The organism is Jeotgalicoccus sp. WY2 (assembly GCF_018437745.1).
Classification (GTDB): Bacteria; Bacillota; Bacilli; order Staphylococcales; family Salinicoccaceae; genus Jeotgalicoccus; species Jeotgalicoccus psychrophilus.
In genome coordinates this window covers 1,153,432-1,384,117 of sequence record NZ_CP049818.1, presented here as the reverse complement: position 1 = coordinate 1,384,117, position 230,686 = coordinate 1,153,432, and the positions used below count along the sequence as shown (strand labels likewise).

At 40.9% G+C, this 230,686-nt stretch carries 232 protein-coding genes, 4 tRNA genes, 3 rRNA genes, 1 other RNA gene, 31 pseudogenes and 1 other annotated feature (2 of these 272 running past the window's edge); of the genes and pseudogenes, 205 read left to right on the top strand and 66 right to left on the bottom strand.

Features of this window, described 5'->3' with window-relative positions; translation table 11 throughout:
* The 4 genes and pseudogenes from recF to dnaA all read right to left on the bottom strand — a co-directional run.
* Positions 1 to 330 carry the 5' end (the start) of a DNA replication/repair protein RecF gene (recF, locus tag G4D76_RS08100; protein WP_026859406.1) on the bottom strand. It extends 774 nt beyond the left edge of the window, so only the first 330 of its 1,104 coding nucleotides appear in the window; its start codon is at positions 328 to 330; the stop codon falls past the left edge of the window.
* Positions 327 to 545 carry an RNA-binding S4 domain-containing protein gene (locus tag G4D76_RS08095; protein WP_026859407.1) on the bottom strand — a complete coding sequence of 73 codons (219 nt, stop codon included), beginning with the start codon at positions 543 to 545 and terminating at the stop codon, positions 327 to 329. Before G4D76_RS08095 ends, recF begins: the two co-directional genes overlap by 4 nt.
* Before the next feature lie 190 nt (positions 546 to 735).
* A pseudogene (dnaN, locus tag G4D76_RS08090) lies at positions 736 to 1,868 on the bottom strand (DNA polymerase III subunit beta).
* 175 nt (positions 1,869 to 2,043) lie between these two features.
* Positions 2,044 to 3,375 (bottom strand): annotated as a pseudogene (gene dnaA, locus G4D76_RS08085) (chromosomal replication initiator protein DnaA).
* A 436-nt stretch (positions 3,376 to 3,811) separates the two neighbouring features.
* Between dnaA and rpmH the strand changes: the two are divergent.
* The 18 genes and pseudogenes from rpmH to rpsR all read left to right on the top strand — a co-directional run bounded on the left by rpmH (position 3,812) and on the right by rpsR (position 18,132).
* Complete coding sequence (gene rpmH / locus G4D76_RS08080) at positions 3,812 to 3,949, top strand: 50S ribosomal protein L34 (protein ID WP_026859410.1); 138 nt, start codon at positions 3,812 to 3,814, stop codon at positions 3,947 to 3,949.
* Between the two features lie 115 nt (positions 3,950 to 4,064).
* Positions 4,065 to 4,400 carry a ribonuclease P protein component gene (gene rnpA / locus G4D76_RS08075; RefSeq protein WP_026859411.1) on the top strand — a complete coding sequence of 112 codons (336 nt, stop codon included), beginning with the start codon at positions 4,065 to 4,067 and terminating at the stop codon, positions 4,398 to 4,400.
* Positions 4,401 to 4,415: 15 nt separating this feature from the next.
* A complete protein-coding gene (jag, locus tag G4D76_RS08070; RefSeq protein ID WP_213809619.1) occupies positions 4,416 to 5,240 on the top strand; it encodes an RNA-binding cell elongation regulator Jag/EloR in 825 nt (274 codons plus the stop codon).
* A gap of 13 nt (positions 5,241 to 5,253) precedes the next feature.
* Positions 5,254 to 6,630: pseudogene (gene mnmE, locus G4D76_RS08065) on the top strand (tRNA uridine-5-carboxymethylaminomethyl(34) synthesis GTPase MnmE).
* Between the two features lie 17 nt (positions 6,631 to 6,647).
* Positions 6,648 to 8,530, top strand: a pseudogene (gene mnmG, locus G4D76_RS08060) (tRNA uridine-5-carboxymethylaminomethyl(34) synthesis enzyme MnmG).
* A pseudogene (gene rsmG / locus G4D76_RS08055) lies at positions 8,527 to 9,245 on the top strand (16S rRNA (guanine(527)-N(7))-methyltransferase RsmG). The pseudogenes mnmG and rsmG overlap by 4 nt, the downstream one beginning before the upstream one ends.
* Before the next feature lie 16 nt (positions 9,246 to 9,261).
* A complete protein-coding gene (locus G4D76_RS08050; protein WP_026859416.1) occupies positions 9,262 to 10,074 on the top strand; it encodes a ParB/RepB/Spo0J family partition protein in 813 nt (270 codons plus the stop codon).
* Between the two features lie 96 nt (positions 10,075 to 10,170).
* Positions 10,171 to 10,944, top strand: coding sequence for a ParB/RepB/Spo0J family partition protein (locus G4D76_RS08045; RefSeq protein WP_213809618.1), 774 nt, complete (start codon positions 10,171 to 10,173; stop codon positions 10,942 to 10,944).
* An 18-nt stretch (positions 10,945 to 10,962) separates the two neighbouring features.
* A complete protein-coding gene (locus tag G4D76_RS08040) occupies positions 10,963 to 11,889 on the top strand; it encodes a mechanosensitive ion channel family protein (protein ID WP_213809617.1) in 927 nt (308 codons plus the stop codon).
* A 6-nt stretch (positions 11,890 to 11,895) separates the two neighbouring features.
* Positions 11,896 to 12,081, top strand: a complete 186-nt coding sequence (locus tag G4D76_RS08035) for a DUF951 domain-containing protein (protein ID WP_026859417.1) — start codon at positions 11,896 to 11,898, stop codon at positions 12,079 to 12,081.
* A gap of 13 nt (positions 12,082 to 12,094) precedes the next feature.
* Entirely contained in the window at positions 12,095 to 13,195 is a 1,101-nt protein-coding gene (gene ychF, locus G4D76_RS08030) for a redox-regulated ATPase YchF (RefSeq protein ID WP_026859418.1), read from the top strand.
* Positions 13,196 to 13,651: 456 nt separating this feature from the next.
* Positions 13,652 to 13,954, top strand: a complete 303-nt coding sequence (gene rpsF, locus G4D76_RS08025; protein WP_026859419.1) for a 30S ribosomal protein S6 — start codon at positions 13,652 to 13,654, stop codon at positions 13,952 to 13,954.
* Between the two features lie 26 nt (positions 13,955 to 13,980).
* The gene (gene ssb, locus G4D76_RS08020; protein WP_026859420.1) at positions 13,981 to 14,514 is read left to right on the top strand and encodes a single-stranded DNA-binding protein; all 534 of its coding nucleotides are present in this window, start codon (positions 13,981 to 13,983) and stop codon (positions 14,512 to 14,514) included.
* Positions 14,515 to 14,737: 223 nt separating this feature from the next.
* Positions 14,738 to 15,637, top strand: a complete 900-nt coding sequence (gene modA / locus G4D76_RS08015) for a molybdate ABC transporter substrate-binding protein (protein WP_213809616.1) — start codon at positions 14,738 to 14,740, stop codon at positions 15,635 to 15,637.
* A 108-nt stretch (positions 15,638 to 15,745) separates the two neighbouring features.
* A complete protein-coding gene (modA, locus tag G4D76_RS08010) occupies positions 15,746 to 16,498 on the top strand; it encodes a molybdate ABC transporter substrate-binding protein (protein WP_250129850.1) in 753 nt (250 codons plus the stop codon).
* A 42-nt stretch (positions 16,499 to 16,540) separates the two neighbouring features.
* Positions 16,541 to 17,201 (top strand): annotated as a pseudogene (gene modB / locus G4D76_RS08005) (molybdate ABC transporter permease subunit).
* Between the two features lie 355 nt (positions 17,202 to 17,556).
* Positions 17,557 to 17,742, top strand: a pseudogene (locus G4D76_RS08000) (PadR family transcriptional regulator); the annotation flags it as partial.
* 150 nt (positions 17,743 to 17,892) lie between these two features.
* A pseudogene (gene rpsR / locus G4D76_RS07995) lies at positions 17,893 to 18,132 on the top strand (30S ribosomal protein S18).
* 132 nt (positions 18,133 to 18,264) lie between these two features.
* On the opposite strand, the gene G4D76_RS07990 reads toward rpsR, so the two are convergent.
* A complete protein-coding gene (locus G4D76_RS07990) occupies positions 18,265 to 18,540 on the bottom strand; it encodes an MmcQ/YjbR family DNA-binding protein (RefSeq protein ID WP_250129849.1) in 276 nt (91 codons plus the stop codon).
* A gap of 404 nt (positions 18,541 to 18,944) precedes the next feature.
* Between G4D76_RS07990 and G4D76_RS15955 the strand changes: the two genes are divergently transcribed.
* Genes G4D76_RS15955 through G4D76_RS07975 form a run of 3 tightly spaced genes read left to right on the top strand, consistent with a single transcriptional unit; the run spans position 18,945 to position 21,058 of the window.
* Positions 18,945 to 19,286 carry an FAD-dependent oxidoreductase gene (locus G4D76_RS15955; RefSeq protein ID WP_213809615.1) on the top strand — a complete coding sequence of 114 codons (342 nt, stop codon included), beginning with the start codon at positions 18,945 to 18,947 and terminating at the stop codon, positions 19,284 to 19,286.
* Positions 19,286 to 20,110, top strand: coding sequence for an FAD-dependent oxidoreductase (locus tag G4D76_RS07980; protein ID WP_213809614.1), 825 nt, complete (start codon positions 19,286 to 19,288; stop codon positions 20,108 to 20,110). Before G4D76_RS15955 ends, G4D76_RS07980 begins: the two co-directional genes overlap by 1 nt.
* 51 nt (positions 20,111 to 20,161) lie before the next feature.
* Positions 20,162 to 21,058 (top strand): VOC family protein, encoded by an 897-nt coding sequence (locus G4D76_RS07975; RefSeq protein WP_213809613.1) that lies wholly within the window; start codon positions 20,162 to 20,164, stop codon positions 21,056 to 21,058.
* Positions 21,059 to 21,096: 38 nt separating this feature from the next.
* Here G4D76_RS07975 and G4D76_RS07970 read toward each other — a convergent pair whose 3' ends face one another.
* Together G4D76_RS07970 and G4D76_RS07965 are read right to left on the bottom strand one after the other, a co-directional pair.
* Positions 21,097 to 21,810 carry a class I SAM-dependent methyltransferase gene (locus G4D76_RS07970; RefSeq protein WP_213809612.1) on the bottom strand — a complete coding sequence of 238 codons (714 nt, stop codon included), beginning with the start codon at positions 21,808 to 21,810 and terminating at the stop codon, positions 21,097 to 21,099.
* Positions 21,811 to 21,874: 64 nt separating this feature from the next.
* Positions 21,875 to 22,459, bottom strand: coding sequence for a general stress protein (locus tag G4D76_RS07965; protein ID WP_213809611.1), 585 nt, complete (start codon positions 22,457 to 22,459; stop codon positions 21,875 to 21,877).
* A gap of 126 nt (positions 22,460 to 22,585) precedes the next feature.
* Here G4D76_RS07965 and G4D76_RS07960 point away from each other — a divergent pair, with 126 nt between their 5' ends.
* Positions 22,586 to 23,323: a helix-turn-helix domain-containing protein gene (locus tag G4D76_RS07960; protein ID WP_213809610.1), complete on the top strand. Its 738-nt coding sequence runs from the start codon at positions 22,586 to 22,588 to the stop codon at positions 23,321 to 23,323.
* Positions 23,324 to 23,618: 295 nt separating this feature from the next.
* Positions 23,619 to 24,179: a YfbU family protein gene (locus tag G4D76_RS07955; protein WP_213809609.1), complete on the top strand. Its 561-nt coding sequence runs from the start codon at positions 23,619 to 23,621 to the stop codon at positions 24,177 to 24,179.
* Here G4D76_RS07955 and G4D76_RS07950 read toward each other — a convergent pair whose 3' ends face one another.
* The gene (locus tag G4D76_RS07950; protein WP_026858952.1) at positions 24,180 to 24,560 is read right to left on the bottom strand and encodes a hypothetical protein; all 381 of its coding nucleotides are present in this window, start codon (positions 24,558 to 24,560) and stop codon (positions 24,180 to 24,182) included.
* Between the two features lie 260 nt (positions 24,561 to 24,820).
* On the opposite strand from G4D76_RS07950, the pseudogene guaB reads away from it, so the two are divergent.
* The 3 pseudogenes from guaB (at position 24,821) to G4D76_RS07935 (ending at position 28,964) form a co-directional block, all read left to right on the top strand.
* Positions 24,821 to 26,292: pseudogene (gene guaB / locus G4D76_RS07945) on the top strand (IMP dehydrogenase).
* 14 nt (positions 26,293 to 26,306) lie between these two features.
* A pseudogene (guaA, locus tag G4D76_RS07940) lies at positions 26,307 to 27,839 on the top strand (glutamine-hydrolyzing GMP synthase).
* Positions 27,840 to 27,970: 131 nt separating this feature from the next.
* Positions 27,971 to 28,964 (top strand): annotated as a pseudogene (locus G4D76_RS07935) (D-cysteine desulfhydrase).
* A 35-nt stretch (positions 28,965 to 28,999) separates the two neighbouring features.
* Here G4D76_RS07935 and nhaC (G4D76_RS07930) read toward each other — a convergent pair.
* On the bottom strand, positions 29,000 to 30,469 hold the full coding sequence (nhaC, locus tag G4D76_RS07930; RefSeq protein WP_213809608.1) for a Na+/H+ antiporter NhaC: 1,470 nt from the start codon (positions 30,467 to 30,469) through the stop codon (positions 29,000 to 29,002).
* A 316-nt stretch (positions 30,470 to 30,785) separates the two neighbouring features.
* Here nhaC (G4D76_RS07930) and G4D76_RS07925 point away from each other — a divergent pair, with 316 nt between their 5' ends.
* From G4D76_RS07925 to G4D76_RS07915, 3 genes and pseudogenes are all read left to right on the top strand, one after another.
* Complete coding sequence (locus tag G4D76_RS07925) at positions 30,786 to 32,015, top strand: YjiH family protein (RefSeq protein ID WP_213809607.1); 1,230 nt, start codon at positions 30,786 to 30,788, stop codon at positions 32,013 to 32,015.
* A gap of 141 nt (positions 32,016 to 32,156) precedes the next feature.
* A pseudogene (locus G4D76_RS07920) lies at positions 32,157 to 32,840 on the top strand (phosphoribosylaminoimidazolesuccinocarboxamide synthase).
* 116 nt (positions 32,841 to 32,956) lie between these two features.
* Positions 32,957 to 33,346, top strand: a complete 390-nt coding sequence (locus G4D76_RS07915; RefSeq protein ID WP_213809606.1) for a hypothetical protein — start codon at positions 32,957 to 32,959, stop codon at positions 33,344 to 33,346.
* A gap of 758 nt (positions 33,347 to 34,104) precedes the next feature.
* Here the strand turns inward: G4D76_RS07915 and G4D76_RS07905 are convergent.
* The 6 genes and pseudogenes from G4D76_RS07905 to G4D76_RS07885 all read right to left on the bottom strand — a co-directional run bounded on the left by G4D76_RS07905 (position 34,105) and on the right by G4D76_RS07885 (position 38,179).
* The gene (locus G4D76_RS07905) at positions 34,105 to 34,734 is read right to left on the bottom strand and encodes a hypothetical protein (protein WP_213809604.1); all 630 of its coding nucleotides are present in this window, start codon (positions 34,732 to 34,734) and stop codon (positions 34,105 to 34,107) included.
* Between the two features lie 105 nt (positions 34,735 to 34,839).
* Entirely contained in the window at positions 34,840 to 35,103 is a 264-nt protein-coding gene (locus tag G4D76_RS07900) for a hypothetical protein (protein WP_213809603.1), read from the bottom strand.
* A 254-nt stretch (positions 35,104 to 35,357) separates the two neighbouring features.
* Entirely contained in the window at positions 35,358 to 35,702 is a 345-nt protein-coding gene (locus G4D76_RS14955; protein ID WP_250129848.1) for a hypothetical protein, read from the bottom strand.
* Positions 35,703 to 35,721: 19 nt separating this feature from the next.
* A pseudogene (locus G4D76_RS07895) lies at positions 35,722 to 37,329 on the bottom strand (DNA topoisomerase 3).
* Positions 37,330 to 37,497: 168 nt separating this feature from the next.
* Positions 37,498 to 37,887, bottom strand: a complete 390-nt coding sequence (locus tag G4D76_RS07890; protein ID WP_213809602.1) for a hypothetical protein — start codon at positions 37,885 to 37,887, stop codon at positions 37,498 to 37,500.
* Positions 37,850 to 38,179, bottom strand: coding sequence for a hypothetical protein (locus G4D76_RS07885; protein ID WP_213809601.1), 330 nt, complete (start codon positions 38,177 to 38,179; stop codon positions 37,850 to 37,852). The genes G4D76_RS07890 and G4D76_RS07885 overlap by 38 nt, the downstream gene beginning before the upstream one ends.
* Before the next feature lie 224 nt (positions 38,180 to 38,403).
* On the opposite strand from G4D76_RS07885, the gene G4D76_RS07880 reads away from it, so the two are divergent.
* From G4D76_RS07880 to G4D76_RS07815, 14 genes and pseudogenes are all read left to right on the top strand, one after another.
* Complete coding sequence (locus tag G4D76_RS07880) at positions 38,404 to 38,523, top strand: twin-arginine translocation signal domain-containing protein (protein ID WP_213809600.1); 120 nt, start codon at positions 38,404 to 38,406, stop codon at positions 38,521 to 38,523.
* Between the two features lie 329 nt (positions 38,524 to 38,852).
* Positions 38,853 to 39,170, top strand: coding sequence for a gluconate 2-dehydrogenase subunit 3 family protein (locus tag G4D76_RS07875; RefSeq protein WP_213809599.1), 318 nt, complete (start codon positions 38,853 to 38,855; stop codon positions 39,168 to 39,170).
* Between the two features lie 25 nt (positions 39,171 to 39,195).
* Positions 39,196 to 40,950, top strand: coding sequence for a GMC family oxidoreductase (locus G4D76_RS07870; protein WP_213809598.1), 1,755 nt, complete (start codon positions 39,196 to 39,198; stop codon positions 40,948 to 40,950).
* Between the two features lie 366 nt (positions 40,951 to 41,316).
* Positions 41,317 to 43,161 carry an ABC transporter ATP-binding protein gene (locus G4D76_RS07865; protein WP_250129847.1) on the top strand — a complete coding sequence of 615 codons (1,845 nt, stop codon included), beginning with the start codon at positions 41,317 to 41,319 and terminating at the stop codon, positions 43,159 to 43,161.
* A 271-nt stretch (positions 43,162 to 43,432) separates the two neighbouring features.
* Positions 43,433 to 43,684 (top strand): annotated as a pseudogene (locus G4D76_RS07860) (hypothetical protein); the annotation flags it as partial.
* A gap of 491 nt (positions 43,685 to 44,175) precedes the next feature.
* Positions 44,176 to 44,382 carry a cupin domain-containing protein gene (locus tag G4D76_RS16840; RefSeq protein ID WP_213811013.1) on the top strand — a complete coding sequence of 69 codons (207 nt, stop codon included), beginning with the start codon at positions 44,176 to 44,178 and terminating at the stop codon, positions 44,380 to 44,382.
* Between the two features lie 103 nt (positions 44,383 to 44,485).
* Entirely contained in the window at positions 44,486 to 45,220 is a 735-nt protein-coding gene (locus G4D76_RS07850) for a formate/nitrite transporter family protein (RefSeq protein ID WP_256440440.1), read from the top strand.
* Positions 45,221 to 45,268: 48 nt separating this feature from the next.
* The gene (locus G4D76_RS07845) at positions 45,269 to 46,294 is read left to right on the top strand and encodes a M42 family metallopeptidase (RefSeq protein ID WP_213809595.1); all 1,026 of its coding nucleotides are present in this window, start codon (positions 45,269 to 45,271) and stop codon (positions 46,292 to 46,294) included.
* 29 nt (positions 46,295 to 46,323) lie between these two features.
* Positions 46,324 to 46,713 (top strand): hypothetical protein, encoded by a 390-nt coding sequence (locus tag G4D76_RS07840; protein WP_213809594.1) that lies wholly within the window; start codon positions 46,324 to 46,326, stop codon positions 46,711 to 46,713.
* A gap of 62 nt (positions 46,714 to 46,775) precedes the next feature.
* Positions 46,776 to 47,027, top strand: a complete 252-nt coding sequence (locus G4D76_RS07835; RefSeq protein ID WP_213809593.1) for a hypothetical protein — start codon at positions 46,776 to 46,778, stop codon at positions 47,025 to 47,027.
* Positions 47,028 to 47,255: 228 nt separating this feature from the next.
* On the top strand, positions 47,256 to 47,723 hold the full coding sequence (locus G4D76_RS07830; protein ID WP_213809592.1) for a pentapeptide repeat-containing protein: 468 nt from the start codon (positions 47,256 to 47,258) through the stop codon (positions 47,721 to 47,723).
* A 201-nt stretch (positions 47,724 to 47,924) separates the two neighbouring features.
* On the top strand, positions 47,925 to 48,152 hold the full coding sequence (locus G4D76_RS14950; protein ID WP_250129846.1) for a hypothetical protein: 228 nt from the start codon (positions 47,925 to 47,927) through the stop codon (positions 48,150 to 48,152).
* A gap of 40 nt (positions 48,153 to 48,192) precedes the next feature.
* Positions 48,193 to 48,621: a DUF998 domain-containing protein gene (locus G4D76_RS14945; RefSeq protein ID WP_250129845.1), complete on the top strand. Its 429-nt coding sequence runs from the start codon at positions 48,193 to 48,195 to the stop codon at positions 48,619 to 48,621.
* 144 nt (positions 48,622 to 48,765) lie between these two features.
* A complete protein-coding gene (locus G4D76_RS07815; protein WP_213809590.1) occupies positions 48,766 to 49,674 on the top strand; it encodes a beta propeller repeat protein in 909 nt (302 codons plus the stop codon).
* 53 nt (positions 49,675 to 49,727) lie between these two features.
* Here G4D76_RS07815 and G4D76_RS07810 read toward each other — a convergent pair.
* Positions 49,728 to 49,800 (bottom strand) — tRNA-Ala (locus G4D76_RS07810).
* A 112-nt stretch (positions 49,801 to 49,912) separates the two neighbouring features.
* Here G4D76_RS07810 and G4D76_RS07805 point away from each other — a divergent pair.
* From G4D76_RS07805 to G4D76_RS07750, 16 genes are all read left to right on the top strand, one after another.
* A complete protein-coding gene (locus G4D76_RS07805) occupies positions 49,913 to 50,404 on the top strand; it encodes a GTP-binding protein (protein ID WP_213809589.1) in 492 nt (163 codons plus the stop codon).
* Complete coding sequence (locus G4D76_RS07800) at positions 50,341 to 51,891, top strand: translation factor GTPase family protein (RefSeq protein ID WP_213809588.1); 1,551 nt, start codon at positions 50,341 to 50,343, stop codon at positions 51,889 to 51,891. Before G4D76_RS07805 ends, G4D76_RS07800 begins: the two co-directional genes overlap by 64 nt.
* Positions 51,892 to 52,036: 145 nt before the next feature.
* Positions 52,037 to 52,711, top strand: coding sequence for a M20/M25/M40 family metallo-hydrolase (locus tag G4D76_RS14940; RefSeq protein ID WP_250129844.1), 675 nt, complete (start codon positions 52,037 to 52,039; stop codon positions 52,709 to 52,711).
* A gap of 99 nt (positions 52,712 to 52,810) precedes the next feature.
* Positions 52,811 to 53,005, top strand: a complete 195-nt coding sequence (locus tag G4D76_RS14935; RefSeq protein WP_250129843.1) for a hypothetical protein — start codon at positions 52,811 to 52,813, stop codon at positions 53,003 to 53,005.
* Positions 53,006 to 53,086: 81 nt separating this feature from the next.
* Positions 53,087 to 53,317 (top strand): hypothetical protein, encoded by a 231-nt coding sequence (locus G4D76_RS14930; protein WP_250129842.1) that lies wholly within the window; start codon positions 53,087 to 53,089, stop codon positions 53,315 to 53,317.
* A gap of 97 nt (positions 53,318 to 53,414) precedes the next feature.
* The gene (locus G4D76_RS14925) at positions 53,415 to 53,645 is read left to right on the top strand and encodes a hypothetical protein (protein WP_250129841.1); all 231 of its coding nucleotides are present in this window, start codon (positions 53,415 to 53,417) and stop codon (positions 53,643 to 53,645) included.
* Between the two features lie 81 nt (positions 53,646 to 53,726).
* Positions 53,727 to 54,011: a metal-sensing transcriptional repressor gene (locus G4D76_RS07790; protein ID WP_026858970.1), complete on the top strand. Its 285-nt coding sequence runs from the start codon at positions 53,727 to 53,729 to the stop codon at positions 54,009 to 54,011.
* Between the two features lie 110 nt (positions 54,012 to 54,121).
* On the top strand, positions 54,122 to 54,349 hold the full coding sequence (locus G4D76_RS14920; RefSeq protein WP_250129840.1) for a rhodanese-like domain-containing protein: 228 nt from the start codon (positions 54,122 to 54,124) through the stop codon (positions 54,347 to 54,349).
* Positions 54,346 to 55,200 (top strand): DsrE/DsrF/DrsH-like family protein, encoded by an 855-nt coding sequence (locus G4D76_RS07785; RefSeq protein WP_250129839.1) that lies wholly within the window; start codon positions 54,346 to 54,348, stop codon positions 55,198 to 55,200. The genes G4D76_RS14920 and G4D76_RS07785 overlap by 4 nt, the downstream gene beginning before the upstream one ends.
* Before the next feature lie 32 nt (positions 55,201 to 55,232).
* Positions 55,233 to 56,594 (top strand): MBL fold metallo-hydrolase, encoded by a 1,362-nt coding sequence (locus G4D76_RS07780; protein ID WP_213809587.1) that lies wholly within the window; start codon positions 55,233 to 55,235, stop codon positions 56,592 to 56,594.
* Positions 56,594 to 57,373 (top strand): sulfite exporter TauE/SafE family protein, encoded by a 780-nt coding sequence (locus tag G4D76_RS07775; protein ID WP_213809586.1) that lies wholly within the window; start codon positions 56,594 to 56,596, stop codon positions 57,371 to 57,373. Before G4D76_RS07780 ends, G4D76_RS07775 begins: the two co-directional genes overlap by 1 nt.
* Positions 57,374 to 57,386: 13 nt before the next feature.
* On the top strand, positions 57,387 to 57,812 hold the full coding sequence (locus tag G4D76_RS07770) for an OsmC family protein (RefSeq protein WP_213809585.1): 426 nt from the start codon (positions 57,387 to 57,389) through the stop codon (positions 57,810 to 57,812).
* A 31-nt stretch (positions 57,813 to 57,843) separates the two neighbouring features.
* Positions 57,844 to 58,050 carry a hypothetical protein gene (locus G4D76_RS07765; protein WP_213809584.1) on the top strand — a complete coding sequence of 69 codons (207 nt, stop codon included), beginning with the start codon at positions 57,844 to 57,846 and terminating at the stop codon, positions 58,048 to 58,050.
* Positions 58,047 to 58,493, top strand: a complete 447-nt coding sequence (locus G4D76_RS07760; RefSeq protein WP_213809583.1) for a glycoside hydrolase family protein — start codon at positions 58,047 to 58,049, stop codon at positions 58,491 to 58,493. Before G4D76_RS07765 ends, G4D76_RS07760 begins: the two co-directional genes overlap by 4 nt.
* A complete protein-coding gene (locus G4D76_RS07755) occupies positions 58,490 to 58,957 on the top strand; it encodes a lanthionine synthetase LanC family protein (RefSeq protein WP_213809582.1) in 468 nt (155 codons plus the stop codon). Before G4D76_RS07760 ends, G4D76_RS07755 begins: the two co-directional genes overlap by 4 nt.
* Positions 58,926 to 59,222, top strand: a complete 297-nt coding sequence (locus tag G4D76_RS07750; protein WP_213809581.1) for a glycoside hydrolase family protein — start codon at positions 58,926 to 58,928, stop codon at positions 59,220 to 59,222. Before G4D76_RS07755 ends, G4D76_RS07750 begins: the two co-directional genes overlap by 32 nt.
* A 25-nt stretch (positions 59,223 to 59,247) precedes the next feature.
* On the opposite strand, the gene G4D76_RS14915 is transcribed toward G4D76_RS07750, so the two are convergent.
* From G4D76_RS14915 to G4D76_RS15935, 8 genes are all read right to left on the bottom strand, one after another.
* The gene (locus tag G4D76_RS14915) at positions 59,248 to 59,418 is read right to left on the bottom strand and encodes a hypothetical protein (RefSeq protein ID WP_250129838.1); all 171 of its coding nucleotides are present in this window, start codon (positions 59,416 to 59,418) and stop codon (positions 59,248 to 59,250) included.
* Complete coding sequence (locus G4D76_RS07745) at positions 59,403 to 60,101, bottom strand: acrylyl-CoA reductase family protein (protein ID WP_250129837.1); 699 nt, start codon at positions 60,099 to 60,101, stop codon at positions 59,403 to 59,405. The genes G4D76_RS14915 and G4D76_RS07745 overlap by 16 nt, the downstream gene beginning before the upstream one ends.
* Before the next feature lie 290 nt (positions 60,102 to 60,391).
* Entirely contained in the window at positions 60,392 to 60,568 is a 177-nt protein-coding gene (locus G4D76_RS16835; RefSeq protein ID WP_371814669.1) for a hypothetical protein, read from the bottom strand.
* Between the two features lie 84 nt (positions 60,569 to 60,652).
* Complete coding sequence (locus G4D76_RS07735) at positions 60,653 to 60,976, bottom strand: GntR family transcriptional regulator (protein WP_213809580.1); 324 nt, start codon at positions 60,974 to 60,976, stop codon at positions 60,653 to 60,655.
* A 277-nt stretch (positions 60,977 to 61,253) separates the two neighbouring features.
* Positions 61,254 to 61,889: an SLC13 family permease gene (locus G4D76_RS15950; protein ID WP_371814668.1), complete on the bottom strand. Its 636-nt coding sequence runs from the start codon at positions 61,887 to 61,889 to the stop codon at positions 61,254 to 61,256.
* Between the two features lie 14 nt (positions 61,890 to 61,903).
* Positions 61,904 to 62,212, bottom strand: coding sequence for an SLC13 family permease (locus G4D76_RS15945; protein WP_256440439.1), 309 nt, complete (start codon positions 62,210 to 62,212; stop codon positions 61,904 to 61,906).
* A 20-nt stretch (positions 62,213 to 62,232) separates the two neighbouring features.
* Positions 62,233 to 62,403: an anion permease gene (locus G4D76_RS15940; RefSeq protein WP_256440438.1), complete on the bottom strand. Its 171-nt coding sequence runs from the start codon at positions 62,401 to 62,403 to the stop codon at positions 62,233 to 62,235.
* Complete coding sequence (locus G4D76_RS15935) at positions 62,390 to 62,554, bottom strand: anion permease (protein WP_256440437.1); 165 nt, start codon at positions 62,552 to 62,554, stop codon at positions 62,390 to 62,392. Before G4D76_RS15935 ends, G4D76_RS15940 begins: the two co-directional genes overlap by 14 nt.
* 428 nt (positions 62,555 to 62,982) lie before the next feature.
* On the opposite strand from G4D76_RS15935, the pseudogene G4D76_RS07725 reads away from it, so the two are divergent.
* Positions 62,983 to 64,059, top strand: a pseudogene (locus G4D76_RS07725) (tartrate dehydrogenase).
* Between the two features lie 33 nt (positions 64,060 to 64,092).
* Positions 64,093 to 65,230: pseudogene (locus G4D76_RS16830) on the top strand (glycerate kinase).
* A gap of 281 nt (positions 65,231 to 65,511) precedes the next feature.
* Here G4D76_RS16830 and G4D76_RS15915 read toward each other — a convergent pair.
* The 4 genes from G4D76_RS15915 to G4D76_RS07705 all read right to left on the bottom strand — a co-directional run bounded on the left by G4D76_RS15915 (position 65,512) and on the right by G4D76_RS07705 (position 68,735).
* A complete protein-coding gene (locus tag G4D76_RS15915; RefSeq protein WP_256440434.1) occupies positions 65,512 to 65,661 on the bottom strand; it encodes a DsbA family oxidoreductase in 150 nt (49 codons plus the stop codon).
* Position 65,662: 1 nt separating this feature from the next.
* Positions 65,663 to 66,196, bottom strand: coding sequence for a DsbA family oxidoreductase (locus tag G4D76_RS07715; RefSeq protein ID WP_256440433.1), 534 nt, complete (start codon positions 66,194 to 66,196; stop codon positions 65,663 to 65,665).
* 200 nt (positions 66,197 to 66,396) lie between these two features.
* Positions 66,397 to 66,633, bottom strand: coding sequence for a glutaredoxin family protein (locus tag G4D76_RS07710; RefSeq protein ID WP_213809579.1), 237 nt, complete (start codon positions 66,631 to 66,633; stop codon positions 66,397 to 66,399).
* 107 nt (positions 66,634 to 66,740) lie between these two features.
* A complete protein-coding gene (locus G4D76_RS07705) occupies positions 66,741 to 68,735 on the bottom strand; it encodes a catalase (protein WP_213809578.1) in 1,995 nt (664 codons plus the stop codon).
* Positions 68,736 to 68,886: 151 nt separating this feature from the next.
* Here G4D76_RS07705 and G4D76_RS07700 point away from each other — a divergent pair, with 151 nt between their 5' ends.
* The 7 genes from G4D76_RS07700 to G4D76_RS07670 all read left to right on the top strand — a co-directional run bounded on the left by G4D76_RS07700 (position 68,887) and on the right by G4D76_RS07670 (position 75,542).
* Entirely contained in the window at positions 68,887 to 70,278 is a 1,392-nt protein-coding gene (locus G4D76_RS07700; RefSeq protein ID WP_026858983.1) for a YfcC family protein, read from the top strand.
* A gap of 64 nt (positions 70,279 to 70,342) precedes the next feature.
* Positions 70,343 to 70,783 (top strand): SRPBCC family protein, encoded by a 441-nt coding sequence (locus G4D76_RS07695; protein ID WP_026858984.1) that lies wholly within the window; start codon positions 70,343 to 70,345, stop codon positions 70,781 to 70,783.
* A gap of 160 nt (positions 70,784 to 70,943) precedes the next feature.
* The gene (locus tag G4D76_RS07690) at positions 70,944 to 71,876 is read left to right on the top strand and encodes an RluA family pseudouridine synthase (protein ID WP_026858985.1); all 933 of its coding nucleotides are present in this window, start codon (positions 70,944 to 70,946) and stop codon (positions 71,874 to 71,876) included.
* A 19-nt stretch (positions 71,877 to 71,895) separates the two neighbouring features.
* Entirely contained in the window at positions 71,896 to 72,360 is a 465-nt protein-coding gene (locus G4D76_RS07685) for a pyrimidine dimer DNA glycosylase/endonuclease V (protein ID WP_026858986.1), read from the top strand.
* 484 nt (positions 72,361 to 72,844) lie between these two features.
* Positions 72,845 to 74,491, top strand: coding sequence for a BCCT family transporter (locus G4D76_RS07680; RefSeq protein WP_026858987.1), 1,647 nt, complete (start codon positions 72,845 to 72,847; stop codon positions 74,489 to 74,491).
* A gap of 107 nt (positions 74,492 to 74,598) precedes the next feature.
* Positions 74,599 to 75,111 (top strand): cupin domain-containing protein, encoded by a 513-nt coding sequence (locus G4D76_RS07675; protein ID WP_084135755.1) that lies wholly within the window; start codon positions 74,599 to 74,601, stop codon positions 75,109 to 75,111.
* A gap of 32 nt (positions 75,112 to 75,143) precedes the next feature.
* Entirely contained in the window at positions 75,144 to 75,542 is a 399-nt protein-coding gene (locus G4D76_RS07670; protein WP_213809577.1) for a hypothetical protein, read from the top strand.
* Between the two features lie 117 nt (positions 75,543 to 75,659).
* Here the strand turns inward: G4D76_RS07670 and G4D76_RS16825 are convergent, their stop codons facing one another.
* Positions 75,660 to 76,073 carry an SDR family oxidoreductase gene (locus G4D76_RS16825; RefSeq protein WP_342664939.1) on the bottom strand — a complete coding sequence of 138 codons (414 nt, stop codon included), beginning with the start codon at positions 76,071 to 76,073 and terminating at the stop codon, positions 75,660 to 75,662.
* A 303-nt stretch (positions 76,074 to 76,376) separates the two neighbouring features.
* Positions 76,377 to 77,267, bottom strand: a complete 891-nt coding sequence (locus G4D76_RS07660; RefSeq protein ID WP_213809576.1) for an SAP domain-containing protein — start codon at positions 77,265 to 77,267, stop codon at positions 76,377 to 76,379.
* A 96-nt stretch (positions 77,268 to 77,363) separates the two neighbouring features.
* Here G4D76_RS07660 and G4D76_RS07655 point away from each other — a divergent pair, with 96 nt between their 5' ends.
* The 5 genes from G4D76_RS07655 to G4D76_RS07635 all read left to right on the top strand — a co-directional run bounded on the left by G4D76_RS07655 (position 77,364) and on the right by G4D76_RS07635 (position 81,231).
* Positions 77,364 to 77,711 carry a DUF2200 domain-containing protein gene (locus G4D76_RS07655; protein WP_026858994.1) on the top strand — a complete coding sequence of 116 codons (348 nt, stop codon included), beginning with the start codon at positions 77,364 to 77,366 and terminating at the stop codon, positions 77,709 to 77,711.
* A gap of 81 nt (positions 77,712 to 77,792) precedes the next feature.
* The gene (gene rpsN / locus G4D76_RS07650) at positions 77,793 to 78,062 is read left to right on the top strand and encodes a 30S ribosomal protein S14 (RefSeq protein ID WP_026858995.1); all 270 of its coding nucleotides are present in this window, start codon (positions 77,793 to 77,795) and stop codon (positions 78,060 to 78,062) included.
* Between the two features lie 152 nt (positions 78,063 to 78,214).
* The gene (locus tag G4D76_RS07645; protein ID WP_026858996.1) at positions 78,215 to 79,702 is read left to right on the top strand and encodes an aldehyde dehydrogenase family protein; all 1,488 of its coding nucleotides are present in this window, start codon (positions 78,215 to 78,217) and stop codon (positions 79,700 to 79,702) included.
* 24 nt (positions 79,703 to 79,726) lie between these two features.
* On the top strand, positions 79,727 to 80,257 hold the full coding sequence (locus tag G4D76_RS07640; RefSeq protein ID WP_213809575.1) for a helix-turn-helix domain-containing protein: 531 nt from the start codon (positions 79,727 to 79,729) through the stop codon (positions 80,255 to 80,257).
* Between the two features lie 92 nt (positions 80,258 to 80,349).
* Positions 80,350 to 81,231, top strand: coding sequence for a dihydrodipicolinate synthase family protein (locus tag G4D76_RS07635; RefSeq protein ID WP_026858998.1), 882 nt, complete (start codon positions 80,350 to 80,352; stop codon positions 81,229 to 81,231).
* A 52-nt stretch (positions 81,232 to 81,283) separates the two neighbouring features.
* Here G4D76_RS07635 and G4D76_RS07630 read toward each other — a convergent pair whose 3' ends face one another.
* From G4D76_RS07630 to G4D76_RS07610, 5 genes are all read right to left on the bottom strand, one after another.
* Positions 81,284 to 82,483 carry an RNA polymerase factor sigma-54 gene (locus G4D76_RS07630; RefSeq protein ID WP_213809574.1) on the bottom strand — a complete coding sequence of 400 codons (1,200 nt, stop codon included), beginning with the start codon at positions 82,481 to 82,483 and terminating at the stop codon, positions 81,284 to 81,286.
* A 133-nt stretch (positions 82,484 to 82,616) separates the two neighbouring features.
* Positions 82,617 to 83,783, bottom strand: a complete 1,167-nt coding sequence (locus G4D76_RS07625) for an NAD(P)/FAD-dependent oxidoreductase (RefSeq protein ID WP_213809573.1) — start codon at positions 83,781 to 83,783, stop codon at positions 82,617 to 82,619.
* Positions 83,776 to 84,108 (bottom strand): (2Fe-2S)-binding protein, encoded by a 333-nt coding sequence (locus G4D76_RS07620; RefSeq protein ID WP_213809572.1) that lies wholly within the window; start codon positions 84,106 to 84,108, stop codon positions 83,776 to 83,778. Before G4D76_RS07620 ends, G4D76_RS07625 begins: the two co-directional genes overlap by 8 nt.
* Positions 84,101 to 84,379, bottom strand: a complete 279-nt coding sequence (locus G4D76_RS07615) for a (2Fe-2S)-binding protein (protein WP_026859002.1) — start codon at positions 84,377 to 84,379, stop codon at positions 84,101 to 84,103. Before G4D76_RS07615 ends, G4D76_RS07620 begins: the two co-directional genes overlap by 8 nt.
* Positions 84,380 to 84,436: 57 nt before the next feature.
* On the bottom strand, positions 84,437 to 85,801 hold the full coding sequence (locus G4D76_RS07610) for a sigma-54 interaction domain-containing protein (protein WP_026859003.1): 1,365 nt from the start codon (positions 85,799 to 85,801) through the stop codon (positions 84,437 to 84,439).
* Positions 85,802 to 85,951: 150 nt separating this feature from the next.
* On the opposite strand from G4D76_RS07610, the gene G4D76_RS07605 reads away from it, so the two are divergent.
* The 8 genes from G4D76_RS07605 to G4D76_RS07570 all read left to right on the top strand — a co-directional run bounded on the left by G4D76_RS07605 (position 85,952) and on the right by G4D76_RS07570 (position 92,582).
* Positions 85,952 to 87,130 (top strand): NAD(P)/FAD-dependent oxidoreductase, encoded by a 1,179-nt coding sequence (locus G4D76_RS07605; protein WP_213809571.1) that lies wholly within the window; start codon positions 85,952 to 85,954, stop codon positions 87,128 to 87,130.
* Positions 87,127 to 88,128, top strand: coding sequence for a proline racemase family protein (locus G4D76_RS07600; protein WP_213809570.1), 1,002 nt, complete (start codon positions 87,127 to 87,129; stop codon positions 88,126 to 88,128). Before G4D76_RS07605 ends, G4D76_RS07600 begins: the two co-directional genes overlap by 4 nt.
* 11 nt (positions 88,129 to 88,139) lie before the next feature.
* Positions 88,140 to 88,886 (top strand): hypothetical protein, encoded by a 747-nt coding sequence (locus G4D76_RS07595; RefSeq protein ID WP_213809569.1) that lies wholly within the window; start codon positions 88,140 to 88,142, stop codon positions 88,884 to 88,886.
* An 18-nt stretch (positions 88,887 to 88,904) separates the two neighbouring features.
* Complete coding sequence (gene nhaC / locus G4D76_RS07590; protein WP_213809568.1) at positions 88,905 to 90,341, top strand: Na+/H+ antiporter NhaC; 1,437 nt, start codon at positions 88,905 to 88,907, stop codon at positions 90,339 to 90,341.
* Positions 90,342 to 90,386: 45 nt separating this feature from the next.
* Complete coding sequence (locus G4D76_RS07585) at positions 90,387 to 90,857, top strand: nucleoside 2-deoxyribosyltransferase (RefSeq protein ID WP_035785239.1); 471 nt, start codon at positions 90,387 to 90,389, stop codon at positions 90,855 to 90,857.
* A 111-nt stretch (positions 90,858 to 90,968) separates the two neighbouring features.
* Positions 90,969 to 91,523: a helix-turn-helix domain-containing protein gene (locus tag G4D76_RS07580; RefSeq protein WP_026859008.1), complete on the top strand. Its 555-nt coding sequence runs from the start codon at positions 90,969 to 90,971 to the stop codon at positions 91,521 to 91,523.
* Positions 91,524 to 91,548: 25 nt separating this feature from the next.
* Complete coding sequence (locus tag G4D76_RS07575; protein WP_213809567.1) at positions 91,549 to 92,256, top strand: AzlC family ABC transporter permease; 708 nt, start codon at positions 91,549 to 91,551, stop codon at positions 92,254 to 92,256.
* Positions 92,256 to 92,582, top strand: a complete 327-nt coding sequence (locus tag G4D76_RS07570; protein WP_026859010.1) for a branched-chain amino acid transporter permease — start codon at positions 92,256 to 92,258, stop codon at positions 92,580 to 92,582. Before G4D76_RS07575 ends, G4D76_RS07570 begins: the two co-directional genes overlap by 1 nt.
* A 47-nt stretch (positions 92,583 to 92,629) precedes the next feature.
* On the opposite strand, the gene G4D76_RS07565 is transcribed toward G4D76_RS07570, so the two are convergent.
* From G4D76_RS07565 to istA, 3 genes are all read right to left on the bottom strand, one after another.
* Complete coding sequence (locus G4D76_RS07565) at positions 92,630 to 93,427, bottom strand: carbon-nitrogen family hydrolase (protein ID WP_213809566.1); 798 nt, start codon at positions 93,425 to 93,427, stop codon at positions 92,630 to 92,632.
* An 81-nt stretch (positions 93,428 to 93,508) separates the two neighbouring features.
* The gene (locus G4D76_RS07560; protein ID WP_213809565.1) at positions 93,509 to 94,270 is read right to left on the bottom strand and encodes an ATP-binding protein; all 762 of its coding nucleotides are present in this window, start codon (positions 94,268 to 94,270) and stop codon (positions 93,509 to 93,511) included.
* Positions 94,260 to 95,789 carry an IS21 family transposase gene (istA, locus tag G4D76_RS07555; RefSeq protein ID WP_213809564.1) on the bottom strand — a complete coding sequence of 510 codons (1,530 nt, stop codon included), beginning with the start codon at positions 95,787 to 95,789 and terminating at the stop codon, positions 94,260 to 94,262. The genes G4D76_RS07560 and istA overlap by 11 nt, the downstream gene beginning before the upstream one ends.
* A 370-nt stretch (positions 95,790 to 96,159) precedes the next feature.
* On the opposite strand from istA, the gene G4D76_RS07550 reads away from it, so the two are divergent.
* The 8 genes from G4D76_RS07550 (at position 96,160) to G4D76_RS07515 (ending at position 104,526) form a co-directional block, all read left to right on the top strand.
* Entirely contained in the window at positions 96,160 to 97,437 is a 1,278-nt protein-coding gene (locus G4D76_RS07550; protein ID WP_213809563.1) for an O-acetylhomoserine aminocarboxypropyltransferase/cysteine synthase family protein, read from the top strand.
* A 131-nt stretch (positions 97,438 to 97,568) separates the two neighbouring features.
* Complete coding sequence (locus G4D76_RS07545) at positions 97,569 to 98,408, top strand: NAD(P)H-hydrate dehydratase (RefSeq protein WP_213809562.1); 840 nt, start codon at positions 97,569 to 97,571, stop codon at positions 98,406 to 98,408.
* A 97-nt stretch (positions 98,409 to 98,505) separates the two neighbouring features.
* On the top strand, positions 98,506 to 99,447 hold the full coding sequence (locus G4D76_RS07540; RefSeq protein ID WP_213809561.1) for an agmatinase family protein: 942 nt from the start codon (positions 98,506 to 98,508) through the stop codon (positions 99,445 to 99,447).
* A gap of 22 nt (positions 99,448 to 99,469) precedes the next feature.
* Complete coding sequence (locus G4D76_RS07535; RefSeq protein ID WP_213809560.1) at positions 99,470 to 100,690, top strand: Nramp family divalent metal transporter; 1,221 nt, start codon at positions 99,470 to 99,472, stop codon at positions 100,688 to 100,690.
* A 111-nt stretch (positions 100,691 to 100,801) separates the two neighbouring features.
* Positions 100,802 to 101,572 (top strand): aspartate dehydrogenase domain-containing protein, encoded by a 771-nt coding sequence (locus G4D76_RS07530; protein ID WP_213809559.1) that lies wholly within the window; start codon positions 100,802 to 100,804, stop codon positions 101,570 to 101,572.
* Between the two features lie 101 nt (positions 101,573 to 101,673).
* Positions 101,674 to 102,699, top strand: coding sequence for a Delta(5) desaturase DesA (locus G4D76_RS07525; protein WP_213809558.1), 1,026 nt, complete (start codon positions 101,674 to 101,676; stop codon positions 102,697 to 102,699).
* Positions 102,700 to 102,803: 104 nt separating this feature from the next.
* A complete protein-coding gene (locus tag G4D76_RS07520; RefSeq protein WP_213809557.1) occupies positions 102,804 to 103,925 on the top strand; it encodes a sensor histidine kinase in 1,122 nt (373 codons plus the stop codon).
* A gap of 1 nt (position 103,926) precedes the next feature.
* Positions 103,927 to 104,526 carry a response regulator transcription factor gene (locus G4D76_RS07515; RefSeq protein ID WP_026859018.1) on the top strand — a complete coding sequence of 200 codons (600 nt, stop codon included), beginning with the start codon at positions 103,927 to 103,929 and terminating at the stop codon, positions 104,524 to 104,526.
* 16 nt (positions 104,527 to 104,542) lie between these two features.
* Here the strand turns inward: G4D76_RS07515 and G4D76_RS07510 are convergent, their stop codons facing one another.
* Complete coding sequence (locus G4D76_RS07510) at positions 104,543 to 105,088, bottom strand: VOC family protein (RefSeq protein WP_213809556.1); 546 nt, start codon at positions 105,086 to 105,088, stop codon at positions 104,543 to 104,545.
* Positions 105,089 to 105,286: 198 nt separating this feature from the next.
* On the opposite strand from G4D76_RS07510, the gene G4D76_RS07505 reads away from it, so the two are divergent.
* Together G4D76_RS07505 and G4D76_RS07500 are read left to right on the top strand one after the other, a co-directional pair.
* On the top strand, positions 105,287 to 106,222 hold the full coding sequence (locus G4D76_RS07505; RefSeq protein ID WP_371814667.1) for an LLM class oxidoreductase: 936 nt from the start codon (positions 105,287 to 105,289) through the stop codon (positions 106,220 to 106,222).
* 18 nt (positions 106,223 to 106,240) lie between these two features.
* Entirely contained in the window at positions 106,241 to 106,471 is a 231-nt protein-coding gene (locus G4D76_RS07500; protein WP_213809554.1) for a DUF896 domain-containing protein, read from the top strand.
* A gap of 29 nt (positions 106,472 to 106,500) precedes the next feature.
* Here G4D76_RS07500 and G4D76_RS07495 read toward each other — a convergent pair whose 3' ends face one another.
* From G4D76_RS07495 to G4D76_RS07485, 3 genes are all read right to left on the bottom strand, one after another.
* Positions 106,501 to 107,706, bottom strand: a complete 1,206-nt coding sequence (locus G4D76_RS07495) for a CynX/NimT family MFS transporter (RefSeq protein WP_035785248.1) — start codon at positions 107,704 to 107,706, stop codon at positions 106,501 to 106,503.
* 15 nt (positions 107,707 to 107,721) lie between these two features.
* Positions 107,722 to 108,246 carry a GNAT family N-acetyltransferase gene (locus G4D76_RS07490; protein ID WP_184283701.1) on the bottom strand — a complete coding sequence of 175 codons (525 nt, stop codon included), beginning with the start codon at positions 108,244 to 108,246 and terminating at the stop codon, positions 107,722 to 107,724.
* Positions 108,247 to 108,340: 94 nt separating this feature from the next.
* On the bottom strand, positions 108,341 to 108,862 hold the full coding sequence (locus tag G4D76_RS07485; protein WP_213809553.1) for a pyridoxamine 5'-phosphate oxidase family protein: 522 nt from the start codon (positions 108,860 to 108,862) through the stop codon (positions 108,341 to 108,343).
* A 136-nt stretch (positions 108,863 to 108,998) separates the two neighbouring features.
* Between G4D76_RS07485 and G4D76_RS07480 the strand changes: the two genes are divergently transcribed.
* From G4D76_RS07480 to G4D76_RS07470, 3 genes are all read left to right on the top strand, one after another.
* The gene (locus G4D76_RS07480; protein WP_213809552.1) at positions 108,999 to 110,417 is read left to right on the top strand and encodes an FAD/NAD(P)-binding protein; all 1,419 of its coding nucleotides are present in this window, start codon (positions 108,999 to 109,001) and stop codon (positions 110,415 to 110,417) included.
* A 100-nt stretch (positions 110,418 to 110,517) separates the two neighbouring features.
* Positions 110,518 to 111,714 (top strand): MFS transporter, encoded by a 1,197-nt coding sequence (locus G4D76_RS07475; protein ID WP_250129836.1) that lies wholly within the window; start codon positions 110,518 to 110,520, stop codon positions 111,712 to 111,714.
* Between the two features lie 106 nt (positions 111,715 to 111,820).
* Positions 111,821 to 112,612: a VLRF1 family aeRF1-type release factor gene (locus G4D76_RS07470; RefSeq protein WP_213809551.1), complete on the top strand. Its 792-nt coding sequence runs from the start codon at positions 111,821 to 111,823 to the stop codon at positions 112,610 to 112,612.
* Positions 112,613 to 112,655: 43 nt separating this feature from the next.
* Here the strand turns inward: G4D76_RS07470 and G4D76_RS07465 are convergent, their stop codons facing one another.
* The 3 genes from G4D76_RS07465 to G4D76_RS07455 form a co-directional block, all read right to left on the bottom strand.
* Positions 112,656 to 113,942 (bottom strand): D-serine ammonia-lyase, encoded by a 1,287-nt coding sequence (locus G4D76_RS07465; RefSeq protein WP_213809550.1) that lies wholly within the window; start codon positions 113,940 to 113,942, stop codon positions 112,656 to 112,658.
* Positions 113,943 to 114,014: 72 nt separating this feature from the next.
* Positions 114,015 to 114,431: a general stress protein gene (locus tag G4D76_RS07460; RefSeq protein WP_026859027.1), complete on the bottom strand. Its 417-nt coding sequence runs from the start codon at positions 114,429 to 114,431 to the stop codon at positions 114,015 to 114,017.
* Positions 114,432 to 114,516: 85 nt separating this feature from the next.
* Positions 114,517 to 114,891: a hypothetical protein gene (locus G4D76_RS07455; RefSeq protein ID WP_213809549.1), complete on the bottom strand. Its 375-nt coding sequence runs from the start codon at positions 114,889 to 114,891 to the stop codon at positions 114,517 to 114,519.
* 19 nt (positions 114,892 to 114,910) lie between these two features.
* Between G4D76_RS07455 and G4D76_RS07450 the strand changes: the two are divergent.
* The 5 genes and pseudogenes from G4D76_RS07450 to G4D76_RS07430 form a co-directional block, all read left to right on the top strand.
* Positions 114,911 to 115,105, top strand: a pseudogene (locus G4D76_RS07450) (GMC oxidoreductase); the annotation flags it as partial.
* Between the two features lie 278 nt (positions 115,106 to 115,383).
* The gene (locus G4D76_RS07445) at positions 115,384 to 116,520 is read left to right on the top strand and encodes an ABC transporter ATP-binding protein (protein WP_213809548.1); all 1,137 of its coding nucleotides are present in this window, start codon (positions 115,384 to 115,386) and stop codon (positions 116,518 to 116,520) included.
* Positions 116,492 to 117,427, top strand: a complete 936-nt coding sequence (locus tag G4D76_RS07440; RefSeq protein WP_213809547.1) for a carbohydrate ABC transporter permease — start codon at positions 116,492 to 116,494, stop codon at positions 117,425 to 117,427. The genes G4D76_RS07445 and G4D76_RS07440 overlap by 29 nt, the downstream gene beginning before the upstream one ends.
* The gene (locus G4D76_RS07435; protein WP_026859031.1) at positions 117,424 to 118,239 is read left to right on the top strand and encodes a carbohydrate ABC transporter permease; all 816 of its coding nucleotides are present in this window, start codon (positions 117,424 to 117,426) and stop codon (positions 118,237 to 118,239) included. The genes G4D76_RS07440 and G4D76_RS07435 overlap by 4 nt, the downstream gene beginning before the upstream one ends.
* Positions 118,240 to 118,279: 40 nt before the next feature.
* Complete coding sequence (locus G4D76_RS07430; RefSeq protein ID WP_250129834.1) at positions 118,280 to 119,629, top strand: ABC transporter substrate-binding protein; 1,350 nt, start codon at positions 118,280 to 118,282, stop codon at positions 119,627 to 119,629.
* Between the two features lie 42 nt (positions 119,630 to 119,671).
* Here G4D76_RS07430 and G4D76_RS07425 read toward each other — a convergent pair whose 3' ends face one another.
* On the bottom strand, positions 119,672 to 120,118 hold the full coding sequence (locus G4D76_RS07425) for a DUF1801 domain-containing protein (protein WP_213809546.1): 447 nt from the start codon (positions 120,116 to 120,118) through the stop codon (positions 119,672 to 119,674).
* Between the two features lie 105 nt (positions 120,119 to 120,223).
* The gene (locus tag G4D76_RS07420; protein ID WP_213809545.1) at positions 120,224 to 121,078 is read right to left on the bottom strand and encodes a DUF2382 domain-containing protein; all 855 of its coding nucleotides are present in this window, start codon (positions 121,076 to 121,078) and stop codon (positions 120,224 to 120,226) included.
* A 240-nt stretch (positions 121,079 to 121,318) separates the two neighbouring features.
* On the opposite strand from G4D76_RS07420, the gene G4D76_RS07415 reads away from it, so the two are divergent.
* The 19 genes from G4D76_RS07415 to rsmI all read left to right on the top strand — a co-directional run bounded on the left by G4D76_RS07415 (position 121,319) and on the right by rsmI (position 138,171).
* Positions 121,319 to 121,768 carry a YehR family lipoprotein gene (locus tag G4D76_RS07415; protein ID WP_035785254.1) on the top strand — a complete coding sequence of 150 codons (450 nt, stop codon included), beginning with the start codon at positions 121,319 to 121,321 and terminating at the stop codon, positions 121,766 to 121,768.
* Between the two features lie 121 nt (positions 121,769 to 121,889).
* Positions 121,890 to 122,690, top strand: coding sequence for an ABC transporter ATP-binding protein (locus tag G4D76_RS07410; protein ID WP_213809544.1), 801 nt, complete (start codon positions 121,890 to 121,892; stop codon positions 122,688 to 122,690).
* Positions 122,683 to 123,663 (top strand): carboxypeptidase regulatory-like domain-containing protein, encoded by a 981-nt coding sequence (locus G4D76_RS07405; RefSeq protein ID WP_213809543.1) that lies wholly within the window; start codon positions 122,683 to 122,685, stop codon positions 123,661 to 123,663. Before G4D76_RS07410 ends, G4D76_RS07405 begins: the two co-directional genes overlap by 8 nt.
* A gap of 45 nt (positions 123,664 to 123,708) precedes the next feature.
* An RNA gene (gene ffs, locus G4D76_RS07400) (signal recognition particle sRNA large type) lies at positions 123,709 to 123,975 on the top strand.
* Between the two features lie 116 nt (positions 123,976 to 124,091).
* Positions 124,092 to 125,726, top strand: coding sequence for a DNA polymerase III subunit gamma/tau (gene dnaX / locus G4D76_RS07395; protein WP_213809542.1), 1,635 nt, complete (start codon positions 124,092 to 124,094; stop codon positions 125,724 to 125,726).
* 69 nt (positions 125,727 to 125,795) lie between these two features.
* Positions 125,796 to 126,119 carry a YbaB/EbfC family nucleoid-associated protein gene (locus G4D76_RS07390; protein ID WP_026859038.1) on the top strand — a complete coding sequence of 108 codons (324 nt, stop codon included), beginning with the start codon at positions 125,796 to 125,798 and terminating at the stop codon, positions 126,117 to 126,119.
* Entirely contained in the window at positions 126,120 to 126,716 is a 597-nt protein-coding gene (recR, locus tag G4D76_RS07385) for a recombination mediator RecR (RefSeq protein ID WP_026859039.1), read from the top strand. It begins immediately after the preceding gene.
* A gap of 394 nt (positions 126,717 to 127,110) precedes the next feature.
* Positions 127,111 to 128,662: ribosomal RNA gene (locus G4D76_RS07380) — 16S ribosomal RNA — on the top strand.
* A 234-nt stretch (positions 128,663 to 128,896) separates the two neighbouring features.
* A 23S ribosomal RNA gene (locus G4D76_RS07375) occupies positions 128,897 to 131,785 on the top strand.
* An 83-nt stretch (positions 131,786 to 131,868) separates the two neighbouring features.
* Positions 131,869 to 131,983, top strand: a 5S ribosomal RNA gene (gene rrf, locus G4D76_RS07370).
* Together the 16S, 23S and 5S rRNA genes form the textbook arrangement of a ribosomal RNA operon.
* A 116-nt stretch (positions 131,984 to 132,099) precedes the next feature.
* Positions 132,100 to 133,344, top strand: coding sequence for an Orn/Lys/Arg family decarboxylase (locus G4D76_RS07365; protein ID WP_213809541.1), 1,245 nt, complete (start codon positions 132,100 to 132,102; stop codon positions 133,342 to 133,344).
* Positions 133,341 to 133,970 (top strand): dTMP kinase, encoded by a 630-nt coding sequence (tmk, locus tag G4D76_RS07360; protein WP_026860074.1) that lies wholly within the window; start codon positions 133,341 to 133,343, stop codon positions 133,968 to 133,970. Before G4D76_RS07365 ends, tmk begins: the two co-directional genes overlap by 4 nt.
* Entirely contained in the window at positions 133,970 to 134,299 is a 330-nt protein-coding gene (locus tag G4D76_RS07355; protein WP_026860075.1) for a cyclic-di-AMP receptor, read from the top strand. The genes tmk and G4D76_RS07355 overlap by 1 nt, the downstream gene beginning before the upstream one ends.
* 1 nt (position 134,300) lies before the next feature.
* The gene (locus tag G4D76_RS07350; protein WP_213809540.1) at positions 134,301 to 135,206 is read left to right on the top strand and encodes a hypothetical protein; all 906 of its coding nucleotides are present in this window, start codon (positions 134,301 to 134,303) and stop codon (positions 135,204 to 135,206) included.
* Positions 135,207 to 135,215: 9 nt separating this feature from the next.
* Positions 135,216 to 136,025, top strand: a complete 810-nt coding sequence (locus G4D76_RS07345) for a PSP1 domain-containing protein (RefSeq protein ID WP_026860077.1) — start codon at positions 135,216 to 135,218, stop codon at positions 136,023 to 136,025.
* Positions 136,025 to 136,336: an initiation-control protein YabA gene (locus tag G4D76_RS07340; RefSeq protein WP_026860078.1), complete on the top strand. Its 312-nt coding sequence runs from the start codon at positions 136,025 to 136,027 to the stop codon at positions 136,334 to 136,336. The genes G4D76_RS07345 and G4D76_RS07340 overlap by 1 nt, the downstream gene beginning before the upstream one ends.
* A 38-nt stretch (positions 136,337 to 136,374) precedes the next feature.
* Positions 136,375 to 137,115 carry a tRNA1(Val) (adenine(37)-N6)-methyltransferase gene (locus tag G4D76_RS07335; RefSeq protein WP_026860079.1) on the top strand — a complete coding sequence of 247 codons (741 nt, stop codon included), beginning with the start codon at positions 136,375 to 136,377 and terminating at the stop codon, positions 137,113 to 137,115.
* On the top strand, positions 137,099 to 137,356 hold the full coding sequence (locus G4D76_RS07330; RefSeq protein ID WP_035785981.1) for a GIY-YIG nuclease family protein: 258 nt from the start codon (positions 137,099 to 137,101) through the stop codon (positions 137,354 to 137,356). The genes G4D76_RS07335 and G4D76_RS07330 overlap by 17 nt, the downstream gene beginning before the upstream one ends.
* 2 nt (positions 137,357 to 137,358) lie before the next feature.
* Entirely contained in the window at positions 137,359 to 138,171 is an 813-nt protein-coding gene (gene rsmI / locus G4D76_RS07325) for a 16S rRNA (cytidine(1402)-2'-O)-methyltransferase (protein ID WP_035785983.1), read from the top strand.
* Positions 138,172 to 138,210: 39 nt separating this feature from the next.
* Here rsmI and G4D76_RS07320 read toward each other — a convergent pair whose 3' ends face one another.
* The gene (locus tag G4D76_RS07320) at positions 138,211 to 138,489 is read right to left on the bottom strand and encodes a transition state genes transcriptional regulator AbrB (protein WP_026860082.1); all 279 of its coding nucleotides are present in this window, start codon (positions 138,487 to 138,489) and stop codon (positions 138,211 to 138,213) included.
* Positions 138,490 to 138,714: 225 nt separating this feature from the next.
* Between G4D76_RS07320 and metG the strand changes: the two genes are divergently transcribed.
* From metG to G4D76_RS07285, 7 genes are all read left to right on the top strand, one after another.
* Positions 138,715 to 140,679, top strand: a complete 1,965-nt coding sequence (metG, locus tag G4D76_RS07315) for a methionine--tRNA ligase (RefSeq protein WP_026860083.1) — start codon at positions 138,715 to 138,717, stop codon at positions 140,677 to 140,679.
* 16 nt (positions 140,680 to 140,695) lie between these two features.
* A complete protein-coding gene (locus tag G4D76_RS07310) occupies positions 140,696 to 141,460 on the top strand; it encodes a TatD family hydrolase (RefSeq protein WP_213809539.1) in 765 nt (254 codons plus the stop codon).
* Between the two features lie 117 nt (positions 141,461 to 141,577).
* Positions 141,578 to 142,132 carry a ribonuclease M5 gene (gene rnmV, locus G4D76_RS07305; RefSeq protein ID WP_026860085.1) on the top strand — a complete coding sequence of 185 codons (555 nt, stop codon included), beginning with the start codon at positions 141,578 to 141,580 and terminating at the stop codon, positions 142,130 to 142,132.
* The gene (gene rsmA / locus G4D76_RS07300; RefSeq protein WP_026860086.1) at positions 142,132 to 143,016 is read left to right on the top strand and encodes a 16S rRNA (adenine(1518)-N(6)/adenine(1519)-N(6))-dimethyltransferase RsmA; all 885 of its coding nucleotides are present in this window, start codon (positions 142,132 to 142,134) and stop codon (positions 143,014 to 143,016) included. Before rnmV ends, rsmA begins: the two co-directional genes overlap by 1 nt.
* A gap of 75 nt (positions 143,017 to 143,091) precedes the next feature.
* Positions 143,092 to 143,358 (top strand): Veg family protein, encoded by a 267-nt coding sequence (locus tag G4D76_RS07295; protein WP_026860087.1) that lies wholly within the window; start codon positions 143,092 to 143,094, stop codon positions 143,356 to 143,358.
* 114 nt (positions 143,359 to 143,472) lie between these two features.
* Positions 143,473 to 144,567 (top strand): LLM class flavin-dependent oxidoreductase, encoded by a 1,095-nt coding sequence (locus G4D76_RS07290; RefSeq protein WP_371814449.1) that lies wholly within the window; start codon positions 143,473 to 143,475, stop codon positions 144,565 to 144,567.
* On the top strand, positions 144,564 to 145,127 hold the full coding sequence (locus G4D76_RS07285) for an NADPH-dependent FMN reductase (RefSeq protein WP_026860089.1): 564 nt from the start codon (positions 144,564 to 144,566) through the stop codon (positions 145,125 to 145,127). The genes G4D76_RS07290 and G4D76_RS07285 overlap by 4 nt, the downstream gene beginning before the upstream one ends.
* Positions 145,128 to 145,175: 48 nt before the next feature.
* Here G4D76_RS07285 and G4D76_RS07280 read toward each other — a convergent pair whose 3' ends face one another.
* Positions 145,176 to 145,739 (bottom strand): NADPH-dependent FMN reductase, encoded by a 564-nt coding sequence (locus G4D76_RS07280; RefSeq protein WP_026860090.1) that lies wholly within the window; start codon positions 145,737 to 145,739, stop codon positions 145,176 to 145,178.
* Positions 145,740 to 145,912: 173 nt separating this feature from the next.
* Here G4D76_RS07280 and G4D76_RS07275 point away from each other — a divergent pair, with 173 nt between their 5' ends.
* The 20 genes and pseudogenes from G4D76_RS07275 to ftsH all read left to right on the top strand — a co-directional run bounded on the left by G4D76_RS07275 (position 145,913) and on the right by ftsH (position 165,862).
* Positions 145,913 to 146,818 carry a LytTR family DNA-binding domain-containing protein gene (locus G4D76_RS07275; RefSeq protein WP_213809538.1) on the top strand — a complete coding sequence of 302 codons (906 nt, stop codon included), beginning with the start codon at positions 145,913 to 145,915 and terminating at the stop codon, positions 146,816 to 146,818.
* Between the two features lie 17 nt (positions 146,819 to 146,835).
* Positions 146,836 to 147,537 carry a hypothetical protein gene (locus G4D76_RS07270; RefSeq protein WP_213809537.1) on the top strand — a complete coding sequence of 234 codons (702 nt, stop codon included), beginning with the start codon at positions 146,836 to 146,838 and terminating at the stop codon, positions 147,535 to 147,537.
* A 174-nt stretch (positions 147,538 to 147,711) separates the two neighbouring features.
* The gene (locus G4D76_RS07265) at positions 147,712 to 148,557 is read left to right on the top strand and encodes an ABC transporter ATP-binding protein (protein ID WP_213809536.1); all 846 of its coding nucleotides are present in this window, start codon (positions 147,712 to 147,714) and stop codon (positions 148,555 to 148,557) included.
* A complete protein-coding gene (locus G4D76_RS07260) occupies positions 148,558 to 149,268 on the top strand; it encodes an ABC transporter permease (protein WP_026860094.1) in 711 nt (236 codons plus the stop codon).
* A gap of 224 nt (positions 149,269 to 149,492) precedes the next feature.
* A complete protein-coding gene (gene ispE, locus G4D76_RS07255; RefSeq protein WP_213809535.1) occupies positions 149,493 to 150,338 on the top strand; it encodes a 4-(cytidine 5'-diphospho)-2-C-methyl-D-erythritol kinase in 846 nt (281 codons plus the stop codon).
* Positions 150,339 to 150,400: 62 nt separating this feature from the next.
* A complete protein-coding gene (gene purR, locus G4D76_RS07250) occupies positions 150,401 to 151,231 on the top strand; it encodes a pur operon repressor (RefSeq protein WP_026860096.1) in 831 nt (276 codons plus the stop codon).
* 30 nt (positions 151,232 to 151,261) lie between these two features.
* The gene (locus G4D76_RS07245) at positions 151,262 to 151,636 is read left to right on the top strand and encodes a RidA family protein (RefSeq protein ID WP_026860097.1); all 375 of its coding nucleotides are present in this window, start codon (positions 151,262 to 151,264) and stop codon (positions 151,634 to 151,636) included.
* An 80-nt stretch (positions 151,637 to 151,716) separates the two neighbouring features.
* Positions 151,717 to 151,969: pseudogene (gene spoVG / locus G4D76_RS14910) on the top strand (septation regulator SpoVG); the annotation flags it as partial.
* Between the two features lie 297 nt (positions 151,970 to 152,266).
* A complete protein-coding gene (gene glmU / locus G4D76_RS07235) occupies positions 152,267 to 153,622 on the top strand; it encodes a bifunctional UDP-N-acetylglucosamine diphosphorylase/glucosamine-1-phosphate N-acetyltransferase GlmU (RefSeq protein WP_213809533.1) in 1,356 nt (451 codons plus the stop codon).
* Positions 153,623 to 153,678: 56 nt separating this feature from the next.
* Positions 153,679 to 154,620, top strand: coding sequence for a ribose-phosphate diphosphokinase (locus tag G4D76_RS07230; RefSeq protein WP_026860099.1), 942 nt, complete (start codon positions 153,679 to 153,681; stop codon positions 154,618 to 154,620).
* A gap of 115 nt (positions 154,621 to 154,735) precedes the next feature.
* Complete coding sequence (locus G4D76_RS07225) at positions 154,736 to 155,386, top strand: 50S ribosomal protein L25/general stress protein Ctc (protein WP_213809532.1); 651 nt, start codon at positions 154,736 to 154,738, stop codon at positions 155,384 to 155,386.
* A 66-nt stretch (positions 155,387 to 155,452) separates the two neighbouring features.
* Positions 155,453 to 156,025 carry an aminoacyl-tRNA hydrolase gene (gene pth / locus G4D76_RS07220; protein ID WP_213809531.1) on the top strand — a complete coding sequence of 191 codons (573 nt, stop codon included), beginning with the start codon at positions 155,453 to 155,455 and terminating at the stop codon, positions 156,023 to 156,025.
* The gene (mfd, locus tag G4D76_RS07215) at positions 156,018 to 159,488 is read left to right on the top strand and encodes a transcription-repair coupling factor (RefSeq protein WP_026860102.1); all 3,471 of its coding nucleotides are present in this window, start codon (positions 156,018 to 156,020) and stop codon (positions 159,486 to 159,488) included. The genes pth and mfd overlap by 8 nt, the downstream gene beginning before the upstream one ends.
* Positions 159,485 to 160,663 carry a MazG nucleotide pyrophosphohydrolase domain-containing protein gene (locus G4D76_RS07210; RefSeq protein WP_213809530.1) on the top strand — a complete coding sequence of 393 codons (1,179 nt, stop codon included), beginning with the start codon at positions 159,485 to 159,487 and terminating at the stop codon, positions 160,661 to 160,663. The genes mfd and G4D76_RS07210 overlap by 4 nt, the downstream gene beginning before the upstream one ends.
* Positions 160,650 to 160,922 (top strand): RNA-binding S4 domain-containing protein, encoded by a 273-nt coding sequence (locus tag G4D76_RS07205; protein WP_026860104.1) that lies wholly within the window; start codon positions 160,650 to 160,652, stop codon positions 160,920 to 160,922. Before G4D76_RS07210 ends, G4D76_RS07205 begins: the two co-directional genes overlap by 14 nt.
* A 77-nt stretch (positions 160,923 to 160,999) precedes the next feature.
* Positions 161,000 to 161,389, top strand: coding sequence for an FtsB family cell division protein (locus tag G4D76_RS07200; protein ID WP_250129833.1), 390 nt, complete (start codon positions 161,000 to 161,002; stop codon positions 161,387 to 161,389).
* Between the two features lie 81 nt (positions 161,390 to 161,470).
* Positions 161,471 to 161,851 carry a S1 domain-containing RNA-binding protein gene (locus G4D76_RS07195; RefSeq protein ID WP_026860106.1) on the top strand — a complete coding sequence of 127 codons (381 nt, stop codon included), beginning with the start codon at positions 161,471 to 161,473 and terminating at the stop codon, positions 161,849 to 161,851.
* Positions 161,852 to 161,922: 71 nt separating this feature from the next.
* Positions 161,923 to 163,179: a tRNA lysidine(34) synthetase TilS gene (gene tilS, locus G4D76_RS07190; protein WP_213809529.1), complete on the top strand. Its 1,257-nt coding sequence runs from the start codon at positions 161,923 to 161,925 to the stop codon at positions 163,177 to 163,179.
* Positions 163,163 to 163,705 (top strand): hypoxanthine phosphoribosyltransferase, encoded by a 543-nt coding sequence (gene hpt / locus G4D76_RS07185; protein WP_371814665.1) that lies wholly within the window; start codon positions 163,163 to 163,165, stop codon positions 163,703 to 163,705. The genes tilS and hpt overlap by 17 nt, the downstream gene beginning before the upstream one ends.
* 72 nt (positions 163,706 to 163,777) lie before the next feature.
* On the top strand, positions 163,778 to 165,862 hold the full coding sequence (gene ftsH / locus G4D76_RS07180; protein WP_213809528.1) for an ATP-dependent zinc metalloprotease FtsH: 2,085 nt from the start codon (positions 163,778 to 163,780) through the stop codon (positions 165,860 to 165,862).
* 28 nt (positions 165,863 to 165,890) lie between these two features.
* On the opposite strand, the gene G4D76_RS07175 is transcribed toward ftsH, so the two are convergent.
* From G4D76_RS07175 to G4D76_RS07165, 3 genes are read right to left on the bottom strand one after another with little or no spacing between them, the layout of a single operon-like run.
* Positions 165,891 to 166,562, bottom strand: a complete 672-nt coding sequence (locus G4D76_RS07175; RefSeq protein WP_115883861.1) for a type 1 glutamine amidotransferase — start codon at positions 166,560 to 166,562, stop codon at positions 165,891 to 165,893.
* Positions 166,559 to 167,593, bottom strand: coding sequence for a MurT ligase domain-containing protein (locus tag G4D76_RS07170; RefSeq protein WP_213810945.1), 1,035 nt, complete (start codon positions 167,591 to 167,593; stop codon positions 166,559 to 166,561). Before G4D76_RS07170 ends, G4D76_RS07175 begins: the two co-directional genes overlap by 4 nt.
* Entirely contained in the window at positions 167,535 to 167,957 is a 423-nt protein-coding gene (locus tag G4D76_RS07165; protein WP_213810944.1) for a Mur ligase family protein, read from the bottom strand. Before G4D76_RS07165 ends, G4D76_RS07170 begins: the two co-directional genes overlap by 59 nt.
* A 139-nt stretch (positions 167,958 to 168,096) precedes the next feature.
* On the opposite strand from G4D76_RS07165, the gene hslO reads away from it, so the two are divergent.
* The 10 genes and pseudogenes from hslO (at position 168,097) to G4D76_RS07115 (ending at position 175,105) form a co-directional block, all read left to right on the top strand.
* Positions 168,097 to 168,969, top strand: coding sequence for an Hsp33 family molecular chaperone HslO (gene hslO / locus G4D76_RS07160; protein WP_213810943.1), 873 nt, complete (start codon positions 168,097 to 168,099; stop codon positions 168,967 to 168,969).
* A 70-nt stretch (positions 168,970 to 169,039) separates the two neighbouring features.
* On the top strand, positions 169,040 to 169,975 hold the full coding sequence (gene cysK, locus G4D76_RS07155) for a cysteine synthase A (RefSeq protein ID WP_213810942.1): 936 nt from the start codon (positions 169,040 to 169,042) through the stop codon (positions 169,973 to 169,975).
* Positions 169,976 to 170,122: 147 nt separating this feature from the next.
* Positions 170,123 to 170,920 (top strand): dihydropteroate synthase, encoded by a 798-nt coding sequence (gene folP / locus G4D76_RS07150; protein WP_213810941.1) that lies wholly within the window; start codon positions 170,123 to 170,125, stop codon positions 170,918 to 170,920.
* A complete protein-coding gene (folB, locus tag G4D76_RS07145) occupies positions 170,913 to 171,287 on the top strand; it encodes a dihydroneopterin aldolase (protein ID WP_026860112.1) in 375 nt (124 codons plus the stop codon). The genes folP and folB overlap by 8 nt, the downstream gene beginning before the upstream one ends.
* Positions 171,278 to 171,754, top strand: coding sequence for a 2-amino-4-hydroxy-6-hydroxymethyldihydropteridine diphosphokinase (folK, locus tag G4D76_RS07140; RefSeq protein WP_035785988.1), 477 nt, complete (start codon positions 171,278 to 171,280; stop codon positions 171,752 to 171,754). Before folB ends, folK begins: the two co-directional genes overlap by 10 nt.
* Before the next feature lie 44 nt (positions 171,755 to 171,798).
* A pseudogene (gene lysS, locus G4D76_RS07135) lies at positions 171,799 to 173,293 on the top strand (lysine--tRNA ligase).
* A gap of 277 nt (positions 173,294 to 173,570) precedes the next feature.
* Positions 173,571 to 174,473, top strand: a complete 903-nt coding sequence (locus G4D76_RS07130; protein ID WP_371814664.1) for a nuclease-related domain-containing protein — start codon at positions 173,571 to 173,573, stop codon at positions 174,471 to 174,473.
* Positions 174,474 to 174,833: 360 nt separating this feature from the next.
* Positions 174,834 to 174,909: transfer RNA gene (locus G4D76_RS07125), tRNA-Val, on the top strand.
* Between the two features lie 28 nt (positions 174,910 to 174,937).
* Positions 174,938 to 175,012, top strand: a tRNA-Gly gene (locus G4D76_RS07120).
* Between the two features lie 19 nt (positions 175,013 to 175,031).
* A tRNA-Ile gene (locus tag G4D76_RS07115) sits at positions 175,032 to 175,105 on the top strand.
* A 105-nt stretch (positions 175,106 to 175,210) separates the two neighbouring features.
* Here G4D76_RS07115 and G4D76_RS07110 read toward each other — a convergent pair.
* Entirely contained in the window at positions 175,211 to 176,530 is a 1,320-nt protein-coding gene (locus G4D76_RS07110; protein ID WP_213810939.1) for a MurT ligase domain-containing protein, read from the bottom strand.
* Positions 176,531 to 176,650: 120 nt separating this feature from the next.
* Between G4D76_RS07110 and G4D76_RS07105 the strand changes: the two genes are divergently transcribed.
* Complete coding sequence (locus G4D76_RS07105) at positions 176,651 to 177,460, top strand: ZIP family metal transporter (RefSeq protein WP_026860116.1); 810 nt, start codon at positions 176,651 to 176,653, stop codon at positions 177,458 to 177,460.
* Between the two features lie 137 nt (positions 177,461 to 177,597).
* On the opposite strand, the gene G4D76_RS07100 is transcribed toward G4D76_RS07105, so the two are convergent.
* Complete coding sequence (locus G4D76_RS07100; RefSeq protein ID WP_213810938.1) at positions 177,598 to 178,809, bottom strand: NupC/NupG family nucleoside CNT transporter; 1,212 nt, start codon at positions 178,807 to 178,809, stop codon at positions 177,598 to 177,600.
* 268 nt (positions 178,810 to 179,077) lie between these two features.
* Between G4D76_RS07100 and G4D76_RS07095 the strand changes: the two are divergent.
* The 4 genes and pseudogenes from G4D76_RS07095 to G4D76_RS07080 all read left to right on the top strand — a co-directional run.
* Positions 179,078 to 179,533: pseudogene (locus G4D76_RS07095) on the top strand (CtsR family transcriptional regulator); the annotation flags it as partial.
* A 12-nt stretch (positions 179,534 to 179,545) separates the two neighbouring features.
* Positions 179,546 to 180,058, top strand: a complete 513-nt coding sequence (locus tag G4D76_RS15910) for a UvrB/UvrC motif-containing protein (RefSeq protein WP_026860119.1) — start codon at positions 179,546 to 179,548, stop codon at positions 180,056 to 180,058.
* Positions 180,051 to 181,063: pseudogene (locus G4D76_RS16820) on the top strand (hypothetical protein). The gene G4D76_RS15910 and the pseudogene G4D76_RS16820 overlap by 8 nt, the downstream one beginning before the upstream one ends.
* 3 nt (positions 181,064 to 181,066) lie before the next feature.
* Positions 181,067 to 183,508 (top strand): annotated as a pseudogene (locus G4D76_RS07080) (ATP-dependent Clp protease ATP-binding subunit).
* Between the two features lie 55 nt (positions 183,509 to 183,563).
* Here the strand turns inward: G4D76_RS07080 and G4D76_RS07075 are convergent.
* Positions 183,564 to 184,912 (bottom strand): annotated as a pseudogene (locus tag G4D76_RS07075) (anthranilate synthase component I family protein).
* Complete coding sequence (locus G4D76_RS15905; RefSeq protein ID WP_256440548.1) at positions 184,906 to 185,040, bottom strand: hypothetical protein; 135 nt, start codon at positions 185,038 to 185,040, stop codon at positions 184,906 to 184,908. Before G4D76_RS15905 ends, G4D76_RS07075 begins: the two are co-directional and overlap by 7 nt.
* Before the next feature lie 214 nt (positions 185,041 to 185,254).
* On the opposite strand from G4D76_RS15905, the gene radA reads away from it, so the two are divergent.
* The 25 genes and pseudogenes from radA to tuf all read left to right on the top strand — a co-directional run bounded on the left by radA (position 185,255) and on the right by tuf (position 211,214).
* Positions 185,255 to 186,631 (top strand): DNA repair protein RadA, encoded by a 1,377-nt coding sequence (gene radA / locus G4D76_RS07070; RefSeq protein WP_213810937.1) that lies wholly within the window; start codon positions 185,255 to 185,257, stop codon positions 186,629 to 186,631.
* A 14-nt stretch (positions 186,632 to 186,645) separates the two neighbouring features.
* Entirely contained in the window at positions 186,646 to 187,704 is a 1,059-nt protein-coding gene (locus G4D76_RS07065) for a PIN/TRAM domain-containing protein (protein WP_213810936.1), read from the top strand.
* On the top strand, positions 187,701 to 188,372 hold the full coding sequence (gene ispD / locus G4D76_RS07060; protein WP_026860125.1) for a 2-C-methyl-D-erythritol 4-phosphate cytidylyltransferase: 672 nt from the start codon (positions 187,701 to 187,703) through the stop codon (positions 188,370 to 188,372). Before G4D76_RS07065 ends, ispD begins: the two co-directional genes overlap by 4 nt.
* A gap of 4 nt (positions 188,373 to 188,376) precedes the next feature.
* Positions 188,377 to 188,862, top strand: coding sequence for a 2-C-methyl-D-erythritol 2,4-cyclodiphosphate synthase (ispF, locus tag G4D76_RS07055; RefSeq protein WP_026860126.1), 486 nt, complete (start codon positions 188,377 to 188,379; stop codon positions 188,860 to 188,862).
* Positions 188,859 to 190,313, top strand: coding sequence for a glutamate--tRNA ligase (gene gltX, locus G4D76_RS07050; protein WP_156897241.1), 1,455 nt, complete (start codon positions 188,859 to 188,861; stop codon positions 190,311 to 190,313). The genes ispF and gltX overlap by 4 nt, the downstream gene beginning before the upstream one ends.
* A gap of 245 nt (positions 190,314 to 190,558) precedes the next feature.
* On the top strand, positions 190,559 to 191,215 hold the full coding sequence (gene cysE, locus G4D76_RS07045; RefSeq protein WP_035785993.1) for a serine O-acetyltransferase: 657 nt from the start codon (positions 190,559 to 190,561) through the stop codon (positions 191,213 to 191,215).
* Positions 191,199 to 192,593: a cysteine--tRNA ligase gene (gene cysS / locus G4D76_RS07040; protein ID WP_213810935.1), complete on the top strand. Its 1,395-nt coding sequence runs from the start codon at positions 191,199 to 191,201 to the stop codon at positions 192,591 to 192,593. The genes cysE and cysS overlap by 17 nt, the downstream gene beginning before the upstream one ends.
* Positions 192,586 to 192,981, top strand: a complete 396-nt coding sequence (locus G4D76_RS07035) for a Mini-ribonuclease 3 (RefSeq protein WP_213810934.1) — start codon at positions 192,586 to 192,588, stop codon at positions 192,979 to 192,981. Before cysS ends, G4D76_RS07035 begins: the two co-directional genes overlap by 8 nt.
* Positions 192,981 to 193,732 (top strand): annotated as a pseudogene (gene rlmB / locus G4D76_RS07030) (23S rRNA (guanosine(2251)-2'-O)-methyltransferase RlmB). Before G4D76_RS07035 ends, rlmB begins: the two are co-directional and overlap by 1 nt.
* 2 nt (positions 193,733 to 193,734) lie before the next feature.
* The gene (locus tag G4D76_RS07025; protein ID WP_035785995.1) at positions 193,735 to 194,259 is read left to right on the top strand and encodes an NYN domain-containing protein; all 525 of its coding nucleotides are present in this window, start codon (positions 193,735 to 193,737) and stop codon (positions 194,257 to 194,259) included.
* Between the two features lie 61 nt (positions 194,260 to 194,320).
* Positions 194,321 to 194,971: a sigma-70 family RNA polymerase sigma factor gene (locus G4D76_RS07020; RefSeq protein WP_213810933.1), complete on the top strand. Its 651-nt coding sequence runs from the start codon at positions 194,321 to 194,323 to the stop codon at positions 194,969 to 194,971.
* Between the two features lie 10 nt (positions 194,972 to 194,981).
* Complete coding sequence (rpmG, locus tag G4D76_RS07015; protein ID WP_074431621.1) at positions 194,982 to 195,119, top strand: 50S ribosomal protein L33; 138 nt, start codon at positions 194,982 to 194,984, stop codon at positions 195,117 to 195,119.
* A gap of 58 nt (positions 195,120 to 195,177) precedes the next feature.
* On the top strand, positions 195,178 to 195,309 hold the full coding sequence (gene secE, locus G4D76_RS07010) for a preprotein translocase subunit SecE (protein WP_213810932.1): 132 nt from the start codon (positions 195,178 to 195,180) through the stop codon (positions 195,307 to 195,309).
* Between the two features lie 18 nt (positions 195,310 to 195,327).
* The gene (nusG, locus tag G4D76_RS07005) at positions 195,328 to 195,867 is read left to right on the top strand and encodes a transcription termination/antitermination protein NusG (RefSeq protein ID WP_026860134.1); all 540 of its coding nucleotides are present in this window, start codon (positions 195,328 to 195,330) and stop codon (positions 195,865 to 195,867) included.
* Between the two features lie 149 nt (positions 195,868 to 196,016).
* A pseudogene (rplK, locus tag G4D76_RS07000) lies at positions 196,017 to 196,440 on the top strand (50S ribosomal protein L11).
* 69 nt (positions 196,441 to 196,509) lie between these two features.
* Positions 196,510 to 197,199: pseudogene (gene rplA / locus G4D76_RS06995) on the top strand (50S ribosomal protein L1); the annotation flags it as partial.
* Positions 197,200 to 197,242: 43 nt separating this feature from the next.
* Positions 197,243 to 197,392, top strand: a sequence feature (ribosomal protein L10 leader region).
* Positions 197,393 to 197,413: 21 nt separating this feature from the next.
* Positions 197,414 to 197,923 carry a 50S ribosomal protein L10 gene (gene rplJ, locus G4D76_RS06990; protein WP_213810931.1) on the top strand — a complete coding sequence of 170 codons (510 nt, stop codon included), beginning with the start codon at positions 197,414 to 197,416 and terminating at the stop codon, positions 197,921 to 197,923.
* A gap of 46 nt (positions 197,924 to 197,969) precedes the next feature.
* Positions 197,970 to 198,335, top strand: coding sequence for a 50S ribosomal protein L7/L12 (rplL, locus tag G4D76_RS06985; RefSeq protein WP_213810930.1), 366 nt, complete (start codon positions 197,970 to 197,972; stop codon positions 198,333 to 198,335).
* A gap of 88 nt (positions 198,336 to 198,423) precedes the next feature.
* Positions 198,424 to 199,011, top strand: coding sequence for a class I SAM-dependent methyltransferase (locus G4D76_RS06980; protein ID WP_213810929.1), 588 nt, complete (start codon positions 198,424 to 198,426; stop codon positions 199,009 to 199,011).
* A 235-nt stretch (positions 199,012 to 199,246) separates the two neighbouring features.
* Positions 199,247 to 202,762: pseudogene (gene rpoB, locus G4D76_RS06975) on the top strand (DNA-directed RNA polymerase subunit beta).
* 59 nt (positions 202,763 to 202,821) lie between these two features.
* Complete coding sequence (gene rpoC, locus G4D76_RS06970) at positions 202,822 to 206,442, top strand: DNA-directed RNA polymerase subunit beta' (RefSeq protein WP_026860141.1); 3,621 nt, start codon at positions 202,822 to 202,824, stop codon at positions 206,440 to 206,442.
* A gap of 361 nt (positions 206,443 to 206,803) precedes the next feature.
* Positions 206,804 to 207,223 carry a 30S ribosomal protein S12 gene (gene rpsL / locus G4D76_RS06965; protein WP_026860142.1) on the top strand — a complete coding sequence of 140 codons (420 nt, stop codon included), beginning with the start codon at positions 206,804 to 206,806 and terminating at the stop codon, positions 207,221 to 207,223.
* A gap of 68 nt (positions 207,224 to 207,291) precedes the next feature.
* Positions 207,292 to 207,762: a 30S ribosomal protein S7 gene (gene rpsG / locus G4D76_RS06960; protein ID WP_026860143.1), complete on the top strand. Its 471-nt coding sequence runs from the start codon at positions 207,292 to 207,294 to the stop codon at positions 207,760 to 207,762.
* Between the two features lie 59 nt (positions 207,763 to 207,821).
* Positions 207,822 to 209,903 (top strand): elongation factor G, encoded by a 2,082-nt coding sequence (gene fusA / locus G4D76_RS06955; protein WP_026860144.1) that lies wholly within the window; start codon positions 207,822 to 207,824, stop codon positions 209,901 to 209,903.
* Positions 209,904 to 210,029: 126 nt separating this feature from the next.
* A complete protein-coding gene (gene tuf, locus G4D76_RS06950; RefSeq protein ID WP_026860145.1) occupies positions 210,030 to 211,214 on the top strand; it encodes an elongation factor Tu in 1,185 nt (394 codons plus the stop codon).
* Positions 211,215 to 211,288: 74 nt separating this feature from the next.
* Here the strand turns inward: tuf and G4D76_RS06945 are convergent, their stop codons facing one another.
* From G4D76_RS06945 to G4D76_RS06920, 6 genes and pseudogenes are all read right to left on the bottom strand, one after another.
* Positions 211,289 to 211,627 (bottom strand): M20/M25/M40 family metallo-hydrolase, encoded by a 339-nt coding sequence (locus tag G4D76_RS06945; RefSeq protein WP_371814662.1) that lies wholly within the window; start codon positions 211,625 to 211,627, stop codon positions 211,289 to 211,291.
* Between the two features lie 13 nt (positions 211,628 to 211,640).
* Complete coding sequence (locus G4D76_RS06940; protein WP_213810927.1) at positions 211,641 to 211,919, bottom strand: peptidase dimerization domain-containing protein; 279 nt, start codon at positions 211,917 to 211,919, stop codon at positions 211,641 to 211,643.
* Positions 211,894 to 212,127, bottom strand: a complete 234-nt coding sequence (locus tag G4D76_RS06935; protein WP_213810926.1) for a M20/M25/M40 family metallo-hydrolase — start codon at positions 212,125 to 212,127, stop codon at positions 211,894 to 211,896. Before G4D76_RS06935 ends, G4D76_RS06940 begins: the two co-directional genes overlap by 26 nt.
* A gap of 27 nt (positions 212,128 to 212,154) precedes the next feature.
* The gene (locus G4D76_RS06930; protein ID WP_213810925.1) at positions 212,155 to 212,349 is read right to left on the bottom strand and encodes a hypothetical protein; all 195 of its coding nucleotides are present in this window, start codon (positions 212,347 to 212,349) and stop codon (positions 212,155 to 212,157) included.
* Positions 212,350 to 212,439: 90 nt separating this feature from the next.
* Entirely contained in the window at positions 212,440 to 213,627 is a 1,188-nt protein-coding gene (locus G4D76_RS06925; RefSeq protein WP_026860147.1) for an amidohydrolase, read from the bottom strand.
* 81 nt (positions 213,628 to 213,708) lie between these two features.
* Positions 213,709 to 214,736, bottom strand: a pseudogene (locus G4D76_RS06920) (M20 family metallopeptidase).
* A gap of 188 nt (positions 214,737 to 214,924) precedes the next feature.
* Here G4D76_RS06920 and G4D76_RS06915 point away from each other — a divergent pair.
* The 5 genes and pseudogenes from G4D76_RS06915 (at position 214,925) to G4D76_RS06895 (ending at position 219,617) form a co-directional block, all read left to right on the top strand.
* Positions 214,925 to 216,130: pseudogene (locus G4D76_RS06915) on the top strand (glycine C-acetyltransferase).
* A gap of 32 nt (positions 216,131 to 216,162) precedes the next feature.
* Positions 216,163 to 217,119 carry an NAD-dependent epimerase/dehydratase family protein gene (locus G4D76_RS06910; protein ID WP_026860150.1) on the top strand — a complete coding sequence of 319 codons (957 nt, stop codon included), beginning with the start codon at positions 216,163 to 216,165 and terminating at the stop codon, positions 217,117 to 217,119.
* Between the two features lie 34 nt (positions 217,120 to 217,153).
* Positions 217,154 to 217,852 carry an HAD family hydrolase gene (locus G4D76_RS06905; protein ID WP_213810924.1) on the top strand — a complete coding sequence of 233 codons (699 nt, stop codon included), beginning with the start codon at positions 217,154 to 217,156 and terminating at the stop codon, positions 217,850 to 217,852.
* Positions 217,845 to 218,387 (top strand): tRNA adenosine(34) deaminase TadA, encoded by a 543-nt coding sequence (gene tadA, locus G4D76_RS06900; protein ID WP_213810923.1) that lies wholly within the window; start codon positions 217,845 to 217,847, stop codon positions 218,385 to 218,387. Before G4D76_RS06905 ends, tadA begins: the two co-directional genes overlap by 8 nt.
* 246 nt (positions 218,388 to 218,633) lie before the next feature.
* The gene (locus tag G4D76_RS06895) at positions 218,634 to 219,617 is read left to right on the top strand and encodes a nuclease-related domain-containing protein (RefSeq protein WP_213810922.1); all 984 of its coding nucleotides are present in this window, start codon (positions 218,634 to 218,636) and stop codon (positions 219,615 to 219,617) included.
* A 361-nt stretch (positions 219,618 to 219,978) separates the two neighbouring features.
* On the opposite strand, the pseudogene folE2 reads toward G4D76_RS06895, so the two are convergent.
* The 4 genes and pseudogenes from folE2 to thiD all read right to left on the bottom strand — a co-directional run bounded on the left by folE2 (position 219,979) and on the right by thiD (position 222,817).
* Positions 219,979 to 220,856 (bottom strand): annotated as a pseudogene (folE2, locus tag G4D76_RS06890) (GTP cyclohydrolase FolE2).
* Between the two features lie 12 nt (positions 220,857 to 220,868).
* A complete protein-coding gene (gene bshB2, locus G4D76_RS06885; RefSeq protein ID WP_213810921.1) occupies positions 220,869 to 221,543 on the bottom strand; it encodes a bacillithiol biosynthesis deacetylase BshB2 in 675 nt (224 codons plus the stop codon).
* A gap of 9 nt (positions 221,544 to 221,552) precedes the next feature.
* Positions 221,553 to 221,915, bottom strand: a complete 363-nt coding sequence (locus G4D76_RS06880) for a DUF1806 family protein (protein WP_213811007.1) — start codon at positions 221,913 to 221,915, stop codon at positions 221,553 to 221,555.
* 68 nt (positions 221,916 to 221,983) lie between these two features.
* Positions 221,984 to 222,817 carry a bifunctional hydroxymethylpyrimidine kinase/phosphomethylpyrimidine kinase gene (gene thiD / locus G4D76_RS06875; protein WP_213810920.1) on the bottom strand — a complete coding sequence of 278 codons (834 nt, stop codon included), beginning with the start codon at positions 222,815 to 222,817 and terminating at the stop codon, positions 221,984 to 221,986.
* Positions 222,818 to 222,937: 120 nt separating this feature from the next.
* On the opposite strand from thiD, the gene G4D76_RS06870 reads away from it, so the two are divergent.
* The 15 genes and pseudogenes from G4D76_RS06870 to G4D76_RS06805 all read left to right on the top strand — a co-directional run.
* Positions 222,938 to 223,603, top strand: a complete 666-nt coding sequence (locus G4D76_RS06870; protein WP_213810919.1) for a uracil-DNA glycosylase — start codon at positions 222,938 to 222,940, stop codon at positions 223,601 to 223,603.
* Entirely contained in the window at positions 223,596 to 223,841 is a 246-nt protein-coding gene (locus G4D76_RS06865; protein ID WP_026858939.1) for a hypothetical protein, read from the top strand. Before G4D76_RS06870 ends, G4D76_RS06865 begins: the two co-directional genes overlap by 8 nt.
* Positions 223,842 to 223,859: 18 nt before the next feature.
* Positions 223,860 to 224,126, top strand: coding sequence for a DUF423 domain-containing protein (locus G4D76_RS16815; protein ID WP_026858938.1), 267 nt, complete (start codon positions 223,860 to 223,862; stop codon positions 224,124 to 224,126).
* A gap of 19 nt (positions 224,127 to 224,145) precedes the next feature.
* Entirely contained in the window at positions 224,146 to 224,508 is a 363-nt protein-coding gene (locus G4D76_RS06855; RefSeq protein WP_213810918.1) for a DUF423 domain-containing protein, read from the top strand.
* A gap of 500 nt (positions 224,509 to 225,008) precedes the next feature.
* Positions 225,009 to 225,218, top strand: coding sequence for a GntR family transcriptional regulator (locus tag G4D76_RS16810; RefSeq protein WP_371814637.1), 210 nt, complete (start codon positions 225,009 to 225,011; stop codon positions 225,216 to 225,218).
* Between the two features lie 2 nt (positions 225,219 to 225,220).
* Positions 225,221 to 225,382, top strand: coding sequence for a hypothetical protein (locus G4D76_RS16805; RefSeq protein ID WP_371814636.1), 162 nt, complete (start codon positions 225,221 to 225,223; stop codon positions 225,380 to 225,382).
* Entirely contained in the window at positions 225,379 to 225,843 is a 465-nt protein-coding gene (locus G4D76_RS06845) for an ATP-binding cassette domain-containing protein (protein WP_213810917.1), read from the top strand. The genes G4D76_RS16805 and G4D76_RS06845 overlap by 4 nt, the downstream gene beginning before the upstream one ends.
* Before the next feature lie 242 nt (positions 225,844 to 226,085).
* Complete coding sequence (locus G4D76_RS06840) at positions 226,086 to 226,250, top strand: hypothetical protein (protein ID WP_213810916.1); 165 nt, start codon at positions 226,086 to 226,088, stop codon at positions 226,248 to 226,250.
* Positions 226,251 to 226,337: 87 nt separating this feature from the next.
* A complete protein-coding gene (locus G4D76_RS06835; RefSeq protein ID WP_213810915.1) occupies positions 226,338 to 226,919 on the top strand; it encodes a Sec62 family protein translocation protein in 582 nt (193 codons plus the stop codon).
* Positions 226,920 to 227,039: 120 nt separating this feature from the next.
* A pseudogene (locus G4D76_RS06830) lies at positions 227,040 to 227,791 on the top strand (YitT family protein).
* Positions 227,792 to 227,929: 138 nt separating this feature from the next.
* Positions 227,930 to 228,652 (top strand): acyltransferase family protein, encoded by a 723-nt coding sequence (locus G4D76_RS06825; protein WP_213810914.1) that lies wholly within the window; start codon positions 227,930 to 227,932, stop codon positions 228,650 to 228,652.
* A gap of 16 nt (positions 228,653 to 228,668) precedes the next feature.
* A complete protein-coding gene (locus G4D76_RS06820) occupies positions 228,669 to 228,905 on the top strand; it encodes a hypothetical protein (RefSeq protein ID WP_213810913.1) in 237 nt (78 codons plus the stop codon).
* A gap of 128 nt (positions 228,906 to 229,033) precedes the next feature.
* A complete protein-coding gene (locus G4D76_RS06815; protein ID WP_035785192.1) occupies positions 229,034 to 229,231 on the top strand; it encodes a PLDc N-terminal domain-containing protein in 198 nt (65 codons plus the stop codon).
* Positions 229,232 to 229,382: 151 nt separating this feature from the next.
* Positions 229,383 to 230,477 (top strand): helix-turn-helix domain-containing protein, encoded by a 1,095-nt coding sequence (locus G4D76_RS06810; protein ID WP_026858931.1) that lies wholly within the window; start codon positions 229,383 to 229,385, stop codon positions 230,475 to 230,477.
* 196 nt (positions 230,478 to 230,673) lie between these two features.
* On the top strand, positions 230,674 to 230,686 hold the start of the coding sequence (locus G4D76_RS06805; RefSeq protein ID WP_213810912.1) for an ATP-binding cassette domain-containing protein. Its footprint extends 401 nt past the window's final position; 13 of the gene's 414 nt are visible here — the first part of the coding sequence; the start codon lies at positions 230,674 to 230,676; its stop codon lies off the right edge, out of view.

Below are 230,686 nucleotides of genomic sequence, written 5' to 3'. Positions count from 1 at the left end.
ATGACCGATATACTGGGACAGCTTTCCGACCTCAAGATGATTGACCTTGGCGCGCTTGCCACCTTTGGCAATACCGATCGACAGCGGCAGTGTACTGCTTCTTGTCGTAATTGTCCCGTTAATATACGCTTCTTCAGCTCCAAACTGAATCAGTTCCTTATCTTTTGAAGTCCTGTGACTTTTAGCCAGGGACAAAAAGTAAATTGCCTCAAGCAGATTTGTTTTCCCCTGGGCATTATGACCGATAAAAATATTCAGCTTAGGGTGAAATGCCAGGGATAGGGAATCATAATTCCTGAAGTCTGTGAGTTTAATTTTGTTTAGTATCATTGCACCGGATACTTAAATTTATATTCGCCGACATCTGTAATGACTAATTCGTCACCATCGTGCAGTTTTTTGCCGCGTCGGTTTTCAGGCTCCCCGTTTAAAAATACTTCATGTTCACTTAAGAACCATTTAGCTTCGCCGCCTGTACCGATAATATTTTTATATTTTAAAAATTTACCGAGTGTTATCATGCCATCCAAATGAATCGTTTCCATAGACACAACCTCCTATTACATACTCATTCATTATACTACATTTTTCATATATTTTCATTATTTAAGGCCAAATAAAGCGTTTAGAGCGTTTTATAGGCAAAAAGGCTTTTACCTACCAGTAAAATAAAAAAAGAGACCAGAGGCCCGTTTTTTATCAAAAAAGGCATGGTCTCGAATATTTGCTGCAGGATTAATATGTTCTAATCGGTAAAATTAACTGGACAACTTCAGATGATTCACTCGGTGTAATAGTGAATGGTCTCATCGTGCCGAAGAATTCAATTGTTACTTCTTCATCCTGAATCGCACGGAGTGCTTCCATCATATATTTGAGTTGAATGAAATTTTAATGCCTTCGCCTTCGATAGCTGAAGCATTGATATCTTCATTTACCGTACCGACTTCCGGCGAGTTCGATGTTAATTCTACATTGTTGTTATCCACAGTCATGCGGATAACATTATTACCGCCTTCACGTGCAAGCAATGAAACGCGGTCAATTGCATGGTAGAACTCAGAATTATTAACGTTAACTTTTGTCTCGTAGTTTTCAGGGAACAGGCGGGATGTATCCGGATAGTTACCTTCAAGCAAACGGGAAATAAAGCGCATGTTGCCGTAAGTGAAGAGCACCTGGTTCTGCGACAGATTAATTTCTACATCTTCTTCAGAGTCTGTAAGAATTTTGCTTAGCTCCGATAATGATTTACCTGGAATAATCGCATTTGAAATTTCTGTGTTAAATGTTTTATCAAGCAGTCTTCTTAATGCAAGACGGTGAGAGTCTGTTGCAGTGAATGAAATATGATCTTCGTTAAAGTTCCAGTTAACACCAGTTAACACGGGACGTGTTTCAGATAATGAAACTGCGAAGTTAGTCTGGTTGATAATTGTTTTTAGTACTGCAGATGAAAGTACCAGGCTGTCAGCATCGTTAACTTCAGGCAGGAGAGGATATTGGTTTGAATCGTTCCCGCTTAAGTTGAATTCTGATTTTCCTGCGGTAATTTTAGTTTGGAAGTTATCGTTTGTTTCCAAATCTACAAAATCACCGGAAAGTTTTTTAATAATGTCTACGAAGAAACGTCCTGTTAAAACGACTGAACCAGGTTCTTCGATTTCTAGAATTTCCTCATTATCAATTTCTGTTGGAATTGTAATCTCAATAGATATTTCCGAATCACTGCCGGTAAGTATCATTTGATCATCAGAGACATCGATTTTTATCCCGTTTAAAATTGGCAGTGTTGTTCTTGGTGAAATAGCTTTTAAACAATGATTTAATTGTTCGATAAAATATTGTCTTTTAATACTGATTTTCATAAGCAAGTACTCCTTATTTAATAGATATATAGTATATAAAATAATAGTAATAATAGTAGGCCCTGTGGATATGTGGAAAACTGCACTGAAGCTATACGCACTAAGTTATCCACATGTGTACAAAGTGTTGACTACAGTGTAACATTTATCCACAGTATTCACATTAGTTTTTAATTCAGCTTATTCGTTCCTTCAATTCATCTTTGAATAACTCATCTTCTGAAACAAGCCTCGAAATTTTCTCATGTGCGTGAATTACAGTCGTGTGATCACGGCCGCCGAAGACTTCTCCAATTTTAGGCAGAGAGTTGTCCGTCAGTTCGCGTGACAGGTACATTGCCACGTGTCTTGGGAAGGCGATGGACTTTGTTCTTTTTTTAGAGCCGAGTTCGTCGATATGAATGCCGTAGTACTCACTGACAGCAACCTGGATATCGTGTATTGTCATCCGCTTCGATTTCGTTGTAGTGACAAGATCTTTCAGCGCTTCAGAGACAACTTCAGGAGTCATCGGCTGATTCGAAATTTTAGCATATGCTGCAACGCGTGTCAGTGCACCTTCCAGTTCACGGATATTCGTATGAATGTGGTTTGCAATGTAGATCATTGCTTCATTTGGAATCTCTACATTTTCTTCTTCACATTTTTTACGCAGAATCGCAATTCTTGTTTCAAGGTCAGGGGGTGTCACATCAGTCATTAAGCCCCATTCAAAACGCGAGCGGAGACGGTCTTCAAGTGTTGGAATTTTTTTGGCGTCCGGTCGCTTGAAATAACAATCTGCTTATCATTTTCATGCAGCGAGTTAAACGTGTGGAAAAATTCTTCCTGAGTTGACTCTTTACCTGCTAAAAATTGAATGTCATCAATTAAAAGTACATCGACATTGCGGTATGTTGCGGAACTGTTCAGTTTTATTATCGCGGATCGAGTTGATGAACTCATTTGTAAATTTTTCACTCGATAAATAAACCACTTTCGCATTTGGACGATGCTCAAGCACATAATTGCCGATTGCATGCATTAAATGTGTTTTGCCGAGACCGACGCCGCCGTAAATAAACAGCGGGTTGTATGCTTTCGCAGGCGCTTCCGCTACAGCGAGAGAAGCGGCATGTGAGAAACGGTTGCCGTTGCCGATAACAAACGTATCAAATGTATGCTGTGCATTTAATGCATGTTTAACAGGCAAATTCATTGCCTCATTGCTGTTTTTATCAGCTGATTTACTGCGCGCCGTTGCTGAGTTATTCAGTTTCTCGTCCTGAAAGACGATTTTAACTGAAACTTTTTCACCGATGGCGCTGTAGATGCTCTTCTCAATCAATGTTAAATATTTTTCGGACAGCCAGCCCTGCTGGAATTCATTATCCGCTTTAACGATAGCATCGGTGCTATTTAAATCGATCAGTTTGGTATCTTTGAACCAAGTTTGAAAACTGACGGTAGGGATGTTCTCACTGATGTTTTCAAGAACATTTTCCCAAATACTATTTAAACTGCTCATAAAATTTTCCTTTCTTATTCACATATAACAGCCTGTGGATAACTGATATGCACAGGTGTAGATAAGTTATGCACATGTTATACACATTCTGTGGATAACTATATGAGTGCCGTTACTTATCCACAACGATATGGGTAGAATTATAACGGATTTCACTATACATATCAATAGCTGTAAGACTTATGCACATAATTAACACTTTTCCACAAAACTTTGCCTACAGGCTGTGGATTTGTGGGGAAACTCGTTTTAAAACTGTTGATAACTTTCTGTTGTAAAATAGTTATCCACATTTTATTATTGATTTACAGATCTCTTATAGAAGGAATCTAAAATAAAAAGTTGAAAAGACAGCCTATTTTTGGTATTCTTTAATAGTTGCAATTCTAAGAGAAGATAAAAACAGAGATATATATTTATAACGGAGGTGTCATTAATGGTAAAACGTACCTATCAACCGAATAAACGTAAACGTGCAAAAGTACACGGTTTCCGTGAGAGAATGAGTACTAAAAACGGACGCAAAGTTCTTGCACGCCGTAGAAGAAAAGGAAGAAAAGTTCTTTCTGCATAACCATTAGATCATCTGACGAGGATGATCTTTTTTTTTGCGCCAATACTGGATGTTTTATAAAACTGGTGCTTTTTAGTATAATAATTAATCATAGATATGAAAGAGCGTAATAATGATGAAAAAGCGATATAGAATTAAAAAAGAAAAAGATTTTAAATTGATTTTTAAACGAGGGAAATCGTATGCCAACAGGCAGTTTGTCGTGTATTTAAGAGACAACGATGAAATACCTCATCTCCGGCTTGGCATCAGTGTGTCCAAAAAACTTGGTAACGCCGTGAAAAGAAACCAGATAAAACGACGCGTCCGTGCATTTTATCAGCATCACAAAACAGAGTTAAAACCGCGAGAGTATGTAGTTATCGCACGAAATCCTGTCAAAGATATGAACTATCACGAGATGGAAAAATCATTATTGCATGTCTTAAAAATCGCGAAATGTATTAAATAATACGGGGGTAGTATTATGTACAGAATTTATACTGAGAAGACAGTAGATGAAGCAGTTGCAAAAGGATTACACGAGCTTGGCGTAACTGAAGACGATATTAAGATTGAAGTGATTGACGGCGGAAGCGGCGGATTTTTAGGTTTTGGCAAACGCGATGCAGAAGTGCAGCTGACAGTCATTAATCCGGAACTGAAAACATATGGTTCTATTGAAGCGATGATTGAAGAGAGAACTGAACATGTTCAAAAAGAACCGGTACAGATACAGCCGGAAGAAGTGCAGGAACCTGAAGAAGAGACAATAGAGACTGAAGTTTCTGAAACACCTGTCACTCAAAAACCGGCAGCAGAAGCAGAGTTTGAAGACGAGCATACGGTGTATGAATCTCCTATTAATAGTGCAGCGGAGGATACGGCAGATTATATTTCCCGTGTCGTTCATGAAATGAATATTCCAAACGACACTGAGGTCAGTATAAAAGATACGACGGTGACGATTGAATTTCACGCAGAGCTTGCAGCTAAAATTATCGGCAAGCGCGGACAGACTTTAAATGCACTGCAGGAACTCGCACAAAATTACTTCAATACAATATATAAAAGCTACGGTACAGTATTCCTCGATGTGGAAGATTACCGTGAAAAACGCCGTGAAACGCTGGAGAGCCTCGCGGTGAATATGGCGAAAAAAGCAATGCGTACGGACGGCCCGGTTAAAATGGAGCCGATGCCTTCTTTCGAACGTAAAACAATGCACCACGTCTTAAGCAGAATGAAAAATATTGAGACGTCTTCAGAAGGACGGGAACCGAACCGCTACGTCGTTATTACTAAGAAATAAAGGAGTTTTTAATATGCAATTTGAAACGATCTCAAGCATCTCCACACCAGTCGGTGAAGGGGCGATTGCTATCGTTCGTTTATCAGGTGAAGATGCGATTGAAATTGCAGACCGTCTGTATAAAGGTGCGAAAACTTTAAGTGACACAGATTCCCACACGATTAACTACGGGCATATCATCGATCCGAAAACCGGAGAAACGGTTGAGGAGGTAATGGTGGCATTAATGCGTGCACCGAAGACTTACACGAGAGAAGACATCGTGGAAATTAATTGCCACGGCGGAATTCACACAGTGAACCGCGTACTGCAGCTGACGTTAAACCAACGGCGCCAGAATGGCGGAACCCGGGGAATTTACGAAACGCGCATTTTTAAATGGACGGGTAGACTTATCACAGGCGGAAGCGGTAATGGATTTTATCCGCGCGAAAACGAATCAGGCATCAAAAGTTGCGAACCAGCAAGTGCAGGGACGCTTAAAAACTTATATTGAAGAGCTTCGCCAGAGCATTTTAAACATTCTTGCACAGGTTGAAGTAAACATCGACTACCCGGAATACGATGATGTTGAAGAAGCGACGACATCATTCTGTTATCGGAAGCGAAAAAAATAAATGAAAATATTGATGCATTGCTGAAATCGAGTTCTGAAGGCCGTATTTTACGCGAAGGTTTAAGCACGGTTATCGTCGGCAAGCCGAATGTTGGTAAAAGTTCTTTATTGAACTACTTAATTCAGGATAATAAAGCGATCGTTACTGAAGTGGCAGGTACGACACGCGATATTTTAGAAGAATACGTTAACGTTAACGGTATTCCTTTAAAACTCGTCGATACCGCAGGTATTCGTGAAACGGATGATATCGTTGAAAAAATCGGTGTGGAACGTTCACGGGAAGCACTTAAAGGCGCGGAACTGATTTTATATGTGATGAATAACAACGAAGAACTGACACCGGAAGATATTGAATTGCTGGAGTCAGTAGACGATAAAAAAGTAATCGGGATTGTGAATAAGCTCGATCTTGATAACAAACTGAATCTTAACTATCTGGAAGAACATTTTAAAATACCATTAATTAAAACATCTATTATAAATGGTGAGGGCGTCGACGAGCTGGAAAATGAAATTCAAGCGATGTTTTTCGACGGCAGCCTGTCATCGACAGATTCGACATATGTATCGAACAACCGTCACATTAATTTGCTTGAGCAGGCAAAAGTATCGATTGAAGATGCGATATCTTCGGCAGCTATGGATGTGCCGGTGGATATTATTCAGATCGATCTCCTAAAAACATGGGAACTGCTTGGTGAAGTTATCGGTGAAGACGTCTCGGAACAATTAATAGATAAACTCTTTAGACAATTCTGTCTAGGAAAGTAAATACAGGAGGTTAAATAATGACCGGCAATATTAAATATGATGTGATAGTTATCGGAGCAGGTCACGCTGGTGTTGAAGCAGGGCTTGCAGCAAGCCGCAAAGGATTAAATACACTGATGCTGACGATTAATTTGGATAACATTGCATTTATGCCATGTAACCCTTCTGTCGGCGGACCGGCAAAAGGAATCGTTGTGCGTGAAGTAGACGCGCTCGGCGGCCAGATGGCAAAAGTTATAGACAAAACTCACATTCAAATGCGGATGCTGAACACAGGTAAAGGACCAGCAGTCCGTGCACTCCGTGCACAGGCAGATAAAGTTCTTTATCAGCAGGAAATGAAATCACTGCTTGAGCAGGAACCGAATTTAGACATTTTACAAGGGCTCGTTGATGAACTAATTATAGAAGATGATGTCATTCGCGGTGTCAGAACCAATGTCGGCACAGTATACGATGCTGATGCAGTAATTATTACGACGGGAACATTCCTGCGCGGGGAAATTATTTTAGGCGACTTAAAATATTCAAGCGGACCGAATCATCAGATTCCGTCACTTGCACTCGCAGATCAGCTGAAAGATCTCGGCTTTGAAATTATCCGTTTTAAAACGGGCACACCGCCGCGCGTCAATGCGGATTCAATCGATTACTCGAAAACTGAAATTCAGCCCGGGGACGATGTTCCGCGCGCATTCAGTTTTGATACGACAGAATTCATTATGGACCAGCTGCCATGCTGGTTAACATACACGTCTCAGGAAACACACGAAATTATTACAGCGAACCTTCATCTGTCTGCAATGTATTCAGGTGTAGTTCAGGGAACGGGCCCGAGATACTGCCCGTCAATCGAAGATAAGATTGTCCGTTTCAACGATAAACCGCGTCATCAGATTTTCCTTGAGCCGGAAGGCCGTAACACGAAAGAAGTTTACGTGCAGGGCTTATCAACGAGTATGCCGGAAAGCGTTCAGCGTGAAATGGTAAAGAGCATACCGGGACTTGAAAATGCACGCATGATGCGTGCAGGCTACGCAATTGAGTATGATGCATTAGTACCGACTCAGCTGTGGCCGACGCTTGAAACTAAGAAAATCAAAAATCTTTATACTGCAGGCCAGATTAACGGCACGAGCGGTTATGAAGAAGCGGCAGGCCAAGGATTAATCGCCGGAATTAACGCAGCGAATAACCTGCTTGGAAAAGAAGAGCTGATCTTAAGCCGTACAGATTCCTACATTGGCGTACTGATTGACGATTTAGTCACGAAAGGCACAAATGAACCGTACCGTCTGTTAACATCTCGTGCAGAACACAGACTGCTGCTCCGTCACGATAATGCAGATATCCGTTTGACTGAAATTGGTCATGACAACGGTCTGATCAGCGATGAGCGTCTGGCACGATACCATCAGAAAAAAGCAAACATTGATGCTGAGCTCGAGCGTCTGCAGAAAACGCGCATTAAACCGAATGAGCATACGCAGAATATCGTTGCTGAACATGGGGGCGCGGCCTTAAAAGATGGTATTTTAGCTGCGGACTTACTAAGACGTCCGGAGATGGATTATGCATCTATTATGGAAATATTAAACGAAGAAATTACACTGAATCAGGAAGAATACGAGCAAGTTGAAGTACAGATTAAATACGATGGTTATATTAAAAAATCATTACAGCAAGTCGATAAGATGAAGCGTATGGAGAATAAGAAAATTCCTGAAAACATCGATTACGATGCGGTACACTCACTGGCAACAGAAGCGCGCATGAAGCTGAAAGAAGTTAAGCCGCTGAACATCGCTCAGGCATCACGTATTTCAGGCGTAAATCCTGCAGATACTTCAATCTTTTAGTCTATATCGAGCAAGGTAATGTGAAAAGGGTAGAATCATGAAAGAAACAGAATTTATAAATGCATTGAAAGACCAGGGAATTGAGCTGTCGGAAAAACAAATCGGACAGTTCAATACCTATTACAAAATGCTTGTCGAATGGAATGAAAAAATAACTTAACTGCTGTAACTGAACAGGAAGAAGTATATTTAAAACACTTCTACGACTCGATTACACCGTTATTTTATGCGGACATTGAAGAAGGTGCGAGCCTTTGCGACGTCGGTGCGGGTGCTGGTTTCCCGAGCATCCCGATGAAAATTATCCGTCCGGACTTAAAAATTACAATCGTTGATTCTTTAAATAAGCGTATTAATTTTTTAAATGAATTAACTGCAGCCCTCGGACTCGATAAAATTCGCCTCGTGCATGACAGAGCGGAAATATTCGGTAATCATAAAGCGGATGCGAGACATATGTTCGATGTGGTAACAGCGCGTGCTGTTGCACAGCTGAACGTCTTATCTGAATTATGCCTGCCGCTTGTCCGTACGGGCGGTCAGTTTATCGTCATGAAAGGCAAAAAAGCGCAGCAAGAACTCGACGAGAGTAAATTTGCGCTGGACCTGCTCGGCGGAGAACTGACAAAAGTTCACCAGCTGTCATTGCCGAAAGAAGAAAGCGACCGTTACATTATGATTATCGATAAAAAACGTAAAACACCTAAGAAGTATCCGCGTAAACCGGGTACACCTAATAAATCCCCATTAAAATAAAAGGGTGGTGGAATGTGTGAAAAAACCATTTTCAAAATTATTTAATCTTATAGATAAAAGCGAAACGCGCGCTGATGATGATTCTTTGGTTACCGTGCCGGTAGAACACATCGTCCCGAACCAGTACCAGCCGCGTACTGTATTTAATCATCAGCGTATTGAGGAGCTCGCACATTCCATTAAAGCGCACGGGCTGCTGCAGCCGATTACACTGCGTCCGATTGAAGAAGGCATGTATGAAATTATTGCAGGAGAACGCAGATTCAGAGCGTTAAAACATTTAGGCTATGAAGATACTCAGGCTATCGTTAAATATTTAACAGATCAGGAATCGGCAGCGATTGCGCTGATTGAAAATATTCAGCGGGAGAATTTATCGAGTATCGAAGAAGCGAGAGCATACAAGCAGCTGCTGCAGATGGATGATATTACGCAGAAAGACCTTGCTGAAAGCATCGGCAAAAGCCAGTCGTTTATCGCTAATAAATTACGTCTGTTAAAACTGTCTAGCGACGTTATAACGGCGCTAGAAAAAGATGACATTACTGAAAGACACGCGCGGGCACTGCTTATACTGGATAACGATACCCAGTGCGACGTGTTGAAGAATATCGTTAAGGATAACCTGACGGTTAAAGAAACAGAACTTGCTGTGAAGAACCGTCAGAAGGTCCGTATCGAGCAGATTAACTTTAATGACGATGTAGCGTTTATGCTGAATGACTTTGAGCGTGATATTAAGAAACTGCAGGACAAAGGGATTGATGTGAACATCGAAACATCTGAAACCGAGGAGCTGCATGAAGTAACGATACGTATATACAAATAGTGCTCACACCTGACAGTGTGAGTTCTTTTTGACTTACAAACAGAGACGTTGCATTTTTGAACTGTATTTTAACTATGTAAAGTCGGTGAGTTTACAGTGGAAATTATAGAACTGTCTATTAAGGATATCCGCAAAAATCCATACCAGCCGAGGCAGACATTTGATGAAGAAAAACTGGAAGATTTAAAGAACAGTATTTTAATTCACGGTGTAATGCAGCCGGTCACTGTTAGAAAATCAGTGAAAGGCTATACGCTGGTTGCCGGGGAACGGCGTCTCCGGGCAAGTAAGAGGGCGGGACTTTTGAAAATTCCAGCAATTATTACGGAAATGTCCGACAGGGAAATGATGGAACTTGCGATTATAGAAAACCTGCAGCGTGAAGACTTAAGTGCACTTGAAGAAGCGGAAAGTTATAAAGAGCTTATGACTAAAGCAAAGCTGACGCAGGATGAACTATCGCAGCGGCTCGGCAAATCGAGATCCTATATTGCGAATATGCTGAGGCTGTTAAATTTGCCTCTGATGGTTAAGCGCGCAATGAACGAACAGCAACTGAGCAGTGCACACGGCAGAACACTGTTGTCTTTGAAAGAACCGCTCTTAATGGAACAGGTAGCCCGCGAGGCGATAGACAAAAACATGAGCGTGCGTGCGCTTGAAGCGTATGTAAAAACATTCGATAAAAAGAGAACAATTAAGAAAACAAGTAAAAAGCTGAAATTTCTGCAGGGCTATGAAAATCAGCTGAAAGAGCATTACGGTACAAATGTGGAAATAAAAAAAGTGAAAAATAAAGGAATGATACAGCTTGAGTTTACATCGGAGGAAGAGTTTAAGAGAATCCTTCGGATGCTTCAGAAAAAATAAAGAAAGAGGCTTTAATTTATGCGTTTTTTAACATTGTTTACTACACCCTCACCTGTAGAAGAATCATTTACAGTTCTGGAAGAACTTCTTGAGAGATTAAAGGAACCCGAGCTATGGATTAATATAGGAACCACGATTTTATTTGCACTGGCTTTATTAATCGCTGGTTATATTTTAACGAAAGTAGCCGACCGTCTTATTAATAATTTCTTTAAATATAAATCAAAATCCCGTTTAAAAGGCTCGGATAAACGCAATCAGACACTGATCAACGTGCTGCAGAACGGTGCGACTATCTTTATCTGGTTCTTTGTTGTTGTAGCAATTCTGGAATCGTTTAATATTCCAGTCGCCACACTCTTAGCCGGTGCTGGTGTTGTTGGTTTAGCACTTGGTTTTGGTGCACAGAGTTTAGTGAAAGACATGATTACCGGATTCTTTATCATTTTGGAAAATCAGTTTGATAAAGGGGATTTTGTCAGAGTAAATACTTCAGGCACTACTGTTGCTGAAGGTGAAGTGTTATCATTAGGATTGCGATCATCACGTATTCAAGGTTATGAAGGCGAATTATATATGATTCCGAACGGTACAATTAACGAAGTCATTAACTTTTCGCGTTATAATTCTATTGCATTCCTCGATATGAACTTCTCTATTCAGGAAAACTTGGATAAGGTTGAAGATATGATTAACAAATATTTCGAACTTCACTGGCGTGAAGAAGCGGTGCTTACCGAGCAGCCGGCAATTTTAGGCGTGCAGGATATTCAGCAGGGTGAGGCGACGATTCGTATTATGCTGACAACCCAGCCGATGGAACACTTCGGTGCAACGAGACGTACTCGTAAACGCCTGAAACAGTATTTGGAATCACAAGGCGTATTTGTATCTGTACCTACTATGGACATTAGCGATTTCGATCAAAATGATGCCGGGGAGTAAGATAATATGGAGAAAAAATACGATTTAAATAATATTGTTGAAATGAAAAAGCCTCACCCGTGCGGCACAAACAGTTTCCAGATTGTCCGTATGGGCGCGGATATAAAAATCAGATGTACAAACTGCGACCGGACGATTATGATGCCGCGCCGCGATTTCGATAAACGACTTAAAAAAGTAATTTTAAATTAAAGGAGCAACTATTATGTCTTTAACTGCAGGAATTGTAGGATTGCCGAACGTCGGTAAATCAACACTCTTTAACGCAATAACAAAAGCAGGTGCACTCGCTGCAAACTATCCATTCGCAACAATCGATCCGAACGTCGGTATCGTTGAAGTGCCGGATGAACGTCTTAACGTTTTAACGCAAATTGTCGAACCTAAAAAAACTGTTCCGACAGCATTTGAATTTACGGATATTGCTGGAATTGTTAAAGGCGCTTCAAAAGGTGAGGGACTTGGCAACAAATTCTTAGCAAACATTCGTGAAGTTGATGCAATCTGTCAGGTTGTCCGCGCGTTCGATGACGAGAACGTTACTCACGTATCAGGTAAAGTGAATCCGCTTGATGACATTGAAGTTATCAACATGGAATTGATTTTTGCCGATCTTGAAAGTGTCGATAAACGTTTACCAAAAGCAGAAAAAATGGCGAAGCAGAAAGATAAAGATGCTATGGCTGAAGTGAAGATTCTGACGAAAATTAAAGAAGGTCTCGAAGACGGCAAACCCGTTCGTGCACTTGATTTTTCTGAAGAAGAAATCAAATCAGTTAAACACTTCCACCTGCTGACTCAAAAACCGACATTGTATGTTGCGAACGTTGCTGAAGATGATTTATCATCACTTGAAGACAACGAGCATTTATCAGCAATTAAAAAATATGCTGACGAAGAAGGATCACAAGTTATCGTGATTTCTGCGAAAGTGGAAGAAGAAATCGCAGTGCTGGATGAAGATGAAAAAGAAATGTTCCTAGAAGAACTTGGACTTTCTGAATCAGGCCTTGATAAACTCGTCAGAGCATCTTATGACCTGCTTGGACTTGCAACTTACTTCACTGCAGGAGTGCAGGAAGTTAGAGCATGGACATTTAAAAAAGGAATGACGGCGCCTGAATGTGCCGGAATTATTCATACTGATTTCCAAAAAGGGTTTATCCGTGCTGAAACAGTCGGCTACGACGACCTTGTGGAAGCGGGCAACGAAGCAAAAGCCAAAGAAGCCGGTAAAGTCCGTCTTGAAGGTAAAGAGTACATTATGAAAGACGGCGACGTCGTTCACTTCAGATTTAACGTTTAATAACGAATATTGCTGCAGAATCTTAAAATTTAAGATTCTGCAGTTTTTTTTGAATGGGACTGGGATGAAATCACTTCACGCCCGTCCTGTGAGTCTTGGATACACATGAGCTTCTGTCACGCCCGTCCTGAAAGTCTTGGATACGCATGAACTTCTGTCACGCCCGTCCTGAAAGTCTTGGATACGCATGAGCTTCTGTCACGCCCGTCCTGTGAGTCTTGGATACACATGAGCTTCTGTCACGCCCGTCCTGAAAGTCTTGGAGACATATGAAATCCGTTCATACCAGTCCAAAGGGAATCTCGCTCCCCAATCAAAACTAAATAATATTAATTACAGCCTATCTATTGTAATAATACGATTTTATTGCTATAATTTCTGATTGTGAGTAATGAAAATTATTCCTTGCTGAAAATGAGTATTTTTGGCCGCAAAGACCATAAGGAGGTGTAGAAGATGAGATCATATGAAATTTTATATGTAATCCGCCCGGATATTGAAGAAGAAGCTAAAGCAACGTTAGTTAAACGTTTTGATGAGGTTCTTACTAGCAATGGCGCGGAAATCGTCGAATCTAAAGAGTGGGGTAAACGTCGTCTAGCTTACGAAATCCAAGATTTCAAAGATGGATATTACCAAATCATTAAGTATAACGGTGACAGTGCCGCTGCTGATGAGTTTGACCGCTTAGCGAAGATCAACAATGACATTATTCGTCATATCGTTGTTCGTGACGAACAAGCTGAAGATAAAAAATAAGTTAAATATTGAGTGGAGTTGATTACATGCTAAACCGTGTAGTTTTAGTTGGTCGCTTAACAAGAGACCCTGAACTTAGAGTCAGTCAAAGCAATGTTGCTGTCGCTACTTTCAACTTAGCTGTGAACCGTCCTTTTACTAGTGCAAACGGTGAGAGAGGCGCTGACTTTATCAACTGTGTTGTTTTCCGCAAACAGGCAGAAAATGTTAACCAGTATGTTAAAAAAGGCAGCTTAGTTGGTATCGATGGTAGAATTCAAACTCGTAACTACGAGAATAAAGACGGGCAAAGAGTATATGTAACTGAAGTCGTGTGTGAAAGTGTTCAGTTCTTAGAGCCGAAAGGCAGCGGTAATCAATCTCAAGGCAATAATAATGATTATAACTCTGCTGACTCTTACCAAAGTGCATACGGCGGCAATCAGTCGACTGGTAACCAGTCATCTGGGAATCAATCAACTGGACGCAGCCAGCAACAGCGTCAGGATAACGTAGAGGAAAATCCATTTGCGAACTCTAAAGGTCCAGTAGACATCAGCGATGATGATCTACCATTTTAATAAATAAAATATAACAATCCAAACTTTGTTATCGTGTGTTATTAATGTGTGTGAAATGTGTGAAAAACCCGAGATACCGTATCTCGGGTTTTTATTATAGGTTTAAATAAAATCGTAATACATAAGCAATTTTTATCGTCTTTATAATTATATAGTGTAGTTTTTGACTCAGAGTGTTTATAATGAAATGTATACAATTTTTTTATGTAGGAGCGAAATCGCAATGATTAGAAAAAATGTCCTCGGATGGGCACTTTTACTATCGCTGTGCGTGATTTTAGCAGCTTGTAGTAATAATGAAGAATCCTCTGATAATGAGCCAGAAACTGACGAGACACGGGAAACCGAAGAGAGTACAGGGGAAGAATCTGAAGATGCGTCAGAAGAGGCAGATCAATCTGTCGAAGAAGACCCGATTACAGAAGAGGATAAAGTTGTACATATTACTGCCGAGCAGAGTCTTGACGATGTAATGGAAGAACTGATAGCCCTCTTTGAAGAAAATAACGAAGGTATTAAAATTGATGTTCAATATGGTCATACAGAAAAACTGACTGAAGATTTAATCGAAGGCAATGACGAGGACATGGATATCTATTTCTCGAGCGATGATGCAGGATATGATTCGCTTGTTGAAGCAGGCATTTTAGACCAGCTTGCAACTAAATATTTGCTCATCAATGAACTTGTACTCGTTACACAATCTGAAAATGAAGATATCAACAGATATAATGATATTTTTAATAATGATGAAACATCACTGACGATTGTTGATCCCGAACATTCATTATCCGGCTCATATGCTGAAGAGCTTCTTGTTCAGGAAGATGAAAAAAACCTGAGCCCCGAGAGCATTGAGAAAGTAGCGGACGCAGGAACTGCTGTTAAAGATATAGCGGAAGGCAATTCAGATGCTGGATTCCTTCTTAGAACAGACATTTCAGATGAGGATGATGTACGTATAATTTCACGTGCACCGCGTTCAATATTGGAACCGTTCGTATACGGAATGGGCTTGTCCCACAGTGTTGAGGACGGCAGTGCAGCATACTTATTCTATGATTATTTACAATCTGAAGAAGCACTGGAAAATTACGTTACGGATATATCGTTTAACATATAACATTCAGGCAGAACCTTTATCATTAAAGGTTCTGCTTTTTTAATGCGTTTACTTTTATAATATAAAGGACTTATTGATTTAAATAATGTTTTTGAGAGGACAATCCAAATGAATTACCTTAATAAAACGAGACTGGCTGTGCTGCTGTGTTCATTAGTAGTAATGTTAGTTCTTTCCGCATGCAGCGATGATGAGACGGGAGAAGCGGGAGGAACTGTAACGCTGACAGTATCTGCGGCGGCGAGTCTGACAGATGCGCTTCAGGAAACAGCAGATGTTTTTCATGACGAACATCCCGAAATCAAAGTCGATTTTAACTTCGGCGGCTCGGGTGCCCTGCAACAACAAATCTCTCAGGGTGCACCTGCAGATATGTTCTTTTCAGCCTCTAAAAGTGATTTTGATGAACTAATTGAAAATGTCAGTATTTCTGAAGAAAATTCGGTTAATCTGCTAAAGAATGAATTAGTTCTCGTGACACCGGCTAATAATCAGACCGTTACCTCATTCGATAATATTACAGAAGCCTCTCAAATTGCTGTCGGCACGCCAGAATCTGTGCCGGCAGGAAAATATGCAGTGGAAACATTTGAAGAGATGAACATTACAAAAGAAATTGAGCCATTACTCGTATACGCAGAAGACGTTCGTGCTGTCTTAACTTACGTGGAACGCGGTGAAGTTGATGCAGGACTGGTGTACAGAACGGATACGTTAACGAGTGATTCAGTGGAGATTGCAGACACAGCACCTGAAGCTGCACATGAGCCGATAGTTTATCCTGTTGGAATGATTAACAGCTCAGAAAATGCTGAAGCGGCAAAAAATTTTATGAGTTTCTGCAGTCAGAAAAAGCTTTAGCAATATTTGAAGACTTCGGTTTTACCCGTGAATAATTACGGCATAACAGCAGAGGAATTTCTGACACCGGTTCTTCTGTCACTGAGAGTCGCATTTATTGCATTGATATTATCGTTTGTCTTTGGCACGATGATGGCACATTTTATGACGCGGAAAAAATTTAAAGGGAAAATTATTCTGGAGACAATAATAATGCTGCCGATAGTGCTGCCACCAACGGTCGTCGGTTTTATTCTTATAGTAATATTCGGCAATAACGGTTTTGCCGGCAATATCGTTGAGTGGATATTCAGCCAGTCGATTATTTACGTGGTATGCAGCGGTGCTTGCGAGTACCGTTGTATCATTTCCGCTCATGTACCAGGCGGCAAAAACTGGTTTTTTAAGTATCGATAAAGATATTGAAGATGCAGCGAGAGTTGACGGCGCAAGTAATTTACAAGTATTCATGAAAATTACGATGCCGCTGGCATCCGTACCGCTGATGACGGGAGCTATACTAAGCTTCGCCCGGGCACTCGGAGAATTCGGAGCTACGATGATGATTGCGGGAAATATACCAGGTCGCACGCAGACACTGCCGACCGCAATATATACGGCACTGCAGTCGGGGAACATGGAGCTCGCGTGGCTGTGGGTCATTACGATTGTTGTGATTTCGTTTATTATGCTGCTGTTTGTGCGGACGAAATCAGTGAATTAAATATAACGTTGGAAACCCGGCTCGGGGAGCTGGGTTATTCTTGTTTGGGGGAAATCTGGGACTGGGATGCCTTCACGAATTTGATGACGGGTTCCGCGCGTGTCTGGATGCCTTCACGAATTTGATGACGGGTTCCGCGCATGTCTGGATGCCTTCACGAATTTGATGACGGGTTCCGCGCGTGTCTGGATGCCTTCACGAATTTGATGACGGGTTCCGCGCGTGTCTGGATGCCTTCACGGATTTGATGACGGGTTCCGCGCGACTCCGAATCCCTTCATGATTCACGTGAAGGAACTCGGAATATAAAACTAACTACCTGTCATTACAATATAGTTAAATTAGGAGACCGGCAATGTCAGTCAGTGATCAGATTATGAAAGGTTTGCTGGACGGAGCGATATTGGGGCTCATTTCTCAAGAAGAGACGTACGCTTATGAAATTACAAAGAAATTGGAAGGTCATGATTTTCCGAATATAAGTGAAAAATACATAAATACGAGAATGGTGAAGTCTGACAGCGGTGGACCGAAGCGAAAAATTAATAATTGACTTTTTACCATAAAAGTTGTAATATATATCGTGCACATACACACATTATAAAACACACGTTTAGTAAATAACTAAGTTATGGATTACAATATTCGATCCACACAGTCGAATATACTAATCTGTAGAGGAGGGCTTACTATGGCAGGTCCAAGAAGAGGCGGTCGTCGTCGTAAAAAGTTTGTTATTTCACAGCAAACGGCATTACGCACATCGACTACAAAGAAGTAGAACTTCTTAAAAAGTCATTTCTGAACGTGGGAAAATTCTTCCTAGACGTGTAACAGGTACTTCAGCGAAGTTCAGCGTCGTCAGTTAACTGGTGCTATCAAACGTTCACGTCACATGGCATTATTACCATACGTTAAAGAAGAACAGTAAGAAAGAATTACTGAACCCCTGATATCTCAGATATCGGGGGTTTTCTTTATTCAATATTATGCTGTCAGCTCAAAGCTTTCTGCAATTAAATCTTTAATTTTATTAATACTCGTTATTTTTCAGGTTAATTCGTTACCCAGTTTGATTTATCCATATGATATGCTTCGTATTACCTTTTTGTTTTCTAAGCGGTCCGATAAATTCCTCCCGTGCTTTTAAATTAAGGACATCAATTGCGTCTTCGTTATCCAGTCCGATTTTATCTCCTGTAATGTTCATTATTAAAGCAAACCATTTTTCATTGTCATGATGTCTTAAAGTGGTATAGTCATTATTTTCCCAGGGATAATCTGGTTTAATATCGTATTTCTCACTAACGAAATCGAAAATATCATCTCTTTTAAGCATGGTTTCCTCTCTCTTTATACAATATACTTATTACAATTTTATCCTTTAAAGTTTTAATTTAATCATCACTTCTGTTAACCCGGTTAGTTACTGTAGACTGTTTCAAACATTACTAAAGTATCTAACGGTCTGTTTTCTTCTGTTCTATTTCTAAAATTGAATATAGCTTAATGAACGCTAAGAATAATATGAAGCAGTGGGAGTAGGTCTGGTCATTAATTGCCATTTTGAGAACTCCTCTGTGATATTTGATTTATATACACTATCACTAAGACTTTCAGAATTATATATCACCGTAAATAATTTAATGACTGAATATTCTTTCATTTTTTATAAATAAATGCTACTATCTGGGAAACATTACCTCACAGTTTTACGAAAAATATAAAAAGGGGCGTATTGGTATGTATGATGTAATTGTTGCTGGTGGCGGTTCGATGGGTATTGCAGCTGCTTATTTCAGAGCGAAACAGGGTGCGAGCGTACTGATACTGGATAAGTATGAAATTTCGAATCAGATGGCGAGTCATCATGGTGTGACGAGGATGCTCAGATTGAGTTACGGGCACGGCAGCAGTTACGTGCCACTTGCGTTGGAGTCTCTGAAGTTATGGGCCGAACTTGAGACCTCTGTGGGGAAAGAGCTGTACAGGAAGACTGGTGCGATTACTATCGGATATGCGGATTCTGAGTTTGTTGAAATGGCCATTGAAAGTGCGATTTCCAATAAATTCCATACAAAGTAATGACTGCGGATGAATTGACGGATAAATGGCGCGGTCTAGATATTCCGGATGATTATATCGGCTGTTTTGACCCGAGTGCCGGATTTTTATTCAGTGAGGATTGCTTGACGGCTTATAAGGATGAAGCGCTTAAGTACGGTGCTGAGATTCACGAGAATGAAGCGGTTGTGTCTGTTGAACAGGAAGAGAATTTTATCACTGTTAAAACTGATAAAGATACTTACCACGGAGCAAAAGTTATTGTCACTGCAGGAGCCTGGCTGCCGAAATTGCTGCCTGAACTTGATTTAAAAATTCAGCCGGTACGTAAAACAATCAGCTGGTTTAAACCGCATGAAGACAATCTTTACGGCAATGATTTCCCGTGTTACATATTCGATACGAAAGATCATGGTCTCTATTACGGTTTCCCCGATTTCGATGATTACGGTGTGAAGCTAGGCAGTATGGACAACGATATCAATTGTGAACCTGATGAACTGAATCGTGAATATGGTGCATACGAGCAGGATGAGAATGATGATCGAGCGTTCCTTGAGCGTTATATGCCGCAGGCTGCGGGCGAACTGATCGATGGGAAAGTCTGTATGTTCTCCCGGACGCCGGATGATGATTTCATTATCGATGTGCATCCTGAAAACCCCAATATATTTTGGCCGGCGGTTTTTCAGGACATGGATTTAAGTTCGCCAGTGCCATTGGTTCGATTCTGTCTGATTTATCAGTTGACGGTACAACAACGCACGATATTTCTACATTTAAGCTCAGTCGTTTTTCAAAACCGGATGAAACCCTTCTGTCATAATATATTGATTTCATTGTAATTGAGTTATAATTTGCATGATTAATGCATTCAATTCAAAGGAGATGGCAGTGTGAAATATCAAAAAGTTGTTCCGCATTTATGGTTTGATACAGAAGCAGAAGAAGCAGTCCAATGGTACACTTCAATCTTTCCGGATTCTGAAATTATTGCGAAAGATACGTTAGCGGATACGCCCTCAGGTGATGCGACGCAGATGGTATTCAAATTGATGGGCTATGAGTTTATGGCAATCAGTGCCGGACCGTATGCTGTAAAGAACCCGTCAATCTTTTTATCGTGCAGTGTAGATAAAGAAAATGAAGAACTGATAGATAAACTGTACAAAGAACTTAAGAAAGACGGGCAGGTTTTAATGCCGCTGGATAAGTATCCGTTCAACGACAAGTATGCCTGGGTGCAGGATAAGTACGGGACATCGTGGCAGTTGTGGCTGCGTGAGCATCGCAGCGGTAAAAACAATATTGTCCCGTCTTTAATGTTTGCGAATGGCAACAAGGGCAAAGCGAAAGAAGCGATGAAGCTTTATGTCGATACATTTAAGAAGAGTGAGCATCTTGCATCATTAAACTTCCCGCCGGGTATGGAACCTGATACTGATGACATGATTATGCATGCTGAAGCGAGACTCGGCAAGAAACGTTTTGCGTTTAAAGACAGCGGACATAAGCATGATTTTAATTTCTCAGAAGGTATTTCACTGCTTGTTAAGTGTGACGATCAGAAAGAAATTGATAAGTACTGGGAAAAGTTATCGGCAGTGCCGGAGGCGGAAGAGTGCGGCTGGTTGAAAGATAAGTTCGGTGTATCGTGGCAGATTGTCCCGAAAGTGATGGACGATATGTTTGAACATGGAACATCTGAGCAGCTTGCACGTGTAACACAGGCATTTCTTAAAATGAAAAAATTTGATATTGAGCAGCTTGAAGAAGCGTATAACGAAAAATAACCTCCAACTCGGAGGTTATTTTACCTTTCTGCACTTAATTAACAGAACGGAGGAAAGGTCTGCAGCTTATGAATTCTTTCGTCTGAATAGTAATCAAATACTTCAGCTGCATCACCTAAATCTTTTACTGCTTCTATCTGGAAACCATTTTGAATAAGGCTGTTTAAGATTGTATCTATTCTATGATGATATTTTTTAATAATAATGCCGTTACTCCAGTGAGAATCACGAATACTTTCTTTAAAATAATGGTCGACCCGTGCATAAATACCCTGTTCATCTTTCATAACAAGGTCTTTTTCTACTGTTGCGGTCTGGATTGGGTGTTCAATCGTAAACAGCAGCTGTCCGCCGCCGCTCAAAAGTTCGTATAACTTCTTCGAAAGTAAATCAAAATCTTCAATGTAATGAAATACTAGCGAGGATATTATGAAATCATATTGATCAGATGATGATAACGACAAAATATCTTCTTGAATGAACATGGCATCTCTTAAATCGACATCGGCACGACAATGGCTAATCATTTTTTCTGACTGATCGATGCCTGTTATTGATGCGGGTTCAAATATCTTCATATACTTTAAAAGATGGCCGAAACCACAGCCGATATCCAGTACATGTTTGCTATTCAAATCAGGCATGTATCGTTTAATTTCCGGAAACTCAACAATTTCATTGTAGCTTAACGGTGAATGACGTATTTCTTTATACATATTAAAGAAAGTATCTTCATCGTACTGATTCTGCATGGTGATGCCCCCTGACAAAAGAATCTCCTATAAAAATTTTATAGGAGATTGATATATTACGATTTTATTTACCCTCTTTTGTATCCGAAAGTTCTTCCTTCATATTCACAATCGTAAATGATTTACCATCGAGTTCAACGGTACGTCTGCTGCCGTCTTCGTGGATAATCTCTGCAGCATCCATATAGCTGTCGTGTTTTTTCTTAGCTGTCGTTTTAGTTTCCTCTGTATTTTCAATCTGAAGCGGCTGCTCCGACTGCAGTCCGTATGCTTTCAATGCCTGTTCCTGTGTTGCAGGCTCGCCTGCTGCAGCTTCGTCCTGTTTCACTTTTTCTTCTTCAGTACGTACAAGCAGCAAAATATTCCCGCTGTCGATTGCTTCTCTGAACGTCGCGTGGTCTTCACCTGTTAAATTTAATTGGGAAGCAACGCGTTCTTCCCTGTTTTCATCTAAAAACTTCGCAGCAACTTTATCCCACATCGTACCGTCCGCTTTTTTAAAAGGGACGCGTGTGTATCTTAAAAACGTCGCTTTAAAACGATCTTTGGCAACGACTGTCATATTGGAATCTTTCACGCCTTCTGCACGCAGTTCGTAAATTTTATCACTGAGTTCACTGGTATTTGAATAAATTTCAATTGTTGTCATACTCAATCCTCCATCACGTTCTTTTATTAGAATTATACCCTAAATGATTTTTGTGAAACTCTAAATAATGTTCCTTATTGACAGATATTTCTAATTTCCTATATATTGTAAATAAGGGGGAAAGCTATGCAGATAAACAACTCAGCAATTATATCTCGCCGTAAGGAATACGGGGTGTCTCAAAAATCATTGTCACTGAAAACAGGGGTTTCGGTGTCGACAATCAGCCGATTGGAAAAAGGGGAGAATGTTCGTTTTATTTATGTTGTAAAAGTAATGACAGTGCTGGATTTAACACTTGAAGATGTAGTGATCAGACTGACTCCGGCAGTGGATATGAAAATAACGGAAGAGCTCGATTTAATCAGAGAACATTCCAAATTGGAGTTAATAGAAGGTGTGCTGAATAAATTAACAGTGCATGAATGGCGGAGCAACAATAAACTGTCTGTGTATTACGACTGGCACCGGGCGATTTTATTTAAGCAGCAGAATAATTTTGATGAGGCGCTTAAGTCTCTCGACAAAGCGATTAAGCGAATTGAAGATAAAAGTTCATTGGAATATTTAAAAGCAGGCATGTATATGGCAAAAGGCAATGTACTTTACGGTGATGGGAGCGGCGGTCTCAATTATTATATTAAAGCTGTACAAATTTACAGCAAAAATACTGATAAAGTGTATTATCGGACAGCTGTGAAGCTCTACATTAATCTTATGAGAGGGTATGCCAGTACAAAAGAGTACAGTAAAATACTTCCTTACGCAGAAAGAGCAAAATGTTTGTTGAGACGGAATGAATCGACATTTCTGCTCGAAAAAATTGAACGTATAGAAAAAAGAGCACGTGATGAACTAAAATAAATTAAAGTTGTTTGAAAAGAACAAACAATTTATCATATATGGGAAATGACGATGATTTAGTTAGTTATCTATCAAGTAGATTTATTATAATTAAAATACTCTGATACATAAAAATTAACACAGAGAAAATTATAAAAAGTAGGTTATGACACATGAAAAGTATATTTAAAAAGTTCCTCATGTCTCTCGGTTTAATCGCGCTTTTTTTTTTTCAAATACGGCAGCCGATGCTGAAGGTTTTCCTCAGCATAATAAACACGACTGTCTATTAGTTGTATTTTAAATGAGCAGCATCATGCCATCTGACAGCCTGGATTTTATCAGTACAGCAGGGAAAATTCAGCTGATCAGTTCATTGGAAAGTATGCAGCAAAGAAGTACGGATAATGATTACATCGATTACTGCCATTACTGTTTGGATATTGTAAGACAGGGGATTGAGCTGAATTATTATGAAGTGCTGGATTTTATCGGAGTAACGGGCGAGACGGTGCCGGCTGAGGTTTCGATTGAAGTCGTGTTTTTAATGGAAATGTTCGATCATATTTCTATTTCACTGTCGGTATTGCCAGAAGCTGAGGCAAATGCTGCAGCTTTGGAATACTACACGAAGTTTTGCGGTTTTGAGGCATCATTATCTGCGCATTTGTCTTATTACATATTTTTGGTAAGAACAAATAAATACCGTGTACCGATTTTTAAAGAGGGGCTGCCCTTAACTTTAAGTCATTATCGTGAAATGATGCTGACGTACGAGCGGTATAAAAGAAATTTATATTTGACGAAAGATATGATAAGGGATATTTGTATCCGTCGCGAGCAGCAGATTTTTATTATAAGAAAAAACCGGGGATAATTAGAAATTATCGCCCGGTCCTTTTTCTATTTCGGATTCAACACTGTTGCGGTTCACTTCACGGTTTAATGATGTATCGTCAAAAGCCAGTAGAAACATTCCATCCTCCAGCGTCTTCAAATGTGTTCTGACAAGGTCAGGGTTGAGACCTGAACCATGCAGGAAATCTTCCGCTTTTACATTCTGTGTGAAAAAATCTTTAAAAGACATGCTGTTTGAATGAGGATTATACGTACAGCCCATGTAGTCGATCCAGTCGGGTTCAAGATCTGCAAGACCTAAAATATTAAAATCTTCTTCATAGTAGTTTTCTTCCTGTTTTAATAAGTCAATTCTTTCTAAAATTTCATCCAATGAAGTATACTTTTCAATGTATTGCATTACGTTCACCTCTAAATAAATATTTGTTATTTATCTATTCCCTCCGGGATAATTTCTCAAACTTTCGCAGCCGCATTGAATTCATAAAATTCCGAACATTAAGAGCGCCTTTCATATCTTTCGATAGTGTTTTATAATAAGACATATTTATTAAGTTCGCTTTATTGTTTGACAGTTCGTATTTTGTTATAATAGGGAAATTAATATTTTATACCAGATGCAGCATACGACAAATTATTATAACCAGGAGGCAGTTTTTTATGTGGGAAGATAAGTTTAAAAAAGAAGGACTTACATTTGATGATGTATTACTTCTGCCGGCTCATTCAGCAGTATTACCTAAAGAGGTTGATTTAAGTGTCGAACTGGCACCGAATCTGAAATTAAACGTTCCTTTAATCAGTGCGGGAATGGATACAGTAACTGAATCACAAATGGCGATTGCAGTAGCACGTCAGGGCGGCCTTGGAGATTCTATTCATAAGAACATGTCTATCGAACGTCAGCGTGATGAAGTAGAGAAAGTTAAACGTTCGGAAAATGGTGTTATTAAAGACCCATTCTTCCTGACAAAAGAAGAGCAGGTATTTGCAGCAGAGCATCTGATGAGCAAATACAGAATTTCCGGCGTACCTATCGTTAATAATCCGGAAGAAAAAAAATTAATCGGTATTATTACAAACAGAGATATGCGCTTTATCGAAAACTTCTCAATGACAATCGACGAGGTTATGACAAAAGATAATCTGATTACTGCACCTGTCGGTACAAAATTAGAAGATGCCGGACGTATTTTACAAAAGCACCGCATTGAAAAACTGCCGTTAGTTGATGATAATAACGTGCTTCAAGGGTTAATTACGATTAAAGATATTGAAAAAGTTATCGAATTCCCAAATGCTGCAAAAGATGATCAAGGAAGACTTCTTGTTGCAGCGGCAATTGGTATTGCGAAAGAAACAAAAACGTGCAGAAGAATTAATCGCAGGCGGTGCAGATGCGCTGGTTATCGATACTGCACACGGTCACTCACAAGGTGTACTCGATGCAATTAAAGATATCCGCAGCAAGTTCCCGGATACGACTTTAATCGCAGGTAACGTGGCTACAGCTGAAGGTACACGCGCACTGATTGAAGCGGGCGTCGATGTCGTTAAAGTCGGTATCGGTCCAGGCAGGTTCAATCTGTACAACACGTGTGGTTACAGGTGTTGGTGTGCCGCAGGTAACAGCAGTATATGACGCAGCAACGGAAGCGCGCAAACACGGTAAATCGATTATTGCAGACGGCGGAATTAAACTGTCAGGAGATATCGTGAAAGCATTAGCTGCAGGCGGACATGCTGTAATGCTTGGAAGCTCTTAGCAGGTACTGAAGAATCTCCGGGAGAAACTGAAATGTTCCAGGGACGCCGCTACAAAACATATCGCGGTATGGGTTCACTTGGTGCAATGGAGCAAGGCTCTAAAGACCGTTACTTCCAGGAAGACACTGAAGCGAAGAAATTCGTTCCGGAAGGTATTGAAGGACGTACGGAATATAAAGGACCTTTATCAGAAACAGTTTACCAGCTTTTAGGCGGACTGCGTTCAGGTATGGGTTATACAGGAAGCCAGGACCTTAAAGCATTAAGAGAAGATGCACAGTTCGTTAAAATTACAGGTGCAGGTTTGATTGAAAGTCACCCGCACAACGTTCAAGTTAAAAGAAGCACCAAACTACAGTATATAAGGAGTAATTCTTTCATGGAAATGGCTAAAGAGCAGGAACTTTTTTAGTAATTGATTACGGCAGTCAGTATAACCAGTTAATTACACGCCGTATTCGTGAACTTGGCGTTTACAGTGAGCTGCATAATCCGAGTATCACGATTGAAGAAATTAAAGAACTCGAACCAAAAGGAATTATTCTGTCAGGCGGACCGCGTTCTGTATATGCAGACGATGCATTTACAGTAGACCCTGCAGTATTTGACCTCGGTGTTCCTGTACTTGGTATCTGCTACGGCATGCAGCTGATGATGCAGCTGAACGGCGGAGAAGTGGTAAACTCGGATCAAAAAGAATCCGGTGTGACTGAAATGAATCTTAACAATGAAGTCGATATTTTTGCCGGCTGGAATAAGATTGAATCAGTACTAATGAGCCACGGTGACAAAGTTACGAAACTGGGTGAAGGATTCTCAGTAATTGCTGAAACAGCACTATGCTCAAATGCTGCAGTTAAACACGATGAAAAACCATTTTACGGTGTACAGTTCCATCCGGAATCAAGAGACACTGCAAACGGCAGACAATTCCTAAAGACATTTATTAGAGATATTTGCGACGTACCGGCGAATGGACGATGGAGAACTTTATCGATAGAAATTGATTAAAATCCGTGAACAAGTCGGCGATAAAAAAGTATTATGTGCGATGAGCGGCGGGGTAGACTCATCTGTAACAGCGTACTTCTGCATAAGGCAATCGGCGATCAGCTGACTTGTATTTTTGTAGATCACGGTCTCCTTCGTAAGGGAGAAGGCGATATGGTGATGGCAGTTTGGTGAAGGCTTCATATGAATATCATTAAAGTAGATGCGAAAGATCGTTTTGTCCAAACTTAAAGGTGTATCGGATACGGACAAAAACGTAAAATCATCGGTAACGAATTTATTTACGTATTCGATGACGAAGCATCTAAACTGACAGACGTGGATTACCTTGCACAAGGTACGCTGTATACTGACATTATTGAATCAGGTACGGAAACAGCAACGACAATTAAATCTCACCCACAACGTGGGCGGACTGCCAGAAGATATGCAGTTTGAACTGATTGAACCGCTGAATACACTGTTCAAAGATGAGGTCCGTGAACTTGGTGTTGAACTGGGTATTCCTGAACACCTTGTATGGAGACAGCCGTTCCCGGGTCCGGGACTTGGTATCCGTGTACTAGGTGAAATTACTGAAGAGAAATTAGAAATTGTTTAGAGAAAATTGGATTTAAGAGATGAAATCGCGAAAGCCGGACTTGAAAGAGATATCTGGCAATACTTCACAGTACTGCCTAATATTCGCTCAGTCGGAGTTACAGGCGATTACAGAACGTATGATTATACAATCGGTATCAGAGCTGTAACAAGTGTGGACGGAATGACCAGTAACTTCGCAAGAATTGACTGGGATGTTATGGAGAAAATCTCTAAACGCCTTGTCAATGAAACGAAACACATCAACCGTGTAGTATATGATGTGACGAGCAAGCCACCAGCGACAATTGAGTGGGAATAATTTTACGAGAGCTAAAAGCCTTGATACAAGGTTTTTGGCTCTATTTATTTCATTTAATAGTTAACAGGGTATATTACTATCAAACATAAAGATGACGCGCAATTTAATAAAAAATATTGGAGGTCGTCAGAATGGATTTAACAAGTATACCCAGAAGGAAATATACTTATGGTGCGACACCGATTGAATATTTAAAAAACCTTTCTAAACTTTTAAATGGTCCTGATATTTTTATAAAAAGGGATGATCATCTCGGGCTGGCCGGTGGCGGTAATAAAACGAGGAAATTGGAATTTTTAGTTGCTGATGCATTAAAGAATAATGCCGACACTTTGATAACTTGTGGAGCGGTACAGTCCAATCATTGCAGATTAACTTTATCAGCAGCGAAGAAAGAACAATTAGACTGTCATCTCGTGCTGGAAGAAAGAGTGCCTAATAGTTACAATCCAAAAGCTAACGGTAATAATTTTCTGTATAACCTACTGAATGCAGCTAGTAAAACTGTAGTTCCAGGTGGTTCCGATATGGTTAGAGAAATGGAGAAGCTGGCAAAAAAAGTAGAAGCAGAAGGGAAAAAACCTTATATTATTCCAATGGGCGGTTCAAATGAAATAGGGGCAATTGGATACGTGGCCTGCGCAGAAGAAAAAATTCACAGCTGCGCGAAAGTTCTATAGATATTGATTACATTATAACGCCGACCGGCAGCGCTGGGACACATGCAGGTCTGCTCACGGGAATGGCAGAAAGTAGTCACAACATCCCGATTGTAGGTATCAGTGTGAATAATGAAAAGAGTGTCCAGGAAGAAAATGTGTATAGGTTAGTTGAAAAAACATCTGACTATTTAAATATAAAAAATAGAATTGAGAAGAGTTCGGTTAAAATTTTTGATGATTACATCGGTCCCGGGTACTCCTTATCTACCGATGGTATGATAGAGGCCGTTAGGCTCTTATCTCAAAGAGAAGGTATTTTATTGGACCCTGTATACACAGGTAAAACTATGGGGGGTTAATTGATTTAATTCGGCAGGGTTATTTTAAAAAAGGGGAAAAAGTTTTATTTATGCATACCGGAGGTTCTCCGGCATTATTTAACTATTCTTCATTATTTCAGTAAAAATGATAAAACCTTGGGCAATCAGCCCAAGGTTTTTATGTTGTTACAGGTTTCTTCTGCTCTTCAGGATAGTGTTCTGCAAGGTATGCATCTCGTTCTGCTGATGTTAGTTTAGCAATACCAAATCCTGTCGCTGCTAATATCAATGCAATAACAGGTACAGTAAAGTTCAGAATTGCAAATGGTGCGTATTCTAAGGCGGACACGCCGAGTGTACCGTAAATGAAGACGCCGCAGGTGTTCCATGGAACAAATACGGAAGTCAGTGTGCCACCGTCTTCAAGTGAACGGGATAAGTTTTTAGAGTGCAGATTATTTTCAATATATGTTCTTAAAAACATTCTTGATGGTACAACAATCGAGACGTACTGTTCTGAACATGTCGCATTCGTTGCAAAGCATGAAACGATTGTCGCTGAAATGATGCCGAATGTTCCTTTGGCAATTTTAAGTATCTGGTTCATAATCGAACGAAGCATGCCGGTATATTCCAGAATACCTGCGAATGTCATTGCGACAATTGTCATGGAAACTGTGTACATCATATCTAATAGACCGCCGCGGCTGAATAAATCGTTCACCATTGCATTGTTTGATTCAAGTACGAAACCGTTCATTAAAAATGATGCCGAATCAGCCAGTGTTTCGCCCTGTACAAAAATAGAGCAGAGAAAGCCGAGTAACACACCAATCACAAGGGCTGGCACAGCTTTAATTTTTAATATAATACATAAAATAACGAGACCCGGTACTAATAAAAGCCAGGGGCTAATGATAAAATTCTCACTCATTGATGTCATCATAACCTGGATATCTTCAGGTGACGTCGTGTTACTGCCGATGACATTGATTCCGATAAAGAAAAATACTGTCAGTGCAACAAGCAATCCCGGTATAGTAGTATAGAGCATGTGTTTTATATGTACAAATAAGTCAGTATTCGTGAGCCCGGCTGCAAGGTTTGTCGTATCCGACAGCGGTGACATTTTATCGCCGAAGTAAGAACCGGAAATAACAGCACCTGCAATCATCGCCGGATTAATCCCCATACTGACACCAATCCCCATGCCGGCCACACCGATAGTCGCCATAGTAGACCAGGAGCTGCCGATAGCGAGAGAAACGATTCCGCAAATCAGACAAATTGTCACCAGGAAATATTGCGGGCTGATAATCATCAGTCCGTAATACACCATCGTCGCAACAACACCGCCGCCGATCCACGAACCGATAATCAGACCAACCAGCATAATGATGATGACTGCAGGGAGTGCTAGACGAACTCCTTTGTACATCATTTCTTCCAAATCATCGAATTTAAAACCGCTGATTAGAGCAACAATTGCCGCTGTAATGGTACCGATCATCAATGGTAAATGCGGATCAGTCTCAAGAACAACAATTGCATAAAGCATCGTAATAACCATAACAGTCAGTGGTATCATTGCCATTAAAAAACTAAACTCTTTTTTAGTTTCGTGCTCAAATAAATCTTTGTTCGCCATGTTACTCCCCCTTTGCTGATTTTATTATACATAAAGAAAGCGTTTTCTCAAATTAATTGATGAGAAAAAAAGCATTTATTATCTGAAAATTCATTGGCTTTAGTCTTTTCCTTTATGTATAATAAAAATTAATTAAAATGCATAAATATAAGTGGGAGAGTGCAAAATATGTATCAAGATGATGTAAATTCAGAAGCAAAATCAGCGTCTTATCCAAAGGGAATCCCATGGAAATTCATAATTCCTTCTTTAATTGGAGTATTGTTTTTTAATACCATTTCCATACGGTGATCAATGGCTTGTAGGGATTGGCGTAATGGCTGAATTTATTCAAAATACAGCAGCACCATTTTTAGTTGAATTACTGGTAATCGTGCTGGCAATTTCAGCAATTCTGTCTACATATGCAACACTCGCTAAACCCGACTGGATTACAGAAAAACCAAGATTCAAAGAATTGGTTGTCGTTCATCCGTTCTGGTTAATCGTCAGAATTCTCGGCGGAATATTTGCAGTGATGGTCTACTTCCAGGTAGGTCCCGTCTGGCTGATCAGTGATGCTTCCGGCGGTGAAGTACTAAACGGTCTCTTACCAATTCTTGCTATATGGACGCTTGTAATGGGTATGCTTTTGCCGCTGCTCGTAGATTTTGGTTTGATGGAGTGGCTCGGTACAATGGCGCAAAAAATTATGAGACCGCTATTTAAGCTGCCGGGACGTTCGGCAGTCGATGGACTTGCATCATGGATGGGTAACAACATGGTCAGCATATTGATTACGATAAACCAATATGAAGATGGCTATTACTCAAAACGTGAGTCGGCAGTAATTGTCACGAGCTTTACGATTACCTCTATCGCTTTTGCGTTAATCATTGCGACCATTCTCGATCTGGCTCATATGTTTATACCATTTTATTTGACGGTAACAGTGGGGGTATTAGCGGCTGCATTAATTTGTCCGAGAATCCCGCCTTTATCTCGTATCAGTAATGATTATTACGAGGGAGCCGATAAAAAAATCGAGGAAGAAGTGCCAAATGGTTATACGACATTGCAGTGGGCATATACTAAAGCGGTCAATAAATCAGAAAAAGCAGACTCAGTAGGTCAGCTCGTAAACCGCAGTGTATACAGTGCATTAGACATATGGCTCGGAATGCTGCCGGTCATTATGAGTATCGGTACGATTGCTATGGTTATTGCTGAATTTACAATGCTTTTTGATATTATTTCATATCCATTAATCCCGGTATTAGAGTGGATGCAAATTCCGGAAGCAGCTCAGGCGGCACCGGCATTACTCGTTGGTTTCGCAGATATGTTTTTACCGGCACTCCTGGCAAGCGGAATTGAAAGTGAACTCACGAGATTTGTAGTTGGTGCAGTATCTTTAACACAGCTTATCTACTTATCTGAAATTGGCGTTATGCTGATACGCTCAAAAATTCCTATTAACTTTTGGCAGCTGCTGGCACTCTTTTTAATCAGAACAATCATCACGCTGCCAATCGTAGTAGTTATAGCGCATTTTATTATCTTTTAAAAATTTATGTTGAATATTCAAATTTTTATGCGTAATACTAGTTACTATCTGTTAAATGTTTGTTAAACTGAGATGTATTAATTAAGCTTGAAAAGCAGTTTACAAGATTTGCATTCAGAATAATAAGTGAGGTTTTTACAGATGGATTTAGTTTACAAAGGCAAAACTAAAGATGTATACCAGGATGAAAACGGACAGACTGTACTTTATTTTAAAGACGATATGACAGGTAAAGACGGTGTATTTGATCCGGGTGAAAACCAGGTTGGATTAAAAGTAGAAGGATCTGGTAAAGCAGGACTTCAAATGACGAGCTTTTTCTTTGAAAAGTTAAACGCAGCAAACATTCCGACACACTTTGTTGATTCGGATGTAGAGAAACGTGAAATGCGTGTTAAGAAAATTCTATATTTGGTCAAGGGCTGGAAGTTATCTGCAGATTTAAAGCGGTGGGCAGCTTTATCCGCCGTTACGGAGATTATATTGAAGAAGGCGCAGAACTGCCGGCATATGTTGAAGTCACTTTAAAAGACGATGAAAGACAGGATCCGTTTATTACTGAAGCGGCACTGGAAGCACTGAATATTTTAAATGCAGACGAGTACAAAGAAATCGTAGACTTAACAGTTAAAATCAGTGAAGTCATTAAAGATGAACTGGCACAAAAGGCTTGGACTTATACGACATCAAACTGGAATTCGGACGTGATCAGAAAACAGGAGAAGTCCTCCTGATTGATGAAGTTTCAGGCGGCAACATGCGTGTATATAAAGACGGAGAAATATTGAACCGTTGAAGATTAATGATTATTTGTTTAGTGAATAGGATTTAAACTCAATAATACTTACCTACCGATATTTAATGAAGACGGATATAATTAATATATATCCGTCTGTTGTATATAATCATTTTTATTAAGAGGATAAAGGAGAGAATAATCTTTGTACTTTAAGTTTTATTCAGTCATACATAATTTAGAATTAAATAGTGAGAAAAATAAAGGGAAAAAGTTAACTCTGGGTAAATTTAAAGGGCGATTAACAAATAACTCAGCAGAAATAGAAAAGGTTTTAGAACATAGCAGTATTGCAAAAAGAATCGGCTATCATTCATCTAGAGAATTCCTAAGGGGAAAAAGTACATATATTAAAATTTTTGATAAATTAGATACTAAATTTAAAGATGAAAATATGGATGAAATGGGCAATAATTTTACATTTATTTTATTAAGAACAATAGAAAAATATATTGATTATATGTGGGCTTATAAAGACAATAGTGCCTACATTCGGGACGGATTTCTATTCATTTATGATGAAAAAATAATTTAACTCATACTTATAAAGCTTCATTATCCAAAATAAATACCTTGGCTAATGTAAGTGATGAGATAAAAACTTGGGCAGATTCTGAGATAGAATATGTAAATCAACTTGTTCAAGAAGATAAATTAATCTTTTCAATCATGAAATTGATTTTGAAGCAAATCTTAAAGATGCTGACAGTGATTTATTCATTAAAGGAACTATTGATGAAAGATTAGATAGAGCTTTTGCTTTTTCAACTATGGCAAGATCACAAGCTCAAGCAGCTCTAAAAATTGTTTCATATATAACTGCGTTGGAGTGCTTATTCACTACATACAGGAGAACTGAGCCATAGAGTAGCAGAAAGGGTCTCAATTTTGTTAAAAGAAGACCTAGCAGAAAGAAAACAGTTATATAGCTTAGTTAAAACAGCATATAATGTTAGATCAGCAATAGTTCATGGAAATTATACTAAGAAAAAAGGGGGGAACTTGCAGAAATTTGTAATGAATTGGACAATATCTTGAGAGATATATTAATGAAACATTATAATTTCTTCAAATCACGTTCTGAAAATGATCTTGAGAATGAATTTCAAAATTTAATTTTTCAATAAAAATGTATTAGTAAAGAGGTACAGTTACTTAATCCTTTTAATATTTATAATATATGAATGTCTATTATCTAACAAGAACTCTCCTTTAGGAGTAATAAGAGGAAAATAATTATTTTTTTGTTTTTCCACTATAGGCATTGAGGCAATTAATTGTACTGTTCTATTTTTAATTTCCATGTACCAAAAATAACTGATAGCTTATTTCCAATCTTATTATCTCTTTAATATTTGTTTTAAATATAAGATGTTTACCTTCAATTTTAATAAATATTTCTTTGATGTCTGCCTTCAATTTTTTATCGTTTTGAAAGAATGGCTTTAATTGTAATAGATATAAGGTACTCATATCTCCATCATTTACAGAAAATGCATCTATTACTCCTTCATTTTTTACAGAAATGTAATCAAAAGTAGCCAAAGTAATAAATCTCAATGTCATATTATGAAGAGTTTGAAGGGCATATAATACTTTTGCGAACTCATCTTTGCTCATAAGTATTTTGTCATTATCAATACTCTTGATTTTTTCCTTATTATCATCGATAAAAACGTTATTGTGATCCACACTATTTCTTAAAGTTTTATGGTAAGAAAGATCAAATATAGATTTCATTTTGGGATAATTGACTAATTCATTGCTTATACTGGTAATTAATTTACCTTTTAGAATTCTTCCTCCTTGTCTATAATTATTTAAAGTTAAATCACATTTTTTTGAATTTATTTTATCTGAAAAATATTTCCATATAATTAATAATTCCTCATTTTCATATGCTTTAGTGTAATTTTGCAACATATTACTACTTAGTGGATTTTCTCCTTCAGGATGAGTTGCATAGTGATTATATGCAACATTTCTTCTCTTGAGTAACTTACTTAAAAAGTTATTTTTTAATAAAATTTAAAAATATGGATCTAGAGTACCTACTTCATTGTTTAAAAATTTTGTTAACTCTTTAATATAATTGTTTGAATCATTGGATAATCCTATGATTTCCATTAGATAATGTCTATAAAAGTCCAAGGCATCCAATTTATTATTCTCTATAAAGTACTTATACTCAGGAGGGTAGTAAGATAAATCTTTTTCTTCTGGACTTTTCATTAATGAAATCTCATGTTCATATTGTCTAAATAGCTGCTGATAATTTTCTTCATTTAACACTGTAATACCTCCTAAAAATTCTCAAAGTAGTGTTTAGAACTATTATTTAACTTAGGTGATGAAAATACTATATTAAATAAAATAATATAGATAAAGGCCCTCCGATATTAACTTATAAACGTTATCTAATGAGTATCGGAGGGTCATTTTATTTATCTAAATTTAATTTTTTCAGCTGCTCAGCCAGCGCGTTGTTTATCGGTTCTTCTTTTTGATTCACATACTTATTAACGGTCTTCTTATCTACACGGCCTTTATTTTTTTTTCTTCCGTGCTTCAAAACTCGACATTTTCTCACGGTGACCGCACGTACATCTGAATACTTGTCCGTCGCCTGATCCGCTCAGCGTCATTTTCTTCTTACATTTCGGACATCTTGCGTTCGTGATTTTTTCAACGTTGCGTTTATATCCGCATTCTCTGTCCTGGCAGACATGAATCTTCCCTTTTTTACCTTTAACTTCGAGCAGCGGCTTGCCGCATTCCGGGCATTCTCTGCCTGTCAGATTATCGTGTTTAAATGTCTTATCGCTGTTTTTAATTTCTGCGACAATGTCTTTAGTATGTTTCATATCTTCGATAAATTTCTTTCTGTTCATCTTGCCTGTTTCGATTTGCTCAAGCTGTTTTTCCCACAGTGCAGTAGTGACAGGGGATTTTAATATCTCCGGCGCCAGATAAAAGCTGTTTGCCTTTTGAAGTGAGTTTAATTGCCTGTCCGTTCTTTTCTAAGTAAAACGTATTGAACAGCTTATCGATAATATCTGCTCGTGTTGCGACAGTGCCGAGTCCTCCGGATTCAACCAGTGTTTTCTTATGTTCCTGATCCATCTGGAAGTATTTCGCCGGATTTTCCATGGCCTGCAGCAATGATGCTTCTGTGAAACGTGCAGGTGGTGATGTTTCTCCCGTCGTTTTCTTAACATTTTTCACATTCAGTGTATCGCCTTTATTCACATCCACCGTAATATCAGATGATTCTTCTTTATAGACGATTTTAAAGCCCTGATTTAACACTCTGTTGTATTTCGCATCAAGCTGTTCGCCGTTAATTTCCGCAGTAACTGTTGTCACTTCATATTCGTACGGCGGAAGCAGCACGCTCATAAATCTCTGCACAACAAGTTCATAGATACGTTTTTCACGTTCTGTGAAATCAGCCAGGAAGACTGTGCTTTCCGTCGGAATAATCGCATGGTGATCACTCACTTTATTGTCGTTTACAAAGGAGCTGTTTGTTTTAATTGGTGCTTTTAAATACGTGCTGCAACTTTGCTGAACTGTCCGATACCGCTCACTTCGACTCTTTCTTTTAGAGTGTCCACAATATCTTCCGAGATAAACTTAGAATGTTCTCGGATAAGTCAGTACTTTATGGCGTTCATATAATACCTGCATCGTCTGCAGTGTTTCTTTTGCCGACATACCGAAAATTTTGTTGGCGTCTCTTTGCAGCTCAGTTAAGTCATACAGACCCGGAGAGAATTGTTTCTTCTGCTTCTTCTGAACGTCTTTAACCGTTAATGAATCAGCGTTTAGTTTTTTGCTGATATTATCGATTTTAGCTTCATCAAAAGTAGAGTAGCTATTACCCTCTATCCATTTGAACGTCAGTTTGTCAGTAATGACGTCCAGACCGTAAAATGTTTTCGGTTTAAAGTTTTTAATGACTTCTTCACGTGCCTGAATAATTGAGAGTGTTGGTGTCTGTACACGGCCGCAGTTCAGCTGGGCATTGTGCTTTGTCGTCAGTGCACGCGTCGCATTTAAACCGACATACCAGTCAGCTTCACTTCTTGCAGCGGCAGCCTGATAAAGGTTGATGTATTTATTTCCAGGCTGAAGATTTTTAAAGCCGTTCGCAATCGCTTTATCAGTGACTGAAGATATCCAGAGACGTTTTACCGGCTTATTTACTTTCGCATAATCGAGAATCCAGCGGGCAACGAGTTCACCCTCGCGTCCGGCATCTGTTGCGATAATAATCTCATCGACATCCTGACGCTTCAGCTGCGACTGCACAGCTTTGAACTGCTTCGTCGTTTTTGGAATATGAGTCAATTTTAATGGAGCCGGCATCATCGGAAGGTCATTTAAATCCCACTTTTGATATTTTGTATCATATTTCTCAGGATCCTGAAGTGTGACTAAATGTCCAAGTGCCCACGTTACAATATATTTATTTCCTTCTAAATAACCATTACCTTTTTTACTGCAATCCAGCACACGTGCAATATCACGTGCAACTGAAGGTTTTTCAGCAAGTACAAGACTTTTTGCCAAAAATATCATCCTCTCGTTCATATAATCTATTTGTTAATTATACTGGTTTTACAGAAAAAAACATACCGCAGGCATAGCCCACGGTATGTTTCATTCTTAAATTATCTGAAGTTATTTTTCTACATATGACCATTCCCACATTTCGCCATTTGAAGCGAAGTGATAAACATATTTGTCATCTGAAATCTTAAAGTCATAAGCGCCGTCTTTAACCGGTTTTTCGTCTAAAACTTCAGGGTTGTTATGCACTAAATCAATTAATTCTTTGTCAGTATAATCATTTTCTATTTCGTCATATCCCCATGTCCATGCGTTGCCGTCATAAGTGAAGTTGAACTCATGGCTGTCACGGACAAAGTGATAATCGTAAGGTTCGTTTTTAAGCGGTGTATAATTTAATGTTTTCGGAGCGTGTTGTGCCAATGTTATAAGGCTGTCTTCATCCGTTTTTAACCGATCGTAGTTATCGCCAGATCCCGTTAAGAAGTGCGTACTCTTCATCAAAAACTTGTGCGATTATTTCATTAGCTTCCGCTTGAGTTATTTCTCCAGCTTGCTGTTTATCGTGTTGTTCTATAATTCTGTCCTGCTGTTCCTGAGGCATCCAATCGTAAGAGTATCCGCCGTCTGCCCATCCGTCTCCGTCAATGTCAAAGTGTTGCTCAACTACTTCTGCGGATACCGTTTTCGCACCATCTATTTCAATTTCGTCCGCTTGTGCTGTGCCATTTACTCCTGTAAACGCTACTGCTCCTGCGACTAATAATGAACTCAATAAAGTTACTTTCTTCATGAAAATCCCCTTCCTGAATATCTAACTTTATTTCTTATGGTCAAATTAACACTATTAATGAACTATTGCAATTATGTTACATATATTCTTAAATGTTACTGATAAATATATTTACATTATAGATTTTCACTTTCGTAATAATTTTGACAACTTTGTGAATGAGTATTAAACTCGGTGTAAGCACGATTATATTATTTAATCACAGTAAAGAGGGGATGGCTTGTATGGTTAAAGAAGAATCAGGTAACAATACAGCAAGAAAAGTGTTTTCGCGTCGTGATTTCCTCAAAACGACCGGTGTTGCAGCAGGAGGAATTGCCGGCGTGCGCTGCTCGGCGGTTTAACAGTTTCCAGTTCGGTTCAGATCAGAATCCGGAGTCAGCAAACAGACGGGAGGAGAAACTGCAGGTGGTGAAGCCGGGCTGAAACTCCTGAGTTTCAAGCACGCACTTCTTCTCAGCACAGGAAGATTTCGCAGCACTCGCAGCGACAGACAGAAAGAATTTATCCTGAAGACGATAATGGACCAGGTGCAATTGAACTCGTGTGTGCCGTATTTTATCGATAACAGCTTTACGGTACCTGGGGTACAAATGGTACAGATTACCGCATGGGCCCTTTCCAGCCATGGCTTCGGATACGCACGGCGTAAGGAGAAATTAGATCGCGTGCAATGTTCATTCTCGGTATCCGCCGTTTAAGAGAGTACGCTCTTGAGGAACATGATGAAGAGTTTGTAAAACTGGATGGAGATACTCAGGATGAAGTGTTGAAAGCATTTGAATCCGGAGATGTGGATGTACCGGGCATGCGCGCAGAAGCATTCTTCTCACTGCTTCGCAATACGACAATCGAAGGTGTTTATGCCGACCCGGTTTACGGCGGCAATAAAAACATGGAAGGCTGGAAGATGATTCAATATCCGGGACCGCGTATGGGCTGGATGAAATTACTTCCGAAGAATTCGTTGAGATGGAACCAGAAAGTCTGAGAGCATACCAAGGGGGCGGAATGTAATGGCTGAAGTACTCGAGAAAGTTGATGCTGTTGTTGTCGGTATGGGCTGGGCTGGCGGTATCGTCAGTGCAGAGCTTGCCAAAGCAGGTAAAAACGTTGTGGGTCTTGAAAAAGGTGGTCACGCGACGAGAAGTGACTATATCGGAGTAAAAGATGAGCTCCGTTTTGATAATCGCTACGAAATTATGCAGAGTTTAAAAGGAGATACTGTAACTTCGAGAAACGAAATTGAAGATACAGCATTGCCGGTTAGAACGATGGCGGATAACCAGATGGGAACAGATCTTGGCGGTGCGAGTGTCCACTGGGCAGGAGCATCTTACAGATACTGGCCGTATGAATTTGAAATCCGCAGTCAGACGATTGAAAAATACGGAGAAGACAAGATTCCGGATGATATGAGCCTTCAAGACTGGGGGATTACATATGAGGAACTGGAACCTTATTATGAGAAGTGGGAAGACACAGCGGGTATTTCAGGAGAGCAGGATCCACTGGCACCTGAGCGTAATAAACCTTGGCCGAACCCGCCGTTAAACGAAACGCCATCATTAAAAATGTTTAAAGACGCAGCGACGAACTTAGGCTTGCATCCATTCCAAATTGCAGCAGGAAACATGTCGCAGAACTACGAAAACCCGGATGGGGAAAAGCTGAATGCATGTATGTACTGTTCATTCTGTACGAGAGCAGGGTGTGACTTTGATGCTAAATCAGATCCGCTGGCAACAGTAATTCCGACAGCAATGAGACACGATAACTTCGAACTCCGTACACGTGCAAACGTGCGCCGTGTCCTTTACGATGAAGACAGCAATGAAGCGACAGGTGTAATGTACGTGGATGAAACAACAGGTGAAGAGTACGAGCAGCCAGCTGATGTGGTCGTACTTGCTGCCTTCGCATTTACTAATAACAGACTGTTAATGCTGTCGGATATCGGGGAACAGTATGACCCTGAAACGAGAGAGGGACTGATTGGACGTAACTTTAACGGTCAGTACAACTCAGCATTCCACGGTGTCAGAGGATTTTTTGAAAATGAGAAATTCAATCTGTACATGGGAGCCGGCGCACTTGGTGCTGCAGTAAACGATTATGCTGCAGATAACTTCGATCATACAGATCTGGACTTTATCGGCGGGGGCGCGATTGAATTGAGACAGTACGGGTTCGGAGCGATTTCAAGCAGCAGCAACTATACGAGAGAAGTATCAAACTGGGGTGCGGACTATAAAGCTGAATCGCTGAAATACGCGTACAGCGCACTCCGCATCTGGTATTCGAGCATTGCGATGTCATACTGGCATAACTATGTGGATCTGGATCCGACGTACAAAGATGAGTACGGCGATCCATTACTCCGAATTACGTATAAATTCGGTGCAAATGAAAAGCCGATAGCTCAATTCGGGATCGACAGATGTCATGAAATCATGGAAGAAATGGGCGCAGACATTATTGAAGATGATGAAGTGGCCGAAGAATTTGACCATGTATTTTCCGGCGGACATTACACAGGCGGTGTAGTGATGGGAGACGATCCAGAAACATCAGCAGTCAACAACTACATGCAGATGTGGGATGTCGATAACTTGTTCGTTGTCGGCGGATCTGCATTCCCGCAGTTCGGCAGCCACCACCCGACACCGACAATCGGTGCACTTGCCTACAGAGCAGCTGAAGGTGTTGAACGATTCCTCGATGAAGGCGGTCAGCTCGCAACAGCGAAAAGTAAAACAATGAAAGCATAAAATAATATAAATCCTCTTCCGTATTTAACCGGGGGAGGTATTTTTTGCATATTATTAGAGAAGCGTTTTAATTTTAATCAAGTTTTAATTTTCTGATAACTAACACTTAACTATCCGAGGGCATGATAGGGGTAACACAAACGAAGGGGGAGAAAAATCATGAACTATTTCGAAGAAATTGAACCGGCAGTATCAAATGATTTCTCAACAGATTCACATTCAAGTGCATCAAGCGAATCTGCAAGCAGCGTTTCATCTGACTAAGATTCATAGTATACGCGGGAAGACATTTCAATAAAAATTTGAAACAGGCGGCCCGTGCTCGACATGGACCGCCTGCCTGCGTTTTGAAAGGGTGAATAACAAGTGCAAAGGACAAGCAGGTATAAAAAGAAAGAGTCATTAATTAAAAAGATAAACCGGTTTTTCACTATGGAGGAGACTAAAGGGAACATTATCGGTAAAGCACCTCCAGTTCCGGTGAAAGAAATTTTCAGCCGATTTTGGCCATATACTAAAAACTACCGCAAATGGATATTTGTCGGGCTGATCTTTATAGCCTTACAGCCTATGGCTTTGGCAGGTACAGTATGGCTGCTTCAAATATTTATAGACAACGTACTCGATGCGAGAAATCTAAGTCCGCTGTACTGGATTGTACTTCTGTATTTTGGATTCAGTCTTGCCGCTGGAATATTTTCATTCAGCGGAACATTCACGACAAACTGGGCAGGTCAAAAATTCATTCTCGCTCTTAGAAAACATTTATATGAACACTTACAGAGTTTATCACTTCACTTTTTTGAAGGGCGCAAACTCGGAGATATTATTGCGAGACTGACAAGTGACATTGCTTCGATTGAAAGACTGATTGTCACAGGAGCAACTTCTGCTTTGTCATATGTATTCCAGCTTCTCGTTTTTATTGGCATGTTATTTTTTATGGAATGGAAGCTCGCACTGACATCGATGATTGTAGTCCCATTGTTTTACATTATTACGAGATATTTTTCAGTCCGTATGAAAATGGCTTCCCGTGAACGTTCAAGGCGTATGGGCGCGATAAATTCTCTGACAGAAGAGAGTTTTTCAAATATTTCGCTGATGCAGGCATTTAATCAGGAAGAAAATGAATCGAAAAAATTTCATAACCAGAACCTGGCTGCATTTACCGCAAAAATGTATAAAGTACGGTTAAAATCAACATTTACTCCCGCAGTGTCTTTAATTGAAACAATGGGAACTCTTATTGTTATGATATTCGGTGCCTTTCTTCTTATGCAGGGAGAGGTAACGATTGGTATTCTCGTAGCATTCTTAACACTGCTTAGAAGACTGTACAGCCCGGTGCGCGGTCTCAGCCGTCTCCTGAACACAATTTATTCGGCGTCGGCAAGTGCTGAACGTGTAATTGAATTTATGGAACAAAAACCGGCAGTCAGTTCTGATTCCAGTATTAAAATCGAGAAAGATGAACCAGGAATTATATTTGAGAATGTGTCATTTGCGTATCCGCATAAAAAAAACAATGTGTTATCGAATATCTCTTTCATTGTAGATTCTGGAGAGACAGTCGCACTAGTAGGCGCGAGTGGAGTGGGGAAATCAACAATTCTTAAAATGCTTCTGCGATTTTATGAACCGACCGAAGGTAAAATTTACCTTAATAATTACGCGGTTGATGAAGTAGATCTGCAGTCACTGCGTGAAAGAATTTCAGTCGTATTTCAGGAAGCGCTGATATTTGACGGTTCTGTCCGGGAAAATATTTCCTATGGTAAACCGGATGCAACAGATGAAGAAATTATAAATGCAGCGAAAAAAGCAGAGGCACATGAATTTATCGAGAAAATGTCTGAGGGTTACGATACGAACGTTGGTCAGAAGGGCCGGAATCTTTCAGGAGGCCAGCAGCAGAGACTTGCGATTGCGAGAGCAATTATAAAGGATACATCGGTATTGATTCTGGATGAACCGGCAGACGGTCTGGATGGTTCTACTGAAAAGCGCGTGATGAAAGATTTGATGAGAGATACAGCGACGCTGATTATTACTCATAATTTAAAAACAGCGCGTGAAGCAGATAAAATTCTTTATATTTATGAAGGAGAAATCAATGAAATCGGTACGCACGACGAGCTGATGGCTTTAAATGGAAATTATAAAAAATTATATACGATCAGCAGGGTGAAGACAGTCATGAGGATGTAATGATACCGAGGGGCTGTTAAATAATACAGGGGGTAAAATAATGAAGACTGAAGAAGAAACATTAATAGCGCCGTGAAAAAAGGCGAGACTCTTGTTGCAGATTAAAGTTGTAACTCATATGAGACGTGGAAAAGATTGTGATTTGTACCATTTGTGGAGTGAGGAGAGAATGTGCAGTACCATTGGGAAAAACTGTGCAGCCAAATCTTATCTAAAGAAAAGCTGTGGATAGACTGATTCGTGAAGGTGAACTGATTACAGTTCTCATCCTAATTTAATCAGAGGGTATGAACTTCTTTTGGAACCTGAACCTGTTATTATTCAGGAAACTCTGACCGGTGAAACTATATCCCATCTGGTACGGCAGATATATAAAAAAGAAGAAGAATTGCCGTTAATACAAATTGCGCACTTCGGTAAGCAAATCGCATCGGTCGTAAATTATCTGCACCGAAATACATATCATCTGGATATTAAGCCGTCGAATATTATTTCACAGCCGCCTTTGGCCAAAATTATTTGATCTCAATCTTGCGCGACCCTGGAAGTGTCAAAAAAGGTACGGGGACGAGACCTTACAGCTCTGAACAGGCTTTGGGGAAACCGTTAACTTCTGCAGCAGATGTAGGGGCATCGGAGTAGTGCTATTTTTTATGATGACCGGTGAACGGCCTTTCAAAAGCTTGATGATCGTTATGAACAGCTGGCGGAACGCAGTACCGGTATCCAGTCTCAGACAGACTGAAGGATACATCAGCTTGCTGTTATGATTGATCGTGTCTCGATCCGGCTTCGGAAAACCGTCGGGGCGGATGAAGTATTAAAATCTGTGGAATATTGCTCAGCAGTCGCAAAAATGATTCAAACTCTCTGACCGTCGTACAGAGAGTTTTTTTGTATAATAAACTAAAAGGCGGATATAATATGGCAAAGCTGATTCATACTGACAATGAACTTATTAAAAAAAAAAATCAATTAAAAGATATTGGCAGTGAGCGGTCGAATATCGGTTAAATTCAGCTTAAAACAGGTGAAGGGATTCCTGAGCATGATTCTAAAGATCCGATTTTTATAATCGTCAGAAGCGGGACCGTTAAGTTTATATGTTCTGATGAGGAATATACTCTTCAAAACAGCGATATTCTGTTTATGGAAGCAGAGGAGCTGCACAGTGTTGAGGCGGTAACTGATACTGACTTTTTAGTAGTATTTTTAAAATAGATCAGAATGATTATAATATTGTATTAGTAATTAATAATAGGAGAGTTAATGATGTATAGAGAGACAATCAAAACAATGGGTACCAACCAGTGCACGGAATAAGTTGAATTTTTACGAGGATTCACACATGAAATTTTTTGTCTCGTCGATGCTCGCAGGGGCGTATATCGGTGTAGGCTGTATCGTATTATTTTTCATGGGCGGGCCGTTATTCGCGGTGGATTCTCCATTTGTTAACCTGATTACAGGTTTAACATTCGGTGTTGCACTGGCAATCGTTATTTGGGCCGGATCGGATTTATTTACAGGCAATGTTATGACATTTGCGTTCGGTGCACTGACCAAAACAATCACTTGGAAACAAACAACGGTTTTACTTATCTGGTGTTATATCGGGAATTTAGCCGGTGCACTGGCGTTTTCATATTTTGTTTATTTAAGCGGGATTTTCCCGGAAATAAATATCGACAGCTACACAGTTTATACGGCTGCCGGGAAAATGAGCGATGGTTTTATCCCGCTTCTTTTCCAGGGGATTATGTGTAACTGGCTGGTGTGTCTGGCGGTCTGGACATCAACACGTGCAGAGAATGAAATGGCAAAACTTGCACTGATTTTCGTCCTGATATTTGCATTCGTTGCAGTCGGCTTTGAACACAGTATCGCCAACATGGCAATCATGGCAATCGCTCTCTTGCACAGCAGTGTAGATACAGTGACAGTCGGCGGTTTTATCTACAATTTAATTCCGGTAACAATCGGTAATATTATCGGCGGCGGATTTTTCGTGGCTTGCATTTACTATTATTTAAATGGTGGATATAAAGAAAAGATTTAGTATAGTTTACACAAAGACTTAAGTTAAAACAAAAGGGGAGCTGAAATAATGTTTAAAAGAGACGGCACGATTTCGTTTTTAACAAAGTTGTTATCAATTAACAGTCCGACAGGCTACACGAATAATGCGGTTTTTTTACGGGAAACAATTGAAGATATCGGTTATGAAACGATGACGACACCGAAGGGGAACCTGATTGTTCAGGTAGACGGTGAAAATGCTGCAGTCACGAGAGGACTAAGTGCCCACGTGGATACTTTAGGCCTGATGGTCCGTTCAATTAACTCGGACGGTACATTATCACTGACTAAACTCGGCGGTCCTTTAACACCGACACTTGACGGAGAATACTGTGATATTATTACGCGCGATGACAAAGTATATACGGGGACTATTTTGTCTAAATCACCATCGATTCACGTATTCAAAGACGCATCGACAAAAGAACGTGACATTGATAACCTGATTGTAAAACTCGATGAACGTGTGGAAAGTAAAGAAGACGTGGAGAATATCGGCATTCAGAATGGTGATATTGTTGCGTATGATCCGAAAGTAGTCATTACAGACTCAGGCTTTATAAAATCAAGATTCTTAGACGATAAAGCCTCAGTCGCTGTCCTTGTCAGCATTTTAAAAATGATGAAACAGGAAGATGTGACACCAGCAACGAATCTGAAATTTATCTTCTCAACGTATGAAGAAGTCGGTCACGGTGCAGCCTGGATTCCGGAAGATATTACAGAACTCTTAGCTGTCGATATGGGATGTATCGGGCTTGATCTTGACTGTACAGAATACGATGTATCGATCTGTGCCAAAGACTCGTCAGGACCGTATGACTACGATATGACGACAAGACTGATGAACTTTGCGAAAGACAAAGCACTGAACTACGCAGTGGACATTTATCCGATGTACGGCAGTGACGCATCAGCAGCAATGAGCGGCGGTGCGAACATTAGAGCAGCACTCATCGGGCCGGGAGTGTCAAGCAGCCATGGCATGGAACGCACGCATATCGATGCTCTGGAAAACACGTTTGAACTGGTCTCGGAGTACATTCAGAATTAACAATCTTACTTTATTAAGGTGTTGTTATTGTGCTTAAAAACATATTTTTAATGGGTTCAGTGTATATCTCATTTATATGGATTATTACTGATTTCTTTACTGAAATTCCCTGGTATGTCCAATATGGTCCAATCATTCTATTTGGTGGTATTGCCGTAATTGTGGCTATATTGGAAATGGATGATGACGAAGACGACAAAGAGCAAAAAGAAACTGGTAAAGGGACGAAATTGGGTTCTCTTTTCCGTTTATCTCTTATATTATTCATTTGGCTTTTGATTGCAGCTATGAATATCTTTGTTGGAAAACCACGAACAGATGCATTTAATATATATTTAAGCTTTTGGGTGTTTCTTGTTGCTATACCGACTCTGACCAAAATCCATATTAAGATTGTAGAGAACCGCGAAAAAACATAATGCTGCTTCTGTTTACAAAAGGGTATTGTGACCCTTTAAATATAAAATAGGGTGTTGTTATTGTGTCGAAGAATAAATCTTTCTTACTTTTATTTATTTTCTCACTCTTAATTTTTATTATTGCGGACTTCTTTCCCGGAACTGACTGGTACATCCGGATCGGACCGATGATATTAACGGTAATAATTATATTTCTTGCGGCATTGTTTGAGAAAAAAGAAGATGAACCAAAGGAAACAGAACAGCTGATGATAGAAAGAAACACAGAAAGTACTGGATTGCTTTCATTATTTTTATCTGGCTCGTCATTATAGCGATGAATATCTTCGTTGGTGAGCCGGAAGGTAATGTATTTAATATCAGAAACCTTGAGTTCTGGATTTTAATTGTCGCCTTACCGCTGCTTTCTCAGTTTAATTATAAGAAAAGAACAGACGGAACTTAATACAATCAGCATGATTTTAAGAGGACCATAGCGCTTAATGTGTTATGGTCTTTTATTATGAGGGTATAAATGAATATATGAATAGCGAGGAAGAAAAATGAAGTTAAAACCGTTGAAAATAGCAGCCGAATTAGAAGTTGTTTCATATGAATCAATTGTTGATGATGAGGATCAGATATTTGATGGCATTGAAATTAACGACGCTGAGTTTCTTGATACTGACCTTAGAAGATTAATCTCATATAACTCTGTAATTAAGAACAGTAATTTATCGAATAATGAATTTGATAATGCAGATTTAACAGATACACGATTTGTTAACTGCGACTTTTCAAATACAGTATTTTTGGGTGCTTCCGTGCATAATGTTGAGTTTGTTAACTGCAAAATGATTGGTGTCAGTTTTGATGAATCCAGAATTAAAAACGTTAAATTTCAAGAATCACTGTTAAATTTATCGGGAATTAGTGAATCGAAGCTCGAGAATGTGCTGTTTGAAAATACAAGAATGGTTACAGCCGATTTCTTTAATAATAAATTCAAAAATCGGCTTCGAAAATTGTGATCTGACGGAAGCCAGATTTGTCGATACGCCGCTTAAAGGCATTGATATCAGCTCATCCCATTTTGAATCTTTAAGCATTAAGCGTAAAGATTTGGAAGGCTGTATTGTTTCCAGTGTGCAGGCGATTCAGATGGCAGCATTGATGGGACTGGTAGTGAAGGATGATTAAATAGAACTTGCAGCAGGTGCAGGGGGGAAGTCATGTCTTATATATTAATGGGTATATTGACTGTAACGCTGTTAATTACGGTATCAGCATTAAAAGATAAATATGAGGTCACAAAAATTATTGGTGCACTGTCCTGGATGGCATTAAGTTTGTATTTTATCGTTGAATTTTTGGTCATCAGAGCAAGTACTGCACCGTATAATTTTTTAAAACAGCCGATGAGTGATTTAGGTGTGACTATATGGAATAGATACATATGAGCTCGCTGCTTATGAAATTTGTTCACCAGCTCACCTGACGATGAACTGGACGTTTACTCTAACCGGAATAGCAGTTTTTACCGGTGCAATTTTTCTTCATAAATTTTGGCCGGATAACAAGAAAACCAAAACAGCGACTGTGCTGCTCGTTATTTTCGGACTCAGCTACAGTATTTCAGGAATATTCCCGGCTGATATAAACTTTTTAGTACACACATTTGCTTCATTGCCGGGAATGTTTGTCCAAATACCTGCTTTAATTATTATTGGACGGGCAATTAAAAGTACCATGCCGAAATTATCAAAATGGACTTATTTCTGCCTGACGCTTAATTTACTGAGTCTGCTGTTTATTTTTACAGCCTGTGTTTCCCGAGCTGCCGGGGGGCTTAATTCAGAGGGCACTTTATGCTTCAATCTGGCTGTGGATGGCTGTTACAGGCGTTGTGCTGCTAAACAAATCAGTTAAGCGTAAATAGGTTTTATGTGAGATTAAATAAGGAGGACTATTAATGACTTCAATTTATTTTACTTCAGGATCTAAAATTTTCAGTGTTTCAGGGATGGAACAGGACTGGTCAACTAAAGAAATAAGACAGAGGGTTATGATGATGTGCGTGCAGTGGCAGCTGATGAACTGTCAGAAACAATTTACGTCGGTACTTTTGATGACGGGCTGTTCATAAGCCGTGATAATGGTGAGAGTTTTGAAGCGGTTGGCGCAGATGTGTTGCCGAAAAGAATCATGTCGCTTCACATCAGTCCTGTGTCTAAACGTTTATATGTTGGAACAGAACCGAGTGAACTCCATTATTCAGATGATGAAGGTGAAACGTGGACAGAAATGACTGCGCTGCAGGACCTGCCGTCGAAATCAGAGTGGAGTTTCCCACCGCGTCCTGATACACATCATGTTAAAGATATAGCGAGCGGTACTCAGGATGAATCATTTGTCCTTGCGGGTATTGAGCTCGGCGGTATTATGCGTTCCATTGATAATGGTGAATCATTTGAGGATCGTAAAGACGGCTCCCAGTTTGATGTTCATAATGTGATTGTTCACCCTGACGATGATAATCTGCTTTATGAAGCAGGCGGGGGTGGCTATGCATGGAGTGATGACAAAGGTGAGTCGTGGCAGATTGATAACGAAGGTCTTGGCGACTTTACGTATTTAGTTCATGTCGCAGTGGATCCGGGTGATAAAGACACAGTCCTTGTTTCCGGGGCACGGGGGCCGGCATCAGCGTATATGCCTGAAAGAGAGAAGACAGAAATGAAAGTATTCCGCAAACAGGGTGATGAGCCGTGGCAGGAAGTCACAGAAGGACTGCCTGACGGCAAAGGTACGATTGTGACTCATCTGCTAACATCATCAGATGAACCGAGTGTATTTTACGGTGTGAACAACAAAGGTGTCTATCATTCAGTCGACCGCGGTAAAAGCTGGATGAAAGTACCTGTCGATTTCCCGGAAGAAGTGACGAAAAATAAAATTAACTCAGCCTGCCTCACTAATTAAATTGAACAGAAAAATCCGTCTCATAATTATATGAGTCGGATTTTTTAATTGAATGGAGCCAAGGGGGCTCGAACCCCTGACCTTTGCACTGCCAGCGCAACGCTCTCCCAGCTGAGCTATGGCCCCGTATGAATTATTCTCATTGTAGAACATTCCCAGTCTTTACTCAATAGCGGTAAGATTTTAAATACTGTATTCTTAATATAAGAGTAGTTATTCAAGTTAAGGAGGTGCATCGATGATTACAGGGGAACGTACGACGATTGGAATTTTAGCCCACGTAGATGCAGGGAAAACAACATTGACCGAAGCACTGCTTTGTCATGCAGGCGTAATTACAAAACGGGGCCGGGTCGATCACGGCGATACATATTTTGATTTCGAGTCTATTGAAAGACAGAGAGGCATTACTGTTTCTTCAAAACAGGCAGACTTTGAAATTGATGACCGTAAATTCACTTTAATCGATACACCGGGACATGCTGATTTGTCTGCAGAAATGGAACGATCGCTGCAGATTCTGGATCTGGCAATTATAGTTGTCAGTGCGGTAGACGGGGTGCAGTCGCATACCGCCACCATTTTTCAGCTGCTGGAAAAATACGATGTGCCGGCGATTATTTATATTAATAAAAATGACCGGCCAAATGTCGATAAAAAAAAACTATGGACAGCCTGCAGGAGCTGGATGAACGCTGTGCATTATTTTCAGAAGCGGATTCAGAGTTAAGCGAATCATTTATCGAACAGCTGGCGATGCTGGACGAAGAGCTGCTGAATACATTTATGGAAGGTGCAGAAGATCAGTCATTCTGGTTAGCTGCTGCTAAAAAATCATTGATGAACAGAACGGTATTTCCATGTGTCTGGGGTTCAGCACTAAACGGTGACGGTATCGGTGAAGTCATCAATATAATGGAAAATTTAACAGAACCAAAAGTATATATAGAAGCAGCCGGTGCACAGGTATATAAAATTATGCACGACGACAAAGGACAGAGACTGACATTATTCAAAGTATTAGGCGGCACTTTAAAAGTTAAAGATACGGTCTATTACAACAGTTCGGACGGTGAAAAAATCAATCAGCTGATGCGTCTGAACGGCGGGAAATTTGAAGCTGTTTCTGAAGCCCGGGCGGGTGATGTCTGCACGGCAATCGGCATTCAAAATGCAGAGCTCGGTGATATTATTGCGGCCGCCCCTGAAAATATTGAACTGTTTCCTGTCTCAAAAGTGCCGGAGCTGAAGCCGGTAATGGAATCATCACTCATGCTGCCGGAAGGTATTGATGTATTTACAGCGATGAAGACCCTTAGACAGCTTGAAGCGGAAGAGCCGGAAATTGGTCTCAGAACTTCTAAAAAGACAGGTCATATCCATATGCGTGTGATGGGGACGATTCATATGGAAGTTCTGGCAGAATCTATCCGGGATAAATACGGAATGGCTATTACATTCGGTCCGCCGGTCATTTTATACAGAGAAACGATTGAAGAAAGTATTGTCGGCTACGGGCACTTTGAGCCGCTCGGCCATTATGCCGAAGTGCAGCTCCGCATCGAACCAGGACCATTGGGACAAGGGATTATCGTAAAAAACGAAGTGAATACCGACGACTTAAAAATACAGTTTCAAAAGCTGATTGTTACGCATATTAAAGAAAAAGAGCATTTAGGTGTGCTTACCGGCGCACCGCTGACGGATGTCACGATTACTTTAATGGCAGCGAAAACAGCATTAAGAGAAACCCAGGGCGGCGATTTGCGTCAGGCTACATACCGTGCGGTCAGACAGGGTTTAATGAAAGCTAAATCAGTCCTCCTGGAACCATGGTATGCATTTGAAATCACACTGCCGGCGGACGTAGCAGGACGTGCAATGTCAGATGTTCAGAGACTTCACGGTGTATCAGGTGATATGGAGCAGCTCGGTGATCATAAAGTCTCGTTAAAAGGTGAAGTGCCAGTCGCGACCTTTGTAGATTATCCGATTGAACTCGCATCATATACTAAAGGTGAAGGAACTGTTTCGCTGCAGTCGGCAGGTTACCGTCCGTGTCATAATCCAAAAGAAGTGATTGAGCAGGCGGATTATAATCCGGAGAGCGACCTCGACAATACACCAAACTCCATTTACTTTAAAAAAGGTGCAGGCTATGAAGTGAAATGGTATGACATTGATGATGTCCGTCATATTAAAGGCGACTTTAGTTAATAAAAAACTCCTTATTTGTTTCTATAGTATCATTATAAATACTAATATTTTAAATATTAAGACTTTTAATATAAAGTATAAGTATCAATGTTTCCCGGGAAATAAACCGGATATTATTTTAGTGTAAACAAGGGGAGTTTTGCAGATGAAAGAACAGGGGTATTTATGGGAATCACCAGCTCAGCTTGAGGCGCTGCTTTATGAATTAGTCGGATGGAATAGTTTATCGGGAACACAGGGGGAAATTGATTTCCCGCATAAACTGATAGTGAAATTTAAAGAGCTGGATTACTTTAAAACTAATCCGGATAACATACAATTATTTGATGCAGGAAAAGAAAGAAATGCATTCACAGCTTTATATAAAACTGATAAAAGCTCGGACACAGTCGTATTGATCAGTCATTTTGATACAGTCGGTACCGAGGAATACGGCCAGCTGCAGGACCTTGCGTTTAATCCGGAGAAACTGACACAGGCGTTTCGGGACAAGCCGGATTTTTTAACACCGGATGCGAAAGAGGATTTATATACAGACCAGTATATATTCGGCCGCGGTACGATGGATATGAAAATGGGACTCGCACTGCATATGCATTTAATTGAACAGGCAGTTAATGAAGATTGGCCGGTGAATTTACTGCTGGTGACAGTACCTGACGAAGAAGTCAGTTCCAGAGGCATGCTCGCTGCAGTACCGGGGATTCTCGAACTTTCTAAAACAAATAACTTAAATTTAAAATTGTTCTTAAACGGGGAGCCGTCATTTACACAGCAGCCGCTGGACGAAAATCACTACATATATTCGCTCGATCGGTAAGATTTTGCCGGCAGCATTGTTTTACGGTGTGCCGACTCACGCGGGCGAGCCGCTGAATGGCATTACGTCTCATTTTATCAGTCATATTTAACAAAGAAAATGGAATACACAAACCGTTTTACAGAAACTTATGACGGAGAAACGACACCGCTCCCCGTCTGCCTGCAGGCGAACGACTTAAAAGACAATTATGATGTACAGACATCACATCACAGTTACGCCTTATATAACGTGTTCACTTTGTCGCAGACGGCAAAAGACGTCATGATAACGTTTAAAAGAAATTGCAAATGAGGCAATGCACGAATGCCGCAAATGAGATTATAGGAAATCTGTAAAGCCCATCATATACCAGCGCTGAACTGCATCAGAGTGATGGAATATCACGAAGTGCTTGAGTACTTTATCGATAAATACAGTAAAGAAGAAGCAGATGAATTAATCAGGGCAGTTATTGAACAAAATGGGACAGACGAGCGGAAGATGACGTTGCTGATTGCCGACAAGTTGATGGAATACTGTCAGGAATTGGCGCCGGCGACAGTGCTGATGTTTGCACCGCCGTATATGCCGGCCGTGAATTCGTTGATGATGATGAACTGGTGAGAAAGCTGATTGAAGCGACTAAAAGTGAGATGCATAAAAAATATAATTAGACGGTGACAAATAAGCATTATTCAACGGTATATCGGATTTAAGTTATGTGAACTATAACCCGACAGATGACGGCTGGCAGTCGTTTAAAAACAATGCGCCGTTATGGGGAGAAACATATACAATACCCTTTGAAGAAATGCAGCAGTTGAGTGCGCCGATGATAAACATTGGACCGTACGGCAAAGATGCACATAAAATGACCGAACGGCTGCATAAGAAAAATGCATTTGAAATGATGCCGGCAGTGCTACGAAAATTGATAGCTGAATTCTTTTAATATACCTGGCAGGGTATTTGACTAATGACATATTTTACACTATAATATACGTACTTAAGAACAGTGGAAAGAGGAATGTATATGACTGTTGAAGATCAAACGTATGTATACGACAAAGCAATTATCAACCGTATAAACAGACTGCAGGGACAGATTAACGGTGCTAAAAAGATGATTGAAGAAGGAGAAAACTGCCGTGATGTAGTCACACAGCTGAGTGCCGCGAAGAGCGCACTTAACCGTACAATGAACGTAATTATTAGTGAAAACCTGGTCGAATGTGTTAAGGAAGCAATGATTCATCCAGAGCAGAATGCAGATGATTTAATTAAAGAAGCCGTGGAATTATTAAACAAGAGCAGATAAGTTATCTGTTCTTTTTTTATTTTAAATTATACCCCCATAGGTATTTGACAGATAGAATTATACTTGTTAATATACCCCTACAGGTATTAAAAAGAAAAGGAGTTTTTAAAATGAATAGAAATAATTATCACATGAATGATGCAGATGAGTTGCTTAACAGAGGAGAGTATCTGCTTGACGTCAGAGAAACATTTGAATATGAACTTGGCCACGTTAAAACAGCGAAACACATTTCTTTAACAGAACTGGAGCAGCGTGCGACTGAACTGCCGAAAGATAAAAAATATACACATACTGCAAGAGTGGCAGGCGCAGTCAAACAGCCGCAGATTTATTGAGTGCCAAAGGTTTTGATGCAATCAGCCTGGAAGGCGGGTTTTCATCTTATACAGGAAAGTTCAGCAGTACTGATACTGAAGAAGTTATTGCTCCGGTGGAGACGCATTCAAATATTGCCGAAGATCGTATTAAAATCGCAGCACACGGTCTGCAGTGTCCGGGACCTCTGTTAAAAGTAAATGAAGTGATGAGCGGTCTCGACACAGGCAAACAGATGGAAATCACTGTAACGGATCACGGCTTTTGTACAGATGTTGAAGCATGGGCTAAAAAGCATGGACATGTCGTACTTAAAAATGAAGTATCCGGTGAAAATGTGACTGTTGTGCTTGAAAAGAAAGCACCGGCAGCAGCTGAAGGACACAAGATGGTTGAAACGAAAGACGGCGCGACGATTGTTGTCTTCAGCGGTGATATGGACAAGGCGCTTGCTTCATTCATTATTGCATCCGGTGCAAAGAGTATGGGCAAAGAAGTAACGATGTTCTTTACTTTCTGGGGCCTGAATATTATTAAAGACCCGAATGCACCGAAAAAAAATAAAAAAGGTCTCGATAAAATGTTCAGCATGATGATGCCGAAGTCAGCTTCAAAACTGCCGATTTCAAAAATGAATATGCTCGGCATGGGTTCTAAAATGATTCAGCATGTGATGAAGAAAAAGAAAGTGGATGCATTATCGGAAATGATTGAAAAAGCCGACAAACTCGGCGTTAAAATGATTGCCTGTACGATGAGTATGGATATTATGGCAGTCGATAAAGAGGAACTTCTATCGAATGTTCAGTTCGGTGGGGTCGGCACATATCTCGGAGATGCAGAAAACGGGAATCTTAACTTATTTATATAGACTAAATTATAAAAAACTGGAGAGTGTATTAAATGTATTTCAAACAATTTTATGATCAGAAACTTTCGCAAACTTCTTATATGGTAGCGTGTCAGAAGACAAAAGAAGCTATTATTATCGACCCGAAACGTGTACTGGATGAATACGCAGAAACAGCAAATGCTGAAGGTTTTAAAATAACACAAGCGACAGAAACGCATATTCATGCTGACTTCGCTTCAGGTCTTCGTGATACAGCACGTAAATTTGGAGCGAAACTGTTCGTGTCGGATGAAGGCGACGAACACTGGAAGTATCAGGACGTTCCGGAAGATACGGTATACCTTAAAGAAGGCGACGTTATCAATGTCGGCAATGTTGAATTAAAAGTCATTCATACACCGGGACATACCCCTGAGAGTATATCATTCGTACTGACAGACCTTGGTGGTGGAAGTACTGAGCCAATGGGAATATTTACAGGTGACTTTATGTTTGTCGGTGATATCGGGCGTCCGGATTTACTTGAAGAAGCAGCAAATATGAAAGGCACGACAGAAGAAGGTGCCAATTCTATGTTCAGTTCATTGCAGAAGATGGCGGATTACCCGGACTTCATGCAGGTATGGCCGGGACACGGTGCCGGAAGTGCATGCGGCAAGTCACTTGGTGCGGTGCCGTTATCAACGCTTGGTTACGAGCGCCAGAATAACTGGGTGTTCAAATATGATGATAAAGAGGCATTCATTACCGAGCTGACAAGTGATCAGCCGGAGCCTCCGAATTACTTTGCACATATGAAAAAAGTGAACAAAGAAGGACTGCCGGAATTCAATGTGAGAGAAGTTGAAGTCGCAACGCCGGAAACTCTCCCGGGGCAGGTATTCGACTTAAGAAGCAAAGAAATATTCAAACAAGGCTTTATGAAAGGTTCAATCAACTTACCTTATAACGGGAAATTCCTTCAGTTCGCAGGCTGGTATATCATTTATAATGAGCCGATGACGGTAATCGCCAACCCTGAAGATAGTCAATCAATTCAGGAAGATTTGGCATCAATCGGCTTTGATAATCTGCAGTTAATTGTACCTGCGGACCAGGCAGATAAGTATTTTACTGACTCATACGAAAATATTTCCCCGGAAATACTTGTTCAGAATATAGATGGCATAAACATCTTGGACGTCCGTTCAAGTTCGGAATATAATGCCGGAAATCTTGAAAGTGCGTCACATATTCACTTTGGTAAACTGCAAAATGCAGAAATCCCATTCAGCAAAGAAGATAAAATTTACGTACACTGTCAGTCAGGTGTCCGTTCAGCAATCGCAATGAGTGTTTTAAAAGCCCGCGGATTCGATGATTTAATCAACGTCGAAAGAGGGTATATGGGCATTAAAGCAGTGATGAACTAATGGATATATCATTTATAACGGTTATATTCTTTATCGGTTTTCTGGGTTCTTACATTTCCGGCATGGTGGGAATAGGCGGTTCGATTATAAAGTACCCGATGCTGCTTTATATTCCGGCTATGCTGGGATTCACTTCTTTTACAGCACATGAAGTTGCCGGCATCAGTGCAGTACAGGTGTTTTTTGCAACGATTGACGGTGTCTGGGCGTACAGAAACAGTGGATATCTTAATCTTCGCCTGATTATCTATATGGGCGGAGCGATTCTTTTTGGAAGTCTGCTTGGTGGATACGGCTCCGGATATCTTTCGGAACCTCAGGTGAATATTGTTTACGCGGTACTCGCAACTATTGCAGTAGTCATGATGTTTATGCCTAAAAAAGAAGTACCCTACTCGCCGGGAGATTCACTGGACTATAATAAATATCTTGCAGCGGGGCTGGCCTTTATTACAGGTACAGCTTCTGGTATTGTCGGTGCAGCGGGTGCATTTATCTTAGTGCCGATTATGCTAGTCGTTCTTAAAATACCTACACGGGTAACAATTGCGACGAGCCTTGCTGTGACATTTATATCTTCAATTGGGACAACGGCAGGTAAAATTTTAACAGATCAGGTACTGTACGGTCCTGCGCTGATTATGATTATTGCTAGTCTGATAGCAGCGCCTCTCGGTGCACAACTTGGCCAGAAGATGAATACAAAAATATTGCAGTGGATGCTTGCGGTTTTAATTTTAGCAACAGCAATTAAAATATGGATTGAAATCTTACTATAGGGCAGGGATAATTATGGCTCATTTAAAAACAGTTTGGAACGGAAGTACGAAAGGAACAGGTACAATTACAGCAGATAAAATGGATACTCAGATTGCGATTCCGACCGTTTCCGGAGGCAGCGGCGACGGTGCGAACCCTACAGATCTGCTCGCAGCATCGGCAGCATCCTGTTATGCGATGACACTGATTGCACTGACCGCTGCGAGAAAATTGCCGGTAATAGGTCTCGCGATGACAACAGATGCAGTGAATTCGAAAGATAAAGGATTAAAAATCGTTCACTATCCTGAAGTCAGTCTTCCTGAGAGTGCAAATGAAGAAGAGATTAAATTTGTGGAACGTGCATTTAATACTGCAGATATGGGTTGTCATATCGGCAATCTGCTTAAAAGAGCAGATGCAGAAATTAAGATAGAAGGAAAAATTACACTGATATAACAAAAATGCTGTTTTAATGAGGAGTGTTTGAATGTCGAATCAATTAAGACCTTTATTTCATGAACCAGAAACTGAAGACTATTTAAATGCTGCAAAAGAAGCGGCAAAAATGCTTAAAAATACTGCAATTGAAACACCGGAAGGTATGTACTGGGAAGAAGAACCATTTTCTCCGGCTGAACCTCATGAACACACATTTATGGGACAGTTTTCTTTATACAGCGGTTCACCGGTGTGATTTATTTTCTGACTCAGCTGGCACGAGCGGCTAATGATAACAGTTATTTAGACGATGCTGTTAAAGCTGGGAAGTATATTATCAGCAACTGGGACTGTGAAGTGAGAATGCAGCAGTACGGCGGTAATATCGAGCATTCAGAGTGGGGTGTGCTGAACGGTGTAACAGGGATTGCGTATGTATTTGGTGAGCTGGCAGAAGTTTCAGGGATGGCTGAATTTGATGAATTTGCAATTCAGCTGATTGAAGAAACGGCTGATGCGGCACGTCAGACAGATAAAGGAATTGTCTGGACAGGTGAACCTGCGATTTTCTTTGACTCCGGTATTATATTATTTTTAATTAAAGCAGCAGAAAAATATAAGAGAACAGACTGGCATGAACTTGCTTTAAAAGCAGGCGGGAAAATTCTGAATGAGGGACAGGAAAAAACGGTCAGATGACATGGCCGACAATCAGTCCGGCTTATTTCGGAATTCCTGAAGACAGTGTAATGCCGAACTATTTTTACGGTACAGCAGGCGTTGCATATGCGATGGCATCTTTATATGAAGAAAATAAAGATGAAAGATATCTTGCAGCAGCTGAAAAAGGTGTAAAATATATTCAAGCGATTGCGACTGTTGAAGGAGACAATATTTTATTTCCGCACAGCTTTCCCTATTTAAAAGATGTGCATTATCTTGGGCTGTGTCACGGTGCAGCAGGAACTATCCGCTTGTTATACAAACTGTATAAAGTGACTGGTGAAGCGGAATATAAAGAGTGGACAGAAAATATCGTCAATGGAATTTTAAATACAGGCGCACCGGAACTTCATTCAGACGGCTACTGGAACGTCGGATCACAGTGCTGCGGTTCTGCAGGTATGCAGCGTGTTTCTTGGTCTGTGGGCAGAGACCGGTGAAGATAAGTATTTAAATTATGCGAAACGCGTTGGCAAGCAGCTGCTGAGCGAAAGTGTCTATGAAGAAAATACTGGAGCATGCTGGTATCATGCGTTCGACAGAACGGATCCTGAACATGTGACTGCGAAAATCGGTTATCTTGACGGATCTTCAGGCATCGCAGCTGAGTTGGTTCAGCTTTACCAGGCGGTGACGAATGATTTCGATGTACTGAGACTGCCGGATGACCCGTATCCGAAAACAAAAACTCCCTCAGCAAAATAGCTGAAGGAGTTTTTAAATTGCTTAATTATTCATTTTTTAAATTAACAATCGTACGGCCTCTGACCTTGCCGTCGATTATATCATGAAGAACTTGCGGAAGCTCTTCGAGAGTGACTTCATTAACGACACCTTTGTCGAGAATTTCAGGTTTTAAATCCTTCGCCAGTCTATCCCAAACTTTTATACGCTGTTCCATGGGATAGAATACAAATCAACACCGAGCCAGTGAATACCGCGTCCGATAAACGGCAATACAGTCGTATGGACTTGAATACCTCCAACCAGTCCGAATGTAGCAAGTGCACCTTCGGGTTTAAGCGTTTTAATAATATACTCTGTCGTTTTCCCGCCGACTGGATCAATTGCCGCTTGATACTGAGGTTTATGAACGGGCTTTTTATCATCATTAACTACATCATCACGGTGAATGATTTTCTTCGCACCAAGTGATGTTAAATAATCTTCTTCATCCATGCTGCCTGTACTTGCAACGACGTCGTAACCTAAAGCAGCGAGCATGCTGATCGATAAACTCCCGGCACCGCCAGAAGCACCGGCAACGAGCACTTCACCGTTATCCGGTGTAACGCCTGCCCGTTCAAGTTTTGAAATAGAAATACCTGCAGTAAAACCGGCTGTCCCAAGTTCCATCGACTCTTTTAATGTCAGTCCGTCAGGTAACGGAACGACATATTCAGCAGGAATACGTGCGACTTCAGAAAAGCCGCCTGAAATACCTGTCCCAATTTTGTAACTCGTCGCGATGACTGAATCACCCTTTTTAAACTTGTCATCAGTGGATTCAATTACTACTCCAGCAAGATCAATCCCCGGAATAATAGGGAGGACTTCCGCAATCTGACCTTCCGCCGCAACCATACCATCTTTAAATTCACGCTGGAATAGTGAACGTCAATAAGCACGTCACCTTGGGATAAATCATCTACATTTAAATTTTTACTCTCATTTCCATGCCTTCGTCTGTCTTATCAGCACTAACTTTGAAAGAATTCATTGTGAGCCTCCTTAAAAGATACTTTAATTAACATTACCCTAAGTGTGATTGGTAAATCATATAATGAATTACTGTTATCCATGCTTCCGTTTAATCGTGTACCTCATCCAAGGCATTCAATATTTCTTTCTGCGCACGCCTGCGGTGGACTCCATTAATACCTTCGCTGCTTTCGCTCTTTTGCCTTCAGACAGGCAATAATCGCCTGATGTTCAATAATCGACATGTCAGGAGCAGGGCGATGGTTTATCGTGTATAATCTTGCTTTATACAATTTGTCGGAATAAATCCCAATAACTTTATTTAAACTGTCATTTGTCGAACATTCTATAATTACATTGTGAAATTCATCATCAAGTTTTGCCCACTCACTGAATTCTTATTTAAAGATTCCTGCTGTTCTCAACCAGTGTTTCTAATTTGCTGATTCTTCATTATTAATCTGTTTTGCTGCCAGCTCAATCGCCAGACCATCCAATGTTGCACTCAACTGATAGATATCACTTAAATCATTTTTTTCAATAGGTTCTACATAAAAACCACGTCGCGGAATCAATTGCAAAGCTTCATCATTTTCAAGACGGACCAGAGCTTCCCTGACTGGAGTCCGGCTCATATCGAGAATTTCTGCTACTTCTCTTTCCAATATTGTTCGTGGGAGGAAGATAAGATTACGAATGGCGTGCTTGATAATTACATAAGCACGCTGCGGTAAACGGGCTTCTTCCAGATTTTCCATGTCATTGACAAATGTCCGAAAGTTATTCAGTATCTCCTCGTTTGTTAATTTTTTAATGTGCTAGCGTCAATATTCATCATTCTGCAATCAGTCCTTAAACTAGGTTATGTTAATTATACATTAAGATAAGTCCAGTCTAAAACAGACTGGACTTATAAATTAAAATGCTGCTATTAAGCCTTTGAATACAATTGGAACATAGAAGTAAACAACAAGAACAGAGATGATTACTGATAGTAAATTAAGCCAGATACGGTGAGCGCCATACTGCTCATTTTTACATAGCCTGTACCAAAGACAATTGCATTTGGTGGTGCAGCAACAGGGAACATATAAGCAAAGTAGCTCCCATATTTGCTGCAACCATTAAGATAATGGGATTCATCCCGAGTGTTGTCGCAACAACGGCGACAATCGGATACGCCATAGTAGCTGTTGCTGTATTAGATGTGAATTCGGTTAGAATTGTCATCATTGCGATTATTAATGCTATAGCAATAATTGTCGGCATATTTTCAAATGCACCCAGCAAACTTCCAATCCAAACATCAAGACCAGAAGTCATAATACCGGAAGCAAGTGCCAGCCCACCCCCAAAGAGCCATAAAATTCCCCATGGTAATTTAAGAGCTGTATTCCAATCCATAATTGTTCCGGTTTTATTTTTAGCTGGAATTAAGAACAGGACTACACCGCCAATTACAGCGATTAAAGCGTCATCAAGACCCGGGATAAAATCGTTCAGGAAGAAGCTACGTGTAACCCATGCCAGTGCAGTTAATGTAAATACTGCTGTAACTACTTTCTCTTCGTAACACATACCACCTAGTGCTTTCAAATCTTTTTTAATAATTTCACGACCGCCGGGAATACCTTTAAGTTTCATAGGAAATGCTAATTTTGTGAGATACAGCCAAAGCAGTGGAATTAGAATAAAACAAGCGGTAAGCCAAACAACAGCCAGTTAGCGAAACTGATTTCTAAATCATAAAGGCGTTTTAGTGTGCCGGCCAGTATAATATTGGCAGGTGCACCTATGAGTGAACCAAAGCCGCCAATCGTCGCTGAATAAGCAAGCCCCAGCATTAAAGCCGTACCAAATTTAAAGTTTCCGGGTGTTGTGTCAGGCGGGGCGTCAAGCGATGTATTTGTATTTAATTGATCAGCAAACTGTTTTGTTACTGCAATCGCAATTGGGGCCATCAGCATAGTAGTGGCTGTATTGGAAATCCACATTGAAATGAAAGCTGTGGCAATCATAAAGCCGAGTATAATTGTATTGGATTAGTCCCAACAAACGAAATAATAGATAATGCAACACGTTTGTGCAGATTCCATTTCTCCATGGAGAGGGCAATCATAAAACTTCCTGCAAACAAGAAAATAAGCGAATCTCCATATGATGCTGATACGTCACTTGTTTCCATCACCCCCGAGTGGAAACAGAATTAACGGCAGCAGAGATGTCACAGGAATAGGAATCGCCTCTGTGACCCACCAGACTGCTATCCATAAAATAGCCGCCAGCACTGTATTGGCTGCTTCAGGCATTTCAGCCGGTGTAGGAAGAATTTTCACTAGGATAAATAAAAACGGTCCAAGTAACAGTCCAATTTTTGAGGGAAAGTAAAAGTTGACGGTGGCCTATTATTTCCAGGTTCAGAAATCTTATTATATTCCTCGAATTGTTTCCCGTCTCCTAACTTGGATGGTTTAACCATACTGAAAGCAAAAGCAAATATATTACGTATCTGACGGTCCCATGCCCACATAAATTCCAAAAATTCTTAAGTAATATCATTAGTTCATCCCCTTATTTTGATACCGCTTACAAAAATGCTTAACACATATATTTATCTGAATAATCTTACATGGATAATACAATAATAAATACATTGTTGTCAATATTTATTAAAATAATAATTAATTAAATGAAAATTTGACATTAATGAATACATTATAATATTATTGTGATAATTCAAAAATTAATTAAAGGGGATTTAAAAATGACTAAAAAATTTAAAATTGCAGCAATTCCAGGTGACGGTGTCGGTAAAGAAGTGGTTGCAGAAGGAATAAGAGTTTTAGATTACATAGCCGAGTCTTCGAATGGTAAGTTTGAATTTGAGTACGAACATTTTCCATGGGGATGCGAGTTTATTTAGAACATGGGAAAATGATGGATGGAAGACGGTGTCGAGAGATGCGTGATTTCGATGCAATCTATTTCGGGGCAGTAGGTTTCCCAGGAGTACCCGACCATATCAGCTTATGGGGATTGCGTATCGCAATTTGCCAAGGTCTCGATCAATGGGCAAACATTAGACCAGTGGAATTCTTCCCAGGAGTTCCAAGAAGAATTACTCACCCTGATGCTGATAATCTAAATTGGATTTTGATTCGTGAAAAACTCAGAAGGAGAGTATTCAGGTGTTGGCGGACGTAACTTTGTAGGACGCGGACCGGGTAATGAAGTTGCTGTACAATCTTCGTTATTTACTGAAAAAGGATGCGAACGTATTATCAGGTATGCTTTCGATGTTGCACGGACTAGAAAGAGAAAAAAAGTTACGAGTGTAACTAAAAGTAATGCCCAACAGTACGGAATGGTTTTATGGGATGAAGTATTTGAACGTGTAAGTAAAGATTATCCAGATGTTGAGACAGACCAGTTCTTAGTCGATGCTATGGCTGCTCACTTCGTTCTGCACCCCGAAGATCTGGAAGTCGTTGTTGCATCAAATCTGTTTGCAGATATCTTATCTGATCTTGGGAGCGCATTATCAGGAAGTCTTGGTATAGCTTCAAGTGCGAACTTAAATCCGGAAAAACGTACACCAAGCATGTTTGAATCAGTTCATGGCTCTGCCCCTGATATTGCAGGACAGGGAATTGCTAACCCTGTTGGAACGATTGACAGTGCTTCGTTAATGCTTGAACACTTCGGGTTAACAGAAGAAGCAGAAGCGTTACATGAAGCAATTAAAGCGACTACTGGACAAGGTATTATGACTCGTGATATCGGAGGAACTCATGATACAGTTGAAGTAACAAATAAAATTATTGAAAATCTTAAAATTTAACAGCAATTACTGTTACAGCTGGGAGAGAACGAGATGAAAGTAATCACGGGTATGGATTCATTTAAGGGCAGTTTACCGTCTGTTGATGCAAATCTGGCAGTTGAGAATGGTATAAAACAAGTGTTTCCGGATGCTGTGGTAAAAGCATTTGCCATGGCTGACGGTGGTGAAGGCACGGCTGAAACGCTCGTTGAAGGTATGAACGGAAGTCTGGTTGAGATCGCTGTAACAGGTCCACTTGGTCCTCTGATTGATGCTTCTTACGGCTTAATTAAAGATGAAAATCTCGCAATTATAGAAGTCGCATCAGCATGCGGGTTAACATTGTTGTCTAAAGATCAGCTGAATCCGCTTATAACCACAACTTACGGTGTCGGTGAATTAATTAATCATGCTTTTAAGAATGGTGCGAGAAAATTCATCATCGGTCTAGGCGGGAGTTCAACGAATGACGGCGGTGTCGGTATGCTGCAGGCGATGGGCTACGAGTTTATGGATGTTGAAGGTAATGAGATTGCGTTTGGCGGCGGGTTTTTATCTTCTATAGATTCTATTAGAAAAACTGTTGAAAGTGAGAAGTTTAAAGACTGCGAATTCAGAGTAGCTTGTGATGTTTCCAATCTTTTATATGGTGCACAGGGAGCGTCTTATATATCGGACCGCAAAAAGGTGCAGACAGTGACATGCTGAAAGCCCTGGATGCCGGTTTGAAACACTACGCAGATTTCACATCTAAAGAAATGGGTATCGAGATTTCAAAATTGAAGGCGGCGGTGCTGCAGGCGGTTTAGGTGCGGCGTTCCATGGCTATTTAAACGGTCAGCTGGAAGCCGGTGTTGAGCTTATAATGGATGTTCTTGGTGTTGAATCAGAAATGGAAGACGGGGATTTGGTCATTACGGGTGAAGGCAGAATTGATGCACAGACATCGATGGGGAAAGTACCTGCAGGCATGGCGAATATGGCTGGAAAGTTTAACATTCCTGTTATTGCTGTCGGCGGGAGCCTGACTGAAGATGCTTACAATCTTAATCATCATGGAATAAATGCGGTATTTTCAATTCAGAATGAACCAGTGTCTGTTGAACAGGCGATGGAAAGTGAACGGACACAAAAGAATATTGAAAAAACTGTTGAACAGATAATGCGGGTGCTGAATATTAGTTCGTAATTTTAATGAAAACGGCCGGAGAATCCTAATGATGGATTTTCCGGCCGTTATTTAGTTAAAAAATGATGGGACTGGTATGAAAGGTTCTCATGTGTATCCACAACTCGTGGGATTGGTAAGAGATGTTTTCATGCGTATCCACAACTCGTGGGACTGGTATGAAATGCTTTCATGTGTATCCACAACTCGTGGGATTGGTAAGAGATGTTTTCATGCGTATCCACAACTCACGGGACTGGTATGAAAGACTTTCATGTGTATCCCAGCCCTATAGATTCAAATTATTCAGTTTCCTGTCCTTCATGGTAAATCTTTTCCAGAGCTTCCTGGAATAATTCAACGGGCTGTGCGCCTGAAATTGAATATTTATCGTTAACAAGGAAGAATGGTACTCCCTGGATACCAAGGTTTGATGCCTGTGAGATATCCACATTAAACATCCTGGTTGTACTGATCACTATTTGCGATTTCACGTACAGTGTCACCGTTTAAACCAATTGATTCTGACAGGCGTGCAAGCGTATCTTCATCGTTCAGCACTTCGCCGTTTGTGAAGTGTGCATCGTATAATGCTTTAAAGAATTCAGTGCCTTTACCTTGTTCTTTTGCATATTGGAATACGCGGTGAGCATCTAGTGTATTCGTTAATTTAGCAGTCTCATAATTAATTTCCACACCTGCCTGTTCAGCAGTTTCTGTTACTTGTCCAAACATGCCTTTAGCACGTTCTTCTGGAATACCTTTCATTTTAGCGAAAGTTTCCGCATACGTTTCACCTGGAGTATATTCAGCATCCGGCATCAGCTGGAAACTCTTGTACTCAATTTCAACTTCGTCTTTATGTTCGAATGTTTTAAGCGCGTTGTCTAAGTTTGCCTGTCCAATAAAGCAGAACGGACAGACGAAATCTGACCATATGTAATTTTCATTATTTTTATCCTCTTTCTCTTCGTGATTGGACCGCAAATACCGGTCTCGAAGTCACATACCATACCTGAAGTACCAAGATCTAAAGTTCAATCCCTTTAATTTCTTTCGGTTCTTCTTTTGAAGTGATATTTTCATTTTCTTTTACACTCACAATTAAAACTCCTTTCGTGTAAAGTAGAACTGTAACTGTCTATAATTTTAACAGGCAGGAAGGAATTGCACGATAAAACTGCTTGCTACTCGTGCACTGCTGCGATAACTTTATCAGGATTAAAACCTGAAATAATCTGGCCATTAATAATTGTCTGGGGCACTGTGAATTTTCTCGTGCTGCCGATTAGTTTAACGATGGAAATCGGATTAATGTCCACGTTAACCTCTTTATATGAAATATCCATAGAATCCAGCAGATCTTTTGCCATACCGCATACCGGACATGTTGCTGATGTAAAGATTTTTACCTGTTCACTCATAAAGTTTCCTCTTTCATTCCTATTAGTTACTTAATTTTAACAGGATAATTGTTCAATAACGAAAAAACTGCCTGCAGCTCAATGAGCTGCGGGCAGTTTAATATAATTTATCTTGCCCACACTCTGTGGGCTTTAACATCATTTAGGAAGCCATCGAAGTCCTGTTCGATATCAGTAACACCTGCGTCATCTTTAGTGAATGACAACGAGTCGAATATATTTACTGAGTCGGTGCCGAAACCAATTGCTTTTTTGTGCTTATAAGCAATTTCAAGGTTTTCAATTGCCGGTGCAGGGAGCGGTTGTTCTCCGCTGATTACAATTAGTGAGTCAAACAGCACGGCATGTACTGTATCGAATGTCGCATCTAATGTCATATCTCCGATATGATATATTTTATCCGAAATAAACATAGGCTGAAGCCCCTGTTTTTCAAGTTTCTCTTTCGTTTCTTTCAGAGTTTTCTCTGCAACATCAGGCATAATAATTACACCAACTGTACGTGTATTAAGTGAGAAGTTTGTATTCATCATACTTAAAGCAGGTGAACTTTTGTCGTAAGTTGATTCATTATTTTCAGCAGGTACCGGAGCACCAACCTGATCTGCAACGTATTCCGTTAAATCACGGTCGATATTGTTAAAGAGCTTCGTAAGGGCAAGTTCTCTGATTTCCATATCACATTTTCCAAGTTCAAAACTTACTGCATCGTATAAATGCTGTTTCTCATGTCTTGATAGTGAGTTTAAGAACATTTTTGCCTGGCTGAAGTGATCTTTAAAGCTGTCGCTTCTTGCCTGAACTTTACGTCCTTCCACTTTTTCCTGGTAATGTTCATAGCCGCCTTCTTCAGGACTTAAAGGTTCAGGCTGATTATTATTCATATGGTTAATATGATGTGCAGTCTGTCCTTTGTGAATCGACATCTGTCCATAGCCGTCACGCTGATTATTAGCAAATGGACACATCGGACGGTTAATCGGCAACTGGTGGAAGTTTGGTCCGCCAAGGCGAATTAACTGGGTGTCTGTGTACGAGAATAGACGTCCCTGCAAGAGCGGGTCATTTGAAAAATCAATGCCGGGTACAACGCTGCCCGGGTGAAATGCAACCTGCTCAGTTTCTGCAAAGTAGTTGTCCACGTTCTGGTTCAGCGACATCTTGCCGACGATTTGTACGGGCACATCTTCTTCCGGCCATAATTTAGTCGGATCCAGAATATCAAAGTCCATTTTGAATTCATCTTCTTCATCGATGATCTGCAAGCCGAGCTCAAATTCTGCAGGAATTCCTTTTTCAATATTCTCCCATAAAGTCTGACGGTTGAAATCAATGTTTTTACCATTAATCATCTGAGCTTCATCCCATAACACTGAATGCATGCCGTCTTTTGGTTTCCAGTGGAATTTAACAAAGTGGCTTTTACCTTCAGCATTAACGAGTCTGAATGTATGCACACCGAAACCTTCCATCATGCTGAGGCTCTTAGGAATCGCACGGTCACTCATCAGCCACATTGCCATATGCGCACTTTCTGTATTCATCGAGACATAATCCCAGAAAGTATTATGTGCAGAAGCAGCCTGAGGCATTTCATTATGCGGTTCTGGTTTAACTGCGTGGACAAAGTCCGGGAATTTAATTGCATCCTGCATAAAGAAGACCGGCATGTTATTACCTACCAAGTCAAAGTTCCCTTCATCTGTATAAAATTTAGTCGCAAAACCGCGTACATCACGCGGAATATCCATTGAACCGCGGCTTCCGGCAACTGTAGAAAATCTTGTAAAAACAGGAGTTTTCTTACCGGGTTCTGTTAGGAATTTAGCTTTTGTATATTTTTCTAATGATTCGTAAACTTCGAATTCACCATGAACACCAAAACCGCGGGCGTGAACAACACGTTCCGGAATTCTTTCATGGTCAAAATGGGTCATTTTTTCGCGGAAATGGAAGTCTTCCATTAAAGTTGGACCGCGTTCACCAGCTTTTAATGAAAATTCGTCTTCACTGACAGGCAGTCCCTGATTCGTCGTAAGCGGTGCATTTTTCGTGTTATCGATCGTATCACGCTGATTCAGCTCGTCTTTCTTTCTAGACATTAAAGATCCACTCCTAAAATACATATTATAAATACCCTTCTACAATTCGGTTAATCAAATTTTAAATAATTTTAATCATTTATATATGATAGTATAGTAATATCTTTTTCTAATTTTAGAATATTCGGATAAAATAAGGGGGCGTAGATTTATGAATAAAGATTTAAAAAAGAAAAAGTGGGAATTCCCGGATACTTATGTCATCGTTTTTGCGGTGCTTCTGCTGGCAGTAGCAGCAACATACATAGTGCCTGCCGGAACTTTTGACAGAATCGAAAACGATGGAATTACAACTATCGTTTCAGGTACATATGAAAATGTGGAATCTGCACCAGCTGGTTTTATGGATATATTTATGTCAGTTCAAACGGGAATGGTTGAAAGTGCGGGATTAATCTTCTTAGTATTATTTGCCGGCGGGATGTTTGAGATTATTAATAAATCAGGTGCGATACATACAGGGATTTATTCGGCAATTGATAGAATGAGAGGGAAAGAATTCCTGCTGATTGCAACAATAATTATACTGTTTGCTCTCGGCGGAGCTGTCGGTGCACTTGCGAACTCAGTAATTCCGTTCGTCGCAATAGGGGTACTCCTTGTAAAAGCTTTAAAACTCGATGCGATTGTCGCAGTGGCAATTACGTTCAATGCAGCATTTATCGGTTTTTCTGCAGGGTTTCTTAATCCATACACAGTAGGAGTTGCACATAACATCTCAGAACTTCCGTTATTTTCCGGTATGACGTTCAGACTGATTGCATTCGTTCTGCTTGTCGGAGTGACGATTTGGTATACATGGCGCTACTGCAGAAAAATATTAAATGACCCTTCAAGAAGCCTGATTGGTATCGAAGCAGGTGGTGAAGACAAACTGAATTTTGATGAGACATTTACAAGTCGTCATAAAATTATTTTACTGTGGACGGCAGCGGCATTAATATTCTTCGTTTTTGCAGTAGTTAAATTTCAATGGACCACAGATCATATGGCAGCATTTTTTGTTATTATTGGTTTAGTTGCGGGATTAATAGCAGGAATGAACTACAATACAATCGCAATTACATTCTTGGAAGGGTGTAAGAATCTCGTATACGGTGCATTAATTATCGGACTTGCGAGAGCGGTGCTTGTGATTATGGAAAACGGTCAGATTCTGGATACACTTGTTAATGCGCTGTCACAGCCATTATCTGCTTTACCGCCTGTGGCAACAGCAATCGGTATGTTTGTAATGAACTCTGTATTTAATTTCTTTGTACCTTCAGGGAGCGGGCAGGCAGCAATTATGATGCCGATACAGACACCGCTTGCGGATATGATTGGTATTACGAGACAGGTCAGCGTACTGGCATTTCAGTTCGGTGACGGTTTTTCTAACGTACTGTTTCCAACTTCGGGTCCGTTGATGGCAAGTCTTGCGGTCGCAGGTGTGTCATGGATTAAATGGGCTAAGTGGTTTTTCCCGCTGTTTTTAATATGGACAGGCATAGCGTTTGTTCTTTTAACAGTCGCAGTGCTCATTAATCTTGGGCCATTTTAGGAGAGAAATTACCTCCATCAAACTAGTTATAATGTAGTATAAACACAAAGGGGAGTTATTACATATGGAAATATACAACTATCATAACGACAAACTGGCAGCATCACCTAGAGAGATTTTTTCGGTGATAAATGATGATGAACAATTAAAAAAGATCTTTAGTATTCTGAAAGATATAGAATATAATACAAAAGGCAAACGTTCAAAAGGGACGAAATTCAGAATAACGCTGGGCGTTAGAAATAAAACATACCGTTTCAGAAATGAAATCACTGAATACGTTGAAAACAACAGAATTGTTATGAAAACTAAGCTTAAACAGGGCGTTATAACAACGTTATTTAATGTTGAACCGGCTGGTGATTACTCAGAACTAACTGTGAAGTCTACGATAGAAAGCAGCATGGGCGTCAGGGTGTTTGCAATGACAGCAAAACCTGTCGTTAAATCAGTGATGAACAAAGAAATGAAGAAACTGGAAGAAGCAGTAACCAGAGAAAATTAATCTTATGTATTTCTAAAAAGTACAAGCTGCCTGTCGAATTTCGACAGGCAGCTTTTTATATGAATATTTTACTGTAATTAAGGAATATACAAAGTACAATAGAGTAATCGCTTAGTATCGTGAAAAGCTTAGAAATAAGAAAGAGTAGAGGGATTTCAGAATGAAAAAGAGACCAAAAGCTAGACCAAATGCCAAAGCAAAAGCAAAACCAAAAGCTAACCAAAATGCACCGCGTCACGAAGAGTGGACAGTAAAAGAACATACAGAGGTACTTGAATTTTTATTCAAAGTAATGCCGTCAAAAAGCCGTAATGCTGTTAAAGGTATTTTGAAACGCGGGCAGATCGTAGTCAATGACAAACCGACAACGCAGTTCGACCAAGTATTAAAACCGAGGGATCATGTTCAAATACGCGCACGTGTGGCTTCAACAAGTGCGAAATTAAAAGGTGTGAGTATACTCCACGAAGATGATGATTTGATTGTCATTGATAAGGAAAGCGGCATTTTATCTATGGGCTCAAAGCAGGAGCGTCAAATGACTGCTTACAAACAGCTGATGGAATATGTACAGAGCATTCACGCGAATAACCGGGTATTTATCGTGCATCGTCTGGACCGTGACACTTCCGGTGTAATGATATTTGCGCGCAGTAAAATGGTTCAGCAGCGCCTGCAAAAGGCATGGACTGAAACTGTGCAGGAACGTTCATATGTAGCACTTGTAGAAGGTATCGTAAAAAAAGATGGAACAATTACATCATGGCTTACAGAGGACAAGACATTTATGATGCACTCAAGTCCGAAACCAAATCATGGTCAAAAAGCGATTACACATTATAAAGTGCTGAAAACGAATCGCAGATTCTCATTATTGAAAGTGAACTTGGAAACAGGGCGTAAAAATCAGATTCGTGTACACATGCAGGAGCTCGGACATCCAATTGTCGGCGATAAAAAATACGGTTCTGAGATTAATGCGATTAACAGACTTGGGCTTCATGCGAATGTAATTAAATTTACTCATCCGACTAGTGGTAAAGTCATGCGCTTTGAATCTGAAACACCAGCATCATTTACTAGAGGATTTTAAGTAGAAAACGGGGTGGAGTATGCAAATCTTCAGAGTGCACGAAAATCATAAGATAAGTGCGCAATTTTTAGATAATCGACGGCTGTCTAAACAGGTGCTGGAAATGTATCAAATTATCCGGGTCTGTCTTGGAGAAATGAAAATTATTGAAACGAATACCCGTTATCTTACTCATCCGATTGTGAAGTCTATTTATAATGAAGGATACCCTTATATACTTGATGCACATGCTTTGCTTAGAGAGCTGGATGAGGAGCATCAACGGCGTGGAGGGAAGCGCTCAATTGAATTCAGGAAGGATTTGTCTGCACTCAGTGAGATTGTTGAGGCGCACAAGTCTAAGTTTAATCCTGAGCAAATTCCGCCTTTCTTCGTTTACGGTGATGAAAAGTTATACGGTGAAGCAGTTTACGGACGTTATGAACAATTATTATTTGATAAATGGCGGCTGGATAAAATATCACCGCGCTGCAATATAAAATGAAATCAGGCTCAGACTTTTTAAAAAAGTCTGAGCCTGATTATTTTTATCTGAAATATTTTTTATCAGCGCGGGATTTGAATGCTGTATTTCAGTCATGTTGGCAATATAAGTTTATAGTAGACAAAAACAGGGAATTATTTATGTAAAAATACACTAACGAAGGAGTTAAAACGCATTCATGTCCTGGAGATGTTTAATTTTACCATTATCCATGTTATCATTATTAGTTGTTTAGAGCATATTTAACTATGCATCCCTTTGTCGTGCGATTCTATTCGCAATGCATTATTGTCTTGAAGTATTACTCAGACATTATTTAACGTCACCGCTTTTATTTCATTTTTTCTGGAGTGCACATGCATTTTCCATCTTTTTTCTCAAAAAAAGTAAAGTGATACAGAATCACTGATTATCTTATATAGAGACCTCTCTTTTTTAGTATGTCTTTATATGAGACATCATAATTTAATAAGGAGGATATTTCATGAGAAACAGAAAATCAACAGTAACCCCTGTATTCTATATTTCACTTGCTGTCGCATTTGTATTTATTTTATGGGGCGCGTTTTTCCCGGCGAATCTGGAAACTATTTTAGGTTATATTAACAATTTTATTTCTAATGAACTCGGCTGGGTATATATGCTCGCAATGACGGGCTTTGTAATTTTTGCACTTTATCTTGTTATCAGTCCTTACGGTAAGATTCGTTTAGGTAAACAGGATGAAAAACCTCAGTACAGCTATTTCACATGGTTCTCGTTCCTGTTCACAGCAGGTATGGGTGTCGGACTTGTATTTTACGGTGTAAATGAACCGCTGACACATTTCCACAACCCGCCGATTACAGAAGGCGGCACGGCACTTGCTCAGCAGGAAGCACTACAATATACATTATTTCACTGGGGACTTCACCCATGGGCAGTATATGCAGTAGTTGGACTGGCACTGGCATATTTCAACTTCAGACACAACGCACCGCTGCTAATGAGTTCAGCACTGTCACCTTTAATTGGTGAAAGATCAAAAGGCTGGATGGGTACAACAGTTGACGTTATAGCAGTATTCGGTACAATTTTCGGTATTGCAACGTCGCTTGGTCTCGGGGCAACTCAGATTACAGCAGGCTTAAGCTACAGCTTTGATGCGATAGAAAATAATCTGCTGACACAGATGATAGTAGTTATTATTATTACAATTGCCTTTATCGCATCAGCAGTGACAGGGCTTAACAAAGGTATTCGTTATTTAAGTATGGGTAACGTTGTTATTGCAATTGCATTAATGATTTTCGTATTTGTATTTGGCTCCTCAGTATTAATGATTGAATCATTTATGACGAATACCGGAAACTATCTGCAGAACTTAGTGAGTATGACATTTAACATGAACTCATTTGTTGGTGACAGAGGGTTCCTCGACAGCTGGACATTATTCTACTGGGCTTGGTGGATTGGCTGGGCTGCATTCGTCGGAAGCTTTATCGCACGTGTTTCACGAGGCAGAACAATCCGTGAATTCATCATTGGTGTAATGGGTGTTCCGGTACTCTTCAGTGCACTATGGTTCGCAATTTTCGGTGTTGCAGGTATTGAAACAGATAACATTCTTGGCGGCGGACTTTACAGTCTGATAGAGACGCAGGGTAACGAAGTAGCACTATTCGCATTCCTTGAAAACTATCCGGCGGCACCGCTCATTATGGGTATTGCGATATTGCTGATTGCGTCATTCTTCGTCACTTCAGCAGACAGCGGTACGTTCGTTCTCAGTATGCTGACAACTGGCGGTTCATTGAACCCGCCGCTTAAAGTTAAATTAATCTGGGGCGGTATCTTAGCTGCTACAGCAATGGTACTACTTGCTTCCGGTGGTTTGAATGCTCTCCAGATGGCGATGTTAATTGCGGCATTCCCATTCACGTTTATCGTGATTATGCTGGCAATATCACTATACAAAGCATTGCGCAGTGAGCATGGCATTATCCAGCTGGAGAAACAGCAGCTGATTTTTGAATCAAGTTACAGAGAAGATACACAAAAAGAACTGGAAGAAAAACGCGAGGCGTTTGAAGAAACACTTCCGGATGAACAGCCGCCTGAAGTTGAAGCGGAAACGAAAGAAGATAAATAGAATAACTTCAAAAAGGATGCCGGACTCACCGGCATCCTTTTTTTAATGATTACAATTCGATGAAAACGGGCAAATATATGTATATGAAATTTTAGGAGGACGTAGTTTTGAGAAAAGCAGCAGAAATTGAAATCACACCTCTGAAGCATCCTGATGACGGGATGATACCGAATCATCCATTTTATCCCTTGCTGCATTATAAAAACGTTATAGAAGAAAACGATGATACAGAAAAAATATTAAGTGATAACAATTGGCGCGGTATATGGAAAGGCGGCGTAGCGCCTTATCATCACTACCACAGCATAACGCATGAGGTGATTGTTGTAGACAGCGGTACAGCAAGGCTGCATCTCGGCGGTGAAGAGGGTACAAAAGTTAAAGTCGAAGCAGGAGATGTTGCGGTTATCCCGGCAGGATTCGGTCATAAGAATATTGACAGCAGTCCGGACTTTGCAGTGTACGGCGCATATCCTGACGGCAAAGAATATGACTTCTGCTATGGTAAAAAAGAAGAACGCGAAGAAAAACTTAAAAATATAAGAAATGTGCCTATACCTGATAATGATCCGGTATTTGGTGCGGATGGTCCTTTATTTAAATATTGGAAAGACGAATAGATTGTCTTAAATATAAAGAGGAGTGTAATAATATGGGGATATTTGATTTTCTAAAACAAGACGATGATAAAGATGACAGAGAATACAAATCAGAGGAACCTTATTCGGAGCTGTCAACCGGTCTGGATGACTACCAAAATCCAACATGGCCACAAGTTGAAAGTGCGCTAAAAGATATCATTGAGGAAGAAGACAGCTTTGCGACGCTGTCGTTCCAAAACTGGAGATTGGAAGTTGACACGCTGCAGTGTATTAAAGGTGAAGAAGGCTATACTATCGAAGCGCTGCCGGCAAAGGAATCAGAAAACTTCGGCAAGATTTACCACCTCGACGGATTGAGTTATGAAGAGACTGTAAAACGTTTTGAAGAATTTTACGAAACACAGAAAGTTACAGGATATAAGGAATTCAAAAAAGACAGCTTTGAATAGAAAAGACGGAAGCAGCAATCTGCCTCCGTCTGAATTTATGCTTATAAAATTTTAGTATTTGTAAGATTGTCCGCCGTCAACGTTAATTACTGCACCGTTGATGAATCCTGCTTCTGATCACAGGAATGCAACAAGACCCGATACTTCTTCAGGTTTACCGAAACGTTTCAACGGGTTAACTGAAACGAATTGTTTACCCGCTTCTTCCCAGTTGTCCGGATCCATTTGTTTCAACGAACCTTCAACCATTGCCGTCATAATCGCACCAGGTGCAATTGCGTTAATCGTTACACCGAACTGACCGTATTCAACAGCAGAGTTGCGTGTCAGACCAACTACACCGTGTTTTGTTGCCGAGTAACCGGACTGGTTGCCAACACTGCGGATGCCGCCGACTGATGTTGTGTTAACGATTGAACCGCAGCCTTGTTCTTTCATCACTTTAAGCACGTGTTTCATACCGAAGAACACACCGTTCAGGTTAATGTTCACAGCTTTTTGGAACTCATCTGAACCGTAATCTTCTGTCAGATTCTATTTGCCTTCGATACCTGCTTTAATCGACAGAACTTCAGCATTGCTGTTTTCTTTTTTAATTAACTCTGCTGTTTCTTTCAGAGCCTCTTCATTTAAATCTGCAAGCACTAATTTAGCACCTTCAGAGGCGACTTTTACTGCTGCATCTTACCCGAGGCCGGAAGCGGCACCTGTCATAAGGATTACTTTGTCTTTAAAACGTTTTGCCATAAATAAAACACTCCTTAAATTGTTTTCTCTTCTATTTAAAAAACATATAACGCACATGTTAAGACAGTAAAAAGGTTCCAATTTTAACTAACCGTCATTCAGAGCCTTTACCAATTTTACTGAAGAATGTTCGCTGCCGATAATATACCGGATGATGAATTGTGCTGCCAGAGTAATATGTTCCTCACTGTAAGGCAGATCTTTTGAATGTTCGAGCAGCTGATCATACAGCTCATTAATCGTGAATTGTTTCATGAGTAACAAATTGCGGTATTTCTCGACAGTGTAGTTATCGATATTAAAGAACAAATCATATTGCACAGCTGCTTCTTCCTGTATATATCTGCGGATAGACTGCAGAATAATCAGCATGGTGAATTGATTTAGGTGGTACAGGCTTTTATGGATATCATTTAATTCATTATTGTAGTAATCCGACAGCAGATGATGACATTTCACTGCCTCGTATTTATTTGGTTTGTTAATGCTATCAGTAATTTTACGTTCATGCAGTGCAATAATAATTTCAGACACATTCAGGTCAGGGTGATCAGTGTAGTAAGAATACGCTTCGTGAATACTGATTGGCCCATGCAGACTAATATAATTGATAAAAACAGTGTCGTGCAAAAACGTGGAAAGTGAATCATCGACGACGTATACGCCGTTGATATCGAGCGCTGTTACATCGATAAATTCCCGATGCTCTTTTACACGAGCGATTAAATCTTTTTTGGTCCCCGAGACTTTAATGCCTGAGTTTTTAAGCAAGTCCTTTATAATAGGAACTGTAAACTTAGTCAGTGTGACGGATAAATCGTATGATTGATAAACAGCGCCTGTATTAATCAGCTGATTTAAAAGGTGCTGTGGCTCGCGGTTGTATTCATTTAGCCAGAATTCATACTGGAGAGCTTCCTCTTCAGTTTTACCATTCACATAATGTAAAAAAAGCACTTCAACAGCATCTAATTTCATATATATCACACCCTGTACAAACGTATGTTCGTATATTATTATAAATGAATCAATGAACTATGTCAGTTAATTACTATTTTAAAGAGGTGGAGAACTATGGCAGAACATAAAATTTATAAAATGAGCTTCAGCAGTGTGTATCCTCACTATATTACCAAGGCAGAACGTAAAGAGAGAACGAAAGAAGAAGTTGATGAAATTATTCTTTGGCTGACTGGTTATTCTGAGGAAGAGCTAAAAAAACAAATTAACAAAGAAGTAAACTTTGAAGAATTCTTTGAGCAGGCACCGGCAATGAATCCGGCGAGAAAAGAAGTTAAAGGTGTGATTTGCGGGGTCAGAGTGGAAGAGATAGAAGAACCGCTGATGCAGGAAATCCGTTACATGGATAAAATGATTGATGAGCTGGCAAAGGGCAAGAAGATGGAGAAAATATTACGCTAGAACGATTTTATTGAGGCTTTGGGAGGCATATGTTATATTGTAAAGCGTAATAATTTCGATTTATATAGAAGGAGAGCTGATATGGCTAAAAAATCAAAAGTAGCAAAAGAATTAAAGCGTCAGGAAATGGTAGAACGATACAAAGATCTGAGAGCGGAAATGAAAGCGAACGGTGATTACGAAGGATTGCAGAAATTACCGAGAGACTCATCACCGGCCAGATTAACAAATAGATGCCAGATTACCGGACGCCCGAGAGGTGTCATCAGAGACTTTGGGCTGTCACGTATTAAGTTCAGAGAACTTGCACACAAAGGCCAGATTCCAGGTGTGAAAAAGGCCAGCTGGTAAAATTTTAAATACTGCATGAACCGAATTATATTTGGTTTGTGCAGTTTTTTTATCCATTTTTTCACACAGAGTGAAAAAATATTTGATTTTTATTAGATATAATATTAGAATTGTCGTAAGAATCAAACTATTTAAAGGGGGATAATTTTCATATGGCAATTGAAACATTGAAGTCGCGCGTTCAGGAATTCTTAGACGGAGATAAAGGATTGTATATTAACGGCAGTTATATACCGGCAAAAAACGGGAAAACATTCGATGTATTAAATCCGGCAACAGAAGAACTTATAGCTAAGGTTTCAGAAGCTGATGAATCTGATATCGATAAGGCTGTACAAGCTGCAAGGGAAGCATTTGATAATGGTGAGTGGACAAAGATGGAAGCGGCAGAACGTTCACATATTATTTACAAATTTGCAGACTTACTGGAGGAGCATCGTGAAGAACTGGCACAGCTCGAAGCATTGGATAACGGCAAACCTTATATGCAGGCATTGGAAGATGATATTGATGGAACAATTCAGCATTTCAGGTATTACTCAGGTTGGGCGACTAAAATTTCGGGACAGACTACAAATGTATTGAATGGTTATTTAACATATACAGTGCATGAACCCGTAGGTGTTGTCGGTCAGATTATACCGTGGAACTACCCGCTGGCAATGGCAGGTTGGAAAATGGGAGCAGCACTTGCTGCGGGCTGTACGATAGTAATTAAACCGGCTTCAGAAACACCACTTTCATTACTATATGCAGCAAAATTATTTAAAGAAGCAGGATTTCCGGATGGTGTTGTCAATGTCGTTCCAGGATCAGGAAGTGTTGCGGGAAATGCGTTGGTTACTCATAAGGATGTCGACAAAGTTGCCTTTACTGGATCAACTAAAACCGGCAGTTCAATTATGAAAAATGCTGCAGATGATATTAAAAGTATTACTTTAGAACTTGGTGGAAAGTCACCGGCAGTAGTTTTAGAAGATGCGGATCTTGATACAGCACTCGATGGTATTTTTGATGGAACTATGTATAACTCAGGTCAGAACTGCAGTGCTACAACACGTATTTACGTGCAGCGCAAAATTTACGACGATGTTCTTGAAGCTTTAAAAGTAAAAGCTGGTAAGGCGGTTGTTGGACCAGGACTCGATAATAACACTGAATATGGTCCGTTAGTTTCTGAAAAACAGTTAAATACGGTCCTTGGTTATATTGAGAAAGGTAAAGAAGAAGGCGCAAGATTACTTGTGGGTGGTTCACGTAAAGGGGACAAAGGTTATTTTGTAGAACCAACAATTTTTGCTGATGTAAAAGACGACATGACGATAGCGAGAGAAGAGATTTTCGGACCTGTAATGTCAGTATTTGTTTTTGACGAAGTAGAAGAAGTTATCAAACGTGCAAACGACAGTGAGTATGGACTAGCTGCAAGTGTATGGACAGAAAGTATCAGGAAAGGCCATCATATAGCGAGTAAATTACAAGCTGGGACTGTCTGGGTAAATGACTTTGGTCTTGAACTGGAAACAATGCCATTCGGCGGTTATAAAAAATCAGGTATAGGCAGAGAAATGGGCGGCGAATATGGCATTTCCAATTACGTTGAAGTGAAAAGTGTATTTGTTAACCACAAAGTAGATTAGAAAACGAGAGGATAGAGTTAAGATATGAACGATTCATTTGGCAGTGAACTGAGAAAAGTTAGAAAAAGTAAAAAGATGACGCTTCAAGAACTCAGTGACCGGAGTGATTTGTCGATTAGTTTTCTATCACAAATCGAGAGAGGCCTACGCACATTAACATTCACATCTTTAAATAAAATAGCTGATGCTTTAGAAGTCGATGTCAATTTTTTCTTCGGAAACAGTAATTCGAATGTTAAGAAACAGGTAATTCAGGAAGGAATCAACAGTGAAGTATTTTCATATACAAGTCTTGCTGGACAAATATCACATCCTGATTTCATACCGGCAATCATTGAATTAAAATCTAATGAATCTCAGCAAGTGCCATACCAGCACGCCGGACAGGAATTTGTGTATGTACTGACTGGTCAGCTGGAAGTTGAACTGGATGGCAGAAAAGAAACACTCTATGAAAATGAATCTATTCATATCGACTCATCAATTGCACATCACTGGTACAACGGCACCAATGAAGTGACAAAAATATTATTAGTATCATCATCAAAAAAATAACTTTATAAGCATTCTTTTAATCAATATTATAAGAATGCTTATTCTATAAATTAAAATTTCACACACAGTAAAAACAAAAGGGGAAAATTATTATGACTAAAACATTTGAAGGCGCATTTCCAGTATTAATCACACCAATGAACGAGGATTATTCAGTAAATTATGATGGCATGAAAGAAAATGTGCAGTACTATTTGGATCTGAAAGTACCAGGCATTATTATTGTTGGTAGTACAGGAGAATTTGCTTCATTAGACGATGATGAAAAACAGAAAATCGTTGAGCTTGTGGGTGAAATGGTGAAAGACTCAGAGACTCAACTACTGGTAGGTATTGCAGATGAAAGAACGAGTAAAGTACTAGAGTACGCAAAAATTGCAGAAGATAATAATGCGGATGGTTTGCTGTTGATTAATTCTTACTACCAGACACCGACTGAAGAAGAAGCATTTGAACAGTTTAAAGATGTCAATGACAGCGTTTCATTACCAATTATGATGTACAACAACCCATTTACAGCCAATGTGAATTTAGAGAATGAAACTATTTATAAAATCGATAAAGAACTGGATAAAGTCCAATACATTAAAGAATCGAGCGGTGATATTCGTAAAGTAAGAGCAATTATTAATAATACTGATTTTGTATTCTTCTGTGGTTCTGATGATCTAGCATATGAATCATTTGTGCAGGGAGCAACTGGATGGGTTTCGGTTGCAGCGAATATTGCACCAAAGAGTGCACAGAAACTATATGAATATGTTAAAGCGGGAGAATATGAAGCGGCCAGAAAATTAAATAAAGACTTACTGCCTCTTTGTGAATTCCTTGAGGACTCAGGTAAATACGTACAAATCGTTAAGAAGGCTATGGATTTAAAAGGATTAAATGGAGGGCCATCACGTAAACCGAGATTAGGTTTAACGGATGACGAAGTGAATAATTTGAAAAAATTAATGGAAAAACTAGATTAATTTATAAAGAAGCATAAAATCTTTAAGATTTTATGCTTCTTTTTTATTTATGTTAAATTTTTCCAAGCAATTGATTTTTATATTTATTGACGGTACGTCTGGAGATTGAAATTCCTTGTTCATTCAACATTGCTGAAATCTTGTTGTCGGGTATATTTTCGAAGTCATCTAAATTTTTAATGAGGTACATTACATAACTGACTGAAGCGTTTTTATAACATTTTCTTGACAATAAAGATTTAATTGGATAAATGCCTCTTGGTGTCGCGATAAATTTGTTATGCAGCAATCGGCTTATTGTAGCAGGACTGAGTGATGTATACTCTGCCAGCATATTTTGATCTAAAGTATTTAAGAACGATGTATTCCCCATCAGATAATCAGTTTGTATATTTGCGATAATTGTTAGTATATCTGCCAGATAGACTTTTCGAGCATTTAATATCGATACTAGTTCTTCATAGTCGTTTTTATAGCTTTCCATTTTACGAGTGAATGAATTCTCAGCTGTAGTTAGGTTAATGGGCTCAAACGTCACGGATTCTAATAAATAATCATGAACCTGAATAACAAAGTGATTATTATCATCTAATAAAATCGATGCTTCTGGAGTTAGATATGACGTATCTTCACCATTAACTGGAAATAATTCGCAGGAATTTTTAATTAAATCCACATATGATAAAAAATCTGTTTCGTTTACATCAATAGATTTCAAAAATGAATAATTCTGTTTTTGAATGTCATCCATATGAGATATAAAAATTGAAAATAAATAATCGTTATAAATTTTTTTATGTTTTAACTGGAAAAATAAGAAGTTAATGATATTTCTGCATCCTATACCTCTATTCTCATAATTTTGGAGAAGATTAATCAAATGTTCGACGTTATTTTCGGTAGTATGCATTATTGAACAAATTTCTTTTGTATCCGCTTCCAAAAATCCCTTGGAGTTTAACGAATATATTATATATTTCATCGTTAATTGATCTTTCTCTAAAAGAAAGCAATTAAAATGTTGCAGTATTTCTGAAAGAATATCATCGGATTTAATTTCGTTTCTGTATGATAAAACAGTAAGAGGAATTTTATCCTCATCGATATAGATTAATGGATTGTCACAGCATTTATTTATAATATAGTCATTTAATTCGTCTGAACTATATTTAAATAAACTGATAGAATTATATAAAAAACTATTTAAAGTGATATTTAGGTCGTTGGTAATAATGTTTTCCAGCTTAATCATTATATCAATCCTCTAATATTTTACTTACAGCTATACTACCATACGGATTATATATATTAATAAATTATATAATTCTTTACAAAAGTAAAATTCAAAATAAAGAAGTTCACTCCAGATGGAATGAACTTCTCTATTATTGTGATTGCCACATATTCTCAAGTATTTCACGTCCGGCTATCAAATCCGCATGGAATTTCACTTTTGCGTTTTTTCTTTCATCATTAATGTGTCGTAATGTATCAGACAATCTTCCTTTATATCCTAATATGTTAAAAGCAGCAGCTCTTCCTTGAAGCATCGCGATTTTTGCATTTTCAATACCTGTAACGTTACCTGCCACATATAAGTTTGGTAATTCTGTCTGCATGTTTTTACTATGGAGCGGCACATAGCCGCCTAACGACTCCATATAGACATGTTTTAAATTCAACAGAGAAGCAATTTCACTGAGTGGTGCGAGTCCATCTGAAATACAGACGAAATCACAATCTATATCATATTTAGTCTTTGGAATAGGAGTACCTTCGGAATCAGTTTTTTGAACTGTAACAGATTCAACTTTCTCAGTTCCATTAATACTAACAACCTGTTCTTTAATTGAAATAGGTAAACCTAATGCTTTGATTCCTGAAGAAGGAAATAATTTTAATGCAGTTTGGTGGAAAGGTTTCACTTTATCAGCGACTGCTACTCCTGCAGAAATAAATTTCGAAGGGGCAGAGCTGCCTAATGAAAGCAGTGTTTCAAATGCATCTTTTGGTGATTTTGTATTTATAATATTTCTTTGCGGCATACAGATTTTAGCAACCTCAATATACGCATATCCAAGTTCCATTGCAATGACCATAGATAATGGATTAATGCCGATTATAACTCCTTTATTTCCGGGTTTTACCCGATTAAAGTTCGTTAGTATCTGAGCAGCGCCTACTGTCATAACTCCGGGAAGATCCCAGCCTGGTAAAGGTGTAGATTTTTCTCTGGCACCAGTTGCAATAATTAAGTGAGAGGCTTCAAACACCCCTGCAGTAGTATGTACAGTATAGTTATTGTTGTATTCTACATCGTATACAGAAGTATTGATTAGAATCTCACTTTTCTTTTCAGTTTCCAAAATTAATTCTTTTGCAATTTTTAATCCGTTCCACCATTTCCCTTTTTTCTCTTCGTAGAGCTGTCCAAGCAGCCTGCCGCCGCCATGGTAATATTCATCAATTACCAGTACTCTTTGATTGTCCTGGAGCACTTTAGCAGCAGATAATCCAGCTGGGCCGGCGCCAATAATAATCGTATCAAACATAAGGGCTTCCCTCCTTAACGACATAAGGGATTTCAAATTGTTGTTCTATTACCATATCTTGTACTAAAGGTGTGAGGCATGCTCTCTGATTTCTTTTACCATTTACGGTAACCCGGCATTCTGAACAATGTCCGATATTACAATACATACCGCGAGGTTGTCCGTCTTTTTCATGCTCTCGTATTTTTCTAATATTGTTAGCGAGAAGAGCAGCAGTGACGCTTTCCCCTTCATTGCCATAGAGCGTATGATTATTCCAAGTAAAAGATACAGTATTTAATTCAAAGTCATCTAAAATTTTATGCTTTGTAATTCTTTCAGTCATTATTATTCCCCCTTGCCAGATTGAGCAGAGAAATTGTTCGGATTGGCGGCTGTGATTTTAAATGAACATAGTGAGGCGAGTCATTATTTTTATCATCAGTCATTGACTCGAGAAGGGGTCCGCATGTTCTGGAGTTACAAAAGCCCATACCAGCCCGTGATTTTAATTTTAATTCTCTCGAATTACTGGCACCATCCTCCATAATTTCAATAAGTTCTGAGTAATATACATTTTCGCATCTGCATACTACGAAGTCTTCTTCTTTTCTCATATTAAGCACCTCTTTTAACTATTAAAGGTTATAAGAAAAAAACATGCCACTATTACTTTATAAGCCAAACTTTTTAACTTTTGCATAAAGTGTAGGTCTGCTGATTCCAAGGATTTCACTGGATTTCTCAATATTATTATTATTTTCAACGAGAATATATTTAATATAATCTGCTTCAATTTTTTCAACGTAATCTTTTAATTCAATTGTTTCATCGGTAATTATATTTTTTGAAATAGAATTGTCTTCCCCAACTTCGGTTAAATACTGATGGAAAATTTCATTATTTAACGTTTCTTCATTAGAGAAAATCACCAGACGTTCTATGACGTTCATCAGTTCTCTGACGTTGCCCGGCCAAGGGTACTTTTTAAGTTCACTGATTAATTTCTTATTGGCATATTTTATGGACATATCATATTTCTCACTCATACTGTATAAATAATAATAAAATAATGCCTCTATGTCCTCTGGGCGCTCACGAAGCGGTGGAATGTGAATGTTCACAACGTTGACTCTGTAAAGTAAATCTGATCTGAATTCTTCTGAGGATAGTAAGTCTGAAATCTTTTTATTCGTTGCTGAAACCAATCTGAAATTAGTATTCATTTCTTTGTTGCCACCCAGTTTAAAATACTGTTTTTCTTGGAGTACTCGTAAGAACTTAACCTGCATATCAATAGGCATTTCACCGATTTCATCAAGGAACAGTGTGCCATTTTCTGCGAGTTCGACTTTACCTTTGTTTCCTGCTCTGTTAGCACCTGTGAAGGCTCCTTTTTCATAACCGAATAGTTCTGATTCAAATAAATGGCTGGGTATTGCTCCGCAATTAATAGGTACCATATCACCCTTTACTTTACTTGTACTGTGAATCGCCTGCGCAAATAATTCTTTACCTACGCCTGTTTCACCAGTAATCAGGATGTTCGCATTTGTTTCTGCTGCACGTTCTATCTGGCTTTTGACACGCTCCATTACAGAACTTCTGTAAATGATATTTTTAAAATTCGAATTGTTGAGCTGCTGCATGCTATCTGAGAGAGAACTTACTTTATTTTTCAGTATTTCAATTTGTTCTTCACGCTGTATCTTCTCCGTTACATTCACTTCTGAGACAATCGCACCTTCTACTTTTCCATCGATGCAAATAGGTACAGATTTAATATCTACATACACATCTTCAGTTGCTCTGTGCTGCTGTTTTTCAATTATTTTATTTTCGCGCAAAGACTTAACCATAATTAATTTATCTTCTGCAAAAATATCTGTGATTTTTTTACCTATTACGTAATCGTTATCCATATTAAAAATTTTTGCAGCTCTGTCACTCCAGTAAATTACGTTTTCTTCTTTATCAATAATTGTGAAAGAGTAATTATGAAAATTAATTAATATATTTATAATTTCTTTGTCCAACATACTTCCAACCCCTAATAGTTAAATTATTCATAATAATTATATAATTCTTTACTAATTCAAGCAAAATTAACGACATTCTATTTTAAATAGCTGGCACGTTATTTTCTTATGTATTATTAACAAGCTTATTAATTAGGCAGGAGTGGAATAATGGATAACAAAATATATGATGTATTAATTATTGGCGGCGGTATTATCGGTGCGAGTATCGCTTACTATACCGCTAAAACCGGATTATCAGTTGCTCTACTTGAAAGTAATACGGTTGCTTCGGGTACGAGTTCTAAATGTGATGGTAATGTACTGCTTATCGATAAAGAACCTGGATTTGACAGCAGAATGGCAATTAAAAGTCAGGCTTTGATTAAACAATTGTCGACAGAACTTGAAATGGAATTCGAATTCAGGCATCCGGGAAGTATTTTCTTATGTGCAAATGAAGATGAAATCGAGCAGGGTTATAACTGGGTGGATTATCACAATAAAGAAAACGGGAAAGATAAGTTTTTTAAGAAATTGACTAAAGAGGATTTGAAAAATGATTCCAAGTATTTCTCAGATCATCTTATTGGCGGAATAGAATGCACAAATGATTCTACTATAAATCCTTATATGCTTGCATTCTCATTAATTAACCAGGCAAAAAAATATGATTTCTCATTATTTGAAATGACACCAGTAACTGATATTCAGCATATTCAGGATGGTGAATTTAAAGTAATGTCTCATGAAAAAGTATTCAAAGCTAATAAGGTGATTAATGCAGCAGGGATTTATTCACCGCATGTAGGAAAATTATTGGATATCGAAGTTCCAGTTGTACCTAGAAAAGGTCATATTTTAGTATCATCCAGAGCTGAATTATTGGGTTCAAGAAAAATTCAGGAATTTGGTTATTTAATGACTAAATTCGGTAAAGAAAGACAAGCTTCTAAAGAGATGAATGATTATGGTGTTGCGCTTGTTCATGAAGCAACACAGAGTCAGAATTTTTTAATTGGAAGCAGTAGAGAATTTGTTGGCTACAACACTAATGTTAATCATAAGATCATCAGACTTATCGCGGAGCGCGCCATTGAATATTTTCCAGCAATGAAGGATATGAGCTTTATTCGAAGCTACGCCGGATTGCGACCATGGACCCCTGATAACTTGCCGATTATTTCTGATACTGTCGTTCCGGGATTTTATATTGCGGCGGGTCACGAGGGAGATGGTATCGGTTTATCAGCAATTACAGGGTTATGGATGTCACAAATGATGACAAACACTTTGAAGGACGATATTAGTCCATTGAGTATTAATCGATTTAAGGAGGTTAAGGCATGAATTTAAATAGTAAGCAATTTATAACAGTCGATACACATACAGGCGGAAACCCTACAAGGACAGTTTTAGCGGGTATGCCTCGTCTGAAAGGAGATACGATACAGAAACAGATGCTGGATATGAAAGAAAACTATGACTATATCCGGAAATTTCTCGTTAATCCACCAAGAGGACATGATGTCATGAGTGGAACAATTCTGCTCCCTCCAATAGATAAACAAGCAGACTTCAGTGTAATTTTTGTAGAAACTGGCGGATATTTGCCAATGTGCGGTCATGACACAATCGGCACGTGTACAGCACTTGTAGAGCTTGGTTATGTTGAAAGGAAAGAACCAATTACATCAGTAGTACTGGATACACCTGCCGGAATAGTAGAAGCAAAATGTAAGGTGGCTGATGGAAAAGTAACAGAGGTAACATTTAACAGTACTGCTTCATTTCATCTGAAAACTGTAGAGGTCAGTTATCTCAATAAAATAATTCATTGCGATATTGCATATGGCGGCAACTTTTACGGCATTATAAAAGCTTCCGATTTAGAAGTGACATTGGATGTTTCACGTTCGGAAGAAATTGTAGCGAAAGCGATGGAAGTGAGAGACATTATAAATTCCGAACATGAAATTGAACATCCAGAATATGAATTTATCAATAAACTGACACATATGGAACTGTATGAAGAAGGCAAAGTGACTAAAAACACAGTAATTGTTCCACCGGGAGGTATAGATCGTTCACCTTGCGGAACAGGTACATGTGCCAAAGTAGCTACATTATTTAAAAAAGACAGGATGGGCATAAATGATACTTTTATACATGAAAGTATCACAGGATCGCAATTTAAAGCGCAGCTTCTTGATGCACAAGAAAAGGACGGTATTATTTATAATCAAGTTTCAATTACGGGATCGGCGTGGCTGATGGCGAGACATGATTTTTACATGCATGAATCTGATTCAATGAATGAAGGCTACTTATTGATTCCTGAAATATAGGGGGCAGGCAGATGATTACAAAAATAATTAACAGTTATGATATTCAGATTAACGGGCAGTTGCTGAGAGTAGTAGAAGCTGGAGAGTTTACAGGCAGCGCAGCCCCATTTAACAGTAAAACATTGTTGATAAATGAACCAAGAGGAAACAAATACATCAATTTAATTACTTACAGAGAAAATCCTGAGAATGATATTTTAGAAATAACACTGGATAGCTCGGACATAATTGATAATAGAGAGCTATTACTTAAATCATTTGTTAAATCATTAGTAGATCGAAAGAGAATTAAAGAAAGAGAGAAATATTCACTACTGCTGGATGGCGAGGGACTGGCATATAGTAATGAGGAACTGTGTTCTTCAATTATATATGAGGTAAATAAAAACAATGATAGCTATTCAATAAATGGTAAAACGTTGAAAATTGTAGAAACTGAACTGCAAATAGAAGTGAATAATCTCACTGACATCAAAGCTTTAATTGCAAAAATTGAACATGATTTTGATTTTTTAGTTTTATATAATAAAGGCAAATTTATATCAGTAAACAAAAATGGAAGAATTATTCCATATCCGGTTATAGAAGTGATTTCATTGTTGACTGGAAAATACCAAGGAGCGCAATTAACAGCATTAACGGGAGACAATGTTGAAATTAAAAATAATAAAGTTAATTATAAATATTATTTGGTGTCCAATTCACAATTTTACATCGATGATACAGATATTTATAAAGAAGGATTTATTATTAAATAAAACTAGGGGGAAATATTTATGGCAAAAGAACCAAGATTACCGAGCCTGGCGATACTACTTACAATACTGGGGTTATTTGTAGTAATTATGTTCGGGTTTATCGTAATACTGGAATTACCTATTCAATTGGCATTGCTCGTCGTCTGGTTTATGATTATGGGGTTTGGTCTTTACCTCGGACACGGATACTTAAAGATGGAGAAAGGATTGCTTAAAGGGATATACGAAGGTATGGGCGCAATATTAATACTGATTGCAGTAGGTGCGTTAATCGGTTCATGGATAGCTGGCGGGGTTGTCCCAACGATGATTTACTATGGATTAAGTATTATCAGTCCAAGTATTTTCCTGATGGCGGCAATGATTATTTGTGCAATTACTGCTATTGCTACTGGGACGTCATTCGGATCTGCAGGAACAGCAGGCATCGCAATGATGGGGATCGGAGAAAGTTTTGGACTGCCAATTTACCTAGTTGCCGGTGCAGTAATCTCTGGTTGTTATGTGGGTGATAAAATGTCTCCTTTATCAGATACAACTGTCATGACAGCTACACTATCTAAAGTAGATTTATTCAGACATATTCGTTCCATGGCTTATGTATCGGTTCCTGCTTTTATAATTGCAGCGATAGCATACTGGATTACCGGTGCAGTAATATCTGAAGGGAACGGTGATTTAACTATTGCTAAAGATACAATGGCTGGACTGCAGGAATCATTTGAAATTTCATGGATCATGTTAATACCAGCTTTAGTTGTTGTAATTATGCTTCTTTTCAAACTGCCTTCTGTGCCAGTAATACTTTTTGGAGCATTGATTGGAAGTTTCTGGGCAGCGATATTCCAAGGGTATGGTTTCATAGAAGCAATACAAACATTGTATTCCGGAAGTACACAGTCGACGGGAATTGTATTTATAGACAGCTTACTTAATCGTGGAGGCATTACCTTCATGTTGGAAGTAATACTATTAATCATTCTCGCATTGGGTGTTGGCGGATTGCTACAAACAATTGGTGCTTTTAAAGTTATAGGGGATATTTTTGCCAAATGGGCAACTAATACAGGAAATTTAACATTAACAACAATGATAGCTTCCTTTTTCGGGGTATTTTTTGGCGGTGCGGCGTACGTATCCCTATTAACAGGAACTAAGATTACTGAAGAAAACTATAACAGAAAGAATGTGTCGAGAACACTGCTCTCGAGAAACGTTGAAGCCGGAGGTACAGTAACTACTCCGATGGTACCGTGGTCAGATGGTGGAGTGTTTATGGCGGCGACTCTGGGTGTCGCAACACTAGCATACATCCCCTTTTTCTGGTATGGATTCCTAGTTATTATAATTACATTAATATATGGTTACTTTGGATTGTTCATTCTGGATAAAGATGACTATGAAAAAGAACAAGATGCTGAAAGTACAGAAGATAAAGTTAAAACGTCATATTAAATGTAAATTATGATATTCTTTTAGTAAAAGAATAGAGGTAATCATGTGAAAATTTATTTAGGCAGTCCATTTTTTAATGACGAACAGGTTGAAAGAGTAAAGAGAGTAGAAAAAGCTTTAGCAGCTAACCCGACAGTGACGGAAGTATTTTCACCGCGTCTGCAGCAGGATGAGCATCTTGAACATGGTTCTGATGAGTGGCGTGATTTTGTTTACGCGAATGACATTAAACACGTTGAGTGGTGCGATGCTGTTGTCGCTGTTCATGATTATGAAGGTGAACATGTAGACCCAGGTACAGCGTTTGAAATCGGCTACGGTAAGGCATTGAATAAATTTATTCTTTTATATCAGGAAAAAGATCCTGTAACAGAAGCGCCGGTAAACTTAATGCTGACGGATTCACTTGATGTATATCTGCAGGACATTGATGAACTTGCTAAATACGACTTCAATGAAAAGAAGAAAATCAGATTCAAAAATTATCATCATGCACCGGTTGCAAAAGAAAAATAAAAATTTTTACAGCATATTTTCAGAATATGCTGTTTTTTTATTATATTTGTATGTTATAGCATACAAATATATGCTATAGTGATTTAAATTAAATAATCAGGAGTGCTTTATATGACAGAAAATGTAGCTTTTATCGGCAGTAATCTGCAAAGTATCCGTAAAGAACGAGGGTTGAGCCTGGACAAAACTTCCGTGCTTACAGGTGTCAGCAAAGCAATGCTGGCTCAAATTGAGAGAGGGGACTCAACGCCGACAGTGACCACATTGTGGAAAATAGCAGATGGTTTCAAAGTGTCTTTTTCTTCACTGATTACCCGCCCGCAGAAAGCAATCCAAGTGATTAGAAAAAAAGATACACAGCTGGTTACAGAAAATAACGAACAGTATCGCGTCTACAATGTTGTGCCGTTTTCACCGGAAAAATTATTTGAAGTTTACAACCTTGAAATCGATCCGGATAGTGCGCATCATTCGGAACCTCATACTGCTGGTGTGGAAGAACATATATTTATTAATAAGGGCAGACTGACTATGGATATTAACGGAACACAGACACATCTATGTGAAGATGAGGCGATGATTTTTGACGGCAGTCAGCCGCACATTTATAAAAATGATGGAGACGTCATGGTGAAAATGACGATGGTGATGTACTACAGTAAATAAAATATAAATAAAGCAGGTGGCAGAAATGTCTTTTGATAACCATGTCTCAACATTGAAATACGCTTTTCCGAAAACCATACCGATACTGGCCGGATTTTCATTTTTAGGAATTGCCTATGGTATTTATATGAACTCGCTTGGCTTTGGGCCATGGTATGCAATTTTGAAGAGTGTATTTATTTTTGCAGGCTCGATGGAATTTGTTGCCGGCAGTATGCTGCTTGGTGCGTTTAATCCGTTAAGTGCTTTTCTTTTAACATTGATGATTAATGCGAGGCATTTGTTTTACGGTATTTCCATGCTGGATAAATTCAAGGGGACCGGGAAGAAAAAATATTACTTAATATATGGCATGTGTGATGAAACATTTGTCATTAACAGCACTGAAAAGGCGCCGGCGCATATTAACTCAGGCTGGTTCATGTTTTATGTAACGGTGCTGAATCAGATTTACTGGGTCGGCGGCACGACCATCGGCAGCCTGTTCGGTTCAGCAGTGACCTTTAATACAGAGGGACTGGAATTTGTGATGACTGCACTGTTTGTCGTTATATTTTTAGATCAGTGGATGAAGGAACGCTACCATATCAGTTCGATTATCGGTATCGGGGCTTCTGTCTTCAGCCTGGTGATATTTGGGCCTGAGAACTTTATCATCCCGGCGATGGTATTGATTTTAATTGCGCTGACACTGATTAGAAAAGCAATGGCTAAAAGAGAGGTGATTTCGTAATGACATTAACACAGCAAATCATCATTATTGCGTGTGTCGTACTTGGAACACTGACGACGAGATTTTTGCCTTTTATAATATTCAGCAGCGATAAAGAAACGCCTTTATACATAAAATATCTCGGCTATATGTTGCCGCCTGCCGTATTCGGCCTGCTGGTCGTCTATGCATTACGCGAAGTCGAGATTACGTCAGTCAGCGGATTTTTACCTGAAATACTCGCGGTCGGGCTGATAATTATTCTGCACTACTGGAAAAAGAGCATGCTGCTGTCGATAGCAGGCGGCACTATTTTTTATATGATATTAGTGCAGATGGTGTTTTAGCAAATTGAAAAATATCCGGCATTCTATTTTTAGAATGCCGGATATTTTTATAAATTCTTATACAAATCTTTACGTCTGCTTTCAAAAATAGGAATATCTGAACGGACCTGATCGATATAATCTAAATCGAGCTCTGCAGTGACTGTTTCTTCAGTATCTTTATCTGCTTGTGCAAGAATTTCACCGAATGGATTAATAATCATTGAACGACCTGCGAATTCAGTGCCGTTCGTTTGTGTGCCGATAGTGTTGCTGGCAACGATGTAACACTGATTTTCTATTGCTCTTGCTTTTAAGAGGGTAATCCAGTGCTCTGTCCGTTCAATCGGCCATTCTGCAACGACGAATATAATTTTAGCGCCTGACAGTGATAAGTCTCTGAACAGCTCAGGGAATCGAAGGTCATAGCATATTACCAGACCGCATGTTTCACCGTTAATCTCAAAAACTTCAGCAGACTTATCTCCGCTTTCAAGGTATTCAGGTTCATTTAACATTGGTACTAAATGCATTTTTGAATACTCCTGAATCAGTTCACCATTGTGATCCACTGTAAAAGCTGTGTTGTAAACGCCGCTGCCTCCATATTTATTTGGAATTGAACCGGCAACAACCGTCACACTATTATCTTGGGCCAGCTTAGCAATAATGGATTTTACAGGCTCCAGATTATTTGCTGCATAATCATCAATGTTTTCAAGATCGTAGCCCGAAGTCCACATTTCAGGAAGGACAACGACATCAGTATCACTTAGATCAGTTTCTGCAAACAGGCTGGCCACCTTATTCAAATTTGCTTTTGTATCGCTGTCGATGACTTGAAATTGAAAGATTTTAATTTTCATATAGACACTGCATACGGCGCTGCTAAGTTACCATAAAAACGCGATTTACGATACCACGTAAATCGCGTTTGTCATTACCACTTAAATCGACGTATCGATACCATCGATTTTACGTAAGGATTCACCACTTAAGATGAGTTTATAGGATTTTGAACATGCACGATCTAAAATAGCGTCCGCAATCGCACCGCCACCTAATTTTTTGTGCCATTCTGCTGAAGACATCTGTGAACACAAAATTAAAGATTTCTCGCGACTCCTTAACTCAAAGACTTCCATCAAATGCTTTTGCTCCTGTTCTTTAGTCGACGTTAAGAGAAAATCATCAATCACCAGCACATCTATTTTCATGAGTTTCTTCAACAATTTATCTAACGTGCCATGAAATTCAGCGAGATCAATATCATTCAATAATTCAGTCATCCGATAATATTTACCTGTAAATCCAGATTCAATCGCATGATTGACGAGAGCGTTGGCTAAATAGCTTTTACCTGTACCTGTCGCCCCTTGAACAATGACATTTCGATGATGTTGAATATAATTGTTGGTTGATAATTGTTCAATACTTTCTTTGCGTAATCCTCTGGTCGATTCATAGCGGATATCTGAAATCTGTGCCTCTTTATGTGACAGAGTGGCTTGTTTTCGATACCGTTCAATGCGATTATCTTGTCTGATTTGATACTCTTCGTTAACGATTACTTCTAAATAATCCAGTGGCGTCAACGCATGATTCTGCTCTGACAAATACATACTATGGAGCTGATCTGCCATTGTTGTCAGTCGCATCTCACGTAACTGACTGATAATCATTTGTAAGCGCTGTTGATTATTGCTCATAATAATCAGCCCCTCTCAAAAAGGATTGTTCCGGACTTTCCGGGGTGCTAGACTTTAAGTGGGACGTGCCAGTGTTCAGTAATTGCGTGATTAAGCGATAAGCTGGATGAGATGTACGTTCTAATGCATGATGGCAGGCAACATTCAGGGCGGAATCTGAATGAGTGTCTGCCAATTTCAATAGTGCGTGGACCCGTTTGTAGTGTGTTTGTTCCGGGCCATCCGAAAACATCTTTTCAACGACTAAATGGACGTCGGGACCAATATGTCGCGCCCACTTCAAATAGCGTTGACTATTCCACTCGCCATGTGTCGCACTATTTTTAGGTAAGTGCTCGAGGACCGTAGTATAGCCGCCCGGCAGTTTATTCAATGTCTCATGCTCACATAACATGCGGTCTTGATACCATACCTGGATCTTTTTCGCATAAATTTTAAGTTTGAGACGCTGACCGATATATTGATACGGCACAGAGTAATGGTGCTTCTGATAACTGATATGCGCATTATTATAAACCTTCACTGTTTTATATTCACAGTACTCAAATGGGACAGTTGGCAAAGATTGAAGGGCCGTACGCTCCATGTCGTTAAACATAGAGAATCGAGAGCCTGGCTTCTTTTGAAACGGTTTTTGATTAAAACGATTCAGTTCTTTTCTTAAGTAATCATTGTAATCATCCAAGCCAAAGCATTGATAATTCCGCATGCGTGCAATAATGTGGGTCGTTAATGATTTGACCGTATTTTCAACAGTCGCCTTATCCTTTGGCTTGCGTACCCGAGTCGGTAAAATAATCGTGTGATAATGATTCGCCATCGATTCGTACGTTTCATTTATTTTAAGCGTCGTTCGGGTATGCTTCGTTACGCCTGTTTTCAAATTATCGGGGACCAGCACGGTCGGCACCCCTTGAAAATATTCAAACATCTGAAGATGTGCATTAATCCAACTGGGCTGCTTCATATCATGACAGCCCATCGCAAATCCATATCCACTGAAGGGCAACACAGCGACAAACAAGTACCCATAAATCACTTCACCGGTATCTGGATCGATCCAGCGTATTTTTGTGCCGGCCCAATCCACTTCCACACGTTCACCTGCTTTGTGTTTCATGACATGCGTAAATGACTTCTGACTCAGATAATCATTAAAATACTTTTTAAATTGCGTCAAACGATAGTACGGTTGACCAGTATGCCGGCACATATCGACATACTCTTCCCATAATAACTGCATTGTCACACCCGGCTGGGCGAGCGACTTGGATAACGATGCGTAATCCGGCAAGGTGTAATGCATGTCTCGTTGAGTGGGTTTGGATGGCCTGGGTCCAAACAATGTATCGAGCCGGTCGGCATCCCAGCCACTTAATTCTTTGTAGGTTAGTTTGTGCTGACTGGCGGTATCGATGGTGCGTTTAATGACGGGCCGACCGGATCCGACCATGTCACTGATTTTCCTTTGACTGAATGATAATTCATTCAATCGGACAATCTCTAAATAATTGGGCATTGACTGCCACCTCCATAAATATTTTATGCCGCTGTTGTGCGACATAAAACATTTATAGCACTAATGAGATTGAAAAAGTAAGTCATAAAAAATAATCCTCTATCAGAGGATTAGGTGCGTCTATATTATCCGATTTAGGTGGTAACGAGCGGTGCGATTTGGGTGGTATCAAACGCAACGACGCAGTGGTAACTTAGCAGCGCCGTAAGCAACACTCCTTTAGCCGCTTCGTAATTTAACTCTACAGTACATATAGAAAAAACTGATGTAAAGAAAAACAATTCATTTCTTGCAAATAACATACTAAGATAGTATGATTTTAAATATATTTATAAATCAGAAAATTCAACCAATATGATGGAGGATTACTATGACTAATGAAAATTGGAATTTAGAAACTTTAACGATACATGCAGGCCAGACAATCGATGATTCAAAATCACGTGCGGTGCCTATTACACAGACGACTAGTTATGTGTTCGACGACACGCAGCACGCACAGGATTTATTCTCTTTAGCGAAGCCCGGTAACATTTATACGCGTATTATGAACCCGACACAGAATGTTTTTGAAGAGCGAATTACTGCACTTGAAGGTGGAGTCGGCGCACTCGCGACATCTTCAGGGCAGGCAGCGATTCATCTGTCATTACTTAATATTGTAGAAACTGGTGATGAGATTGTCGCATCTGCGAATCTTTACGGCGGTACATACAACCTTTTAAATGTAACGTTTAAGAAAATGGGAATTAAAACTCATTTCGTTGATCCATCAGACCCTGCAAACTTTAGAGCAGCAATTAACGATAAAACACGCGCTGTATTTGCTGAAACCATTGGTAACCCGCGTATTGATGTTTTAGATATTGAAGCAGTGGCTGAAGTTGCTCACAGTAACGATCTTCCATTAATTGTCGACAGTACGTTCGCAACGCCGTACTTACTGCGTCCGTTTGAACATGGTGCAGATATTATCGTTCATTCAGCGACGAAGTTTATCGGCGGACACGGAACTTCAATCGGCGGTATTATCGTAGATAGCGGCAAGTTCAATTGGGATAACGGTAAATTCCCAGGGTTAGTTGAACCGGATGAAAGCTACCACGGTGTATCTTATGCGAAGGATATTGGACCGGCGGCATATATTACTAAAGCCCGTGTTCAATTATTACGTGACTTGGGATCTGCAGTATCACCATTTAATGTGCAGCAGTTCCTTTTAGGACTTGAAACATTGCACCTCCGCATGGAGCGTCATTCAGAAAACGCACAAAAAGTAGCGGAGTTTTTAGAACAGCACCCTAAAGTGAAATGGGTAAATTATCCGGGACTTGAAAGTAATAAATATCATGACCTCGGTAAAAAATATCTGCCTAAAGGACAGGGAGCAATACTGACATTCGGTATCGACGGTTCAGTAGATGAAATTGCGAAATTCGTCGACGGACTTGGGCTCTTCTCGTTAGTCGCAAACGTTGGGGATTCAAAATCATTAGTCATTCACCCGGCATCGACAACGCACCAGCAGTTATCTGAAGAAGAACAAATCGCTTCAGGAGTATTGCCGGAGCTGGTTCGTCTGTCTATCGGAACAGAAAATATTGATGACATTATCAGCGACCTGGAAAGTGGTCTGAAAGAAGTATAAAAGAAGGAAAACCGCGAGAAGGGTATCTCGCGGTATTTTAATTTAAATAATAAGAAAAATGCGGAAAATGCAGGTCTGATTGAAAGAACAGGGTATAGAAGCTGTGAGTATAAATTTTGGAGGTATAGTGAATGAGTATAAACAGCTGGTCGAAAAACCTTGTGATTGAACACTGGCAAAAGCGTGATCCCAATTCTCACAAAAGCAGTCACGGCAAGGTTGGAATTATTGCAGGCAGTGAATTAATGCCTGGTGCTGCAGCACTATCTGCGGGTGCGGCTGTTGAAAGCGGCGCGGGTTTAACGACTGTTAATACTGTCAGATCCGTTATTCCGATTGTTGCATCACATGTTCCTGAAGCGACATTTTATCATCGGGATGATGAGCTGAATGGTTTTCTGGAAGGTAAAGATGCAGTCGCAGCGGGACCTGGTCTTGGGCGTTTATCGGATGATATTATTGAAGATTTAATTACTAATTTTAACGGACCGTTAGTTATTGATGCGGATGGGTTATATGAGCTGAACAGCCACGAGATGCTGATCAGAAAGCGTGACAGCCCGTTAATCATTACACCCCATGTGGGAGAGATGGCACGGATTATTAATAAAGATATTGATTATGTTAATGATAATCGCTATGAAGCGGCGAAGAATCTGGCGATGGATTACGGTATATATGTTGTGCTGAAAGGTCCAAAGACGATAGTTGCAGAACCGGACGGTGCGTTATGGGTAAATCAGACGGGTAATTCAGGGCTTGCCAAAGGCGGAACAGGTGATGTTTTAACCGGCATGATTCTTGCTTTTATCGGCCAGAGTAAAGACATTCAACCCGCAGTTTCAAATGCGGTGTACATGCATGGTTATGCTGCAGATTATCTAATTGAACATGACGAAGCGATTGAAGCAGTGACAGCTTCAAAAGTAATTAACGCTTTAAGTACATCATTCCAATCGATAATAAGTTAGAATAATCAAACTATTATAAAAATAGAATTGAAATAAGGCATTCATTACATTTATAATACAGTTGTATCCAGAATAAATACAAAGGGGATTTATATATATGAAGGAAAATATTTATGGAAACGTGCCATGCTTTTTAGGTGCAGAAAATCTCGTTAAAAAAGGGACTTATGACACAGATGTAATTTTCTACGGCGCGCCTTTTGAAGGTGAAAGCACGTGGGGGGACTATACCGGCGTTGAACTTGGACCGAAACAGATTCGTTCTTCTTCAGCCCGTTACAGCGGTTACTTACCGGAACTCGATCATGTTGATGTGAATGAACATCTGACTTTCGGGGATGCGGGGGATATCCCGTTTGTTGCACATGATAACGAACAATCTTACAAGAACATCGAAGATTTTTCTGCTGAATTATGGAAAACAGGTAAATTCCTCGTTGGTTTCGGCGGAGAACACGGGGTTACTTATCCGATATTGAAATCCCTTGCTGACAGCGGCAAAAAAGTCGGGATTATTCATTTAGATGCACATTACGATAATATGCCGGATTATGAAGGTGAGATATACGCGCGCAACACACCATTTATGCGTTTGTATGAAACGGAAGGCGTCCGCAACGAATCGATTATTCACACGGGAATTCACGGGCCGCGCAATAAACCTGAGACAGGGCGTTACGCACAGGAGAACGGTGCGGTCACACTGACGATCAACGATATTAGAGAAGCGAAAGATTTACGTGCGTACGCAAAAGAGATTTACGATATGGCGGCGAAAGATGTCGATGTAGTTTACTTATCAATTTGCAGTGATGTGCTGGATTTCGCATATAATCCAGGCGGTCCTGTAGACGGTAATGGTCTAACATCTTATGAGTTACTCACATTAATACACGAATTTGGCAAGCACGGACTCGTCGGTATGGATTACGTTGAAGTATATCCGATGATGGATGCTAACCAGCACTCTGCTCACTTTGTCAGTTATGCAGTACTTTACGTATTAGCCGGGCACTTAAAGCATTTGGGTAAAATCTGATTAACCAGGGGATGGTAATTTTATGAGCAGGTTTATAGATGTAATTAAAGCACTTGGGCCCGGGATGGTCATTACAGCTTCATTCATTGGTCCGGGTACGGTCACAACAATGACGCGTGCCGGCGCAGGATTTGGTTACAGTATATTATGGGCAGTTTTATTTTCAATCATTGCGACAATCGTCCTGCAGGAAATGATTATTCGTCTCGCTCTCGTAACAAGACGCGGTCTTGGGGAAGCAATTTACGACTTATTTAACAATACACTTGGGAAATTTCTTGTCGTGTGGATTTCTATGATTGCAGTTGCAATCGGCTGTGCGGCATACATGAGCGGGGATTTACTTGGGACATCACTTGGTCTTGGTTATCTGCTCGGTATCCCTACAAATATACTTGCACCGATTGTCGGTGTAATAATATTAACAATTGGTTTACTCGGAAGTTACAAAGTTATTGAAAAAATTATGCTCGGTTTAATGATAATTATGGGAGCGACATTTATTACGACTATGTTCCTCGTTAAACCGGACTGGAGTGAAGTGTTCGGCGGTGCATTCATTCCGTCTATTCCGGACGGTTCGATTATTATGGTAATTGCATTAATTGGTACGACGGTTGTCCCGTACAACTTCTTTCTGCATGCAACGGCCGTGCACGAACGTTTTAACGGCTTGAAAGACTTAACGCTGGCACGCTGGGATACGATAATTTCTATTACAATCGGCGGTATAATTTCAGGTGCGATTTTAATTTCTGCAGGGACGTTAATTTACGGACAGGAAGTTGACAATGTCGTTGCACTTGCAGGCCCTCTTGTGCCGATACTTGGGGATGTATGGGCGCCAATATTTATCAGTGTTGGTTTGTTTGCTGCAGGTTTCTCATCTGCGCTGGCATCACCGATGGGTGCAGCAGCAACAGTCAGCTCTTTCTTTAAATGGGAAGGCGGCATGAAGAATAAGAAATTTAAAATGATTTTCGGTCTGGTTATTTTGATTGGTGTAGTTACATCAGCAATCGGTTTTGAGCCGCTTGAAGTCATTCTGCTCGCTCAGGCATTAAACGGTGTTATTTTACCGCTGATTGCGATTCTGATTTATATTATCGTTAATAAAAAAGGACTTATGGGTAAACATAAAAACGGTCCTATTTTTAACGTTATTGGATTTCTTGTTGTCGCAGTCGTCTCATTCTTAGGAATTTACAGTATGGTTGACGCAGTCACAGCCTTTTTCGGATAAATAAATTATCAATGACTCCGGTGACGGGGTCATTTTTTATAAAATTGCTTTCATTAAGTATCCTGTTTAAAATGGATAGAATTATACATATAAATAAGGAGAGAGACAGATATGAATATTGGATTAGTAGGTTCAGGTGCAATAGGACAATATTTGTTAAAAAACATTAATAAAAACAGCAATGGTGATTTAAATATAACGAGCGTATTCGTAAGAAATTACGATAAATATAAACACCTTGAGGAACAATATAATGTAGAACTATTCACAGATTTAAGTGAATTTCTTGCAGCAGACATGGATATTGTTGTGGAAGCGGCTAACGTTGAGACCAGCAAAGAGCTGCTGCCTGACATTATCAAAGTAAAAGATACGATTCTCATTAGTATCGGTGCACTTGCTGACGAAGCTTTACTTAAAACAGTATCAGCAAAAGACAGCAAAACACTGCATCTACCCTCAGGCGGGATTGGCGGCCTTGATCTGGTTCAAAATGCGAGAGCGCTCGGCAATCTGGACAAAGTCACTTTAACGACGCGTAAGCCGGCAGCTTCACTTATTGATGAAGCGGTTGCTGTTGAAACAGTAGTCTTTGAAGGAAAAGCTGGAGATGCAATCGATAAATTTCCGAAGAACATGAATATCTCGATTATTTTATCACTGGCAGGATTAGGTATTGATAAGACAAACGTCGTGCTGATTGCAGACCCAGCAGCTGATAAAAATACGCATACTATTAATATATCAGGCGGATTTGGTGATGCAGAGCTGACAATCAGCAACAATCCGCTGCCGGAAAATCCGAAAACAAGTGCTCTGGCAGCGTTGAGTGTCTACGCCACACTTGAAAGAATGTCTGGAAACGTTAAAATCGGCAATTAACATGACAAATGTCATGTTAATTTACTGACAGTATAGTCTATATCCAAAAGTCTTTATCGCTCATAATATTAAGTGAATAGATAGGGAAAAGAGGAATGCATATGACTAAAGAAAAACAGGCGGCACTGAGAAAAAGTGTAATGCCCTATGCAAAATCACAAACTAAGACGAGTGTCATACAGCTGCTGAACACGATATTGCCATTCTTTATACTATGGTTTTTAGCTTATCAGTCACTAAGTGTTTCATTCTGGCTGAGCTTACCATTTTCAATACTGGCAGCAGGATTTATGATTCGTTCATTTATTATTTTCCACGACTGCACGCACGGATCATTCTTTAAAAACAAAAAATTAAATAATTTCTTCGGAAATGTAACCGGAGTTATTACACATTTCGCTTATGAAAAATGGAAAAAAGAACATGCGATTCACCACGCAACAAGCGGTAACTTAGATAAACGCGGTGTTGGTGATATTTGGGTTATGACAGTAAAAGAATATGAAGAAGCAAGCAAATGGGAAAGATTCCAATACCGTTTATACCGTAATCCGGTTGTTTTATTCGGTTTCGGCCCGCTTTACTTATTCTTAATTGCAAATCGTGTTAACCGTAAAGCAGCGAAACGCCAGGAACGTATTAACACACACGTTCTTACATTAATTATTGTTTCGATTTACTTACTTATCGGATTTACTTTAGGCTGGCACGTATTGCTTATGGTGCAGCTGCCGATTATTTACATCGCAGGTATGGCAGGGATCTGGTTATTCTACGTTCAGCATCAGTTTGAAGATTCATATTTTGAAAATGAATCAGAATGGGATTTCGTAAAAGCTGCGGTAGACGGCAGTTCTTATTACAAACTTCCAGCATGGCTTGAATGGATGACAGGCAGTATCGGTTACCACCACGTGCATCACTTAGCGCCGCGTGTACCGAACTATCATTTAGAAGAAGCACATGAAAACACGCCGCCTCTTCACCAAGCGACGACAATTACATTAAAAACAAGTTTAGAATCGATAAAGTTCCGTCTTTACGACGAAGAGAACAATACGTTCATTACGTTTAAAAAGATGAAGGAACGTCTGGCAGTTAAGACTGCAGAGAACACTACTGCATAATAAGAAATATCAGCATCCTCCTATGTATAATAGGGGGATGTTTCATCTCTAGAGACCGTATTTGATATAATGGGCTGAACAGCAGAGTGAAGGGGCGAATGAAGATGAAAGATTGGTATCATATTTTCCCGTCAAATACGGGGTTAAGTCTTTATATATGGATTATTTTTTGTGTGCTGCCATTTTATTTTATCTTTCGTGCGACCTCGCTCAGTGAAATAATAACCGGTATTGTAACGACATTAATATTCTTTGCGGTATATTGGCTGACATTTAATTCAAAAGGTGCACTAGTATATATCGGTGTCAGTATCCAAATTATTATTAATATAATAATGACGATATTATTCAGCTACGTGTATTTTGCATTGTTCATTGCAATTTATATCGGCAATATTAGAAATAAAGCGGGCTTCATTACGATGTATGTACTGTTACTGGTCACAACAGTTTTGGCGATAGTATACGCATCGTTCTTTAACTATATGATTTTATTAACCCATCTTCCTTTTCTGATTATGACTATACTTGGAATTATACTGATTCCTCTGAATAAGCGCAGCCGGATAAAGCAGGATGAACTGGAAAATCAGCTGGAAGATGCTAATCAGCAAATAGCAGAACTTGCAATTAAAGAGGAACGTCACCGTATTGCAAGGGATCTGCATGATACTCTAGGTCAGAGGCTGTCGATGATTGGTCTTAAAAGTGACCTGTCACGCAAGCTTATCGATAAAAATCCTGAGCAGGCGAAAAAAGAACTGCAGGATATTCAGGATACTGCACGTCATGCGTTGAAAGAAGTTCGTGAAATGATCAGTGATATGAAACGGGTCAGTTTTACGGAAGAGCTGAAACATACGCAGCTGATTTTGGACACAGTTGAAATTAAGCATGCAGAAACGATAGAAGCAGACTTTAAAAATATACCTGTATTAATAGAAAACGTCCTCAGCATGTGTTTAAAAGAATCGGTGACAAATATTTTAAAACACAGTAATGCAACAGAATGCATGATTATTCTGACAGAATCTGAAAAAGATATATTTTTAAAAATATCCGATAATGGAACCGGCACAGCCAGTTTTAATTACGGCAACGGTCTGCAGGGCATGAAAGAACGTCTGGAGTTTGTTAACGGCGAGTCTCATATCCACAACTCGGATAGCGGGTTTGAAGTAAATATGACAGTGCCGAAAGTGCTAAGACAAATAGAGGAGGGATAGGATGATTAGAATTGTGCTGGCTGAAGATCAAAATTTATTATTAAGTGCGCTCAGCTCGCTGCTTAATCTGGAAGAAGATATTTCAGTGGTAGGTATGGCAGGGAATGGCAGAGATGCACTTAAACTTGTTGAAGAAGAGCAGCCTGATATTTGTTTAATGGATATTGAAATGCCGGTAATGACAGGACTGGACGCGGCAGAAGAGCTGACAGAGACAGACTGCAAAGTGATTATACTGACAACCTATGCGAGACCGGGATATTTTGAGCGTGCCAAAAAAGCACAGGTCAGCGGCTATCTGCTGAAAGATACGCCGAGTGAGACATTGGCAGAGTCCATCAGACAGATTATGACCGGGAAACGTATTTACTCTCCTGAACTCATCGACATCGCTTTTGAAACCGAAAATCCTTTATCATCGAGAGAGATTGAAATTGTCCAGCTGCTTGCGGATGGAAAAACGACGAAATCCATTGCAGAAGAACTGCATTTATCGAATGGTACGATCAGGAATTACGTATCAATTGTACTGGATAAGCTGCATGTAACGAACAGAATTGAAGCCATCAGGAAAGCGCTGGATAAAGGCTGGTTAAAATGAAAAGCAGTCTCTCTGATTAAATTTCAGGAGACTGCTTTTCATCTGGTATAAATACTTCTGACTCACTGTATTCGGGGTAATAATAGCCTTCCGGCAATGTCTGCAGTTCGATTAAACTGCCCCATGGAGTCTTAAAGTAAACTGTGCCGTTACCCTCTGTATCCTCATAGCGGGTATTTGCATGAATATTCGACAGCGGCTGGCCGCCAGCTTCCTTCATTTGCTCATATGATTTTTTAATATCATCTGTGTAAAAGGAAAGATGTGTATAGCCGTAATCTTCCAGGCTTAACGGTGTTCTTGAGCTCACATTAAAGAACTGGAACATTTCTATGTTCGGCCCCTTGCCGATAGTCAGCATTCTCTTTTTGACTATATATGACTCTTCGGGAATACCGAGCAGTTTTTCAACTAAAGGTCCGCCTCTCGGGCGGTCTTTAAGTGTTTGTGAATCATAAGCAATTTTTGCACCAAGTCCTTTTTTAAAAAACTCAGTTGCTGTTTCAATATCGGGAACAATCATTCCAATATGATTCATACCTCGTATTAAACCCACGCTCATCACTCCTTCATCGAAAAATGTCTTACTTATGTATTCCCTTCTTTGACAAGCTTTTAAACCTGTATGAGGCACATATCTTGCCAGTCACCGGTTATGATAATATAATACATCTACATTTGTCTGTATGCTGCAGACAGAAAAACTTAAGGGAGGTGATTATACGTGGCACAATTTCAAGAACATAAAGGTTTCAAACGAATGTTTAAAGAAGACAAGCTGACACTGGGTTTGGGTTTTCCTCTTGAAGCTTACAAAGGCAGTTTTCCGAAGATGAATCTCGAGGAGCAGATGATGCTTGCAAAGCAGGCTGAAGATTACGGTTTTGCTGCTTTAACGGTTCGGGATGCACCGCTGTATGATCCGAACTTCGGTGATGTCGGCGGGCTTTATGACCCGTTTATGTTTTTAACATATGCAGCAGCACATACTAAAAGTATCGCGCTGACGACCGGCAGCATAGTAACTACATTGAGGCATCCTTTTCATACGGCAAAATCTGCTGCAACGCTTGACAGTATTTCAGGGCAGCGCTTTGTAATGGGCGTGGCAACAGGTGACCGGCAGATAGAATTTCCGGCATTCAAAGTAGACCGTGAAAATAAAGATGAGCTGTTCAGAGAGTCCATTACTGTAATGAAACAGCTGTGGCAGGAAGAATTCCCGAGCATACAAACAGAACGTACAAACTTAACTGAAGGCGATGTTGTTCCTAAACCTGAAATGGGGAGTATTCCTGTATTCGGAACAGGTTACAGCAGCCAGACGATAGAGTGGCTTGCGGAACATACAGACGGCTGGATGTTTTATCCGCAGGAGTTAAAAAAACAAAAAGCACTGATAAATAAATGGCGCGGTTTAACTGAAGAATTTAAACCATTTACCCAGCCTCTGATGATTGATTTGTCTGAGCGTGCAAATGAAGCGCCGAAAACGTTGGAAACAGGATTCAGAGCGGGACGAAATTTTTTAATAGATTATTTAAACGCGTATCAGGAAGCGGGCGTTAATCATATGACTGTCGCGCTTAAAGACAGCAGTCGTCCGGCGGCAGAAGTAATTCAGGAACTTGGAGAATTTGTTGTACCGAAGTTTCCTGTTAACAGAGAACAGAAATTTACATTTTTTAATCAATAAAAGAAAGCAGGATCAAATATGATTGCAGGATTAGATAGAATAAATGAATTAGCAAAAATACAAAAAACGGTGGGTCTGACTGAAGAAGAAAAGCGGGAGCAGACAGTCTTAAGAGAAGATTACCTTCGTCAAATCAGAGGACAGGTACTGGATTCCTTTTCAGGACTGACAGTTGTGGATCCGCTTGGAAATGATGTTACACCAGAAAAATTAAAAGAAGAACAAGCTAAAAAAAGACAAGATAAATAAAAAGCAGCGGATCTCCGCTGCTTTTTTTGTTATACATTCCCGGAAATCTGTTTATTTTTACCGGATGCGATACCCATAATAAGCATCAGTACTGAGACGCAGGCAAGCAGTATCAGAGGGAGTGTCCAGCTTCCCGTCATATCCTGAAGACCTCCGACCATCACCGGTCCGAGTGCTGCCAGCAGGTAACCGAACGATTGAGCCATACCCGAGAGTTCAGCGGCTTCGTAGCCATCTTTTGTTCTCAGTGTAAAAAACATCATGGACAGTGAAAATGCGCTGCCGTTGCCGATACCGAGCATTATTATCCAGAGGATTGAGAGTTCTGAAAATCCTGCGAGAAGACCGGCAATTCCTGTGAGTATCAATCCACTGCTGATCAATGCAATCATCACCTGATTTTTCATCTTGTCTGCGATAACCGGAATGATAAATGTAAATGGAATACTTGCGAACTGGAATATAAATACACCCCAGCCGGCGAGATGAATATCGTAGCCGTTAGCCATTAATATAGTCGGCAGCCAAGTAATCAGCGTATAGAAGATTAAAGACTGAGCACCCATAAATACGGTGATTTTCCATGCGAGCGGAGAACGCAATAATCCGCCAATCTGCTGATTGTTAATTTTCTTTTTAGCACCATACTTTTTCGCTAGCTGCGGCAGCCAGATTATCAGTGTGATAAACGCAAGTCCGCCCCAGATAACGAGTGAGCCGCGCCAGCCTAAATTTCCGGACGTTGCAATCGGTATACTTAAACCTGAACCGAGTGCGCCGAATACGTTCATAACAATCGCATAGAGGCCGGTCATTAAGCCGATTTTATAGGGGAAATTCATTTTAATAATGCCGGGTATGAGCACGTTGCCGACGGCAATTGCTAAACCAACCAGCAATGTTCCGGTAAATAACAGACCGATGCCGCTTGCAGATCTGATTAAAATACCTGCAATCAGCAGAATAAGTGAAATAGCAATCGTCCGTTCCATGCCGATTTTGTTTGCAATTTTCGGTGCAAACGGTGACAACAGTGCGAATGCAATGAGCGGAAGCGTAGTAATAACACCTGCAAGCGCGTTGCTGATGCCAAAATCATCTCTGATAAATGATACGAGAGCACCTGCAGAAGTCAGTGGCACCCTTAAGTTTGCACCGACTAAAATAACGCCGATAATCAGCAGCCAGCTTAAATTTTTATTGCTGAAAAAAGGTTGATCTATTTGGTTGCTCAATAACTTTCTCCTCCATTATTCTAACGATAAAATCCTCTCCGCTATAATATCTGTCTGTTCATCATCTCCCATAAAAAAGGAATGAGAACCGGTTTTTTTAAAGCCCTGCTTTTTATAAAAGCCAATCGCATTCTCATTTTTCTCCCAGACACCAAGCCAGATTTTATTTTTATTGAGTTTGCGTGCAATATCATAGGAAAGATTCAGCAGTTCTTTACCGAATCCCTGTTTGTGATATTTCTGGAGAATATAAATTCTTTGCACTTCAAGAGAACTATGTCCCATCGGTTCGGATTGAGCTGAATCGACATTCACTTTTAAGTATCCTGCAGGTTCATCATTGCTGTATATAAAATAAAACTGTGAATCAGGATTATTAAGTTCATCCCTGATTTTTTCAGCTGTGAAAGCATCATTAGAGTAAGCTTTCATGTTCTCTTTAGTGTTTTGAGCCTCGAAAGCTTCATAAAAAGTATCATAGCTCAATTTTAACAGCGCCTCAGTATCATTTATAGTGCACCGTGTGATGTATGAAGTCATGAAATCACCTCTGTATTAATTTATTTACCTACTATACATGAAATTTAAGATTTAATCACAGATAGAATATTAATTAGAAAAAGAGTGCATCCGGCTACAGCCAGTTACACTCCCATTTTCCATCAGTTAACTTATAAAGGAGACGGGCATATCCGCCTTCATTTAACGCCTGATAAAATTCAACTTCCAAAGGCACAGTTTTATATGCATTTAAATCACGCACTGCTGCATCTAAATTATCAGCAATATGTGAAATGTCCGTTGTCAGCTCAGCAGTACCTTTGAGGCGGACCTGTCTGCCTTGTTCACGCCAGTAAAAGTTTAAAGCAACGCTGCTGTTATGTGTAAGCTGGATAACTTTTTCACGAAATCTTCCCGTCTCAAAATAAAGGGCCTCATCATCCATCGCTTTTAACAGGACAACACGCGAGTCCGGTGTATTGTTCTGAGTGATAGTGCTGAGCACCATACTGTTGGGCTCGGCTGTTCCATTCTTCAGTGCATGTACGTACCACTGGGAGAAGTGGCTGAAAGGATTGTTGTGCTCTTTTTTATCCAGTTCAGGAAACGGTCCTGTCATAATTTCTGTAGCTTTTAAAACTTCGTTAATATCCATATGTACACCCCGGTATTTAATGATTAAATGAATTTTATCATACATATCAGAGAACGGCAGCTTAAGCATTGGCAGTATAGTCATTTTATTAATATACTTAAATCAGCAAATTTTCTTAGAGGACAGTGATGAAGCGATGAAAGCTAAAAGAATAGCAATTGCAGGTGCCGGAGTGGCCGGTATTTCAATCGTTAAGTTTTTTGTTAACGATGAAAGATTCAATGAAAATTTAAATATCGATATATATGATGCACCTGAAACACTCGGGCGGGGTTATGCTTATCAGCAGGACAATGAAAATTTGATTATTAATCTGCCGGCAGAAGAGATGTCTCTGACAGCTGACTCTGAAGATTTTATGAAGTGGCTGGAAAACTCAGAACATGAGGCTTTGAGTTTTCCGAGCCGCAGAGTTTATGGGGAGTATATGCATAGCTCATTAATGTCGTTTGCAGAGGCACATTCCAATATTAATATTATAAAAAAATATGCAGACAATATTATATTTAATGAAGATAAAAACACATATACTCTGTGTGCAGGCGGAAATGAACAAGATTACGATGCGGTATATTTAACGACAGGTGAATTGTCATACAGTGACCCTTATGAGCTAAAGGGCGTCAGCAATTATTTTTATAATCCGTACCCGATAGAGGAGAAGTTAAATAAGCTGGAAGGCAAAATTGGAATTATCGGGAGCGGCTTGTCTGCCATCGACAGTTTCAGATATTTACTCCTGAACGGCCATGAAAAAGTGTATGTTCTATCGAGAAGCGGAGAGATGCCTGCTGTTAGAGGGACGTATTATGATTTTAAACCGGAGTATTTTACTTTGGATGCAGCGTTTCAATATGAAAGAGACGGTCTGATTCCACTCGATAAATTACTCGGGCTGTTTAAAAAGGAAATGGCAGCACAGCAGGTGGATGTATCACTTTTTGAACGTAAGACAGATCGTCCTGATATTGATTTGAAATACGATCTTGAGCATATGGACAGTGTCGGCAGACTGCAGTATTTAATAGTGCATCTGGAGGGTACTTTTAAAATATTATTTAAATATTTATCGAGAAGTGATAAACGAACGTTTTTAGAAAAATATCATCCTTACGTCGATGGTAATCATTCACCGATGCCGCCTCACGGTGCAAAACAGATTCTTAAATGGATTGATGAAGATAGGCTTGTGTTTATGCACGGCATGGAGTCCGCAGCAGCGGCCGATGGATTCACTGTAACTTTTGAAGACGGTCAGACAGAGCGTTTTGATATACTGATTAATGCTACAGGCCCGGTTAAAAATATTGAAAAAGATAATACAGAACTAATGAAGAATATGTATGATGCACTAATTCTGGAAGCGGACGAATTTGGCGGAGTACTGTTGAATAAAAATCATGAAATTATCAGTCCGAGATTCGGTACTATGAATAATTTCTACACAATCGGAGCACTGTCAGCAGGTTCGGATTATTTAATCAGAGGTGTCGGAATGCTGAGGGCGGAAACTGAAAAGCTGGTAGATCATTACTTTGAAACCAATGAACATTAAAAACAGGTTTACTATTTTTATGCACTTCGTCTATAGACAAGAGCTGTTATTTAATGGAAAATAGAGAGATTCAATAAATTACTAAGGAAGTGCAATTATATTGTCGGAAGTATATAAAGACAGATTGTGGACGAAAGATTTTATCAATACATCAATTGTGAACTTTGCGCTGATGATGTCGCAATATCTCCTCCTAGTGACAATGGCGTTGTACGCGACAGAGGAATACGGCGCTTCGGTCGGTATGGCAGGACTTGTATCCAGTTCATTTATTATCGGCTCGCTGATTGGAAGGGTGTTCGGCGGCAAGCATATTACTGCGATGGGTGGTAAAAAGATGCTGTTGATCGGTTCGGCACTCATCGTGGTGCTGACCGCATCTTATTTAATCCCAATGAGTATATATCCGCTTATTTTACTGCGTATTCTACACGGTATAGCCATGGGTTATGCAATGACGGCAACAGGTACAATCATTGCACAGATTATACCGCCAAGCAGAAACGGCGAGGGAATCGGCTACTTCAGTATGTCAGTAGTATTGGCGACGGCTGTCGGTCCATTGATAGGTGTTGCTTTAATCGCAGCATACGGATTTACCAGTATTTTTATCTTTTCATTTACGATGGCAGTAATCAGTCTGATTATCGGACTGACAGTTAAAGCGCCGCCTATGAGACCGATTAAAGCAACAGCCGGCGGGAAGTTTAAAATTATGGACTTCTTCGAAAAACGGGCAATACCAATTTCAGCAGTCATGTTTGTAATGGCATTCGCGTATTCGGGAATTTTATCGTACGTTACGGCTTATGCAGAAAGCATCAGTCTGATACAGGCGGGCAGTCTGTACTTTACGGTGTACGGTGTGACAGTGCTGCTGTCGCGTCCGATTACAGGGCCGCTCCTTGACCGTAAAGGCGCGAACATTGTAATGTATCCCGCAATTATTATGTTTGCACTGGGTCTTGCAGTAATCAGCCAGGCTACAGCGACGCTGGCATTTCTGACTGCAGCAGTACTGATTGGTTTCGGCTACGGCAATGTGCAGTCGATTACACAGGCACTGTCCATTAAAGTGACACCGAGAGAACGTCTAGGTCTTGCGAATACCACATACTTTATTGCGCTGGATTTAGGACTTGGCTTTGGGCCGTTTCTTTTAGGGCCAATTGCAGCATCATTCGGCTATGGCGGAATGTATTTAACGCTCGCTTTCGTAGTACTGTCGGGAATCGCAGTGTATTATTTCCTGCATGGCAGACGGGATAAAGAACTAATGAATAACAGCGGAGTATAGAAATATCACCTGTCATTATTTTGGCAGGTGATATTTTTGTTTTGAGGGAAATTTATAAGGGTAATGTATTGGAATTATGTAATTCTGAAAGGGGAGTAAGATAAGAATGTCATTAGCAAAGATTATTGAGGAAATCAAAGGGAAACATGATAATACCGGTGTACTGACAATTCACTTAAACACAGATGCCAGCGCAGGGAATCTTTCAAACGGAGAATGGAAGATACACTTAAAAAACGGTTTGAAAGAACTTAAAGAAGAAGTGAAAGCAAAAGATAATCAAGCAGAGCTGAAAGCCTTGAAAAAACTGCAGGATAAAGTCGAGAAAGAAATTGCGGTGCATCAGCGTGAAATGCGTAAAGGATTTATATTAGTCGCATCGGCTGATGGTGAGCTCTGGAGAGCAAGAGTACTGCAGGTTCCGGTAACAACATCATTCCATTGGGGTGAGACTGCTGAAACCCGGCAGATTGAAGAACTAGAACAGCGTTTCCCTGAAACAGCATTGGTAGTAGTGCAGCAGGCTGATGTAACATTTATCGAAACATCACTTGGGATTATTAGAGACACGAAGAAATACAGCTGGGATGTCGACAGTGAAAACTGGGTCGACTATGAAGAGGCGGCTCAGCCGTTAGCAAGAGGGGGCGGGAAAGATGAATTCCAGCACCGCTTTGAAGAAAATCAGCATCGCTGGTATAAGAGTTTAGCTGTCCAGCTTGAAAAAGAAATTAAAGAACGCGGTCTGGAAGGCGCATACCTTGTCGGCAGTAAAGAATCGGTAGCTGAAATCGAAGCGGGAATGAGCCCGAAAAACGTTAAAGGCATCGTTACAAAAAATCTCGGTTCAAAACCGGATCATGAAATTTTAAATGAAGTGTTCGACACATTAATATAGTTATGAAAAAAGAGAAGCTGAGGCTTCTCTTTTTTTTGTTAAATTAAATTTTTCCTTTGAGATAATAATCTTTATAAACATCCTCAGGGACCATATCACCGCCCGTACTCCATGCAATATGCGTACCTTTAGAGTTTGCTGCAGCAGGACCCATGACACCTGCAAGTGCAGAAGGTTCGAGCTTAATGTTTTCCTCATCATGCATTATAGCGAGCATTTTAAATAAGTTTTCATCACTGACAGTATATGAACCGCTAATGAGCTTAGCCAGAAATTGACCGACAAAGCCGGAAGCTCTGCCGACAGCAAGTCCATCCGCAGCAGTGACGTTATCGATACCGAAATCCTGTACGGAAATTTTATCGTGATAATCAGTCATCATGCCGAGAGTCATACATGGTGAGTGCGTGGGTTCTGCAAAGTAACAGTTTACGTTATCACCGAAAACAACCTTAAGCCCGAATGCAATGCCGCCGGGACCGCCGCCGACACCGCACGGCAGGTAGATATTCAGCGGATGATTTTTATCCACATCTATATTCTGCTCCTGCAGCTGTTCTTTTAACCGGATAGCAGCGACCGCATAGCCTAAAAACAATGTTTTTGAGTTCTCATCATCGATAAAGTAACTCTTAGCGTCTTTAAGGCTGTCTGCGCGTCCCTGTTCGACTGCTTTTGAGTAATCGTCGCTATGCTCAACGACTGTAACGCCTTTAGAGCGGAGCATATCTTTCTTCCACTGCCTCGCATCATCAGACATATGAATAATAACTTTAAAGCCAAGCTCGGCTCCCATAATTCCAATACTTAGTCCGAGATTTCCGGTAGAACCGCAGACCAGCGAGTATTGCGAGAAGTGATTCTTAAAGTCCGTGCTGGCGAATTTTTTATAATCACCATCTTCAGTAATAAGCCCGGCTGCGAGTGCAAGCGACTCTGCAAAAGCAAGGACTTCATAAATGCCGCCGCGCGCTTTAACAGAACCGGAAATCGGCAGTTTGTTATCTTCTTTTAAATAAAAAGAACCGTTGATTTTTTTGCCGACTATCTCTTTAAAACTTTCCTGAATGCGTGTCAGTTCAGTCAAAGGAGATTCTATAATTCCTGCGCTATCAGCAGTTTCAGGAAAAACATGTGCAATGTAAGGTGCAAAACGTTTCAGGCGTGCTTCTGCACTTAAAATATCATCTTCACTAAGTATCAACTTCGGCAGGACACTGTCTGCAGCAGCCTGATTGTCATTCAGCCAAAGGATTTCACGATATTCCATCATATCCCCGAGCTGTGGAAATTCATTCTGCCATTGTTCAATTGTTTTATTAAGTATCACAGCACCATCTCCTTACATATAAATTTTATTATAAAAAATAAGCAGGTCCAGATTGGAACCTGCTGGTGAATATTATAATCTTGTACCGTCATCATTCACTTTGTTCATATCGACGACTTCAGTATCATTATCATATGGCATATCTTTCAGCTCAGCTTTGTAAACACCATCTGCATCCGGATGATTGATATACAAAATAAACTGATGATGTTCAAGTGCGTAATGATAAGCCTCCTCCTGCTCATGTGTGAGATTGAGATTATCAATACGGCGGTCTTCAGGATCGCCTGCAGAGAAATATGTGACAATCTTATCACCGGCAGTGCCGTCAATTGTCTTCGTTTCAATATCTTCATTCAGCTCTACACTTTCAAAAGATGCATTTGAAAAAATAGTCAGCTGATTGTTCCTTACGTTCTTTTCTCTACGTAAAAAATGAATGCGGTTCAATAAATCATCTTCGTTAAGATATGTTTCTAATCTGGCCAAAATTATCCCCTCCTGCAGAGATTCATATATATAAAATATTTACCCTGTCTGTTTGGAATGAAACAAAACTTTGTCCACTTTAAATTTAATTTTTAAAATAATTTTTCATTAGGCGTTTATACAGCTGATCTTCAAAATTATTACGATTTGCCTGGATGTAAGATTCTACCAGCAGATAAGCGAAGAATGAATAATAAGCGCCGCCTAAAATTACCCATGTGTTACCTGAAGAAAAATATAAAATCATACTTAAACCAAGTACTGCAAACAACAGTCCGATAATTGCAACGAAACGGTAAAGATTGGATTGGCGCAGCTGATCGCGAACCTGGGTATTAATGTCATCCATAAATTTATTGTAAGCAGTATCGTTCCGAGCTGCTAAAGTGCCGGTAATATCTCTAGAGAGGAAATCTGTCACTTTAATATCTCCGCTGTAACGTTCTTCTCTGTACTTCACATCAACATTTGGATTGTGCCTAAATAACTATCTGCAGATGTGGGATGAAGATAATGTATTTGTTATCGGAGGTTCAAACTTCCCGCATAATGGAGGTTATAATCCGACTGGTACAGTTGGTGCTTTTGCTTATCGCGCGGCAGAAGGTATTGAAATGTATTTAGAAGATAATAGACAATTAGCTGAAGCAGGAGAAGTAGCCGGCGCTAACTAATATAAAAAAAGACTGTCTCTTTTGAGGCAGTCTTTTTTTGTCGAGATTACATATTTACAATAGCAGATGAAGTAACCGTTTTCATATCATGTGATTTCGTTAACTTATTCAAGTATTTACATTAAATTAACAGACTAATCTTAATTTTGCTGTAATAAATTCTAATTGTTAAAAACATGTGGATTAATGTTTCTTATGTTAATTAATGTAATCAAAGTGTAAATCGTCTGTGAGACCGCCGTTTAATTTGGTATAACACTACGTGGAGGGATTTTCACATGACTGAAAAAATAACAATGAACAACATCGTCAAACGATACGATAAAGAAGTTACTGTACTGGACGATATAGATTTAACAATAAATGAAGGTGAATTCTTTGTAATGGTCGGCCCGTCGGGCTCTGGTAAAAGTACTCTCTTAAGGATGATTGCGGGACTGGAGGATATTACTGACGGTGTGATGAAGATAGATGACAATGTCATTAATCATCTGCCTCCGAAAAAACGGAATCTTTCTATGGTGTTTCAAAGCTACGCTTTATATCCCCACATGACTGTGAGGGATAATATATTATTCGGTTTGAAAGCGCGTAAAGTAAATAAAGAAGAGCAGCAGAAAAGGCTGCATGAAACGACGGAGATGATCGGTTTAAGTGATTATCTTGACCGTAAACCAAGACAGCTTTCCGGAGGGCAGAGACAGCGTGTTGCGCTTGCCAGAGCAATTGTCAGCCAGGCACCGATTTGTTTAATGGATGAACCGCTGTCGAACCTCGATGCGAAGCTCCGTGCCAATATGAGAATTGAAATCCGACGTCTGCAAAGACAGTTTGGTCTGACGATGGTCTATGTTACACATGATCAGGTCGAAGCGATGACGATGGGTGACCGTATTATGGTACTGGACAGCGGTAAGATTCAGCAGGTCGGACGCCCGATTGATTTATACAACGAACCGGCAAACCTATTTGTAGCATCATTTATCGGATCACCAAAAATGAATATTGGAACGGTACAAAAAGATATTGGCAGTAAAAAATTTATTATTGAAGGTGAACTCGCTGTAGACGTTCCGGACAGAGTAATTGAAAGTTTGAAAGATATACCGAATATCACGGTCGGAATTCGTGCCGAACATATTACCCCGCCTGAAGAGGGCAAAGAAATACATACACTGGAAGTCATGAATGTCGAAAACTTGGGCAATGAAACTTCCATAGCGTTCGATGTTGGCAAAGAAATCTGGACGGCAAAATGGCCGGGGCAGTGGGATATCAAAGTAGGAGAAGCTCTCCCGGTTAATATTTCGCATGAAGATTTTGCATATTTTGATTCAGATACTACTCAATTAATCCGCTCTTCGAGAAGTGCTTTGAAAGAAGGAGATGAAATTGATGCAGTCCAGCAGCAGTGAATTACAAGATGTGTTTATGAAACAGAAAAGAAAGACACGGCGTAAAAATTTCATTAAAGGTATTATGTTTCTGCTGCCGTCGATTATTTTATTTTCACTCTTTCTATTCTATCCAATGATAAAAACATTGTACTTAAGCTTCTTTCTGACTGATATGGCCGGGACACCAACTGTATTTGTTGGTCTGGATAACTATATTCAGCTGTATACATCAGATATATTCAGGAAAAGTTTTATCTCTACATTTCTTTTCGTTCTTTATATCGTGCCGACATCTATAATTATTGCGCTGTTTTTAGCAGTGCTTGCCAATGAAAAGCTGAAAGGTGTCGGCTTATTCAGAACGATGTACTCATCAACAATGGGAATATCAGTCGCTGCAGGCTCAATATTCTGGATGTATTTATTCAATCCTTCGATGGGTCTTCTGAATGAAGCACTCGGAGTTATTGGTATCGACAGTATCGGATGGCTGACTGATCCGGATTGGGCATTGATTGCTATTTCCTTAACGACAATCTGGATGAATATTGGTTTTACATTTTTAATACTGCTCGGCGGATTACAGTCTATCGATCAGAGTCTGTACGAAAATGCGAATATTGAAGGCGCCGGCTATTTCAGGAAACTGTTTCAGATTACTGTACCGATGCTTTCACCAACACTGTTTTTCGTACTTGTTGTAACGATTATTAATGCCTTCCAGACGTTCGGACAAATTGATATTTTAACGAAAGGCGGTCCGCAGTACGAGACTAACCTGATTGTTTATTCAATTTACAGAGAAGCTTTCGTCAACAGACAGTTCGGTCCGGCCAGTGCTCAGGCAGTCGTATTATTCGTCATTATATTAATTATGACTGTAGTTCAGTTCAAGTTTGCTGAAAGGAAGGTGCACTATCAATGAGTATACCGCTGCCGCAGAAAATTATATTATACGTTCTTCTTATCGTCACATCACTCATGGTGTTTCTGCCTACAGCATTAGCTTTTATCATGAGTTTTATGACCAATCAGGACATTCTGGCAGGAAATCTGCCGCAGAGTTTTACACTGGATAATTATAAGTATGTATTTGAAAATTTTCCGATGCTTCAATATCTGATTAACAGTTTTGTTGTGTCAATTGTAATTATGATTGGCCAGCTTTTGCTGTCGAGTCTGGCAGCATATGCATTTGTGTTTTTGGAATTTAAAGGACGAGATATCATATTCTATATTTTTATCGCGACGATGATGATTCCATTTGAAGCTTCTGTCATTCCGAACTTCCAGACAATTAGAGATCTTGGCTGGCTGGATACATACCAGGGATTAACGTTTCCATTTTTTGCGATGGCATTCGGAACATTCCTGTTGAGACAGAACTTTAAAATGATTCCGAAGGAATTACGCGAGGCGAGTCTGATTGAGGGGATTGGTGATTTCAAATTCTATCTGACAGTCGTGCTGCCTGTGGCAAAGACGAGTTTAATTACTCTCGGAGTCTACGGCTTCCTCACCTCATGGAATATGTATCTGTGGCCGCTCCTCGCAACAACAAACGATAAAGTGAGAACGGTGCAGATTGGACTGAAGCAGATGAGCAGCCAGGAACAATTAAACCAGTGGGGTGTACTGATGGCAGGTTCGGTCATCGTTGTTATCCCAACGTTGCTGCTGCTGTTCTTTGGACAGAAACATTTACAAAAAGGTTTAACAGATGGTGCAGTTAAATAAAGCTTCAATATTTTAAAATATAGATTAGGAGTGTTCTTAAGTGAAGAAAAACAGCGTATTATTGTACATGGCTTTAGCGGTTACACTAATTCTCGCAGCATGTGGAGGTTCAGAAGAAGGTAATGAAGCGGAAGCTGAAGGTGAGACGGCATCCGAGGGGAAACAGACAGTAACATTCTGGCATGCAATGGGCGGCCAGGCTCAGACAGCTTTGGATGATATCGTTGCAGGTTACAATGAATCTCAAGATGAAGTTGAAGTCGTTGCTGAATATCAGGGCTCTTACGACGAAGCATTAACAATGTTTAACTCGGTTGCAGGCACTGACAGCGCACCAACAATGATGCAGGTATTTGAAATTGGAACACAGACGATGATTGACGGCGGACAGATTACACCAATTCAGGAGTTTATCGATGCTGAAGATTACGATATGAGCAATCTGGAAGAAAACATTACTACATACTATTCAGAGGATGACATGTTTTACTCTATGCCATTCAACAGTTCAACACCGGTAATGTACTATAACAAAGATGCATTTGAAGAAGCAGGACTGGATGCAGAAACTCCGCCAGAAACTTATGAAGCAGTAGAAGAAGCGGGCAGAGCAATTACTGAAAGCAATCCGGATATGAAAGGTTTCTCATTACAGGCATACGGCTGGTTATGGGAGCAGCTTTTAGCAAATCAGGGCGCACAGTTATTAAATAATGAAAATGGACGTGAATCAGCAGCGACTGAAATTGGCTGGTCTGACGAACAGGGTCTGTCAATTTTACAGTGGGTTGAAAACATGGTTAACGACGGTACATTTGCGAACTACGGAACTAACGGCGATAACATGGCAGCTGGATTCTTAGCTGGTGATGTTGCAATGTACATGCAGTCTTCTGCAAGTGTAAGAGAAGTAGTGGACAATGCGGACTTCGAAGTAGGTGTTGCATTTATTCCTCATCCGGAAGGCACGGAACGTGAAGGTGTTGTTATCGGCGGAGCGAGCCTTTGGATGATGAACGGCGCACCAGAAGAAGAACAGCAGGCAGCATGGGAGTTCATGAAGTATCTGCAGCAGCCGGAAGTGCAGGCTGAATGGCATGTAAACACAGGATATTTTGCAATTAACCCGGCAGCATACGAAGAAGAAATTGCGGTTCAGGCACATGAAGAAACACCGCAGCTTCAAGTAACGATTGATCAGTTGCAATCTACAACACCATCAAATGCAACACAGGGTGCATTAGGAAACTTCCTTCCTGAAGGACGTCAGGTCGTTGAATCAGGGCTTGAATCAGTCTATAACGGTGAAGATATTGAAGCAGCACATGAAACGATTGTAGAAAATTACAATCAGGTCATCGAACAATCTAACGCAGCTCAAGGGAATTAAAATAAAAAGATGTCTGCCTCATTTACTGAGGCAGACATCTTTTTATGCTTTTGGTCCGGCAGGACGACTTTCATACAGCTCAATCCACTTATCCACAGTCATTTTCTCAGCGAGTTCCGCGAGCAGTTCATAAGGAATCTTTTTCGGATTGGTAAATCTGATACAGCTCTTGCCCATGTTTAACTTAGTTGTCATGTGTTTCGGATATTCCTCTGTAAACCAGTCGTAGATTTCGGGTTCACGATACATGCCCATATGATATACAGCGAGGTGTCTTTTCTGAGCGGCAATACCGATAAACGGCAGCGGCTCATTATCGACATGATACCCTTTCGGGTATTGTTCAAGAGGGACTTCAAAACCCGGCATGCCATGTGAAATACCGATTTCAAAACCTTGTGGCAGATGCGTTTCAATTGTTTCCCATGTTTTTAAAAAAGCTACTTTCCATTTCTCATCAATATTTTGAACGTACTCATCAAAAGTCATCACTATCCCCGCCTTTTATTAATTACTTCTATTATAGTCACTAAAATTTAAATGCAAACATAAAAATACCCGGGATATTTCCCGGGCATTATCATTATTTAGTGCTTATTTTCTGTAATCGTTCTCGTCTACATCTAACTCTTCACGACGAACTTCTTCAGATACATGTTCAACGTCTTCGTGTTTTTCTTTTCTAATTCTAACTTCTTCATTTACTACATTTTCTTTTTCAACGTTGACGCGTTCTTCGTTAACCGGGATACGAACTTCGTCCACATCATCAGCGTCATTAAAGCCGCCTCTAGCCGGTACATCGTCAACTGGATTCCGTTCAATAACAACTTCTTCGCGTTCTACAGGGATATCAAATTCCTGTCGGTCTGTTTCGACATGTTTGTCGACTTTCACTTCACCAGTCTGAACGTTTTCTTTATCAACGTTTACACGTTCTTCTCGCAGCTGAATTCTTTCTTCTTCAGTAAGACCATTATCACGGTCAACTGCACGTGCATCGAGTTCAGGATCCGCATTATAGTTATTGTTTACAGCACCGCCTGCGAGGCCGGCACCTGTAGCATTAGCTTTGTTATCATAATCGTAAGTGTCACGTGTTTCCCCGTAATTCATAGCGCTGTCTGAGCTATTATCCGGTGAATCAACGTAAACTAATACTTCGCCCGCATTTAATGAATTTCTATACTGGACCTGTTCTGACTGACTTAATCCTAAATCATTTAATACTTTCTCTTCAGGATCATCAGGTGAGAAGAATGAAACAAACTTATCCCATGCTGAACCTTCTGCATCTTGGAAGTTAACTTCGGTATTTCCAAAAGCTTCTTTGTTAATCGGCTGCTGTGATAAAACCGTAATGTTATTGTCTGCAACACCTTCTGCTCTTAATTCTTCAACGCGTGTTAAGGCATCATTTTCTGTAACATAATTTTCAATTCTACTCATAAATATTCCCCTCCATAGAGATAATTATTTTTTGATTTTAATTTTGAAATCAGTTTTCTCTGTCACAGTATATAATTTACCCAGCCTACTTTTTCTAAAACATAAATGAAATATTTTTCCCGATCAAATTTTAAAAGGTCGGCAGAATAAGTCCGAATAAGTATAGATATAAATAAGTAGTTTATCGACTGCATTATAAGGTATGTATAATAGTAAAGAATTAAAAAGGGGAAGATTATTATGAGAAAGGCATGGGCGTTATTCTTATTTGCAGCCGTGATGATTGTTTTAACTGCATGCGGCAATAATGAAGAAACAAGGACCTTTGAGTTAAGCGACCAGGGTGTCCAGAGTACGCTGGTTTATACCCATAGCGATGACGAAGTTATCAGCCAGTCGACGGAGAACATCATTAATTATGAAGAGCTTGGTATTGATAAAGCGCAGGCTGAAGAAATTTTTGCCGGCTATTCAGATCAGTATCAGGATTTAGCGGGAGTGGAACACAGCTTTGAGTTTGGCGATGATGAAGCTACAGAAAACATTTCCATCGTTTATGAGGAAATCGATGCTGAACAGCTTGAAGGTGTGGAAGGTATAGAGTTTGAAGGGGACCCGTCTGAAGGTATCAGCATGGAACGTTCTGCGGAAATGCTGATTGATCAAGGTTATACTGAAGTTGAAGAGTAAAGTGATTTCCCGGGACAATTTATCGGTTCTTATACACCTGTAAATATCCTGGGATTTTTAGTGCTGTAAACGATAGTTTCCGGTTATACTAGTAAAGAATATATTGTTGGGAGTGACGGCTGTGCAAAAAGTTCTTTCATTAAATAATATTATTTGGCGTCGTAATGGCGAAACGATATTGAACGATATATCATTTGAAGTAAACGACGGTGAACAGTGGGCAGTTCTTGGATTGAACGGGGCAGGAAAAACTTCAATACTCGATATCATTATGGGATATAATTATCCTACAGACGGCAGCGCAGAAGTTATCGGTACAGAGTTCGGCAAAGCGAGTCTGCCTGAGATGAGGAAGAGAATCGGATTTGTCAGTTCAAGTCTCGATAAATTTCATGAAACATTGAACAGAGAGACAGGCCTCAATATAGTACTGAGTGGTAAATTCTCATCATTCGGTATTTATCAGGATATCGATAGAGTATCCGGGGAGAGAGCGGCAAGTATACTGAAAGAATTGAACCTGGAGCATTTGTCAGACAGAACGTATAACACCTTTTCACAGGGGGAACGGCGCAGAATATTAATCGGACGTGCGCTGATGGGGGAACCGGAACTGTTAATACTCGACGAACCATGCAGCGGCCTCGATATCCGGGCAAGGGAAGATGTTCTTAAAATAGTAAATCGTATTTCGCTTGAAGCGCGCCATCTTTTATACGTTACGCATCATATAGAAGAGCTGACAAGTGCTATTACTCACGTCCTGTTGATAAAAGACGGCAGGATTGTGGCTGCAGGACCGAAAAAAGAAGTGCTGACCAGTGAACTCCTGAGTGACACTTATAAAACGCCTGTTAAAGTTTATTTTGAAAATGAAAGACCATGGCTTGTTATTGATAATATGGAGGGTGACAATGATTAAGAAATACATAGTGACATTAATTGCAGTCTTACTAATATTTGCCCCTGCCCGGGCATTTGCAGTTGAGCAGGATAATACTGTTGATGACGGAACAGGTACATATTATGGAGAACCTTGGCAAGAAGAAGCACCGTATGATAATTCGTATGAAGAACCAGTCTATGTAGAGAATTATCAAAATAACGGTACAGTAGAAGAAGGTGCGTGGAACGACGGTTATAATAGTACGGAGGACAACACTTATAATGAGGGCTCTAACGATCAGTATACAGAGCCTGAAGTATATGAGGAACCATACACAGAATCCGAAACAGAAACGTATGAAGAACCGTATACAGAACCTGAAGTTTACACAGAACCCGAAACTTATGAGGAACCATATACTGAGCCAGAAGTTTACACAGAACCTGAAGTATATGAAGAACCTTATACGGAACCTGTGACTGAACCGGAGCCAGAAGAAGAACTTTCTATTAATACAGTTAAGGGAGAAGGCTATACTGTCAGCGGTGTGGTGACAGGAGATAATCAGCCGGCTGAAAACGTCAAACTCTTACTATCAACAGAGAATGATTCAATAGAAACGGTATCTAATAATAATGGTGAGTTTACTTTTGAAGATGTAGCGAACGGTATTTATACATTGAGTGCGGCTGACAGCGAGACTTATGAAGCTTCAGCAGAGCCTGTGGAAGTTACAGTCGAGAACCGTAATAAGCTCGGTTATGACATTGCAGTGACACCAATTGAAACGAAAATAGAGGAAGCTCCTGAAGAAACAGAAGAAACAGAAGAAACAAAAGAACCGGAGCCAGAAGAAGAACTGCCGGTTGAAGAAGCGGAAACTGATCAGCAGTCCTCTGATGCATCAGGTGGTATGTCTCCATTTGAATTGATACTTATTGCAGGCGGGACAATACTGCTCCTTGCTGCAATCGGAATTGCTTTATTCAGGAAAATATCAGCCAGATAAAAGAATTCTTGCATCACGAGAGCTAGTTTGTTATTATAAAACATACCGTGCTAAGCGGGGAGGTAGCGGTGCCCTGTACTTGCAATCCGCTCTAGCAAGGCTGAATTCCACTTTTGAGGGTTTGAAGTGTGAGGACTGCCTCGGAAGCTCCAGTGTTGAGATCGCGGTCCTATGCAATAGAACGTCACGAATCATGTCAGGTCCGGAAGGAAGCAGCATTAAGTGGCCCATTCTATGTGCCGTAGGGTTGCCGTGGTTGAGCTGGACTCCCGAGTAACGCTTGTTCATCATACTCGAAAAAGTGGTGCACGGTTTTTATTTTGACTTCATAATGATGAGGTCTTTTTTTATGCCTAAAAACAGGAGTATAAGAATCCTGTATGTTATAATTATAGCTAGAATTTATGAAGAGTTGAGGTGCCATACTAATGGAGTACCAGGCGTTATACAGAGCTTTTCGGCCTCAAAAGTTTAGCGATGTAGTTGGCCAGCATCACGTCACAAAAACTTTGCAAAATGCTATTATGCGTAATAAGGAATCCCATGCTTATTTATTCAGCGGGCCGCGCGGCACCGGAAAAACGAGTATTGCCAAGGTCTTCGCTAAAGCATTGAACTGTCAGTATGAGACGGGCGGGGAACCTTGTAATGAATGCGAGTTGTGCATGTCTATTACAGATGGCAGTGCCAATGATGTAATTGAAATTGATGCTGCGAGTAATAATGGTGTTGATGAAATACGTAATATAAGAGATAAAGTAAAATATGCTCCGGCAGAAGCGGAGTTTAAAGTATATATAATAGATGAAGTGCACATGTTAACAACGGGTGCGTTTAACGCCTTGTTAAAAACATTGGAAGAGCCGCCGGCTCATGCTATTTTCATCCTGGCTACAACAGAGCCGCATAAAATACCTGCAACAATTATTTCCCGCACTCAGCGCTTTGATTTTAAATCTCTTGATATAGAAGAAATTACTGAGAGGCTTGAATTTGTTGCAGAAAAGGAAAACACTGCTTACGATAAAGACGCATTGTCGTATATCGCACGTATCGCAGAAGGCGGTATGCGTGATGCGTTATCGATAATGGATCAGGTCATTGCGTTCAGCGGTGATGAAATTACGATGCAGGATGCCGTGATGATTACGGGCGGTATCGAAAGAGATGAATTGAACGAGTGGATGAAGTTTATCGAACAGAAAGATTCTGAAGCGGCGTTTAAGAAGTTTCATCAGCTGATTGATGAAGGAAAAGATCCGACGCGTCTCGTACATGAACTGGTTTACTTTATAAGAGATATTATACTAATGAAGCATTCAGGAGAAATTCTGGAAGAGACTGCGTTTGTTCATGTTGAAGATGAACTTCTGTATAAGATGGTCGACGTATTGAACGATGCGATGGTCAGTATGCGTTTTTCTGTGAACGTCAGCGTTCATTTGGAAATTGTTATCGTTAAACTTATCCGGGTGCTGGATGCACCCGTACCTGCAGCAGCTGGGGGCGGTGCATCATCGGAAGAAATTGCAGAATTGAAAGCGCAGCTTAAACATCTCGAGCAGAAAATTGCTGCGGGTGCAGCCGTAAAAGAAAAAATGAAAAGACCGGCACCCTCAAGAAGCAGACAAGGTTTTTCTGTAGAAAAAATAGAACGTGTACTGAATACTGCTAACAAGGAAGATTTGGTTAAGCTTAAAGACGGCTGGCCTGGAGTGTATCAGTATATAGAAGAAAAAGGTCTTCAGTCTCTCCGCGCGTTAATCAAAGACTCGGTGCCGGTCGCAGCAAGTGATACTCATGTGCTGATTAAATTTGATAACGATGTGCATTCTGAGCTGATAAATCAAAATGCCGAGAAGAAAGAAGAACTCGAAAATCTAATTACTACTATTATAGGTAAAAAAGTGCAAGTTGTCGGAGTACCTGATTCAAGCTGGCAGCAAGTCCGTCAAAATTATATCGACAGCCATCGTAATGATATGCAGCAAAAGCAGCCGACAGAGAAATCTTCGGATGTGGCAAAGAAGATGTTCGGGGATATCGTCGAAGTTAATGATTGATAGTTTGTAAAACGAGTGTAATCATATATAATATACAAGTGATAAAATAATGTATCGGAGGATGAAAACATGCGCGGTGGTATGAATAATATGCAAGGCATGATGAAACAGATGCAGAAAATGCAAAAGGAAATGGAAAAAGAGCAGGAAAAACTGAAAGAAGAAAAAATTGAAGGTACAGCTGGCGGCGGTATGGTCACAGTAGTAGTATCCGGTCATAAAGTAGTATTAGATGTCATCGTAAAAGAAGAAGTTGTAGACCCGGAAGATGTTGAAATGCTGCAGGACTTAATAGTTGCTGCGACGAATGAAGCTTTAAATAAAGCAGACGAATTGTCGAGCGACCGTTTAGGCAAGCACACTAAAGGCTTAAATATCCCAGGGATGATGTAAATGCATTACCCTGAACCGATATCGAAGCTGATAGACAGCTTCATGAAATTGCCGGGTATTGGGCCGAAGACAGCCCAGCGCCTGGCATTTTATGTACTTAATATGAAAGAAGACGATGTGGTCGACTTTTCGAAAAGTTTAATGCAGGTGAAGCGGGAGCTGACATTCTGCAGTATATGCGGGCACATTACCGATGTGGATCCATGTTATATCTGTGAGGATAAAAACAGAGACCGCACAACAATTTGTGTCGTGCAGGATGCGAAGGATGTTATCGCTATGGAAAAAATGCGCGAATACAACGGACTCTATCATGTACTGCAAGGTGCGATCAGCCCGATGGACGGCATAGGCCCTGAAGATATAAATATCCCTTCATTATTGGAACGCTTAAAAGATGAGGAAGTAAAAGAACTGATTCTGGCAACGAACCCTAATATAGAAGGAGAAAGTACCGCGATGTATTTAACGCGTCTGATAAAACCGATTGGAATCAAGACGACGAGGCTTGCGCACGGCCTTCCTATAGGCGGCGACCTTGAGTATGCAGACGAAGTAACACTCTCTAAAGCAATTGAATATAGAACGGAAATATAAGAGCCGAAAGGCTCTTATAATCTTTTTAAAAGAATTTTAAATAAAGGGTTGCACTAGCTGGCATTGTCCTGTATAGTTATCTCTTGTCAGGTTCGAAACAAGCACACAACAAAACACAACAAACTAATTAACAAAAAGAAACAAATTAGTGCTTGCAATTGAAAACCTCACATGCTATACTAATTAAGCAGTCAACAAGAGCTTAACAAAACAAACACACAAAGAAAACAAAACTTTACAAGAGAACATTGAAAACTGAATGACAATATGTCAACGTTTTAATTCCGAATGAAAAAGTCTTCTATTATATAGAAGCACACATTGAGGCGAACAATTCAAACGCAAACGAGATACTGTCAGCAGTATCACAAAGAGCTTAAGTTTAAGTTCTCCAATCATGGAGAGTTTGATCCTGGCTCAGGATGAACGCTGGCGGCGTGCCTAATACATGCAAGTCGAGCGCAAAGATCAGGAGCTTGCTCCTGTGATTTGAGCGGCGGACGGGTGAGTAACACGTAGGCAACCTACCCTTGAGATTGGGATAACTACCGGAAACGGTAGCTAATACCGGATACGACCTTTCCACATAAGTGGAATTGTTAAAAGGCGGATTTATCTGCCGCTCATGGATGGGCCTGCGGTGCATTAGCTAGTTGGTGAGATAGTAGCTCACCAAGGCGACGATGCATAGCCGACCTGAGAGGGTGATCGGCCACACTGGGACTGAGACACGGCCCAGACTCCTACGGGAGGCAGCAGTAGGGAATCTTCCGCAATGGACGAAAGTCTGACGGAGCAACGCCGCGTGAGTGATGAAGGGTTTCGGCTCGTAAAACTCTGTTGTTAAGGAAGAATACTTGAGGTAGTAACTGGCCTTGAGATGACGGTACTTAACCAGAAAGCCACGGCTAACTACGTGCCAGCAGCCGCGGTAATACGTAGGTGGCAAGCGTTATCCGGAATTATTGGGCGTAAAGCGCGCGTAGGCGGTAAAATAAGTCTGATGTGAAAGCCCCCGGCTCAACCGGGGAGGGTCATTGGAAACTGTTTTACTTGAGTACAGAAGAGGAGAGTGGAATTCCATGTGTAGCGGTGAAATGCGCAGAGATATGGAGGAACACCAGTGGCGAAGGCGGCTCTCTGGTCTGTTACTGACGCTGAGGTGCGAAAGCGTGGGGATCAAACAGGATTAGATACCCTGGTAGTCCACGCCGTAAACGATGAGTGCTAAGTGTTGGGGGGTTTCCGCCCCTCAGTGCTGCAGCTAACGCATTAAGCACTCCGCCTGGGGAGTACGACCGCAAGGTTGAAACTCAAAGGAATTGACGGGGACCCGCACAAGCGGTGGAGCATGTGGTTTAATTCGAAGCAACGCGAAGAACCTTACCAAATCTTGACATCCTCTGACAACTGTAGAGATACAGCTTCCCTTCGGGGCAGAGTGACAGGTGGTGCATGGTTGTCGTCAGCTCGTGTCGTGAGATGTTGGGTTAAGTCCCGCAACGAGCGCAACCCTTAAGTTTAGTTGCCATCATTAAGTTGGGCACTCTAGACTGACTGCCGGTGACAAACCGGAGGAAGGTGGGGACGACGTCAAATCATCATGCCCCTTATGATTTGGGCTACACACGTGCTACAATGGACAGGTTACAAAGGGCAGCAACGCCGCGAGGCCAAGCGAATCCCATAAAACTGTTCTCAGTTCGGATTGGAGTCTGCAACTCGACTCCATGAAGCTGGAATCGCTAGTAATCGTAGATCAGCATGCTACGGTGAATACGTTCCCGGGTCTTGTACACACCGCCCGTCACACCACGGAAGTCGATAACACCTGAAGCCGGTGGGCCAACCATTTATGGAGGCAGCCGTCGAAGGTGGGATGGATGACTGGGGTGAAGTCGTAACAAGGTAGCCGTATCGGAAGGTGCGGCTGGATCACCTCCTTTCTAAGGAATATATGGAGCATCTACTTGTTAGATGGACCATTCGGAAAAACGTTTTGACATATTGTATTCAGTTTTGAATGTATCTTTACAGTGTAAAGTTCATTCAGCAATTTATGTACATTGAAAACCGTATAGAAGTAAAGAGAAGAGTAAAACGATTTCAAATCGAGCAAGAAGAATTGAAAACGAGAACGCAAACGTATCTATAAGATACACTCACACAAATTTCATTACGATTAAGTAGTGAAGGGCGCATGGCGGATGCCTAGGTAGCAAGAGCCGATGAAGGACGGAACAAACACCGATATGCTTCGGGGAGCTGTAAGTAAGCTTTGAACCGGAGATTTCCGAATGGGGAAACCCAATACCGCGAGGTATTACCACAGTGTGAATACATAGCACTGTTGGAGGACACCTGGAGAACTGAAACATCTTAGTATCCAGAGGAAGAGAAAGAAAAATCGATTCCCTAAGTAGCGGCGAGCGAACGGGGAAGAGCCCAAACCAGCTTCGGCTGGGGTTGTAGGACGTTCACAACGGATTTAAAGACTTAGACGAATGGTCTGGGAAGGCCAACCGCAGGGGGTAAGAGTCCCGTAGTTAAAAAGTCGATAAATTTAGAACGTATCCTGAGTACGGCGGAACACGAGGAATTCCGTCGGAATCCGGGAGGACCATCTCCCAAGGCTAAATACTCCTTGCTAACCGATAGTGAACCAGTACCGTGAGGGAAAGGTGAAAAGCACCCCGGAAGGGGAGTGAAATAGATCCTGAAACCATGCGCTTACAAGTAGTCAGAGCCCGTTAATGGGTGATGGCGTGCCTTTTGTAGAATGAACCGGCGAGTTACGAATATATGCAAGGTTAAGCAGATGATGTGGAGCCGCAGCGAAAGCGAGTCTGAATAGGGCGAATGAGTATATGTTTGTAGACGCGAAACCAGGTGATCTACCCATGACCAGGCTGAAGTTCAGGTAACACTGAATGGAGGGCCGAACCGACTTACGTTGAAAAGTGACCGGATGAGTTGTGGGTAGGGGTGAAATTCCAATCGAACCTGGAGATAGCTCGTTCTCTCCGAAATATATTTAGGTATAGCCTCATATTAGCATCGTGGAGGTAGAGCACTGTTTGGATGAGGGGCCCATCCCGGGTTACCGAGTTCAGACAAACTCCGAATGCCACAGATGTGATGTATGGGAGTCAGACAGTGGGTGATAAGGTCCATTGTCGAGAGGGAAACAGCCCAGACCACCAGTTAAGGTCCCCAAATATATGTTAAGTGGAAAAGGATGTGGCGTTGCACAGACAACTAGGATGTTGGCTTAGAAGCAGCCATCATTTAAAGAGTGCGTAATAGCTCACTAGTCAAGTGACGCTGCGCCGAAAATGTACCGGGGCTAAACATATTACCGAAACTGTGGATTAAAATTTATTTTAATGGTAGGAGAGCGTTCTAAGTGCGGCGAAGCATGATCGTAAGGACATGTGGAGCGCTTAGAAGTGAGAATGCCGGTGTGAGTAGCGAAAGACGGGTGAGAATCCCGTCCACCGAACGACTAAGGTTTCCAGAGGTAGGCTCGTCCGCTCTGGGTAAGTCGGGACCTAAGCCGAGGCGATAAGCGTAGGCGATGGACAACAGGTAGAAATTCCTGTACCAGTAAGATTGCATTTGAGTGATGGAGTGACGCAGAAGGAAAAGATGAGCGCGCGGAAGGAAGAGCGCGTCCAAGCCATAAGGCTGCATGTTAGGCAAATCCGGCATGCATTAAGGCTAAGTGGTGATGGGGAGCCGAAAATAGTAGGCGAAGCATATGGACTCACACTGCCAAGAAAAGCTTCTAGCAAGTAATCATACTGCCCGTACCGTAAACCGACACAGGTAGTTGGGAAGAGAATTCTAAGGTGAGCGAGCGAACTCTCGTTAAGGAACTCGGCAAAATGACCCCGTAACTTCGGGAGAAGGGGTGCTTATAGCAATATAAGCCGCAGTGAATAGGCCCAAGCGACTGTTTACCAAAAACACAGGTCTCTGCCAAACCGAAAGGTGAAGTATAGGGGCTGACGCCTGCCCGGTGCTGGAAGGTTAAGAGGAGTGCTTAGCGCAAGCGAAGGTACGAATTGAAGCCCCAGTAAACGGCGGCCGTAACTATAACGGTCCTAAGGTAGCGAAATTCCTTGTCAGGTAAGTTCTGACCCGCACGAAAGGCGTAACGATTTGGGCACTGTCTCAACGAGAGGCTCGGTGAAATCATAGTACCTGTGAAGATGCAGGTTACCCGCGACAGGACGGAAAGACCCCGTGGAGCTTTACTGTAATTTGATATTGAATCTTGACTCCACCTGTACAGGATAGGTGGGAGCCGATGAAGCATGGACGTTAGTCTATGTGGAGGCAATGGTGGGATACCACCCTGGTGTGGTTGAGATTCTAACCCGCAGCCGTGATCCGGCTGGGAGACAGTGTCAGATGGACAGTTTGACTGGGGCGGTCGCCTCCTAAAGAGTAACGGAGGCGCTCAAAGGTACCCTCAGAATGGTTGGAAATCATTCACAGAGTGTAAAGGCATAAGGGTGCTTGACTGCGAGACCTACAAGTCGAGCAGGGTCGAAAGACGGACTTAGTGATCCGGTGGTTCCGCATGGAAGGGCCATCGCTCAACGGATAAAAGCTACCCCGGGGATAACAGGCTTATCTCCCCCAAGAGTTCACATCGACGGGGAGGTTTGGCACCTCGATGTCGGCTCATCGCATCCTGGGGCTGTAGTCGGTCCCAAGGGTTGGGCTGTTCGCCCATTAAAGCGGTACGCGAGCTGGGTTCAGAACGTCGTGAGACAGTTCGGTCCCTATCCGTCGTGGGCGTAGGAAATTTGAGAGGCGCTGTCCTTAGTACGAGAGGACCGGGATGGACATACCACTGGTGTACCAGTTGTCGTGCCAACGGCATAGCTGGGTAGCTACGTATGGACGGGATAAATGCTGAAAGCATCTAAGCATGAAGCCCCCCTCAAGATGAGATTTCCCCAATAGATGCCTCAGAGACTATGAGGTTGATAGGTTTGGCGTGTAAGTGTGGCAACACATTCAGCGGACAAATACTAATCCATCGATGACTTATTCAAAAGTAAGACCAGAAATTAAAAGAGTGCGTTCACTCTTCTCGATACTTCTATCCGGTTTTGAATGTATATACATTCACTAATAGTCTGGCGGCGATGGCGGAGAGGCCACACCTGTTCCCATGTCGAACACAGCAGTTAAGCTCTCCAGCGCCGATGGTAGTTGGACTGACGTCCCGCAAGAGTAGGACGCTGCCAGGCGATTACATAAGATTTACAAAATGGATGCGATGAGCCGCATTGAGACCTTTCGAGGTCTCTTTTTTTTGTTCTTTTTTATATAGTATAATAACGATATAACTTTAATGGAGGTATATATGTCTCTTATTAATAAATTAAAAGGACTTCATAGTGAAGGTATTATATCAATGCATGTACCGGGGCATAAAAATAATACAATTGGAAAGCTGGCGGATATAATTAAGCCTGTATATGACTTAACTGAAATACCGGGGCTCGATGATTTGCATGATCCTGCTGAGATATTGAAAGAACTTAATGACAAGATGTCATTAAAACGAGAAGGATATTATGCACAAGCAATGGTGAACGGAACAACAAATGGGATCATCTCCAGTATCTATGCACTGAATGAAACTGTAAGTCATTTTTACATTGTCGGAGAAGCACATAAATCTGTATATCACGGAGTCTCATTAGTGAATGCATCCTACAGTATTATTTCTATAGAAGAACTTTATAAAGTTAAGGTGAAGAATACATGTGTAATATTCACATCTCCCTCATACACAGGGACTCTTGTTAAGAATATAGGAGAACATATAAATTTCATCAGAAATAATAAAGCTTTTAGTATTATCGATGCAGCGCACGGTGCACATTTATCTATTACAGAGAACTTTAAGGAATCTCTGCTGACATCAGAGGCAGATGCAGTAATTGAGTCATATCACAAAATGCTCCCCGCATTGACGATGGCATCAGTTTTGTTTACTAAAGACTTAGATTTGCACCAGCGTATTATGCATTACATTAATCAGTTTGAAACATCGAGTCCGTCTTATCTTGTACTGGCATCTATCGAATATGCACAGGAGTTTTATAACAATTATGATGACACTGTGTTCTTTAGAAAAAGAACAGTTTTAATTAATCATCTAAAAGAACATGGAGTTAAGGTGGTTGAACCGGATGATCCTGGAAAACTCATGTTGACGTCATCAAAGGGACCGTATAACCTTGAACGTAGTTTAAGGGATGAAGGTATATATTCGGAGATGGTTACAGAAGAAGGTGTGCTGTGGTGCTTGCCGCTGTGGCACGAAGATGACAGCTATCCTTTTAAAGAACTGCTCGATAAAATCACAAAATTAACGCCGGCAGCAGACAATACTGCCGAGATTAAAAATATCGCTGTCCTCGAAGGTAAGATATGTCTTGAAAATATCGTACCTTATCCACCGGGAGTACCACTTGTATTAAAAGGAAATGTGATTACCAGCGGGGATATTAAAAGGATAAAGCACTATCAAGTTAATCATGTTAAAATAGAGGGTATAGATTACAACATCAATTATTATATGAATGAGGCAGAATTATGAGTTACTTCATCACTTTTGAAGGTCCTGAAGGATCTGGGAAAACAACGGTTATAGAACGTATCAGAACATTATTATCGGACTCGTATGAAGTTGTAAAAACACGAGAGCCCGGCGGTATACCAATCAGCGAAAAAATTCGTGACGTACTGCTGACTAAAGGACATGAAATGGATGGCCGTACGGAGGCGCTGCTTTTTGCAGCATCGCGCCGACAGCATTTGGTGGAACGTGTGATACCGGCACTTGAGACAGGAAAAATTGTACTCTGCGACCGTTTTGTCGACAGTTCGTTAGCTTATCAGGGCATTGCCCGCGGCATTGGATTTGATGATATAATGGCGATAAATAAATTCGCCATTGAAACTCATATGCCTGACTTAACAATTTACTTAAAGCTGGCGCCGGAAACAGGCTTAGAGAGAATCCGCGATAATGCACGTGAAAACAATCGTCTGGATGAAGAAACTATAGACTTTCATAAAAAAGTAGTCTTGGGTTATAATGAGTTATCGGAGTTATACCCGAACAGAATTAAAGTTGTTGATGCAGCTCAGTCTATCGATAGCGTTGTCAGTGATACATTAAATATTATAAATACTTATATACAATCTAGAGGTGAAGAATAATGAAAATGGTAATAGCTATTGTCCAGGACCATGACAGCCAAAGATTAAATGATAAATTAACAAAAAATGATTTCCGTAATACGAAACTCGCTTCCACAGGCGGTTTCCTGCGTGCGGGTAACACTACGTTCCTATGTGGTGTGGAAGATGCACGTGTGGACGATCTTCTTAAACTGATCGACGATACTTGCGGAAACCGCGAGCAGACTGTTGCCCCGGTTACGCCAATGGGCGGAAATGCGGATTCTTATATTCCTTATCCGGTTGAAGTTGAAGTCGGCGGCGCTACTGTATTTGTTTTACCGATAGAGCAATTCGAAAGATTTTAAAATGAATAACAGTATTGTAGAGAAACAATTATTAAAAATTATCGAGAACAATAAGCTGAGTCATACTTATATGTTCGAAGGTGATGCAATAGAAACATTGCGCAAATACAGCAAATTTTTTGCGCTGCATATTTTCGGCAGCAATACACGTAATGAGATGCTGATAGATTCAGGCAATCATCCGGATTTATATTATTTATCGACAGCTGAAAACACGATTAAGAAAGAAGAAATCGAACAGCTGGTCCGCCAGATGAACCAGAAACCAATAGAGTCTGATTACAAAGTGTATATTATTGAGCAGTTTGAAAAGCTGACTCCGCAAGCCGAAAACAGTATACTCAAATTTTTAGAAGAACCGCCTGAAAAAACAATAGCAATTTTATTAACGATTAATAAAAGCGGCATACTGCCTACGATTCATTCGAGAAGCCAGCATATCCATATCCAGGGAGAAGACGGTGACCGTGAGGATTCACTGCCTAACTTAAGTGAAGCTGAAACTAAAACCGTCAATGCTCTTGCACTGAACACGCATCACGTCAATGAGATGGCTGATAAATTCAGTGAGATGCGGAATGAAGCAATGAGCTTCGGGACGCGCTGGATACATAATCATCCGCTTGTTTTAATCGATGCAAAAAAGTTAGTCGATATTTGTGATGATCGAAAAGACTATGAAATGATGCTGCAGCTCCTTGCCGGATTTATCCGTCAGGCACTGCATAAGACTATCGGTCTGGATAATTTTAAACCGTTCGAAACACCAATGCCGACAGGTAATGATGTCAATACGGTTAAATTGACACGGATGCTCGAAGAGATTCAAAAAGCGAACCAGCTGCTATCATTTAACGTTAATCCAATGCTTGTTTTTGAAGGTATGGTCATAGGTGCGAAAGGTTGATGAATAAATATGCTTAAAATCATCAAGGTCACGCAACTTGATTATTACGATAATCTGTACATCACATGCAGTGATGATTCCATAGAACGCGGCGATTATATTGTCGGAGAAACAAAAAGAGGCCTCGAACTGCTAAACGTAGTGAAAGGAACTTATGAAATTCCAAAAGACAATATTGTTGAACCCGATGGTAAATTTCTTCGTCTGGCAACTGAAGAAGACTTAATGAAATTTAAAGCGAATGAAGATAAATCTGAAACTGCAATGGAGTTTTGTGCCAATGCGATTAAAGATGAAAAACTTGATATGAATCTGGTGAATGCTAAATTCACTCTCGATATGAAGAAACTCATTTTTAACTTTACTGCAGATGACAGAGTAGACTTCAGATCGCTTGTCAGAATACTTGCGACACGTTTTAAAACACGTATCGAACTGCGTCAGATTGGTGTCAGGGATGAAGCGAAGTATCTGGGCGGGATTGGTCCCTGCGGCCGTGCCCATTGCTGTTCAACGTTTTTAGGAGACTTTGTACCAGTAAGTATCCAAATGGCGAAGAACCAGGATTTATCGCTTTCTCCAAGTAAAATATCAGGAGCATGCGGACGACTGATGTGCTGCTTAAATTACGAAGACGAATATTACGAAGATGCACGTATAAAACTGCCTGATGTCGGTGCGAAAGTAAAAACACCGGCGGGTATCGGCAAAGTAATCGGTATTAACATACTGGATCTTGCTGTCAGAGTTAAAGGTTCAGACGATTATATTGAAGAGTACGGAGAAGAAGATATTGATAAACTAGAGGTTGTGAATTAATGGATCGTGAAAAACTGTTCCTCCATATTCAGCAGCTTGAACGCAACATCAAAATGATGGATGAAGAAGTGCAGACACTGAAAGAACTTACCGTAAAACTGGTCGAAGAAAATGTCAGTTTGGAACTTGAAAAAGAAAATTATGAGCAGCTTTTAAATGATAAAGAAACAGCAGATTCACCATTTAAGGAAAACTCATTAAAAAGTTTATACGATGAAGGATTTCATGTGTGCAGCATTCATTTTGGTACACACAGGCACGGAGACGACTGTTTATTCTGCCAGGCATTTTTTAATGAAAGACAAAGTTAAAGCAGCGATCAGCTGCTTTTCTTTTTGGAGTGAAATCAATGTTAAAACCACATGAACGGATAGACGAACTGTACAGGGAAAATATGCGTATTATTCAAAGCAGTGAAACTTTTTCATTTTCCGTCGATGCACTGCTGCTCGGCAATTTTGTGAAAGTAAATAAACGCGATAATAAAATTATGGATTTGTGCAGCGGAAACGGAATTATTCCTTTGCTGCTATCTCATCGCGTGAATCAGCTGATCGATGCTGTTGAAATACAGGGTGTGCTCGTTGATATGGCGGAGCGCAGCATTCAAATGAATGAAAAGACGAACCAGATTACAATGTATAATCTTGATATTAAAGCGCTTAAAACTTCCATGGAACATTCTTCGTATGATGTGATTACAGTTAATCCGCCTTATTTTACAAGCAACCAGCCGTTAAAAGATAAAGGGCATCAGAGTATCGCAAGACATGAACTGCATATTGATTTAAAAGGTATCGTCGAGGCATGCCGTTATTTAATAACGAACAAAGGACGACTGTATATGGTCCACCGTGCAGAACGCAGCGCTGAAGTGTTTACTGAGCTGCATAACCATGGATTCAGAGTCAGGCGGGTGCAGTATGTCTATAATGATATAAACAGTAAAAATGCGATGTTTATCGTGCTGGAAGCAATATTTAATTCAAATGCTTACGCCGATATACTGCCTCCGTTTTATATTTATAATGCGGATAAAACTTATTCGGATGAAATGCTTGAGGTGTATTACGGTGACGACAGAGGATAAGAGATATTATGTCTATATTATCGAATGCAGCGACAACAGCCTGTATACTGGCTATACAACGGATATAGATGCGCGCATAACAACGCACAATGAAGGCCTTGGTGCGAAATACACACGTGGCAGACTTCCTGTCTCGCTGCGTTACATAGAAGTATTTGATTCAAAAAGCGGCGCGCTGAAACGTGAGTATGCGATTAAGCAGCTGACTAAAAAACAGAAATTATCATTAATTGGAGGATAATAATGTTATATATTACCGGGACGCCGATAGGCAATTTAGATGATATGTCATACAGAGCGATAAAAACGCTTAAAGAAGCTGATGTAATTCTTTGCGAAGATACACGAATCACACGTAAATTAACAACTCACTTCGAGATTGATACACCGCTTAAAAGTTATCATGATTTTAATAAAGAAGAAGTGACGGAATCTATTATAGAAGATATCCAGAATGGTAAAACTTATGCACTTGTGACCGATGCGGGCATGCCCGTAATATCAGATCCCGGTTTTGAACTCGTCAGCCGCATGCAGGATGAAAACCTGCCTTACAGTGTTATTCCTGCAGCTTCTGCTTTTACGATGGCACTTGTCGCGAGCGGAATCGCCAGCTACGAATTTACGTACTTTGGATTTCTGCCGAAGAGTTCATCTAAACAAAGAGAGAAACTATCTGAAATAATGCATCATAAATTTACAGCAGTGCTGTATGAATCACCGCACAGAATGAAAAATCTGATGACGGAAATAAGTAACATCGACAGCAGCAGAATCGTCAGTGTATCGAGAGAAATCACGAAGAAATTTGAGCAGCATGTCAGAGGCACAGCTGATGAATTATTATCAAAACTGGATAATGATATTCCATTAAAAGGTGAATTTGTCGTAGTTATAGATAGATATGAAGAAGAACAAGCTGAATTTACCGGTACGCCTAAAGAGCATGTGACCGAACTTGTAGAAGAGGGCATGCGCCCAAAAGATGCAATAAAACTCGTCGCGGAACTGCGTGGGTTGAAAAAGCAGGAAGTGTACGATGTGTTTCATAAATAAAAAGCCATGAATGAAATATTCACGGCTTAATACATGCAACTATTTATTAATTTTTCTTTGAATTTCTTTGATTAGCTGATCTGCGCCTTCTTTGCTGAGGACGATTTTACCATCAGCAAGTGACAAGTTGTCATCTGACACATCGCCGGTTACTGCACAAGTCATACGCGGCTGGTATTTTTTCAAAATAATTTTATCGTCATCTGTGAAAATCTCCAGTGCATCTTTGACTTCGATATCGAGTACGCGACGCAGTTCAATTGGAATAACAACGCGTCCAAGTTCGTCGACTTTACGCACAATTCCAGTAGATTTCATTAGTGATTCCTCCTACATAGTTAACCAAAATATAATGGATGATATCCAACTCGTGAAATATAAAACAGCAGAAAACAAAAAATATAAGCTGTGAAACTATTGTCGGAAATTGGATATTCATGACTATAGCACAAAAATAATGGGAAAACTATTAAAAACTGTTCAGAATTGAAAAACATACATAAATTAGATATATTAGATAAGTATATTATAGGAGGATGTCCCATGACTAAACCAACATTTTATATCACTACGCCAATTTATTATCCGAGTGGAAAGCTTCATATCGGAAACGCATATACTACAATTGCATGTGATGTAATGGCACGTTATAAACGCCTTAGAGGCTTTGACGTATACTACCTGACAGGTACTGACGAACACGGTCAGAAGATAGAACAGAAAGCTGACGACATGGGGATTTCACCTCAGACCTACGTCGATGACATGGCTCAGAATATGAAAGATTTATGGAAGTCTTTAGATATTACTTACGATCAGTTTATCCGTACGACAAGCGATAAACATAAAGCAGCTGTCCAGTACATATTCGAACGTCTGCTTGAGCAGGGCGATATTTACCTTGGTGAATATGAAGGCTGGTATTCTGTACAGGATGAGGAATTCTTTACAGAAACACAGCTCGACGAAGTTTACCGCGATGAAGACGGTAAAATGATTGGCGGAAGAGCCCCGAGCGGACACGATGTCGAACTGGTTAAAGAAGAGAGTTATTTCTTCAGAATGAGCAAGTACTCAGACCGTCTTGTGAAGTATTATGAAGACAACCCTGATTTCATTCAGCCGGAAGCACGTAAGAACGAAATGCTGAACAACTTTATTAAACCGGGACTTGAAGACCTCGCTGTATCGAGAACGACATTCAAATGGGGAGTACCGGTTCAATCGGACCCTAAACACGTTGTTTACGTATGGATTGATGCATTGGCAAACTATATTACAGCACTCGGCTACTCGACAGATGAAGACGAGCTGTTTAAAAAATACTGGCCGGCAGATGTGCACATGATCGGTAAGGAAATCGTAAGATTCCATGCAATTTACTGGCCGATTATGCTGATGGCGCTTGACTTGCCGCTGCCAAAAAAATTACTCGGACACGGCTGGCTCTTAATGAAAGACGGCAAGATGTCGAAATCTAAAGGGAACGTTATTTACCCTGATCAGATTGTTGAACGCTATGGTCTCGACTCACTCCGCTATTACTTAATGCGCGAAGTGCCTTTCGGTTCTGACGGCGTATTTACACCGGAGTCATTTATCGAACGTACGAACTTTGACCTGGCAAACGATCTTGGCAACCTGGTTAACCGTACAATTTCGATGATTAACAAATACTTCGACGGACATGTGCCAGCGTACACAGGCTCGCATACCGATTTTGATAAAAGTCTTGAAACTGCAGTGAAAGACAGTGTTTTGGAATATGAAACTGCAATGGAAAAAATGCAGTTCAGCCATGCTTTAAGAGCAGTGTGGACGATTATCGGACGCTCGAACAAGTACATCGATGAAACTGCACCCTGGGTACTGGCGAAAGATGAAGCGAACAAAGAAGCATTAGAGAATGTGATGGTTCACTTAGCGGAAAATATCCGTATCGCAGCGGTGCTGTTAAGCCCGTATCTGCCGCACGGACCAAAAGAAATCTTTAAGCAGCTGAATATTACTGATGAGAACCAGCAGACTTATGAATCAGTATTAAACTACGGTACTGTAAAACCTGCCGGACAGCTGACTAAACCGACACCAATTTATCCAAGACTGGATGTTGAAGAAGAAGTGACGCACATTAAAGAACAGATGCGTCCGCCAGCAGCTGAAGAAGAGCCGGAAGAAGCGGCTGAAAAAATTACAATTGATGACTTTAACAAAGTAGAAATTAAAGTTGCGACTGTTATTGCAGCTGAAGCTGTGAAAAAAGCGAAAAAACTGCTGAAAATTCAAGTGGATTTAGGCACTGAAGAACGTCAGATTGTCTCAGGTATTCACGAGCATTATGAACCGGGAGATATTATCGGCAAGAAAGTACTTGTCGTGACGAATCTGAAGCCTGTAAACTTGCGCGGTGAAAAATCAGAAGGAATGATTTTAACAGCAGAAAAAGGCAGCCGTTTAACGTTAATCGATGTGCCTGACGGCATTGAAAACGGCAGTGTTGTAAAATAAATCAAGGAGTGATTATGTGTTAATCGATACACACGTACATCTGAATGCACAACAGTACGACGAAGATCTTGAAGAAGTTATTGCACGTGCACGTGAGAACGGTCTCGAGAAAATGGTCGTTATCGGCTGTGACCGTAAGTCGATTGAACGCACGATGGAACTCATTGAAGCATACGATGATATTTACGGTGTTATCGGCTGGCATCCGGTAGATGCAATCGACTGTACCGACGAAGATCTCCAGTGGATTGAAGAATTATCCGCTCATGAGAAAATTGTCGGCATTGGTGAAACCGGTCTGGATTACCACTGGGATAAATCACCGAAAGATGTGCAGAAAAAGTTATTCAGACGTCAGCTGGCACTTGCTAAACGTGTCGGTCTGCCGATTATTATTCACAACCGTGAGTCGACGGAAGATTGTATGGAAATTCTGAAAGAGGAAAATGCACATGAAATCGGCGGTATTATGCATGCGTTCAGTGCAGATGAAAAAACTGCCGATGAAATAATTGCTATGAACTTCTATGTATCGCTTGGCGGCCCTGTGACATTTAAAAATGCAAAACTGCCAAAAGACATTGCTGTTCATGTACCGCTCGACCGCTTACTGGTTGAAACGGATGCCCCTTATTTAACACCGCATCCATTCCGCGGTAAACGGAATGAACCGGCACATGTAAAACTGGTGGCCGAGAAAATTGCTGAGCTCCGCGGGATGAGTTATGAAGACCTTGCAAGTGCAACGACAGAGAATGCAAAGAGATTATATAACATCTAAAATGAAAGTGTTTCACTTTGACTTTGGTTGAGGTGAAGCACTTTTTTTGTCGTCTTCGAAGATAAGAAATATAAAAATATGGTATGATACTAAACGAGGTATATGAGGTGAAGATGTATGGAAAAACCTGTGATTAAAGAAATTATTGTCGTTGAAGGCAGAGATGACACACGCAGATTAAAAGAAGCGGTTGTCTGTGAAACGATTGAAACGAACGGATCTGCAATTAATGAACGGACACTGGAAGAAATTGAAGTTGCGTTAAACACACGCGGCGCAATTATTTTTACAGATCCTGATTTCCCCGGCCATAAAATAAGAAATACGATTATTGAACGTTTCCCTAATATTAAAGAGGCGTTTTTGCCAAAACATAAAGCGCTCGGGCATAATAGTGTCGGCGTAGAGCATGCCCGTCTTGACGATATCAGAGCAGCACTCGAAAACTGCCAGACGAGCCAGCAAATCGAAGAAGAACTGATTACAATTCAGGATATGCAGTATTTACGCTTATCCGGTAATGCCGCCGCCAAAGAGCGCCGTGAGTATTTAACGGAACAGCTGAATATCGGTTATGCAAACGCAACACAGCTGCGTAAAAAACTGAATCGTTACAGTATCTCACCTGAAAAAGTTGCAGAAATATTAAATGAGCTGGAAGTGAATAAGTGATGAAACATATTTCCACTGTAGGACGTACTAAAGAAATACTCGATAAACACCATTTTAAATTTAAGAAAAGTCTCGGACAAAACTTTTTAATCGATTCCAACGTCATTAAAGAAGTTATTCATAAAGCGGATATTAATGAAAATACAGGAGTTATCGAAGTTGGCCCGGGAATTGGCTCACTGACGGAGCACCTCGCAATCAGTGCGAAAAAAGTACTGGCTTTTGAAATTGATCAGCGTTTGATTCCTGTACTCGATGATACGTTAAGTGCATACGACAATGTTAAAGTAATCAATGAGGATATACTGGAAGCAGATGTTCCGGCCCGGATAAAAGAATATTTGAGCGATTGCGATGATATCGTTGTTGTAGCGAACCTGCCGTATTACATTACGACACCAATACTGATGAATTTCCTGACTGCGCATTTACCAATCTCACGTTATTATGTAATGATGCAGAAAGAAGTCGGAGAACGTATCAGCGCATCACCAAATTCTAAGGCGTACGGTTCTTTATCGATTGCGATTGATTATTATACTGAAGCTAAAACCGTGCAGAATGTACCGAGAACAGTATTCATGCCTCCCCCGAATGTCGATTCTATTATCGTTGAGCTGAAGACTCGGCCCGAAAGAAAAATTGAAGTGGATGATGAAGACACTTTCTTCAAATTAACAAGAGGTGCTTTTATCCACCGGCGTAAAACGATTTTAAATAATTATCAGACGCTGTTTGCTGATGGAAAACAAAGGAAAGATGATATCAGAGCGCTGTTTGAAGAGGCTGGTATTGAGCCTGTCCGCCGTGGTGAAAGTTTATCGCTTGAAGATTATAAAGAAATTTACGATGCTTTCAAGAAAAGCGACTTGGATTTCGCTTAAAAATATTCAGAAATTGGCTAATTTTTGACAGAATTATGTAAACTTGCTATAATGGACTTAGTGAGGTGGGGTATAATGCCAAAAACATTAATCGACATCAAAAAGATTCTTGATTGTCAGTTAGGAAATCCATGTGTACTTCGTGCAAACGGAGGCCGCAAGAAGTTGATTGAAAGAAAAGGTATTTTAAGAGAAACATATCCATCGATTTTCGTAGTCGAGCTAGATCAAGACGAGCATAATTTTGAGCGTGTATCTTATACATACACAGATGTACTTACATCAAATGTAGAGGTAACTTTCTATAACGACGATTTTACAGAAGAATTTTTAATTCAATAACATAAAACAAAAAACCATCCGAAAGGATGGTTTTTTTGTTTTATGAGCGGATATTGAGCATGCCAGTTTAAATATATATATGATTAACATTATATAATAGATGGAGTGTGACTTATGAAAAACAATAATCCTCATATCATGCCTAAAATTGATAAAAGCAAAGGACTTGAATTTGGTCTGTATACGCTCGGAGATCATTTGCCGAATCCGCATACAGGAAAAAGAATTCCTGCAAGTCAGCGTATTAAAGAAATTATTGAAACTGCGGAATACGCAGAGCAGGCCGGGATCGATACGTTTCAGGTCGGAGAATCCCATCAGGACTATTTTGCATCCCAGGCTCATATGATTATTTTATCGGCAATTGCACAGGCAACTAAGAAGATAAAAATCGCCTCCGGCTCAACGATTATCAGTACGTCGGATCCTGTGCGTGTGTTTGAAGATGCGTCTACAATCGATTTAATCTCGGGCGGGCGTATGGAAGTTATCGCAGGCCGTGCTTCTCGTGTCGGATTGTATGAACTGCTCGGCTATAACCTGAATGATTATGAAGCTTTGTTCGAAGAGAAATTTGAACTTTTATTAAATATAAATGAAAATGAGTATGTGAACTGGAGCGGGGAATTCCGCGAGCCGTTAAATAATGCCCACGTTATTCCGCGTCCTGAAAATAATGAGAACGGTTTGCCGATATGGCGTGCGGTCGGCGGTTCAATGGCTTCTGCTCATAAAGCAGGACTTGCCGGAGTTCCGATGTATCAGGCACATTTAGGCGGACCGGCTGATGCCTTTAAGAGCCGTATTGATTTATACCGCCAGACAGCAGCTGAAGCAGGGTATGATAGAGAAGCATTGCCTGTAGCAACAGCAGGCTTCTTCTTTACACACGATGACACATTGGAAGCATACAGAAAATACTATCCTCATATTAATGAAGGTATGAAGAAATCAAACGGACAGGGCTTTCCGAAACAGGGCTTCGCACAGGGGCAGGATTATCGCAGTGTGATTAACGTCGGCGATCCGGAACTCATTATCGAAAAAATACTTTATCAGCATGAACTATTTAATCATGACCGTTATATTGCACAGCTCGATTTCGGCGGCGTGACATTAGATGACATTAAAAGTAACATAGACATTATTGGGAATAAAATATTGCCCGCGATTAAAAAATATACAAAACCACAGGGGGAGCAAGAATGAAAACAGTCATCATCAGCGGTTCAGTTGTCGGGAGCAAAACGCGTAAAGCGACGACCGCACTTAAAGAGAAAATTGAATTATTAAATAAACATGAAATAGAGTATATCGATTTAAAAGAATATGACATGCCTTTTAGCGATGGCAGAAATTATTTGGATTACGGAGGGAGTACAACTGAAGCTTTGACTAAAATAATGGAAGCGGATGTTGTATATATCGGTACGCCGATATTCCAGGCGTCAATTCCGGGTCCGTTAAAAAACTTATTTGATCTGCTGCCGCCGAATGCATTTCTGAATAAAACGGTCAGTATGATTATTACTGCCGGCTCACTCAGGCATTATCTGGTACCGGAACAGCAGATGAAACCTATTCTGTCCTATATGAAAGCAAATATTGTACCGGGCTATGTATATATTCTGGATCAGGACTTCAATGCAGAAGGTATTGAGAATGATGATATCATGCTCAGACTGGATGCACTCGTTGACAATACATTTAATAATGCAGAAGCACATAAGACAGTACTTGAAAAATTTGATGATTCATTCGGATTTTAACGAAAAAAGCGTTCAGGATATAATCCTGAACGCTTTTTTAATCTATAATTATCTAATTGTTTTAAGTCCGTTAGACCAGTTAACTGTAGTAGTGATTACAGCTTCGATAGTCGGGGTGTGTAATTCAGCAGGTGCGAATTTAGACATTTCTTCGAAATCAGTGAACAAGCTGAAAGCACCAAATGGTCCAACAGTTGCCATGTTGAAGTTAGAAAGGATCTGACGCAGTGAAAGTGTTGCTGCAACACCTAGAGTTGAACCGTAACCAACGATACCTGCTGCTTTGTTGCCGAATTCAGGTCCGATGTAGTCAAGAAGGTTTTTAAGTGCTGGTGAAATTGCTTTATTGTATTCTGGAGTAACAAAGATGAAACCATCAAGTGAATCAACTTTAGCAGACCAGTTATTAATAACTTCAGAACCGTACTGTTTGTTAGCCATTGCCGGTGGTAAAGCTTCTTTAAATAATGGTGCGTCGTAATCTTTAATGTCGACGATTTCGAATTCAGCACCTGTTTCTAATTTTTCAGCAAAGTCTTTAAGCCACTCTGCAACTTGCATGTTAACACGTGATTCACGTGTACTACCTGTAACGATACCAATTTTAGTCATTATATAATTCCTCCGGTGTGTTATTATAATCAAGTTACATTTTGTAACTATTTATCAATATACAGCATTTCGATATAGAAATAAAGGCCTTTGCTCAATTTTTTTGGATAAATTGTCATGATTACGTTTACATGGTAAATTTAAATAGATTTCATACACTAGGAGCAATAAATATGGATATAGAAATTCAAAAAATAACCGGTCGTCCATCAGAACAAAGACTTAAAATGACCGATAGTGAAAGTCTCGCTGTACAAATACCGTATGAACTCCTCGAATCATTTTCAGGTTCATTACATAATGCTGGGGTACATGTGTTTTCCGGTGAGCCAATGTATTATAAACGGCTGAATTTAAAAGTTCATATTGAATACTTAAGAAAATGGTACAACAGTCCTCTAAAAACCGCAGATTTAATACAGCAGTTTAATATTTCCGATGCTTCTACGAGCCTGTCGAAGCTGAACAGGACGGAAATTCAAAAATTAGATTACATTCATGCACTGCTCAGCGGCAACAAAGACATTGTTTTTATAGATCCTTTTTTAAATACAGTTAATGATAACATTCATTTGTTTCATAAGATGAAAAAACAGCTCATGAATCAAGGGAAATCACTGCTTGTTGCAGCATCCAGACTGGAAGATGCATTTATCGCACAGCCTGATGTTATGAAAATAAATGAACAGGGACTTCATATAGTGGAGACGACGGATAACGCCGATGATGATCCGGATGGAAGCGTGAGTAAAATTAAAGTGAAAGCACACGATAAAACAATCTTCGTTACAATTGAAGATATTGAATATCTGGAGAGCCAGGAAGGCAAAGTGTATCTTAATCTCGGCGCGGAGAAGTTCGTGATGGAATCGACGCTGCAAAGTGCTGAAAGCCAGCTCACGCAGCATGGATTTTACCGCTGTCACCGTTCTTATGTAGTGAATCTTCACAAAGTAAAAGAGATTATTACGTGGTCAAAGAATACTTACTCAGTAATTATCGACAACCCGGAAAAATCAAAAATCCCGCTGTCACGCGCAAAATTTAATGAAATTCAGGAGAAACTGGTAAAACTATAAAATAAAAAGGTGACGATATGAATATATATAAAATACGGGCGACGATTTACAGAGATCTGAGGGAGTTTTTAACGAACTATGCGGTACTGATACTGCTCATTATGCCGCCTGCCATGGCTGGCTTATACGGCATGACTCCGCGCCCTGAGGGAACAGAGATACCGGATATTATGATTTTTGTTGTACTTGGCACCGCGCTGTCGGCAATGGCAACAAATATTCCGCTGATGCTGTATGCAGAAGAAAATGAACACGGGACTTTAAAACTTGTGACCCATACGAAGAGTGATCTGATGAACGGCCTTATTGGAAGAAGCATACTGACACTGATCGTCACCGCAGTAGTGACTGTGGTATCCCTCATTATTATAGACGGCTTGTATATCGTCAGCTTTCAAATGATGATTGGGTATACAGCAGCTGCAGTAATATTTTTAAATCTCGGACTGTGGACAGGATTGCTTGCTAAACTGCAGTCAACATCTACAGTTTACGGCGCGATGATTTTATTCTTCCTCGGTATGACACCAATTGTTGAAACATTGAATCTGCCGGCGGGGAATATTATTATTGCTATCGCGGGACTGACTCCCGTGTATCAAATGATGGCGATACATAATAACGCCGGAATAATGCCTTGCGTTATTTTAACGATTTGGCTTATCGCAACAGTATTCCTAGTCTATATTGCGGTGTTGAAGCGTACTAAAACACTGTAGTACAGTTCAGTTGTCTGGAGTACACTTTGAAAATAGACAGGTACAGCAGACATTAAATTTATACAGCTCAATATTGCTTTCCTACAACTCACCGTGATTATATCGCGGTGTTTTTATTTTGCCTGTAAACTTTAGTTAAGACATCAGCAAACAAAATAAATGGAGGTTATCAATATGAGTATGATTCAGGTAGATGGGTTAAAAAAATCATTCGGCAGCGAAGATGCCCTTCGCGGTATTACTTTTAATGTAGAACGCGGTGAAATATTCGGACTGCTCGGGCCGAGCGGTTCGGGGAAAACAACGACGATTAAAATAATGACAGGTGAATTCAAACCGTCGGGCGGGGATGTTCATGTGAACAGCTACAGCTATAAACAGTTCAGTAAAAACGACTACGTCAGCAGCCTGGGGATTTTATCGGATAAAAGTTCTTTATATGACAGACTGACGGTCAAAGATAACCTGGAGCTGTTCAGGAAGCTCTACAATGCACCAAAAGGGTCGGTCGAGAAAGTGTTAAGAGATGTGGGTCTCGAAAGTGAAATCGATAAAACAGTGTCGAAATTATCGAAAGGGATGAAGCAGAGGATACTGTTATGTAAGGCGGTCATTCACAGACCTGCGATTTTATTCCTGGATGAGCCGACTTCGGCACTCGATCCGACGACAACTGAGAAAATTCACGACATGCTGGAAGAGCTGCGAAATGACGGTACGACAATCTTACTGACGACACATAATATGGATGAAGCGACGCGTCTCTGCGATAACGTCGCATTCTTATATCAGGGTGTAATTCAGGATTCAGGTGCGCCTGTTGACCTACGACATAAATATAAACGCGATGAAGTGCATATTACGTACACTGACGGCACGGTGAAAACAGTAGAGAGAACTGCGGAGAACAAACAGCTGCTTGATAATGTGCTGTTCAACTCAGAAGTTGCCGATGTCAGAACGGATTTCCCGACACTCGGAGAAGTATTTAAAAAAGTAACTGGTAAGGAGCTGGTTTAAATGAACATGACAAGAATGATGGCCATATTTGAAAAAGATCTAAAAGAATTTATGAAAAATATGATGCTGTTTACATCGGTGCTTATTCCGGTACTGATGGCAGTGTTTTTCTCGAGAGTCGGCGTTGGAGCTGGGGCAGAAGGTGAGATGCCTCCGGAAATACTCGGGATTCTGGCAGGTGTTGTCTTCTCGGCAGTAATATTCAGTTCAGTGATGACGATGATTGCTGAAGAAAATGAGAAAGATACGTTAAGAGGATTGCTGCAGTCACCGGCAACAATTATCGATATTATTCTCGGCAAGAGCATGGTGGTTACTTTAATGACAATTATCTCGCTCGTCGCTTCAATTATGATTATCGGTCCTGAAAACTACTGGACGCTGGAAAACATAATCAGCCTTGTATTGACGGGTCTATTTTTCCTGAATATGGGAATTGGACTTGGACTTGTTGTAAAATCAGTCGCTACAACGTCCGTGTATATTATTCCGATTATGTTCATCTTCGGTTTTACACCTTATATAGAAATGCTTATTACAGATCCTGACAGCATAGCGATTAAAATTGCAGAATACTTCCCGATTTATCAGCATATGTTTGTCCTTGAAGGAAACGGCGGAGCGATGGAATTTATCATTCTTGCTGCATGGGTTGCAGTCAGCTTCCTGCTTGTATTGTGGGCATTTAATAAACGTAAAAATGATGAGTAACTAATAATTGCGCACCGGAACCCTAAAGGGGGTCCGGTGTTTTTATTTAATAAACGTCTTCGTCGTGATGAACGACAACACTTAAAGGCATTTAAACGTCTTCGTCAAAGCCGGCAGCGGCATCCAAATATCACAACCTGAAAATATCAGCAATATTCATCTTTGTTATATGATAAAATAACACATATATATTTCGAAAAAAATCTGGCAAAGGACTATGAATTATGCATTATGAAATCGCACCAGCAAAAATTAATTTAACATTGGATACGCTGTATAAACGCGATGATGGTTATCACGAAGTCAGTATGGTTATGACGACTGTCGATTTGAACGATAATTTATCGTTTGAAAAGCGTAAGGACAGAAGAATCATCATTGAATCAGATCATCAGTTTGTACCGACTGACAGACGCAACTTAGCGTATCAGGCGGCTCAATTAATGATGCGCCGTTATAAGATTAAAACCGGTGTTACCATTAATATTGATAAGCATATTCCGATTGCTGCAGGTCTAGCCGGAGGCTCTGCCGATGCCGCCGCGACGTTCAGGGGGATGAACGCGCTGTATAATCTCGGCATCAGCCTCGATGAACTGGCAGAGCTGTCCGGAGAATTAGGTTCTGATATTCCATTTTGTGTGTACGGGGGAACGGCGCTTGCGACCGGACGCGGTGAGATTATCGAACGTCTGCCCAGGCCGCCGCACGCCTGGATAGTACTTGCGAAGCCGTCTATCAGCGTGTCGACAAAGACAATTTACAGCGCATTGAAGCCGGGTAAAAATAAACCGGCGTCAGACTTAATGAAACAGGCAATTGTAAATGAAGATTATGAACAAATACTCGGCACATTAAAAAACGATCTTGAAGAAGTAACGGTTAAAAAATATCCGCAGGTCAGAAAACTGCTCAGCAATATGAAAGAATCTGGTTCTGACGGCGCACTGATGAGCGGCAGCGGACCGACAGTGTTCGGTATTGTCAGAAAGGAAAGGCAGTCTGTACATTTGTACAACGCAATGAAGGGATGCTGTGCTGAAGTTTATCGGATTAGATTGCTTGGATAAGTATTAAAATCCGAACTTATATGGTAAAATTAGTACATATAATACGGTTTAGGGGTTAGGTTATGAAATATAAACGCAGTGAACGGCTCGTCTACATGACGCAGCATTTAATTACAAATCCAAACAAATTGATACCATTAACAACTTACGTAGATAAATTCAGCCAGGCGAAGTCTTCAATCAGTGAAGATATCCGCATTATTAAAGATGTCTTCAATGCTGAAGGCTTAGGGGTGCTGCAAACGACAGCAGGTGCCAACGGCGGCGCAATGTTCATTCCGAAAATCAGTGTAGAACGCGCAAAAGATATCATTGCAGAGTTCAAAACGGATCTTGAAGCGAATGAACGTCTGCTTCCGGGCGGCTACTTATATATGTCTGATATTATGGGCAACCCGAAAATGATGAACGATATCGGCGATTTAATCGCCACAATGTACGGCGATTTGGAAATCGATTCAGTCGTGACGATTGCAACGAAAGGAATTTCGCTCGCAAATGCTGTGGCCCGTAAGCTGAATGTGCCAGTTGCTGTTATCCGTAAAGATAACAAAGTAACAGAAGGCTCGACAGTATCGATAAATTACGTCTCCGGCTCGACGCGTAAAATCGAGACGATGGTCTTATCAAAACGCACACTTAAGGAAGGTTCGAACGTCCTTGTAGTAGATGATTTCCTTCGTGCGGGCGGTTCGATTACCGGTGTGACGAATCTGATGGAGGAGTTCAATGCGACAGTAGTAGGCGTCAGCGTGCTCGTTGAAGCAAAAGAAGTAGCGAACCGCAGATTTAACGATTACACATCACTGCTTAAAGTATCGGAAATCGATGAATATAACGAATCATTTGTAGTTGAAGAGGGAAACTGTTTAGATTACATTACAGACAAATAGATTTTATTCAAATTACGGAGGATGATTAAGATGCAGCCAATTAATTCTGACAAAGCACCAGCAGCAGTAGGACCATACAGCCACGGAGTAAGAACGGGGAATTTATTTTATTCTTCAGGCCAGGTGCCGTTAACAATGGAAGGTAAAATTGTTTCAGACGATGTTGCGAAACAGGCAAAACAGGTTCTCGATAATATCGGAGGCGTGCTTGAAGCGGCCGGACTGGACTACAGTAATATTGTCAAAACAACTATTTTCATCGCTGATATGAATGACTTTGCAGTCATCAACGAAGTTTACTCGAAGTACTTTACGGGTAAACTACCTGCAAGATCATGTGTAGAGGTTAGTCGTCTCCCATTAGATGCAAAAGTGGAGATTGAGGTTGTTGCATCTTTCGAGTAACTGTTGATTTTAGTGGGGTTCTCAGCTAGATAGGTTTTACACAAAAGATCTAAAACATAAATCTATGGAGGAACAGACACATGAAAATAACAGACGTAAGATTAAGAAAAGTCAATAATCAGGATACAAGAATGAAAGCTCTTGTTTCTGTCACATTTGATGAGTCATTCGTTATTCATGATTTACGTGTAATAGACGGTAACAATGGACTGTTCGTCGCAATGCCGAGTAAACGTACTCCGGACGGAGAGTTCAGAGACATTGCCCATCCGATTAATTCCGACATGCGTAAACATGTGCAGGAAGAAGTAATGCGTGTGTATGAAGAAACTGCTGATGCAGCTGAAGATAAAGAGAAACAGGCAAGTGAACCGACTGTTGAATCTGATCCTGCAGAGGATGAAGAAACAGCAGAACAGGTTGATGAAGATAAAGCTGCGGACTCAAATGCTGCTAAAGAAGAAAACGTAAAAAATGAAGACTCACCGGAAGTATCGGAAGATACTGCTGAAGAGAATAAATAAAAAGAACAATTCAGGCCGGGCCGGCATGGCCTGGCCTGAGTTTCGTCTTGAAAGATAACATAGACTGAAATATAATTAGTTTATCGTATTAAAATGGGGGTTAATTATGCAAACGAGAGCGATTATTGTTGCTGCAGGTGTCGGCAAGAGAATGAATTCAAAGAAACCGAAAGTATTGCACGAGGTCTGTGGAATCCCGATGATTACGAGAGTAATTAATAATGTGAAGGCTGCTGGAATCAGCGATATTCACGTTGTGTCAGGTTCAGGGCATGACGCGGTGACTGAAATTTTGCCTGATGATGTTAAAGTCGCAGTTCAACAAGAGCAGCGCGGCACAGCACATGCAGTCAGGAGTACAGCGCCGGAACTTAGCGGCTCTGAAGGCAGTACATTGATAATTTTCGGCGATACACCGCTTATTTCTCCGGAAACAATCAGTAATCTGATAGCTGATCACAATGAGACAGGGTTAAAAGCAACAGTATTATCAGCATATGCACATAATCCTAAAAATTACGGCCGTGTAATCCGCAAAGAAAATGGAACGGTAAAAGAGATACTGGAAGAAACTGAGATTACAGAAGAACAGCAAATAATTAAAGAAGTCAGTGCTGGTGCGGCGGTTTTTAATAACCGCGAATTATTTAAAGTACTTGATAAAATATCGAATGACAATCCGGACGAGGAGTACTATTTATCCGATGCAATCGGGCTGCTGAGCAGCAAAGGCGCCCGTGTCGGTGTGTTTGTTACCGCGGATAATGATGAAATTATTAATGTGGATAACCGAATTATGCTCGCACGTGCGTCAGAACTTTTAAGAAAGCACATTAATGAGAAACATTTAGAACAAGGTGTAACAATTATCGATCCGGCGAACACATACATCGATGAAAGTGTTAGAATTGGGATGGATACTATTATTTATCCTAACACTGTTATTAAAGGCGATACGGTAATCGGTGAAAATGTGATTATTTCGGCCAATTGTGAAATCAGCGACAGTATGATTGGTGATAACACAGAAATTAAACATTCTGTTGTTACCGATGCAGAAGTCGGCAGCGGCACGACAGTCGGTCCATATGCACAGCTGCGTCCGGGAGCGAAACTCGGCAGCGCTGTGAAAATCGGGAACTTTGTTGAAGTCAAAAAATCGGAATTAAAAGATGGCGCAAAAGTATCACATTTGAGCTATATCGGCGATGCGGAAATCGGCGAACGGGCGAATATCGGATGCGGCGCAATTACTGTTAATTACGATGGTGTCAATAAGTTTAAAACGACAGTCGGTGCGGATGCATTCATCGGCTGTAATACGAACCTTGTTGCTCCTGTAACGGTAGGAGATCGCTCTATAACGGCGGCAGGGTCAACGATTACAGATGATGTTCCGGCTGATAGTTTGGCGATTGCACGAAATAAGCAGACGACAAAAGAAGGATATTATAAAAAATAATACTTGGAGGATCAAGAATGTTAGCTTCTAGTAATCAAAACAAACACTCTGGTAAGATGAAATTATTTACGTTGACAGGTAACGAACCCCTAGCGCATGAAATCGCGGATCATATCGGTATTCCGCTTGGTAAGTGCACTGTAAACCGTTTCTCAGACGAAGAAGTACAGGTCAACGTCGAAGAAAGTGTGCGCGGCTGTGACGTTTTCGTTATTCAGCCGACAAGCCAGCCGGTAAATGAAAACCTGATGGAATTATTAATTATGATTGATGCACTTAAACGTGCATCGGCTAACACGATTAATATTGTTATGCCGTATTACGGCTACGCCCGCCAGGACCGTAAGAGTCGTGCACGTGAACCAATTACAGCGAAGCTTGTTGCAAACATTATTGAAACTGCAGGTGCACACCGTGTAATTGCACTTGATCTTCATGCACCTCAAATCCAGGGGTTCTTTGATATTCCAATCGATCATCTGATGGGAGTGCCAATTTTAAGCGATTATTTCCTTGACCATAAAGATATTAATCTGGATGAAGTGGTTATCGTGTCACCTGACCACGGCGGAGTAACCCGCGCCCGCCGCATGGCAGACCGTTTGAAAGCTCCGATTGCAATAATCGATAAACGCCGCCCGCGCCCGAACGTGTCAGAAGTAATGAATATTGTTGGTGAAATCGAAGGTAAAACAGCGATCATTATCGACGACATTATCGACACAGGCGGTACGATTAAAACTGCAGCGCAGGCATTAGTGGACAAAGGTGCCAAAGATGTTTACGCATGCTGTACGCACCCGGTGCTGTCAGGCCCTGCAATAGAACGTATCGAAGAGTCTGTTATTAAAGAACTTATCGTAACGAATTCTATTCAGCTTCCTGAAGAAAAGAAAATTAACAAGATTACGGAATTGTCTGTTGGCAATCTGCTTGCACAGGCTATCGTGAGAGTTCACGAGCAGGAGTCGGTAAGTATTTTATTCGACCAAACATGATAATTTAACAGTTTTTTTACAAACTTGTGTATTTTGTGGTATTATAATGCGTGGCTATGTGTTAGGATAGGCGTTATTATAAAAGACTTGTATTAGATGAAAGGTGGAAATATTTATGGCTAAATTAGCCTCAAACTCAAGAGCTGAGAAATCAAAACAATCAGAACTTAAAGAATTACGTAACACAGGTAAAGTACCTGCTGTAGTATATGGTTTTGAAACAGAAAATACATCATTATCGGTAGACGAGAACGAATTCATTAAAGTAATTCGCGAAGTCGGACGTAACGGTGTTATCGACCTTGAAATCGCTGATGGCGTAACTCAGGTAATGGTTAACGAATACCAATTCGATGCACTTAAAAACCAAATTACTCACATCGACTTCATTGCAATTAACATGCAGACTGAAGTTACTGTTGACGTTCAAATTGAATTAACAGGCGAAGCACCAGGACAAAAAGAAGGCGGCGTCATCGAACAGCCGTTATTCGAAGTGTCTGTAACTGCTAAACCAGCTGATATTCCTGAAACTATCGAAGTTGATATTTCAGAACTTAATATCGGTGATTCAATTCACGTTGAAGACATCCGTTCTAAAGGTAACTTTGTTATCGAAAACGAAGATGCAGACTCACTTGTTATCATAAGTGCTCCAACTGAAGAGCCTGAAGAAGACGAAAACGCTGAAGAAGAAAGCGTTGAAGTTGAAGCGACAGCTCAGAAAAATGACGAAGCTGGCTCTGAAGAAGACGAAGAAAAGTAATTTTAAATTAATACACAACGGCGGTGGATTTTCCATCGCCTTTTTTAACGTTTATGAGGTGATGAAATGAAGTGTTTTATCGGACTTGGAAACCCGGGCCCTAAATATGATCAGACGCGTCATAACATTGGTTTTATGGCGATAGACAGATTGAGCAGCGACACGCATATTGAACTTGATAAAAGTAAATTTAAATGTATGTATGGCACAGGTCTTTTAAATGGCGAAAAAATCATGCTGGTTAAACCGCAGACATTTATGAACTTATCTGGTGAAGGGGTGCGTCCGCTCGTTGATTATTACAATATTGAACTTGAAGATATCGTGGTTATTTATGATGATCTCGATTTACCGCTTGGACGAATTCGTCTGCGCCAAAAAGGAAGCGGCGGCGGACATAACGGCATTAAATCGCTCACGCAGCATTTCGGCAGTGAAAAATATAATCGTATCCGTCTTGGTATTGAACGCCCGCCTGCAGGTATGCCGGTAACAAATTATGTGCTCGGCAGATTCCCTGAAGAGGATTCAAAAACATTGGATAAGGTGCTAGATGTGTCGAGTAAAGCATGTCAGAGCTTTGTCTCCGGGCCGTTCCTAGACGTGATGAATGAATACAATGGTGATGTCAATGCATAAAAAAATAAGTGATAGAATATTAAATGATGAACGTGTCAAAAGTATTGTCAATTATAAGAGTGATAAAAACCTGCTCGTCACAGGTGTGAATGATGACTTTAAACCGGTACTGCTGAAAGAGCTGACAGAGCTTTCGGCAGAACCGCATGTCGTTTTCGTTGAAAACAATCATCATATGGAAAAACTGGCGAACAGCATGATGGACGTGATGGATAATGTATATACATTCCCGGTCGGCGACATTATGATTGAAAGTTTATCAAAGCAAAGCCCTGATTTTATGAAAGCAAGAATGATTGCATTATATGCACTTGCTCATGAGAAACCAGGGCTCTTTATCGTGCCTGTACACGGCCTTTTAAAACCTTTAATGCCGAAAGAGAAGCTGCTGTCCTACGAAAGAACACTGAATCTCGGCGGTACGGTGAATTATGATGAACTGATAGAATTCCTTGTCAGCCTGGGTTATAAACGTATGAACCAGGCGCAGAATTTCGGAGAATTTGCAGTGCGCGGTGATATCTTTGATATATATATGCACGATGCATTTCTTCGTCTCGAACTTTTTGATGATGAAATCGATTCGCTCCGGTTAATCGATCCTGAAACACAGCGCTCACTGAATAATATCGACAGCATTACACTTGAACCGTATGCAGAATATATTGTCGAGGCAAGCGAGCGCGAAGAGCTGCTCGATAAAATCGATGAATTATACGAAAAGACTTCAGCGGGACTTGAAGGTGTGACGAAAGATGCACTCGAAGAATATTATGATGTCGTTACGCATCCGGATCAGCTGGTAAACCATCTCGTGCAGTTTGCGCATCTCTTGGAAGGTCACGACAAATCACTGCTCGATTATTTAACGGCCCGGCACCGGGTTTTTGTCGATGATGTCGGTGCGGTAAAATCATCATATGATGCTGAATTTGAAGCAGTGCATAACTATTTCGGCTCTGTGCTTGAAGCAGGCCAGATGTTTACGGGTGCTGCCAATTATCTGGAAGGCCAGTACGAGCGCCTGTTAAATATTAAAGGTGTAACGTACTTCAATTTATTCATGAAAAGCATGCCCGTTTCAATTGGTGAAATGATTAAGATTTCTGTAAAACCGACGGAAATCTATTACGGCCAGTATGATATTCTCGCATCGAATTTAAACGGTATGCTGGAAAATGACTATCTGGTCAATATTATTCTCCGTGATGAGGATGAACTCAATAAGACAAAACAGCTGCTTGAAGATTTAAAAATTCCAAGTTTTATTAAAGATATTCCGAAAAACTCAGGAATTGTTCTGACAATCGGCAGCATGGCGACAGGGTTTATTCTGCCGTATATGAGCGCTGCGATTTTAACATCGAAAGAGCTGTACAATAAAGTTCAAAAACGTAAAAAGCGCAAACAGAAAATTTCCAACGCTGAAAAGATTAAATCTTATCAGGAACTGAACGTCGGAGATTATATCGTCCATGTGCATCATGGTGTCGGCAGATATTTAGGAATAGAAACGCTGCAGGTCGGCGGTATTCACAGCGATTATATGAAGCTGCAGTACAAAGGTACAGACCAGCTTTATATTCCCGTTGACCAGATGAACCTCGTGCAGAAATATGTTGCAAGTGACGACGGTTCGCCTAAAATGCACAAACTCGGCGGTGTTGAATGGAAGAAAACCAAAGCTAAAGTGGAATCGAATGTTAATGATATCGCGGAAGAATTAATACGGCTGTATCAGGAACGTGCACAGGCCAAAGGCTTCCAGTTCAGTCCGGACACGGAAATGCAGGATGCATTTGAAGCGCGCTTCCCGTACGAACCGACACCGGATCAGCTTGCGAGCGTAAATGAAATTAAGAAAGACATGGAAGATACGAAACCGATGGATCGTCTCTTATGCGGCGACGTCGGCTACGGTAAAACCGAAGTTGCCATCCGTGCAGCGTTTAAAGCAGTGCAGGACGGCAAACAGGTCGCCTTTCTCGTGCCGACGACGATTCTTGCAGCGCAGCATTTCGAAAGTTTAATTGAACGGATTGAAGATTATCCGGTCAATGTTGCGATGATGTCGCGTTTTAGAACAGCAAAAGAAAACCGTGAAACAGCGGAAGGCTTAAAAGAAGGCCGCATCGATATCGTTGTCGGGACACATAAAATACTCGGCAAATCGATTGAATATAAAGATCTGGGACTGTTAATCGTCGATGAAGAACAGCGTTTCGGAGTAAAGCATAAAGAAGCGATTAAACAGATAAAAAATAACGTTGATGTGCTGACTTTAACAGCAACACCGATTCCTAGAACACTTCATATGAGTCTGACAGGAGTTCGGGATTTATCGGTTATAGAAACACCGCCTGAAAACCGCTTCCCGGTACAGACGTACGTGCTCGAATTTAACGGCAACTTTGTTAAGGAAGCAATTGAGCGCGAGCTCTCCAGAAACGGACAGGTGTTTTACCTGCACAACAGAGTCGATACGATTTATAACAAGCAGGCACACGTTGAAATGCTTGTCCCGGATGCATCGGTCGGTGTCATGCACGCGAAGATGACTGAAAAGCAAATTGAGGAGACGATGCTCGCTTTTGTTAACGGCGAATTCGATGTGCTCGTAACTACGACGATTATTGAAACCGGTGTGGATGTGCCAAATGCTAATACGCTTATAATAGAAGATGCCGACCGCTTCGGTTTAAGCCAGCTCTATCAGCTTCGCGGCCGTGTCGGACGAAGCAACAGAATCAGTTATGCATATCTTTTCCACCAGCCGAATAAAGTGCTGACGGAAGTAGCGGAAAAGCGTCTTGAAGCAATTAAAGAATATACGGAGCTCGGCAGCGGCTTTAAAATCGCTATGCGCGACCTTAATATCCGCGGGGCGGGCAACTTGCTCGGTAAAAACCAGTCCGGGTTTATCGACTCGGTTGGTTATGAAATGTACAGCGACATGCTGGAAAGCGCAGTGCAGGAAAAACAGGGTATTGAAAAAGTGGAAGAACCGGTCAGTATTCCAATTAATATTGAAGCAGATGCCTATATTCCGGCGACGTACATTACGCATGAACAGTCGAAAATCGATATTTACAAACGTTTAAGAAAAGCGAATTCGCTTGAAGATATTCAGGATATTGAAGATGAACTGATCGACCGTTTCGGTGAATACCCTGAAGAAGTGGTGAATTTAATCGAACTGGTTAAAGTAAAAGTGTACGCACTGATGTACGGCATATACAAAGTGTCTGAGGATGCACGTCATTATTATCTGAACGTATCTAAATCGGCAACGGAAGAAATCAGCGGCGAGAAATTATTCCAGGATACACAGGATTACAGCAGAATACTGAAGATTTCAGTTAAAGATGGGGAAATTCATTTAACAATCCGCTCTAAAAACATTAAAGAACTCGTTAGTATTATGAGTGCAATACAAGACAGCAGAATGGAGGCAGTCAGATGAATACTGTAAGAATTATCGGACTCGGCACATCGGATACAGATAAAATGCCGCTTGGCATTTATAAAGAGCTTAAAAATACGAAGAAATTATTCGTGCGCACGATGGATCATCCGGCAGTTGCAATGCTGCAGGATGAAGGCGTGGAAATTACGAGCTTTGATTCGTACTACGAGCGCGAAGATACGTTTCAGGATACGTATGAAGAGATTACAACAGCATTGCTGACAGCTGCCAGAACGGAAGATGTACTCTACGCTGTCCCGGGTCACCCGATGGTCTATGAGACGACGACAGAGCGTCTTCTTGAAGCGGCGGACAGAGGCGAAGTGAATGTTGAAATTGCCGGGGGCCAGAGTTTTATCGACGATGTGATTACGGCACTTAAAATACCAGTGAATGAAAATTTCCAGCTGCTGGACGGCACAGCGCTCGATATGCGGGATCTCGATTACCGTAAACATACGCTGATTACGCAAGTCTACGATCAGCTGTCTGTCAGCGAAGTAAAAGTAACGCTGCTGGAGTACTATGATTATGATGCGCTGGTCTATTTAGTCGATAAAGCAGGGAGTGCCGATGAAAACATTATCGAAAGTACAATTGCCGAGATAGACTTCCATGTACCGGATTCGAATCTCCTGTGCATGTTTGTGCCAAAAGTATCCGGGGAAATGTATGAGAACAAAACAATCGGACATATGATCAATGTATTCGATACACTTGTCGGCGAAGACGGCTGTCCATGGGATAATACACAGACTCATGAATCGCTGGAACGCTACCTTCTGGAAGAATCATACGAAGTAATCGAAGCGATTGAAAAGCAGGATGGTGACGGACTGGTAGAAGAGCTCGGGGATATCCTGCTCCAGGTTGCACTGCATGCAGCAATCGGCAAAAAAGACGGTTACTTTGATTTTTATGACGTGCTCAGTTCGCTGAATAAGAAAGTAGTGCATCGTCACCCGCATGTTTTCGGCAACGCTACAGTGAACAATATGGATGAGCTGAATGAAGTCTGGGCGAAAGCTAAAGCAGCAGAAGGCAAGAAACCAAAAGTTAAGCATGAAAAAGAATATGCGGTATCGGTATTGAAGTGGATGAAGGAAACAATTCATCATGAGAAACCGCTGCATGAAATTATTACAGAGGATGATATTCATGAGACTCGATAAATTTTTAAAAGTATCAAGAATTATTAAACGCCGCACGCTCGCGAAAGAAATCAGCGACGAGGGCCGAATTGAAGTGAATGGCCGCGCAGCTAAAGCAAGTACTGCACTTGCTGCCGGCGATACGCTTAAAATTCGTTTCGGACGCAGTATTATGACGTACGAAATACTGGAATTAAATGAAAAAGCGAAAAAAGAAGAAGCGGAACGTATGTACAAAGTTCTAAATGAAGAGAAAATTGAAAAAGAATCAGATTTTTAATAGATTGTCACCTATTTTTCCTGTATCTTGTATATAATAGATAGTGAATACGAGACTAAAAGATTGGATGTGACAATGTGAGCAACAAGGTAGTCCGGCTCCTGAATAACTATACGAAAAAACGCGATAGCGAAAAGAAGCAGTTAGCGAGTGAATCACGTGTGTCACGCCGCCGTACGATGTTCTTTGGAAGTATCCTTCTCGGGGTCGCCATTGTACTTCTGCTCGTGGCATTCAATCAGAAACAGGCAAATGAAGAACTGCATAACGAAGTACTGGCAACCACTGAAGTGCTTGAAGATAAAAATAAACAGCACTCCGATCTGGCACAGCAGATCAGACAGCTTAACGATGATAATTACATTCTGCGCATCGCACGCAGTGAATTCTTTTTATCGGAAGAAGGAGAATTGATCTTTAATCTTCCTGATCAAGAGGAAAAAGAACAGCAGCAGGGGGAAGAATAATCATTGCTTATATAATGATTATTCTTTTATTTAATGGTAATATAGAATTGTATAATGATTTTGGGAGGATAATAATAAGATATGTCAGTTGAAGCGGGCAGTAAAGTAATCGGCAAAGTAACAGGAATCAAACCATTTGGTGCATTTGTTCAATTGCCAGGCGGCAAAACAGGATTAGTTCATATTAGTGAAGTAGCAGATAAGTACGTAGAAGACATCAACGAACATTTAAAAGTCGGAGATGAAATCGAAGTCAAGGTGCTAACGATCGGTGACGATAATAAGATAAGCTTATCGATTAAAAAAGCGCAGGATAAACCAAAACCGAAACCACGTGTGAAAACACCATCTCCGGAAGACTTTGAAAAGAAATTAACAGGTTTTCTGAAAGACAGTGAAGAAAGAATGTCTACAATTAAAAGACAAACTGAATCACGTCGCGGCGGCGGCGGTCGTAAATAATCAAATTAAGAGGCCGGAGCAATTCGCTCTAGCCTTTTTATTATTTATTTGGAATAAGGAGGCGGTGAACGATGGAACTGAAGATCGATACTGCGTGGGACGTGGATGACGATATCGCACTGGCGCTGTCGGGCGGCATAGATTCTATGGTGCTGTATCACCTCCTGACCAATGAATACAAACATACATATAATGAATTGATGGTCATTCACGTCAATCACAATGTCAGAGAAGCATCAAAAGAAGAAGCGGTATATATAAAAAACATGACTCAAGAAGACGGTGTCTGCTGTGAAACGGCGGTGCTGAATTTCACAGAAGGCTTTTCGCAGGACGCGGGCAGAGTAAAACGCTACGAATTTTTCCGCAGTGTGCTGGAAGATTCAAAAATCAGCTTTTTACTGATGGGGCATCATCGGGATGACCAATATGAAACTGTGCTGCAGCAGCTCTTGACCGGACGTCACCTGTACGGGAATTTAGGGATTCCCGCAATGCGGGACAAAGGAGCCTATACGATTGTCCGTCCGTTTACGAAAGTGACTAAAGCGGATATTCAGTCATACCAGGCATTGCATAACATCACGTACTTTGAAGATGCGAGCAACTCGGGTGATGATTATACGAGGAACTATGTGAGACATCATATTATTCCCAAGATAAAACAATCAGCTGCACTGGATATAGGACAGCTGGATTATGTCAGGGAAGATATGAATGAACTCAGTGATTTTGCTTATAATTACGCTGAAGAATTTATCGAGGGAAAGAACAGCAAGCTGTCTAGACGCGAATATATGAAACACAGCGCAATAATCAGAAGGTATATTCTGACGGTAATGCTGAACAAACGAGGGGTGCGGATCAGCCGTCAGGCACTGGACTCGCTCGACGCCGTCCTTCGGGGAACGGTTGCTCAGACTGTATTTGATGCAGGACATGCCGCTGTGCATATTGAATACGACTGTTTTTATACAAAAACAGCAAAAGAAGAGCTGGTGAAATCCCGTTTATCTATTGAGCATAACGGCGAGTTTATTTATAATGACTATCATATTACTGTTAACTTGCCGGAGTCTGAACTGCCGCTGACACTGCGTATGAAGTCAGCGGGTGACAAAGTTCATATTGACAACGTCGGCACGAAAAAAATCAGCCGACTGTTTATCGATAAAAAAATTCCGGCGGCTGAACGGCTGAAAATGCCGGTTGCGGTAAATTCACACGGTATTATTATTGCAGTTGGCACAATTTATAATATAATTGAACCATCTGAAAACAGACTATTAAGAATTACAAAGGAGTTTAATGATGACAATTCAAAATGATATAAGCGAGATTGTGTTATCGGTTGAAGATATAGAAACAATTAACAAAAATCTCGGCGAACGTATTACGAACGACTACGAAGGTAAAAAGCCGGTGCTGGTAGGACTCCTGAAAGGTTCTATTATGTTCATGGCAGATTTAATTAAACATATCGATACACATATGGAAATTGATTTTATGGATGTTTCGAGCTACGTCGGCACTAAATCGACGGGAGAAGTAAAAATCCTGAAAGATCTATCTACATCTGTAGAAGGCAGACATATAATTATCGTCGAAGACATCGTAGAAACAGGCACGACTTTAAACTCTATCATTGAATTTTTAACGTACCGCAAAGCAGCATCGATTGAAATTGTAACGCTGCTCGACAAACCGGTACCTGAAAGAAAACTTGATGTGGAAGTAAAATACATCGGAACTAAAATTCCTGACGGCTTTGTCGTCGGCTACGGACTTGATTTCGATCAGCAATACCGCAATCTGCCGTATATCGGATTATTAAAACCTGAATTTTACAGTTAAATCATATGAGTGGAAGTTACAGGGAATTTTTGTTACTATTTTTTGTAATGCATTAGAAATGGAGGATTACGGATGCCGAAAAATACTGGCCGTAACATATTACTTATAGCCATTCTAACAGTTGTTATGTTTGGTATTTTCCAACGCTTTAATGGCACTGGCGCTACAGAAGAAGAATTGCAGTATAATGAATTCTTAAACGCGCTTGAGGCCGGAGAAGTTGCTGAATTAACGATTCAGCCAGAGAATAACGTTTATTTAATTACAGGTCGCTTAGCTGACCAGGACGAACAGGAGTCATTTACTTCTGTAGTTCCATACAATAGTGCATCTGATTTAGACCAGATTACGGATACAGCCCGCAGTCAGGAAGGTCTGTCATTAACGGTTGCACCAGAAGAAGAACCAAGTCCATGGGCAAGTATGCTAGTGACTTTCGTTCCATTATTACTTATATTCTTCCTCTTTATCTTCCTTATGAGCCGTGCTCAGGGCGGCGGAGGCGGCGGCGGTAAAATGATGAACTTCGGCAAGAGTAAAGCGAAGCTTCATGAAAAAGACAAATCAAATGTAAAATTTGATGATGTCGCCGGTGCCGATGAAGAAAAAGCAGAACTTGTAGAAGTTGTAGACTTCTTAAAAGATCCGCGCAGATTCGACAGAATTGGTGCTCGTATTCCTAAAGGGGTACTGTTAGTCGGTCCGCCGGGTACAGGTAAAACTCTTATCGCACGTGCGGTTGCAGGTGAAGCTGGTGTACCGTTCTTCTCAATCAGTGGTTCGGACTTCGTCGAAATGTTCGTCGGTGTCGGTGCGTCACGTGTACGTGACCTGTTTGAAAATGCGAAGAAAAATGCGCCATGTATTATCTTTATCGATGAGATTGACGCTGTAGGGCGTCAGCGTGGTGCAGGTGTCGGCGGCGGTCATGATGAGCGTGAGCAGACACTTAACCAGCTGCTTGTTGAAATGGATGGATTCGCAGCAAACGAAGGCGTTATTATGATTGCAGCGACTAACCGTCCTGACATTCTTGACCCTGCTCTCCTGCGTCCGGGACGTTTTGACAGACAGATTCAAGTTGGCCGTCCGGATGTTAAAGGACGTGAAGCGGTACTTAAAGTACATGCCCGCAACAAGCCTTTAGATGATACAGTCGATCTTGCAGCAGTTGCACAGCGTACGCCTGGATTCTCAGGTGCAGACCTTGAGAACCTCTTAAACGAAGCGGCACTTGTTGCTGCCCGTGAAGGCAAGAAGAAAATTGATATGCGTGATGTTGATGAAGCATCAGACCGTGTTATCGCAGGACCGGCTAAGAAGAGCCGTGTCATGAGTAAGAAAGAACGTAATATCGTCGCTTATCACGAAGCGGGACATACTGTTATCGGTATGGTGCTGGATGATGCAGAGACAGTGCACAAAGTTACAATCGTACCGCGCGGCCAGGCCGGCGGTTATGCAGTAATGCTTCCGAAAGAAGACCGTTACTTCATGACTAAGCCTGAGCTGGAAGATAAAATTGTCGGTCTTCTCGGAGGACGTGTTTCTGAAGAAATTACATTTGGTGAAGTTTCTACAGGTGCACATAATGACTTCCAGAGAACGACAGGCATTGCACGCAGCATGGTCACTGAATACGGTATGAGTGACAGACTCGGGCCGATTCAATTCGGTGAATCAAACGGCCAGGTATTCCTAGGTAAAGAGATGTCGAATGACTCGAACTACTCAGACAGCATCGCTTACGAAATTGACCAGGAAATGCAAAATATTGTGAAGACACAATATGAGCGCTGCCGTCAGATTCTGACTGAACATCAGGAACAGCTGAAATTAATAGCTGAAACACTGCTTGACATTGAAACACTCGACAGAGGTCAGATTGAAGGATTGTTCTACCACGGTAAATTACCGGAACGTAATTTCGAGAATGAACCGGTGGAAGATGAAGCAATTGCTGTCGAAAATGATTCACAGGATGACGATAAAGTCGGTGCATCTTATGATGAGGTTAAAGACAAGATGGACAGTGAAGATGCTGATGAACAAAACAGTCAGGAAGAACAGCCTGAAGAACGTCCGGAAATGGTGGAACCGCCAAAACCGGAAGAAAATCCTTCAGCGGACAGAAAAGACGATGAACCAAACAGATAAAAAAAGAGCTGCCTCCGGGCAGCTTTTTTTATGCGTTAATATATTTTTGGCGGCGGTTCATATTAGCAAGGGCAAGATCAATAATTACTTTTGTCAGTGCTTGATTGCGTACGAGTATGGGGCCGTGGAAGTAGGAACAGAACGTATTTTTATACATACATCCTTCGGTTTTATCTTCTCCATTATTACCATAACCTTCTTTGATTTCTCCTAGTGGAGTGACAGATTTACCTAAATAAGTTCTTCCGGCATGATTTTCATAACCGTACAAAGTAATATCGAAACGTTGATTATAAGTTGTAATATCACCGATGAGTCTTGTCGAGGATTTACTGTCCGAGTAGAAGTCGATTGCGCCTATACCATTTAAATATTGACCGCTGGCGTTAATATAATAATGACCTAGCAGTTGATAACCACCACATATGCCAATAACGACACCGTCATTTTCAATATATTTCAGCAGTTCATTCTTTTTTGTTTGAATATCTTTCGATACGAGAGATTGTTCATAATCTTGTCCGCCGCCAAAGAACACAATATCATATTTATCAGCGTTAAAATCATCTCCCAGAGATACCAGTGTAGTGTTGACTTTGACATTTTGTGATTTAGCTGCATATTGCAGCATTAAAAGATTGCCGTTATCTCCATATGTATTCATTAAGTTCCCGTACAAGTGGCATATTTCCAGTGTCATATATTCATTCTCTCCTTTAGAATACCTTGTTCAACCATCTCTTTTCGCAAGTCGAGCATGCCGGTATATGTTGCTAACACATATACTTTTTTAGCTGGTGAATTACGAATAAGACTGAGTACATCTCGAGGTTCTTTAATGCTGAATAATTGTTCTTCATTAAATCCGGCGACTTTCATCCGGGTTTGTAAATCCTGCATGCGAATACCGCTAACATAAGCGCCCCGGTTTAAAGTGTCGGCTGCGATATCTTCGAAATTTCCGTCCCATATCCAGCTGATATCCTGACCATCTGCATGACGGTCATTAAGTATGGTAATGAGTATATACGGTTCTGTTTCAAGCTTAATCAATTCAATAATCTGGTTAAACCCGACTGGATTTTTAATAAGGTTAATTCGTACATCATTTCCGTTAATATATAGAGATTCCTGTCGGCCGAAGATACGTTTTGCACTGTGGACACCTGTTTTTATAAGTTTAGATGGAACATCTAAATATTGCGCGATTGAAAATGCTGCGAGTGCATTGTATATATTGTATTGTCCGGCGACCTGTAAGTTATATTGTTCACCGTCGATAGTAAATAACGAAGATTCGGTAGTCAGCTCATCGATAGAGGTTAATGTATACGATAAAGCCGGACGGCTGAAGCCGCAGTGCGGGCAGAAAAAGTCACCGAGGTTCGAATAAGTAATCATATGATAATGCAGGATGTTTTCGCATTGGGGACAGATGATGCCGTCTGTATTATAGTGAGCTAGAATATCTGTTTTTTTATCGTTATTCTGAAAGCCGAAATAGCGTCTTTCGTTAGGAACATCCGGAGTAGAAAAAATAGGGGCATCGCCGTTCATCATTAAAATGGTGTCGGGAGACTTTTTCACGCCTTCTAAAATTAAATTATAAGTTGTGTATATTTCACCGTAACGGTCCATCTGATCGCGAAAAATATTCGTGACTAAAATTATTTCAGGAGATATATTTAGTGATATGTTTAACAGATGCTTCATCGACTTCCAGAACTGCAAACTTTTCCTCGCTGCCGGTATCTTTATTATCACTGAGAAATGTTGAGACGATACCCTGTTGCATATTAGCGCCTGTAGGATTAGTTAAAACGTGGTTGTAGTGCTGTTTAAGTATATTGACGGTTAAACCCGTCGTCACCGTTTTACCATTTGTTCCGGTAATGATTATCGTTCTGTAGTCTTTGGATAACGAAGTTAAAATGTTAGGATCTATGGCTAAAGCGAGTTTGCCTGGTAAGCTCGAACCGCCAGTTGTAAAGCGGTGCAGTAAATATTGGAAGAGCGTCCGGCAAGACGCGCAATTTTCGTTTTTAAATTCATAGAATAAACTCCTCAATATGAAATTGTAAAACTTTACAAGCAATGATACCACAACTATATATGCAATTTAGTAAATTTTGAGCAATCGGTTTGATTAATTTTGACGTTTGATTTAAGATGCATGATAGTAAACTATAGTTTATTATAAAACTGTATGTAATTTCCGTATGGAGGAATGAAAAATGAGTGATTATTTAATTAGAGGTTTAGGTCTCAATGATGAAGTGCGTATATTTGCTGTTGATACGACAGAAACTATAAATGAAGCAGTGCGCCGCCATGGTGCCTACCCGACAGCATCTGCTGCACTTGGACGCTCGATGTCTGCAGGTGTGATTATGGGTGCGATGCTTAAAGGTGATGACAAAGCGACAATTACAATCGAAGGCGGCGGACCGGTTGGTGCGATCGTTGTCGACAGTGACGCGCATGGACACGTCAGAGGATACCTCGGCAATCCCGAAGTACACTTTGACTTAAACGACCACGGTAAACTTGATGTGAAACGCGCTGTCGGTACAGACGGATCTCTACGTGTAGCGAAAGATATCGGCTTAAAAGATAACTTTGTCGGTTCTGTTGAATTAATTTCAGGAGAGCTTGGAGAAGATTTTTCTTACTACTTCTATGCGAGTGAGCAGGTACCTTCAATCGTAGCGCTTGGTGTTTTAGTAAATCCTGATAATACAATACAGGCTGCAGGCGGATTCGTTATTCAGGTATTGCCGTCAGCAAGCGATGAAACAATTGAATGGCTGAATGAGCGTGCGAAAACAATGACACCGGTATCTAAACTGCTTGCGGAAGGTTTATCGCCTGAACAGGTTATCGATGAAGCAATTGGTGCAGAAAACTGGAGATCACTTGATAACATGCCGGTCAGCTTCGAATGCAGCTGTTCAAAAGAACGTTTTATCAATGCAATCAGTGCATTAGATCCACAAGATATTATGTCGATGATTAAAGAAGATGGCGGCGCGGAAGCGGATTGTCATTTCTGCCGCAACAAAGAGTGGATTACGAAAGAAGAATTACAGGAACTTATTACACACTAAATATTTGAAAAAGCGGCATTTTAATGGTATATTATTCATAGTTATTAACTAGGAATAGGAGTGTTTAATTGTGAGCAACGTATTCAACAACATTTCAGAAGCAATCGGCAACACGCCATTAGTAAAATTAAACCAGTTAACTGAAGAGAACAGCGCGGACGTTTATGTAAAGTTAGAATTTATGAACCCGGGAAGCTCGGTTAAAGACCGTATTGCATTGGCAATGATTGAAGCAGGGGAAGCATCAGGCGAATTAACAGCCGGTACGACAATTGTGGAACCGACAAGTGGTAACACAGGCATTGGCCTTGCTATGGTAGCAGCTTCAAAAGGTTATAAAGCAATTTTAGTAATGCCTGATACGATGAGTAAAGAGCGCCGCAACTTACTGCGTGCATATGGTGCAGAACTTGTTCTGACTCCAGGTGCAGACGGAATGAAAGGTGCAATTAAAAAAGCAGCGGAACTTGCTGAGAAAGATAAATACTTTATGCCTCAGCAATTTGAGAATCCTGCAAACCCTGAAATTCACGCTAAAACAACTGGTAAAGAATTAGTTGAACAGGCGAATTCAGCAGGCTTTACAATCGATGCATTCGTCTCAGGTATCGGCACAGGTGGAACAATCAGCGGTGCTGGTAAAGTGTTAAAAGAAAACTTTGATAATGTGAGAGTTGTTGCGGTTGAACCGACGGATTCAGCGATTTTAAGCGGGAAAGAACCTGGTCCGCATAAAATCCAGGGTATCGGTGCAGGGTTTGTTCCTAAAACACTGAACACTGATATTTATGATGAAATCATTACAATTGAAAATGAAGAATCAATGGACACTGCAAGAGAACTGGCGAAACAAGAAGGTATCCTCGGTGGTATTTCTTCAGGCGCTGCAGTTAAAGCAGGTCTTCAAGTTGCAAAAGATCTCGGCAAAGGCAAAAATGTCGTTGTTATACTTCCTTCAAACGGTGAAAGATATTTATCAACACCATTATTTAACTTTGAAGACTAATTAAAATAGAGAAAACTCCGTCTGTGATGCAGACGGAGTTTTTTGGCGTTTTGATTATTTCAAAACGGAAATATTTGGGGGAGTATTCATCTTTAAACATGTTATAATATGACTATTCAATTTATGTAAAAGCAGAGGTAGATTTTAATGGAAAGACTGAAAGTGATGGGCATTTTAAACACCACGCCGGATTCATTCAGCGACGGCGGTAAATACAACTCGGTCGAGGCAGCTGTAAAGCGTGCGCTTAGAATGGTCGAAGAGGGTGTAGATATTATTGATGTCGGAGGCTATTCAACGCGTCCCGGAGGATATACTGAAATCACAGCTGAGACGGAAATCGAACGTACGGTACCCGTCGTAAAAGCGATAATAGAAGCCGGCGTAACCGTGGATATTTCAGTCGATACGTTCAGAAGTGAAGTTGCGCGTGCGGTACTGGAAGCGGGTGCGACGATGATTAATGATCAGTGGCGCGGTATTTTTGATGAAAAAATACTGGATGTAGTTGCGGAATTTGATGCACCGATTTTCTTAATGCACAATAATGACCACAGCACTTATGAAAACGTCACAGAAGATATGATCAGAGAGCTGAAAGAGTCAGCTGCCCTCGCGTTAAAACACGGTGTTAAAAAAGAAAATATCTGGCTGGATCCGGGTATCGGTTTTGTTAAATCGAGAGAAGAAGAAATAGAAGTGATGCGAAACCTTGAGCAACTTACAGCTGAAGGCTACCCGGTACTCCTCGCAACGAGCAGAAAGCGCATGGTCAAAGAACTGATCGGCGGAGAAACTGATGCTGACGACCGTGATGCAGGCACGCTTGCAACGACAATTATTGGAATTGAAGCAGGCGTTAAAGCGGTCAGAGTTCACAATGTGAAAATGAACCGTCAGGCAGCAGATGTCTATATGAAACTAAAAGGTGATATTAATGGATAAAATTCATATTAACGGAATAAAAACGTACGCTTATCACGGTGCGATTCAGGAAGAGCGTGTACTCGGTCAGTATTTTATTACCGATCTTGTGCTGCACCTTGATTTAACGAACGCATCAAAAACCGATGATCTGTCGGAAACTGTACATTACGGTGAAGTTTATAATCTGGTGGCAGAGATTGTTAAAGGCGAGCCGGTAAGTTTAATTGAACGTCTGGCGGGGAAAATCAATGCGGAATTATTTGACCGGTATGATAAAATAATAGAGGTAGAAACAACTATTACTAAACCTAATCCACCAATAGATGGAAATTATGACAGCGTGGCAATCACGCTGCACGGAAAGCGGGAAACATCATGGCAATAGCTTATCTCGGACTCGGGAGCAATATCGGAGACAGAGAAGTCAGCTTAAAAAATGCAATTGCTAAATTATCCGAAGTACCGGGTATAGAAGTGACGAAAATTTCATCGCAGTATGAAACAAAACCCTATGGTAAAACAGATCAGCCTGACTTTATGAACATGGCAATAGAAGTGGATACGAATCTAACTCCACTCGATTTACTTGAGACAGTCCTCGGTGTTGAACATGAGCTCGGACGTGTCAGAACTGAAGTGTGGGGTCCGAGAAGCATCGATATCGATGTGCTGCTGTACGAAGATCTGGAGCTGCAGTTAACAGACTTAAAAGTACCGCATCCGGAGATGCACCTGCGTTCATTCGTTATCGATCCGCTGAATGAAATTGCACCGAAAAGAGAACACCCGTCACTGCACATGACAGTGGAAAAAATTAAAGAGAAGTTAGATAAAAGTCAGTCAGCAGAGTGACTTTAATAAACATATTATTACAACATATATAGGAGTGGAGTATAGTGAGTGAAGAACTTAATGACCAATTAGCTGTCCGCCGCGAGAAAATGCAGCACCTAAGAGACCAGGGGATGGATCCGTTTGGTAAAAGATTCGAACGTCTGGCATATACAGAAGAAACTGCTCGCCGACTGGGATGAGTTTTCAAAAGAAGAGCTTGAAGAAAAAGAAAATGAATCGGTAACAGCAATTGCCGGCCGTATTATGACTAAACGTGGTAAAGGTAAAGCCGGTTTTGCACACATCCAGGATATTACAGGCCAGATTCAGATTTACGTTAGAAAAGACCAAATCGGCGATGAAGCATTTGAAGTTTGGAACCAGGCAGATCTAGGAGATTTCGTTGGAATTAAAGGTCCGATGTTTAAAACAAACACGGGAGACTGTCTGTTAAGCCGACTGAATTTACGCTGCTGACGAAAGCACTTCGTCCGCTGCCGGATAAATATCACGGCTTAAAAGACGTTGAAGAACGCTACCGTAAACGTTATCTCGATCTGATTACAAGTAAAGAATCGAGAGAGACGTTTATCAAACGCAGCAGAATCATTCAGGAAATGCGTAACTACCTGGACAGAATCGGTTTCCTGGAAGTGGAAACACCGATGATGCATTCAATCGCAGGCGGTGCTCAGGCACGTCCGTTCATCACTCACCATAACGCACTGGACAGAGACTTATTCATGCGTATCGCTTTAGAATTACACTTGAAACGCCTCGTTATCGGCGGTATTGAAAAAGTGTATGAAATCGGTCGCGTATTTAGAAACGAAGGTGTTTCTACACGCCACAACCCTGAATTTACGATGATGGAATTATACGAAGCATACGCTGACTACAAAGACATTATGAAACTGACTGAAGAAATGGTTGCTTATATTGCTGAGAAAGTAAACGGCACGATGAAAGTGACGTACAATGGTGAAGAAATTGACTTACTTAACGCCTGAGTGGAAACGCGTGCACATGGTGGATATCGTCAATGAATATACCGGCGTAAACTTCTACGATATTACAACAGTTGAAGAAGCGAGAGCTGCAGCGAAAGAACATAACGTAGAAATTAATGACAACATGCTTTACGGCCATATTCTGAACGAATTTTTCCGAGCAGAAAGTCGAAGAAGAATTAGTACAGCCGACATTCGTTTACGGCCACCCGGTAGAAATTTCGCCGCTGGCTAAGAAAAACGATGAAGACCCGCGCTTCACAGACCGTTTCGAGCTGTTTATCGTACGCCGCGAACACGCGAACGCATTTACAGAGCTTAACGACCCGATCGATCAGAGAGAACGCTTTGAATCACAGGTCGCAGAACGTGTGCAGGTAACGACGAACGAACACACGATATGGATGAAGACTATCTTGAAGCAATGGAATACGGCCTGCCGCCAACAGGCGGACTCGGCATTGGTATTGACCGCCTGGTAATGCTATTGACGGATTCAGCATCAATCAGAGACGTATTATTATTCCCATCAATGCGTGAAAGATAATATATATGGAAACACCGTAATCCTTTAGGGGAGAGCGGTGTTTTTTTGTATGGTGAAAGCTTACATAAAAAGGAAAAAGTAATGAGGTTTTGGCTAAAGGTGAGCCAGTTTTGCTATTTTTGTGTTTAAGTAAATTATTTGAAATAAAACCGATATTTTCGACTATTATATAGAATAAGAAAGATTATTCTAGGAGGAGATGGAATGTTTTTAAATAAACGTCTGATGTCATCGGAATTTTTATATTATAAAGCGCTTGAAAAGAGAACGGAATTAAATTTTAAAGAGAAACGTAATTTGTAATATTGAGAAGGGTTTTGACGGTGAATGCTTGTACGATAAAATATTCGATGAAATTGGTCATGAGAGTGTCTATGTTTTAAGGGGTCTTCATTTAAAAGCAGGCAAGTCGATTACTCAGTTTGACAGTATTGTTATCAGCATGGACCGTGTAGCAGTTAATGAAATTAAAAACTATTCGGGCGATTACCTTTATGAAAATAACGCCTGGTATCGCAATGGTAAACAGTTGAAAGATAATGCACATATCCAGTTGAGTCGTGCCAAAGGCAAAATTATTCAGCTGAGAGATGAGGCAGGTTTACATTTTAATGTGGAAGGCGCTGTAATATTTACGGGAGATGATTTCAGATTAACGACCGAAAGCGATCATATTTGGAGCGAAACAGTGATGCTGAACCAGTTGAGAAATTATTTCAGGGAATTTAAAGACGACCGTATCGGTGACAAAGCTAAAAGTATTGTGAGACATATTAAAAATGCGATAGCAGAAAACCCTTATTTTGAAGAGGAGGTGGATATTTCAAGACTGCAGCGTGGCTTATACTGTGGTGCATGTGGAAGTTTCGAATTGATAAAAGGGCGTTTCCAATATACATGTGCATCGTGCGGAAGTATCGAAAGCAACGAAACACATCTGCTCCGCACGATGAGCGATCATAAGTTTCTGTTTTACAATCAGCCGATAACTAAACAGTCGCTGCTGTATTTAATTGATTATCAAATTTCAGAAGATGGTGCTTATCGTTTTCTTAAAAAGCATTGTCATATTAATTTGAGGGGTAAAAAGACGACATATACCTTTAAATATTATGATTGGGAGGAGCCGATTGCACAAATAAAACATAATCAGCGGTATAAGGATAAAATTCAGTCATGAAATTCCTTATTTGGACGTTTGCTCCGCAATGAGCGGCTGTCATTCCCGAGAAAGAGCGTTTGCTCCGCAATGAGATGCTGTCATTCCCGAGAAAGGACGTTTGCTCCGCAATGAGGTGCTGTCATTCCCGAGAAAGGACGTTTGCTCCGCAATGAGATGCTGTCATTCCCGAGAAAGAGCGTTTGCTCCGCAATGAGATGCTGTCATTCCCGAGAAAGGACGTTTGCTCCGCAATGAACAGCAATCATTGCGAAGCAAACAAAAAGAGGCCTGACTCCACCGCTGTTATTTAATTATGTAAAATTCTATTGACATTTTAACTAAAAATCTATAATATATATTAGTTTGATTTTGCTTTTAGGAGAATTAGCTCAGCTGGGAGAGCATCTGCCTTACAAGCAGAGGGTCGGCGGTTCGAGCCCGTCATTCTCCACCATTTCATACTCAAATTAATATTTATAAATGCGGAAGTAGTTCAGTGATAGAACATCACCTTGCCAAGGTGGGGGTCGCGGGTTTGAATCCCGTCTTCCGCTCCATTTTTTATTAAATACATAGGGGCCTATAGCTCAGTTGGTTAGAGCGCACGCCTGATAAGCGTGAGGTCGGTGGTTCGAGTCCACCTAGGCCCACTTACAATAGATTATCACTTTCGACTGTCTGAGTCGGAAGTGATTTTTTGTTTTACACAAAAATAAGCTGCACAAAGTTTAACTTTGTGCAGCGAAAGACAAGTCTTATTTTATATGTCCTTTATCTATTAAAGCTTTGCGGATTTCGAGCATTGCGGTATAGGTTGCAAGCATGTGAATCTGCGTAGTCGGCGCATGTTCAATCGCTTCGATTACACTGGCAAGGTCACCTGCTGCATCGATATTATTTTTGTCGAAGCCTGCTGTAACCAGCCGGTCGGTCATAGTATCGACAGCGATACCGCCTGTAATCACCTTTTCGATATTTAAATCGGTTAATGATTCGAATTGTGTATCATCAAGCCATTTTAAATCGATGCCGTCCGCGGGACGGTTATTAAGAAGTGCAACCAGCGTAAATGGTTCTTTTTCAAGCTTCACGAGGTTCAGTACCTGATCGACTCCGACAGGATTTTTAACGACGTTAAGGATGATTTTCTTATCGTATGCGATGACTTCCTGACGGCCGAAAACGCGTTCGTTCGCAAGGAATGCATCTTTAATATCAGCCGGTGAGACATCGAAAAATCTGCCGACGCTGTACGCTGCAAGTGCATTGTAGATATTATAAACTCCTGCGTTGTGAAGCGTGAATAAATCGTTATCGAGCTTGAACGTTGAGTGTGTGACATTGAGTTCCTGAACACCGGTTACTTTGTAGTCGAGCTCAGGGCGTTTGAAGCCGCATGACTGGCAGTAATAGTCACCAAGATTAGCATATGTGAAATGGTGGTAATTTAAAGTGTGACCGCATTTTGGACATTTTATATCTTCTTTTGACTGATCGCTCGATTCAATATCTGTATCGAAGCCGAAAAAATTCTTGGGATTCGGTAAATCCTGAGAGTTGAACAGAGGCAGATCACCGTTGGCGATAATTGTGGCCTCAGGCACTTCGCGAGCTGCGTCCGTGAGCAGGTCATATATTTTATCAGTTGTACCGTAGCGGTCGAGCTGATCACTGAAAATATTCGTATGTACAAATAATTTAGGCTGCAGTTCTCTGACGACGTTTTTTAAAGAGCCTTCGTCTACTTCGAGAATAGCAATGGCATCTTTCGTTGTACGCGGTGCATTTAGAAAAGCACCGACGATTCCCTGCTTCATATTAGAACCTGAACGGTTCGTGATGATGTTTTTGTATTTTTTAGACAGAGCATTTGTCGTAAGAGTCGTCGTCAAAGTTTTGCCGTTAGTTCCTGTAATCACGATAACATCGTAATTTTTTGCGAGATTCCGAAGTAGATTTTTATCGATGGAAAGAGCGATTTTACCGGGAAGACTGCTGCCGCCGTTCGTAAATTTTGTCAATAAATAACTGGTCATTTTACCTGAGTTTTTAGCTATAGTGGATTTAAGTGTCATTCATGTACGCTCCTTTATCTTAAGACTGCTGGGAATCAATTATAACATTCAGTATTATTCGGTACTATATTTTTTGAAAAGCGTTATAATAATCATTATTAATCACTGAGGAGAGTAAACATGTTGGATTTCTTTATGAGTTTGGAAGCATGGCAGCAGGCGTTACTCGCCACGTTGTTTACGTGGACTATGACGGGTCTCGGTGCAGCGATTGTATTCCTGACAAAAGGCGTAAGTGAAAACTTTCTAAATATAACGCTCGGCTTTGCGGGCGGAATTATGATAGCGGCGAGTTTCTGGTCGCTTTTAGCTCCAGCTATTGAGGCGAGTGCCGACAATCCTATCGGGGAATGGTTCCCTGCACTGGTGGGCGTGCTTGGCGGTGCATTATTTATTTATGTATTCGATAAATTAATACCTCACCGTCACAGGGGTGAGGATTCGACAGAAGGGCTCTCCTATAATACCTCGAGACGCAGTACGCTGCTTATCACGTCGCTCACACTGCATAACATACCTGAGGGACTGTCTATCGGTATTCTGTTCGGTGCTGCGGGCCTCAGTGGAGATCCGGTAATGACGATGAGTGCCCTGACACTGGCAATCGGTATCGGGTTGCAGAACATTCCGGAAGGAACAGCGGTATCGATGCCGCTTCGGGGAGACGGCGCAAGTAAAAGGCGTGCGTTCTTCTGGGGCTGGATGTCTGCCATCGTAGAACCGATGGCTGCAATGGTCGGTGTACTGCTGATTGGCATGATGGAGCCGGTACTGCCTTATGCCCTCGCTGCAGGTGCTGGTGCGATGATATTCGTCGTCGTGGAAGAAGTAATACCAAGCACACAGAAAAATGGACATTCCGATGTTGCAGTCTTTGCATTTATGATTGGTTTCGCCATTATGATGGTGCTGGATGTTGCACTGGGTTAAGAGATATAAGTTTAATAATGTAAATAACCCGTATATCAGACTCTGAGGAAGCTGATATACGGGTTATTGCTTATAATTTTTCACACAAAAAAACTCCGGAGGATTATCCTCCGGAGTTCATTTAAAGTTTTACAATCTTAGTAGAAGAATCCGATGATTACAGAACTTAGTAATGAAACAAGTGTTGCACCGTAAACTAATTTAAGACCGAACTTCGCAACTTTGTCTCCGCTTTCGCCATGAAGACCTTTTACAGAACCGGCGATAATACCGATACTTGCAAAGTTAGCGAATGAGATCAGGAATACTGAAAGCATTGCCTGTGTTTTCTCTGATAGAGTTTCTGCTAATGGCATGAACTCTAAAATTGCTACGAATTCGTTTGTAATAAGTTTCGTTGCCATTAATGAACCGGCAGTCTGAGCTTCATCCCATGGAATACCAATCAGGAATGCGACCGGCATAAAGATGTAACCAAGAATATCCTGGAATGATAAGTTTGATCCCGGAATTAATAGGAATATGTTGTTTAACAGACCAATTAAAGCGATAAACCCGATAAGCATCGCGCCTACGATAAGGACGATTTTACCACCGTCGATGATGTAATCTCCAAGAACCTGGAAGAAAGATTTACCTTTCTCGGGGTTTGTAGAAATTTCAACGTCGCCGTCATTAATTTCTTCTTCGTACGGGTTGATAATGTGAACAATAACGTATACACCGAACAGGTTAAGAACGATTGCGATAATTACAAACTGCGGGTCGAGCATAGTAAAGAATGCACCGACGATTGACAGTGAGATTGAACTCATTGCCTGTGCTGATAATGTGTAAAGACGCTGTGTTGTCATTTTAGGCAGGTGGTTTTTAAGTGATACAAAAACCTCAGACTGTCCAAGCATCATTGATGCCGCACCGTTGTATGACTCTATGTAGGGCATACCAGTGATTTTCGTAAGCAGGAATCCAATTCCTTTAATAATGAAAGGAAGAATTCTCGTGAATGATAAAATACCGATAACTGCTGAGATGAAGATAATCGGAAGTAACACGTTGAATAAGAACACGTTTGCCGGTTCTCCTTCAGTTGTAGACATCAGATCACCAAAGACGAAAATTCCGCCTTCTCTTGCAAATCCGAGTAAACTATCAAATACGCCAGCAAGCCCCAGGATGAATGTCTGTCCACCTGTTGTACTTAAGAACAAGAATGCAGCAAGGATTTGCAGCACAAGTAATACGACAATGTTTTTCCAATGCTTAAATGCAAGCTTTTTGTTGCTGCTTGCGATCCATGCCAGGAAGATGACGAATAGTATACCAACTATTCCCATTACAATACTCATAGTAAGCCTCCAAAAATAATGTATGAAATTGTTCTCTATGTATATGTTTCCATTTAATTATAAAGTAAATGTTACAAATACGCGATACTGAATCATTATAATGCAAACGTTTACAGAAATAAAGGGTGTATTGAGAGAAATAAACAAAAAAAGTCGATTTTCTAAGAAATACAAACAGTAGATTTTTTTAAAAAAATAAACAAGAGATTTGCCAAAAAACGCACAGACGGTATACTTTAGTCAAAGTTGGTCAAGGAGGAGTGGTGATATGCGTAATATGTCGGATATCATTGAGCAGTACTTAAAAGATATGATTGAACAATCTGGCAATGAAGTCGTTGAGATTAAACGCGCGCACATCGCTGAAAAATTTGATTGTGTGCCGTCACAACTAAACTATGTAATAAAAACCCGTTTTACGAACGAGCACGGTTATGTAGTAGAAAGCAAACGCGGCGGAGGCGGCTACATTAGAATCACCAAGGTGGAAACTCACTCTGAAACTGAGTACCTTCTGCATCTTCAGAACTTAATTGGAGAAAACATCTCGCAGTTAAATGCGGAGCATCTGGTCCAGTCCATGTATGAAAATGAAGTCATTACTTACCGGGAATCACAAATTATAGATGCAGTGATGAAACGCGAAATTTTATCGCTTGAGCTGCCTTACAGAGATATTTTAAGAGCAAAAATTTTACGGCGTATAATTACAGCTATACTCTATGCTAAGGATGAGATGAAATGTGAAATATGCAACGAGCGTGAAGCGGCAATTCATATTTCGAAAGGTTCGGGGCATGCTCACAGAGAACAATATTTGTGTGAACAATGCGCCAATCAATCGATGGATATAAATTATAATCAGACGGATAACCCGTTTGATATTCAGACGCTGTTAAAAATGCTTGCGAACAATTCACAGCGTGAACAGACAGAAACAGAGCAGCATGCCTGTCCGACCTGCGGTTCGACACTAAAGAGTGTTGTTAAGAACGGATTATTCGGCTGCAGCCACTGTTACGAATACTTTGAGCGCTACGTGCCGGAAATCGTCACGCGTGTGCAGTTAAATCAGCAGCGTCATATCGGCAAAATACCGTCGCAGGCACACGATACTTTAAAACTGAAACGGGATATCCAGTCGCTTGAACAGACGCTGCAGGAGAAAGTGAAAATGCAGGCCTTTGAGGAAGCAGCGGTAGTCCGCGACCAAATTCAGGCGCTGAAGGACGGTGAGACCTATGAATAGACATACGAGTATGTGGATTCAAAATGCGGTGAACACAGAAATAGAAATGTCATCGCGGATCCGTCTCGCACGTAATATTAAAGGTGTGCCTTTTACTCACGTGCTTGAAGACGATGAAGATCTCGAGGCCCTTGGAGGGCTGGTAGCGAAAGTTCTGCCTGATTACGGTCTCACAGCTGTACAGAAGCTGCCTGTTCCAGATAGAGCGCTGCTCGTTGAAAAGCATTTAATCAGTCCAAATTTTGCGAAACACGGCAACCGTGTATTTATTAATAATGATGAAGATGTATCTATTATGCTTGGTGAAGAAGATCACCTCCGCATACAGGCGCTCGGGACGAATATAGGCCTTGAGTCACTTTATGAGAAAGCAAATGCAATAGATGATACATTGGAAAAAAGATAGAGTATGCTTTTGATGAACAATACGGTTATTTAACGGCGTGTCCGACAAATATCGGCACCGGCATGAGAGCATCGGTGATGCTGCATCTGCCGGCACTCACAGCAACGAATAAAATTCAGAGATTCCACAACAACCTGACACGTTTCGGTTTTACCCTGCGTGGTATATACGGGGAAGGCTCTGAACCGCTGGGTTCAGTATATCAGCTCTCCAATCAGGTAACGCTCGGCTTTGAAGAATCAGTTATTATAAATAATTTGACCGAGCTGAAAAACCGTTTAATAGAAGAAGAGCGTATGGCAAGACAGCATTTACTGACGCTGGACACCAAGGATGCGGTAAACCGTTCACTCGGAATTCTGCAGCATGCTTATAAATTATCGTTAAAAGAAGCGTCAATGCATTTAAGCAATGTGAAGCTCGGTATCGATTTATCGTATATTGAATTTCCAGATTTCAACTTTCAGGAATGGTTCCAGCTGATTCAGCCGGCATTTGTTAAAGAACGTATAAATATAGAAGAAGACTACGATTCACCTGGGGGTGCGGCGGAAAGTGCGCGAGCATCCTTAATGCGTGAATTACTAGGAGGGAAATAGAGTATGCTATTTGGTAAATTAACAGAGCGTGCCCAGAAAGTACTGGCGTATGCACAAGAAGAAGCAATCACACTAAAAAACTCTAATATTGGTACAGAGCATCTGCTGCTCGGTTTAGTCAAAGAGCAGGAAGGTATTGCAGCAAAAGTTCTCGCATCATTTAATATTGATGAACAGCGGGTCAATGAAGAAGTTCATAATTTAATCAATACAGCTGACACGAATAAAAAGCCTCATCTATACACTACACCCCGTGCTAAAAAAGTCATCGAACTGTCGATGGATGAAGCGCGCAAACTGCATCACAATTTTGTCGGTACAGAACATCTGCTGCTCGGCTTAATCCGTGAAAGTGAAGGTGTGGCAGCACGTGTGCTGGCGAACTTAGATCTAATATTACGAAAGCACGTGCCGCTGTAATTAAAATGCTCGGGAACCCCGAGTCATTCCAGTCTCACAGCAGCGTCGAGAGAGATACGAATACACCCACACTTGACTCTCTGGCACGATCTAACGCAAATCGCAAGAAAGATTTGCTCGATCCGGTTATCGACGCTCAGACGAAATTACACGTGTGGTTGAAATACTGAGCCGCAGAACGAAAAATAACCCGGTTTTAATCGGTGAACCTGGTGTAGGTAAAACTGCAATTGCAGAAGGGCTTGCACAAGCAATTTTCAAAACGAAGTACCTGAAAATTTAAAAGGCAAGCGTGTCATGTCACTCGATATGGGTACAGTTGTTGCGGGAACTAAATACCGCGGTGAATTTGAAGAACGCATGAAAAAAGTAATGGATGAAATTCATAAAGCGGGTAACGTCGTGCTCTTTATCGATGAGCTGCATACGCTTATCGGTGCCGGCGGCGCAGAAGGTGCAATCGATGCATCAAACATTTTAAAACCTGCGCTGGCACGCGGTGAACTGCAGTGTATCGGTGCGACAACGCTCGATGAGTTCCGCAAGCACATTGAAAAAGACGCAGCACTCGAGCGCCGTTTCCAGCCGGTTATGGTCGATGAACCAAACGCTGAAGATGCACTCCTTATCTTAAAAGGACTGCGCGACCGTTATGAAGCACATCACCGTCTGACGATTACAGATGAGGCGCTTGAATCGGCGGTACGTATGAGTGACCGTTATATTCAGGATCGTTTCTTACCGGATAAAGCAATCGATTTAATCGATGAAGCATCGTCTAAAGTCAGATTGAGAAGCTATGCAGCTCCGCCTGACTTAAAAGACTTAGAAGCGGAACTTGAAAATGTGAAAAAAGAAAAAGATGCAGCGGTACAGAGTCAGGAATTTGAAGCGGCAGCGAATTTCCGTGATCAGCAGACGAAAATTGAACGTCAGGTGAAAGAATCGGAAGAGAACTGGAAGAAAGAACAGGGAGACTCATCGCAATCAGTAACACCGGCAGATATTGAGCTCGTTGTTGCAATGATTACAGGCATACCTCTGACTAAAATTGCAGAAGATGAATCTGACAGACTGTTAAATCTTGAATCGATTCTGCACGAACGTGTTATCGGGCAGAACGATGCGGTCACATCGATTTCAAAAGCGGTAAGACGTGCACGTGCAGGACTTAAAAATCCTAAGCGTCCAATCGGCAGCTTTATCTTCCTCGGACCGACAGGTGTCGGGAAGACCGAACTTGCAAGAGCTCTCAGCGAAACGATGTTCGGTGAGGAAGATGCAATGATTCGCGTTGATATGAGTGAATATATGGAAAAACATTCCGTATCACGTCTTGTCGGTTCACCTCCCGGCTATGTCGGCTATGATGACGGCGGTCAGCTGACTGAAAAAGTAAGAAGAAAACCTTACTCATTAGTACTGTTCGATGAAATAGAAAAAGCGCATCCCGACGTTTTCAACCTGCTGCTGCAGGTGCTGGACGACGGCCGCTTGACGGACTCGAACGGACGGACAGTCGATTTCCGCAATACGATTATTGTGATGACATCGAATGTGGGTGCACGTGAACTTCAGGATCAGAGATTCGTCGGCTTCGGCGGACCAGCTGCGGATAATTACGAAAATGTGCGCAGCACAATGATGAAAGAACTTAAGAATTCTTTTAGACCTGAATTTATTAACCGTGTGGACGACATTATCGTGTTCCATAAATTAGAAAAAGAACACCTTAAAGAAATTGTCAGCTTAATGATCAATCAGCTGCGTGAACGTCTGATAGACCAGAACATTCATATTGAAGTGACTGAAAAAGCGACTGAACGTATCGCAGAAGAAGGCTATGATCCGGAATACGGAGCGCGTCCTTTAGCGAGAAGCATTCAGAAAAACATTGAAGATACTCTCAGTGAATCACTGCTTAGCGGTGAAAGCTTTGAAAACAAACTTGTCACAGTAGATTACAAAAAAGATAAGTTTACGGTCAAAACAAAAGACAGAGCAAGAGACGCAGTAGAACAATAATAAAAACCCCAATCTCTCAAACAAACTTGAGGATTGGGGTTTTACTTACATAAATTTAAGGGTGAAAAACTTCTTCCGCGAGATTAATTGCATTGAACAGCGCGCTCGCTTTGTTAATAGTTTCCTGATATTCATTTTCCGGTGTAGAGTCGGCAACAACCCCGGCACCGGCTTGAACGCTGACGGTACTGCCTTCAAGAATCATCGTCCGTATCGTAATACACGAATCCATATTGCCGTCGAAACCGTAATACAGAATACACCCGCCGTACAGACCGCGATTATCGGGTTCAAGTTCGCGGATAATTTCCATGGCACGTGTTTTGGTGCGCCGGTAAGGGTGCCAGCAGGGAATGAATTGAAAAATGCTTCAATCGGTGATACATCATCCCGCAGCGTACCGTTAACAACACTGATGATATGCATGACTTCTGAGAATCTGCCAATCGTCATATAACGGCTGACTTCGACGCTGTCCAAAACCGATACTTTACGAAATTCATCCAGTGCCAGCTCGACGAGCATTTTATGCTCGGCAACTTCTTTTTCGTCATTGAGCAGTTCCTGTGCGATTGCCTCGTCTTCTTCTGGCGTCTGTCCGCGCCTTCTGGTGCCGGCAATTGGATGAATTTCAAGTCTATTATCCTTAACCTGCAGCTGGCGTTCGGGAGAACTGCCAATCAGCTCTGCGTCAGAAAAGTTTAAGTAGAACATATAGGGTGATGGATTGATGTTTCTTAAAATCCGGTACAGTTCAAATCCGGAGCACTGCGTGACTGTATCAAAACGCTGTGAAATTACAGTCTGCTCTATCTCACCGCGGCTGATATGATTTTTTATCACATCGACATCGCGTTTGAAATCAGCTTCTTTGTAGTTGCTTGTAAATGTCAGCTGCGGATTTTCGGCCTGTCTTCGTGAAAGCATTAAATCCTCGAGCTGAATATTGCTCTGCAGCTGTTTTTTAAGTGAGTGAATACGTGTTTTTAAAGTGTTATATGTATCTTTAACACTTTCAAAGCGTTCTGGATTTTCAAATGAGATGATGGAAGTCTGCTGTTTGCGGTGGTCGTAGGCGATCAGCGTGCGTGTGAAAACGAATTGATAATTGCCGTGCTGACTGCCGTCGCGCGGTTTGATGCCGGCGAGATCCTGCACAGCTTCATAATTTATATAGCCGACAGCACCGCCTTTAAACGGGAGGTCTATGCTGTCGGTGTATGCGTCGACATAATTCTGTGCATAATCGAGTGCTTCTTTCAGCGTGCTGAATGTAAATGTTTTGTCTGTGTCGAGATCAGTCATAAGAAACCCGTCACGGGCTTCACTTATATCGATAAAAGGATCCAGGCCGATAAATGAATAATTCGACCATTCTGATGCAGGGTCCTGACTTTCTAAAATATAAGCGCGTCGTCCTTTAATGCATTGAACATATGTACCGGCGTCAATACATCGGTGTAAAAACTTTCAATCAGCGGCAAAGTCTTGTGCGACCCTGCGCTTTTGGAAAAATCGTTAAATGTCTGCATAGAATCTCCTTCTCTTTTTTTAAGAATATTAATTTATCTTAGAGAAGCTGCAGCAGATTTGCAACTGTGCTGATAGAATAATCTGAAAATATTTTGTGAAGGAACGAACAATATTCGATATTATCATTAATATCACAGGCTTCTGCCTTTAAATCAGCTGAAATAAATAATACAATAGTAATACGTAAATATAATAGGGGGAGAATATACACGGATGGCAAAAGCAAAAGTATCATTTGAATGTATGGCATGCGGTTATGAGTCGCCGAAGTGGATGGGTAAATGTCCAAACTGCGGCGCCTGGAACCAGCTTGAAGAGAAAATTGTACATAAAGCCGCGCCGGGACGCGGTACATTAGGCAAAACACCTGCCGATGACCGGCCCCGCGCAACGAAACTGACAACAGTTAAAAATAGTGATACACCACGTACGACAACGCGCTCGGGAGAGTTTGACCGTGTGCTTGGCGGCGGTATCGTTAACGGTTCGCTTATTTTAATCGGCGGGGACCCGGGTATCGGAAAGTCGACGATTTTACTGCAGACAGCATTAATTTTAGCGGAAAACCATAAAGTGCTTTACGTTTCGGGTGAGGAATCGCTTGAACAAATTAAAATGCGTGCAGACCGTATTACAGAAAAGCCGTCGGACCTGACTGTATTTTGCGAGACGAACTTATTATATATTCACGAAGAAATTAAAAGATCGAAGCCGGACTTTTTAATTATTGATTCCATCCAGACAGTATTCCATCCGGATGTCACGAGCGCACCGGGGAGTGTCGCTCAGGTAAGAGAAAGTACGCAGTCTATTATGAACATCGCAAAAGGCAATAATATTGCGACGTTTATCGTCGGTCACGTGACTAAAGACGGTCAGATTGCAGGGCCGAGACTGCTTGAACACATGGTAGATACCGTGCTGTATTTCGAAGGGGACCAGCATCATTCATACCGTATTTTGCGTGCTGTAAAGAACCGTTTCGGTTCGACGAACGAAATGGGTATTTTCGAGATGAAGGCGAAAGGTCTCGAAGAAGTATTGAATCCTTCGGAAATTTTCCTTGAAGAACGTTCGAAAAATGCACCAGGCTCGGCTATTGTTGCAACGATGGAAGGTACAAGAGCGATGCTTGTTGAAGTTCAGTCACTCGTGACGCCGACTCACTTCCATAACCCGAGACGCATGGCGACCGGAGTGGATACAAACCGATTGTCGTTATTAATGGCAGTACTTGAAAAATCGGAAGGAATGCTGATGCAGCAGCACGATGCTTATATTAAAGTAGCGGGCGGTGTGAAGCTCGATGAACCGGCTGTCGATTTAAGCGTCATTATCAGTATCGCCTCCAGTTTCCAAAATATCGCGGTACGCGGTGAAGACTGCTTTATCGGTGAAGTGGGGCTGACCGGTGAAATCAGACGGGTAACTAAAATAGAACAGCGTCTGCAGGAAGCGGCGAAGCTCGGTTTTAAGCGCGCAATTGTACCTGCCTCCAATTTAAGCGGTGTAGATGTACCGGCAGGTATTGAAGCAATCGGCGTGAAAACATTAAGGCAGGCAATTAAATACGCGCAGCATAAAGATTAAAAAGGAGGGATAATATGCTCAAGTATTTACTGTATGTCGTTTACATATTGATTGGTATTTCGTTAGGCGTCTGGCTGTTCCCTGAACTGCAGATGATTTTGCCGTTTGAAGTGCCGAGAATATTTAACAACATACTCATAAGCGGCACGCTCGGTGTTCTGTTATTTTTCTTATTATTTGGCTGGACGCTGTCGCACGCACATAGTTTTCTGAAGAAAAGTGAGGGCTATTTGCTTTCAAGAAGCCTAATCGAAATTGTTTTTGCCACACTTGGAATGATGCTGGGACTTGTAATCGCTGTCTTAATATCTCTTTTAATCAATACACTGGACATTCCATTAATAGGCGAAATCGTCCCGATTATTTTTGCGGTAGTGCTCGGTTATTTAGGATTTATGATTGGCCTCAGAAAATTCAGCGAAGTACTGGATTTCTTCCCAAGAGCTTCGGGGAAAGCAAAAGCTGAAGGCAGTCATATAGCATTGAAGAAGTTTATCGACACGAGTGTAATTATCGACGGACGGATTATTGACGTTGTGGAAACAGGCTTTTTAGAAGGTGAAATTATCATTCCGCAATTTGTACTGGATGAATTGCAGCTGATTGCAGATGCTACTGATCCCGTTAAAAGAGAAAAAGGCCAGCGCGGACTCGATATGCTGAATGGATTGCAGGAGAAAACTCCGAATGTCCGTATTGAGCCGGTAACATACGACAAACTCGATGTAGATCAGCAGCTGATTGATATTGCTAAAAAAGAAAAAGGTGCAATATTAACGACAGATTATAATCTGAATAAAATATGCCAGCTTCATGATATTCCGGTGCTTAATGTTAACGAGTTAAGCGGAGCGATTAAAACCGTCGTCGTTCAGGGTGATGTGTTTGAACTGTTTGTTTCAAAAACAGGGAAAGAAGAAAATCAGGGTGTCGGTTATCTTGAAGACGGCACGATGGTCGTTGTCGAAAATGGGGAAAACTTAATTAACCAAATGGTGCCTGTCATTGTGACAAGTGTACTGCAGACTAATTCAGGACGGATTGTCTTTGCGAAACTGGAGAAGAATAAATGAAATATACAGTAATTATTCCGGCTGCGGGACTCGGTTCCCGTATGGGGCTCGGATATAACAAAGTACTTCTTGAAATTGACGGAGAACCGGTCATTAAAAGAACGGTCAGGCATTTTGAAAATGATCCGGATTGTGAAGCGATTCATCTGGCGGTCAGAGCAGAAGAGACAGCTCTTATGCATGAACTCTTCGATGCTTCAAAAAAAGTAGCGGGGATTCATATTGGCGGTGCCGAACGCCAGGACAGTATATATAATGCACTGGTCAATGTTCGTACTGCGGATTATGTTTTTGTGCATGATGGAGCGAGACCATTTCTGACTGCTGACATCCTTACGAGACTGAAGGCTAAAGTTGCTGATACTGGTGCGGTGATCTGCGGTGTAAAAACTAAAGACACTCTGAAGCGCGTTATTGACGGCAAAGTCAATGAGACGCTGGTCCGGGATGAAATCGTCGCGGTGCATACGCCGCAGGCGTTTAAGTACGATATTCTGAAAAGGGCATACGAGCATTCGAAAGAACATAATCTTGAAGTGACAGATGACTCGATGATGGTTGAAGCGATAGGTAAAGAAGTCTATTTAGTCGAATCGACTTATGATAATATTAAAATAACAACAAGCGAAGATTTGCAGCTTGCGCATATGATTCTTAAAGGAAAGTAGTGAGATGATGAGGATCGGTCACGGTTATGATGTTCATGCATTCGACGCATCCCGCCCGCTGATTTTAGGCGGTATGGAAATTCCCCACGACTTTGGGTTAAAAGGACATTCCGATGCGGATGTGCTGCTGCATACAATTACGGATTCAATATTGGGTGCACTCGCACTAGGTGATATCGGGAAATTTTTCCCCGATACAGATGAAAAATTTAAAGATGCGGATTCCCGCGTGCTGCTGGATGAAGTAGTCTCGATGATGCATACAAAAGGTTATGAAATCGGCAATGTCGATGCAGTTGTGATTGCTGAAAGACCTAAACTAAGAGGGTATATTGACGAAATGCGTGAGAATGTAGCAGCGCTTTTGAAGACTGATATATCAAATGTTAATATTAAAGCAACAACATCGGAAAAATTAGGATTTACAGGCAGAGAAGAAGGTATCGCGAGTGAAGCGGTCGTACTTCTTAACAAACAGGAGGCAAAATAATGACTAAAGTAAGAGTGAGATATGCACCGAGTCCAACTGGATTCCTGCACATAGGAAACGCACGCGCAGCACTGTTTAACTATTTATTCGCACGCCATCACGGCGGGGATTTCATTATCCGCATTGAGGATACTGATAAAGCGAGACATGTAGAAGAAGGTGAAGACTCTCAGCTGAATTACTTGAAGTGGCTCGGTATCGAATGGGATGAAAGTGTAGATGTTGGAGGGAACTACGGTCCTTACCGTCAGTCGGAACGCGGAGAAATCTACGCTCCATACATTCAGAAGCTACTGGATGATAACAAGGCCTACCGCTGCTATATGACTTCTGAAGAACTTGAAGCTGAAAGAGAAGATCAGCTGAAAAATGGTCAGACACCGATGTACGGCGGCAAACATGCAAACTTAACAGCTGAACAGGAAGAACAGTTCAAAGCTGAAGGCAGAGAGCCTGCAATTCGTCTCCGTGTGCCGAAGGATAAAACATATACGTTCAACGACATGGTTAAAGGTGATGTCTCGTTTGACTCTAATGGATTCGGAGACTGGGTTATCGTTAAAAAAGACGGGGTGCCGACGTATAACTTTGCTGTAGTTATCGATGACCACGAAATGGAAATCACACATGTACTTCGCGGTGATGACCATATTTCAAACACACCGAAACAGATGATGGTCTATGAACACTTAGATTTGCCGCTGCCTGAATTCGGCCACACGGCTTTAATCGTTAACGCTGAGAAGAAAAAATTATCGAAACGCGATGCTTCAATTATTCAGTTTATCGAGCAGTATGAAGAATTAGGCTACCTGCCGGATGCGATGTTTAACTTTATCGCACTCTTAGGCTGGTCTCCTGAAGGTGAAGAGGAAATCTTCACGAAAGAAGAACTGATTGCGAACTTCGATGAGAACAGATTATCGAAAGCTTCTGCATTTTTCGATAACCAGAAATTAATGTGGATTAATAACCAGTACATGAAACAAAAAAATTCTGAAGAGATTTTTGATATGGCACTGCCGTTCCTGCAGGAAGCAGGCAGAGTTGCTAAAGATCCTGATGAAACACAGCTTGACTGGGCGCGTAAACTGGTAGCATTGTATCAGCCGCAGATGAGCTATGCTGCAGAAATTACTGAGCTCTCAGAGCAGTTCTTTAAAGATCATGTTGAGTTTGATGCTGAAGCAGAGGAAGTGCTTGAACAGGAGCATATTTCTGAACTGATGACTGCACTTCACGAACACTTTACGACGCTTGAAGACTTTTCTCCTGAAGGAGTTAAAGCTGAAATTAAAGCAGTGCAAAAAGCGACAGGCATTAAAGGCAAGAAATTATTTATGCCGATCCGCGTAGCGGTAACAGGCGAAACAAAAGGGCCTGAGCTGCCGGATTCAATTTCATTAATCGGCAAAGAGACAGTTCTTGAACGTATTAAACGCTTGATCTAGTCTGAACTATTGAAATAACGGTCAGTCTGCCGTATGATATAAGTGTTAAAAGTTAAGTATATAAACCGCTGGACACAAAGAGATTATCCGCCTGCTGAGAAGGATAACAAAGCGTTTGTAGAATTGCGCTTTTAATATGGAATGAACTGTATATTAAAAGTGATAAAGCAGAGTGGAACCGTGCGTAAGCGCCTCTGTCCGATTACCGGGCAGAGGCGTATTTTTATGATTTTAGGAGGACGAAGATGTTTCAGAGAGTGAAAGAAGATTTAAACATGGTACTGTCACTCGATCCGGCAGCGAAAAACCGATTCGAAGCATTTTTTACGTATTCAGGAGTTCACGCAGTGTGGGCGCATTTGATTGCACACTGGTTTTACAGAAAGAATTTTAAAGTGATTGCACGTGCAATCTCACAGGTGAGCCGCTTTGTGACCGGGGTAGAAATTCATCCGGGTGCAAATATCGGCAGACGGCTGTTTATCGACCATGGTATGGGTGTAGTAATCGGAGAGACGTGTAACATCGGCAATGATGTGACGATATATCAGGGGGTAACACTGGGCGGAACGGGTAAAGAAGACCATAAGCGCCACCCTGATATCGACGATAATGTGCTGATTGCAGCTGGTGCCAAAGTGCTTGGAAACATCCGCGTCGGCGAGTCATCGAATGTCGGGGCCAATTCTGTTGTACTGAAAAATGTGCCGCCCCATTCAACAGTAGTCGGTATTCCCGGTCATATTGTGAAACAGCACGGGCAGCGCGTCAGAAAACATAATAACTTTGATCACCGTGAACTTCCGGATCCATTGTTTGAAAAATTACTGGAACTTGAAAAAGATATTAATAACTTCAGAAGAGAAGTTGGGAATGAGGTAAAAGATGGTTCGCATATATAATACAATCACTAGAAAAAAAGAAGAATTTAAGCCGCTTGAAGAAGGTAAAGTAAGCATGTACGTCTGCGGTCCGACAGTATATAACTATATTCATATCGGCAATGCGCGTCCTGCGATTGCTTTTGATACAGTCCGCCGTTATTTGGAGTATAAAGGTTATGAAGTGAAGTACGTATCGAATTTTACGGATGTCGACGATAAACTGATTAAAGCATCGAAAGAACTGGGCGAAACAGTACCGGAAATAGCAGAGCGTTTTATCGAAGCATTTTTCGAAGATACAGGTGCGCTCAATGTTAAAAAAGCAGATGTGCATCCGAGAGTCATGGATCATATGCCGGACATCGTTGAGTTCATTAAAGTACTTATCGATAAAGGGCATGCTTATGAATCGGCAGGCGATGTATACTTTAAAACACGTTCATTTGACGGTTACGGTAAATTGTCACAGCAGTCAGTGGACGACTTGAAAATTGGTGCACGTATCGACGCGGGCGAGAAAAAACAGGACCCGCTTGACTTTGCATTGTGGAAACAGGCAAAAGACGGGGGAATCAGCTGGGACTCTCCTTGGGGCACAGGCCGTCCGGGCTGGCACATCGAGTGCAGCGTGATGGCACGTGAGCATCTTGGCAATACAATTGATATTCATGCCGGCGGACAGGACTTAACGTTCCCGCACCATGAAAATGAAATCGCACAGAGTGAATGTATGACAGATGAGACATTTGCGAATTACTGGATGCATAACGGCTATATTAATATCGATAACACTAAAATGTCGAAGTCACTCGGCAACTTTATTTTAGTGCACGATATTATTAAAGAAGTTGAACCGAACGTGCTCCGCTACTTTATGGTGAGCGTGCACTACCGCAATCCGATTAACTATAACCGTGAACTTGTCGACGCGGCGCGCAATGGTCTGATGCGCATTCAAGACAGCTATCACCAGGCGTCGGAACGACTGGATAAAGCGGTCGGTACAGAAATTGATGATAAGGTGCTTAGTGCAATTGATTTGAATCTTCAGCAGCTTGAAGCGTTTATGGATGATGATTTTAATACGGCAAATGCTGTATCGGCGTGGCATGAACTGACAGGCGAACTCAATAAGTACCTGCGTCAGCCGGCGACAGCAAAAGAAGTGCTGCAGAAATTTATCGAAGCTTTTAAGATTTACTCGGAAATTCTCGGTGTGAACCTGGCCCGAAAAGAGCTGCTGCTGGACGAGGAAATTGAAGCGCTGATTGAAGAACGTGAAGCGGCGCGTAAAAATAAAGATTTTGCCCGTTCGGATGAAATCCGCGACAGCCTAAAAGCACAAGGCATTGTCTTAGAAGATACTAAAGACGGTGTGAGGTTTAAACGTGGATAATTTTAAACTTGATACGGTACCGTCACTGTCGCTCGCATTTTTAGGAGATGCAGTTTATGCGGTGCATGTCCGTGAGCATTTAATAAGAAACAAACCGTATTTAAAACCTGATGTGCTGCACAGAGAAGCAAATAAGCTTGTCAGTGCACGTGCGCAGGCAGAAGCGCTGCACTTCCTCCGAAAGTCGGAACTGCTGACGGAAGAATGGGATATCGCAAAGAAAGCGCGCAACAAGTCGAGTGCGACCCGTGCGAAAAACGCATCGATTAAAGAGTACCGGGACGCATCCGGACTGGAAGCACTCGTCGGGCATTTATCATTAACGGAGAATGAAACGCGTATTACAGAGCTGATGGCTCATATTATTGAAAACGGGAGTGAAGCGTAATGGAGAGTTCAGTTATAGCAGGACGCCACGCGGTAAAAGAGCTGCTGCGTTCAGGCAGTGATATTAATAAAATTTATATGCAGGATACCGTAAATAAAAGCCAGCTGAAAGAAATTTTGGATTTAGCGAAAGAAAAACGCGTTGTCGTGTCAGCAGTACCGAAAAGTAAACTGGACGGTATGACGGATGAGCGCCATCAGGGCATCGCTGCAATGGTCAGTGCACATGAATATATGCCGCTCGAAGAATTGCTTTTAAATATTGAAGGCAAGGATGCCAATGTTATTATCCTGGACGGTCTGGAAGATCCGCATAACCTCGGTTCTATTTTAAGAACGTGTGATGCAGTCGGGTTCGATGCAGTCATTATTCCAAAACGCCGATCAGTGCTGCTGACGGATACAGTCGCTAAAACATCCACTGGTGCGATAGAATATGTACCGGTTGTCAGAGTGACGAACATCAACCAGACAATTGATAAGCTGAAGGATCATAACTTCTGGGTTATCGGCAGCGATGGTTCCGGTACGCTGGACTACCGTGAGATGAATGCGAAATCAGGAAGCACCGCATTGGTAGTAGGCAGTGAAGGTGAAGGTATCAGCAAGAAGACGTTGGAAAAATGCGACTTTATGGTTAAAAAATGAAAATTCCAATGACCGGTGAAATTACGAGCTTGAATGCTTCGGTTTCAGCAGCATTGCTGATGTACGAAGTATATCGCCAGCAGAACCCGCTTGGACGTGAGTGATTATGCGCAAAAAAAGACGCTTGCTCGTCGTTGACGGTTATAATTTAATCGGCGCCAACTCAAGGTTATTTGCAGAGTCTAAAATTTCACTCCAGCTTGCACGGGAGGAAGTGCTGAAAAGACTGAGTGAGTATCAGGCGCTTCAGAACTATGAAATTATCTGTGTGTTTGATGCATATGAAGTTAAAAGCCAGGAAGCGGTTATCGATTATTACGGCATCACGGTCATTTATACAAAAGAAAAAGAAACGGCGGATGAATATATTGAGCGTTTTGTTTACGATAACTATCATCCTCATCTGTGCGATATCAGTGTCGTCACGAGTGACCTGACCGAACAGAATGCAATATTTGCCTACGGCGCCTACCGGATTCCTTCAAGAGAGATGTGGCTGGATCTGGCAGAAGCCGATAAAAATATCAGTGCGCACATTGAGACAATAAATGAAAAACTGCCGAGGACAAAATTGGATATCAGTGAAGAAGTACTCGCAAAAATGGAAAAACTGAGACGCGGCGAAAAATGACGCCTTGAACGTCCGCCTGTTACCTCATATATTAGAAGTAATATAAATGGGAGGCGAGCGGATGTATTCAGTAAAATCATTTTATATTTACGTTAGCGAGCGGCCGGCTGATTACGGAAACAATGAAGCGAAACTGGATGCCTATGCGCTGCAAGTGAAAGCGGGGAATTTCGCCGAATTTGATGAAATTGACCGCGAACTCCGTCCGATCATCAGAAGAATGACATTTAAATATGATATGAACGAATATGACCGCGAAGACCTGATCCAGGAAATGCTTTTAAGTGCATTGATGCTGTGCTTAAGATTCGATTATTCAAAAGGGCATTACGGACATTATGCGCTTCGTTCCATCAGACTGAAAATGTACAGCTGCGTTAATTACTTAAGCGTCTCCCGTCAGATTGAAATTTGTCCGGAAGAGGTTTATATGCTGGAGCACAGACATGCACTGTCGCATGTTATATTAAAAGAAGCCCAGGAAGAGTATGCAGGAGCGGTCGGCAATTTATCAAATTTTGAAAAAAGGGTCCTGAAATTATTTATGGGCGGTGCGGCTTTTGACGAGATAGGCAGCATTATTAACAAGGAGCCAGAGTCGGTAATCAATACACTTTACAGGATTAAATTCAAGTTCAGTTCGGTTGAAGATTTACACGCCGTTATTGACAATGATGCCTTAAGCCGATATAGTATACTAGAATTGAAATGAGGATTTTAAGATGAAAATTGCTCTTATATGCAGTGACTGCGGCTCGCGTAATTATTCATTGAACAAGCCGGTTCACAACGAAAGACTCGTCATGAAAAAACATTGTCCAAAATGCAATAAGCATACCACGCATAAAAGTTCTATATAGTTCAGGGGGAACGGTTGATGAATAATAATAAGAACTTCTTCAAAATGTAGTTAGCGAGATGAAGAAAGTCAGCTGGCCGACAGGGCAGGAAGTAGTCCGTTATACGACGACAGTAGTACTTACTGTATTTTTCTTAGCATTTTTCTACGTGCTGGATATTGGTATTACAGCACTAATTGATTTTATGTAAATTTAAAGGAGCGGTAAAATGTCTCTAGACAAGCATTGGTATGCAGTACATACCTATTCAGGCTATGAAAACAAAGTAAAGGCAAACCTAGAGGCGCGCCTTGAGTCGATGAATATGCAGGATTTAATTTTCCGCGTAGTCATCCCTGAAGAAGAGGAAACAACGATTAAAGACGGGAAAAAGAAAACGGCAATGAAGAAAACATTTCCGGGCTATGTACTCGTTGAATTAGTAATGACAGATGAATCATGGTACGTAGTCCGCAACACGCCGGGAGTTACCGGATTTGTCGGTTCACAGGGAGCGGGCAGCAAGCCGAACCCGCTACTGCCGGATGAAGTTAAATTTATCCTGCGCCAGATGGGTATGTCAGAGAAAATTGTTGATGTTGAAGTTGCTGTCGGCGAATCAATCAATATTATCGCAGGTCCATTTAATAACCAGAGCGGTGTAATTGAATCAATCGATGAGGAACGCTACAAGCTTACAGTACTCGTTGAGATGTTCGGACGCGAAACACCGGTTGAAGTTGAATTCGATCAAATCGAAAAACTTTAATTCTTTTATTGAAAAATGTAACTAATATATGCTATACTTTCAAGGTCGCAAATTTGCGGCCATCTTTGTTTATGTATACAGATGAAGAGTGGGAGGATGAAATCTAAACATCCTGTGACCACATCACGATTATGAGGAGGTGCAACATCGTGGCTAAAAAAGTTATTAATGTTGTGAAATTGCAAATTCCTGCAGGCAAGGCGAACCCGGCACCACCGGTAGGTCCAGCACTAGGTCAAGCAGGCGTAAAATCATGGGATTCTGTAAAGAATTCAACGCACGTACACAAGAGCAGGCAGGTCTTATTATTCCTGTGAGATCTCTGTATTTGAAGATCGCTCATTCACATTTATTACAAAAACTCCACCGGCAGCTGTTCTTCTTAAGAAAGCGGCTAACACTGAGAAGGGTTCTGGCGAACCTAAAAAAACAAGGGTGGCAACTGTTACAGCGGCACAAGTTCGTGAAATCGCTGAAACAAAAATGGAAGACTTAAACGCAGCATCAGTAGACGCAGCAGTAAGAATGGTAGAAGGTACAGCTAGAAGCATGGGCTTCACTGTCGAAAAATAAATTAAGTATTAATACGGTCGTGGGAGGATTAACCCCGCTATAACCACAAGGAGGAATATATATGGCTAAGAGAGTAAAAAGTATCAAGCTGCTCTAGAGAAGTTTGATCACAACTCTACATTCTCAATTGAAGAAGCAATTAAACTTGCTAAAGAAACGCATGTTGCCAACTTTGATGCTTCAGTTGAAGTAGCATTCCGTCTAGGTATTGATACACGTAAAAATGATCAGCAGATCCGTGGAGCACTAGTGTTGCCGCATGGTACTGGTAAGTCACAGCGTGTATTAGTATTTGCTAAAGGCGAAAAAGCTAAAGAAGCAGAAGCTGCTGGCGCAGATTTCGTAGGCGAAGCAGAATTAGCACAGAAAATTAACGGTGGATGGTTTGATTTCGATGTAATCGTTGCAACACCGGACATGATGGGCGAAGTTGGTAAATTAGGACGCGTACTTGGACCTAAAGGACTAATGCCAAACCCGAAAACTGGTACAGTAACTATGGATGTAACTAAAGCAGTTCAGGAAATCAAAGCTGGTAAAGTTGAATACCGCGCTGAAAAAGCTGGTATTATTCATGTTGGAATCGGTAAAGTTTCATTTACTGAAGAACAGCTTGTAGAAAACTTTAAAGCAATTCACGATGCTCTTGATAAAGCTAAACCTGCATCATCTAAAGGTGTTTACTTCAAATCAGTAACAGTTTCAAGCACTATGGGCCCTGGAATTACAGTTAACCCAAGCGCAGTAAGAACTGTATAAAATAAATATTGACAAGTGTAGATATATCGGTTATATTTACACTTGTAAATTTTAAAGACTACCTAAGACAGCAGGAGCTGGACACAACAGCTTAATAACTATCCTGCCGAGGCAAATAAAAATGACTTGAATGATATTTATATAAATTCAAGCACTTTTTGCCGCAGGTAAAAGGTGCTTTTTTATTTGCACCAAAAAATGGAGGTGTAACTACATGTCAAACGTGATTGAACAAAAACAACAGCACGTTGAAGTAATTTCAGAACAGCTTAAAAACTCTGTATCTACAGTATTAGTAGACTACCGCGGTTTAAAAGTTTCTGAAGTAACTGAACTACGTAAGCAATTACGTGATGCTGGAATTGAATTCAAAGTTTATAAAAACACGATGGTTCGCCGCGCTGCGGATTCACAAGGCTTATCTGAGCTTAATGAATTCCTAGTTGGGCCAAGTGCGATTGCATTTTCTAACGAAGATGTTATCATGCCTGCTAAAATCATCCACGAATTCTCTAAAAAACACGAAGCTTTAGAAATTAAAGCGGGCGTTATCGAAGGTAGTTTCGTACCGGCGGAAGATGTTAGATCAATTGCATCATCTCTACCATCAAGAGACGGGTTACTTTCTATGCTGTTATCAGTATTACAAGCACCAGTACGCAACTTCGCATATGCGGTTAAAGCTATCGGTGAAGAAAAAGAAAAAGAAAACGGCGAAGCTTAAATTATAAGCGCGCTTAAAAACAACTAAAAAATGGAGGAATATTATTATGGCTAACAATGAACAAATCATTGAAAGTATTAAAGAAATGTCAGTTTTAGAGTTAAACGACTTAGTTAAAGCAATCGAAGAAGAATTTGGCGTAACAGCTGCTGCTCCTGTAGCTGCTGCTGGTGGCGGAGAAGCTGCTGCTGCTGAAGAAAAAACTGAATTTGATGTAGAACTTACATCTGCAGGTTCATCTAAGATTAAAGTAATCAAAGTAGTTCGCGAAGCTACTGGTCTTGGTCTTAAAGATGCTAAAGAGTTAGTTGATGGCGCTCCTAAAGTTATCAAAGAAGGTCTTTCTAAAGAAGACGCTGAAGCTCTTAAAGCTCAACTTGAAGAAGTTGGCGCTGGCGTAGAAGTTAAGTAGTCTATATAAATTTTGACGCAAAAAGTTCCCGTAAACATAAGTTTATCGGGGGCTTTTTTAGTTACTTTTACCGATTGGGGGAGATTTAATGTCTCACTATTTCACTACAGATAATACACCGCATGAGTTCAGCGAAATAAAGTTCAGTTTCAACGATCATGTCTACCGCTTTAAAACGGATCGCGGCGTATTTTCCAAAAATCAGATTGATTATGGTACTGAAGTATTAATCAGAACTGTATTTTCGGAATTTAAAGGTTCCGGTGATTTAATAGATATGGGTGCGGGATACGGGCCGATCGGCACCGTACTTGGCAAAGAACTCGGACTCCGTCCGGTAATGGTCGAAGTTAATGAAGATGCGATACAATTATCCATTGAAAATACGCGCCGGGAAAAAGTGAATGCCGACGTGCTCGACCGGGAAAGTTATGAAGATATGCCCTTTAATGTATCGTTATATGTTACAAATCCGCCATTTAGAGCGGGTAAAGATACAGTTCTCGATATGCTGAGTGATGGTTTTAAACGCCTTGATTTAAAGGGTGAGTTTTATATGGTTGTGCAGAAAAAACAGGGCATGGCTTCTTATAAAAAACATTTAAAAGCACTGTTTGGAAATGTTGAAATCGCCTCAAAAGATAGAGGTTATTATATCTTAAAAAGCACTAAATAAAAGAAATTATATATTTGACTTGACAAATTGTATATGTTATTCTTATAGAATGTTAAATTAATATCAATAAGTATGTACTTTTCTGTGCAGCTGTTGAATGGCGCATTTTATACGAATGTCCAGTTTAATAGGAAATGGAGTTGAATACGATTCCGTTTTCTTTTGTCTTTTGGACTGTTCCGCTGTTAAGCGTCCATTATAGTTTACGCAAATATTATTAGGGGTGAATCTGTCGATGAGTCAATTGATTCAGTATGGAAGACATGCACAACGTAGAAGTTATGCGCGTATCGAAGAGAAGTTAGAATTACCTAACTTAATTGAGATTCAGACGAAATCGTACGAGTGGTTCTTAGAAACCGGTCTAATCGAAATGTTTAAAGATATTTCTCCAGTAGAAGATTTTACAGGGAATATGTCTTTAGAGTTTGTCGATTATAAGCTCGGCGAGCCGAAGTATAACGAGGAAGAAGCGAAAGATCACGATTCAACTTACTCAGCACCGCTGAGAGTGAAAGTTCGCTTAGTCATCAAAGAAACCGGCGAAGTTAAAGAGCAGGACGTATTTATGGGAGATTTCCCATTGATGACCGATACAGGTACTTTTATTATTAATGGAGCAGAGCGCGTAATCGTATCTCAATTAGTAAGAAGCCCGTCTGTATATTTCTCTGAGAAGTTCGACAAGAATGGTAAATTGAACTTCGGAGCAACAGTCATCCCTAACCGTGGCGCATGGTTAGAATATGAAATCGACGCAAAAGATGTCGTATATGTCAGAATTGACCGCACACGTAAATTGCCGATGACGGTATTATTACGTGCGTTAGGCTTTGCAACTGACGAAGAAATCATCAACCTTCTTGGCGATAACGAATATCTTCGTAATACGCTTGAGAAAGATGCGACGGAAACAGTCGACCAGGCCCTGTTAGAAATTTACGAAAGATTGCGTCCAGGCGAACCGCCAACAGTAGAAAATGCACGTAATTTATTATATTCGAGGTTCTTTGATCCGAAACGTTACGATCTGGCAAATGTCGGACGCTACAAGATGAATAAGAAGCTTCATCTGCAAAACCGTCTCTTCAACCAAGTGCTAACAGAACCGATTGTCGACTCAGAGACAGGTGAAATTATTGCTGAAGCAGGATCAACGATCGACCGCCGTACTCTGGATTCGATTATGGAACAGCTTGAAACAACAGCAAACCTGCAAACTTATCACCTTGAACAGGGTCTTTTAGACGAGCCTGTTGAAATTCAATCGGTGAAAGTGAAGTCACGTAACAACGAAGAGCATTCAACGACAGTAATCGGCAATGCCTTCCCTGATGTGGAAGTTAAATCGATCACACCTTCAGATATTATATCTTCAATGAGTTATTTCTTTAACTTATTAGAAGGTGTCGGCTTTACAGATGATATCGACCACCTTGGTAACCGTCGTCTGCGTTCAGTCGGTGAATTGCTGCAAAACCAATTCCGTATCGGTGTTTCCCGTATGGAGCGTGTTGTACGTGAAAGAATGTCTATTCAGGACACTGAAACAGTAACACCGCAGCAACTGATTAATATCCGTCCGGTCATTGCATCTATTAAAGAGTTCTTCGGTAGCTCGCAATTATCACAGTTCATGGACCAGACGAACCCGCTCGCAGAATTGACGCACAAACGTCGTCTTTCAGCATTAGGGCCCGGCGGTTTAACTCGTGAACGTGCCGGCATGGAAGTACGTGACGTTCACTATTCTCACTACGGACGCATGTGCCCGATTGAAACTCCTGAGGGGCCGAACATCGGACTGATTAACACGCTGTCGAGTTATGCACGTGTTAACGACTTCGGTTTTATCGAAACTCCGTATAGAAAAGTGGACCCTGAAACGAATAAAGTAACGAATCAAATCGATTACTTAACAGCTGACGAAGAAGACAGCTATGTCGTTGCACAGGCAAACGCTGTTCTCGGTGAAGATGGCGCATTCCTCGACGAGGAAGTTATCTGCCGGTTCCGCGGAAACAACACACAGATGCAGCGCGATCGTATGGACTACATGGATGTATCGCCTAAGCAGGTAGTATCTGCTGCGACAGCTTGTATTCCATTCCTTGAGAACGATGACTCTAACCGTGCACTTATGGGTGCGAACATGCAGCGTCAGGCAGTTCCATTATAAACCCTGAATCACCGTTTATCGGTACAGGTATGGAACATGTGTCTGCCCGCGACTCAGGTGCTGCTGTAGTATCCCGCTACAGAGGGCGCGTTGAACATGTTGAAGCAAAAAAATTCATGTTCGCCGTATTGAAGATAAAAACGGTAAAGATGTAGAAACAGAAAAAGATGTTTACAGAATGTCTAAATTCGTGCGTTCAAACGCAGGGACATGTTATAACCAAAAACCGATTATTACTGAAGGCGATATCGTTACAAAAGGTGAAATATTAGCTGATGGTCCTTCTATGGACAACGGTGAAATGGCGCTTGGACGTAACCTTGTTGTCGGCTTCATGACTTGGGACGGTTATAACTATGAGGATGCTGTAATTATGAGTGAACGTCTTGTGAAACAGGATGTATACACTTCAATTCATATTGAAGAATACGAATCTGAATCAAGAGATACTAAACTCGGACCTGAAGAAATTACACGTGATATTCCAAACGTTTCTGACAGCGCACTTAAGAAGCTGGACGACCGCGGAATTGTTCACATCGGTGCTGAAGTTATCGACGGCGATATTCTTGTCGGTAAAGTAACGCCTAAAGGTGTGACGGAATTAACAGCAGAAGAACGTCTGCTGCATGCAATCTTCGGAGAAAAAGCTCGTGAAGTTAGAGATACTTCACTGCGTGTTCCTCACGGAGCAGGCGGAATCGTGCTTGACGTTAAAGTCTTTAACCGTGAAGACGGAGATGAATTATCACCTGGTGTGAACCAGCTTGTACGCGTTTATATCGTTCAGAAGAGAAAGATCTCTGAAGGAGATAAAATGTGTGGGCGCCACGGTAACAAAGGTGTTATTTCGAAAATTTTACCAGAAGAAGATATGCCTTACATGCCTGATGGCACGCCAATTGACATCATGCTTAACCCGCTCGGAGTTCCATCTCGTATGAACATCGGTCAGGTGCTTGAACTGCACCTCGGTATGGCGGCACGTGCAATGGGCTTAAGAATGGCATCTCCTGTATTTGATGGAGCGAAGAAGATGTGTGGTCTACAATGGAAGAAGCTGGACTGGCACGCGACGGTAAGACGGTATTATACGACGGACGTTCAGGCGAACCGTTTGAAAACCGTATTTCTGTCGGTGTAATGTACATGCTTAAACTTGCACACATGGTTGACGATAAACTTCACGCAAGAAGTACTGGACCATATTCACTAGTAACGCAGCAGCAGCCGCTTGGTGGTAAAGCGCAATTCGGTGGACAGCGTTTTGGTGAGATGGAAGTATGGGCACTTGAAGCATATGGTGCTGCATACACATTACAAGAAATTCTAACAGTTAAATCCGATGATACTGTCGGACGTGTGAAAACATACGAAGCGATTGTTAAAGGCGAAAACCTGCCGAAACCAGGCGTTCCTGAGTCATTCAGAGTATTGATGAAAGAACTTCAAAGTTTAGGCCTTGACGTAAGTATCATGGATGAAAACGACGAAGAAATTGAATTGCGCGATACAGAAGATGATGATAGAAAGCCAACCGACTCAATCGGACAACGTAACTGCTTCAGCTAAAAATGAAAATGTTACTGAGTAATGTGCTGAGCTGAGAAAACTTTAGGGAGGAAAGCTCATTGATAGATGTTAATAGATTTAAATATATGAAAATTGGTTTAGCGTCACCCGAAAAAATTCGTTCATGGTCTTTCGGTGAAGTGAAGAAACCGGAAACGATCAACTACAGAACATTAAAACCGGAACGTGATGGTTTATTCTGTGAGAAGATTTTCGGACCAACTAAAGACTGGGAATGTAGCTGTGGTAAATACAAACGTGTCAGATATAAAGGCATGGTTTGTGACCGCTGCGGAGTTGAAGTTACACGCGCTAAAGTAAGACGTGAAAGAATGGGGCATATTGAACTTGCTGCTCCTGTAACTCACATTTGGTATTTCAAAGGAATCCCGTCACGTATGGGTCTTCTTTTAGATATGTCACCCCGTTCACTTGAAGAAATTATCTATTTCGCATCTTACGCTGTAATTAAGCCGGGACCTACAGGTCTCGAGCCTAAACAGCTGCTGAGCGAACGTGAATACCGTGAGTATTACGATAAATTCGGTAATACTTTCACAGCGAAAATGGGTGCTGAAGCAATTAAAGATTTGCTTAACCAAATTGACTTGAATGCAGAACTTGAACAGCTTAGAAAAGAACTGGAAACAGCGACAGGACAACGTCTGACTCGTGCGATCAAACGCCTTGAAGTGGTTGAAGCATTCCGTCATTCAGGAAATGATCCAACATGGATGATTCTCGATGTGCTGCCGATTATTCCACCGGAAATCCGTCCTATGGTACAGCTTGACGGCGGACGTTTTGCTACGAGTGATATGAACGACTTATACCGTCGTGTTATTAACCGTAACAACCGTCTAAAACGCCTTCTTGATTTAGGCGCTCCCGGAATTATAGTCCAAAATGAAAAACGTATGCTGCAGGAAGCTGTAGATGCGCTTATCGATAACGGACGCCGCGGCCGTCCTGTTACAGGACCGGGTAACCGTCCGCTTAAATCACTGTCTCACATGCTTAAAGGAAAACAGGGACGTTTCCGTCAAAACCTTCTTGGTAAACGTGTTGACTATTCAGGGCGTTCGGTAATCGTTGTTGGACCAAGCTTGAAAATGTATCAGTGCGGTCTGCCGAAAGAAATGGCATTGGAACTGTTTAAGCCTTTCGTTATGAAGGAGCTTGTCTCACGCGACTTAGCAACTAACATTAAAAATGCCAAAGGTAAGATTGAGCGTATGGAAAATGAAGTATGGGATGTTCTGGAAGATGTTATTTCCGAGCACCCGGTACTGTTAAACCGTGCACCAACACTTCACCGTCTTGGTATCCAGGCTTTCGAAGCTAAATTAGTGGAAGGCCGTGCAATCCGTCTTCACCCGTTAGTTACAACAGCGTATAACGCTGACTTTGACGGTGACCAGATGGCGGTACACGTTCCTTTATCTAAAGAAGCACAGGCTGAAGCGCGTATGCTGATGCTCGCTGCTCAAAACATTCTTAACCCTAAAGATGGCAAGCCGGTAGTTACTCCGTCACAGGATATGGTACTTGGTAACTACTACTTAACACTTGAGCGCGAAGACATGAAGAACGAAGGACATATCTTCAAGAGTATCGATGAAGTTGTGATGGCTTACCAAAATGGTTATACATCACTTCATACACGTATCGGACTTCATACACAGCCATTGTCTGAAGAAAAAGTTTCAGCAGAAAACAAAGGTAAATTATTAATGACGACTGTCGGTAAAGTGATATTTAACCAGATCATGCCGCCGTCATTCCCATATATTAACGAACCTACACGCGAAAACTTAGAGCGTAAAACGCCAAATAAATATTTCATCGATGGTAAAGACTTAGGTGAAGAAGGTTTAGCTGGAAAAATCCAGGAAATGCCTCTTGTTGCTCCATTCGACAAGAAATACCTTGGACAGATTATCGCTGAAGTCTTCAACAAGTTCCACATTACAGAAACATCTGTAATGCTTGACCTGATGAAAGATTTAGGTTTCAAATACTCCGCGAAAGCCGGTATTACGGTAGGAGTTGCAGATATCGTTGTACTTCCTGAAAAACAGGTCATCATCGACGATACTGAAGAGAAAGTTGAAAGAGTTCAAAAGCAGTTCTCACGCGGTTTAATTACTGAAGAAGAACGTTACAATGCTGTTATTGAACTTTGGACAAAAGCTAAAGATATCATCCAGGAAAAACTGATGGCATCACTGCACCGTCTGAATCCGATCTTTATGATGAGTGACTCAGGTGCCCGTGGTAACGCGTCAAACTTTACGCAGCTTGCTGGTATGCGCGGACTTATGGCCAACCCGTCAGGTGAGATCATCGAGCTTCCAATCAAATCAAGTTTCCGTGAAGGACTGACAGTACTTGAGTACTTTATTTCAACTCACGGTGCGCGTAAAGGTCTTGCCGATACAGCACTGAAAACTGCTGACTCGGGTTACTTGACACGCCGTCTTGTTGATGTCGCTCAGGATGTTATCGTAAGAGACGAAGATTGTGGTACGGATAAAGGACTGCATGTTTCTGCACTGACAGAAGGTTCAGAACTTATCGAACCGCTTATCGACCGTTTAGAAGGCCGTTATGTTAAAGAAACAGTTAGACATCCGGAAACAAATGAAGTAATACTTGGCAGTAATGAGCTTATTACGCCGGATATTGCTAAAGAAATCGTAAACAGCGGACTTGAAGAAGTTTATATCCGTTCAGCATTTACATGTAATACACGTCATGGTGTATGTGAACGCTGTTATGGTAAAAATCTTGCGACTGGTGAAAAAGTTGAGGTTGGCGAAGCAGTTGGTACAATTGCCGCTCAATCAATTGGTGAGCCGGGTACACAGCTTACAATGCGTACATTCCACACAGGTGGTGTAGCAGGTAGCGATATTACACAAGGTTTACCGCGTATCCAGGAATTATTTGAAGCGCGTAATCCGAAAGGACAGGCGCAGATTTCAGAAATTCACGGTACGGTAACGGATATTGAAGTCGTTAAAGACCGTCAGCAGGAAGTTAAAGTTAAAGGTGAGCACGAAACGCGTACTTATATGGTACCGGGAGCTGCACGCCTGCTGGTTGAAATTGGCGACAAAGTCGGTCCGGGTGAAGTATTAAACGAAGGTTCAATCGAACCTAAACAGCTGCTTCAAGTAGCTGGATTAAATACGACACAGGAATATCTGCTTAAAGAAGTGCAGAAAGTATACCGCATGCAAGGGGTAGAAATCGGCGATAAACACGTTGAGGTTATGGTTCGTCAAATGCTGCGTAAAGTACGCATTATCGATGCCGGAGACACTTCATTATTACCAGGTGCTTTAGTAGAGATTCATACGTTTACTGACGCTAACAAAGAAATATTCAAGAAGAGAAAACGTCCGGCAACAGCAAAACCGGTACTGCTTGGTATTACGAAAGCATCTCTTGAAACTGAAAGCTTCTTGTCAGCTGCCAGCTTCCAGGAGACAACTCGTGTACTGACAGATGCAGCGATTAAAGGGAAACGCGATGATCTTCTCGGTCTTAAAGAGAACGTTATTATCGGTAAACTTATCCCTGCAGGTACAGGAATGCCTAAGTATAAAGACGTAGAAATAGATGTAGCTGAAAAAGCAGTATCAGAAGATGAAGTAGTTCTTTTAGAAGACTAATTTTAACGGGCGATATTGATAAGAGGAAAACATGCATTTATGGGTCAAATGTATGTGCCAGAGCCGCTCCGTAACAGGGGCGGTTTCTTTATAAAAACTTCATGTTTATAATAGCCATGAAGAGATATTTATGTTAATCTTTTTATGTCTTGGCGATATTAATTTTTATATCGGGAATGCTTGACACGAAAGTTGCCGCGATGGTATTATAGTTAAGGTTACTTTATGAGGGACTTTGCGCCCGGTCATAAAGGAGACAAAGTGTATTTTATGTAAGATTTAGATCTTACAGATTTTTTATACTCTAAAAATGAACCACCTGGATGTGTGGATTAAGAAAACGAGAGGAGGATATTCGATTATGCCAACTATTAATCAGTTGATCAGAAAGTCACGCAGTACTAAATCAAAAAAATCTGCATCGCCTGCATTGAACAGAGGTTTTAACAGTCTTAAGAAACGCGTTACTACTGACGCTGCGCCACAAAAACGCGGTGTTTGTACACGTGTAGGTACTATGACTCCTAAAAAACCAAACTCTGCTCTACGTAAATATGCACGTGTAAGATTATCAAATAACATTGAAGTGAACGCGTATATTCCTGGGATTGGTCACAACCTGCAAGAACATAGTGTTGTACTTATCCGCGGAGGACGAGTTAAAGACTTACCGGGGGTACGTTATCACGTAGTTCGTGGTGCGCTTGATACTTCAGGTGTTGAAGGACGCAGACAAAGCCGTTCACATTACGGTGCTAAAAAACCTAAAGGCGACAAGTAAAATTCAGTCACTTTAGACTAACAAGAAAATTTTAAAAAATGAAAATAAAAATTGGAAGGAGGATAATTATGCCACGTAAAGGTCCAGTACCAAAAAGAGATGTATTGCCGGATCCTATTCACAACTCTAAGCTTGTGACTAAACTCATCAACAAGATGATGATCGACGGTAAACGAGGAACTTCGCAAAAAATTCTTTATAACGCATTTGATCTAGTACAAGAACGCTCTGGTAAAGATGCTATGGAGGTTTTTGACGAAGCAATTGAAAACATTATGCCACTTCTTGAAGTTAAAGCACGCCGTGTTGGTGGGTCAAACTACCAAGTTCCGGTTGAAGTTCGTCCAGAACGACGTACTACTCTCAGCTTACGTTGGCTTGTGAACTACGCACGTCTGCGTGGGGAAAAGACAATGGAAGAAAGATTAGCTAACGAAATTCTTGATGCTGCAAACAACACAGGTGGAGCAGTTAAGAAACGCGAAGAAAGTCATAAAATGGCTGAAGCTAACAGAGCATTTGCACACTACCGCTGGTAGGATGCTTTGTCCTTTAGTATTTAAATCTAATCCATACCTGGAAGGAGAAAAGAATACTCATGGCAAGACCATTCACTTTAGAAAATACTCGTAATATCGGTATCATGGCTCACATCGATGCAGGTAAAACTACGACTACTGAACGTATTCTTTATTACACAGGACGTATCCACAAACTTGGTGAAACGCACGAAGGTGCTTCACAAATGGACTGGATGGAGCAGGAGCAGGAACGTGGAATCACGATCACATCTGCTGCAACAACAGCCGAGTGGGACGGACACCGTGTAAACATTATCGATACACCTGGACACGTAGACTTCACTGTTGAAGTTGAGCGTTCATTACGTGTACTTGATAGTGCGGTTACTGTACTTGATGCACAATCAGGTGTTGAGCCACAAACAGAAACAGTATGGCGTCAAGCGACAACATACGGCGTTCCAAGACTTGTATTCGTAAACAAGATGGACAAAATTGGTGCTGACTTCCAGTATTCAGTAGGTACTATCAGAGATCGTTTACAAGCAAATACACACCCGCTGCAAATTCCAATTGGTGCTGAAGATGATTTCTCAGGAATCATTGATCTTGTAGAAATGAAAGCTCATCTTTACGGAAACGATTTAGGAACTGATATTGAAACAGTTGAAATTCCTGAAGAGCACATGGAAAGAGCTGTAGAAGCAAGAGAAGCTCTAATCGAAGGTTTAGCTGACGTTAATGAAAACGTTATGGAAAAATACCTCGGTGGAGAAGAATTCTCTGTTGAAGAACTTAAAGCAGCAATTCGTAAAGCGACTTGTGATGTTGAGTTCTACCCAGCATTATGCGGTACTGCATTTAAAAACAAAGGTGTTCAATTACTGCTTGACGCAGTAGTGGACTATCTTCCATCTCCATTAGACGTTAAACCTATTGTTGGTCATAAAGTCGATAATGAAGAAGAAGAATATATTGCAAAACCAGATGATTCTGAGCCGTTTGCAGCATTAGCGTTTAAAGTAATGACAGATCCATTCGTTGGTAAACTTACTTTCTTCCGCGTGTACTCAGGTACACTTGATGCTGGTTCTTACGTCCAGAATACTACTAAAGGCAAACGTGAACGTGTTGGTCGTATCTTACAGATGCACGCTAACTCACGTGAAGAAATCTCAACCGTTTATTCGGGTGATATCGCTGCTGCAGTAGGTCTTAAAGACACTGGTACAGGTGACACTCTTACACAAGAGAAACTTAACGTAATCCTTGAGTCTATGGAATTCCCTGAACCGGTTATTCACTTATCGGTTGAGCCGAAGTCTAAAGGCGACCAGGATAAGTTAACGACTGCACTTGTTAAATTACAAGAAGAAGATCCGACGTTCACTGCCCGTACTGACCAGGAAACTGGCCAGGTTATTATCGGCGGTATGGGTGAGCTTCACCTGGACGTACTTGTTGACCGCATGAAACGTGAATTCAAAGTTGAATGTAACGTTGGTGCGCCAATGGTATCTTACCGTGAAACGTTTACAGTGCCTGCTAAGGTACAAGGTAAATTCGCCCGCCAATCTGGTGGACGCGGTCAGTTCGGTGACGTTCACATTGAATTTACTCCAAACGAACAAGGTGCTGGTTTCGAATTCGAAAACGGTATCGTCGGCGGGGTAGTACCACGTGAATATATTCCATCCGTAGAAGCTGGACTTAGAGATTCAATGGAAAACGGTGTACTTGCCGGCTATCCATTAGTTGACGTTAAGGCTAGACTTTACGATGGTTCATACCACGATGTCGATTCATCTGAGATGGCGTTTAAAGTCGCTGCATCACTTGCACTGAAAGAAGCTGCTAAAGTTTGTAAAGCAGTTCTTCTAGAGCCGATGATGAAAGTTGAAATCGTTATGCCTGAAGAATATTTAGGTGATATCATGGGTGACGTTACAAGCCGTCGCGGACGTGTAGAAGGTATGAACGCTCGCGGTAACGCTCAAGTCGTTAATGCATTCGTTCCACTTTCTGAAATGTTCGGATACGCAACATCATTACGTTCAAACACTCAAGGTCGCGGTACTTATTCAATGGTATTCGACCACTACGAGCAGGTTCCTAAATCAGTATCTGAAGAAATCATCAAGAAAAATACAGGTGCTTAATTCATATACTTGATTTTTTAGAATAAATGCTATATAAGTGTTGTAAGAAAGACTTCGAGACGGGTATATCCCGTTTTCGAATTTTAAATAAAAAATAATGTTCTATATAAGGAGAGGTATTTTACAATGGGTAAAGAAAAATTTGACCGTTCTAAAACGCATGCCAACATTGGTACTATTGGTCACGTTGACCACGGTAAAACAACTTTAACAGCTGCTATTGCGACTGTATTATCTAAACACGGTGGCGGAGAAGCACAAAGCTACGACATGGTAGACAACGCACCTGAAGAAAAAGAGCGTGGTATTACAATTAACACGTCTCACATCGAGTACGAAACTGAAAAACGTCACTACGCACACGTAGACTGCCCAGGACACGCTGACTATGTTAAAAACATGATCACTGGTGCTGCACAAATGGACGGCGGAATCTTAGTAGTATCTGCTGCTGATGGCCCAATGCCACAAACTCGTGAGCACATCCTGCTTTCACGTAACGTAGGTGTACCTGCACTTGTTGTATTCTTAAACAAAGTTGACATGGTAGACGACGAAGAATTACTTGAATTAGTTGAAATGGAAGTTCGTGAATTACTTTCTGAGTATGACTTCCCTGGCGACGACCTTCCAGTAATCTCTGGTTCAGCTCTTAAAGCTCTTGAAGGCGACGAAGAGTACGAACAAAAAATTCTTGATCTTATGGACGCTGTTGACGAGTACATCCCTACTCCGGAACGCGATTCTGACAAGCCATTCATGATGCCTGTTGAGGATGTATTCTCAATCACTGGCCGTGGTACTGTTGCTACAGGACGTGTTGAGCGTGGACAAGTTAAAGTCGGCGAAGAAATCGAAATCATCGGTATCACTGAATCTAAGAAAACAACTGTTACAGGTGTAGAAATGTTCCGTAAGCTTCTTGATTACGCTGAAGCTGGTGACAACATCGGTGCTCTTTTACGTGGTGTTGCACGTGAAGACATCCAGCGTGGACAGGTTTTAGCTGCTCCAGGATCAATCACACCGCACACAGACTTCACTGCTGATGTTTATGTGCTTTCAAAAGAAGAGGGTGGACGTCACACTCCATTCTTCACTAACTACCGCCCGCAGTTCTACTTCCGTACAACGGACGTAACTGGCGTATGTAACTTACCAGAAGGAACTGAAATGGTTATGCCTGGTGACAACATTGAAATGACAGTAGAACTTATTTCACCAATCGCTATTGAAGACGGTACTCGTTTCTCAATCCGCGAAGGTGGACGTACTGTAGGATCAGGCGTTGTAACTTCAATCCAAAAATAATAATTTTGAATTGTTATAACTATAATAAAAGAGCTGAGATTTTATCTCAGCTCTTTTTTTGTTTATTTTTAATGTTATCTTTTATCGAAATTTACAACTGCTTTCAAGAGAGTTTCAACGCCGGTCTTCATGCCGTCCTCATCGATATCGAACATCGGATGATGATGCGGGATATCAGCTTTTTTCTCGCTGTTGCTGACACCGGTGTAGAAATAGCAGCCCGGTTTTTCCTGGATAAAGTAGGAGAAATCTTCTCCGCCCATTGCAGGACCGACTTCTTCAACACCTGAAACGAATGCCGCATCTTCCCTGACGTTATCAACAACGTAGTCGAGAAGGGCGTGATCGTTTTTCATTGACGGATAGCCGTACATAATTTCAAGGTCAGCATTAACATTGAAACTTGCACTGATGCCTAAGCTCTGTTCAAGACGCTTGGCTACTATATCTTACTTCCTGTGTATAAGTTCTGAATGTGCCTTTAAGCTCGGCCTTGGGAATAACATTAAATACTGTCCCGGCATTATATGCGCCGAGTGTCACTACTGCTGAATCCAGAGGACTCACAGAACGGGACACAATTGTCTGTATTTGCTGAATCAGTGACGCAGAGGCGATAATCGGGTCATGAGTGACCTGCGGTGTCGCACCATGGCCGCCGAGTCCGTTTACAGTGATTTTAAACGAGTCTGCGTTCGCATACATAGATATCGTAGTTATATTTAATCGTTCCGACCGGGAATTTAGTTGAAACGTGAGTACCGAATACATAATCAACGTTTGCGAGCGCACCGTCTTCAATCATTGCTTTCGCACCGCCGGCAGCAGCTTCAGCATGCTGATGTAAGAATACAACGTTGACCGGCAATTCTTCTTTATGAGCCGATAAAATTTTAGCCATCGTAATCAGCATAGCTGTATGTGCGTCGTCCGCTGCAGATTACGGGAGTTTTTGATTTGTACGGAACGTCTTTTTCATCGTGAATCGGCAGTGCAAAAAATCCGCACGCAGTGCCACCGTGTCAAAATCGTCATTGACCTGCAGGCGTGCAACGATACCATTACCTCCGACATCCTGCCTGATATCCAGACCGAGATCTTTTATCTGGTCGTAAATCCATTTTTTTGTATTCATTTCCTGGAAGGATATTCAGGATGCTGATGCTATATCTGCGAAGTTCCACCATAGAATCATAGTGTTCATTTATTAGTTGTTTTATATCCATTATCGGGACTCCTTTTCTAAATATGTAAATACAGATTCCAGCATAACGTTTACTGCGTTGACCATCCCTTTTTCATCGATATCAAAGTGGGCGTGGTGGTGAGGGAAATCTGCTTTAAAACTTGAGTTTTTAACACCTGTATAAAAGAATGTGCCCGGAACACGCTGCAGATAATAAGAAAAATCTTCGCCGCCGAGGTCCGGTTCAAGTCTGATTGTTTCATTAACAGTCGAAATTCTGCCGGCACTTTCGACAACGATATCGGTCATTTCATCATCGTTGACTACAGGCGGGTAGCCTTTCATATAATCGAGGGTATACGAGACGCGGGTCGTTGTAACGAGCCCTTCAAGCGTCCGGTTGAGTTCTTTAATCATCAGGTCCTGCATGTCGTGATTAAATGTGCGGATTGTTCCGCCGATCGTCACTTCATCCGGAATAACATTATGCTGATTGCCGGCATTGAACATCGTTATTGATAACACGACAGAATCCATTGCATTCGTGCGTCTTGTCACAGCGTACTGAAGCTGATTGCAGAGCGCAATGCCTGCGGCGACGGGATCGATTGTGTCATGCGGACGTGAGGCGTGGCCGCCCCGGCCTTTTAAAGTAATTGTAAAGTCATCGGGTATCCCCGTTGCTGTACCGTACTTATAGCCGATCTTGCCGACGTCTAAAGACGTTGAGACGTGCTGGCCGAAAATAGCGTCTACGCCGTCGAGACAGCCGTCTGCAATCATTTGAATTGCGCCGCCCGGATCAACTTCTTCTGCGTGCTGATGAATAAAGACGATATTGCCTTTCAGTTCCTCCTTCATACCGCTTAAAATCTTAGCGGCAGTAAGTACAATTGCTGTATGAGCATCGTGACCGCAAGCATGCATCACACCGGGAACTGTTGATTTATAAGGTGTATCTTTTAAATCCTGAATCGGCAGTGCGTCGAAATCTGCTCTTAGTGCGACTGTCGGCAGCGACTCATCAATAATCAGTCTGCCGACCACGCCGCGCCCGCCGACGCCTTCTTGTACTTCGATGCCTAGACTGCGCAGGTAATCTGCGATATAAGCAGGGGTATGAATTTCCTTAAACGACAGCTCAGGATACATGTGCAGATGTCTGCGCAGCTGCACCATTTCGCCGAACTGTTTATTCACGGCTGATTCAATTGACTTTACATCCATTTAATCACCGCTTCTTTTTCTAAGATTTTCATAAACATCATCAGTGCGGTTTCCATTGCATCTTCATCGATATCAAACATATCAGTATGGTGTGCAGGTGTTTTTCTTGTCCTCGTTCCCTGTACCCGTATAGAAAAACGCACCGGGCTTATCTAAAATATAATAAGAGAAATCCTCACCGATCATTAAAGGATCTGCTTCTTTAAAAGGCAGGCCGAGATCTTTTGCGGCTTCTTCAATTACCTGAGCTTCTTCTTCGTGATTTATTACAGCGGGGTAGCCGAATGTATATTTCATATCGGCAGTCGCACCGCGTTTTTTAGTAGTGTATTCCACTTCGTTTTTAAATATTTCATATATTTTTTCTTTTACTTCCTGTTTGAAAGTGCGTACGGTGCCGATGATTTTAACAGTATCGGGAATAACATTGAACGCATCTCCGCCGCGCACACTGCCGACAGTAACGACAGCATTTTCAATCGGTGAAATCTGACGGGATACTGCAGTCTGCAGGTTGGTAATCAGTTCTGCAGCGATGACAATTGGATCGACCGTTAAATCGGGATAAGCGGCATGTCCGCCGGAACCTTGGAGCGTAATGTAGAAACCGTCGGGGCTTGCTATCATTGCGCCTGGAGTTGTCTGAACTTCATGCGTATCAAACTGGCTCCAGTAATGCTGACCGTATACTTTATCGACACCTTCGAGGGCATTGTCCTCAACCATAGCCTTGGCCCTCCCGGCTGTTCTTCTTCACCGTACTGGAAGATAAAGGATACAGTACCGCTTAAATTGTCCTTATTAGCCACCACAGCGTCCACAAGACCTAAAAGGGTACTCGTATGACCATCGTGACCGCAAGCGTGCATAGCCCCGGGATTTTGAGATTTATAAGGGACATCTTTTTGGTCTTCAATCGGGAGTGCGTCAAAATCAGCGCGCACAGCAATATGCGGGCTGCCTGAGCCAATAGAAGCAACGATACCGGCACCTTCGTTTTCATCGTTTCTGCCGACGTTTTCACGAATGTTTAATTCAGGATGCTGCTTCAGCTTACCTAAAATAAACTGGTACGTTTCTTTCTCTGTAAATGATACTTCCGGATGCATGTGCATATGTCTTCTGTTTGTAACCATCTCGGGAAGTTTTGCTGCTGCGATATCTTTATGCTCATGATTGAACCTCCATAACTATTTTCTATCATATATCAGAGCGCGCCCCAGTTAAAATATAATCGCTCAAAAGTGAGAAATACAACAATATAAACTATTGGATATCGTTCAAAGAAAGCGCTTATATGATAAAATACAAAGTAGGAGGGGAGTATAGTCACTTAGAAACAGTTCTCGAACTTAGGTATTTGAAAGACAACGGCTTATACAATGAAAATAGATGTAGTAGAAGGCGCAAACGGTCCTGAAATTCCAGTAGCTGGCAAGAGCTTAATTAACTATCTTCGAATAACTATTAGTATTGCTACGGATGAAAAATAAAAGCAGCAGCAATAGAAGCAATTAAATCACATGGTGTCGGTGCGGGTGCCGTACGTACAATCAACGGTACACTGGATCTTCACGTGGAACTGGAAAACAAGCTTGCAGAATTCAAAGGGACTGAAGCAGCAGTTGCTTTCCAATCAGGTTTCAACTGTAATATGGCAGCAATTCAAGGTGTCATGAATAAAGAAGATGCGATTTTATCTGATGAATTAAACCATGCGTCAATTATCGACGGGTGCCGTTTATCTAGAGCTAAAATTATCCGTGTAAACCATTCTGATATGGATGATCTCCGTGCCAAAGCAAAAGAAGCAGTGGAATCAGGGCTCTATAAAAAAGTAATGTACATCACAGACGGTGTATTCTCAATGGACGGCGATGTTGCGAAACTTCCTGAAATCGTCGAGATCGCAAAAGAATTCGACTTAATCACATATGTCGATGACGCGCACGGTTCAGGTGTAATGGGCAAAGGGGCCGGCACAGTTAAACATTTCGGTCTTGAAAAAGAAATCGATCTTCAAATGGGTACTTTATCGAAAGCAATCGGTGTTGTCGGCGGTTATGTTGCCGGGTCACAGGATTTAATCGATTACCTGAAAGTTGCAGCGCGTCCATTTTTATTCTCGACGTCGTTAACGCCGGGGGATACGAAAGCAATTACTGAAGCGGTTAAAACTTTAATGGCTTCAACTGAACTGCACGATAAACTTTGGGAAAACGGTGATTATCTTAAAGCCGGTCTGAAAGATTTAGGCTTTGAAATCGGCAAGTCAGAAACACCGATTACACCTTGTATTATTGGTGACGAGAAAAAAGCTCAGGAATTTTCAAAACGTCTGAAAGAAGAAGGCGTCTATGCAAAATCAATCGTCTTCCCGACAGTGCCTAAAGGTACGGGACGCGTAAGAAACATGCCGACAGCGGCGCACACGAAAGAAATGCTCGACAAAGCGCTTGAAATTTACGCTAAAGTCGGCCGTGAAATGGGAATTATTAACTAAAACATAAACTTTTCGAATAAGGGGAAACAATCATGGAACGAATTATAGTTACAGGGGCGCTCGGGCAAATTGGGACAGAGTTAACCGTTAAATTAAGAGAAATTTATGGTGAGGACAACGTTCTGCCGACTGATATTAAAGAACCTGTGAATTCACCGCTTGAAGGCAAGGCCTTCGAAATTTTAGATGTTACAGACTACAAAGCAATGGAACAGACGGCAAAAGAATTTAAGGCGGACACAATTATGCACCTGGCAGCACTGCTTAGTGCAACATGTGAAAAAGATCCGATGCTTGCATGGAATATTAATATGGGCGGGCTGGTTAACGCACTTGAAACAGCACGCACTCTTAATATGCAGTTCTTTACACCAAGTTCCATCGGTGCATTTGGTCCGGAGACGCCGAAAGTAAATACACCGCAGACGACAATTCAGCGTCCGACAACGATCTACGGTGTCAATAAAGTATCGGGAGAACTACTGTGCGATTACTACTTTGAGAAATTCGGCGTGGACACGCGCGGCGTACGTTTTCCAGGTTTAATCTCACACGTAAGAGAACCAGGCGGCGGCACGACGGACTATGCTGTAGAAATTTACTTCGAAGCGGTTAAAAACGGCAAGTACACTTCATTTATCGGCAAAGATACGTTTATGGACATGATGTACATGGACGACGCGATTCAAGCGATTATTGACCTGATGGAAGTGGATGGAGAGAAACTCGAAAACCGTAATGCGTTTAATGTCACGAATATGAGTCTGGAGCCGGAAATGGTGGCAGCATCAATCCGCCGTCATTATCCTGACTTCAAACTTGACTACGACGTTGATCCTGTCAGACAAGGCATTGCAGAGAGCTGGCCGGACAGCATTGATGCATCCGAAGCAAAACGCCAGTGGGACTTTACAGCAACTTTTGATTTGGACAAGATGACTGATACAATGATAGAAGCGATACAGGAGAAGAACCAGGCGGGAATTTAAGTAAATGTCCCGTCCGGTTCGTGGAGGGTGACTAATGGACCGTATACTTTTATACGATAAGGATGGGACACTGTTAGATTTTCATAAGCTGTGGACACCATATGCTAAAAAAAGCATAGATGCGTTTGTCGAAGATTTTAAGGCACATGACATAAAATCGGAAGTTGCCGAGGCGCTGGGCTATATCGACGGAGAAATTAAAGCGAACTCGACAGTTGCTTCAGGAACCGGCAGCGATATCCATAAAGTATTTGAATCGTTCAAAGAGGGCGGCGGAGAATGGGCGAAGGATTTTTACGAATCCAATCTCCAGATGCTAGCTGACGATATGGAGCTCATCGATGGTGTTAAAACTGTGCTTCAGCATGGTTTAAATAACGGCTATAAAAACGTAATTGTCACGAGCGACAGCAGGGACTCGACACTGAGATTTGTTGAAAAGTTCGAGCTCGAGCCGTACATATTTGACGTGATTTGCGGCGATGACAACGACTATTACAAACCGCAATTCGGTTTTATTAAAGACTTTATCGATAAACACCAATATGCAGTTGAAAATCTCGTAATGATCGGTGACAATGCTGCTGATACAATGCTCGGCTACGATGAAGGTTTGTACACTATCGGTGTGAGCGGTACCGGACAGCTCGAACATTTAAACGGTGCCGATCAGATTGTCGACAGCATAACAGACTTATACGATGCGGATGGGAAGTTTCTTCTCGATGCATGAAATATTTATGAAAGCTGCGATTGAAGAAGCAAAAAAAGCAGAAGCATTGGGCGAAGTGCCCATCGGCGCAGTTGTCGTGAAAGACGGAGAAATTATCAGCCGGGCGCATAACCTCAGGGAAACTACACAGGATCCCGTAACCCATGCAGAACTGCTCGCTATCCAGGCAGCAGCAGAAGCGGTCGGTTCATTCCGGCTGGAAGACTGCACACTATACGTCACGCTGGAACCATGTGTCATGTGCTCCGGCGCGATAATAATGTCGCGGGTGCCGCTGGTAGTCTACGGCGCGCCGGACCCTAAAGGCGGCACCGTCGACAGTCTGATGAACCTGTTGGACGAACCGCGCTTTAACCACCGCGCGGATGTGGTGAGCGGGGTGCTCGAGGAAGAATGCCGTGCGATGCTTAAGACTTTTTTCAAGAACTTGAGATTACGAGCTAAACAAAAAAGAACTCCCTTTCGGGACCGTGATAAGCGGACTCGGAGGGGAATTTTTTTGGCGTTTGGGCAGATTTTTGGTGTGGTCGTATGAGCGGGATTACGCACAGCATCCGCTTCATCTTATAGCACCCTAATCTTTTAATATATCAAGTATCTATAAATATTTATATACAAATCGGAGAAATTCAACATCCATTAAAATCCAAAAGTAACCACGTTTGTGTAATATTACCGCCAGTTTTACAAAAATTGATTTAAAGTAACTTTTTTAAAAAAAATGCCATTTTCTCGTATATATAGGATAAGAGGTACTTTTTATATTAAAGGAGGAACTTAAATGTTTTTAAATAAACGAAGTATGCCGCTTGAGCTTTTATATTACAATTCACTGTCTTTTAGAAAAGAGCTCAGCAAACAGGAGAAACACGAAAAAGAAATGATAAAGAAAGGTTATGAAGGAGAGTGTCAGTATGATCAGATTTTAGATGAAGTTGGTCACGAGAATATTTATGTGATTAGAGATGTTTATCTTAAGATAGGAAATACAGATACTCAATATGATACGATAATCATTTCTGAAAACAGGGTGGTTATTAATGAAATTAAAAATTATACGGGAGATTACCGGTATGAGAGTAACAGGTGGTTCAGAAATAATAAACCAATTAATGATAATGCCTTCGCACAGCTGGACAGAGCTAAAGGGAAATTAATGAATTTGATGGATGATGCGGACTTACACGTAAAAGTGGAAGCGGCATTAATATTTACAAGTGATGATTTCAGATTAACTTCTGAAGATCAGCGTATTTGGCAAGAAACAATTGTGCGTAATAATTTAAGGAAGTATCTTCGACAATTTTACAATGAGAGACTTGAAAATAAAGCTAAAAGTATAGCTAACACGATTAGAAATTCTGTAGTGGATAATACTTATTTTGAGAAGACTGCAGATATTAACCAGCTGCGACGAGGTCTATATTGCGGTGAATGCGGCAACTTTAATCTGATAAAGAAACGATTCCAGTTTATTTGTGCGGAGTGTGAAACTATAGAAAGTCATGATTCACATTTACTTCGCGCCATGCATGACTATAAATATTTGTTTTATAATCAACCAATGACTCAGCGTATTTTCACTTATCTAATCAACGATGAAGTTAATAAAAGTACAATTTATCGTTTTTTTCAAAAACACTGTCATATAAATAAAAAGGGTAATTATACGACCTATACTTTGAAGTATCATAATTTGGAAGAAGCGTTGAAGATTAATCGTAAAACACAGCGTTATAAAGATAGATTAGTGAAGAACAGGTAGAGTGTACAAGAAGATTTGAGTGGGAATTAGCCTAGGAATTCGATGAATGTCTGTCATAGAAACCCGCAGCGTTTAGGAATTCGATGAATGTCTGTCATAGAAACCCGCAGCGTTTAGGAATTCGATGAATGTCTGTCATAGAAACCCGCAGCGTTTAGGAATTCGATGAATGTCTGTCATAGAAACCCGCAGCGTTTAGGAATTCAATGAATATCTGTCATAGAAATCCGCAGCGTTTAGGAATTCGATGAATGTCTGTCATAGAAACCCGCAGCGTTTAGGAATTCGATGAATGTCTGTCATAGAAATTCGGCCAACCCCAACAAAAAAACCGAAACTCAAAGGTTTCGGTCTCCAATAGTTATTTCTGATATTTCAAACGGCTGAATGCGTCGTGCTGGTGGATACTTTCTTCGTTGCGGCATTCGAGTTCGAAGCCTTTAACCCAGTCGAGTTCGACTAAGTCGTATGCAACTAGACGGATCAGATCTTCGACGAAGCGGGGTTTTCATATGCGCGTTCTGTAACCATTTTCTCGTCTGTGCGTTTTAAAATCGGATAGAGCTGACTTGATGCATTGATTTCGAGTACTTCGTATAGGTCTTCTTTATACGTTGCAGGAAGTTCAACACTGTCATCAATATCGATTAAAACTTTAACGTTGCCGCGCTGGTTGTGTGCGCTGTATTCACTGATTTCTTTTGAGCATGGGCACAGTGTAGTCACTTGTGCTGTCATACCGAATTGTTTGCGTGTAAATGATTCGCCGTCAAATGCTGCTGAGTAAATGACATCTGCATTAGCTACAGCATTTAATCCTGTACCTGGTGATGGTTTGTTAAAGAACCATTTGCCGTCGACAGTCAATTCTGCTGAGTTTTGTTTCATGCGGTCACGGAGTTTCGACAGGAGTTCTTTTAGTGTACCGAAGTCGAGCGGTACACCGCCGTTATTTACAGTTTCCAATGATTCGATTAAACGGCTCATGTTGATGCCCTTTTCATCTTTTTCGAGGCTGGTTGCCAGCTCGAAATTCCCGACTGACTGAAAATCACCGATAACTACAGGGTAAGTTAAATTATTAATGCCGACAGAGTCGACTTCAAAAAGGAAGTCTTTACGTGAGTTTTGTAAATCTGCCATATCTTCTTTATTTTTTGGTTTAATGCCTTCAACAGGATCTACTGAACCAAAATGTTTAAAACGACCTTCTCGCGTCGTCAAGTCAAATTCTTCCATTTATAATGCTCCTTAGTCAATTTCGTAACTGTAAAAGTTCTCGTATCTCATCCATCGGTTCCTTGCATCATCGCCCTGCTGTGTATCTGCCGCAAGGTCTTCGAGCAATTTTCCGGTTTGTGAACGATGGGCTGCCATGACATCCAGTTTCCGTTCTGTAAAGCCGTCAATATCAATAACGATATCCGGTTCACCGAGATCATCGAAAGTACGGTTATCAAACGCGACGAGCTGAAGCGCCGGACGTTTATCCTTAGGCATATCGGCCAGTGATTCTATAACAGCATCTGCAGTGGCCTCGTGATCGGGGTGCACTGAGTAGCCTGGATAGAATGTAATAATTCGCGTTGGTGCAAGTTCATCGATTAAATCGGTAATAACGCCTTTCAGTTTACCATGTTCTTCGAATTCGAGTGTTTTATCTCTGAAGCCGAGCAGGCGGAGATCGTCAATGCCCATAATGCGGGCTGATTCTTCGACTTCGGCTTTGCGGATAGAATGCAGCGATTCGCGTGTTGCAAACGGCGGGTAACCAAGGTTACGGCCCATATCGCCAAATGTCAGACATGCATAAGTGACAGGCACTTTTTTCTCTCTGTATTTCATTATTGTTCCGCTGACACCGAATGCCTCATCATCGGGGTGAGGGAAAACAACAAGAACGTGATTTTCCTGTGAAAAATCCATGTGATCCTCCTACTTAAAGAATGGTTGTGTTGAAATTTCCAGTGCTGAAGCGAGTTTGCCCTCAGCATTAAAGCCGTGCATGATAAACTCCCCGTTGTCGCCTTCAATATAATGCGTTAAACCGAGCACATAAATCCAGCCGCCATTGGCGAGCTTTAAGCCGACACGGTGCTCTTTTGAGCGGTTGCCGCCGCGGATAGTCGCATGAATGAATTCCACTTGAATATTGCGGAGAAATGTACCGGCATTAAAGACATTATCATCTAAATGACTGGCATACATGCCGCTTGTAATTTCAACGTGCAGGTAGACGGGTGTATTTTCGTACGCTGTTAAGACTTTTTGGACATCCTGCTTTACTATTTTCTTCATTTCCATGAATAGAAAACTCCTATAATCATAATATCGGTCACACATTAAAAGAGATAGCAAGCTATCTCTTAGTTCAATACTTTATCTACAACTTCGATTTTTTCGACTGAATTATACGCACCATGTCTGACAACACCGACATGCTCGTTCATCTGCCAGCCATTTTTAATTGCGCTGGTAACGAAAGCCTTCGCCAGCTGAACAGCTTCAAGCGGTTCCTTGCCATTGGCGAGGTTAGCTGCGATCGATGCGGCGAATGTACAGCCTGCACCGTGGTTAAATGCAGTATCGAATTTCTTAGATTCAAGAAGATGAAGTTCACTGCCATCGTAAAAAACGTCGATAGCCGAATCGCCTTCGATGCCCGTGCCGCCTTTAACGACAACGTTGTTTGCACCTTTAGCGTGAATTAATTTAGCCGCTTTTTTAATTTCATCAAGCGTGCGAGGTGTTTTAACGCCCGCAAGGTGACCTGCTTCAACTAAGTTCGGCGTAACGACTGTTGCATGCGGAATCAGGTTTTCAATCATTGATTCAACAAGCCCCGGGTTTAAAACTTCATCGTCACCTTTACAGACCATGACCGGGTCAACGACGAAATGTTTCGCGTTTGAGTTTAAAAATGCTTCCTTTGAAAGTTCTACAACTTCTTCTGAAGGCAGCATGCCCGTTTTAATTACATCGGGATTTAAAGATAATGCTGTTTCGAGCTGATTTTTAACATCTTCTATTGGGATTGGGCTCACGCGGTGAGACCAGGTTGAAGGTTCCATTGATACTACAGTTGTTAATACACTGAAGCCGTATGTTTCGTGCTCCTGGAAAGCCTTTAAATCTGCTGCGATTCCAGCGCCTCCGCTCACATCTGTACCGGCTATAGTTAATGTTCTTGCAAGTGTCATAATATTGCCCCCTAATTCTACTGATAGATATTGTCATTTTACTATAATCAGCCGTGTAATTCTAGAGCATTGCTTACAACGATGATATAATGAAATTTCAGTATGGAGGTGTGTTAAAAAATGGCTCATTTAAACTGGGAAGAAATCTTCCGGGATATTACAAATAATCACGATTTTACAACGATGAGACAGACGTTAAATGAACGCTACAGAAAAGGTGAAGTGTATCCTCCTGAAGAAGAGGTGTACACTGCATTTAAATTAACGCCGTTCAACGGCATTAAAGTGGTAGTTTTAGGTCAGGATCCGTATCACGGCAAAGGGCAGTCGCACGGACTCGCATTTTCAGTAAATGAAGGTATTAAAATCCCGCCGTCACTAAGAAACATATATAAGGAACTTGAAAGCGACCTCGGTGTTGTCAGAACGACTGGCAATTTGTCGGACTGGGCGCGGGAGGGGGTCCTCCTGTTAAACACAGTGCTTACCGTTGATGCAGGTGATGCGAACTCGCACCGGGGACTTGGCTGGGAACAGTTTACGGATGATATTATCCGCACGATTTCTGAAAATCACGAACATGTGGTTTTTATCTTGTGGGGAAAACCGGCACAGCAGAAAATTAAATTAATCGATACAGATAAGCATAAAGTTATTACGTCGGTACATCCGAGTCCTTTATCATCTTACAGAGGCTTCTTCGGATCAAAACCGTTCAGCCAGACAAATGACTACCTGGAGTCGGTCGGACGCGGAGCAATAGATTGGAGCGAACAGCATGAATAAGCGGATTGCTGCGGAATTAAAAAACGAACTGAGCTTTATAGAAGCGGGCATCGATGTGGAAAAGCATGCATATGCGATGCAGAGGCTGCTTGAGCTGCTGTCAGATTCACAGAATGAAGACTCGGTGCCTGAGGCCGCTAAATTAGAAGGAAATGTGACAATACACCGTACGCCTATTGCAAAAACTGCGGCAGACGAGGATGATGGCGGTAACGGCAAAGATATTTTTGATTTTTAATGGAGGTCGTCTCACCTAATGTTATTATTCATCATCGTTGGTACAGTGTTTTTCGTTCTTTCTTTTGTGTTCGGCATTTATAGAAAAAAACTGCGGGAAGAGCATATAAAAACGTGGAATAAAGCGTTGAAATATATGAGGTATACTTCACTGGCGCTAATTATTGCAGGGCTTTTGTATGTGCCCGAAGTGCAAATCTTAAAGTTCGGCGGATGGTTGTTTATTTTCAGTCTTATACTGTATTCAAGTTCGCTGTATCTTATTTTTATTAAAAACAGAGAGTAAAGCGGGGTAAATTAATCACATGAAATTATTTATTATATTAGGCGCAGTCAATGCATTTATCGCAGTCGCATGCGGCGCATTCGGTGCGCATTTACTGGAAGGCAAACTGAGTGAACACTACCTTGGTGTTTGGGAAACTGCAGTGAAGTATCAGTTTTATCATGCACTTGGACTCATCGCGATTGGCATTTTAATTCAGGTCACAGGCGCACAGTTCCTAGTTGCAGCCGGATGGTTCATGACAGCAGGGATTGTCTTCTTTACGGGATCACTTATGGTGCTGGCATTCTCAGGCATCTCAATTCTCGGTGCAGTAACACCGATTGGAGTAATGTTCCTGATCAGCTGGGCACTTGTTATTATCGGAATCGCAAAATTATAGTATTTATTCGTGAAGCCGGGACAAATTGTCCCGGCTTTTTTGTTTGGAGTGAAGTCTGTGATCGGAAAATCTATGAAGAAGTTTCATAGGAATCCGTAAAGTTTAGAAAATCTATGAAGAGATTTCATAGGAATCCGTGGGGTTTAGAAAATCTATGAAGAGATTGCATAGGAATCCGTAAAGTTTAGAAAATCTATGAAGAAGTTTCATAGGAATCCGTGAGGTTTGGAAGATCTATGAAGAAGTTTCATAGGAATCCGTGGGGTTTGGAAGATCGATGAAGAGGTTTCATAGGAATCCGCAGAGTTTAGAAAATCTATCAAGAGGTTTCATAGGAATCCGAATTCTTTATCGCCGTAAATACCGGCTTCGATAAAATATTTCAAACAAAATGTTTACAAATTACGCTAAGGGTTATATAGTTATATACATAGATATATAACCAGATTACTAAAAATGAAATATAAAATTGAATACAGAAATAGAAGGAGGGCTGCGATGTGTCTAACCTGCTGAATGAGAAGAAACCGATTTATGAACAGATTAGAGACTGGCTGGCTGATCAGATTATTGACGAAACGCTCGTTGAGGATGATAAAGTGCCGTCGACGAATGAAATTGTTACGTTTTTCAAAGTGAATCATATAACTGTTTCAAAAGGTGTCACTGAACTTGTGGAAAACGGCGTATTATACAAAAAAGAGGTGTAGGTATGTTCGTAGCAGAAGGTGCACGGGACAAACTGCTGGAAGCAAGACGTGATGGATTCGTAGAAGAATATTTAAAACCGATGCTTGAAGAGGCGAAAAAGCTTGATTTAACGGAAGAGGATATACAAACAATGATCGATGTAAACAGGAGGGACAAAAAATGACATTAAAAATAGAAAACACAGCTTTAACAATTAAAAAAGAGACGATACTAACGGATATAAACTTGGAACTGATTCCTGGTAAAGTTTACGGGCTGCTTGGAAGGAACGGTGCAGGGAAGACTTCATTGCTGTCGCTGATAGCTTCTTACAGAAAAGTAACGAATGGCAGTATCACATTGGACGGCAAGAAAGTTTACGAGAATGATGAAGTAATGCAGCACATTAATTTCCTGTATAACCCGAAAGAAACCAGTGCCGACAACGATAAAATTACGGAATATATCGAATCCGGCTCCATTTTCCGCAGCGATTTCGATAAAGAGTACGCTTACCGGCTGCTTGAAAAATTCGATATTGATACAGACAAAGCGTACAGCGCATTATCTCAGGGACAGCAAGCGGCAGTTACAGCTACGCTTGGACTTGCATCGCTAGCAAAAGTAACGATCTTGATGAGGTGACGAACGGTATGGATGCACCGACACGTGAATATTCTACAGCGAAGTACTTGAAGCGGCAAACGGGAGGGAGTATTATATTCTGTCGACGCATATCATTTCAGAGATGGAGCACTTATTCGATGAAATTATTATGATTCAAAGGGAAAGGTTCTGCTGCAGGAACCGACACATGAACTGCTGGAGAAAGGCTATACGTTGCCGGGAAAGCAGAACGAGTAAGAGAATTTACGGAAAATAAACAAGTGATTAACGTGAAATTCCTCGGCGCACTGCAGATTGATACTGTGCTCGGAACAATGACACCGGAAGAATTGGAAATCGCAGAAGATGAGCATTTGGATATCTCTCCCTTGAAATTGCAAGAGATGTTTATCAGCCTGACGGATAAAAAGAAAGATAAGGAGTGAGACGATGACAACTAAATTAAAAGAGACAACGAAAATATTTATAAGTATTTCCGGTATGGTCATTTTGGTATATTGGGATTCTGCTGATTGTATATCATCTCGAATATCTTTACGAGCGAAGGACTTTCATCATTTTTCGGTTTCGGGATGACGGCTAACCGGACATATCTGTTTGTGCTGGCAATTCTTTCAGTACTGATGTTTATAGAATGGGCCTTAAATATGGGAATATCGAGAAAGACTTTCTATAAATCGCTGATGATTACCGGACTGATTACGGCAGTGTTTGTCACAGCGATAGTTGGAATTATCACATTCGTCCTATCGTTCACACCGTTTGCGGGAGATTATCTTCTTGTCGAAGATCTCAGATTTTTAACAGAATTTGAATACCTGATTTTCCACTTCATTAGCGGATTGCTGTTCTGGGCCTTGGGCGTACTGATTGCTGCTGCATTTTACAGAGGCTTCTGGGCAGGCATGCTGTCGATACTATCTGGAATTGTAGCCTTGGTAATTCTGATATTTAATGAACAGCTGCTGAACTACTTCGGAGCAATGGGCAGCATGACTGTCTATATCGGCTTTGCGCTACTGATAGCTTTAACACTTATCTACAGCTGGATTGGTTACAGAGTGATTAAAAATATACCGATAAAATTCGGATAGCAAAGAAAGACGGAATCTCACTCAAATGAGATTCCGTTTTTTAGTATAAAGCACGCTTCAACAATAAAAGCAAAAAGAGGAGTATAGTTATATAGAGAATTTTTGAAGGGAAGGATACTCATAGACCACATAAATATCACTGCTAAACGTTTATGTTTATACATTTTTGGTTTGTTTTTTCTTTCTCTGGGTGTCAGTTTTTCTATTCAGGCTAATCTGGGCGTTTCGCCCGTATCTTCACTAGCTTATGCATTTACACTTTCCACAGGAATTTCTATCGGAATTATGACGGTAGCCGCGAACGTTTTATTTATTATCATTCAAATAATTTTAAGCAAAAATTTAATGTAAGAGAAGCGAGCGTGCAGCTCTTAATTGCGTTCTTATTCGGTTTTATGATGGATATTACGTTAGCACTTTTACAAGTGTTTCCGGCTCCTGAAACATGGGTAATGCGCGGAGTATTTTTAGTTACAAGTTTATTTGTAGTCTCTCTTGGACTGCTTGGTTATTTCAGCGCGAAATTCCCGCTGATGCCTTACGATGAGCTCACACATGTTATCAGTGAGAAATTCAATATGCAGTTCAGCAAAGCTAAAATCACCAGTGACTTACTAAACGTTCTTGCAGCAGGTTTAATATGTATTGTTTTCATCCAGTCTTTAGGATCGATTGGTGTCGGTACATTGATTGCTGCGTACTTTATCGGCAAAATTACCGGCTTTATGATGAAGAAATATCAGCATCGTTTAATTCACTGGTCAGGGCAAAGAAAAGCACTTGCGGAAGAGGTTATTGAAACCGCAAAACCGACGGCAGACACAGATATAGAAGAAACACTTGAAGCTGGTGAAAAACCGGCAGCACCATAGTATATGTTAAAGAATCTCATAATTTGAGGTTTTTTTATTCGACTGACTGGAAAAACAAGTTATTACTTTCATTCTGATAAAATATTTTATAACATATTACGCAATGAAGAAAGTAAAAAAAGTGAAAGGAAGCTAATCATGAACCGCATGCCGTTTTTTGATAATGCGAGATTAATTTTAATTTTTCTCGTAGTGTTTGGTCATATGATTCAGCCGTTTGCGACAGATTCACAGCTGATCAACTCGATTTATGCATTTATATATATTTTCCATATGCCGATGTTCATCATGCTGGCAGGCTTCTTCGCCAAGGGAATCGGCAAACCGAAATACATTTTAAATCTCGCAAAAAAACTGCTGCTTCCTTATTTAATGTTTCAGGGACTGTACACGTTATTATATTTTCTGCTCGGGCGCGAGGAATGGTACAAAGGCATACTGCACCCGCAATGGGCGATGTGGTTTTTAATCAGCCTGTTCTGCTGGCACATTCTGCTCGTCTTATTTAAAAGAATGCCGGCAGTGGCAAGTATTCTTCTTGCGGTCTTTATCGGTATTGCAGTAGGCTACGTCGATCTGTCAGCATACGGCCTCAGTCTTTCGCGGACATTAGTGTTCTTCCCGTTCTTTTTAGCGGGCTACTTTATGACGAAAGAGCACGTTCAGCTGATAAAAACCAAAGGCCTGAGTATCGCAGGAATTATTTTTATGATAGCGCTGTTTGCATTTATTTATCTCTTTATCAACGTGGATGTCACGCTCGATACGGACTGGCTGTCCGGGGCAGTCGCTTATCAGCGTCTGGAAGCGGAAATGAGCGGCGGGTTGATGCGTCTCATATTTATTCTGCGGCACTCTTAATTATCAGCATGATTGCTTGATACCGTCGGGAGACTTCGGCTGGCTGACGAAAATCGGCGAGAAGACCTTATATGTTTATCTGCTGCACGGTTTTATAGTTCAGCCGTTCAGAGAGTTTGAAATACTGTGGTATAACCATTGGTATGAAACATTCTGGTTTGTACTGCTGTCTGCATTAATAGTTATTCTGCTCTCAAGCAGACCAGTGGTGGCACTGACGCGGCCGCTCGTTGAATTGAAGTGGAAGAAATAAAAAAGAGGTACAGAAATCCTTAGGGCTTCCTGTACCTTTTGCTGTTTTATGTATGATATTTCCAATAACGGGTAATAAATATGTATAATGTATTTTACATAATTAAATAACGGTAATGGGGGATTAACATGATTATAAATGTTAGGGAACTGCTGCCATTTCTAATTCCGTTAATAATATTCCAGCTGCTTTTAATGATCTCCGCCCTGACAATGATTGTCAAACAGAGGCGTTTTAAATATTTAAACAGAGCAGCATGGGTAATTATTGTTGTTGTTTTTAATATTGTCGGACCTGTCCTGTATTTTGTGCTGGAGCGAAAATAAATAAAAATGTAATGAAGCGGAAATTCGAAAGGATTTCTGCTCTTTTAATTGAAAATGAGTCAACCATTGGTTGACTTAGGCGATAATAGTATATAAATAAGAAATACATAATATTTACGTAGCACTATACAATGGAATCAGGGTGATGAAAATGAACAAGTTAAATATTAGTGAAAATATTTTTAGGCATAGAAAACGTATCGGTTATACTCAGCAGGACCTTGCAGATTTTTTAAATATTTCCAAGTCTGCAGTGTCTAAATGGGAACGGGGCAATGCTTTGCCGGAAGTAAATTATCTAGGAGAGCTCGGGATACTGTTCGATATTTCAATCGATGAGCTGGTCGGTTTTTCTCCCTGGCTGACAAAGCAGCAGATTAGAATAATCTATACTGATTTGGCTGCGAAATTCAGCGCGGAAAATTACGATGCTGTTTTAAAAGAAGTTAAAGATTATGCCAAGCGTTATTACAGCTGTTATCCATTTTTAACATCATTGGCCGGGTTGCTGGTTAACCACCTCAGTCTGACTGAGGATAAAGAAGAAACAATTGCTTGTATAGGCGAACTGATAGAGCGGATTTTATCGAATTCCGACTCACTGCATCTAAAAGAACAGATGATATTTTTCAAAGCGTTATTACTTATAAAAGAGAATAGCCACAAGGAAGTCATTGAACTGCTGAAGGAATCGACATTGCCAAAACTGCCGGTAAGAACAGTGCTGGCCCAGTCCTATTTAATGAATGGTGAAGCGGAAAAGGCGAAGTCGGCGCTGCATATTGAAATTTACGAGAGCGTTATTTTTATGATGGGTGACTTAACGATGCTGATGTATTTTGGCATGGAGGATGATATTGAGTCAGTAATCAGTAAAGGAACAGCAATTGACCACGCATTTAACTTAAAGAAACTCCATCCAAACACAGCATTAAATTTTTATCTTACTGCAGCAATGAAGACATCTGATGTTAAAGAAAAAAGTATGTTTTATTTAAAAGAGTTTTTAATCAGCGTGAAGAATCTGTCTGCAGATTACTATCTGCATGGTGATGATTTCTTCTCGGAAATTGATGACTGGATTGAGGATTTTGAATTAGGGAAAGAAGTTCCGGTAAATAAAACAATAGCGAAAGAACAGCTGATTGCTGCTGTAGAACATAATGAGTCATTTAAAGATTATAAAGATGATATTACATTTAAAAATATATTGCACAGTTTAAAGCTGTACCTGGAGGCAGACTGATATGAACACAGATATAACTGAATTGTTACCGTTTCTAATACCATTAGTAATTCTGCAGTCTGTACTGATGATTACAGCGCTGGTCATGATTATCAGACAGCAGGAGTTTAAATATTAAATAAACCGGGCTGGATACTTATTGCCGTATTTCTGAATTTAATCGGTCCGGTATATATTGTACTGGAGCGGCGATAATATGAATATATTGA

Coding starts and splice junctions, on each gene's coding strand:
- G4D76_RS06980 (WP_213810929.1), top strand. CDS start 198,424: ATGTCTCACTATTTCACTACAGATAATACACCGCATGAGTTCAGCGAA.
- modA (WP_213809616.1), top strand. CDS start 14,738: ATGATTAGAAAAAATGTCCTCGGATGGGCACTTTTACTATCGCTGTGC.
- G4D76_RS06935 (WP_213810926.1), bottom strand. CDS start 212,127: ATGCTGATTACGATGGCTAAAATTTTATCGGCTCATAAAGAAGAATTG.
- G4D76_RS07520 (WP_213809557.1), top strand. CDS start 102,804: ATGAAAGATTGGTATCATATTTTCCCGTCAAATACGGGGTTAAGTCTT.
- G4D76_RS06810 (WP_026858931.1), top strand. CDS start 229,383: ATGAACAAGTTAAATATTAGTGAAAATATTTTTAGGCATAGAAAACGT.
- cysS (WP_213810935.1), top strand. CDS start 191,199: ATGGTTCGCATATATAATACAATCACTAGAAAAAAAGAAGAATTTAAG.
- tadA (WP_213810923.1), top strand. CDS start 217,845: ATGCATGAAATATTTATGAAAGCTGCGATTGAAGAAGCAAAAAAAGCA.
- G4D76_RS07175 (WP_115883861.1), bottom strand. CDS start 166,562: ATGACACTGGAAATATGCCACTTGTACGGGAACTTAATGAATACATAT.
- G4D76_RS07295 (WP_026860087.1), top strand. CDS start 143,092: ATGCCAAAAACATTAATCGACATCAAAAAGATTCTTGATTGTCAGTTA.
- G4D76_RS07690 (WP_026858985.1), top strand. CDS start 70,944: ATGAAAAAGAGACCAAAAGCTAGACCAAATGCCAAAGCAAAAGCAAAA.
- G4D76_RS07645 (WP_026858996.1), top strand. CDS start 78,215: ATGGCAATTGAAACATTGAAGTCGCGCGTTCAGGAATTCTTAGACGGA.
- G4D76_RS07195 (WP_026860106.1), top strand. CDS start 161,471: ATGTCAGTTGAAGCGGGCAGTAAAGTAATCGGCAAAGTAACAGGAATC.
- G4D76_RS07635 (WP_026858998.1), top strand. CDS start 80,350: ATGACTAAAACATTTGAAGGCGCATTTCCAGTATTAATCACACCAATG.
- G4D76_RS07415 (WP_035785254.1), top strand. CDS start 121,319: ATGAGAAAGGCATGGGCGTTATTCTTATTTGCAGCCGTGATGATTGTT.
- G4D76_RS07870 (WP_213809598.1), top strand. CDS start 39,196: ATGGCTGAAGTACTCGAGAAAGTTGATGCTGTTGTTGTCGGTATGGGC.
- G4D76_RS16805 (WP_371814636.1), top strand. CDS start 225,221: ATGTTCGTAGCAGAAGGTGCACGGGACAAACTGCTGGAAGCAAGACGT.
- G4D76_RS07285 (WP_026860089.1), top strand. CDS start 144,564: ATGAAAACAGTCATCATCAGCGGTTCAGTTGTCGGGAGCAAAACGCGT.
- G4D76_RS07640 (WP_213809575.1), top strand. CDS start 79,727: ATGAACGATTCATTTGGCAGTGAACTGAGAAAAGTTAGAAAAAGTAAA.
- G4D76_RS07600 (WP_213809570.1), top strand. CDS start 87,127: ATGAATTTAAATAGTAAGCAATTTATAACAGTCGATACACATACAGGC.
- thiD (WP_213810920.1), bottom strand. CDS start 222,817: ATGACACTTGCAAGAACATTAACTATAGCCGGTACAGATGTGAGCGGA.
- rplJ (WP_213810931.1), top strand. CDS start 197,414: ATGTCAAACGTGATTGAACAAAAACAACAGCACGTTGAAGTAATTTCA.
- G4D76_RS08035 (WP_026859417.1), top strand. CDS start 11,896: ATGGAGAAAAAATACGATTTAAATAATATTGTTGAAATGAAAAAGCCT.
- G4D76_RS07680 (WP_026858987.1), top strand. CDS start 72,845: ATGAGAAACAGAAAATCAACAGTAACCCCTGTATTCTATATTTCACTT.
- rpmG (WP_074431621.1), top strand. CDS start 194,982: ATGAAAATTGCTCTTATATGCAGTGACTGCGGCTCGCGTAATTATTCA.
- nhaC (WP_213809608.1), bottom strand. CDS start 30,469: ATGGCGAACAAAGATTTATTTGAGCACGAAACTAAAAAAGAGTTTAGT.
- G4D76_RS07515 (WP_026859018.1), top strand. CDS start 103,927: ATGATTAGAATTGTGCTGGCTGAAGATCAAAATTTATTATTAAGTGCG.
- G4D76_RS06895 (WP_213810922.1), top strand. CDS start 218,634: ATGTTTTTAAATAAACGAAGTATGCCGCTTGAGCTTTTATATTACAAT.
- G4D76_RS14930 (WP_250129842.1), top strand. CDS start 53,087: ATGGAATATCACGAAGTGCTTGAGTACTTTATCGATAAATACAGTAAA.
- G4D76_RS07230 (WP_026860099.1), top strand. CDS start 153,679: ATGAAATTATTTACGTTGACAGGTAACGAACCCCTAGCGCATGAAATC.
- G4D76_RS07845 (WP_213809595.1), top strand. CDS start 45,269: ATGTTTAAAAGAGACGGCACGATTTCGTTTTTAACAAAGTTGTTATCA.
- G4D76_RS07550 (WP_213809563.1), top strand. CDS start 96,160: ATGACTAATGAAAATTGGAATTTAGAAACTTTAACGATACATGCAGGC.
- folK (WP_035785988.1), top strand. CDS start 171,278: ATGGCAATAGCTTATCTCGGACTCGGGAGCAATATCGGAGACAGAGAA.
- G4D76_RS06910 (WP_026860150.1), top strand. CDS start 216,163: ATGGAACGAATTATAGTTACAGGGGCGCTCGGGCAAATTGGGACAGAG.
- G4D76_RS07655 (WP_026858994.1), top strand. CDS start 77,364: ATGGCAGAACATAAAATTTATAAAATGAGCTTCAGCAGTGTGTATCCT.
- G4D76_RS08095 (WP_026859407.1), bottom strand. CDS start 545: ATGGAAACGATTCATTTGGATGGCATGATAACACTCGGTAAATTTTTA.
- G4D76_RS07765 (WP_213809584.1), top strand. CDS start 57,844: ATGTCGAATCAATTAAGACCTTTATTTCATGAACCAGAAACTGAAGAC.
- tmk (WP_026860074.1), top strand. CDS start 133,341: ATGAGTTACTTCATCACTTTTGAAGGTCCTGAAGGATCTGGGAAAACA.
- metG (WP_026860083.1), top strand. CDS start 138,715: ATGACTAAACCAACATTTTATATCACTACGCCAATTTATTATCCGAGT.
- rnmV (WP_026860085.1), top strand. CDS start 141,578: ATGGAAAAACCTGTGATTAAAGAAATTATTGTCGTTGAAGGCAGAGAT.
- G4D76_RS07440 (WP_213809547.1), top strand. CDS start 116,492: ATGAAATTGATGCAGTCCAGCAGCAGTGAATTACAAGATGTGTTTATG.
- G4D76_RS07540 (WP_213809561.1), top strand. CDS start 98,506: ATGAAGGAAAATATTTATGGAAACGTGCCATGCTTTTTAGGTGCAGAA.
- G4D76_RS15955 (WP_213809615.1), top strand. CDS start 18,945: ATGTATGATGTAATTGTTGCTGGTGGCGGTTCGATGGGTATTGCAGCT.
- pth (WP_213809531.1), top strand. CDS start 155,453: ATGAAGTGTTTTATCGGACTTGGAAACCCGGGCCCTAAATATGATCAG.
- hpt (WP_371814665.1), top strand. CDS start 163,163: ATGACAATTCAAAATGATATAAGCGAGATTGTGTTATCGGTTGAAGAT.
- G4D76_RS08040 (WP_213809617.1), top strand. CDS start 10,963: ATGCGTTTTTTAACATTGTTTACTACACCCTCACCTGTAGAAGAATCA.
- G4D76_RS07755 (WP_213809582.1), top strand. CDS start 58,490: ATGACATGGCCGACAATCAGTCCGGCTTATTTCGGAATTCCTGAAGAC.
- G4D76_RS07615 (WP_026859002.1), bottom strand. CDS start 84,379: ATGAGAAAAGAAGAAGACTTCGTAGTATGCAGATGCGAAAATGTATAT.
- G4D76_RS07100 (WP_213810938.1), bottom strand. CDS start 178,809: ATGAGTATTGTAATGGGAATAGTTGGTATACTATTCGTCATCTTCCTG.
- G4D76_RS07365 (WP_213809541.1), top strand. CDS start 132,100: ATGTCTCTTATTAATAAATTAAAAGGACTTCATAGTGAAGGTATTATA.
- G4D76_RS07965 (WP_213809611.1), bottom strand. CDS start 22,459: ATGACAACAATTGAAATTTATTCAAATACCAGTGAACTCAGTGATAAA.
- G4D76_RS06855 (WP_213810918.1), top strand. CDS start 224,146: ATGAAATTATTTATTATATTAGGCGCAGTCAATGCATTTATCGCAGTC.
- secE (WP_213810932.1), top strand. CDS start 195,178: ATGAAGAAAGTCAGCTGGCCGACAGGGCAGGAAGTAGTCCGTTATACG.
- G4D76_RS07830 (WP_213809592.1), top strand. CDS start 47,256: ATGAAGTTAAAACCGTTGAAAATAGCAGCCGAATTAGAAGTTGTTTCA.
- purR (WP_026860096.1), top strand. CDS start 150,401: ATGAAATATAAACGCAGTGAACGGCTCGTCTACATGACGCAGCATTTA.
- mfd (WP_026860102.1), top strand. CDS start 156,018: ATGCATAAAAAAATAAGTGATAGAATATTAAATGATGAACGTGTCAAA.
- rpsF (WP_026859419.1), top strand. CDS start 13,652: ATGAGATCATATGAAATTTTATATGTAATCCGCCCGGATATTGAAGAA.
- G4D76_RS07025 (WP_035785995.1), top strand. CDS start 193,735: ATGCGCAAAAAAAGACGCTTGCTCGTCGTTGACGGTTATAATTTAATC.
- G4D76_RS07535 (WP_213809560.1), top strand. CDS start 99,470: ATGAGCAGGTTTATAGATGTAATTAAAGCACTTGGGCCCGGGATGGTC.
- G4D76_RS06880 (WP_213811007.1), bottom strand. CDS start 221,915: ATGAAGAAAATAGTAAAGCAGGATGTCCAAAAAGTCTTAACAGCGTAC.
- cysE (WP_035785993.1), top strand. CDS start 190,559: ATGTTTCAGAGAGTGAAAGAAGATTTAAACATGGTACTGTCACTCGAT.
- G4D76_RS07110 (WP_213810939.1), bottom strand. CDS start 176,530: ATGACACTTAAATCCACTATAGCTAAAAACTCAGGTAAAATGACCAGT.
- rplL (WP_213810930.1), top strand. CDS start 197,970: ATGGCTAACAATGAACAAATCATTGAAAGTATTAAAGAAATGTCAGTT.
- G4D76_RS07710 (WP_213809579.1), bottom strand. CDS start 66,633: ATGAGTGAACAGGTAAAAATCTTTACATCAGCAACATGTCCGGTATGC.
- rpsG (WP_026860143.1), top strand. CDS start 207,292: ATGCCACGTAAAGGTCCAGTACCAAAAAGAGATGTATTGCCGGATCCT.
- G4D76_RS06925 (WP_026860147.1), bottom strand. CDS start 213,627: ATGGATGTAAAGTCAATTGAATCAGCCGTGAATAAACAGTTCGGCGAA.
- G4D76_RS07770 (WP_213809585.1), top strand. CDS start 57,387: ATGGCTCATTTAAAAACAGTTTGGAACGGAAGTACGAAAGGAACAGGT.
- G4D76_RS07270 (WP_213809537.1), top strand. CDS start 146,836: ATGAATATATATAAAATACGGGCGACGATTTACAGAGATCTGAGGGAG.
- G4D76_RS07630 (WP_213809574.1), bottom strand. CDS start 82,483: ATGATTAAGCTGGAAAACATTATTACCAACGACCTAAATATCACTTTA.
- G4D76_RS14915 (WP_250129838.1), bottom strand. CDS start 59,418: ATGGAACAGCGTATAAAAGTTTGGGATAGACTGGCGAAGGATTTAAAA.
- G4D76_RS07470 (WP_213809551.1), top strand. CDS start 111,821: ATGTCATTAGCAAAGATTATTGAGGAAATCAAAGGGAAACATGATAAT.
- G4D76_RS07925 (WP_213809607.1), top strand. CDS start 30,786: ATGGCTGAATTTATTCAAAATACAGCAGCACCATTTTTAGTTGAATTA.
- G4D76_RS07980 (WP_213809614.1), top strand. CDS start 19,286: ATGACTGCGGATGAATTGACGGATAAATGGCGCGGTCTAGATATTCCG.
- rpsL (WP_026860142.1), top strand. CDS start 206,804: ATGCCAACTATTAATCAGTTGATCAGAAAGTCACGCAGTACTAAATCA.
- G4D76_RS14940 (WP_250129844.1), top strand. CDS start 52,037: ATGAAAGAACAGGGGTATTTATGGGAATCACCAGCTCAGCTTGAGGCG.
- G4D76_RS07880 (WP_213809600.1), top strand. CDS start 38,404: ATGGTTAAAGAAGAATCAGGTAACAATACAGCAAGAAAAGTGTTTTCG.
- G4D76_RS07500 (WP_213809554.1), top strand. CDS start 106,241: ATGATTGCAGGATTAGATAGAATAAATGAATTAGCAAAAATACAAAAA.
- G4D76_RS07950 (WP_026858952.1), bottom strand. CDS start 24,560: ATGCAATACATTGAAAAGTATACTTCATTGGATGAAATTTTAGAAAGA.
- G4D76_RS07960 (WP_213809610.1), top strand. CDS start 22,586: ATGCAGATAAACAACTCAGCAATTATATCTCGCCGTAAGGAATACGGG.
- G4D76_RS06825 (WP_213810914.1), top strand. CDS start 227,930: ATGAACCGCATGCCGTTTTTTGATAATGCGAGATTAATTTTAATTTTT.
- rpmH (WP_026859410.1), top strand. CDS start 3,812: ATGGTAAAACGTACCTATCAACCGAATAAACGTAAACGTGCAAAAGTA.
- folB (WP_026860112.1), top strand. CDS start 170,913: ATGGATAAAATTCATATTAACGGAATAAAAACGTACGCTTATCACGGT.
- bshB2 (WP_213810921.1), bottom strand. CDS start 221,543: ATGGATTTTTCACAGGAAAATCACGTTCTTGTTGTTTTCCCTCACCCC.
- G4D76_RS06905 (WP_213810924.1), top strand. CDS start 217,154: ATGGACCGTATACTTTTATACGATAAGGATGGGACACTGTTAGATTTT.
- G4D76_RS15945 (WP_256440439.1), bottom strand. CDS start 62,212: ATGTGGATTTCCAATACAGCCACTACTATGCTGATGGCCCCAATTGCG.
- nhaC (WP_213809568.1), top strand. CDS start 88,905: ATGGCAAAAGAACCAAGATTACCGAGCCTGGCGATACTACTTACAATA.
- glmU (WP_213809533.1), top strand. CDS start 152,267: ATGCAAACGAGAGCGATTATTGTTGCTGCAGGTGTCGGCAAGAGAATG.
- G4D76_RS07205 (WP_026860104.1), top strand. CDS start 160,650: ATGAGACTCGATAAATTTTTAAAAGTATCAAGAATTATTAAACGCCGC.
- rsmA (WP_026860086.1), top strand. CDS start 142,132: ATGAAACATATTTCCACTGTAGGACGTACTAAAGAAATACTCGATAAA.
- G4D76_RS07605 (WP_213809571.1), top strand. CDS start 85,952: ATGGATAACAAAATATATGATGTATTAATTATTGGCGGCGGTATTATC.
- rpsN (WP_026858995.1), top strand. CDS start 77,793: ATGGCTAAAAAATCAAAAGTAGCAAAAGAATTAAAGCGTCAGGAAATG.
- G4D76_RS07275 (WP_213809538.1), top strand. CDS start 145,913: ATGGATATAGAAATTCAAAAAATAACCGGTCGTCCATCAGAACAAAGA.
- tilS (WP_213809529.1), top strand. CDS start 161,923: ATGGAACTGAAGATCGATACTGCGTGGGACGTGGATGACGATATCGCA.
- G4D76_RS15905 (WP_256440548.1), bottom strand. CDS start 185,040: ATGCAGACATTTAACGATTTTTCCAAAAGCGCAGGGTCGCACAAGACT.
- G4D76_RS07660 (WP_213809576.1), bottom strand. CDS start 77,267: ATGAAATTAGATGCTGTTGAAGTGCTTTTTTTACATTATGTGAATGGT.
- G4D76_RS07355 (WP_026860075.1), top strand. CDS start 133,970: ATGAAAATGGTAATAGCTATTGTCCAGGACCATGACAGCCAAAGATTA.
- ispF (WP_026860126.1), top strand. CDS start 188,377: ATGATGAGGATCGGTCACGGTTATGATGTTCATGCATTCGACGCATCC.
- G4D76_RS07525 (WP_213809558.1), top strand. CDS start 101,674: ATGACTAAAGAAAAACAGGCGGCACTGAGAAAAAGTGTAATGCCCTAT.
- G4D76_RS07570 (WP_026859010.1), top strand. CDS start 92,256: ATGACATTAACACAGCAAATCATCATTATTGCGTGTGTCGTACTTGGA.
- G4D76_RS07340 (WP_026860078.1), top strand. CDS start 136,025: ATGGATCGTGAAAAACTGTTCCTCCATATTCAGCAGCTTGAACGCAAC.
- G4D76_RS07065 (WP_213810936.1), top strand. CDS start 186,646: ATGCTCAAGTATTTACTGTATGTCGTTTACATATTGATTGGTATTTCG.
- ychF (WP_026859418.1), top strand. CDS start 12,095: ATGTCTTTAACTGCAGGAATTGTAGGATTGCCGAACGTCGGTAAATCA.
- rsmI (WP_035785983.1), top strand. CDS start 137,359: ATGTTATATATTACCGGGACGCCGATAGGCAATTTAGATGATATGTCA.
- G4D76_RS07390 (WP_026859038.1), top strand. CDS start 125,796: ATGCGCGGTGGTATGAATAATATGCAAGGCATGATGAAACAGATGCAG.
- G4D76_RS16815 (WP_026858938.1), top strand. CDS start 223,860: ATGTTATTATTCATCATCGTTGGTACAGTGTTTTTCGTTCTTTCTTTT.
- G4D76_RS06870 (WP_213810919.1), top strand. CDS start 222,938: ATGGCTCATTTAAACTGGGAAGAAATCTTCCGGGATATTACAAATAAT.
- G4D76_RS07490 (WP_184283701.1), bottom strand. CDS start 108,246: ATGACTTCATACATCACACGGTGCACTATAAATGATACTGAGGCGCTG.
- ispE (WP_213809535.1), top strand. CDS start 149,493: ATGCATTATGAAATCGCACCAGCAAAAATTAATTTAACATTGGATACG.
- G4D76_RS07700 (WP_026858983.1), top strand. CDS start 68,887: ATGAATAAAGATTTAAAAAAGAAAAAGTGGGAATTCCCGGATACTTAT.
- G4D76_RS14935 (WP_250129843.1), top strand. CDS start 52,811: ATGGAATACACAAACCGTTTTACAGAAACTTATGACGGAGAAACGACA.
- G4D76_RS07320 (WP_026860082.1), bottom strand. CDS start 138,489: ATGAAATCTACTGGAATTGTGCGTAAAGTCGACGAACTTGGACGCGTT.
- G4D76_RS07210 (WP_213809530.1), top strand. CDS start 159,485: ATGAATACTGTAAGAATTATCGGACTCGGCACATCGGATACAGATAAA.
- radA (WP_213810937.1), top strand. CDS start 185,255: ATGGCAAAAGCAAAAGTATCATTTGAATGTATGGCATGCGGTTATGAG.
- G4D76_RS07955 (WP_213809609.1), top strand. CDS start 23,619: ATGCCATCTGACAGCCTGGATTTTATCAGTACAGCAGGGAAAATTCAG.
- folP (WP_213810941.1), top strand. CDS start 170,123: ATGGAAAGACTGAAAGTGATGGGCATTTTAAACACCACGCCGGATTCA.
- G4D76_RS07510 (WP_213809556.1), bottom strand. CDS start 105,088: ATGAGCGTGGGTTTAATACGAGGTATGAATCATATTGGAATGATTGTT.
- nusG (WP_026860134.1), top strand. CDS start 195,328: ATGTCTCTAGACAAGCATTGGTATGCAGTACATACCTATTCAGGCTAT.
- G4D76_RS07545 (WP_213809562.1), top strand. CDS start 97,569: ATGAGTATAAACAGCTGGTCGAAAAACCTTGTGATTGAACACTGGCAA.
- G4D76_RS07505 (WP_371814667.1), top strand. CDS start 105,287: ATGTTTAAAGAAGACAAGCTGACACTGGGTTTGGGTTTTCCTCTTGAA.
- G4D76_RS07670 (WP_213809577.1), top strand. CDS start 75,144: ATGGGGATATTTGATTTTCTAAAACAAGACGATGATAAAGATGACAGA.
- G4D76_RS07530 (WP_213809559.1), top strand. CDS start 100,802: ATGAATATTGGATTAGTAGGTTCAGGTGCAATAGGACAATATTTGTTA.
- G4D76_RS07425 (WP_213809546.1), bottom strand. CDS start 120,118: ATGACTTTTGATGAGTACGTTCAAAATATTGATGAGAAATGGAAAGTA.
- G4D76_RS07705 (WP_213809578.1), bottom strand. CDS start 68,735: ATGTCTAGAAAGAAAGACGAGCTGAATCAGCGTGATACGATCGATAAC.
- G4D76_RS07350 (WP_213809540.1), top strand. CDS start 134,301: ATGAATAACAGTATTGTAGAGAAACAATTATTAAAAATTATCGAGAAC.
- G4D76_RS07480 (WP_213809552.1), top strand. CDS start 108,999: ATGAAAGCTAAAAGAATAGCAATTGCAGGTGCCGGAGTGGCCGGTATT.
- ispD (WP_026860125.1), top strand. CDS start 187,701: ATGAAATATACAGTAATTATTCCGGCTGCGGGACTCGGTTCCCGTATG.
- G4D76_RS07420 (WP_213809545.1), bottom strand. CDS start 121,078: ATGAGTAGAATTGAAAATTATGTTACAGAAAATGATGCCTTAACACGC.
- G4D76_RS07435 (WP_026859031.1), top strand. CDS start 117,424: ATGAGTATACCGCTGCCGCAGAAAATTATATTATACGTTCTTCTTATC.
- G4D76_RS07105 (WP_026860116.1), top strand. CDS start 176,651: ATGTTGGATTTCTTTATGAGTTTGGAAGCATGGCAGCAGGCGTTACTC.
- ftsH (WP_213809528.1), top strand. CDS start 163,778: ATGCCGAAAAATACTGGCCGTAACATATTACTTATAGCCATTCTAACA.
- G4D76_RS07405 (WP_213809543.1), top strand. CDS start 122,683: ATGATTAAGAAATACATAGTGACATTAATTGCAGTCTTACTAATATTT.
- G4D76_RS14920 (WP_250129840.1), top strand. CDS start 54,122: ATGAATAGAAATAATTATCACATGAATGATGCAGATGAGTTGCTTAAC.
- G4D76_RS06865 (WP_026858939.1), top strand. CDS start 223,596: ATGAATAAGCGGATTGCTGCGGAATTAAAAAACGAACTGAGCTTTATA.
- G4D76_RS07625 (WP_213809573.1), bottom strand. CDS start 83,783: ATGTTTGATACGATTATTATTGGCGCCGGCCCAGCTGGATTATCTGCT.
- G4D76_RS07575 (WP_213809567.1), top strand. CDS start 91,549: ATGTCTTTTGATAACCATGTCTCAACATTGAAATACGCTTTTCCGAAA.
- G4D76_RS07775 (WP_213809586.1), top strand. CDS start 56,594: ATGGATATATCATTTATAACGGTTATATTCTTTATCGGTTTTCTGGGT.
- G4D76_RS07260 (WP_026860094.1), top strand. CDS start 148,558: ATGAACATGACAAGAATGATGGCCATATTTGAAAAAGATCTAAAAGAA.
- G4D76_RS14945 (WP_250129845.1), top strand. CDS start 48,193: ATGAACTGGACGTTTACTCTAACCGGAATAGCAGTTTTTACCGGTGCA.
- G4D76_RS15910 (WP_026860119.1), top strand. CDS start 179,546: ATGAAATGTGAAATATGCAACGAGCGTGAAGCGGCAATTCATATTTCG.
- G4D76_RS07595 (WP_213809569.1), top strand. CDS start 88,140: ATGATTACAAAAATAATTAACAGTTATGATATTCAGATTAACGGGCAG.
- G4D76_RS07905 (WP_213809604.1), bottom strand. CDS start 34,734: ATGTTGCAAAATTACACTAAAGCATATGAAAATGAGGAATTATTAATT.
- G4D76_RS07265 (WP_213809536.1), top strand. CDS start 147,712: ATGAGTATGATTCAGGTAGATGGGTTAAAAAAATCATTCGGCAGCGAA.
- jag (WP_213809619.1), top strand. CDS start 4,416: ATGTACAGAATTTATACTGAGAAGACAGTAGATGAAGCAGTTGCAAAA.
- G4D76_RS07745 (WP_250129837.1), bottom strand. CDS start 60,101: ATGGTTGCGGCGGAAGGTCAGATTGCGGAAGTCCTCCCTATTATTCCG.
- istA (WP_213809564.1), bottom strand. CDS start 95,789: ATGCCCAATTATTTAGAGATTGTCCGATTGAATGAATTATCATTCAGT.
- G4D76_RS07805 (WP_213809589.1), top strand. CDS start 49,913: ATGATTACAGGGGAACGTACGACGATTGGAATTTTAGCCCACGTAGAT.
- G4D76_RS07620 (WP_213809572.1), bottom strand. CDS start 84,108: ATGACTGAAAGAATTACAAAGCATAAAATTTTAGATGACTTTGAATTA.
- G4D76_RS07445 (WP_213809548.1), top strand. CDS start 115,384: ATGACTGAAAAAATAACAATGAACAACATCGTCAAACGATACGATAAA.
- G4D76_RS06940 (WP_213810927.1), bottom strand. CDS start 211,919: ATGTATGCGAACGCAGACTCGTTTAAAATCACTGTAAACGGACTCGGC.
- ssb (WP_026859420.1), top strand. CDS start 13,981: ATGCTAAACCGTGTAGTTTTAGTTGGTCGCTTAACAAGAGACCCTGAA.
- G4D76_RS14955 (WP_250129848.1), bottom strand. CDS start 35,702: ATGAACAGAAAGAAATTTATCGAAGATATGAAACATACTAAAGACATT.
- G4D76_RS07245 (WP_026860097.1), top strand. CDS start 151,262: ATGCAGCCAATTAATTCTGACAAAGCACCAGCAGCAGTAGGACCATAC.
- G4D76_RS07345 (WP_026860077.1), top strand. CDS start 135,216: ATGCTTAAAATCATCAAGGTCACGCAACTTGATTATTACGATAATCTG.
- G4D76_RS15940 (WP_256440438.1), bottom strand. CDS start 62,403: ATGGAAACAAGTGACGTATCAGCATCATATGGAGATTCGCTTATTTTC.
- G4D76_RS06930 (WP_213810925.1), bottom strand. CDS start 212,349: ATGAATACAAAAAAATGGATTTACGACCAGATAAAAGATCTCGGTCTG.
- tuf (WP_026860145.1), top strand. CDS start 210,030: ATGGGTAAAGAAAAATTTGACCGTTCTAAAACGCATGCCAACATTGGT.
- G4D76_RS07225 (WP_213809532.1), top strand. CDS start 154,736: ATGGCTAAATTAGCCTCAAACTCAAGAGCTGAGAAATCAAAACAATCA.
- G4D76_RS07800 (WP_213809588.1), top strand. CDS start 50,341: ATGGACAGCCTGCAGGAGCTGGATGAACGCTGTGCATTATTTTCAGAA.
- recR (WP_026859039.1), top strand. CDS start 126,120: ATGCATTACCCTGAACCGATATCGAAGCTGATAGACAGCTTCATGAAA.
- G4D76_RS07290 (WP_371814449.1), top strand. CDS start 143,473: ATGAAAAACAATAATCCTCATATCATGCCTAAAATTGATAAAAGCAAA.
- G4D76_RS07885 (WP_213809601.1), bottom strand. CDS start 38,179: ATGAAGAAAGTAACTTTATTGAGTTCATTATTAGTCGCAGGAGCAGTA.
- G4D76_RS14950 (WP_250129846.1), top strand. CDS start 47,925: ATGTCTTATATATTAATGGGTATATTGACTGTAACGCTGTTAATTACG.
- G4D76_RS07610 (WP_026859003.1), bottom strand. CDS start 85,801: ATGTTGGACAAAGAAATTATAAATATATTAATTAATTTTCATAATTAC.
- G4D76_RS07735 (WP_213809580.1), bottom strand. CDS start 60,976: ATGGAAAATCTGGAAGAAGCCCGTTTACCGCAGCGTGCTTATGTAATT.
- G4D76_RS07580 (WP_026859008.1), top strand. CDS start 90,969: ATGACAGAAAATGTAGCTTTTATCGGCAGTAATCTGCAAAGTATCCGT.
- G4D76_RS07020 (WP_213810933.1), top strand. CDS start 194,321: ATGTATTCAGTAAAATCATTTTATATTTACGTTAGCGAGCGGCCGGCT.
- hslO (WP_213810943.1), top strand. CDS start 168,097: ATGAGTGATTATTTAATTAGAGGTTTAGGTCTCAATGATGAAGTGCGT.
- fusA (WP_026860144.1), top strand. CDS start 207,822: ATGGCAAGACCATTCACTTTAGAAAATACTCGTAATATCGGTATCATG.
- G4D76_RS07970 (WP_213809612.1), bottom strand. CDS start 21,810: ATGCAGAATCAGTACGATGAAGATACTTTCTTTAATATGTATAAAGAA.
- G4D76_RS07685 (WP_026858986.1), top strand. CDS start 71,896: ATGCAAATCTTCAGAGTGCACGAAAATCATAAGATAAGTGCGCAATTT.
- rnpA (WP_026859411.1), top strand. CDS start 4,065: ATGAAAAAGCGATATAGAATTAAAAAAGAAAAAGATTTTAAATTGATT.
- G4D76_RS06845 (WP_213810917.1), top strand. CDS start 225,379: ATGACATTAAAAATAGAAAACACAGCTTTAACAATTAAAAAAGAGACG.
- G4D76_RS07565 (WP_213809566.1), bottom strand. CDS start 93,427: ATGAAAATTAAAATCTTTCAATTTCAAGTCATCGACAGCGATACAAAA.
- G4D76_RS07560 (WP_213809565.1), bottom strand. CDS start 94,270: ATGAGCAATAATCAACAGCGCTTACAAATGATTATCAGTCAGTTACGT.
- modA (WP_250129850.1), top strand. CDS start 15,746: ATGAATTACCTTAATAAAACGAGACTGGCTGTGCTGCTGTGTTCATTA.
- G4D76_RS07335 (WP_026860079.1), top strand. CDS start 136,375: ATGTTAAAACCACATGAACGGATAGACGAACTGTACAGGGAAAATATG.
- G4D76_RS07875 (WP_213809599.1), top strand. CDS start 38,853: ATGTTCATTCTCGGTATCCGCCGTTTAAGAGAGTACGCTCTTGAGGAA.
- G4D76_RS07790 (WP_026858970.1), top strand. CDS start 53,727: ATGACTGTTGAAGATCAAACGTATGTATACGACAAAGCAATTATCAAC.
- G4D76_RS07890 (WP_213809602.1), bottom strand. CDS start 37,887: ATGAAGAGTACGCACTTCTTAACGGGATCTGGCGATAACTACGATCGG.
- G4D76_RS06815 (WP_035785192.1), top strand. CDS start 229,034: ATGATTATAAATGTTAGGGAACTGCTGCCATTTCTAATTCCGTTAATA.
- dnaX (WP_213809542.1), top strand. CDS start 124,092: ATGGAGTACCAGGCGTTATACAGAGCTTTTCGGCCTCAAAAGTTTAGC.
- G4D76_RS07990 (WP_250129849.1), bottom strand. CDS start 18,540: ATGCTTAAAAGAGATGATATTTTCGATTTCGTTAGTGAGAAATACGAT.
- G4D76_RS07695 (WP_026858984.1), top strand. CDS start 70,343: ATGGAAATATACAACTATCATAACGACAAACTGGCAGCATCACCTAGA.
- G4D76_RS07485 (WP_213809553.1), bottom strand. CDS start 108,862: ATGGATATTAACGAAGTTTTAAAAGCTACAGAAATTATGACAGGACCG.
- G4D76_RS07780 (WP_213809587.1), top strand. CDS start 55,233: ATGTATTTCAAACAATTTTATGATCAGAAACTTTCGCAAACTTCTTAT.
- G4D76_RS07280 (WP_026860090.1), bottom strand. CDS start 145,739: ATGACTAAAATTGGTATCGTTACAGGTAGTACACGTGAATCACGTGTT.